214 protein-coding genes, 1 pseudogene and 3 riboswitches (2 of these 218 only partly in view) are annotated in these 226,440 nt (G+C 68.8%); of the genes and pseudogenes, 122 read left to right on the forward strand and 93 right to left on the reverse strand.

Features of this window, described 5'->3' with window-relative positions; genetic code table 11:
* The 5 genes from AC5Y7V_RS11905 to AC5Y7V_RS11925 form a co-directional block, all read right to left on the reverse strand.
* Positions 1-1,224: the 5' portion of an FAD-dependent oxidoreductase gene (locus AC5Y7V_RS11905; protein ID WP_499880248.1), read on the reverse strand. Its footprint begins 243 nt before the window's first position; 1,224 of the gene's 1,467 nt are visible here — the first part of the coding sequence; the start codon lies at positions 1,222-1,224; the stop codon falls past the left edge of the window.
* On the reverse strand, positions 1,221-2,129 hold the full coding sequence (gene bphC / locus AC5Y7V_RS11910) for a biphenyl-2,3-diol 1,2-dioxygenase (RefSeq protein WP_499880249.1): 909 nt from the start codon (positions 2,127-2,129) through the stop codon (positions 1,221-1,223). The genes AC5Y7V_RS11905 and bphC overlap by 4 nt, the downstream gene beginning before the upstream one ends.
* Positions 2,130-2,138: 9 nt before the next feature.
* On the reverse strand, positions 2,139-3,323 hold the full coding sequence (locus AC5Y7V_RS11915; RefSeq protein ID WP_499880250.1) for an acyl-CoA dehydrogenase family protein: 1,185 nt from the start codon (positions 3,321-3,323) through the stop codon (positions 2,139-2,141).
* 162 nt (positions 3,324-3,485) lie between these two features.
* Positions 3,486-4,286 (reverse strand): mycofactocin-coupled SDR family oxidoreductase, encoded by an 801-nt coding sequence (locus tag AC5Y7V_RS11920; protein ID WP_499880251.1) that lies wholly within the window; start codon positions 4,284-4,286, stop codon positions 3,486-3,488.
* Positions 4,286-5,911, reverse strand: coding sequence for a flavin-containing monooxygenase (locus AC5Y7V_RS11925; protein WP_499880252.1), 1,626 nt, complete (start codon positions 5,909-5,911; stop codon positions 4,286-4,288). The genes AC5Y7V_RS11920 and AC5Y7V_RS11925 overlap by 1 nt, the downstream gene beginning before the upstream one ends.
* Before the next feature lie 130 nt (positions 5,912-6,041).
* Here AC5Y7V_RS11925 and AC5Y7V_RS11930 point away from each other — a divergent pair, with 130 nt between their 5' ends.
* The 5 genes from AC5Y7V_RS11930 (at position 6,042) to AC5Y7V_RS11950 (ending at position 9,769) form a co-directional block, all read left to right on the forward strand.
* Positions 6,042-6,359, forward strand: a complete 318-nt coding sequence (locus tag AC5Y7V_RS11930; RefSeq protein WP_499880253.1) for a 2Fe-2S iron-sulfur cluster-binding protein — start codon at positions 6,042-6,044, stop codon at positions 6,357-6,359.
* A 6-nt stretch (positions 6,360-6,365) separates the two neighbouring features.
* Positions 6,366-7,199 carry a mycofactocin-coupled SDR family oxidoreductase gene (locus AC5Y7V_RS11935; RefSeq protein ID WP_499880254.1) on the forward strand — a complete coding sequence of 278 codons (834 nt, stop codon included), beginning with the start codon at positions 6,366-6,368 and terminating at the stop codon, positions 7,197-7,199.
* A 9-nt stretch (positions 7,200-7,208) separates the two neighbouring features.
* Positions 7,209-7,712, forward strand: coding sequence for a nuclear transport factor 2 family protein (locus AC5Y7V_RS11940; RefSeq protein ID WP_499880255.1), 504 nt, complete (start codon positions 7,209-7,211; stop codon positions 7,710-7,712).
* Positions 7,713-7,805: 93 nt separating this feature from the next.
* Positions 7,806-8,396, forward strand: a complete 591-nt coding sequence (locus AC5Y7V_RS11945; RefSeq protein ID WP_499880256.1) for a PaaI family thioesterase — start codon at positions 7,806-7,808, stop codon at positions 8,394-8,396.
* 101 nt (positions 8,397-8,497) lie between these two features.
* On the forward strand, positions 8,498-9,769 hold the full coding sequence (locus tag AC5Y7V_RS11950; protein WP_499880257.1) for an amidohydrolase family protein: 1,272 nt from the start codon (positions 8,498-8,500) through the stop codon (positions 9,767-9,769).
* Positions 9,770-9,775: 6 nt separating this feature from the next.
* Here AC5Y7V_RS11950 and AC5Y7V_RS11955 read toward each other — a convergent pair whose 3' ends face one another.
* Positions 9,776-10,651, reverse strand: a complete 876-nt coding sequence (locus AC5Y7V_RS11955; protein ID WP_499880258.1) for an alpha/beta fold hydrolase — start codon at positions 10,649-10,651, stop codon at positions 9,776-9,778.
* A 65-nt stretch (positions 10,652-10,716) separates the two neighbouring features.
* On the opposite strand from AC5Y7V_RS11955, the gene AC5Y7V_RS11960 reads away from it, so the two are divergent.
* Positions 10,717-11,154, forward strand: coding sequence for a cupin domain-containing protein (locus tag AC5Y7V_RS11960; RefSeq protein WP_499880259.1), 438 nt, complete (start codon positions 10,717-10,719; stop codon positions 11,152-11,154).
* 19 nt (positions 11,155-11,173) lie between these two features.
* Here the strand turns inward: AC5Y7V_RS11960 and AC5Y7V_RS11965 are convergent, their stop codons facing one another.
* The 3 genes from AC5Y7V_RS11965 to AC5Y7V_RS11975 form a co-directional block, all read right to left on the reverse strand.
* Positions 11,174-12,562, reverse strand: coding sequence for a WS/DGAT/MGAT family O-acyltransferase (locus AC5Y7V_RS11965; RefSeq protein ID WP_499880260.1), 1,389 nt, complete (start codon positions 12,560-12,562; stop codon positions 11,174-11,176).
* A gap of 201 nt (positions 12,563-12,763) precedes the next feature.
* Positions 12,764-13,198 carry a nuclear transport factor 2 family protein gene (locus AC5Y7V_RS11970; RefSeq protein ID WP_499880261.1) on the reverse strand — a complete coding sequence of 145 codons (435 nt, stop codon included), beginning with the start codon at positions 13,196-13,198 and terminating at the stop codon, positions 12,764-12,766.
* A gap of 43 nt (positions 13,199-13,241) precedes the next feature.
* Positions 13,242-13,424 (reverse strand): hypothetical protein, encoded by a 183-nt coding sequence (locus tag AC5Y7V_RS11975; protein WP_499880262.1) that lies wholly within the window; start codon positions 13,422-13,424, stop codon positions 13,242-13,244.
* Positions 13,425-13,544: 120 nt separating this feature from the next.
* Between AC5Y7V_RS11975 and AC5Y7V_RS11980 the strand changes: the two genes are divergently transcribed.
* A complete protein-coding gene (locus AC5Y7V_RS11980; RefSeq protein ID WP_499880263.1) occupies positions 13,545-13,970 on the forward strand; it encodes a PPOX class F420-dependent oxidoreductase in 426 nt (141 codons plus the stop codon).
* A gap of 16 nt (positions 13,971-13,986) precedes the next feature.
* Here AC5Y7V_RS11980 and AC5Y7V_RS11985 read toward each other — a convergent pair whose 3' ends face one another.
* The gene (locus AC5Y7V_RS11985) at positions 13,987-14,919 is read right to left on the reverse strand and encodes a TIGR03564 family F420-dependent LLM class oxidoreductase (protein ID WP_499880623.1); all 933 of its coding nucleotides are present in this window, start codon (positions 14,917-14,919) and stop codon (positions 13,987-13,989) included.
* A gap of 65 nt (positions 14,920-14,984) precedes the next feature.
* Here AC5Y7V_RS11985 and AC5Y7V_RS11990 point away from each other — a divergent pair, with 65 nt between their 5' ends.
* Positions 14,985-17,219: a molybdopterin-dependent oxidoreductase gene (locus tag AC5Y7V_RS11990; protein WP_499880264.1), complete on the forward strand. Its 2,235-nt coding sequence runs from the start codon at positions 14,985-14,987 to the stop codon at positions 17,217-17,219.
* A 74-nt stretch (positions 17,220-17,293) separates the two neighbouring features.
* Positions 17,294-17,620 (forward strand): hypothetical protein, encoded by a 327-nt coding sequence (locus AC5Y7V_RS11995; protein WP_499880265.1) that lies wholly within the window; start codon positions 17,294-17,296, stop codon positions 17,618-17,620.
* Between the two features lie 18 nt (positions 17,621-17,638).
* On the opposite strand, the gene AC5Y7V_RS12000 is transcribed toward AC5Y7V_RS11995, so the two are convergent.
* Entirely contained in the window at positions 17,639-18,484 is an 846-nt protein-coding gene (locus tag AC5Y7V_RS12000) for an SDR family NAD(P)-dependent oxidoreductase (protein ID WP_499880266.1), read from the reverse strand.
* A 156-nt stretch (positions 18,485-18,640) separates the two neighbouring features.
* Here AC5Y7V_RS12000 and AC5Y7V_RS12005 point away from each other — a divergent pair, with 156 nt between their 5' ends.
* Together AC5Y7V_RS12005 and AC5Y7V_RS12010 are read left to right on the forward strand one after the other, a co-directional pair.
* Positions 18,641-19,675 (forward strand): alpha/beta hydrolase, encoded by a 1,035-nt coding sequence (locus AC5Y7V_RS12005; protein ID WP_499880267.1) that lies wholly within the window; start codon positions 18,641-18,643, stop codon positions 19,673-19,675.
* Between the two features lie 207 nt (positions 19,676-19,882).
* Positions 19,883-22,576 carry an FHA domain-containing protein gene (locus AC5Y7V_RS12010; RefSeq protein ID WP_499880268.1) on the forward strand — a complete coding sequence of 898 codons (2,694 nt, stop codon included), beginning with the start codon at positions 19,883-19,885 and terminating at the stop codon, positions 22,574-22,576.
* Positions 22,577-22,689: 113 nt separating this feature from the next.
* Here the strand turns inward: AC5Y7V_RS12010 and AC5Y7V_RS12015 are convergent, their stop codons facing one another.
* The 5 genes from AC5Y7V_RS12015 to AC5Y7V_RS12035 all read right to left on the reverse strand — a co-directional run bounded on the left by AC5Y7V_RS12015 (position 22,690) and on the right by AC5Y7V_RS12035 (position 26,012).
* Positions 22,690-22,854: a hypothetical protein gene (locus AC5Y7V_RS12015; RefSeq protein WP_197508680.1), complete on the reverse strand. Its 165-nt coding sequence runs from the start codon at positions 22,852-22,854 to the stop codon at positions 22,690-22,692.
* A 101-nt stretch (positions 22,855-22,955) separates the two neighbouring features.
* Positions 22,956-23,942 (reverse strand): hypothetical protein, encoded by a 987-nt coding sequence (locus tag AC5Y7V_RS12020; RefSeq protein ID WP_499880269.1) that lies wholly within the window; start codon positions 23,940-23,942, stop codon positions 22,956-22,958.
* A gap of 2 nt (positions 23,943-23,944) precedes the next feature.
* Positions 23,945-24,514 carry a carboxymuconolactone decarboxylase family protein gene (locus tag AC5Y7V_RS12025; RefSeq protein WP_499880270.1) on the reverse strand — a complete coding sequence of 190 codons (570 nt, stop codon included), beginning with the start codon at positions 24,512-24,514 and terminating at the stop codon, positions 23,945-23,947.
* Positions 24,515-24,579: 65 nt separating this feature from the next.
* Positions 24,580-25,407 carry a hypothetical protein gene (locus AC5Y7V_RS12030; RefSeq protein ID WP_499880271.1) on the reverse strand — a complete coding sequence of 276 codons (828 nt, stop codon included), beginning with the start codon at positions 25,405-25,407 and terminating at the stop codon, positions 24,580-24,582.
* Positions 25,404-26,012, reverse strand: a complete 609-nt coding sequence (locus AC5Y7V_RS12035; protein WP_499880272.1) for a TetR/AcrR family transcriptional regulator — start codon at positions 26,010-26,012, stop codon at positions 25,404-25,406. The genes AC5Y7V_RS12030 and AC5Y7V_RS12035 overlap by 4 nt, the downstream gene beginning before the upstream one ends.
* Before the next feature lie 159 nt (positions 26,013-26,171).
* On the opposite strand from AC5Y7V_RS12035, the gene AC5Y7V_RS12040 reads away from it, so the two are divergent.
* From AC5Y7V_RS12040 to fadD1, 7 genes are read left to right on the forward strand one after another with little or no spacing between them, the layout of a single operon-like run.
* Complete coding sequence (locus AC5Y7V_RS12040) at positions 26,172-27,350, forward strand: acyl-CoA dehydrogenase family protein (RefSeq protein WP_499880273.1); 1,179 nt, start codon at positions 26,172-26,174, stop codon at positions 27,348-27,350.
* Entirely contained in the window at positions 27,340-28,461 is a 1,122-nt protein-coding gene (locus AC5Y7V_RS12045) for an acyl-CoA dehydrogenase family protein (protein WP_499880274.1), read from the forward strand. Before AC5Y7V_RS12040 ends, AC5Y7V_RS12045 begins: the two co-directional genes overlap by 11 nt.
* Complete coding sequence (locus AC5Y7V_RS12050) at positions 28,454-28,954, forward strand: MaoC family dehydratase (RefSeq protein WP_499880275.1); 501 nt, start codon at positions 28,454-28,456, stop codon at positions 28,952-28,954. The genes AC5Y7V_RS12045 and AC5Y7V_RS12050 overlap by 8 nt, the downstream gene beginning before the upstream one ends.
* A 7-nt stretch (positions 28,955-28,961) precedes the next feature.
* Positions 28,962-29,408 carry a MaoC family dehydratase gene (locus AC5Y7V_RS12055; protein ID WP_499880276.1) on the forward strand — a complete coding sequence of 149 codons (447 nt, stop codon included), beginning with the start codon at positions 28,962-28,964 and terminating at the stop codon, positions 29,406-29,408.
* The gene (locus AC5Y7V_RS12060) at positions 29,405-30,607 is read left to right on the forward strand and encodes a thiolase family protein (protein ID WP_499880277.1); all 1,203 of its coding nucleotides are present in this window, start codon (positions 29,405-29,407) and stop codon (positions 30,605-30,607) included. The genes AC5Y7V_RS12055 and AC5Y7V_RS12060 overlap by 4 nt, the downstream gene beginning before the upstream one ends.
* 1 nt (position 30,608) lies before the next feature.
* Positions 30,609-31,013 (forward strand): Zn-ribbon domain-containing OB-fold protein, encoded by a 405-nt coding sequence (locus AC5Y7V_RS12065; RefSeq protein WP_499880278.1) that lies wholly within the window; start codon positions 30,609-30,611, stop codon positions 31,011-31,013.
* Positions 31,014-31,042: 29 nt separating this feature from the next.
* On the forward strand, positions 31,043-32,620 hold the full coding sequence (gene fadD1 / locus AC5Y7V_RS12070; protein WP_499880624.1) for a fatty-acid--CoA ligase FadD1: 1,578 nt from the start codon (positions 31,043-31,045) through the stop codon (positions 32,618-32,620).
* A gap of 1 nt (position 32,621) precedes the next feature.
* Here the strand turns inward: fadD1 and AC5Y7V_RS12075 are convergent, their stop codons facing one another.
* From AC5Y7V_RS12075 to AC5Y7V_RS12085, 3 genes are read right to left on the reverse strand one after another with little or no spacing between them, the layout of a single operon-like run.
* A complete protein-coding gene (locus AC5Y7V_RS12075; RefSeq protein WP_499880279.1) occupies positions 32,622-33,827 on the reverse strand; it encodes a DUF6545 domain-containing protein in 1,206 nt (401 codons plus the stop codon).
* On the reverse strand, positions 33,824-34,327 hold the full coding sequence (locus AC5Y7V_RS12080; RefSeq protein WP_499880280.1) for a hypothetical protein: 504 nt from the start codon (positions 34,325-34,327) through the stop codon (positions 33,824-33,826). Before AC5Y7V_RS12080 ends, AC5Y7V_RS12075 begins: the two co-directional genes overlap by 4 nt.
* Positions 34,328-34,783 carry an XRE family transcriptional regulator gene (locus AC5Y7V_RS12085; RefSeq protein WP_499880281.1) on the reverse strand — a complete coding sequence of 152 codons (456 nt, stop codon included), beginning with the start codon at positions 34,781-34,783 and terminating at the stop codon, positions 34,328-34,330.
* A 104-nt stretch (positions 34,784-34,887) separates the two neighbouring features.
* Here AC5Y7V_RS12085 and AC5Y7V_RS12090 point away from each other — a divergent pair, with 104 nt between their 5' ends.
* Positions 34,888-37,152, forward strand: a complete 2,265-nt coding sequence (locus AC5Y7V_RS12090) for an MMPL family transporter (RefSeq protein ID WP_499880282.1) — start codon at positions 34,888-34,890, stop codon at positions 37,150-37,152.
* 48 nt (positions 37,153-37,200) lie between these two features.
* On the opposite strand, the gene AC5Y7V_RS12095 is transcribed toward AC5Y7V_RS12090, so the two are convergent.
* From AC5Y7V_RS12095 to AC5Y7V_RS12105, 3 genes are all read right to left on the reverse strand, one after another.
* On the reverse strand, positions 37,201-38,052 hold the full coding sequence (locus AC5Y7V_RS12095) for a DMT family transporter (protein ID WP_499880283.1): 852 nt from the start codon (positions 38,050-38,052) through the stop codon (positions 37,201-37,203).
* Between the two features lie 94 nt (positions 38,053-38,146).
* Positions 38,147-38,494, reverse strand: coding sequence for a hypothetical protein (locus AC5Y7V_RS12100; protein ID WP_499880284.1), 348 nt, complete (start codon positions 38,492-38,494; stop codon positions 38,147-38,149).
* A gap of 26 nt (positions 38,495-38,520) precedes the next feature.
* Entirely contained in the window at positions 38,521-39,018 is a 498-nt protein-coding gene (locus tag AC5Y7V_RS12105; protein WP_499880285.1) for a hypothetical protein, read from the reverse strand.
* A gap of 63 nt (positions 39,019-39,081) precedes the next feature.
* Between AC5Y7V_RS12105 and AC5Y7V_RS12110 the strand changes: the two genes are divergently transcribed.
* From AC5Y7V_RS12110 to AC5Y7V_RS12125, 4 genes are read left to right on the forward strand one after another with little or no spacing between them, the layout of a single operon-like run.
* Positions 39,082-39,387 carry a hypothetical protein gene (locus AC5Y7V_RS12110; RefSeq protein ID WP_499880286.1) on the forward strand — a complete coding sequence of 102 codons (306 nt, stop codon included), beginning with the start codon at positions 39,082-39,084 and terminating at the stop codon, positions 39,385-39,387.
* A gap of 49 nt (positions 39,388-39,436) precedes the next feature.
* Complete coding sequence (locus tag AC5Y7V_RS12115; protein WP_499880287.1) at positions 39,437-41,059, forward strand: class I adenylate-forming enzyme family protein; 1,623 nt, start codon at positions 39,437-39,439, stop codon at positions 41,057-41,059.
* A complete protein-coding gene (locus tag AC5Y7V_RS12120) occupies positions 41,046-41,819 on the forward strand; it encodes a class II aldolase/adducin family protein (RefSeq protein WP_499880288.1) in 774 nt (257 codons plus the stop codon). The genes AC5Y7V_RS12115 and AC5Y7V_RS12120 overlap by 14 nt, the downstream gene beginning before the upstream one ends.
* A 24-nt stretch (positions 41,820-41,843) precedes the next feature.
* Positions 41,844-43,112 (forward strand): amidohydrolase family protein, encoded by a 1,269-nt coding sequence (locus AC5Y7V_RS12125; RefSeq protein ID WP_499880289.1) that lies wholly within the window; start codon positions 41,844-41,846, stop codon positions 43,110-43,112.
* Here the strand turns inward: AC5Y7V_RS12125 and AC5Y7V_RS12130 are convergent.
* On the reverse strand, positions 43,109-43,444 hold the full coding sequence (locus AC5Y7V_RS12130; protein ID WP_499880290.1) for a hypothetical protein: 336 nt from the start codon (positions 43,442-43,444) through the stop codon (positions 43,109-43,111). The genes AC5Y7V_RS12125 and AC5Y7V_RS12130 overlap by 4 nt on opposite strands.
* A 204-nt stretch (positions 43,445-43,648) precedes the next feature.
* Here AC5Y7V_RS12130 and AC5Y7V_RS12135 point away from each other — a divergent pair, with 204 nt between their 5' ends.
* From AC5Y7V_RS12135 to AC5Y7V_RS12145, 3 genes are all read left to right on the forward strand, one after another.
* Positions 43,649-44,803 carry a serine/threonine-protein kinase gene (locus tag AC5Y7V_RS12135; RefSeq protein WP_499880291.1) on the forward strand — a complete coding sequence of 385 codons (1,155 nt, stop codon included), beginning with the start codon at positions 43,649-43,651 and terminating at the stop codon, positions 44,801-44,803.
* Between the two features lie 196 nt (positions 44,804-44,999).
* Positions 45,000-45,977 carry an alpha/beta fold hydrolase gene (locus AC5Y7V_RS12140; RefSeq protein ID WP_499880292.1) on the forward strand — a complete coding sequence of 326 codons (978 nt, stop codon included), beginning with the start codon at positions 45,000-45,002 and terminating at the stop codon, positions 45,975-45,977.
* Positions 45,978-46,121: 144 nt separating this feature from the next.
* Complete coding sequence (locus AC5Y7V_RS12145; RefSeq protein WP_499880293.1) at positions 46,122-46,346, forward strand: hypothetical protein; 225 nt, start codon at positions 46,122-46,124, stop codon at positions 46,344-46,346.
* Positions 46,347-46,369: 23 nt separating this feature from the next.
* On the opposite strand, the gene AC5Y7V_RS12150 is transcribed toward AC5Y7V_RS12145, so the two are convergent.
* The gene (locus AC5Y7V_RS12150; RefSeq protein WP_499880294.1) at positions 46,370-47,389 is read right to left on the reverse strand and encodes an NAD(P)H-dependent flavin oxidoreductase; all 1,020 of its coding nucleotides are present in this window, start codon (positions 47,387-47,389) and stop codon (positions 46,370-46,372) included.
* Between the two features lie 66 nt (positions 47,390-47,455).
* Here AC5Y7V_RS12150 and AC5Y7V_RS12155 point away from each other — a divergent pair, with 66 nt between their 5' ends.
* From AC5Y7V_RS12155 to AC5Y7V_RS12170, 4 genes are all read left to right on the forward strand, one after another.
* On the forward strand, positions 47,456-49,066 hold the full coding sequence (locus tag AC5Y7V_RS12155; RefSeq protein WP_499880295.1) for an arylsulfatase: 1,611 nt from the start codon (positions 47,456-47,458) through the stop codon (positions 49,064-49,066).
* A 65-nt stretch (positions 49,067-49,131) separates the two neighbouring features.
* Positions 49,132-50,130, forward strand: coding sequence for a Gfo/Idh/MocA family protein (locus tag AC5Y7V_RS12160; protein WP_499880296.1), 999 nt, complete (start codon positions 49,132-49,134; stop codon positions 50,128-50,130).
* A 7-nt stretch (positions 50,131-50,137) separates the two neighbouring features.
* Positions 50,138-51,199, forward strand: a complete 1,062-nt coding sequence (locus AC5Y7V_RS12165) for a zinc-binding metallopeptidase family protein (protein ID WP_499880297.1) — start codon at positions 50,138-50,140, stop codon at positions 51,197-51,199.
* A 39-nt stretch (positions 51,200-51,238) separates the two neighbouring features.
* Positions 51,239-52,078, forward strand: a complete 840-nt coding sequence (locus AC5Y7V_RS12170; RefSeq protein WP_499880298.1) for a class II glutamine amidotransferase — start codon at positions 51,239-51,241, stop codon at positions 52,076-52,078.
* Positions 52,079-52,082: 4 nt separating this feature from the next.
* Here the strand turns inward: AC5Y7V_RS12170 and AC5Y7V_RS12175 are convergent, their stop codons facing one another.
* On the reverse strand, positions 52,083-52,895 hold the full coding sequence (locus AC5Y7V_RS12175) for a sugar phosphate isomerase/epimerase family protein (RefSeq protein ID WP_499880299.1): 813 nt from the start codon (positions 52,893-52,895) through the stop codon (positions 52,083-52,085).
* 1 nt (position 52,896) lies between these two features.
* The gene (locus AC5Y7V_RS12180) at positions 52,897-53,469 is read right to left on the reverse strand and encodes a SecDF P1 head subdomain-containing protein (protein ID WP_499880300.1); all 573 of its coding nucleotides are present in this window, start codon (positions 53,467-53,469) and stop codon (positions 52,897-52,899) included.
* A 94-nt stretch (positions 53,470-53,563) separates the two neighbouring features.
* Here AC5Y7V_RS12180 and AC5Y7V_RS12185 point away from each other — a divergent pair, with 94 nt between their 5' ends.
* The 8 genes from AC5Y7V_RS12185 (at position 53,564) to AC5Y7V_RS12220 (ending at position 63,167) form a co-directional block, all read left to right on the forward strand.
* On the forward strand, positions 53,564-54,226 hold the full coding sequence (locus tag AC5Y7V_RS12185; protein WP_499880301.1) for a TetR/AcrR family transcriptional regulator: 663 nt from the start codon (positions 53,564-53,566) through the stop codon (positions 54,224-54,226).
* A gap of 148 nt (positions 54,227-54,374) precedes the next feature.
* A complete protein-coding gene (locus AC5Y7V_RS12190) occupies positions 54,375-55,577 on the forward strand; it encodes a cytochrome P450 (RefSeq protein ID WP_499880302.1) in 1,203 nt (400 codons plus the stop codon).
* On the forward strand, positions 55,577-56,413 hold the full coding sequence (locus tag AC5Y7V_RS12195; RefSeq protein ID WP_499880303.1) for a mycofactocin-coupled SDR family oxidoreductase: 837 nt from the start codon (positions 55,577-55,579) through the stop codon (positions 56,411-56,413). Before AC5Y7V_RS12190 ends, AC5Y7V_RS12195 begins: the two co-directional genes overlap by 1 nt.
* Before the next feature lie 18 nt (positions 56,414-56,431).
* Entirely contained in the window at positions 56,432-57,400 is a 969-nt protein-coding gene (locus AC5Y7V_RS12200; RefSeq protein WP_067161552.1) for an enoyl-CoA hydratase/isomerase family protein, read from the forward strand.
* Positions 57,397-59,736, forward strand: a complete 2,340-nt coding sequence (locus AC5Y7V_RS12205) for a CaiB/BaiF CoA transferase family protein (RefSeq protein ID WP_499880625.1) — start codon at positions 57,397-57,399, stop codon at positions 59,734-59,736. The genes AC5Y7V_RS12200 and AC5Y7V_RS12205 overlap by 4 nt, the downstream gene beginning before the upstream one ends.
* Positions 59,733-60,497: an SDR family NAD(P)-dependent oxidoreductase gene (locus AC5Y7V_RS12210; RefSeq protein ID WP_499880304.1), complete on the forward strand. Its 765-nt coding sequence runs from the start codon at positions 59,733-59,735 to the stop codon at positions 60,495-60,497. The genes AC5Y7V_RS12205 and AC5Y7V_RS12210 overlap by 4 nt, the downstream gene beginning before the upstream one ends.
* Complete coding sequence (locus tag AC5Y7V_RS12215) at positions 60,494-61,747, forward strand: hypothetical protein (RefSeq protein ID WP_499880305.1); 1,254 nt, start codon at positions 60,494-60,496, stop codon at positions 61,745-61,747. The genes AC5Y7V_RS12210 and AC5Y7V_RS12215 overlap by 4 nt, the downstream gene beginning before the upstream one ends.
* Positions 61,748-61,802: 55 nt before the next feature.
* Positions 61,803-63,167: an HNH endonuclease signature motif containing protein gene (locus AC5Y7V_RS12220; protein WP_499880306.1), complete on the forward strand. Its 1,365-nt coding sequence runs from the start codon at positions 61,803-61,805 to the stop codon at positions 63,165-63,167.
* A 790-nt stretch (positions 63,168-63,957) separates the two neighbouring features.
* On the opposite strand, the gene AC5Y7V_RS12225 is transcribed toward AC5Y7V_RS12220, so the two are convergent.
* The 5 genes from AC5Y7V_RS12225 to AC5Y7V_RS12245 are packed head-to-tail and all read right to left on the reverse strand — an operon-like array spanning position 63,958 to position 69,197.
* A complete protein-coding gene (locus AC5Y7V_RS12225; protein ID WP_499880307.1) occupies positions 63,958-65,079 on the reverse strand; it encodes a M24 family metallopeptidase in 1,122 nt (373 codons plus the stop codon).
* Positions 65,069-66,325 carry a M24 family metallopeptidase gene (locus AC5Y7V_RS12230; protein ID WP_499880308.1) on the reverse strand — a complete coding sequence of 419 codons (1,257 nt, stop codon included), beginning with the start codon at positions 66,323-66,325 and terminating at the stop codon, positions 65,069-65,071. The genes AC5Y7V_RS12225 and AC5Y7V_RS12230 overlap by 11 nt, the downstream gene beginning before the upstream one ends.
* A gap of 18 nt (positions 66,326-66,343) precedes the next feature.
* Positions 66,344-67,291: an SDR family oxidoreductase gene (locus tag AC5Y7V_RS12235; RefSeq protein WP_499880309.1), complete on the reverse strand. Its 948-nt coding sequence runs from the start codon at positions 67,289-67,291 to the stop codon at positions 66,344-66,346.
* Positions 67,285-68,508: a cytochrome P450 gene (locus AC5Y7V_RS12240; protein WP_499880310.1), complete on the reverse strand. Its 1,224-nt coding sequence runs from the start codon at positions 68,506-68,508 to the stop codon at positions 67,285-67,287. Before AC5Y7V_RS12240 ends, AC5Y7V_RS12235 begins: the two co-directional genes overlap by 7 nt.
* Complete coding sequence (locus AC5Y7V_RS12245; protein WP_499880311.1) at positions 68,505-69,197, reverse strand: TetR/AcrR family transcriptional regulator; 693 nt, start codon at positions 69,195-69,197, stop codon at positions 68,505-68,507. The genes AC5Y7V_RS12240 and AC5Y7V_RS12245 overlap by 4 nt, the downstream gene beginning before the upstream one ends.
* 158 nt (positions 69,198-69,355) lie before the next feature.
* Between AC5Y7V_RS12245 and AC5Y7V_RS12250 the strand changes: the two genes are divergently transcribed.
* Positions 69,356-69,832: a nitroreductase family deazaflavin-dependent oxidoreductase gene (locus tag AC5Y7V_RS12250; protein WP_499880312.1), complete on the forward strand. Its 477-nt coding sequence runs from the start codon at positions 69,356-69,358 to the stop codon at positions 69,830-69,832.
* Between the two features lie 7 nt (positions 69,833-69,839).
* Here AC5Y7V_RS12250 and AC5Y7V_RS12255 read toward each other — a convergent pair whose 3' ends face one another.
* Genes AC5Y7V_RS12255 through AC5Y7V_RS12265 form a run of 3 tightly spaced genes read right to left on the reverse strand, consistent with a single transcriptional unit; the run spans position 69,840 to position 72,518 of the window.
* Positions 69,840-70,385, reverse strand: coding sequence for a hypothetical protein (locus tag AC5Y7V_RS12255; RefSeq protein ID WP_499880313.1), 546 nt, complete (start codon positions 70,383-70,385; stop codon positions 69,840-69,842).
* On the reverse strand, positions 70,385-71,533 hold the full coding sequence (locus tag AC5Y7V_RS12260; protein WP_499880626.1) for a serine hydrolase domain-containing protein: 1,149 nt from the start codon (positions 71,531-71,533) through the stop codon (positions 70,385-70,387). The genes AC5Y7V_RS12255 and AC5Y7V_RS12260 overlap by 1 nt, the downstream gene beginning before the upstream one ends.
* Before the next feature lie 43 nt (positions 71,534-71,576).
* On the reverse strand, positions 71,577-72,518 hold the full coding sequence (locus AC5Y7V_RS12265; protein ID WP_499880314.1) for a LysR family transcriptional regulator: 942 nt from the start codon (positions 72,516-72,518) through the stop codon (positions 71,577-71,579).
* Positions 72,519-72,640: 122 nt separating this feature from the next.
* On the opposite strand from AC5Y7V_RS12265, the gene AC5Y7V_RS12270 reads away from it, so the two are divergent.
* Positions 72,641-73,759, forward strand: coding sequence for a sulfite oxidase (locus AC5Y7V_RS12270; protein ID WP_499880315.1), 1,119 nt, complete (start codon positions 72,641-72,643; stop codon positions 73,757-73,759).
* A 59-nt stretch (positions 73,760-73,818) separates the two neighbouring features.
* Here AC5Y7V_RS12270 and AC5Y7V_RS12275 read toward each other — a convergent pair whose 3' ends face one another.
* The 3 genes from AC5Y7V_RS12275 to AC5Y7V_RS12285 all read right to left on the reverse strand — a co-directional run bounded on the left by AC5Y7V_RS12275 (position 73,819) and on the right by AC5Y7V_RS12285 (position 75,867).
* Entirely contained in the window at positions 73,819-74,310 is a 492-nt protein-coding gene (locus AC5Y7V_RS12275) for a DUF2231 domain-containing protein (RefSeq protein WP_499880316.1), read from the reverse strand.
* Positions 74,311-74,313: 3 nt separating this feature from the next.
* Positions 74,314-74,925, reverse strand: a complete 612-nt coding sequence (locus tag AC5Y7V_RS12280; protein WP_499880627.1) for a hypothetical protein — start codon at positions 74,923-74,925, stop codon at positions 74,314-74,316.
* Between the two features lie 132 nt (positions 74,926-75,057).
* Positions 75,058-75,867 (reverse strand): SigB/SigF/SigG family RNA polymerase sigma factor, encoded by an 810-nt coding sequence (locus AC5Y7V_RS12285; protein ID WP_499880317.1) that lies wholly within the window; start codon positions 75,865-75,867, stop codon positions 75,058-75,060.
* Between the two features lie 562 nt (positions 75,868-76,429).
* Here AC5Y7V_RS12285 and AC5Y7V_RS12290 point away from each other — a divergent pair.
* The 5 genes and pseudogenes from AC5Y7V_RS12290 to AC5Y7V_RS12310 all read left to right on the forward strand — a co-directional run.
* On the forward strand, positions 76,430-77,314 hold the full coding sequence (locus tag AC5Y7V_RS12290) for an SDR family NAD(P)-dependent oxidoreductase (RefSeq protein WP_499880318.1): 885 nt from the start codon (positions 76,430-76,432) through the stop codon (positions 77,312-77,314).
* Between the two features lie 32 nt (positions 77,315-77,346).
* The gene (locus AC5Y7V_RS12295; RefSeq protein WP_499880319.1) at positions 77,347-78,567 is read left to right on the forward strand and encodes an FAD-dependent oxidoreductase; all 1,221 of its coding nucleotides are present in this window, start codon (positions 77,347-77,349) and stop codon (positions 78,565-78,567) included.
* A gap of 26 nt (positions 78,568-78,593) precedes the next feature.
* A complete protein-coding gene (locus tag AC5Y7V_RS12300; protein ID WP_499880628.1) occupies positions 78,594-79,163 on the forward strand; it encodes a DUF4389 domain-containing protein in 570 nt (189 codons plus the stop codon).
* Positions 79,164-79,210: 47 nt separating this feature from the next.
* Complete coding sequence (locus AC5Y7V_RS12305) at positions 79,211-79,789, forward strand: class I SAM-dependent methyltransferase (protein ID WP_499880320.1); 579 nt, start codon at positions 79,211-79,213, stop codon at positions 79,787-79,789.
* Between the two features lie 125 nt (positions 79,790-79,914).
* Positions 79,915-80,410: pseudogene (locus AC5Y7V_RS12310) on the forward strand (PPE family protein); the annotation flags it as partial.
* A 401-nt stretch (positions 80,411-80,811) separates the two neighbouring features.
* Here AC5Y7V_RS12310 and AC5Y7V_RS12315 read toward each other — a convergent pair.
* On the reverse strand, positions 80,812-83,316 hold the full coding sequence (locus AC5Y7V_RS12315) for an FtsX-like permease family protein (RefSeq protein WP_499880321.1): 2,505 nt from the start codon (positions 83,314-83,316) through the stop codon (positions 80,812-80,814).
* Positions 83,313-84,011: an ABC transporter ATP-binding protein gene (locus AC5Y7V_RS12320; protein ID WP_499880629.1), complete on the reverse strand. Its 699-nt coding sequence runs from the start codon at positions 84,009-84,011 to the stop codon at positions 83,313-83,315. Before AC5Y7V_RS12320 ends, AC5Y7V_RS12315 begins: the two co-directional genes overlap by 4 nt.
* A gap of 221 nt (positions 84,012-84,232) precedes the next feature.
* Here AC5Y7V_RS12320 and AC5Y7V_RS12325 point away from each other — a divergent pair, with 221 nt between their 5' ends.
* The 3 genes from AC5Y7V_RS12325 to AC5Y7V_RS12335 all read left to right on the forward strand — a co-directional run bounded on the left by AC5Y7V_RS12325 (position 84,233) and on the right by AC5Y7V_RS12335 (position 86,126).
* Positions 84,233-85,018: a heavy metal-binding domain-containing protein gene (locus tag AC5Y7V_RS12325; protein ID WP_499880322.1), complete on the forward strand. Its 786-nt coding sequence runs from the start codon at positions 84,233-84,235 to the stop codon at positions 85,016-85,018.
* The gene (locus AC5Y7V_RS12330; RefSeq protein WP_499880323.1) at positions 85,018-85,401 is read left to right on the forward strand and encodes a DUF5073 family protein; all 384 of its coding nucleotides are present in this window, start codon (positions 85,018-85,020) and stop codon (positions 85,399-85,401) included. Before AC5Y7V_RS12325 ends, AC5Y7V_RS12330 begins: the two co-directional genes overlap by 1 nt.
* A 77-nt stretch (positions 85,402-85,478) precedes the next feature.
* Positions 85,479-86,126, forward strand: coding sequence for a maleylpyruvate isomerase family mycothiol-dependent enzyme (locus tag AC5Y7V_RS12335; protein ID WP_499880324.1), 648 nt, complete (start codon positions 85,479-85,481; stop codon positions 86,124-86,126).
* A 2-nt stretch (positions 86,127-86,128) separates the two neighbouring features.
* Here the strand turns inward: AC5Y7V_RS12335 and AC5Y7V_RS12340 are convergent, their stop codons facing one another.
* Positions 86,129-86,587, reverse strand: a complete 459-nt coding sequence (locus AC5Y7V_RS12340; protein ID WP_499880325.1) for a nuclear transport factor 2 family protein — start codon at positions 86,585-86,587, stop codon at positions 86,129-86,131.
* Positions 86,588-86,693: 106 nt separating this feature from the next.
* Here AC5Y7V_RS12340 and AC5Y7V_RS12345 point away from each other — a divergent pair, with 106 nt between their 5' ends.
* Positions 86,694-88,436, forward strand: coding sequence for an N-acyl-D-amino-acid deacylase family protein (locus tag AC5Y7V_RS12345; RefSeq protein WP_499880326.1), 1,743 nt, complete (start codon positions 86,694-86,696; stop codon positions 88,434-88,436).
* On the opposite strand, the gene AC5Y7V_RS12350 is transcribed toward AC5Y7V_RS12345, so the two are convergent.
* From AC5Y7V_RS12350 to AC5Y7V_RS12365, 4 genes are all read right to left on the reverse strand, one after another.
* The gene (locus AC5Y7V_RS12350; protein ID WP_499880327.1) at positions 88,433-89,101 is read right to left on the reverse strand and encodes a cutinase family protein; all 669 of its coding nucleotides are present in this window, start codon (positions 89,099-89,101) and stop codon (positions 88,433-88,435) included. The two genes, AC5Y7V_RS12345 and AC5Y7V_RS12350, sit on opposite strands and share 4 nt — an antisense overlap.
* A gap of 209 nt (positions 89,102-89,310) precedes the next feature.
* The gene (locus AC5Y7V_RS12355; protein WP_499880328.1) at positions 89,311-89,799 is read right to left on the reverse strand and encodes a hypothetical protein; all 489 of its coding nucleotides are present in this window, start codon (positions 89,797-89,799) and stop codon (positions 89,311-89,313) included.
* Between the two features lie 94 nt (positions 89,800-89,893).
* Positions 89,894-90,559 (reverse strand): TetR/AcrR family transcriptional regulator, encoded by a 666-nt coding sequence (locus tag AC5Y7V_RS12360; RefSeq protein WP_499880329.1) that lies wholly within the window; start codon positions 90,557-90,559, stop codon positions 89,894-89,896.
* A gap of 53 nt (positions 90,560-90,612) precedes the next feature.
* A complete protein-coding gene (locus tag AC5Y7V_RS12365) occupies positions 90,613-91,200 on the reverse strand; it encodes a TetR/AcrR family transcriptional regulator (protein WP_499880330.1) in 588 nt (195 codons plus the stop codon).
* Between the two features lie 43 nt (positions 91,201-91,243).
* On the opposite strand from AC5Y7V_RS12365, the gene AC5Y7V_RS12370 reads away from it, so the two are divergent.
* Together AC5Y7V_RS12370 and AC5Y7V_RS12375 are read left to right on the forward strand one after the other, a co-directional pair.
* Positions 91,244-91,789 carry a class I SAM-dependent methyltransferase gene (locus AC5Y7V_RS12370; RefSeq protein ID WP_499880331.1) on the forward strand — a complete coding sequence of 182 codons (546 nt, stop codon included), beginning with the start codon at positions 91,244-91,246 and terminating at the stop codon, positions 91,787-91,789.
* 45 nt (positions 91,790-91,834) lie between these two features.
* Positions 91,835-92,665, forward strand: a complete 831-nt coding sequence (locus AC5Y7V_RS12375; protein ID WP_499880332.1) for an enoyl-CoA hydratase-related protein — start codon at positions 91,835-91,837, stop codon at positions 92,663-92,665.
* A 72-nt stretch (positions 92,666-92,737) separates the two neighbouring features.
* Here the strand turns inward: AC5Y7V_RS12375 and AC5Y7V_RS12380 are convergent, their stop codons facing one another.
* The 8 genes from AC5Y7V_RS12380 to AC5Y7V_RS12415 all read right to left on the reverse strand — a co-directional run bounded on the left by AC5Y7V_RS12380 (position 92,738) and on the right by AC5Y7V_RS12415 (position 101,392).
* Positions 92,738-94,441: an FAD-binding protein gene (locus AC5Y7V_RS12380; protein ID WP_499880333.1), complete on the reverse strand. Its 1,704-nt coding sequence runs from the start codon at positions 94,439-94,441 to the stop codon at positions 92,738-92,740.
* A complete protein-coding gene (locus AC5Y7V_RS12385; RefSeq protein WP_499880334.1) occupies positions 94,438-95,811 on the reverse strand; it encodes an aromatic ring-hydroxylating oxygenase subunit alpha in 1,374 nt (457 codons plus the stop codon). The genes AC5Y7V_RS12380 and AC5Y7V_RS12385 overlap by 4 nt, the downstream gene beginning before the upstream one ends.
* 14 nt (positions 95,812-95,825) lie before the next feature.
* On the reverse strand, positions 95,826-97,361 hold the full coding sequence (locus AC5Y7V_RS12390; RefSeq protein WP_499880335.1) for an acyl-CoA synthetase: 1,536 nt from the start codon (positions 97,359-97,361) through the stop codon (positions 95,826-95,828).
* A 19-nt stretch (positions 97,362-97,380) separates the two neighbouring features.
* A complete protein-coding gene (locus AC5Y7V_RS12395) occupies positions 97,381-98,256 on the reverse strand; it encodes an enoyl-CoA hydratase-related protein (protein ID WP_499880336.1) in 876 nt (291 codons plus the stop codon).
* 18 nt (positions 98,257-98,274) lie between these two features.
* Complete coding sequence (locus AC5Y7V_RS12400) at positions 98,275-98,511, reverse strand: lipoyl domain-containing protein (protein WP_499880337.1); 237 nt, start codon at positions 98,509-98,511, stop codon at positions 98,275-98,277.
* Positions 98,504-99,505 (reverse strand): alpha-ketoacid dehydrogenase subunit beta, encoded by a 1,002-nt coding sequence (locus tag AC5Y7V_RS12405; protein WP_499880338.1) that lies wholly within the window; start codon positions 99,503-99,505, stop codon positions 98,504-98,506. The genes AC5Y7V_RS12400 and AC5Y7V_RS12405 overlap by 8 nt, the downstream gene beginning before the upstream one ends.
* Complete coding sequence (locus AC5Y7V_RS12410) at positions 99,502-100,440, reverse strand: thiamine pyrophosphate-dependent dehydrogenase E1 component subunit alpha (protein ID WP_499880630.1); 939 nt, start codon at positions 100,438-100,440, stop codon at positions 99,502-99,504. Before AC5Y7V_RS12410 ends, AC5Y7V_RS12405 begins: the two co-directional genes overlap by 4 nt.
* Positions 100,441-100,525: 85 nt before the next feature.
* Positions 100,526-101,392 (reverse strand): mycofactocin-coupled SDR family oxidoreductase, encoded by an 867-nt coding sequence (locus tag AC5Y7V_RS12415; RefSeq protein WP_499880339.1) that lies wholly within the window; start codon positions 101,390-101,392, stop codon positions 100,526-100,528.
* 216 nt (positions 101,393-101,608) lie between these two features.
* Here AC5Y7V_RS12415 and AC5Y7V_RS12420 point away from each other — a divergent pair, with 216 nt between their 5' ends.
* A complete protein-coding gene (locus tag AC5Y7V_RS12420) occupies positions 101,609-102,838 on the forward strand; it encodes a CaiB/BaiF CoA transferase family protein (protein ID WP_499880340.1) in 1,230 nt (409 codons plus the stop codon).
* An 11-nt stretch (positions 102,839-102,849) separates the two neighbouring features.
* Here the strand turns inward: AC5Y7V_RS12420 and AC5Y7V_RS12425 are convergent, their stop codons facing one another.
* Positions 102,850-103,224, reverse strand: coding sequence for a thioredoxin family protein (locus AC5Y7V_RS12425; RefSeq protein WP_499880341.1), 375 nt, complete (start codon positions 103,222-103,224; stop codon positions 102,850-102,852).
* Between the two features lie 147 nt (positions 103,225-103,371).
* On the opposite strand from AC5Y7V_RS12425, the gene AC5Y7V_RS12430 reads away from it, so the two are divergent.
* From AC5Y7V_RS12430 to AC5Y7V_RS12450, 5 genes are all read left to right on the forward strand, one after another.
* Entirely contained in the window at positions 103,372-103,641 is a 270-nt protein-coding gene (locus tag AC5Y7V_RS12430) for a metal-sensitive transcriptional regulator (RefSeq protein WP_499880342.1), read from the forward strand.
* 31 nt (positions 103,642-103,672) lie between these two features.
* Entirely contained in the window at positions 103,673-104,092 is a 420-nt protein-coding gene (locus AC5Y7V_RS12435) for a DUF302 domain-containing protein (protein ID WP_499880343.1), read from the forward strand.
* Positions 104,093-104,098: 6 nt separating this feature from the next.
* Positions 104,099-104,461 (forward strand): carboxymuconolactone decarboxylase family protein, encoded by a 363-nt coding sequence (locus AC5Y7V_RS12440; RefSeq protein WP_499880344.1) that lies wholly within the window; start codon positions 104,099-104,101, stop codon positions 104,459-104,461.
* A 108-nt stretch (positions 104,462-104,569) separates the two neighbouring features.
* Positions 104,570-105,934, forward strand: a complete 1,365-nt coding sequence (locus AC5Y7V_RS12445; RefSeq protein WP_499880345.1) for a wax ester/triacylglycerol synthase domain-containing protein — start codon at positions 104,570-104,572, stop codon at positions 105,932-105,934.
* Positions 105,935-106,125: 191 nt separating this feature from the next.
* Positions 106,126-106,392 (forward strand): ANTAR domain-containing protein, encoded by a 267-nt coding sequence (locus tag AC5Y7V_RS12450; protein WP_499880346.1) that lies wholly within the window; start codon positions 106,126-106,128, stop codon positions 106,390-106,392.
* A gap of 78 nt (positions 106,393-106,470) precedes the next feature.
* Here AC5Y7V_RS12450 and AC5Y7V_RS12455 read toward each other — a convergent pair whose 3' ends face one another.
* Positions 106,471-107,199, reverse strand: a complete 729-nt coding sequence (locus AC5Y7V_RS12455; RefSeq protein WP_499880631.1) for an IclR family transcriptional regulator — start codon at positions 107,197-107,199, stop codon at positions 106,471-106,473.
* Positions 107,200-107,294: 95 nt separating this feature from the next.
* Here AC5Y7V_RS12455 and AC5Y7V_RS12460 point away from each other — a divergent pair, with 95 nt between their 5' ends.
* Together AC5Y7V_RS12460 and AC5Y7V_RS12465 are read left to right on the forward strand one after the other, a co-directional pair.
* Positions 107,295-108,635 carry an FAD-binding oxidoreductase gene (locus tag AC5Y7V_RS12460; protein ID WP_499880347.1) on the forward strand — a complete coding sequence of 447 codons (1,341 nt, stop codon included), beginning with the start codon at positions 107,295-107,297 and terminating at the stop codon, positions 108,633-108,635.
* Complete coding sequence (locus tag AC5Y7V_RS12465; RefSeq protein ID WP_499880348.1) at positions 108,635-109,429, forward strand: DAPG hydrolase family protein; 795 nt, start codon at positions 108,635-108,637, stop codon at positions 109,427-109,429. Before AC5Y7V_RS12460 ends, AC5Y7V_RS12465 begins: the two co-directional genes overlap by 1 nt.
* 39 nt (positions 109,430-109,468) lie before the next feature.
* Here AC5Y7V_RS12465 and AC5Y7V_RS12470 read toward each other — a convergent pair whose 3' ends face one another.
* The 3 genes from AC5Y7V_RS12470 to AC5Y7V_RS12480 form a co-directional block, all read right to left on the reverse strand.
* Positions 109,469-109,921, reverse strand: a complete 453-nt coding sequence (locus tag AC5Y7V_RS12470) for a DUF6941 family protein (protein ID WP_499880349.1) — start codon at positions 109,919-109,921, stop codon at positions 109,469-109,471.
* 196 nt (positions 109,922-110,117) lie between these two features.
* Positions 110,118-110,462, reverse strand: coding sequence for a DUF732 domain-containing protein (locus AC5Y7V_RS12475; RefSeq protein WP_499880350.1), 345 nt, complete (start codon positions 110,460-110,462; stop codon positions 110,118-110,120).
* A gap of 101 nt (positions 110,463-110,563) precedes the next feature.
* A complete protein-coding gene (locus AC5Y7V_RS12480) occupies positions 110,564-112,348 on the reverse strand; it encodes a DUF4407 domain-containing protein (RefSeq protein WP_499880351.1) in 1,785 nt (594 codons plus the stop codon).
* Positions 112,349-112,583: 235 nt separating this feature from the next.
* Between AC5Y7V_RS12480 and AC5Y7V_RS12485 the strand changes: the two genes are divergently transcribed.
* Both AC5Y7V_RS12485 and AC5Y7V_RS12490 read left to right on the forward strand, forming a co-directional pair.
* Positions 112,584-113,141 (forward strand): hypothetical protein, encoded by a 558-nt coding sequence (locus AC5Y7V_RS12485; protein WP_499880352.1) that lies wholly within the window; start codon positions 112,584-112,586, stop codon positions 113,139-113,141.
* Positions 113,142-113,224: 83 nt separating this feature from the next.
* On the forward strand, positions 113,225-113,653 hold the full coding sequence (locus AC5Y7V_RS12490; protein WP_499880353.1) for a type II toxin-antitoxin system Rv0910 family toxin: 429 nt from the start codon (positions 113,225-113,227) through the stop codon (positions 113,651-113,653).
* On the opposite strand, the gene AC5Y7V_RS12495 is transcribed toward AC5Y7V_RS12490, so the two are convergent.
* Positions 113,654-113,884, reverse strand: coding sequence for a LapA family protein (locus AC5Y7V_RS12495; RefSeq protein ID WP_499880354.1), 231 nt, complete (start codon positions 113,882-113,884; stop codon positions 113,654-113,656). It lies immediately after the preceding gene.
* A 90-nt stretch (positions 113,885-113,974) separates the two neighbouring features.
* The gene (locus tag AC5Y7V_RS12500) at positions 113,975-115,708 is read right to left on the reverse strand and encodes a molybdopterin-dependent oxidoreductase (protein WP_499880632.1); all 1,734 of its coding nucleotides are present in this window, start codon (positions 115,706-115,708) and stop codon (positions 113,975-113,977) included.
* Positions 115,709-116,228: 520 nt separating this feature from the next.
* Here AC5Y7V_RS12500 and AC5Y7V_RS12505 point away from each other — a divergent pair.
* On the forward strand, positions 116,229-116,633 hold the full coding sequence (locus AC5Y7V_RS12505) for a hypothetical protein (protein ID WP_499880355.1): 405 nt from the start codon (positions 116,229-116,231) through the stop codon (positions 116,631-116,633).
* A gap of 24 nt (positions 116,634-116,657) precedes the next feature.
* Here the strand turns inward: AC5Y7V_RS12505 and AC5Y7V_RS12510 are convergent, their stop codons facing one another.
* From AC5Y7V_RS12510 to malQ, 3 genes are read right to left on the reverse strand one after another with little or no spacing between them, the layout of a single operon-like run.
* Complete coding sequence (locus AC5Y7V_RS12510) at positions 116,658-117,128, reverse strand: nuclear transport factor 2 family protein (protein ID WP_499880356.1); 471 nt, start codon at positions 117,126-117,128, stop codon at positions 116,658-116,660.
* Positions 117,125-118,006, reverse strand: coding sequence for an LLM class F420-dependent oxidoreductase (locus AC5Y7V_RS12515; RefSeq protein ID WP_499880633.1), 882 nt, complete (start codon positions 118,004-118,006; stop codon positions 117,125-117,127). Before AC5Y7V_RS12515 ends, AC5Y7V_RS12510 begins: the two co-directional genes overlap by 4 nt.
* Before the next feature lie 36 nt (positions 118,007-118,042).
* Positions 118,043-120,190, reverse strand: a complete 2,148-nt coding sequence (gene malQ / locus AC5Y7V_RS12520; protein WP_499880357.1) for a 4-alpha-glucanotransferase — start codon at positions 120,188-120,190, stop codon at positions 118,043-118,045.
* Between the two features lie 365 nt (positions 120,191-120,555).
* Here malQ and eccB point away from each other — a divergent pair, with 365 nt between their 5' ends.
* On the forward strand, positions 120,556-122,076 hold the full coding sequence (gene eccB / locus AC5Y7V_RS12525) for a type VII secretion protein EccB (RefSeq protein ID WP_499880358.1): 1,521 nt from the start codon (positions 120,556-120,558) through the stop codon (positions 122,074-122,076).
* Entirely contained in the window at positions 122,073-126,248 is a 4,176-nt protein-coding gene (gene eccCa, locus AC5Y7V_RS12530; protein ID WP_499880359.1) for a type VII secretion protein EccCa, read from the forward strand. The genes eccB and eccCa overlap by 4 nt, the downstream gene beginning before the upstream one ends.
* Before the next feature lie 38 nt (positions 126,249-126,286).
* Here eccCa and AC5Y7V_RS12535 read toward each other — a convergent pair whose 3' ends face one another.
* Positions 126,287-127,462 (reverse strand): cytochrome P450, encoded by a 1,176-nt coding sequence (locus AC5Y7V_RS12535; RefSeq protein WP_499880360.1) that lies wholly within the window; start codon positions 127,460-127,462, stop codon positions 126,287-126,289.
* A gap of 223 nt (positions 127,463-127,685) precedes the next feature.
* On the opposite strand from AC5Y7V_RS12535, the gene fdxE reads away from it, so the two are divergent.
* The 20 genes from fdxE (at position 127,686) to AC5Y7V_RS12635 (ending at position 152,035) form a co-directional block, all read left to right on the forward strand.
* The gene (fdxE, locus tag AC5Y7V_RS12540) at positions 127,686-127,880 is read left to right on the forward strand and encodes a ferredoxin FdxE (RefSeq protein ID WP_499880361.1); all 195 of its coding nucleotides are present in this window, start codon (positions 127,686-127,688) and stop codon (positions 127,878-127,880) included.
* 420 nt (positions 127,881-128,300) lie between these two features.
* On the forward strand, positions 128,301-129,569 hold the full coding sequence (locus AC5Y7V_RS12545; protein WP_499880362.1) for a PPE family protein: 1,269 nt from the start codon (positions 128,301-128,303) through the stop codon (positions 129,567-129,569).
* 173 nt (positions 129,570-129,742) lie between these two features.
* Positions 129,743-130,042, forward strand: coding sequence for a PE family protein (locus tag AC5Y7V_RS12550; RefSeq protein ID WP_066912455.1), 300 nt, complete (start codon positions 129,743-129,745; stop codon positions 130,040-130,042).
* A 12-nt stretch (positions 130,043-130,054) separates the two neighbouring features.
* On the forward strand, positions 130,055-131,263 hold the full coding sequence (locus tag AC5Y7V_RS12555) for a PPE family protein (protein ID WP_499880363.1): 1,209 nt from the start codon (positions 130,055-130,057) through the stop codon (positions 131,261-131,263).
* Between the two features lie 498 nt (positions 131,264-131,761).
* The gene (locus AC5Y7V_RS12560) at positions 131,762-133,000 is read left to right on the forward strand and encodes a PPE family protein (RefSeq protein ID WP_499880364.1); all 1,239 of its coding nucleotides are present in this window, start codon (positions 131,762-131,764) and stop codon (positions 132,998-133,000) included.
* 57 nt (positions 133,001-133,057) lie between these two features.
* Entirely contained in the window at positions 133,058-134,281 is a 1,224-nt protein-coding gene (locus AC5Y7V_RS12565) for a PPE family protein (protein ID WP_499880634.1), read from the forward strand.
* Between the two features lie 356 nt (positions 134,282-134,637).
* On the forward strand, positions 134,638-134,937 hold the full coding sequence (locus tag AC5Y7V_RS12570; RefSeq protein ID WP_066912455.1) for a PE family protein: 300 nt from the start codon (positions 134,638-134,640) through the stop codon (positions 134,935-134,937).
* 233 nt (positions 134,938-135,170) lie between these two features.
* A complete protein-coding gene (locus AC5Y7V_RS12575) occupies positions 135,171-135,467 on the forward strand; it encodes a WXG100 family type VII secretion target (RefSeq protein WP_066914021.1) in 297 nt (98 codons plus the stop codon).
* Between the two features lie 50 nt (positions 135,468-135,517).
* A complete protein-coding gene (locus AC5Y7V_RS12580; RefSeq protein WP_499880365.1) occupies positions 135,518-135,802 on the forward strand; it encodes a WXG100 family type VII secretion target in 285 nt (94 codons plus the stop codon).
* 91 nt (positions 135,803-135,893) lie between these two features.
* Entirely contained in the window at positions 135,894-136,796 is a 903-nt protein-coding gene (locus AC5Y7V_RS12585; protein WP_067012971.1) for an ESX secretion-associated protein EspG, read from the forward strand.
* Between the two features lie 233 nt (positions 136,797-137,029).
* Positions 137,030-138,547, forward strand: coding sequence for a type VII secretion integral membrane protein EccD (gene eccD, locus AC5Y7V_RS12590; protein ID WP_499880366.1), 1,518 nt, complete (start codon positions 137,030-137,032; stop codon positions 138,545-138,547).
* Positions 138,525-140,381 carry a type VII secretion-associated serine protease mycosin gene (locus AC5Y7V_RS12595; RefSeq protein WP_499880367.1) on the forward strand — a complete coding sequence of 619 codons (1,857 nt, stop codon included), beginning with the start codon at positions 138,525-138,527 and terminating at the stop codon, positions 140,379-140,381. The genes eccD and AC5Y7V_RS12595 overlap by 23 nt, the downstream gene beginning before the upstream one ends.
* Before the next feature lie 19 nt (positions 140,382-140,400).
* Positions 140,401-141,603 (forward strand): type VII secretion protein EccE, encoded by a 1,203-nt coding sequence (gene eccE / locus AC5Y7V_RS12600; protein ID WP_499880368.1) that lies wholly within the window; start codon positions 140,401-140,403, stop codon positions 141,601-141,603.
* On the forward strand, positions 141,600-143,429 hold the full coding sequence (gene eccA, locus AC5Y7V_RS12605; protein WP_499880369.1) for a type VII secretion AAA-ATPase EccA: 1,830 nt from the start codon (positions 141,600-141,602) through the stop codon (positions 143,427-143,429). Before eccE ends, eccA begins: the two co-directional genes overlap by 4 nt.
* A gap of 619 nt (positions 143,430-144,048) precedes the next feature.
* Positions 144,049-145,317: a PPE family protein, SVP subgroup gene (locus AC5Y7V_RS12610; protein ID WP_499880370.1), complete on the forward strand. Its 1,269-nt coding sequence runs from the start codon at positions 144,049-144,051 to the stop codon at positions 145,315-145,317.
* Between the two features lie 71 nt (positions 145,318-145,388).
* Positions 145,389-145,560: riboswitch (M-box (ykoK) riboswitch) on the forward strand.
* A 414-nt stretch (positions 145,561-145,974) separates the two neighbouring features.
* Positions 145,975-147,168, forward strand: coding sequence for a PPE family protein (locus AC5Y7V_RS12615; RefSeq protein ID WP_499880371.1), 1,194 nt, complete (start codon positions 145,975-145,977; stop codon positions 147,166-147,168).
* A gap of 947 nt (positions 147,169-148,115) precedes the next feature.
* Entirely contained in the window at positions 148,116-149,432 is a 1,317-nt protein-coding gene (locus AC5Y7V_RS12620) for a PPE family protein (RefSeq protein ID WP_499880372.1), read from the forward strand.
* A gap of 2 nt (positions 149,433-149,434) precedes the next feature.
* Positions 149,435-150,850 carry a PPE family protein gene (locus AC5Y7V_RS12625; protein ID WP_499880373.1) on the forward strand — a complete coding sequence of 472 codons (1,416 nt, stop codon included), beginning with the start codon at positions 149,435-149,437 and terminating at the stop codon, positions 150,848-150,850.
* 26 nt (positions 150,851-150,876) lie between these two features.
* A complete protein-coding gene (locus AC5Y7V_RS12630) occupies positions 150,877-151,203 on the forward strand; it encodes a DUF732 domain-containing protein (RefSeq protein ID WP_499880374.1) in 327 nt (108 codons plus the stop codon).
* Positions 151,204-151,327: 124 nt separating this feature from the next.
* Positions 151,328-152,035 (forward strand): MgtC/SapB family protein, encoded by a 708-nt coding sequence (locus AC5Y7V_RS12635; RefSeq protein ID WP_499880375.1) that lies wholly within the window; start codon positions 151,328-151,330, stop codon positions 152,033-152,035.
* Positions 152,036-152,049: 14 nt separating this feature from the next.
* Here the strand turns inward: AC5Y7V_RS12635 and AC5Y7V_RS12640 are convergent, their stop codons facing one another.
* Complete coding sequence (locus AC5Y7V_RS12640; protein WP_499880376.1) at positions 152,050-153,249, reverse strand: NAD(P)/FAD-dependent oxidoreductase; 1,200 nt, start codon at positions 153,247-153,249, stop codon at positions 152,050-152,052.
* A gap of 63 nt (positions 153,250-153,312) precedes the next feature.
* Between AC5Y7V_RS12640 and AC5Y7V_RS12645 the strand changes: the two genes are divergently transcribed.
* Positions 153,313-154,254 (forward strand): sterol desaturase family protein, encoded by a 942-nt coding sequence (locus AC5Y7V_RS12645; RefSeq protein WP_499880377.1) that lies wholly within the window; start codon positions 153,313-153,315, stop codon positions 154,252-154,254.
* A gap of 98 nt (positions 154,255-154,352) precedes the next feature.
* Complete coding sequence (locus tag AC5Y7V_RS12650; protein ID WP_499880378.1) at positions 154,353-155,027, forward strand: Rv1815 family serine proteinase; 675 nt, start codon at positions 154,353-154,355, stop codon at positions 155,025-155,027.
* Between the two features lie 6 nt (positions 155,028-155,033).
* Here the strand turns inward: AC5Y7V_RS12650 and AC5Y7V_RS12655 are convergent, their stop codons facing one another.
* A complete protein-coding gene (locus AC5Y7V_RS12655; protein WP_499880379.1) occupies positions 155,034-155,480 on the reverse strand; it encodes a nitroreductase/quinone reductase family protein in 447 nt (148 codons plus the stop codon).
* A gap of 111 nt (positions 155,481-155,591) precedes the next feature.
* Here AC5Y7V_RS12655 and AC5Y7V_RS12660 point away from each other — a divergent pair, with 111 nt between their 5' ends.
* The 3 genes from AC5Y7V_RS12660 to AC5Y7V_RS12670 all read left to right on the forward strand — a co-directional run bounded on the left by AC5Y7V_RS12660 (position 155,592) and on the right by AC5Y7V_RS12670 (position 158,412).
* Positions 155,592-156,275 carry a TetR/AcrR family transcriptional regulator gene (locus AC5Y7V_RS12660; protein ID WP_499880380.1) on the forward strand — a complete coding sequence of 228 codons (684 nt, stop codon included), beginning with the start codon at positions 155,592-155,594 and terminating at the stop codon, positions 156,273-156,275.
* Between the two features lie 126 nt (positions 156,276-156,401).
* Positions 156,402-156,905 (forward strand): VOC family protein, encoded by a 504-nt coding sequence (locus tag AC5Y7V_RS12665; protein ID WP_499880381.1) that lies wholly within the window; start codon positions 156,402-156,404, stop codon positions 156,903-156,905.
* A gap of 49 nt (positions 156,906-156,954) precedes the next feature.
* Entirely contained in the window at positions 156,955-158,412 is a 1,458-nt protein-coding gene (locus AC5Y7V_RS12670) for an FAD-binding protein (protein ID WP_499880382.1), read from the forward strand.
* A gap of 72 nt (positions 158,413-158,484) precedes the next feature.
* On the opposite strand, the gene bacA is transcribed toward AC5Y7V_RS12670, so the two are convergent.
* Positions 158,485-160,404 (reverse strand): vitamin B12 ABC transporter pemease/ATP-binding protein BacA, encoded by a 1,920-nt coding sequence (gene bacA, locus AC5Y7V_RS12675; protein ID WP_499880383.1) that lies wholly within the window; start codon positions 160,402-160,404, stop codon positions 158,485-158,487.
* An 81-nt stretch (positions 160,405-160,485) separates the two neighbouring features.
* Between bacA and AC5Y7V_RS12680 the strand changes: the two genes are divergently transcribed.
* The 12 genes from AC5Y7V_RS12680 (at position 160,486) to gcvP (ending at position 174,052) form a co-directional block, all read left to right on the forward strand.
* Positions 160,486-162,129 carry an acetolactate synthase gene (locus AC5Y7V_RS12680; RefSeq protein WP_499880384.1) on the forward strand — a complete coding sequence of 548 codons (1,644 nt, stop codon included), beginning with the start codon at positions 160,486-160,488 and terminating at the stop codon, positions 162,127-162,129.
* 101 nt (positions 162,130-162,230) lie between these two features.
* On the forward strand, positions 162,231-164,567 hold the full coding sequence (gene secA2, locus AC5Y7V_RS12685; RefSeq protein WP_499880385.1) for an accessory Sec system translocase SecA2: 2,337 nt from the start codon (positions 162,231-162,233) through the stop codon (positions 164,565-164,567).
* Positions 164,568-164,661: 94 nt separating this feature from the next.
* Positions 164,662-165,267, forward strand: a complete 606-nt coding sequence (locus AC5Y7V_RS12690) for a CDP-alcohol phosphatidyltransferase family protein (RefSeq protein ID WP_499880386.1) — start codon at positions 164,662-164,664, stop codon at positions 165,265-165,267.
* On the forward strand, positions 165,260-166,177 hold the full coding sequence (locus AC5Y7V_RS12695) for a DUF881 domain-containing protein (RefSeq protein WP_499880387.1): 918 nt from the start codon (positions 165,260-165,262) through the stop codon (positions 166,175-166,177). The genes AC5Y7V_RS12690 and AC5Y7V_RS12695 overlap by 8 nt, the downstream gene beginning before the upstream one ends.
* Before the next feature lie 37 nt (positions 166,178-166,214).
* The gene (locus AC5Y7V_RS12700; RefSeq protein WP_066933079.1) at positions 166,215-166,547 is read left to right on the forward strand and encodes a small basic family protein; all 333 of its coding nucleotides are present in this window, start codon (positions 166,215-166,217) and stop codon (positions 166,545-166,547) included.
* A gap of 15 nt (positions 166,548-166,562) precedes the next feature.
* The gene (locus tag AC5Y7V_RS12705) at positions 166,563-167,402 is read left to right on the forward strand and encodes a DUF881 domain-containing protein (RefSeq protein WP_499880388.1); all 840 of its coding nucleotides are present in this window, start codon (positions 166,563-166,565) and stop codon (positions 167,400-167,402) included.
* 37 nt (positions 167,403-167,439) lie between these two features.
* Positions 167,440-167,838, forward strand: coding sequence for a glycine cleavage system protein GcvH (gcvH, locus tag AC5Y7V_RS12710; protein WP_499880389.1), 399 nt, complete (start codon positions 167,440-167,442; stop codon positions 167,836-167,838).
* A 266-nt stretch (positions 167,839-168,104) separates the two neighbouring features.
* Positions 168,105-168,587, forward strand: a complete 483-nt coding sequence (gene garA / locus AC5Y7V_RS12715) for a glycogen accumulation regulator GarA (RefSeq protein ID WP_499880390.1) — start codon at positions 168,105-168,107, stop codon at positions 168,585-168,587.
* Positions 168,588-168,599: 12 nt separating this feature from the next.
* On the forward strand, positions 168,600-169,355 hold the full coding sequence (gene ftsR / locus AC5Y7V_RS12720) for a transcriptional regulator FtsR (RefSeq protein WP_499880391.1): 756 nt from the start codon (positions 168,600-168,602) through the stop codon (positions 169,353-169,355).
* 64 nt (positions 169,356-169,419) lie between these two features.
* A complete protein-coding gene (locus AC5Y7V_RS12725; RefSeq protein WP_066933175.1) occupies positions 169,420-169,914 on the forward strand; it encodes a bifunctional nuclease family protein in 495 nt (164 codons plus the stop codon).
* Between the two features lie 296 nt (positions 169,915-170,210).
* Positions 170,211-170,840, forward strand: a complete 630-nt coding sequence (locus AC5Y7V_RS12730) for a MerR family transcriptional regulator (protein ID WP_067013021.1) — start codon at positions 170,211-170,213, stop codon at positions 170,838-170,840.
* A gap of 128 nt (positions 170,841-170,968) precedes the next feature.
* Positions 170,969-171,066, forward strand: a riboswitch (glycine riboswitch).
* Positions 171,067-171,068: 2 nt separating this feature from the next.
* Positions 171,069-171,194, forward strand: a riboswitch (glycine riboswitch).
* Between the two features lie 32 nt (positions 171,195-171,226).
* Positions 171,227-174,052 (forward strand): aminomethyl-transferring glycine dehydrogenase, encoded by a 2,826-nt coding sequence (gene gcvP, locus AC5Y7V_RS12735; RefSeq protein WP_499880392.1) that lies wholly within the window; start codon positions 171,227-171,229, stop codon positions 174,050-174,052.
* A 4-nt stretch (positions 174,053-174,056) separates the two neighbouring features.
* Here the strand turns inward: gcvP and AC5Y7V_RS12740 are convergent, their stop codons facing one another.
* From AC5Y7V_RS12740 to AC5Y7V_RS12780, 9 genes are all read right to left on the reverse strand, one after another.
* Positions 174,057-174,917, reverse strand: a complete 861-nt coding sequence (locus tag AC5Y7V_RS12740) for a haloalkane dehalogenase (RefSeq protein ID WP_499880393.1) — start codon at positions 174,915-174,917, stop codon at positions 174,057-174,059.
* Between the two features lie 133 nt (positions 174,918-175,050).
* Entirely contained in the window at positions 175,051-177,126 is a 2,076-nt protein-coding gene (locus tag AC5Y7V_RS12745) for a substrate-binding domain-containing protein (RefSeq protein ID WP_499880394.1), read from the reverse strand.
* 102 nt (positions 177,127-177,228) lie between these two features.
* A complete protein-coding gene (locus tag AC5Y7V_RS12750) occupies positions 177,229-179,436 on the reverse strand; it encodes a malate synthase G (protein WP_499880395.1) in 2,208 nt (735 codons plus the stop codon).
* Between the two features lie 228 nt (positions 179,437-179,664).
* Positions 179,665-180,714 (reverse strand): hemolysin family protein, encoded by a 1,050-nt coding sequence (locus AC5Y7V_RS12755; protein ID WP_499880396.1) that lies wholly within the window; start codon positions 180,712-180,714, stop codon positions 179,665-179,667.
* Complete coding sequence (locus tag AC5Y7V_RS12760) at positions 180,711-182,072, reverse strand: hemolysin family protein (RefSeq protein WP_499880397.1); 1,362 nt, start codon at positions 182,070-182,072, stop codon at positions 180,711-180,713. The genes AC5Y7V_RS12755 and AC5Y7V_RS12760 overlap by 4 nt, the downstream gene beginning before the upstream one ends.
* A 171-nt stretch (positions 182,073-182,243) precedes the next feature.
* Positions 182,244-183,680, reverse strand: coding sequence for a GuaB1 family IMP dehydrogenase-related protein (locus tag AC5Y7V_RS12765; protein ID WP_499880398.1), 1,437 nt, complete (start codon positions 183,678-183,680; stop codon positions 182,244-182,246).
* Positions 183,681-183,724: 44 nt separating this feature from the next.
* Positions 183,725-185,191: an NADP-dependent phosphogluconate dehydrogenase gene (gene gnd / locus AC5Y7V_RS12770; protein ID WP_499880399.1), complete on the reverse strand. Its 1,467-nt coding sequence runs from the start codon at positions 185,189-185,191 to the stop codon at positions 183,725-183,727.
* A 103-nt stretch (positions 185,192-185,294) separates the two neighbouring features.
* Complete coding sequence (locus AC5Y7V_RS12775; protein ID WP_499880400.1) at positions 185,295-186,245, reverse strand: M56 family metallopeptidase; 951 nt, start codon at positions 186,243-186,245, stop codon at positions 185,295-185,297.
* 14 nt (positions 186,246-186,259) lie between these two features.
* Positions 186,260-186,679, reverse strand: a complete 420-nt coding sequence (locus AC5Y7V_RS12780) for a BlaI/MecI/CopY family transcriptional regulator (protein WP_499880401.1) — start codon at positions 186,677-186,679, stop codon at positions 186,260-186,262.
* 292 nt (positions 186,680-186,971) lie between these two features.
* On the opposite strand from AC5Y7V_RS12780, the gene AC5Y7V_RS12785 reads away from it, so the two are divergent.
* Positions 186,972-187,388: a PaaI family thioesterase gene (locus AC5Y7V_RS12785; protein WP_499880635.1), complete on the forward strand. Its 417-nt coding sequence runs from the start codon at positions 186,972-186,974 to the stop codon at positions 187,386-187,388.
* Positions 187,389-187,444: 56 nt separating this feature from the next.
* Here the strand turns inward: AC5Y7V_RS12785 and AC5Y7V_RS12790 are convergent, their stop codons facing one another.
* The 3 genes from AC5Y7V_RS12790 to AC5Y7V_RS12800 all read right to left on the reverse strand — a co-directional run bounded on the left by AC5Y7V_RS12790 (position 187,445) and on the right by AC5Y7V_RS12800 (position 190,665).
* Positions 187,445-188,830, reverse strand: coding sequence for an NAD(P)/FAD-dependent oxidoreductase (locus tag AC5Y7V_RS12790; protein ID WP_499880402.1), 1,386 nt, complete (start codon positions 188,828-188,830; stop codon positions 187,445-187,447).
* A 176-nt stretch (positions 188,831-189,006) separates the two neighbouring features.
* Positions 189,007-189,924, reverse strand: coding sequence for an LLM class F420-dependent oxidoreductase (locus tag AC5Y7V_RS12795; RefSeq protein WP_499880403.1), 918 nt, complete (start codon positions 189,922-189,924; stop codon positions 189,007-189,009).
* 63 nt (positions 189,925-189,987) lie between these two features.
* Positions 189,988-190,665: an SDR family oxidoreductase gene (locus tag AC5Y7V_RS12800; protein ID WP_499880404.1), complete on the reverse strand. Its 678-nt coding sequence runs from the start codon at positions 190,663-190,665 to the stop codon at positions 189,988-189,990.
* 211 nt (positions 190,666-190,876) lie between these two features.
* On the opposite strand from AC5Y7V_RS12800, the gene modA reads away from it, so the two are divergent.
* The 6 genes from modA (at position 190,877) to AC5Y7V_RS12830 (ending at position 196,267) form a co-directional block, all read left to right on the forward strand.
* Entirely contained in the window at positions 190,877-191,674 is a 798-nt protein-coding gene (gene modA / locus AC5Y7V_RS12805; RefSeq protein WP_499880405.1) for a molybdate ABC transporter substrate-binding protein, read from the forward strand.
* A 98-nt stretch (positions 191,675-191,772) separates the two neighbouring features.
* On the forward strand, positions 191,773-192,567 hold the full coding sequence (locus AC5Y7V_RS12810; RefSeq protein ID WP_499880636.1) for an ABC transporter permease: 795 nt from the start codon (positions 191,773-191,775) through the stop codon (positions 192,565-192,567).
* Positions 192,564-193,661, forward strand: a complete 1,098-nt coding sequence (locus AC5Y7V_RS12815) for a sulfate/molybdate ABC transporter ATP-binding protein (RefSeq protein WP_499880406.1) — start codon at positions 192,564-192,566, stop codon at positions 193,659-193,661. The genes AC5Y7V_RS12810 and AC5Y7V_RS12815 overlap by 4 nt, the downstream gene beginning before the upstream one ends.
* A gap of 95 nt (positions 193,662-193,756) precedes the next feature.
* Entirely contained in the window at positions 193,757-194,755 is a 999-nt protein-coding gene (locus tag AC5Y7V_RS12820) for an alanine and proline-rich secreted protein Apa (RefSeq protein WP_499880407.1), read from the forward strand.
* A 132-nt stretch (positions 194,756-194,887) separates the two neighbouring features.
* On the forward strand, positions 194,888-195,190 hold the full coding sequence (locus tag AC5Y7V_RS12825) for a GlsB/YeaQ/YmgE family stress response membrane protein (protein ID WP_499880408.1): 303 nt from the start codon (positions 194,888-194,890) through the stop codon (positions 195,188-195,190).
* Between the two features lie 48 nt (positions 195,191-195,238).
* Complete coding sequence (locus AC5Y7V_RS12830) at positions 195,239-196,267, forward strand: zinc-binding alcohol dehydrogenase family protein (RefSeq protein ID WP_499880409.1); 1,029 nt, start codon at positions 195,239-195,241, stop codon at positions 196,265-196,267.
* A gap of 7 nt (positions 196,268-196,274) precedes the next feature.
* On the opposite strand, the gene AC5Y7V_RS12835 is transcribed toward AC5Y7V_RS12830, so the two are convergent.
* From AC5Y7V_RS12835 to AC5Y7V_RS12845, 3 genes are all read right to left on the reverse strand, one after another.
* The gene (locus AC5Y7V_RS12835) at positions 196,275-197,015 is read right to left on the reverse strand and encodes a CPBP family intramembrane glutamic endopeptidase (protein ID WP_499880410.1); all 741 of its coding nucleotides are present in this window, start codon (positions 197,013-197,015) and stop codon (positions 196,275-196,277) included.
* A 105-nt stretch (positions 197,016-197,120) separates the two neighbouring features.
* Positions 197,121-199,499, reverse strand: a complete 2,379-nt coding sequence (locus AC5Y7V_RS12840) for a phosphoketolase family protein (RefSeq protein WP_499880411.1) — start codon at positions 199,497-199,499, stop codon at positions 197,121-197,123.
* Between the two features lie 38 nt (positions 199,500-199,537).
* Entirely contained in the window at positions 199,538-200,386 is an 849-nt protein-coding gene (locus AC5Y7V_RS12845; protein WP_499880412.1) for an SDR family oxidoreductase, read from the reverse strand.
* A gap of 108 nt (positions 200,387-200,494) precedes the next feature.
* Between AC5Y7V_RS12845 and AC5Y7V_RS12850 the strand changes: the two genes are divergently transcribed.
* A complete protein-coding gene (locus tag AC5Y7V_RS12850) occupies positions 200,495-201,004 on the forward strand; it encodes a GNAT family N-acetyltransferase (protein WP_499880413.1) in 510 nt (169 codons plus the stop codon).
* On the opposite strand, the gene AC5Y7V_RS12855 is transcribed toward AC5Y7V_RS12850, so the two are convergent.
* Together AC5Y7V_RS12855 and AC5Y7V_RS12860 are read right to left on the reverse strand one after the other, a co-directional pair.
* Entirely contained in the window at positions 201,001-201,822 is an 822-nt protein-coding gene (locus AC5Y7V_RS12855) for an acyl-CoA thioesterase domain-containing protein (RefSeq protein WP_499880414.1), read from the reverse strand. The two genes, AC5Y7V_RS12850 and AC5Y7V_RS12855, sit on opposite strands and share 4 nt — an antisense overlap.
* 2 nt (positions 201,823-201,824) lie before the next feature.
* Positions 201,825-202,727 carry an undecaprenyl-diphosphate phosphatase gene (locus AC5Y7V_RS12860; RefSeq protein ID WP_499880415.1) on the reverse strand — a complete coding sequence of 301 codons (903 nt, stop codon included), beginning with the start codon at positions 202,725-202,727 and terminating at the stop codon, positions 201,825-201,827.
* Positions 202,728-202,877: 150 nt separating this feature from the next.
* Here AC5Y7V_RS12860 and AC5Y7V_RS12865 point away from each other — a divergent pair, with 150 nt between their 5' ends.
* The 3 genes from AC5Y7V_RS12865 (at position 202,878) to AC5Y7V_RS12875 (ending at position 209,067) form a co-directional block, all read left to right on the forward strand.
* Complete coding sequence (locus AC5Y7V_RS12865; protein WP_499880416.1) at positions 202,878-205,280, forward strand: CoA transferase; 2,403 nt, start codon at positions 202,878-202,880, stop codon at positions 205,278-205,280.
* Between the two features lie 71 nt (positions 205,281-205,351).
* The gene (locus AC5Y7V_RS12870) at positions 205,352-206,833 is read left to right on the forward strand and encodes an acetyl-CoA acetyltransferase (protein ID WP_499880417.1); all 1,482 of its coding nucleotides are present in this window, start codon (positions 205,352-205,354) and stop codon (positions 206,831-206,833) included.
* A gap of 110 nt (positions 206,834-206,943) precedes the next feature.
* Entirely contained in the window at positions 206,944-209,067 is a 2,124-nt protein-coding gene (locus AC5Y7V_RS12875; protein ID WP_499880418.1) for a Rossmann-fold NAD(P)-binding domain-containing protein, read from the forward strand.
* A gap of 6 nt (positions 209,068-209,073) precedes the next feature.
* On the opposite strand, the gene AC5Y7V_RS12880 is transcribed toward AC5Y7V_RS12875, so the two are convergent.
* The 6 genes from AC5Y7V_RS12880 to AC5Y7V_RS12905 form a co-directional block, all read right to left on the reverse strand.
* Positions 209,074-209,799 carry a DUF72 domain-containing protein gene (locus AC5Y7V_RS12880; protein ID WP_499880419.1) on the reverse strand — a complete coding sequence of 242 codons (726 nt, stop codon included), beginning with the start codon at positions 209,797-209,799 and terminating at the stop codon, positions 209,074-209,076.
* 69 nt (positions 209,800-209,868) lie between these two features.
* Complete coding sequence (locus tag AC5Y7V_RS12885; protein ID WP_499880420.1) at positions 209,869-210,201, reverse strand: TfoX/Sxy family protein; 333 nt, start codon at positions 210,199-210,201, stop codon at positions 209,869-209,871.
* 101 nt (positions 210,202-210,302) lie between these two features.
* Entirely contained in the window at positions 210,303-210,692 is a 390-nt protein-coding gene (locus AC5Y7V_RS12890; protein ID WP_499880421.1) for a nitroreductase family deazaflavin-dependent oxidoreductase, read from the reverse strand.
* A gap of 81 nt (positions 210,693-210,773) precedes the next feature.
* Positions 210,774-211,277 carry a hypothetical protein gene (locus tag AC5Y7V_RS12895; RefSeq protein WP_499880422.1) on the reverse strand — a complete coding sequence of 168 codons (504 nt, stop codon included), beginning with the start codon at positions 211,275-211,277 and terminating at the stop codon, positions 210,774-210,776.
* Positions 211,278-211,494: 217 nt separating this feature from the next.
* The gene (gene lon, locus AC5Y7V_RS12900) at positions 211,495-213,807 is read right to left on the reverse strand and encodes an endopeptidase La (protein WP_499880423.1); all 2,313 of its coding nucleotides are present in this window, start codon (positions 213,805-213,807) and stop codon (positions 211,495-211,497) included.
* A 152-nt stretch (positions 213,808-213,959) separates the two neighbouring features.
* Positions 213,960-215,204 carry an alpha-hydroxy acid oxidase gene (locus AC5Y7V_RS12905; RefSeq protein ID WP_499880424.1) on the reverse strand — a complete coding sequence of 415 codons (1,245 nt, stop codon included), beginning with the start codon at positions 215,202-215,204 and terminating at the stop codon, positions 213,960-213,962.
* 18 nt (positions 215,205-215,222) lie between these two features.
* On the opposite strand from AC5Y7V_RS12905, the gene AC5Y7V_RS12910 reads away from it, so the two are divergent.
* Positions 215,223-215,660 (forward strand): DUF1810 domain-containing protein, encoded by a 438-nt coding sequence (locus tag AC5Y7V_RS12910; protein WP_499880425.1) that lies wholly within the window; start codon positions 215,223-215,225, stop codon positions 215,658-215,660.
* On the opposite strand, the gene AC5Y7V_RS12915 is transcribed toward AC5Y7V_RS12910, so the two are convergent.
* From AC5Y7V_RS12915 to AC5Y7V_RS12925, 3 genes are read right to left on the reverse strand one after another with little or no spacing between them, the layout of a single operon-like run.
* Positions 215,657-216,937 carry an alpha-amylase family protein gene (locus tag AC5Y7V_RS12915; protein WP_499880426.1) on the reverse strand — a complete coding sequence of 427 codons (1,281 nt, stop codon included), beginning with the start codon at positions 216,935-216,937 and terminating at the stop codon, positions 215,657-215,659. The two genes, AC5Y7V_RS12910 and AC5Y7V_RS12915, sit on opposite strands and share 4 nt — an antisense overlap.
* Before the next feature lie 3 nt (positions 216,938-216,940).
* Complete coding sequence (locus AC5Y7V_RS12920) at positions 216,941-217,477, reverse strand: alkyl hydroperoxide reductase (RefSeq protein WP_499880427.1); 537 nt, start codon at positions 217,475-217,477, stop codon at positions 216,941-216,943.
* 10 nt (positions 217,478-217,487) lie between these two features.
* Positions 217,488-218,075, reverse strand: a complete 588-nt coding sequence (locus AC5Y7V_RS12925; protein WP_499880428.1) for a peroxiredoxin — start codon at positions 218,073-218,075, stop codon at positions 217,488-217,490.
* A 101-nt stretch (positions 218,076-218,176) separates the two neighbouring features.
* On the opposite strand from AC5Y7V_RS12925, the gene AC5Y7V_RS12930 reads away from it, so the two are divergent.
* The 4 genes from AC5Y7V_RS12930 to AC5Y7V_RS12945 are packed head-to-tail and all read left to right on the forward strand — an operon-like array spanning position 218,177 to position 221,068.
* A complete protein-coding gene (locus tag AC5Y7V_RS12930) occupies positions 218,177-219,121 on the forward strand; it encodes a hydrogen peroxide-inducible genes activator (protein ID WP_499880429.1) in 945 nt (314 codons plus the stop codon).
* Positions 219,122-219,147: 26 nt separating this feature from the next.
* Positions 219,148-219,849 (forward strand): EthD domain-containing protein, encoded by a 702-nt coding sequence (locus AC5Y7V_RS12935; RefSeq protein WP_499880430.1) that lies wholly within the window; start codon positions 219,148-219,150, stop codon positions 219,847-219,849.
* A gap of 9 nt (positions 219,850-219,858) precedes the next feature.
* Positions 219,859-220,302 (forward strand): PPOX class F420-dependent oxidoreductase, encoded by a 444-nt coding sequence (locus AC5Y7V_RS12940; RefSeq protein ID WP_499880431.1) that lies wholly within the window; start codon positions 219,859-219,861, stop codon positions 220,300-220,302.
* A gap of 16 nt (positions 220,303-220,318) precedes the next feature.
* Positions 220,319-221,068, forward strand: coding sequence for an enoyl-CoA hydratase/isomerase family protein (locus AC5Y7V_RS12945; RefSeq protein WP_499880432.1), 750 nt, complete (start codon positions 220,319-220,321; stop codon positions 221,066-221,068).
* Here the strand turns inward: AC5Y7V_RS12945 and AC5Y7V_RS12950 are convergent, their stop codons facing one another.
* Positions 221,069-221,248 carry a (2Fe-2S)-binding protein gene (locus AC5Y7V_RS12950; RefSeq protein ID WP_066932927.1) on the reverse strand — a complete coding sequence of 60 codons (180 nt, stop codon included), beginning with the start codon at positions 221,246-221,248 and terminating at the stop codon, positions 221,069-221,071.
* Between the two features lie 240 nt (positions 221,249-221,488).
* Here AC5Y7V_RS12950 and bfr point away from each other — a divergent pair, with 240 nt between their 5' ends.
* The 5 genes from bfr to AC5Y7V_RS12975 form a co-directional block, all read left to right on the forward strand.
* Positions 221,489-221,968: a bacterioferritin gene (bfr, locus tag AC5Y7V_RS12955; protein ID WP_499880433.1), complete on the forward strand. Its 480-nt coding sequence runs from the start codon at positions 221,489-221,491 to the stop codon at positions 221,966-221,968.
* A gap of 65 nt (positions 221,969-222,033) precedes the next feature.
* Positions 222,034-224,130, forward strand: a complete 2,097-nt coding sequence (locus AC5Y7V_RS12960) for an MDR family MFS transporter (RefSeq protein WP_499880434.1) — start codon at positions 222,034-222,036, stop codon at positions 224,128-224,130.
* Positions 224,127-224,621: a carboxymuconolactone decarboxylase family protein gene (locus AC5Y7V_RS12965; RefSeq protein ID WP_499880435.1), complete on the forward strand. Its 495-nt coding sequence runs from the start codon at positions 224,127-224,129 to the stop codon at positions 224,619-224,621. The genes AC5Y7V_RS12960 and AC5Y7V_RS12965 overlap by 4 nt, the downstream gene beginning before the upstream one ends.
* A gap of 100 nt (positions 224,622-224,721) precedes the next feature.
* Positions 224,722-225,612 (forward strand): TIGR03854 family LLM class F420-dependent oxidoreductase, encoded by an 891-nt coding sequence (locus AC5Y7V_RS12970; RefSeq protein ID WP_499880436.1) that lies wholly within the window; start codon positions 224,722-224,724, stop codon positions 225,610-225,612.
* Between the two features lie 22 nt (positions 225,613-225,634).
* A protein-coding gene (locus AC5Y7V_RS12975; protein WP_499880437.1) for a type I glutamate--ammonia ligase crosses the window boundary here: on the forward strand, positions 225,635-226,440 show its 5' portion. It continues 547 nt past the right edge of the window; only the first 806 of its 1,353 coding nucleotides appear in the window; its start codon is at positions 225,635-225,637; its stop codon lies off the right edge, out of view.

Raw genomic sequence — 226,440 nt, forward strand, 5'->3', positions numbered from 1 at the left:
CCGCAGCCACTCGGGCTTCTTGTGCAGCAGCGGATCCTCGCCGCGCGCGGCGCCCTCGTTATAGGCGGCCACGGTCGCCTGCAGCGAACCGGGGGCCAGGCCCATGTCGCGTTCCAGGTCGGCCACGGTGTCGGCCACCCAGGTCGCCTCGCGCAGCATGAACTTGGGCGACCACGAGGCCATCGCTTCCTGCTGCGCGTCGTCGTCGATGATCAGAAAAGCGGTGTTGTCCTGGTGATACAGCGTGAGCTGCCCAACCCGACCCGGGTAGGTGTCCTCGGCGACGTAGCGCTGGCCGCGGCCGTTGACCAGGATGCCGCGCACCAGTTGCTGGGGATCGATGAAGATCGCGACCTCGGTGGCGTCCATGTGGGCCAGATCGGCGCCCAGCGCCTGCGCCATCCGGATCGCCTGCCCGTCGTGCTGCTCGATCGAGGCGGCCGGGCGCCCGGCGATCCGCGGGGCGTACCGCGCCACCATCGCGTCGTTGTAGGCGAAGCTGCCCGTCGCGAGCACGACCCCGCGGCGGGCCCGAACCGTCATCTCCGTGCCGTATTGGCGCGCGCGGATACCCACGACCCGGCCGTCGGACCCGACGATGAGGCTTTGCACGCGGACGTCGTACAGCGCCCGCGCACCGGCGGCCGTGGCCGTCTCGACCAGGGGCTTCATCAGCATGTAGCCGGCGCTCGCCTCGCCCTGCTTCTTGTTCTGCATCTGCGGGACGTGCCCGCGCGGGGCGGGGGAGGCAATGGTGTTGAACGGATATGCGTTTTCGCCGCCGCTGTACATCAGCCCCTGGTCGCCCATCGGCTCCCAGCCGGGCTCGGAGAAGAACTCCGCCTTGAACGGCACGCCGCAGCCGACGAGCCAGTCGAAGTGCGCAACGCTGCCCGCGCAGTAATCGGCGATCCGGTTCTCGTCGGCGCCGGGGCCCATCGCCACGTTGAGGAAGGCCGCCATGTTGTCGACGGAATCGCTGAAGCCACAGGCGGTTTGCAGCGCGGTGCCGCCGCCGAGGTAGATGAACCCGCCGGCCATCGCCGCCGCGCCGCCCCACGACCCGGTGCGCTCCAGCACCAGCACGTCGGCGCCGGAGCGGGCCGCTTCGACCGCCGCGGCGGCCCCGGCCACCCCGTAGCCCGCGATGACGACGTCGGCCTCCTGGTCCCACGACGTGATCGACGACGCCGGGATGGGGGTGACGTCCGTGTCGGGCGTCATAGCCGCATCGCCGCGGGCATCTCGCCGGTCCACTGGTGACCCCAGTAGCTGTCCGCGGTGATTTCCTCTGCGGTGTAATAGGTTTCGTCGACGCGCATGCCGTCGGTGCCGAACTCGATGTCCCAATCACCGGGCGCCCGGACGTAGAAGGAGATCATCTTGTCGTTGGTGTGACGGCCGAGCGTGGAGGACAACTGGAAACCCTCTGCGTGGACCCGGTCCAGCGCCTGGCCCACCGCGTCGAGGGTGTCGACCTCCACCATGATGTGAACGACGCGCGGGTCGCGCAGATGCGCGGCCGGCACGATCGCCAGGCTGTGGTGGCGTTCGTTGATGCCGAGGAAGCGAACCCGCACCGGGCCGAACTCTTTCGGCAACGGCACCCGGAACGCGCCGCGGGAACGGAAACCCAAGACGTCGGTGTAGAAGTCGAACAGCCCGTTGGGGTCCATCGCGGGCAACACGACATGACCGAGCCCCTGATCGCCGGTGACGAACTTGGCGCCGAACGGCGTGATCACCGGGCTATGGTCAAGCACCGGGCCGTGAAACACCTCGAGCGTGTGGCCCGCGGGATCCTCGAACGCGATCGCCTCTTCGACGCGGCGCTCCTCGGCTTCGTCGAGCGACAGCTGCTTGAACGCGACGCCGGCGCCGTCCAGGGCGGCCTTGACCCGTTGCAGCGCCGCGCGATCGCGCACCTCCCAGCCGATGGTGAGCACCCGCTCCGTCTCGCCGGGAACGACGACGATCCGGGCGGCGCGTTCGTCCATGCGCAGGTACAGCGCCGACGGGTCGGATCCCTTTCCCTCCGCGAACCCCAGGACGGCGAACGCGAAATGCCGCCACCGGTCGACGTCGTTGGTCGAAATGGTGATGTAGCCAAGGCTTTTCAGGTCGGTCATCGCGTGCTCCTAAATCAACGCCCGCAGCGGGCCTTCCGGCGGGTCGATGCCCAGCGAACTCAGCGCCGACGCGTGATAAGTGGTGCCGGGCACATGGATGGCATGCAGCTGGCCCACGTGCACATCACGCCAATACCGCTGCAGGGGCTTGTCCATCCGGGCCGCGTTTCCGCCGGAGCGGGCGAAGATTTCGTCGACCGCCGCGACGGCGCGCCACACCGCGCGCACCTGGGTCCGGCGGCCGGCCGCGCGGTCCGCGAACGACACCTCCTTGCCGGCCGCGACCATGTCGTAGATGCGTTCGGCGTTGGTCAGCAGCTCCTGGCGGGCGGCGTTGATGTCGGCCGCGGCCTCGCCGATGGCGTGCATGACGTACGGGTCATCTTTGATCGCGGTTCCGGTGGCGCCCACGCGCTCCCGCTGATAATCCAGGTGCGCGGCCAGGGCGCCCTCGGCGATCCCGATGGTGGCCGCGGAAATGCCCAACGGGAACATCGTCGACCACGGCATCAGGTACAGCGGCTCGGTCATGCCGGCCTCACGCTGGGCGGTGCCGTCCATCACCTTGGCCGCGTCCATGGTCCGGTAGGTCGGGACGAACGCGTCCTTGACGATGACGTCCTTGGAGCCGGTTCCGCGCAGCCCCACCACATTCCACGAGTCCTCGACGATCTCGTAGTCTTTGCGGGGCAGGATCATGTGCAGCATCTGCGGCGGCATCAGCGGTATGCCCTGCTCGTTGCCGAGCATCGCGCCCAGGATGATCCAGTCGCAGTGGTCGGTGCCCGAACTGAACTGCCACCGGCCGTTGAAGATGTAGCCGCCGTCGACGGGCTTCGCGACGCCCTGCGGCGCGTAGGGGGAGGCCATCCAGGTGTCGACGTCGTCGGCCCACACCTCGGCAGCCACCTTCGGATCGGCGTAGGCGAGCTGGTAGGGATGCACGCCCACCACGCCCACGATCCAGCCGGCGGCCGGATCGAGTGCCGCGGTGGCCATGGTCGTTTCGGCGAACTCGCGGGGATGGACCTCGAACCCTTGGTAGCTCTTGGGTTGCAGCAGCCGGATCAGTCCGGCCCCCTTCATGAGCTTGACGGTGTCGTCGGTGAGCCGGCCGATCCGCTCGGCTTCGGCGGCCTGGTCGCGCAACTGGTCGGCCATGGCCACAACCTGATCAAGTACCCGCTCGCTCATTTCTTCGTCCTTACTTGTGGGGGCATATTGAATGGTTTACCGCAGTCCAGGCGCCGACTCGCCGCTGATCCCGATCAGCGGACGAAATTGGGTCATAACTCGGCATAGGGGGTGTTGTCAACGAAACGGCTACATACGCCCTTCGAGCCCCGACCGGCCGTCCTACACTTTCGCGAGCAGTCCGGCGTCGACCACGATCTGGGTCCCGGTGATGTAGCGCGCTTCGTCGGAGGCCAAGAACACGACGGCATTGCTGACATCGACGGGCTCGATCCACGGCACCGGTAGCAGGTGGCGAGCTTTCAGCACCTCGGCGGCGTCCTCGGCCGACGGGTCGTCCAAGTCGGGCCGAAGCCGTCGAAACGTCGCTTCGTTGAGCACCATCGCGGTCGCGACCGCACCGGGGTGAACGGTGTTGACGCGAATACCCCGGGGTCCCAGCTCGTTGGCGAGCGTGCGTGCCAGTCCTACCACGGCATGCTTGCTGGCCGTGTAGGCGGCGGTGTTCGCGGTGCCCCGAATACCGTTGGTGGAACTGACGATTACGACGGATCCGCCTTGGTCGCCGATATGGGGTACACCGGCCTTGACGGTGTGCCAGACACCGGTGAGGTTGACATCCAGCACCTGCTGCCAGCTTTCGGGGCTGATCTCCCAGGCCGGGGCGCCCGCCGGATGAATCCCCGCATTGGCGACGACGGCGTCGATGCGACCGAGTTCGGCGACGCCGGCATCCACCGCGGCCGCCACCGCGCCGAAGTCGCCGACGTCAGTCAGACCGGTCACGGCGCGCACCCCACGCGCGGTGACGGCGGCCGCGGTCCGTTCGAGGTCGCCGGCCGCCTCGGGCGCGTCCAGCGCGATGACGTCGACGCCTTCGTCGGCAAAGCGCTCACAGTGGCAACGTCCGCTGCCTCGGGCGGCCCCGGTCACCAAGGCCACGCGACCGCGCAGGCCTGACATCAAGATTCCTTGACCAGCGAGAACCCTTTGTAGCCCGCCTCGGCGACTTCGGCGCAGATGTCGAGATAGACCCCGAACCCGCCGATGAAGAGCATGAACACGCGCGGCTTCCCGGGCACGTTCGCACCGAGATACCAGGAGTTGGCCTTGGTAAACAAGCTGGCGTCGGCCCGGCGCGCCAACTCGGCGACCCAGTCATCGACCGCGTCCGGGGTCGCCTCGATCGCGGCGTAGCCGTGGGCGTCGAGGTAGGCGATGCAGTCGGCGATCCAGTTCACGTGCGCCTCGGCGTGCAGCACCATGTTGGCCAACACCGCGGGAGCGCCCGGGCCGCACACCACGAACAGGTTCGGGAACCCGTCGACGCCCAAGCCGAGGTAGGTGCGAGGTCCGTCGCGCCAGTGGTCTCGGAGCCGCCGGCCGCCCCGGCCGACGACGTCGATCTTGGCCAGCGCACCAGTCATCGCGTCGAAGCCGGTCGCGAACACGATGATGTCGACGTCGTAGTGGGCGTCGGTGGTGTCGATCCCGGTCGGGGTGATCGACTCGATCGGTGTGTTGCGCACGCTGACGAGCTTCACGTTGGGCCGGTTGAACGTTTGAAAGTAGTTGGTGTCGGTGCAGATCCGCTTGGTGCCGATCGGGTGGTCGTTGGGGATGAGCAATTCGGCCACGGACGGGTCGTCGATGACGGCGCGGACCTTCTCTTCGTAGAACTTGCGGGCCTCGTCGTTGGCGGCCTGGTCGATCATCTGGTCCGCGAAGGTCTTTGAGAAAAGGACCCCGCCAAGATCCCAGCGCTTCTCGAATGCCGCGCGGCGTTCCTCCGCAGTGGCCTCCATCGTCAGCTTGGGATGCGCCACGTGGGGCGAGCCGCCGGAACTGCGCCATGAGGCCCGCCGCCGTTGCGCGTAGTTGGCCTTCACCTCGGCGCGGTCAGCATCGGTGAGAGGCCGGTTGCCGGCCGGCACACTGTAATTCGGCGTGCGCTGGAAGACATAGAGCTGGGACGCGGACTCGGCGATGATCGGAATCGACTGGATACCAGACGATCCGGTGCCGATGACCGCCACCCGCTTGCCGGTGAAGTCCACCGGTTCGTGCGGCCACGACGCGGTGTGGTAGACCTCTCCGGCGAAGCCTTCCAATCCGGGGAACGGGGGAGTCATCGCCGCCGAGAGGGGACCGGTCGCCATTATGCAGAACCGCGTATCGACCCGTTCGCCACTGTCGGTGGTCACCGTCCAGCGCATGCTCCGCTCGTCGAACACCGCCGACGTCACACGCGCGTTCAAGGTCACGTGGCGGCGCAGGTCCAGGCGGTCGGCGACCCAGTTGATGTAAGCCAGGATTTCGGCCTGGGTTGCGTACTTCTCCGACCAGTCCCATTGCTGCTGCAGTTCGTCGGAAAACGAATAGCAATAGTCCACGCTCTCAACGTCGCACCGGGCACCGGGGTATCGGTTGAAATACCAGGTACCGCCGACGTCGGGCCCGCTCTCGAACACCCGGACGCTCAGCCCGTCCGACCGTAGCTTGTGCGCCGCGTAGAGACCCGCGAAGCCCGCACCGACGACAACGGCATCTACTTCCGGGGCTGCCCGCCGATCACTGCCAACGCTCACAAGTGCCTACGGTAGGCCGTGGCGCGCGCAGGCAGGGGCGGCGTCCCGGTGACCGGACGCCGGGACAGCGGCCTCCCGCCCATCGGAATCAAGCCGTCGTCGCGGCCAGACGCCTCATAAGAATGGCGATATGTCGGAAGTCGCAAGACGTGACATCGCAGTGCACACCGAGCCTCAGGCCGCCACCGTCGTGGTCGACTTGGACGGCGAGGTCCATCGGCTGCGGTGGCCGCGTGACAAATCCCTCGTGGACACGATGCTCGACGCGCGGATCGACGTGCCGCATTCGTGCCGTGAGGGCCACTGCGGCTCCTGCGTGGCCACCCTGGTGTCGGGGGAGGTGGACATGGTCGGTGGCGACGTTCTCGGACCCGGGGACCGTGCCGAAGGCCTGATCCTTTGCTGCCAGGCGCGCCCGCTCACTGATCACGTCCATGTCGAGTTTTAGCACCGCATGAACAAGCGTCTGGCGGGCAAGGTCGCGCTGATCACCGGGGCGGCGCGGGGGATCGGGCGCGCCCAGGCGGTGCGGTTCGCGCAGGAGGGCGCCGACATCGTGGCGATCGATGTGTGCGGGCCGATCGAGACCGTGGTGGTCCCGCACAGCACGGTCGCCGACCTCGACGAGACGGCCGCGATGGTCGCGGAGGCGGGTGGTCGGGTGCACACCGAGACGGTCGACGTGCGGGACCTCGCGGGTGTCCAGGCCGCCACCGACCGCGGTGCGCGGCGGTTGGGCGGATTTGACGTGGTGTGCGCGACCGCCGGAATCACCTCGCGTGGCATGGCGCTCGAGCTGGACGAAAAGGCCTGGCGCACCATGCTGGACGTCAACCTCACCGGGGTTTGGCACACGTGCCGGGCCGGTGCGCCGCACCTGATTGCGCGCGGCGCCGGCGCGATGATCCTCACCAATTCCATTGCCGGGTTGCGCGGTCTCGTCGGGGTAGCGCACTACACGGCGGCCAAGCACGGCGTGGTCGGCCTGATGCAAAGCATGGCTAAAGAGCTTGCGCCGCATAATATTCGGGTGAACTGCGTGCACCCCACCAACGTCGACACCCCGCTGATCCAGAACGACGCGGTGCGCGGCGCCTTTCGCCCCGACTTGGACCGGCCACCGACGCGTGCCGAGTTCGCCGAGGCGGCACGGAACATGAACATGCTTCCCGTTCCGTGGATCGACCCGATCGACGTGGCGAACGCCGCGTTGTTCTTGGCATCCGACGAGGCGCGCTACATCACCTCGGTGACCTTGCCGGTAGACGCCGGCGCCACTCAACGATAGGGCTGCGTGATGACCGATATCGACGATCTTGCGGCACGGCTTCGCCAGCTCGAGGACGAACGCGAAATCGCCCGGCTGATCGCGTCGTACGGCCCGGCCGTAGATGCCGGGGACGCCGACGCGGCCGCGCGACTCTGGGCGACCGACGGCGCCTACGACGTCGAGGGCTGGCACATGAACAGCCAGGACGACGTTCATGCGATGGTGAGTTCTGCGTCCCATCAGAATCTGGTGGCCAATGGTTGCTGTCACTTCATCGGGCCGAGCGTCGTGACGGTGACGGAAGATTCGGCCGTGGCGGTCGCCGAATCGCTGGTACTGGTCCGAGATGGTGAGAGCTACCGTGTATGGCGCTCGACGGCAAACCATTTCGAGCTGCAGCGCATCGATGGGCGCTGGCGGATCACCAAACGCACCAGTCGCGTCCTCAATGGCGATCCGGGAGCGCGGGCCTTGCTGACGGCTGGGCTGCAGGGCGCGCCGGCACCGGCGCTGGGCGCGGGGCCGAAGTGAGGGGTTGTCCGGATCCGCCAGTCTCGAGCGGTCGCGTGAAACCGGCACGTGACGCGCGTTCGCGTCAGACCGGGCTGATTCAAGGGGTGGCTAGTGGTGGCTCATGACAAGGGCGACGGCACGCCGGTGGGGTACGAGGCGCTCACCGGATCCGTACGCCGGCTCATCGATGCGACCATCCGTACCGAAGTGGACGCCGCAGCCGTGGCGGCGGCCAAAGCCCACATCGACTGCGCGGTAGGAGAGTTGAGCGCGGCGCTGATGCCCGGCCCGTTCGGGCTGCGCGAAGCCGCCGACGGACAATCCATGGCGTCAGGCAACGTCGCGATCGGGGTACGCAATCCCGTCGCGCCGCCCCTGGTGATACACCACGACGATGAAGGCGAAGTGTGGACTGAGATCACCCTCGGTGCCGCTTACGAGGGCCCGCCCGGTCACGTTCACGGCGGCGTGTGCGCGCTAATTCTTGACCACGTCCTCGGCGCAACCGCGCACCGGCCGGGACGTCCGGCGTACACCGGCACGCTCACCCTGCGTTATGTGCGGGGAACGCCCTTGGGTCTGCTACGTGCGCGAGCGCGCGTTGATCGCATCGAGGGCGCAAAGACGTTCGCGGTGGGCCACATCGCCGACGGCGAGGGAACGACCGTCACCGCCGAGGGCGTGTTCATCACCCCACGATGACAACGCGGCCGACTCCCGCTGAACGAGACGTCTAGCGTTCGATAGCTATCGGCTGGGGGGACTATTACGATCAGTCACATTCCCGTCGAGGAGATGAATTCATGGCTGCGCCTGAGACTCTTTCCCGCTACACCGTCATTTCCGCGGATACCCACGCCGGGGCCGACCTCTACGATTACAAGCCTTATCTACCTCAGGCGTTCCATGACGACTTCGATGCCTGGGCCAAGACCTACGCGAGCCCATTCGACGATCTGATCATCGCCACCGCGAAGCGCAATTGGGACGACGAGTTGCGAATTTCCGAGATGAATGACGACGGAGTGGCGGCGGAGCTGCTGCTTCCGAACACCGTTCCGCCGTTCTTCCCGACCTCTCCCAACATCACCATTTCGGTGCCACAGACTCGAGAAGACTTCGAACGTCGATGGGCGGGTGTGCAGGCGCACAACCGCTGGCAAGTTGACTTCTGTTCTCTCGCGCCGGCGCGGCGGCGCGGGCTGATTCAGATCTTCCCCAACGACGTGGAAGCCGCGTTGGACGAAATACGGTGGGGGCAGGAGAAAGATTGCTTTGGTGGAGTGCTGTTGCCGGCGGTATCGCCCGGCGACCCCAACGTCGCTCCGCTGTTCCACACCCGCTACGAGCCCATCTGGGAATTGTGCAGCCAACTCGACCTGACGATCGTGCAGCACGGGGGACCGGGAAGTCCCGCGATGCCGATGGATCAGCCGGCATCGAATGCGGTGCTCATCACGGAGATGGCGCTGTGGGCCCAGCGCACCCTCGGGCACCTGATATTGGCCGGAGTATTCGAACGCCATCCCGAGCTGCGCTTCGTGCCTACGGAGCAGGGGACCCTTTGGGTGCAACAGCAGCTGATGACCCTGGATGCGATGGTGCCGACGCTGAAAACGGAAGCCGGTAACCGCACCTACGGCATGTTCGGCGGGTCCTCGGTCGATGGGCTAACCCTGACACCAACGCAGTACGTTCAGCGGAATTGCTACCTCGCCAGCGAATTGACGCCCTTCGAGTCGGGCATGATCGACTTCATGGGCGCTGACCACATACTTTGGGGTAGCGACTACCCCCACGAGGAGGGCTTCGCTCCGCATTCGAAGCTGGCCATCCGGTGGGCCCTGCACGACCGATCCGAAGACGAATGCCGGAAAATTCTCTCCGAGAATGCCGGTCGGCTGTACGGATTCGACCTCGACGCGCTGGCGCCGATCGCAGCCGAAATCGGCCCGACGGTGGCCGAAGTGCACACGCCCCTGGAGAAGACCGGCTATCACGCCCCGGCCGCCTTCGGCTACCGGCCCTTTGAAGGCGGGCTCGCATTGAAACGGCTCGCGCCGCAACGCCAGTAGACGCATCTAGCGAGCCAGAAAAGCCAGCACCGTACTTTCGAACGCCTGCTTGGCCTCGATCATGGCCCAGTGCCCCGAGTTCGGGAAGATGTGCAGCTCGGCGTTCGGGATGGTGCGCATCGGGAGGAGCGCCATGTCGGGCGGGCTCACCCGGTCGTCGCGGCCCCACGTCAGCAGCGTAGGCGCCGTCAGCTTGTGCATGACCGCCCACGGCATCGGCCGGTCCGACGCGGCCATCCCGGCGTTCATGGCGGCGAACGCGGCCTTGCCGTACATCCGGCGGGCGGCGTCCAGGGCGACGGGATCGGTCGCGAGCGCCCAGCGCTCCTCGATCAGCCCGTCGGTCACCAGGGACTGGTCGTACACCATCGACTTCAGCCAGTCGACGAGTCGCTGGCGCGTCGGGTCCTCGACGAATTCCTGCAACAGCCGGATGCCCTCGCTGGGGCTGGGGCTGAAGATGTTGGTGCCGATGCCGCCGATGGTCACCAGCCGGGTGACGCGGTCGGGATTCTGGATCGCGAAGTTGATGCCGACGCCGCCACCCATTGAGTTGCCGACGATGTGCGTCTTCTCCACACCGAGCGCGTCGAGGAACGGGCCGACGGTGCCGAACGCCATGACCATGGGGTGGCCGCCGAAGTCGTCGCTGACGCCGAAACCGGGAAACTCGAGGACCAGGCAGCGGTAGTGCTCGGCGAAGGTCGGCAATATCCCGCGAAAGTTGCGCCAGCCGGTGACCCCGGGACCCGAGCCGTGCAGGAACAGCAGCGTCGGCGCGGATTCGGGACCGCGGTCGTAGTAGCGCAATGCGCCCTTCGGCGTTCCGATTTCGCGCAGGTCGTGTTCGACGAGTTCAGAAGTGTTGGCCACGGGTGTCACCCTGCCATGCCGCCGCGGCGAGCGGGAGCGATGTCCCGCCGATCGGTCATCTAGAGTCGGTGGCCATGTCAGGCCGCTTGCTGATCACCGGCGTCGACGCGTCGGGGCGGTCGTGCGCGACGCGGGACGAAGCCGTCACGCTGCAGGGGGACGCCGGTCGCGGCGGCCTGCTCTTTTCGGTGCTGTACGCGGCGCCGTCCCTGCCGTCGATCGCGGCGGGCGGGCGGGTCGCCGACCTGCTCGATCTGGTGGTCCCGCCCGGCGCGGTGCGCTGGACGATGATCGAGTACGCCTCGGGCGCCGAGTTCGCCATGCATCACACGGACACCGTCGATTTCGACGTCGTCCTCGCGGGATCGGTCGACCTGATCCTCGACGACGGCGCTCACCCGCTGGCCGTCGGCGACAGCGCGGTGGTCACCGGCGTCGACCATGCCTGGCGCGCGGGACCGGACGGGTGCCGGCTCGCCGTGTTGACGATCGGCGCGGAGCCGCCGGGCTGACACACGACCGCGCCGAACGCTAGCCCGCACCGGGCGGGACGCAATCCAGCAATTCCTTGAGCGCCGCGGGAAACGCGTCGGCGAGCTCCCACAGGTCCGGCACGAGGTCGGGGCAGGAAATGATGCCGACACCGAGGCGGCCGTTGAGCGACATGACGGTCACGTTGAGCCCGCCGCCCGCAATGATCGGGCCGAGCGGATACATGGCGTCGACCCGGCAACCCAGGAAGTACAGCTGCTCCTGCGGGCCGGCCACGTTGGACATCACCAGGTTGTGGGGTGGCTTGTCGGGCAACGGGATTCGCGGCAGCAGCTTCATCGCGGCGCCGAACATGGTCTGCCCGGCCACCTGCGTCCAGTCCTGCAGCAGGGTCGGGCCCATCGCGGCGGCGTGGTCCTTGGCGCAGGCGTTGCCTTCGGCGATGCTGACCAGTCGCTGCGCCGGGTCGTCGATGTGGGTTTCGAGCCGACAGAGCATCCACGTGGTCTGGTTACGGCCCGGCCGGTCGGACCTGCCCCGCACCGACACCGGCACGCTGGCCACCATCGGGCTGTCCGGCAGCTCGCCCCGGTCCGACAAGAACTGCCGCAGCGCCCCCGCGCACAGGGCCGTCACCACGTCGTTGATCGTCACGCCGAACCGGTTCTTGACGGTCTTGACGTCGTCGAGGTCCACGGTGGTCAGCGCGACGTTGCGGCGCCGGGTGAACGAGCCGTTGAACGGCGTCGGCGGCGCGGCGAACGGCGCGGCCATGGTGGGCCCACCGCCGCGGGCACGCAGGATGGTTTGCCCGAGCGTCAGCGCCGTCGCGGGCACCACCTTGGCCAGCCGCCACGGCCGCAATGCGGCCCCTATCAGCCCCGACGCGGCGATCTGCAGGGGGCTCGCCACGCCGGCGCGCTCCGCCGGTTTGGGCGGGGGCGCGTCGGCCACGGTGCTGCACAGCTGGGCGAGCAGGTTCGCGCCGCCGACACCGTCGACGACCGCGTGGTGGGCCTTGAGGACGACCGAGAGCGCATCGTTGCCGTGCAGGCCCTCGATCACCCACATTTCCCACAGCGGTCGGTCGCGATCCAGCGCCAGGCCCGCGACGTGCCCGCAGATCTCCGCTAACTCCTTGGGCCCGCCGGGCGAGGGGAGCGCCACGTGGTGCAGGTGACGAGAGAGGTCGAAGCGATCGTCGTCGACCCAGACCGGATGGTCGAGGTTCAGTTGGCTGTCGGCCAGTTTGAGGCGGAATTCGGGCACGGCGTCCACCCGCGCCGACAGCGCCTTCCGGAACCCCTCGAACGTGTAGCCGCCCGGTTTCGTTTCCGGGTTCAACTCCAAGACGCAGCAAACATTCAATGGCTGCGTCGGTGACTCCAGGTACAAAAAGAACGCGTCCAGCCCGCTGAGTCGCTGCATTCCCCGCCCATCCCATTCGCGCGGTCGTGACCCCTGGTCACATGACCGGCGGTCAACCCCGGGCCCCGATGATTTACAGCATCAGAGCAGACCGCAATCTGTTGGTGTGACCCCTAATCTGTAGCCGTTGGGCGGCATTTGGCAAACATCTGGGCGATACATTTAACGAAATCGCCATCAAGATTCATCTGACCGGCCGGCTCAGCGGGCCATGGCCGAATCCGGGGCCGCCCAGTCGGTCGACACCTTGCGGTGCTTGATCAGCCACGTGCCGCCGTTCGGCACCAGGACGTCGCGATAGCGGCCGAAATGGTCGAGCCCGATGTGGGTGACCACGGTGAAGTAGGACGAGACCCGCGCCTCGTCGGCTGTGAGCCCGGTGAAGAGCACGTTGGCGAGGTTGTGCCGGACGACGGGCTTGACGTCGACGTCGTGGGCGACGTTGCGCGTGACACCGCCGAGGAACGACAGGATCGCGGCTCGCCCGCGCAGCGGCTCCAGTCCGCGTATCTCGAGGACGCCGTCGACGCAGAACGTCTCCGCGAGACCGTCGAGGCGCCCGGCGTCGCCCGACCAGTTGTAGCGCGCGAGCGTGTCCCGAATCTGCTCACGGGCGACCAATTCCCACATCTCCACCGCCGTGAGCCTAATCCGCGAAAGTGCAACCGCGGACGGGCCTTTACCTGACGAGATGAGGCCGGAAGCCACGATGGGCCGCCGGTGTGACCCCGTTCAGGTCGAAGACGGCGATGAGGGCGCGTAAGAGCGCGGGGGACCAGTCGTCGAAATGCTGCGCATCCATGCGATCGAGTAATTCGCCGCGGAGGTGCTCGATGCCGGTGGGCTCCTGATGATCGGTCATGTCGTGAACGACGCTAGGAGCGGCGTCCGGCGCTTGTACAGCCAACTGGTCAGATTCAAATGTCATTCTTGCCCGATATGTAATGGGAATGAATCGCCCCGCGCGACGGTATAAGCACGCATGAAACTCAACGACGCCGCGCGCGATCTCATCGGCAAGGGTGCCGACGCCACCCTGGTCACCATCAATCCCGACGGCAGCCCCCAGGTGAGCGTGGTCTGGGTCGCGCTGCAGTCGACGCCCGACGGGGACGAACTGGTCACCGCGCACCTCGCCGAGCACAAGAAGGTGCGCAACGTCCGCAACGATCCCCGCGTGGCCGTGACGATCCTGGCGCTGGACAAGGCCGGCCAGGGCATGCGGCCCTACCTGTCCGTCAACGGGACCGCCCGAATCGTCGAGGGCGGGGCGCCCGAGCTCCTGACGGAGCTCAACCCGGTCCTGGGCGATCCGAACATGAATTTCCCGCCGGAGGGCGCGCCGCCGGGATTCCTCACCCGCATCCGCATCGACAAGGTCGGCGGCATCGGCCCCTGGGCGTCCTGACAACCCGGTCGAAGACCTAGCTGGCGTACCCCCGCAGCAGGCTGCGGGTCCGGGCCCGGCCCTCTTCCGATGTGTCGAATGCGTAGGCGACGAACTCGTCGACGCCGGCCGCGCGCAGCTGGTCGAGGCGTTCGGTGACCACCGTCTCGTCGCCGATGATGGCCGCGTCCTGCGGGTCGCGGTAACCCTCGCGATCGAGCATCGCCCGGTACGACGGCAGTTGCCCATAGAGCGCGAACTCCTCGGCGGCCTGTGCGCGCAGCCTCTCGACGTCGTCGGTGACCGCGATCGGAAGCGAGGCCGCCACCCGCACCGCGCCCTCCGGACGACCGGCCTCGGCGGCCGCGCCGCGAAGCGTGGGCCCGACGTGTTCGGCGAGGGTCTTGGGTCCGGTCATCCACGTCTCCGTCCCGGCGCAGCGTCGCCCAGTCAGACGCAGCAGTTGCGGGCCCAGGGCCGCGATGTACACCGGCGGTGTTGGGGCGCCGGGAACCCGCACCGCTCCGCGGGTGGTCACCGTCTCGCCCGTGGCGTTGGCGTCCTTCCCGTCCAGCAAGGGCAGCAGGCCGTCGAGGTATTCGCCGAGCCTGCGCACCGGCTTGTCCCACGGGATCCCCCACATTCCCTCGGTGACCATGCGATGGGTCATGCCCAGCCCGAGGATGAAGCGGCCACCGGAGATCAGGCTGAGGGTGAGGGCGCGTTGGGCCATCAGCATGGGGTGCTGATTCTGAATGGGCAGCACGCCGGTCGCCACCTCGATCGTGTCGACCTCGCGGAACGCGATCGCGAGCACCGCCAAAACGTCGGCCTGCCAGGGCATTTGAGCCACCCAGGCGCGGCGGAATCCCTCATCGCGCAGCTGCGCGAGTTCCGATACGTAGTCGTCGACCAGCGACCCTTCCGGGTCGTCGCCGAGGAAGCAATTCACGCTGATTTGCACCTGTATTCCTCTCGTTCGCCTTCTGCAAGATGGTACTTCCGCTACCGGCGGTAGCGGAATACAGTGGGTGGGTGACGACCGGCGATGACGGCAGGCATCTGCGCACCTGCCCACTGTGTGAAGCCATGTGCGGCTTGGAAATTCAGGTGGAGGGCGGCAAGGTCGCCAGCATCCGTGGCAATCGCGACGACGTGTGGAGCCGAGGGCACCTGTGCCCGAAGGGGGTGTCGCTGGCCGCGGTGCACGACGACCCCGACCGCATCCGCCGCCCGATGGTCAAAGTCGACGGGCAGTGGCACGAGGTCAGCTGGGACGCGGCGTTTCGGCGGTGCACCGAGTTGCTGACGCCGGTGATCGAGAAGTACGGGATCGGCGCCGTCACCGCCTACACCGGTAACCCACTGGCGCACTCGTTTTCGCTGGCCCGGTACGCGGGAGTGCTGATGGGGATGTCCGGGATGCCGGTCACCTATTCGCCGGGCACCGTCGACCAATGGCCCAAGAACCTGTCGTCGCATCTGATGTACGGCCTGTGGTGGAACTTCCCCGTGCCAGACATCGAGCGCACCGACCTGATGGTGATCATGGGCGCCAACCCCGCCGCGTCGCAGGGTTCGCTGCTGGCCGCGCCCGACGTGATGGGCCTGATCAACGGGATTCGCAAGCGCGGCAAGGTGATCGTGATCGACCCGGTGCGCACCCAGACCGCGGCCCAGGCCGACGAGTGGCTCCCGATCGTCCCGGGCACCGACGCGGCGCTGTTGCTGGCCGTGGCGCACACCCTGTTCGATGAGGACCTGGTCGACGCGGGACCGCACGTCGACGGCCTCGACACGATGCGCCGGGTCGCCGCGGAGTGGCCGCCGCAGCGGGTGAGCGCGGTCACCGGGATCGACGAAGACCGGATTCGGCGGCTGGCCCGCGAACTCGCCGGCACCGAGAGATCGGTCGTGTACGGGCGAATCGGGTTGTGCAATCAGGAGTTTGGCAGCCTGGCGAGCTGGCTGGTCGACGTGGTCAACATTCTGACCGGCCATTTCGACACCCCGGGCGGCGCGATGTTCCCCAAGCCGGCGGCCTGGTCGATCACCACGCAGCCGCTGCCCGGCCTGGAGGGCGGCCTCCCGGAGTTCGGCCGTTGGCGCACGCGGGTGCGTGGCGCGAAGGAGGTTCTCGGCCAGGCGCCGGTGTCGTGCATGGCCGAAGAGATCGCCACACCCGGCGAGGGTCAGCTCAAGGCGCTGATCACGGTGGCGGGCAACCCGGTGTTGTCGACGCCCGGCGGCGACAAGCTCGACGAGGTGCTGCCGATGCTGGAAGCGATGATCTCCGTTGACCTTTGGCTCAACGAGACGACGCGGCACGCAGATGTGATCCTGCCCGGACTGTCCCCGCTCGAGCAGCCGCACCATGACGACCTGATCCTGCTTTTCGCGATCCACAGCATCGCCAACTACTCGGCCCCGGTGTTCGATCCGGGCGATCGCCCGCACGAATGGGAGATCCTGATCCGGCTGACCGGCCTGTGCACCGGGACGCCGGCCGAGGATGTCGACGTCGCCGCGATCGACGACGGGTTCTTCGACTACCTGGCCTTCACGCACGGGGTCGACGGCGCGGAGGTCCGCAAGCTCTACGATCACGGCGGCCCGGAGCGGATGCTCGACCTCACGTTGCGAACCGGGCCGTTCGGGGACCAGTACGGCAAGAACCCCGGCGGGCTCACCCTGGACATGCTCAAGGCGAATCCGAACGGAATCGACTTCGGGCCCATGGTGCCGCAGCTGCCCGACATCCTGGGCACCCTCGACAAGAAAATCCACCTCGCCCCGCAATACCTGCTCGATGACCTGCCGCGGCTCGCCGCGCGCATGGAGCGCCCGGCCGAGCCGCTGGTCCTGGTCAGCCGCCGGCACCTGCGATCGAACAACACCTGGATGCACAACGTGCCCGCGCTGATGAAGGGCAGGGACCGATGCACCCTGCTGATCCACCCCGACGACGCGGCCCGCTGCGGCATCGCCGACGGCGACGTCGTCACGGTGAAGTCTTCGGCCGGCGAGATCAAGGTGCCCGTCGAGGTCACCGACGCGATCAAGCCCGGGGTGGTGTCGATGCCGCACGGCTGGGGGCATGGCAAGCCGGGCACCCGCATGTCGGTGGCCAACGGTTCGCCGGGGGCCAACACCAACGTGCTGTCCCCGCCGACGTTCCTCGACGAGCCGTCCGGCAACGGCGCCCTCAACGGCATCCCGGTGACGATCATCGACGATCAGGCCCGGTTTCGGCCCGCGCAAACCGTTTGAGGTCGGTGCGATTTCACAGCTGATCGCTAACCACGATCCAGCGTGCAGCTAACGCGATCCCGCAGCATTGCGGGATGGCGGCAAACAGGCAGATAGTGTTCGTTCAAACGTTTTTCGCCGGTGTCGCGACGGTCGCGACGCTGGCGTTGTTCCACTCGGCGCAACCCGATGGCGCGAAAACCGTTGGCGCATCAGTGAACCTGGCGGACCGCAGCTTCGCCGCCGATGGCGATGACGACGAGGCCCAGCTGCAGCAACAGCTGCAAATCCAGCAGGAGATTCAGCAGTCGGAGCAACAGGCCGAACAGCAAGAGCAACTCGACCTCCAGGAAGCCCAGCAGGCCGAGCAGCAGGGACAGCAGGTTGAGCAGCAGGCCACTCTGTCGGTCCCCGGAAGCTGAGTCGGTTACGCCGGGAAATCACGGCGCGACGGGACGGTTCGTCCACTCCCGGTCGGCCCGGCGCGACGAGCGGAACCAGCCGCCCGCCGCGCCGGTGCCGCCGTCGGTCGGGATGGTGTGTCCGGTGACGAACGCCGACAGCTCCGAGGCGAGGAAAAGGATCACGCGGGCCTGGTCCTCCGGCAGCCCCATCCGGCCGACCGGCACCCACTGCGGCCACTGTGTCTGCTCGTCCGCGGAGAGCCACTGGGAGTAGGGCACCTGCAGCGATTCGGTGACGTCGGGGCCGATCGCGTTGACCCGCACCCCGTCGCGGCCCACCTGCACCGCCAGGCTGCGGGTGAAGTGGATGACGGCGGCCTTGAAGGCCGCATAGACCGGATCCTCCGGGTAGCCGCGCAACCCCTCGACCGACGAGACGTTGACGATGGCACCGCCCCGCTGCTTGATCATCGCGGGCAGGAACGCGTGCGTGACCAGGAAAACGTGGTGCAGGTTGACTCGGTACAGCTCGTCCCACATTTGTGGGTCGGTGTCGACGAAGTGGCCCGGGTGGCGCAACCAGTGGCCCACGTTGTTCACCAGCACGTCCACCCGGCCGTAGCGATCCAGCACCGTCCGCGCCAGCGCGCTGACCTGCAGGCCGTCGCAAACGTCGGTCACGGCGGCGAGACCCGAGCCGCCCGCCGCGGCGATCTCGTCGACCACGCGCTCGGCGAGTCCGGCGTCGATGTCGGCGATGACCACCCGGGCGCCGTGCTGGGCGAACAGGCGCGCGGTTGCCGCGCCGATGCCGCCGCCGCCACCGGTCACGACCGCGACCTTGCCGGCCAGCAGCGCGGCGGGCTGAACTGCCTCTTCCATGGCTCATATCTTGGGCCACCCGGGCGGAGCTGGCGCCGTTACCCACCTTCCCGGCGCACCAAACGGTGAGGAAGCCAACATTTGCCGGGGATTCAGCGGGCGTTTTTCCCGAATTGGGCCGGGTACCCGGTTTACCTCTACGGAGGTTGAATACAAATGCTGACGAAGCCAGATCGACGCCGCATATTGCCAAGCCAGGCAATCAACCGGCGGGTGCATCATCGGCACAGTCCGCAATCATTTGCGGTGTCGGTGGCCAGTCGACTTATCGTCAAGAACATCGTTCGCGCGTGGGCCATTCAGCCTAATTTGCACTGGCCCCTGGGTTACGTCGACGAGTTGGCGGGTTTGCTGACGCATTTCCCATCCGGGGCGAGCATCGAGCCGGTGCGCCTTGACGGCTGCGCCGCCGAATGGGTTCGCGCGCCCGGCGTCTCGTCGCAGCGGGCGATTCTTTACCTGCACGGCGGCGCGTTCCTCACCTGCGGCCTCAACACGCACCGATCCCTGGTGACCCACCTGTCGAAGGCGGCGGACGCCGCGGTGCTGACCGTCGGATACCGGAAGCTGCCGTCGCACCAGATCGCCGACGCGATCGAAGACGGACTGTGCGGGCTGCGCTGGCTGCGGGACCGTGGCTACGACGGGGACCGCGTGGTGGTGGCCGGCGACTCGGCCGGGGGATACCTCGCGTTCATGACCACCCTCGCCGCCATCCGGACCGGCATGCTCAAGCCGGCCGGCATCGCGGCGATCTCGCCGTTCACCGACGCGGACCCGACCCGAAAGCTGCGGCACCGCAACGCCCGGCGGTGCTCGATGTTCACCCGCGGCGCGCTCTCGATGTTCGCCCGGTACCTCGGCGAGGTGCGCGTTCCGCAGGGCAACGGGACGTCCGCGCGTCGCGTCGAGTCCCCGGTTGACGCGGACCTTTCCGCATTGCCACCGGTCACCATCCACGCCAGCTCCGACGAATTGCTGCTTCCCGACGCCGAGCTCATGGCGGAACGGTTGCAATTCAGCGGAGTTCGCTGCGACCTTCACCTGTGGGACGGCCAAATCCACGACTTCCCGCTGGCGGCCGACGTATTGCCGGAAGGAAGGCGGGCCATTCGATATGTCGGGGACTTCATCAAAGAAGTCACCGGCGGAGCGAACCGTGTGCCTTACGTCGCGGCGGCGGCGGGATAGCCGATAATTCCGAATCGAAGTCAATCGGGCGGCCCATATCGGGCCGTTTTTCGCGTCGCCCGAGTTGCTCAGTGCGGGAGTCTTCCAGCGGAACCGGCCGTCGCTGTCGCGCCGCGCCGCACGCCCTGGGGGCGTACCCGGGCCGCGAGGCGGGGTCGTGAAAGGCCTTGAGCACTTGGCCTGCAATCGGGCCCGCTGCCGATACAGTTGGTCATCGTGAGCCCACCAGCCCCGCCAGTGCTGACCGTGCGGTACGAGGGATCGGAGCGCACCTTTGCAGCAGGCACCGACGTCGTAATCGGGCGTGATCTTCGCGCGGACGTCCGCGTCGCACACCCGCTGATCTCCCGGACGCACCTCATCGTGCGTTTCGACCAGGGACGATGGGTCGCCATCGACAACGGCAGCCTCAACGGGCTCTACGTGCACAACCGACGCGTGCCGGTCGTCGACATCCAGGACGGCCTGCGGGTCAACATTGGCAACCCGGACGGTCCCGCGCTGACCTTCGAGGTCGGCCGCCACCAGGGTTCGGCCGGGCGGCCGCCCCTGACGACGTCGATACCGATTTACACCGCGAGCACGCCGAGCGCCCCGGTGTCCCAGAGCCAGCCGCAGCAGCACTGGCCGGGCCAGCCGCCGCAGTCGCCCTCGGCCCCGGTCCGCCAGCAGACGCATCCGCCCAGCGCGCCCCGGCCGGTCCACCCGCCCAGCGGCCCGCAGCCGATCCATCCGCCCACCGGGCCGCAGCCGTGGCAGCCTACCGGCGGCGGACATCCGACGGGAGCGCCCAGCGAACCGCTGCAGGCGCCGAAGATCTACCGGGCACAACCCATGCAGGTGCCGCCGGCGGAGTCCGAGACGGGCCGCGTTGCGGAGCCCGCGGGCCTGGAGACCGGCCGCGTGCCCGACGCCGCGAACATCGCGACGTCGATGATGAAGATCCTGCGGCCCGGCCGAACCGGGTTGGTGTCGCTGCCCGGCGCGGTCAAGATCGGCCGGGCCAACGACAACGACATCGTCATTCCCGAGGTGCTGGCGTCGCGCCACCACGCGACCCTGATTCCGACGCCGCAGGGGACCGAGATCCACGACAACCGCAGCATCAACGGAACTTTCGTCAACGGCGCCCGGGTGGAAACGGCCGTGCTGCACGAGGGCGACGTCGTCACGATCGGCAACATCGACCTCGTTTTCGCCGGCGGAACGCTGGCCCGGCGCGATGAGACCGCGACCGCGACGCGCACCGGCGGCCTCGACGTGCGCGGGGTGACGTGGACGATCGAGAACAACAAGGTCCTGCTCGACGACATCTCGCTGGGCGCCCAGCCCGGAACGCTGACCGCCGTCATCGGCCCGTCGGGGGCGGGAAAGTCGACGTTCGCGCGGTTGGTCGCCGGCTACACGCACCCGACCAAGGGCACCGTGGCCTTCGAGGGACACAACGTTCACGCGGAGTACGCCTCGCTGCGCAGCAGGATCGGGATGGTGCCGCAGGACGACGTCGTGCATGGGCAGCTGACGGTGCAGCAGGCATTGATGTACGCGGCCGAGCTGCGGCTGCCACCGGACACCACCAAGGACGACCGCGCGCAGGTGGTCGCGCGGGTGCTCGAGGAACTCGAGATGACCCAGCACCTGCACACCCGGGTCGACAAGCTGTCGGGCGGCCAGCGCAAGCGCGCGTCGGTGGCGCTGGAGCTGCTGACCGGGCCGTCGCTGCTGATCCTGGACGAGCCCACCTCCGGCCTGGACCCGGCCCTGGACCGCCAGGTGATGACCATGCTGCGGCAGCTGGCCGACGCCGGACGCGTGGTGCTCGTGGTCACCCACTCGCTGACCTACCTCGACGTCTGCGATCAGGTCCTGCTGCTGGCGCCCGGTGGCAAGACCGCGTTCTGCGGGCCGCCGAGCCAAATCGGTCCCGCGATGGGCACCACGAACTGGGCCGACATCTTCAGCACGGTCGCGGGCGACCCCGACGGCGCCAAGGCGCGCTACCTGGCGCGGACGGGCCCGCCCCCACCGCCACCGCCGGCGGAACAGCCCGCCGAAATCGGCGATCCCTCGCACACCAGCCTGTTCCGGCAGTTCTCCACGATCGCGCGGCGGCAGGTGCGGTTGATCGTCTCCGACCGCGGCTATTTCGTCTTCCTGGCGCTGCTGCCGTTCATCATGGGCTCGCTGTCGATGTCGGTGCCCGGTGATGTGGGCTTCGGCAGACCGGACCCGATGGGCGCCGCGCCCACCGAGCCCGGGCAGATTCTGGTGCTGCTCAACGTCGGCGCGGTGTTCATGGGCACGGCGCTGACGATCCGCGATCTGATCGGCGAGCGCGCGATTTTCCTGCGCGAGCAGGCGGTCGGCCTATCGACGTCGGCGTACCTGTTGGCGAAGGTGTTCGTCTACACGGTGTTCGCGGTGATCCAGTCCGCGATCGTCACCGTCATCGCGATCGTCGGGAAGGGAGGCCCGACGCAGGGTGCGGTGGCGTTGGGCATTCCCAACCTGGAGCTGTTCGTCGACGTCGCCATGACAACGGTCGCCTCGGCGATGCTCGGGCTGGTGCTGTCATCCATCGCCAAGTCGAACGAACAGATCATGCCGCTGCTCGTCGTAGCGGTCATGTCGCAGCTGGTGTTCTCGGGCGGCATGATTCCCGTGACCGATCGGGTCGGTCTGGACCAAATGTCTTGGGCCACACCGGCGAGATGGGGCTTCGCCACGTCGGCGTCCACCGTTGACCTGCTCAGCCTGCAGGACAAGGTCCCGTCAGTGCCACACGACTCGCACTGGCGTCACACGGCCGGCGCGTGGTGGTTCGACATGGGCATGTTGGTATTGCTCAGCGCCGTATACCTGGGCTTCGTGCGCTGGAAGATCCGCCTCAGGGGCGGCTGATCGGGATCCCACGCGCCTTCGGTGTGTATCCAGGGCGACGATTCGCGGCGTGTCGTGACCCTAGGGTCACACTGAAAGCCCCGGGCTCACACTGAAAGCCCTGGGGTAACAACCTAGGCGCCCTTGCGGACCACCTGTTCGGCGGCGGCGCGCATGCGGTCCGACAGCTGAAGCAGGGCATGCTCGCCGACCCCGTGCGGCACCGTGTAGGCGAGTTGCCGTAACTCGAGGGCGCAATCGCGCAACTCCTGGCGGAGGCGTGTCTCAAGGGTGGGCATGGCTTCATTCCTCTACGCGTGGGGGCTGAGAAAAATCTTCGCAGCCCTGCCATGTATCCGCGATGTGGGCGAAGCGTTTTTACGGGAGATTGACAGCGTTTTTACATCCGGTGAACGTAATCCAACTCAACGCGCAGCAGCGCGGCCCGGCGCGTGATGCCTTGCGGGGGAGCGGTGGTGCCGCCGTCGGTCGTGACGTAGGCGACCCGGCCGTGGTCCCTAGCCCCGCGCCCCCACGCGGCACTGGACGGCCCGACGAGCGTCTCGTCGAACGGGTCGCCGGCGATGTGGCGGACCTCGCTGCCGTGCCGTGGCGCGAGCGGTACCCGATCGATCGTATTGGCGCGATGCCTTGTGACGTAAGCGAATCCGGCATCCTCGTCGAGGCAGAAGTCGTCGGCATTGTCGATGGCGGCAACGAACTGCGGCGCCCCGGCCGCATCGAGGGTCGACGAATCCACGGGGACGCGCATGAACACCTGCTGCGCGGTTGAGGTGTAGTACAGGTAGCCGGTCCGTTCGCCGTAACGCACCCCATTGATCCCCGGCTGCGGCGGTGGGGGCACGCCGCTGTCGGGATCATCGCCCATCGTGTCGTCGGCGAGCCATACCCGGGCCGTCGCGCTGCGGGCGTCATCGGCGAGGTCCACGCGCCAGATCAGTCCGGCAAAGCAGTCCGCGATCGCCAGGACGTTCGGCCCGAGCACGCAATTGCCGTTGAGGGCCCGGACCCGTTCGTCGAACGTGAAGATGAGCTCCGGCGATACCGGCGCTCCAGGGGTCCACCCGTTGCAATCGATTCGGGCCAAATGCGATTCATGAGTGGTGTAACCCTCGGTGAGACAGACGACGAAGACGTCGGGCGCCACCTCCGCGATGCCGGTGACCGGGTGATCGAACGTGTGCACCAGAACGGGTTCGGCGACGGCTCCTGCCTCAGCGGGTACAACCCACCAGAGTTCTTTATGCACGACATCGGTGACGAGAATCGACCCGTCAGCGCGCACGGCGAGGTTTTCCGGGAAGTACCACTGCGGGAAGAAGGCGGCCGGCGTGATCGTGACGGCGGGCAGCGGGCGCATGGACATGCTTATTGCGCCAATCCCTGGGCGTTGGCAGGAACGTCGAAGGCGTCCAGCGTCATACACACCATGGTGAACCAACCGAGCAGCACCGCCACGTCGACGATGCCCGCATCACCAAGCAGCTCCCGGGCGCGCCGGTACAGGCCGAGGGGCACGACGCGCGCCGCGACCAGCGCCGACGCCAGCTCGTAGATCACCTGCTGGCGCGGATCATCGAAAGATGCGGGCAGCCCGGCAATCATCGCCTGGACATCCCGTGGGTCAAGGCCGCCGCCGCGCTCGGCGATGATCTCGTGTTCGTAATTGGCGTATGCGCTGCGCCATCGCGCGTTGACGATGGTGGTCGCAATCTCGATCTCGGCCTTCGTCAACGTCGAATCGTGTTGGAAGTAGGCGCCGGTCGGCGCGATCGTTTTCGACAGCGTGGGGTTGGCGAGCCAGATCTTGTGCGGACCGGGGACCAGCCCCCGCAGTTCGCGGGTGAAGTCGTAGGCGTCTTTCATCTGTGGCGGCATCTCGTCGACCGGCGTCTCGACGAACCGGCCGAACGTGCCGAAGTCTGATCTGTCACTCATCCGACCAGGATTACCGCGGCGCCGGGTACTCGAAACAGGTTGGGCAGCGACGCGCCTCGGTCCGATCAGGGGCGCACGGCGACGAACGTCTCGTTGGGCACGCCGGCGGCCAGCCCGTCGACGTCGAAGGGTTCGCGCAGCCGCGCGTGCAGCTTCCCCGGGTCGAGGAGCAGGCTGATCTCCGCGGTCTGTCGGGCGAACAGGCGACCGAAAATTGGGTAGAGCCAACGCATTAGCGCCCGCTCGGAGCGGGTGCAGCGCGCCGCGCAGTAGCCGACGTGGCCGAGCTCGTCGGTGAGGATCTCGGTGTACAGCCGGTCGATCCGCGCGGCCACGTCCGGCTCGTCGGCGAACAACTCGACACCAACCCGGCGCAACTCGTCGAACATGATGCAGCCCGCCATCTCTCCGGCGCCGACGAACGGGAATCCGATGCGCTCGGGCAGGAAAACTTCCATCTTGACGAATTGCCGCATTACGAACGGCGGCACCACGACCTGGAACGGCAGACCGAACATGTCCAGCACGTAGCTCAGCAGCCGTGTGTGGTAGTGCTCCTCGAGCGCCAGGTACACCCGCTCGGGCGGCTGGTCCGCGCCGCCGATCCGTCCGTACGTATCGCCCAGGTCCACGCCGAATCGCTCCGCCTGGTTGAGTTTCGCGGTGGCCAACAGGAAGAGCATCTCGCGGGGCAGCCCCGCCTCGGGTCGGCGGCGGCGCAGGTTTCGCAGGAACACGCGCTGATCGATGTGCCGGCGGGAGCGAATCGGGTTGGCCGCCAGCGACCCGAAGAATTCCTCCCGGCTGGACAGTCGGCGATGCAGCAGATCCGCGTCGCCGTCCCGACGTACCAGAAAGTCCCGGTATTCCTCGATGGCCGAACTGGTCGTCATGATGCCTCGATTCCGTTGGCGATGGTCTTGACGTATCGATCCAGGAGCGCCGCACGTGACCGCGGTGCCGTTGCTGCGGTGACCAGCAATGCGAACAGCCCGGTCAGGAAGATGACGCCGAGTTCACCGGCGTCCGCATCCGGCGACACCCGTTGCGCGGCCTGCGCTTCGGCGATCGCGGCGATGACGAACTCGGCCAGCGGGTGCTCAGTAAGTTCGTCCTCGATCGGGCGCGTCGGTGAGAAGTGCAGCCCGAGCATGTCCCTGAAGACGACGGGCCCGAGCCGCTTTTCGGCCGCAAGCACCTGGCGCACCAGCGACGTCAGCATCGCCTTCAGGTCGCCGGGGGCACTGGGCTCGGCGGCCAGCATCGCCACGATCTTGGACTCCTCGTCGCGTTCCAGCTCGGCCAGCACGTGTTCCTTGGTGGGGAAATGGAAGTAGAACGTGCCGCGCGCTACCCCGACCGCCGAGGCGATCGCGGCGACGTCGGTGCCCGCCAATCCCGACCGCGCGATCTCGGCGACGGCGGCGTCGAACAGGCGGGCCCGCGTCTGCAGCCGCTGCGCCTCCCGTGCGCTCATGACCGACGTCGTCGCAGGCATGCGAGCGAATCTACCGCTCTCGCTGACGGGCGTCAATGACGGTCGTCAGCGAGCGTGCCGTGATCGGCAGCCCGGTCAATGGAACCGATGTCTGGCGGCGACGCAGGTGGCTGAGCACACTGAGAGGGCACATGACCTCATCTGGGCGAAGGGGCCGGGATGGATTTCGAGCTCGACGCCGCGCAACGCGCGTGGCTGACCGAGGTTCGCGAATTCCTCCAGGAGAACGTCACCGCGGAGCTGCGGGCCGAACTCGCCCAGCACGACCTGGAATATCCCGACGGCGAGGTGGCCCGGTTCCGGCGCAAGATCGGCGAGAGGGGCTGGTTCGGCCTCAACTGGCCGCGCGAGTACGGCGGGCTCGGCCTCGGCGCCCTGCATCAGCACCTGCTGATGAGCGAGTTCGAATATTGGGGCGTACCCGGACCCGACTTGACGGTCACCTCGGTGGCTCCGATGATCATGCGCCACGGCACCGAGCAGAACAAGACCGAGTGGCTACCACCGATCGCCAGGGGCGAAATGGTCTGCGCCGTAGGCTATTCCGAGCCCGACGCGGGAACCGACCTGGCCAGCCTTCGCACGCGCGCCACCCTCGACGGACAGCACTGGGTGATCAACGGCATCAAGATCTGGAACAGCGGCGCCCAGCGCGCCACCCACGAATGGCTGTGCGTGCGCACCGATCCGGATGCCGCGCGCCACCGCGGGATTTCGGTCGTCATCGTGCCGATCGAAAGCCCGGGCGTCGAGATCCGCCCGCTCTACGCGTGGTCCGGCTATCGCACCAACGAGGTGCGCTTCGACGACGTGCGCGTCCCCGTCACCAACCTGATCGGCGAAGTCAACCGCGGCTGGACCTACATCACCGGCGCCCTCGACCTGGAACGCGGCGCGCTGACCAACGCCGGCGACCTGCGCCGCGCCATCGACGACCTGCACGAGCTGGCGCGCAGCCCGCGCCGGGAGGGGACGGTGCCCGCGCACGAACCGGCGCTGCGCCGTCGCCTGGCGCGGGCTGAGGCCGACGTGGAAGCCGCCACGCTGATGGGCTACGAGGCCGCGTCCATCCTGGATGGAGGGGTCATCCCGACCCTGGAGGTCAGCGTCGAGAAGGTCTTCACCAGCGAATTGCGTCAGCGCATCGCCGAATTGGCGCTCGATGTGCTGGGGCCGGACGGCCTGCTGGCGCATCGCAGCGAAACCGCCCCGCTGGGCGGCAAGTTCGAGCGGCTCTATCGGGCCGCGCCGTTGATGCGCTTTGGCGGAGGCACCAACGAAGTCCTGCGCGACATCATCGCCCAGCGCGGCCACGGGATGCCGTCGTATGGACGTTAGGCCGACCGCCGAGCGGCGCGAGTTCGCCGCGTCCTTGCGGGCGCTGCTGTCGGCCGAGAGCCCGATCGGCCTGGTGCGCGGCCTGAGCGAACCCGGGGCCGACCGAAGCACCCCCGCCTTGTGGAAGGCGTTGGCCGACGCCGGTGTCTTCGGGCTGGCCGTCGCCCAGCAGCACGGCGGTTCCGGGGGCTCCCTGGAAGATCTCGCCGTCTTCCACGCGGAGGCGGGGCGCGCGCTGTGCCCGACGACGGCGCACAGCACGATCGGGGCCGTGTTGGCGGTCGATCGGCTTGGGTCCCAACGCGCCAAGGCCGAATGGCTGCCGCGGCTGACGAGCGGCGGCCTTCGCGGTACCACCGCGTTGTGGAACGCCCGCGACGCCGCCGTCGTCGCGCCGGTGCTCGGCGCCGAACCGGACTCGACCGGCGGCTGGCGGCTCACCGGCACCGTCGACTACGTTCCCGACGCCGACCTGGCCGACGTCGTCGTGGTGTCGGCCGCGGCCGGGGAACGCACGCTGGCCTTCGTCGCGGACGCGCGCGCGGGGGGCCTGACGATCGAGCCGCTCGCGATGGCCGGCGGGCACCGGGCATGCACGCTGCGCTTCGACGGCGTGATCGTCGACGCCGGCGCGCTGCTCGGCGATGCCGACCGGCGGGATCTGCGCCGCGTCGCCAACGCCGCGGTGGCGCTGGGATCCCTCGACCTGGTCGGGGTCGGGCAGGCCGTGCTGGACCTCACCGTCGAATACACCAAGCTGCGCCACCAGTTCGGCCGCCCGATCGCGTCGTTCCAGGCGGCCCAGCACCTGGTCGCCAACATGCACATCGCGTTGGCCGCGGCCCGATTGGCCGCGCACTCGGCGGTGTTCTGGCTGGCGCGCGGTCACGTCGCCACCCGGCAAACGGCGATCGCGCGCATGCACGCGGCCACCGCGGCCAGGCTGATCACCCTCGACGCCCACCAATTGCACGGCGGGATGGGCTATGTCACCGAAACCGACCTGCACCTGTGGAGCGAACGGGCGCGGCTGGGCTCGACGCTCGGCGGCGGGGCCGACACCGCCGCGGGGTGGCTGGAAGCGATCGTTGAGGAGGGCGCCGATGAGTGAGGAAATCTTGATCGACGCCGAGTCGGCGTCTCGAGTGGGCGCGGTCGCCGCGTCCGCGACCGGCGAGGTGAACCGGCGCGACTGGCAGCGCTGGGCCGCGGCGGTCGGTGACCACAACCCGTTGTGGTTCGACCCGGAATACGCCCGGGCCAACGGCTTTCGCGACGTCGTCTGCCCGCCGCTGTTCCTGCAATACGCGGTCCTCGGTGTCTCGCGCCTGGACGGGTTGCGCCCCGACGGATCCTCCGGCGCGGCGTCGGGCAGCCTCGCGTTTCCGCGCGCCCCCAAGCGGATGGCCGGCGGCGAGAGCTTCACGTTCCACCTGCCGGCCTACCACCGCGACGAGATCGAGATGGTGCGAACCATCGAATCCATCGTCGAAAAGCAGGGCCGCTCGGGGAGATTCGTGCTCGTCACCTGGCACACCGTGTACCGCAACCAGCACGGCGATCTCGTCGCCGAAGCCTCGACGTCGATGATCGCGCGGCCCTAGGAGCGCAATGCAACCCAACCAGGTGTTCTACGAGGACGTCGCCGTGGGCGACCGGATGCCCACGCTCACGGTCACCGTCGACGAAACGCAACTGTTCTTCTTCAGCGCCGCCACCTACAACGGACACCGCATCCACTACGACAAACAGTGGGCCCGCACCGTCGAGGGCTACGACGACGTGCTCGTCCACGGCCCCCTGCAGGCGGCGCTGCTGGCCCGCGCGATCGGCGACTGGATCGGCGGACGCGGCCGTCTGGTGTCCTTCTCGGTGCAGAACCGGGCCGTCGCATACCCCGGCCAGCCGCTCAGCTTCGGCGGTGAGGTCACGGGCAAGCGCCTGGCCGAAAACGGCGCGGGACTCCTGGATCTCGAGATCGCCGGCCACCGAGACGACACCGTGCTGATGCCCGGAACGGCGACCGTCGAGTTGCCCCGGCGCGGAACGCCGTCGTGACTGGGCTGCGCGGGGAAGCGGCGATCATCGGGATCGCCGAGCTGCCCGCCGAAAAACGCCCAAGCGGGCCGCCGCGGTTCACCCTCGACCAGTACGCGTTGTTGGCGAAGCTGGTCATCGAGGACGCCGGCGTCGACCCGGCCCGCGTCAACGGCCTGCTCACCCACGGCGTGGCCGAATCCGCGATGTTCGCGCCGGCGACGCTGTGCGAATACCTCGGCATGGCATTGGATTTCGGTGAACGAGTGGATCTTGGGGGAGCCACCTCGGCGGGCATGGTGTGGCGGGCGGCGGCGGCCGTGGAGCTCGGCATCTGCGACGCGGCGCTGGCCGTCGTCCCGGGATCTTCGTCGCTGCCGCAATCCCAACGCCGCCCGCCTCCGGCGCCGAATTGGTATGGGGCGTCGTCGAACAGCTACGGCTCGCCGCAGGCCGAGTTCGAAATTCCGTACGGCAACGTCGGCCAGAACGCCCCGTACGCGCAGATCGCCAAGCGCTACGCGGCCGAGTTCGGCTACGACGCCGCCGCCGTCGCCAAGATCGCGGTCGACCAGCGCGCCAACGCGTGCGCGCATCCGGGCGCGGTGTTCCACGGAACGCCGATCACGGTGGACGACGTTCTGTCCAGCCCGATGATCGCCGATCCCATCCACATGCTCGAAACCGTGATGCGGGTGCACGGAGGCGCCGGGGTCCTCGTCGCCAACGCCGACATCGCGCGCCGCGGCAGGCACCGCCCCGTGTGGATCAAGGGCTTTGGTGAACACATCGCGTTCAAGACGCCGACCTACGCCGAGGACCTGATGCGTACGCCCATCGCGCGCGCCGCCGACAGGGCGTTCGCGATGGCGGGGCTGAGCCGCTCCGATGTCGACGTCGCCTCGATCTACGACTGCTACACCATCACAGTGCTGATGAGCCTCGAGGACGCCGGCTTCTGCGCCAAAGGCCAAGGCATGTCCTGGATTACCGACCGAGATCTGACCTACCGCGGCGACTTTCCGCTCAACACCGCGGGCGGTCAGCTGTCCTTCGGTCAGGCCGGGATGGCCGGCGGCATGCACCACGTCGTCGACGGCGCGCGCCAGATCATGGGCCGGGCCGGTGCCGCGCAGGTGCCCGACTGCGACGTCGGGTTCGTCACCGGCAACGGCGGAATCATGAGCGAGCAGGTCGCACTGCTGATCCGGGGGGACTAGCGTGACCGCCGAATATCCCCTGCCCGAACCCACGCCCGTCTCCCGGCCCTTCTGGGACGCCCTGGCCCAGCACCGGATCCTGGTGCAGTACTCGCCGTCGCTGCAGCGCCACGTCTTCTATCCGCGCACGCTGGCACCCGGCACCCTCGCCGACGACCTGGAGTGGCGCGAAATCGACGGCGCGGGAACGCTGTACACGTTCACCGTCGCGCGCCGGCCCACCGGTCCACCCTGGGCGGACGCGGTGCCCCAGCTGCCCGCGGTGGTCCAGTGGGACGCCGGGCCGAGGATCAGCACCGAATTGGTGGACGTCGACCCGACCGACATTCGGATCGGAATGCGGGTCACGCCCGTGTTCTACGACCTTGACGGCGGAATCACCTTGCTGAAATACCGGCCGGCATGACCGGACCAGCGGCGGAGGCTGACCACCCGATGATCGAGACAGTGCAGCAGCTGCTGCGCAGGCGCCGGGACGACGAGACTCCCGCGGTCGTCCACGGCGCGGAGACGTGGACCTGGCGCCAACACCTGGCCGAGGCCGAGGCCGAGGCGGCCGCGCTCATCGGCCTCGCCGACCCGGCGCGTCCGCTGCATGTCGGCGCGCTGCTCACCAACTCTCCGGCAATGCTGCGCGCGATGGCGGCCGCCGCACTGGGTGGCTACGTGTTGTGCGGGATCAACACCACCCGGCGCGGGGCCGGCCTGCTGGCCGACATCCGCCGCTCCGATTGCCAGATCCTCCTCGTCGACCGCGAGCACCTGAATCTGCTGGAAGGCCTGGCGCTCAACGGCATTCAGGTCATCGACGTGGGCTCGACGCGCTACGCCGACGCCGTGGCCGCGGCCCCGGCCCTCGTTCCGCATCGCGAGGTCACCGCCGCGGACACCCTGATGATGATTTTCACCTCCGGCACCAGCGGCGCCCCCAAGGCCGTGCGATTCGCGCACGGCATGGCGATCATGTGCGGGACCAGCCTGATCTGGCAGTACGACGTCACCGCCCAGGACGTCTGCTACCTGGCCATGCCGCTGTTCCACTCCAACGGCATCGCCGCCGGATGGGCCGTCGCCATCGGAAGCGGCGCCACGATGGTGCCGGCCAAGTTCTCGCCGTCGCGCTTCATCGACGACGTGCGCCGCTACCGGGTGACCTACCTGAACTACGTCGGCAAGCCGCTGGCGCTCATCCTTGCCACGCCCGAGCGTCCCGACGACGCCGACACCTCGCTGCGGATCGCGTTCGGCAACGAGGCGACGGATCGCGACATCGACGAATTCGCAAGGCGTTTCGGATGCCGAGTCATCGACAGCTTCGGCTCCAGCGAGTTCGCGGTGATCGTCGTGCGCGAGGACGGCGCCCCGCGCGGCTCGATCGGCAAACCCTACCCAGGCGTCAGCATCCACAACCCGAACACGTTGCAAGAGTGCGCCGTCGCGCAGTTCGACGAGCACGGCGCGCTGACCAACTTCGACGACGCCGTCGGCGAGCTCGTCAACACCCAGGGCGCCGGGCCGTTCGCGGGCTACTACAACGATCCCGCCGCGACGGCCGAGCGGCTGCGGCACGGCATGTACTGGTCCGGCGACCTGGCCTACCGCGACGCCGACGGCTGGATCTATCTGGCCGGGCGCACCGCGGACTGGATGCGCGTCGACGGCGAAAACCTGGCGGCGGCGCCGATCGAGCGGATCCTGGAAAGGCTGCCGCAGGTCGGCCAGGTCGCCGTTTATGCCGTGCGCGACGAGCGGGTCGGCGACCAGGTGATGGCGGCCCTCGTCCTCCGTGACGAAACCCCCTTAGAGCCCACCGATTTCGAGAAGTTCCTCGCCGCGCAGCCCGACCTGTCGCCCAAGGCGTGGCCGCGCTACGTCCGCATCAACGACGACCTGCCCGCGACGGCCACCAACAAGATCCTCAAGCGGGAGTTGATCGCCGCCGGCATCACCGCGCAGGGCGGGGTGCTGTGGGCACGTGAACCGCGCGGCACTAGCTATAGCGTGACGATCTGACTTAACGGGACTCGGCGGGCGTGGGCGCAATCTCGCTGAACTGTTCGGTGGCCGCCAAGGCGGGCTTCCACCATTTCGCCAGGGTCAACAATTCGGTGACCTCCTCGTCGAGGGTTGTCGCTCGGGAGCGCAGGATCGCTGCCACGTCGGGGGAACCGGGCGTGGCGCCCGCGGTTTTGGCTCTGGCGGCGTGAGCCAGTTGTAAGGTTTGCGCCGCCGCGTCGTGTTCGGCGGTTGGCACGGAGTTCGTCCGGTGGAACCGGGCCAGCTCGTGCGGTGCTATGTCGCGGAAATACGGACGCAGGTGCAGGATCGCGTCTCGGATTTCGATAATGGTTTGGTGTAGCTGCAGGGTGGTTTTTTGAAACCGATAATTGCCGTGGTCGAGGTTGAAACTGCTTTCCGGGACCACCGTTGTCATGCTTGCCCTTAAGGCGGCCAATTTTTTCCAGGAGCGGCTGGTGGGATCCAGTCCTAGGTAACGCAGCACTCGCGCTACGAGCGGAAGAGCGCCGAAGCCATACACGATGAGTGCTATGCAGAAGGCCTCAAAGCCGTGCGACCGCAGCCGGAACCCCAGCGTGTCGGTCCAGCCGAGCTGATCGGTCGCGGCGGAGACAGGCACTTCTAGGCAGGCTGCTGCGGTCAGCACACCGGCCAGTAGCCCGCCGACGGCGAGGCTGAGGTCACGTTTCTGGGTGCTCTTTCGCAGCTCAGCTGCGAACATCCAAATGGCCCGAGCCGCCAGAAGGAGAATCATGGCCGTATAGAAGCTGCAGGCCAAGACTCCGTCCCAGCCGCCTGCGACTTCAAGGGTTTGACCGGCGACGCGGGCACGGGTGGCCGCGACCAGGTATGCCACGGACAAGATGACCGCGGCCAGGCGGTAATAGCGGTGACCCCGGCGCGTTTCGGCCGGTGAGGGCCGAGCCGACAACATCGTGAAGCCAATGAATTCGGTGGCGGCGAAAATCATTGCCACGGAAGACAATTGCTGGGCGGTGGTGACAGTCAACAGGGCGCTTTTGGACAGCATGACTTCTACGTCGCGCTCGCGCAGGAGCTGGACCAGCATGACCCAAGCCATCAGATTGGTGTAGTACCTCTCATAGAGGTTCGTCCTGCACCAGCGGAAGCGCGCGGCGAGAAGCACCGCCATGGCGATGATCACGGGCCAGGCGATGAAGCCTGGGACGGTGGAGGTCATCGCCGATGGAAGAAGGCGCTACGCATCATCATCGACGAGCGTTCGTTGGCTTCGGCGGCGGCGATCATCAGCAGGGAAGCGAACATTTCGGCATCGCGCTCTTGCTCGCTGCCGCAATTGCTGCGTCCGAGCACCGCGTGCACGGTTTGAGGATCGATGTCGGGAAGGATCTGGCGGCACAGGTCGTGTTCGCGCGCCTTGTCTGCGCCGAAAGCAGGACTTCGCTGGTGACCTAGGAGCATGTGCCCGATCTCGTGGCCCACGATCTGGTCGATGTGATAGTCGGTGGTCCCGATCTCATGCAGGATCAGGTCGTCGTTGTCGCGAGCCAGCCACAAGCCGCATGGACTGTCGGCCAGAGCGGCGGTGTCGGTCGCGATTAATCTGATTGGGCGGCCGCGCAATTCAGCCAGATCGCGGATGAAGACATCCCTGTCCCAGGGGACCGGGATCGGCTGGCGGCGTGCCAGCGCCAAGATGTCACCATTCGAAAGTGTCATTTACGCCTCCGCCTCACCGCCGCCTGGGTGCGCGATCGGCGGAAGCCGCTCGAGCTCGCGAACGCGGTCAAGGATCAGGGCCACACTGTTGAGCGCCTGCGGAGTGAGGCCGCTCGCACGCATCGCCAAGTCGCGTACGCCGTTGTCACGCAACGCCTGCAGGAGATTGAGTTGGGCGTCGATCTGTGCGTTCGGATCACGATCAACGAGATAACTGGCCGGTACCCCGAAAAACTCGGCGATGGCGCGCAAATGCTGGACCGTTGGGTTGTCCTTCAGTCCACTCCTGAGTTGCCAGAGGTAAGCCGCGCTGATCGAGACACCGGTTTGGCTGGTGATCGCGGCCGCGGCGGCGGCATTCGACAGTGGCGGCGTGTCCGGCCGACGCATCACCTCGAAAAGCTTGTCGAGACGGGCAGCCAGGTTTCCCTTCTCCGCACCTTCGGCTGCGTCCATGTGTACTCCCGTTTAATATGAGCGCCATCGGCGTGTACTCATGTTACTCGCGTAAGGATGGTACGTCGGGCGAAGTCCGGGCGACAACCTCGGAAGGACACTACATGCTGCACCGGATCACGCTGTTGGCGATCGCCGCGCCGCGGCGGGTCATCGCCGTTGCCGTGCTGATCTTTATCGGTGCGGCGGCCTTTGGCATCCCGGTCGTCCAAAGCCTTTCGGTAGGCGGCTTGCGGGATCCGGGATCGGAGTCGGCGCAGGCGAGCGGGCTGTTGGCCGACAAGTTCGGTCAAACCGACCAGCAGCTGTTGTTTGTGGTGACCGCGCCCGGAGGCGCCCGCAGCGATCAAGCGCGTCGGGTCGGCACCGATATCGTCGACGACCTGCTGCGATCCCCTTACGTCTTCAACGTGTCCTCCCCGTGGACCGCGGCCCCACAGACCGCCGCCGGGCTGGTCAGCAAGGACGACAAGTCCGGCCTGATCGTGGCCAACCTCAGGGGCGGGGAAAACAACGCGCCGAAATACGCCAAGGCGCTGTCCGATCAAATCGGGGGCGACCGCGACGGGGTCGCCGTGCGTGCTGGGGGCATGGCGATGGTCTACGCGCAGGTTAACGATCAAACCCAACGCGACCTGGCGTTGATGGAGTCCATCGCAATCCCGTTGAGCTTCCTCGCACTGGTGTGGGTGTTCGGTGGACTGCTCGCGGCAGGGCTGCCGGTCGCCGTGGGGCTGATCGCCATCGTCGGTTCCATGTCGATACTGCGGTTGCTGACTTTCACCACGGACGTTTCGATTTTGGCGCTCAACCTGAGCACCGCGCTGGGCCTGGCGCTGGCCATCGACTACACGCTGTTGATCATCAGCCGCTACCGCGACGAGCTGGCCGAAGGAGCCACTCCCAACGACGCACTGATCCGGACGATGGCCACGGCCGGGCGAACCGTGCTCTTCTCCGCGACTACGGTCGCGTTATCGATGGCCGTGATGCTGTTGTTCCCCATGTACTTCTTGAGATCGTTCGCCTACGCCGGAGTTGCAACCGTCGCATTCGCGGGTCTCGCGGCGATCATGGTGACCCCGGCGGCGATTGCCGCACTGGGGCCTCGGCTGGACTCCCTGGATGTTCGCCGGCTGGCACGGCGGGTGCTGCATCGACCCGACCCGCCGCCGAGACGACCCGAACAGCTGTTCTGGTACCGGTCAACCAAGCTGGTGATGCGCCGAGCGATGCCCATCGGTCTGGCCGCGCTCGCCGTGCTGCTGCTGCTGGGATTCCCATTCCTGCACGTGAAGTGGGGCTATTCCGACGACCGCCTGTTGCCGCAATCTGCGTCCGCCCGTCAGGTGGGCGACCAGCTGCGCAACGGTTTCGCCAACGATTCGGCGACGGCGATACAGGTCGTCATCCCCAACGCGCGCGACCTGGATCCGGCCGACCTTGACCGCTACGCCGCCGACCTGTCTCGGGTGCCCGACGTGTCTGCGGTGGCCGATCCGGTCGGCATGTTCGTCGGTGGGCACGAAGTCGGGCCACCGGAGGCCGCGACTGGGATCACCGGCGGCAGTGCATTTTTGACCGTCGTCAGTTCCGCGCAGTTGAATTCGTCGGCCTCCGACACCCAACTCGACCGGCTACACGAGATGCCGCCCCCCGGTGGCCGCTCAGTCCAGCTCGCCGGCCTCGCGCAAGCCGACCGCGACAGCGTCGAAGCCATCACCTCGCGCCTGCCCCTGGCGGTCGGATCTATCGCTGTCGTCACCTTCGTGCTGTTGTTTTTGGTTACCGGTAGCGTGGTGCTGCCGCTCAAGGCGTTGATCCTCAACGTGTTATCGCTGACGGCGACGTTCGGTGCCCTGGTGTGGATATTCCAGGAGGGCCACCTTGACGCCCTGGGGACCACGTCTACCGGAACGTTGATCGCCAACACGGCGGTACTGATGTTCTGCATCGCGTTCGGCCTATCCATGGACTATGAGGTGTTCCTGGTGTCACGGATTCGCGAGTACTGGCTGGCATCGGCCCGTAGCAGCGACGCCAACGACGTGAGCGTGGCGTTGGGCGTGTCCCGTACCGGGCGCGTGATCACCGCCGCCGCGCTGGTCATGTCGATCTCGTTTGGCGCGCTGGCCGCCTCGCAGGTGGCGTTCATGAGGATGTTTGGGCTCGGACTGACCCTGGCCGTACTCATGGACGCCACCGTGATACGCACGGTACTGCTGCCCGTCTTCATGCACTTACTGGGCAGGGCCAACTGGTGGATCCCCAAACCGCTGGCCTGGCTGCACAACCGGATCGGCATCAGCGAATCCGCCAGGCACGTGGCGCCTGGCTATGCGCCTGGTTACTTGGCCGAGGATGAATGACGCTATATCGGCTGTAGCAGAACAGGTTCCGCGCTAGAGCGAAATGTCTCAACCGGACTCGGCGGGCGTGGGCGCCTCGCCGAACCGGGCCAATACCAGTGTTCCGGAGACGGCCACAACGAATCCCGCGATCACCAGCCAGCCGAGGCCGTCACGGGCGGAGTCACCCAGCCAGACGACGCCCACGATCGCGGGGGCGATCGTTTCACCGACGACCATGGCGGCCACCGTGGTGGTCACGGATCCGCGGTGCAAGGCCGATGTGAGCAAGAGGAATCCGGCGGCGCCGCCGCCGGCCGCGGCGTACACGGCGGGCTGGGTGTAGAAGGCGGCCTTGGTCGGGTCGATCACGTCGATCAGCCGCACGCCGATCTCCACGACCCCGAATCCGCTTCCGGCGCAAAGCCCAAGCGCAAGCGCGCGCTCGCGATCGTGCAACCGGCCCGCGGCGGCACCGACGACGAACAAAGCGGCGACCACACCGATCAGCGCCCAGCCGAGTCCCTCGGGGGCGTGCCGAAAATGCCCCGGCCCGGCCGCAGAGGCCAGCACCGCGAGGCTCACGCAGACCACGCCGACGGCCGTCCACTCGGCCCGAGAAAGGCGAGCCGACAGCACCCACGCGGAGACGAGACCGGTGACCGCGATGGACGCGGCCAGCGCCGCGGCGACAACGTAGATCGGCACCAACCGCAGCGCGATCACCTGAAGCACAAACCCGAGGACGTCAAGGCCGATGCCGGCGATGTAGCGCCACTGCCGGACGGCCCGGATCAGCAGGACCGCGTCGACACCCGACTTGCTGGCGGGTTCCACCGACCGCGTCGCCACCGCCTGCAATACCGTGGCGGTGCCGTAGCACACCGAGCAACCCAGCGCGAGCAGGAACCCGATGAGCACGGACTAGACAATACGGGGTCGCCGAACGTGGGCCCCAGGTACGGAAAACGTCGCGAATTCGTCCGTAGGCCCCACGTTCGAGGCCCCGGCAACCTCACATCTCCGAGATGATGTGGGCGCGCTTCGCGCTGTACTCCGAATCGGAGATCGCACCGGCGGCACGCAGCGCCTCGAGTTCCCTGAAGCGCTCGGAAACCGGCACTGGCGGTTCCGGATACGAAAGCGCTATCGGATGCGCGGGCTGGCTGGTGTCCCGGGCGCCCCATCCGGCTCCGAGGTTGACGAGCCGCAGCGCGAAGAGCACGCCGCCCGCGGTGATCGGCAGTCCGAGGTAGAGCATCCACCCCAGCGGCAGCCCCGCCCGGCTCAACGCGAAGTAGCGCGCGAGCAACAGCAGGGCGATGAGCGCGCCGGACAACAGGACCGTGACCTTGATTTTCATGCGGCCAGTGGAAACCGGGTGGGCGGCTACCGATCCCAACTGCGGCAGAGGTACTGCAGCACCAGGGCGGTGACCACCCCGTAGCCGAAGTGCGGAATCAAATCGCTGATCCACCCGACGACGCCCCAGGTTCGCGGGTCGGTCACGCCGAGCACGGTCATCGGTCCGTTGGTGCCGATGAGGGCGATCGCGGTCGCGACCAGGGTGGAGACCAGGAGGCTCGGGCGCCAGCCCAGCGCGTAGGCCAGCCCGAGGATCAGGCCCATCCCGATCCCCGCGGCATACCCGGTCAGCGCCCCGAGGCCGAGCAGCCGGTTGGCAAGCACGTCACCGGATCCCGGCACCGTCAGGCCGAACAGTTTCGCCATCGCTTCGACGGTCCGTTCGGGCGTCGAGCTCGTCGGCCGGCCGCGCACCGCGATGTCCAGATAGGTGATCACGTTGAGCGCGGTGGTACCGGCGGCCCCGGCGGCGGCGCCGCTCAGCAGCCCCGGCCATAAGCGGGAAGCCCGTAAGTATTTCATCGTGCCGTTGCCCTCCGCTTGTCGCGATGCGCATCCTCCAAAAAGAAACTACAGTTGAGGGCCATGAAGAACCGCGTGGGCAGGACGGCGGCCGCGATCTGCGGTGGCGCCGCCCTCGTGCTCGCGGTCGGGTTGGGTGTCGCCGGCGCCGATGAGTCGCCGAGCGGCGCGACGGCCCCGTCGTCGAGCGTCGCGCCAACCGACGGCGGCGGTGGCGGCGCGATAACGGTGCGGCCCGTCGGCGGCGGCGCCTGCATCATCGGCCTCAACTGCGGCTGCATTCCGCACCGCACCTGTCCCACGCCGCACCCGCGACCGGGCACCGCCGGCGGCGACCAACACAACGCTCCGGCCCCGCAGAATCCATAGCGGCCGGGCTTCCTGACGAAACGGCGAACCGCTTTCCTATCATTTGCGGATGAGCGCCGGCCGGCTGGAAACCCTGGGCTCGCCGGCATTCGCCGACGAGGACGCGGACCTGTTTCGCGCCGCCGGTTGGTGGTCCGATGCGACGCTGTCGGACGCGGTACGCCACAACGCCCAATCGTCACCGCAGCGCCCCGCCTATGTGGACCATCCCGGGACGTCGTTGGGCTGGCGCGAATTCGACGGTGCGGCAACCAAATTGGCCGAGCTATTCGCCGGTCTGGGCGTGGTCCGCGGTGACCGGGTCGCGGTGTGGCACGGCGATTCCGCCGCCATCCACGTGCTGTTCGTCGCGATCGAGCGGTGCGGTGCCGTCGTGGTAGGCATCGGGGCACGGGCCGGGACCCGCGAGGTCGCCGCGATACTGCGCAATTCGCGGCCAAAGATCCTGGTCAGCGATCCGCAGCGGAGCGCCGCCGCGGCGGGTTTGGCCGGCCAATCCCCGGTGCCCGCGCTGGTGCTGGACGGTGATCCGGGTGCGCTGCGGCTGAACGTCGACGCGCGGCCCCGGGCGCTGGGAACGGAATCGCGGCTGGGTCCCGACGACGTCTTCCTGATCAACTCCACCTCCGGGACCACCGGCCTGCCCAAGTGCGTGGTGCACACGCAGAACCGCTGGCACTACTTTCACCAGAAGGCCGTCGCCAACGGGTCGCTGACGTCCGAAGACGTCTTCTTGCCGGTCATCCCGACGCCCTTCGGGTTTGGACTCTGGACCAGCCACACCACGCCGATCTATCTCGGCGCCACCGCGGTGATCCTGCCGCGGTTCACCGCGTCGGCGGCGTGTGAGGCGATCGCCCGCCACCGGGTGACCGTGCTGTGTTGCGTCAGCACGCAGCTGACGATGCTGATGGCGGACCCGGCCTCCCGCGATCACGACCTGAGCTCGCTGCGTGTCGTGTTCGCGGGCGGCGAGGCGCTACCGTACCGGCCCGCCGCGGAGTTCGAGGACCTGACCGGCGCGAAGATCCTGCAGTTTTACGGCTCGAACGAAACCGGGTTGCTCAGCGCGACCACGCTCGACGACCCGCGTGAACGCCGGCTCCGCACGGGCGGGCGGATCGTCCCGGAGATGGCGGTGCGACTGTTCGACGGCGATCGGGACGTCACCGCGACGGGGCGCGGGCAGCCCGCCTGCCGGGGCCCGGCCACCAGCCTCGGGTACCTGGGCGGGACCGACCACGACAAGCTGTTCACCGCCGACGGGTGGATGCGCATGGGCGACATCTGCGAGATCGACGCGGAAGGCTATCTGAGCGTCACCGGCCGAACCTCGGATTTCATCGTGCGCGGCGGCAAGAACATCAGCGCCAGCCAGGTCGAGGACGCCGCCACCACCCATCCCGCAATCGCGGTGGCGGCGGCCGTCGCGATGCCCGATCCGGTGTTCGGCGAAAAGGTTTGCCTCTACGCCGAACTCGTCGACTCCCGGGCCATCGACCTGCCGGAGCTCGTCGAGCACCTGCTGGCGTTGGGCGTCTCCAAGGAACTGCTGCCCGAACGGCTCATCGTGGTCGGGGAGCTTCCCCGATCGTCCGGCGGCAAGATTGCCAAGGGCCGGCTCCGCGAGGATATTCGAACCAGGACGGAGGCCGAACATGAACGCTCCTAACGCACGTCGAGGCGGCATCGAGGTCTGGGCGCCGTCGGTGGTGCCCCCGATCGGCGTCGACCTGTCGAACGAGCAGGCCCTCGCGGTCGCCTTCCGGCACCTCGCCGGCATCGGGTTCGCGGAAAACATGGCCGGACACATCACCTGGCAGCTCGACGGCCAAACGGACATGTTCGTCAACCCATGGGGGCTGTGGTGGCAGGAGCTCACCGCCTCGGACATCTGCGTGGTGGACAGCGACGCCCGGGTGGTCCGCGGTCGATGGGACGTCACCCCGGCCATCCACATCCACACCGAACTGCACCGTGTGCGCGACGACGCCCGCGTCGTCATCCACAACCACCCCTACTACGTGTGCGTGCTCGCCGCGCTGGGCCGGCTCCCCGAACTGGTCCACCAAACGGGTTCGCTCTACCTCGACGACCTGTGCCTGGTCGAGTCCTACGACGGGGAAATCGACAGCCCGGCCCGGGCCGCGGATCTCGCCGCGCGCATCGGGGCTGCCAACCTGACGATCCTGGCCAACCACGGCGTCATCGCGACGGGTCGCAACCTGCCCGAAGCCGTCTACCGGGCGGCATCGATCGAACGGGTCTGCAAGCTGGCCTACGACGTCCTGCTCACCGGCCGGGAACCCGTGCAGATGAACTGGTCGGACATGGCCGGCATGCAGCGGTCGCTGATAGAACGCGCCGCCGACGTGTACTGGGCGGGGGCGGCCCGGATGACCATCAAGGCCGATCCGGATGTCCTCAATTGAGCTGCCCCGCAAGGAGACTGACGAGTGAAATCGATCGATGAGCTGGCCGGCGACCTGAAATTCACGACGGCGAAGACCGGCGACGAACGCTCGGTGACTTTTCTGCCCGACCCGCCCCGCGCCCCACGCCGCTACACGGTGATCTCGGTGGACGACCACATCGTCGAGCCGCCCGACACCTTCACCGGACGCCTGCCCCGGAAGTTCGCCGACCGCGCCCCAAAGGTCGTGGAGACCGGGACCGGGGGACAGACCTGGGTCTACGACGGCCGGGAGCTGCCCAACGTCGGGTTCAACGCCGTGGTGGGCCGGCCGGTGGCCGAATACGGCTTCGAGCCGGTCCGGTTCGACGAGATGCGCAGGGGCGCATGGGATATCCACGAGCGGGTCAAGGACATGGACCTGAACGGCATCTACGCATCGCTCAACTTTCCCTCGTTCCTGCCGGGGTTCGCCGGCCAGCGGCTGCAACAGGTCACCACGGATCGCGACCTGGCGCTGGCCTCGGTGCGGGCCTGGAACGACTGGCACCTCGAGGTCTGGGCGGGTTCGTATCCCGAACGCATCATTGCTTGCCAGCTGCCGTGGCTGCTGGACCCCGAGCTCGGCGCGAAGATGATCTATGAGAACGCCGAACGCGGCTTTCGCGCCGTCACTTTCAGCGAGAACCCCGCGATGCTCGGATTGCCGAGCATCCACTCCGGCCACTGGGACCCGATCATGGCGGCCTGCGCCGAGACGGAAACCGTCGTGAACCTGCACATCGGCTCCTCCGGATCCTCTCCGTCCACCACCGACGACGCGCCGCCGGACGTCCAAGGCGTACTGTTCTTCGCCTACGCCATTTCCGCTGCGGTCGACTGGCTGTACTCCGGCCTGCCCAGCAGATTCCCCGACCTGAAGATCTGCCTGTCGGAGGGCGGGATCGGCTGGGTCGCCGGGCTGCTGGACCGCCTCGACCACATGCTCAGCTACCACGCGATGTACGGCACCTGGCAGGCGCTTGGCGAGAGCTTTACTCCCGCAGAGGTTTTCACCCGAAACTTCTGGTTCTGCGCGGTGGAGGACAAATCGTCGTTCGTGCAGCGCGATCGGATCGGCGTGGACAACATCATGCTGGAAGCCGATTACCCGCACTGCGATTCCACCTGGCCGCACACCCAGGAGACGATCCACGAACAAATCGGCGATCTGCCCGCCGACGTGATCCGGAAGTTCACCTGGGAGAACGCATCTCGGTTGTACCGCCACCCGGTGCCGGCCGAGGTACAGCGCAATCCCGACGCGTTCTAGGCGTTCCGGCGCTGCCGCTCGTGCGGACAGGGGCAGTCGGTATCGTCTTGGGCCGCATTACGCTGCGACGCGGCCACCGACGAGGACACCGACGACGACACCGACGCCAGGGCGGGTTTCGCGCACGGCGGCGCCGCGACCCAGTCCATGAACGTCCATATCGCGGCCACCAAAGCGATCAGCAGCAGGGCCGTCGCGATCGCGTGCACCAGCAGGTAGAGGGCGTATCCGGATGGGGATTGCGGTGAACCATCGCCAGCGGCAACCGTTTTGAACGTCGCTATTCCCATCAAGACAGGCCCCCTTTTTGAACCGTCGGCGTCGATCGCCACAAAATCTGCTCGATAGTGTTTCGGAGCGACGCCCGTCGCGGACGGAACGTCTCGCTCCGAATCGACGCGATGCCCAAAAAGCCCTGGCCGCCTGGATCTCGGACGCGCGTTTTGAACCGCAGGCCTTTGGGTAGCCGACGTGGGACGTCGGTCGTCGCGTTTCGCGCCCGGTCGTCGACAAAAGCAGTGGGGATTGGCAGGCGAATGAACACCCTAGCGTTGCTGGCCGGCCGCTACGAGGTGCGCGGCAGGCTTGGCTTGGGCGGCATGGCCGAAGTTCGCGACGGCTGGGACACCCGACTGAACCGGCCCATCGCCATCAAGCTCCTGCACCCGATTTTTAACGCGCAGCCGGACATTCGGCACCGATTCGACGCGGAAGCGCGCGCGGCCGCCGCGCTGAACCATCCGAACATCGTGGCGGTCCACGACAGCGGTGAGCACGACGGCATACCTTTCATCGTGATGGAGCGGTTGCCAGGCAGTTCGCTGGCCGATCAGATAGCCCGCGGTCCCCTCCCGCACCCGTACGTCCGCGCCACGCTCGACAACGTTCTTGCCGCCCTGACGGCCGCGCACCGCGCGGCGATCCTGCACCGGGACATCAAGCCCGGAAACATCCTGGTCGGCGCCGACGGCGCGGCCATGAAGGTCGCGGACTTCGGCATCGCCAAGACCCAGGAGGCCGCCTACACGCGAACGGGCCAGGTCTTCGGCACCATTGCCTACCTGAGCCCACAGCGGCTCGCCGGAGAGCCCGCCAGCGTGGCCGACGACCTTTATGCCGCCGGGGTGGTCGGCTACGAGGCACTCGCGGGGCATCGGCCTTTCCCGCAGGAGAACATGGGCGCGCTGGCCCGCGCCATCCTGCATGACCGGCCGCCGCCACTCGCCCAGCTGCGGCCCGACGTGGATCCCGCCCTGATCACCGCGATCGAACGCGCGATGGCGCCGGATCCCCGGCAGCGCTTCGGCAGCGCCGAGGAAATGCGGGGAGTCCTGCACGGCCGTGGGGCGCCGATGGCCGGGGTGCCGGTCGCCGCCCCGCGGCGCCCGGCGACCAAGGTGCTCGAGATGCCCGTGCCGGCGCGCGGTCCGCGGCTGGCGGGCCGCACCAGGAAGGCGCTCGCCGCCCTGGCCGTCCTGGCGGCGATGATCGTCGTCCCGTTTGCGATCGCGTCGGATCCGGCGCCCTCGAACGCGCCCGCCAAGCCCGTCACGACCAGCACACCGTCGCCGGCGCCGGTGCCGGTCAGCAACCCGGTGCCCCCACCGCCGCCCACGGAACAGCCGCCGGGTCCGCCACGGCACGGCCCCGGCAAAGGCCACGGCAAGGGACACGGCGGCGGGGGAGACTAGGCCGTTCGGGCGGCGACTCCGGCCGGCGATCGCCCCGTGAACAGAATGCGCAAAAGCTCAAAATCGTTTGTTCCGTGGCTATCGCGCACAAGCGCGTCAGCGCCGTCATCGCTCCGTAGCGTCGAGTGCAACGAGGTGTCGAGACCCCCTCGACATCGACACCGACCAGGAGCCCACCGTGTTCACTCAGCCGGAAATGACGACGGGATCAAACGCGTACCGCGCGACGACCACTGCGCTTCCGCAGCGACTGCCCACGCCGCGCGACGGGTATGTCGAGCGCACGGTCATCACCGATGACGGCGTCCGGCTCGCGGTCCGTGACTACAGCGCGGCCGGCGCCCGCGACCACACCGTCGTCCTGCTGCACGGTCTGTGCCTGACGCAGTCGAGCTGGGCCCTGCAGGTCCACCACCTGGTGCGCCGGTGGGGCGACCGGGTGCGAATCATCAGCTACGACCACCGCGGCCACGGGCGTTCCACCGGCGCCGACATGCACACCTACCGGATCGACCGGCTCGCCGCCGACCTCGCCGCCGTCCTGACCGTCTTGGGGGTGAGCGGGCCGCTGACGCTGGCGGGGCACTCGATGGGCGGGATGACGGCGCTGGCCTACCTGGGCGGTCCCGCGGCCGGTCGCCCGGTGGAACCGCAGGGCCTCGTCCTGGTGGCTACGGCGGCGGGCCGGCTCGCCGAGCGGGGGCTGGGCCGCTTGCTGGCCAGCAGGGCCACCGGAGCGCTGTTCGATCTGGTGCACCATCTGCCCCGACGGGCGACGGACCAGGCGATCAACGGGCTGGTGCGGCCCGTCTGCGAGGGCCTCATCAGATATTCCGGCGTCGAGCGCAACGGTGCCGCGTCGGTCACGCAATCCGCCATCCGCACGATTTCGTTGACGACCGCGGCCGGTTTCCTGCCCAGCCTGAAGCAATACGACCAATACGACGCGCTGACCGCGATCGCCGCCAACACGGTCGTCATCAGCGGCGGAGCGGACCGAACCACGCCGGCCGAGCACGCGCGCGAACTGGCCGCGGCCATCCCGGGTGCCACCCACGTGCACCGGCCCACCGCCGGGCACATGCTCCTCGAGGAGGACGCGGACTGCGTCAGCGACGCTATCGACCGCGTGGTGTCCATGGGGCACCGGCCCGCCCGCGACGCGGCCAGTTGAGTGCCACGCAGGGGACGCGAATGTTATGTCCGTGCAAATTCTTTTCCTTTGCTGAGCGGAAAAGCGGCACGGCTGGCTAACGTCGGGCCATCAGCGAACCGCTGAATCTCCGCCGCAGCGGCGGGAGTGAATGGGAGGTGCCCGATGAGGAAGACCGTTGCCGCCGGTGTTCTGGCGTTCTGTGGCCTGATGACCATCGGCGTAGGTGTCAGCAACGCCGAGGAAATCCAGGTCGAAGGAAACTATGCGACGCAGGCCGCGTGCGAGGTGGACGGCCCCCACGTCGAGGTCAACCACCCCGGCACCTTCACCCATTTCTCCTGCCAGCAGCATGCTGACGGCCTCTGGTACTTGTACCTGAGCAACTAAATTCTGCGACCGGCCCGTACCGGTTACAGGTCGGAGGCCAACCGCCGCAGGATGTCGGCCGCGGGCTCCGCGGTGGCGTGCCGATACCCGGTGCCCGCCCACAGGTGGACGTAGTCCGGCTTGCCCGCCGCGGCGGCGGCTTTGCGCATCGGGCTGGTGAGGTAGTGAATCGCCGGATAGCCGAGCGGCGCCTGCGCCTCGTGAGCGTCGATGAACGCGTTGCGCAGGCCGCGGGCCGGGCGCCCGGTAAAGGCCCGGGTGATCACGGTTTCCGTGTAGGCGGGATCGGTGAGCGCCGCCTGATGGGTGGCCGAGGCGCCGCTTTCGGTGGCGCGTAGCAGAACCGTCCCGACCGCGGCCGCCGCGGCGCCGGCGCGGATCACGTCGGCCACCGCCTCTGGGGTGGCGAGCCCGCCGGCGGCCATCACCGGCAGCGGCACCGTCGCGACGATTTGCGCGACGAGGTCGACGATCGGGACGGGTGTCAGCGGCTTAGGCGGCGAGAGCGTGCCCGAATGCCCGCCCGCCGTCGCCGCCTGCACGGCGAGCATGTCCACCCCGGCGTCGCGCGCCTGCGCCGCCTCGTCGGGCGTCGTCACCGTCTGCACCACAACGGTATTGGCCTTCCGCAGGGCGGCGATCACGTCGCCCGGCGGTATCCCGAAGGTGAACGACACCATCGGCACCGGGTCGTCGAGCAACAGCGCGATCTTCTCGTCGAACCGGTCGGTGTCGTCGATCGGCTCGGCGGGAAGCGTCAGACCGAACTGGTCGGCCTCCTGCTGGACGATCGCGGCGTAGGCGCGGTAGCTGTCGGGGTCGACGGGCAGGGGATTGGGCGCAAAGACATTGATCCCGAACGGAATTCCCTCGGCGCGGACCTTCTTGATCTCGGCTTCGACGGCATCCACGGGTTTGTACCCGGCCGCCAGCATGCCCAGGGCGCCGGCCTGGGTCGCGGCCGACACCATCGCCGGCGTGGTCGGTCCGCCCGCCATCGGGGCGGCGACCAGGGGAATGGACATTCCGAACTGTTCCAGCATCCCTTGAGAATATCGGCGAGGCATTGCCATTCCATCCCGGCGCCGGACCTGACAGGATGCTTCACCGTGAAGCGGCCCAACTTTCTGGTAATCGTGGCGGACGACCTCGGATATTCCGACATCGGCGCGTTCGGCGGCGAGATCAAGACGCCGAACCTGGACCGGCTGGCCTACGCCGGCGTCCGGTTCACCGATTTCCACTCCGCCCCGGCCTGCTCGCCCACCCGAGCGATGCTCCTGACCGGGACCGATCACCACCTCGCCGGCATCGGCACGATGCTCGAGGTGGCGATGCCCGAGTTCCGCGGCGCCCCCGGCTACGAGGGCTACCTGAACGACCGCGTCGTGGCCCTGCCCGAGCTGTTGCGCGACGCCGGATACCTGACGCTGATGTCGGGCAAGTGGCACCTGGGCGACACGATCGAAAGGTCGCCGTGGGCGCGCGGATTCGAGCGCTCGTTCGCCTTGCTGCCGGCGGGCGCCAGCCACTACGGGCCCGCCACCGGAGGCGGGTTCTCGCCCGTGGCAACGCTTTACACCGAGGACGACCAATTCGTCACCGTCGACTCCTTTTCTCCTGACTTCTACTCGTCCGACTCCTATGTCGACACGCTGTTGGGCTACTTCCGCGAGCGCTCCGAGGATGACGACCGCCCGTTCTTCGCCTACCTGCCTTTTCAGGCCCCGCACTGGCCGTTGCAGGCGCCGGCGGAGTGCATCGCGACCTACCGCGGCCGCTACGACGCCGGGCCCGACGAATTGCGGGAGGCCCGCCTGGCGGCGCTGAAGAAGCTCGGCCTGTGCCCGCCCGACGTCGAGGCGCACCCCGTCGTGGCCGACGGCGCCCCCGAATGGGCCGACATGACGGACGACGAGCGCGCCCGCTCGGCCCGCAGCATGGAGGTCTACGCCGCGATGGTGGACCGGATGGACCACAACATCGGCCGGGTCATCGACTACCTTGCCGACACCGGCGAACTGGACAACACCGTCGTGATCTTCCTGTCCGACAACGGCGCGGAGGGCGCGATGGTCGAGGCGATGCCGCTGCGCGGCGCCCAAATCGTCGCGCAGATCGAAAAGTACTGCGACAACAGCCTCGACAACCTGGGCGGCCCCACCTCGTTCATCTGGTACGGCCCGCGGTGGGCGCAAGCGGCCACCGCGCCGTCGCGCCTGCACAAGGCGTTCACCACCGAAGGCGGGATCCGGGTGGTCGGGTTCGTCACCTGGCCCGGCTTTGCGCGCCAGGCCGAAATCGGCACGGCCTTCACGACGGTCATGGACATCGCCCCGACGGTGCTCGAGCTCGCCGGCGTCGCGCACCCGGGGACCAGCTACCGGGGCCGCGATGTCGAACCCATGCGGGGCCGTTCGCTGGTGTCGTACCTGTCGGGCGACGCCGAGGCGGTGCACGGCGCGGACACCGGCACCGGTTGGGAGTTGTTCGGGCGCAGGGCGATTCGGCAGGGTGACTGGAAGGCCGTCTATCTGCCGGCACCGTACGGTCCCGGCGCCTGGCAGCTCTACGACCTGTCCGGCGACCCGGGCGAGATCGAGGACCTGGCCGCCGCGCAGCCCGACAAGCTGGCCGAGCTACTGTCGCTCTGGGATCGCTACGTCGAGGAGACCGGCGTCGTCCTCGACCCCATCTCGGTGTTCGACGCCGACCTGTAGAGGCGGGGACCGGCCTCGATTTCGGCGATAGCCGTGGCGGACGGCCGAGTGCTAGCGTCGGCTCCGTGTCAGCAGACGGCAACCCCATCCGAATCGGCATCTTGGGTGCGGCCCGCATCGCGCCTTTGGCCGTCGTCAATCCGGCCAAGCAGCACAGCCAGGTCGAGGTGGCCGCCGTCGCGGCCCGCGACCCGGAGCGTGGGCGGGCCTTTGCCGCCAAACACGGCATCCCGCGGGTGCACGAAAGCTACGACGCGCTGATCGCCGACCCCGCCGTCGACGCGGTCTACAACCCGCTCCCGAACGGCCTGCACGGGAAGTGGACGCGGGCCGCGCTGGCGGCCGGCAAGCACGTCCTGTGCGAAAAACCGTTCACGGCCAACGCCGCCGAGGCGCGCGAGATCGCTGAGATCGCCGCCAATTCGGACCGGGTGGTGATGGAGGCCTTCCACTATCGCTACCACCCGCTGACCCGGCGCGTCGAGGAGATCATCGCCTCCGGCGAGCTCGGCAAGCTCACCCGGGTTGAGGCCGCTATGTGCTTCCCCCTGCCGAGGTTCTCCGACATCCGCTACAACTATTCGCTTGCCGGCGGGGCGCTGATGGACGCCGGGTGCTACTCGGTGCACATGGTCCGCACCTTCGGCGGTTCGACGCCGGAGGTCGTTTCCGCGCGGGCCAAATTGCGGGACCCGCAGGTGGACCGTGCGATGACGGCTGAGGTGAAGTTCGCCGGCGGGCACACCGGCCGGGTCCGCTGTTCGATGTGGTCGACGCAGCTGCTGCAGATCAGCGCGCACGTGGTCGGCGAACACGGTGAGCTTCGCGTCCTGAACCCGGTGTTGCCCAGCCTTTTCCACCGGCTCACGATCCGATCCCACGACGGGCGACGCGTCGAACGCTTTTCGCGCCGGCCCTCCTACGCCTACCAGCTTGACGCCTTCGCGGCGTCGGTGCTGCGCGGCGAACCGGTCAAGACAACGCCGGAAGACGCGATCGAGAACATGACCGTGATCGACGCGATCTACCGCGCCGCGGGCCTTCCTCTCCGCGAGCCGAGTTGAGCCTTCGGTGCACGCGTTCGCCTGCCCGGTGTGTCGCAGCTTCGCCCCGTTCGAGTCGAGCCGGTGCTCGAATTGCTCGGCAGAGCTTGGATTACACGTGCCAAGCCGCGCGATGGTTGCGACCGCGTCCGGAATGGCGGTCGTCGACGGCGAGGTCTGGATTCGGTGCACGAGGTCGGCGACCCTCGGCTGCAACTGGCTAGTCCCGGAGCACCAGGAGATCGGCGGCGAGCAGGGGCGATGCCTAGCCGATTCGCTGATCCGCCGAGAGCCCGACGCGGACGACACCATCGCGGTGGAGAAACTGGCGTCGACGGCGGTCGCGTTGCGCCGCTTGGTTTATCAGCTCATCGACATCGGCTTGCCGGTCGACCCCTACTGGCGCCGGGACGGCGGCCTGGCCTTCGATCTGCTGTCCAGTTACAGCGGCGGCGAGCGGGTGGTGATCGGACACGCCGACGGGGTGATCACGATCGACTTGGTGGAGTCACTCGACGCCTACCGGGAGGCGCTGCGGGTCCATCTCGGCGAGCCCTACCGCACCATGCTGGGTCACTTCCGCCACGAGGTCGGCCACTACTACCAGAACTTGCTCGTCGAACAGGATCCCGGCGCCGCCCGCTTTCTCGACGAGTGCCGCGAGATCTTCGGGGACGAGCGCGTGGATTACCAACACGAGATGGCACGACACTACAAATTCGGCGCCCCGCCGGACTGGGGCGACTCCTACATTTCCGAATACGCCACGATGCACCCGTGGGAGGACTTCGCCGAATGCTTCGCGCACTACCTGCACATCGCCGACACCATGGCCACCACCCGCGAGGCCGGGATGGTCTTGCACGCCGACAGGGTCCGCTTCTCGGTGCCGCGTGACATCGTTCCGCTCGCGTCGTACGACGTGGCGCCGATCGACCATCTGCTCGAAGACTGGAAGTGGTTGGCGCTGTTCTTCAATCAGGTGAACACCGCCATGGGCAAGAACCCGCTCTACCCCTTCCAAATCCCACCGCCGGTGGTCCGCAAGCTGGCGTTCGTGCACAAAGTGATTCGAGAGACAGCGCCGTGATTCGAGGGTCCGCGCCGCAGGGGTAGCAAGGAGAACCGGATGTGTCGCTGGGTTGGATATCTGGGCAGCGCAATCGCACCCCGAGAGCTGCTGCACGATCCGCCGCGCTCACTGATCGAGCAGAGCCGCAGGCACGCACCGAACATGGAGATCCCCAACGGCGACGGAACGGGGCTGGGCTGGTACGAGCACCGCGCGGAACCGGCGCTGTTTCGCAGCATCACGCCGGCGTGGGGCGACGAAAACCTCTTGGAACTGGCCACGGAGATCCGCACCCGACTGTTCCTCGCCCACGTGCGGGCCGGGACCGGGACGCCGGTGCAGCAGACCAACTGCCACCCGTTCCGCTACGGAAATTGGCTCTTCGTGCACAACGGACATGTGGCCGGGTATCAACGGTTGCGCCGGGACCTGCTGCTCGCCGTGCACCCCGACTTGTTCGGCAACATCACGGGATCGACCGATTCGGAGGTGATGTTTCACCTCGCGCTGACCTTCAGCCTCGCCGACGACCCGATCGCCGGGATCGCCCGGATGGCAGGTTTCGTCGAAGCGACCGCCGCCGAAGCCGGCGTGGACGAGCCCGCCCTGCAGATGACGCTGGGGGTCAGCGACGGCGCGCGACTCTACGCGGTCCGGTACGCCAGCGGACCCGAGGCGAACACGCTGTTCGTCAGCCAAGATCCGGCGTCGGTGCGCATGCTCTACCCCGACGACGAGGGAGGAGAGCACTTCGCCGACGATTCCCGTGTGGTGGTTTCCGAACCGTTGACCCGGCTGCCGGGGATGTGGCGGGAAGTGGCGCCCGGGACGGCGCTGATCATCGGGCGTGACGTCGAAGAACGATCCTTCCGGCCCATCAGCCCGGCCGCCGCCTGACGGCTCAGGCCATCTCGGACAACAAGCGGCGCGCCGCCTCGACGCAGGGGCGGAGGCGATCGATGGGGCTGACGCCGGCCAGCGCCAACGACCTTCTCGGGACTTCGATTTCGATCACGACGTCGGCGGGAAGCGCGGAAAGTATTTCGGGTAGCGGCAATTCGCCCTCACCGGGAACCATGCGCTCGAACATGGCCTCCTCCATGTAGTTGTCGCCACGCGGCTGCAGGGTCGTGTCGTTGACTTGGGCATATCCGATGTGATCGGGATCGATGGCCGCGACGTCGGCGGCGGTCGAACCGGATCGAACCAGGTGCATCGTGTCGATCAACAGCCGAAAGTCGGGCCGCGCGACGTGTTCCCGGGCGGCCATCGCGGTGGGCAGGTCGCCCACTGTCAGGCCCGGCACCGGTTCGACGACCGTCTCGATTTCGCGTTGGGCGGCGAGCTCCGTCAGGGCCGCGAACTGGTCGAACGTGCGGCCGAGGTCGGGGTCGAGGCTCACGACGTTGATCCGCGGAACCGCGAGCTCGGCCAGCGCGTCGAGATCGCCTGTGAATTCGCTCATCTCGGCGCCGGGCAGTACCAAGAACCCGTCGCCCAGCGAGATCGTGACGCCGCGGTGATCCATCGCGGCCAGCACGTCTCGCCGCAGTGCCGCGTCCTTCAGGGAGAAGGGCGGGTAACCCAGCGCTACCAGCGGAAGCCCCCGCACCACGGCCGACATGTGCCTGCAACCGAGGTCGGCGGTGAGGTCGACGAATTCCACTGGCGGAAGGCCGAATCCGCCGAGGAAGCCGATGCTGAGGCGGTCCATGCTACGCGGGGCGTCCGGCCAATTGCGCCAACTGGTCGGCGGCCTGGGCTGTTTGGGTGGTCAACGCGATCTTCCCGGAGGTCACCGGCTCGACGATGATCGGCGCCTCGAGCACCATCTCGTCGCGGATGAAGGCGACGTGGTCCTGCAGGTGGGTGGCGGTGAAGGTCGCCCAGGCCCCCGCGGACACCGGGTCCATGGTCAGGCTCACCTCGTAGAAACCGGACGTCAGCGACGCCGGCGGGTCCACGTGGATCAGGGCCAGTTGCATCGTCTCGGGGCCCAACGTATACAGCGTCGTCCGGGCGAGGTCGCAGGTAACCAGGACGTTGGCCGGTGCCACCGGGGCGTTCGGATTCGTGGCGGGGCACTTGTTGGGCGTCGTCGGCTGCGACTTCTGCACCGGCCGAACCGGCAAGGGCTGGATGCTCACCGTGGGCGCCGACTGGGTGGTCGTCGGCACCGCGGCGGTGGTCGGCGTGGTGGCGGAGTTGTGGTGTGGCGCCGAGTGGCAGCCGCACAGCACCGCACCGAGCAACAGGGCGCTCGTGAGGCCGACGGCGCGGTGAATCATTGCTCCAGACTTTCACCCGGCAACCCGTTGTGTCGGCGCGACACGCTCTTTACGGACACTACGAATATAGAGTAATCTCCCCAGGATACCTGCGATGGACAAACGACGAAAGCCCAACCCCACCGAACGCCGCCGCGACCTTTGCGACGCGGCGATCCACCTCTTGTCTCACGACGGGGCCAAGGGGCTGAGCCATCTCAAGGTGGATCGCCAGGCCGGGGTCCCGGACGGCACCACCTCGTTCTATTTCCGGACCCGCTCGGCGCTGCTGCGCGCCGTGGCCGAGCGGCTGGCGGAGCTGGACCTGGCGAGCCTGCAATCCGTGGCGGACGGGGCCGACGGCGCAGACGGTCGGCCGACCAACACGTCGCCGTCGCGGTTGTCGCAGGTGGTGATTCAGGCCGGCAACGAACCGCAGCTGTCGCGAACCCGGGCCCGCTACGAGCTGACCATGCAGGCCACCCGCGATCCGGCAGTGGCGGCGATCCTGCAGCAGGCAACCGACGCATTCACGAAACTGCACCGCGAAATCCTGGTGCAGCTGATGCCGCGCGGCGCCGAGCTGGAGTCGGCCGTGGTCGAGGATCTGAGCAACATCACACTCACCTTCATCAATGGCCTGATGCTGCGCTTCGCCCATGGCGACCGAATCGTCGACACTCCCGAACAGCTCGACGGGATCCTGACGGCGATGGCCACCGGCATCCTGAAGAACCCGAACAAGGGCCGGCTGACCGGAACCGGTGGGGCCGGATGAGTTCCGTGTCGGGGTCTTGCCAGGGCACCCGCCGTATGGTTCTCTACGAGAATAGAGTGAACCCGCCATATTTAAGCGAAGCGTATAAATTGCGCCGCGGCGGATAACTCGATGCGTATACGAAAATGTCGGCGGTAGGAGGGATTTCGTGACGGTGAGCACGGACAGCGATGTCCATTTCGACCCATACGACGTCGAGCTGATCGCCGACCCGTATCCGATGTTCGCGCGCCTGCGCGACGAGGCGCCGCTGTACTACAACGCCGAATACGACTTCTTCGCGTTGAGCCGGTACGCCGATGTCAACAAGGCCCTCGTCGACCACGGCACCTACAGCTCCGCCCGGGGCGTGATCCTCGAGCTGATCAAGGCCAACCTTGAAATCCCCTCGGGCATGCTGATCTTCGAGGACCCGCCGATCCACGACGTCCACCGCAAACTGCTGTCGCGAATGTTCACCCCGCGCAAGATCAACGCGCTGGAGCCGATGATCCGGGACTTCTGCGCTCAGCTCCTGGATCCACTGGTGGGTTCGGGACGATTCGACTTCGTCACCGATCTCGGCGCGATCATGCCGATGAAGGTCATCAGCACGCTGCTCGGCATCCCCGAGGACGACCAGGAGTACATCCGCGACCGCGGCAATGCGCAGCTGCGCACCGAGGCCGGGAAGCCGATGAAGGCCGCGGAGCACGGCCTGTCCGTCGGCGAGCAGTTCGAGGCCTACATCGACTGGCGGGCCGACAATCCATCCGACGACATCATGACCGATCTGCTCAATGTCGAGTTCGTCGACGAGACCGGCACCACGCGGCGGCTGACCCGTAGCGAGATCCTGGTGTACCTCAACGTCGTTGCCGGAGCGGGCAACGAAACCACGACCCGGCTGATCGGTTGGGCGGGCAAGGTGCTCGCCGAGCATCCCGATCAGCGCCGCGAGCTCGTGCGAAACCCCGGGCTCATCCCGCAGGCGATCGAGGAGTTGCTGCGCTACGAGCCGCCTGCCCCGCACATGGCCCGGTACGTGACCCGCGACGTCACTTGGTACGACCAGACGGTGCCCGAGGGCAGCGTGATGATGACGCTCCTCGGGTCCGCCTGCCGCGACGAGCGCCAGTTCGGGCCCGACGCCGGCCTGTTCGATATCCATCGCGAACCCCGGCCCCATCTCACCTTCAGCGTGGGCACGCACTTCTGCCTTGGCTCGGCGCTGGCCCGCTTGGAAGGCCGGGTCGCGCTGGAGGAAGTCCTCAAACGCTTTCCGGAGTGGGACGTCGACCTGGCCAACGCCAGGCTGAGCCCGACGTCGTCGGTGCGGGGCTGGGAAACCTTGCCGACCGTGGTGCCCTGATGACGGGCCGGGTAGCAGGGAAGGTCGCCTTCATCACCGGGGCGGCCCGGGGGCAGGGCCGCAGTCACGCGGTGCGCCTGGCGCAGGAGGGCGCCGACATCATCGCGATCGACGTGTGCGGACCGATCGAAAACCTGGCCTACCCGCACTCCACCCCCGAGGACCTCGCCGAAACCGCCGACCTGGTGAAGGGTCACAACCGTCGCATCGTGACCGCACAGGTCGACGTGCGCGACTACGAGTCGCTCAAGGCCGCGGTGGACGGCGGCGTCGAGCAACTCGGGCGTCTCGACATCATCGTCGCGAACGCGGGCATCGGCACGTTCGGCAACAAGCTGCACAAGATTCGCGAGAACGTCTGGCAGGACATGATCGACGTGAACCTGTCCGGCGTCTGGCACGCCGTGAAAGCCGGTGTGCCGCATATCATCGCCGGCGAGCGTGGCGGCTCGATCGTGCTCACCGGCTCGGTCGGATCGCACAAGGCCATGGCCTACACCGGCCATTACATCGCCGCGAAGCACGGCGTGATCGGCCTGATGCGCGCATTCGCGGTCGAGCTAGGCCAGCACATGATCCGGGTGAATTCGGTGCACCCCAGCCAGGTCAACACGCCGATGACGATGAACGAGGTGACGTTTCGCCTGTTTCGGCCGGACCTGGAGAATCCCGGGCCCGACGATTTCGCGCCGTTCTCGCAGATGACCCACACGCTGCCGGTGCCCTGGGTCAAGGCCGCCGACATCAGCAATGCCGTCCTGTTCCTCGCCTCTGACGAATCCCGTTATGTCACCGGCGTTTCGCTGCCCGTCGACGCGGGTGCCTTGCTCAAGTAGAGAAGTGGAGAAGAACCGATGCCCGAGTACGACTACGAGAAGCTGAAGAAGGAAGCCGAGCAGTACATCAAGTTCGAGAAGGACAAGAAGAACCGGATCGCCTACATCACCTTCGACCGTCCCGACGCCCAGAACGCCACCACGCTGGGCATGCGGCAGAACTACGCCGACCTGATCCACAAGTGCAACGTCGACGACGACGTCAAGGTCGTCGTGATCCGTGGCGAGGGCGAGGATTTCGGCAGCGGCGGGGACCTGCCCGAGCAACGCCCGATGCTGGAGAACCCCGGCCTGCCGCTGTTGCACGAGCTCGCGATCAACGACGACGACGTCAAGTACCCGCCGGGCGGGTCGTACCGCTACCTGTCCACCGTCACGGACTTCTACGCCAAGGCCCGCGCGGGAAACCGCCCGCTGCAAGAACTTCGGAAGATCAGCATCATCGAGGCCAAGGGCTACTGCTACGGGTGGCACTTCTATCAGGCCGGCGACGCCGATCTGGTGGTGTCCTCCGATGACGCCCTGTTCGGGCACCCCGCGTTCCGCTACGTGGGCTGGGGCCCGCGCCTGTGGTGGTGGGCGGAGACCATGGGGCTGCGGAAGTTCTCCGAAATGCTGTTCACCGGGCGGCCGTTCAGCGCGAAAGAGATGTACGAGTGCGGTTTCGTCAACAGCGTGGTGCCCCGCGAGAAGCTGGAAGAAGAGACGCTGAAGTACGCGATGGCGTGTTCGCGCTCCCGGCCCACGGACACCGTCGCGGTGCAGAAGACCTTTTTGGAGCTGTACAAGCAGCACAAGGGCGAGTATTTCGGCAGCCTGCTCACCGGCATGGTCGAGGGCATGTTGCCGCTGATCCAAAACGACGCGCAAGAGGTCGACTTGACCGAGGGCACCTTCGAGAAGGGCCTCAACAACGTGGTGAAGGACAACGACCTGAACTTCCCGCCGGAATGGCGCTTGAGCCGCTCGGGACGGAAGAAGCCCTGACCGCACTGACGGGCTTCCGCATCGTTGAGTTGGCCGACACGGTCGCGGGGGAGTACTGCGGAAAACTACTGGCCGATTTCGGCGCCGAGGTCATCAAGGTCGAGGCGCCGGAATGCGGCAGCCGCACCCGCGCGATGGCCCCCCTCCTCGCCGACGGGCCCGAAGGCAGCGCTCTGTTCGCCTACCTCAACACCAACAAGCGCTCCGTCGTCCTTTCCGACGAGCGCTTGCAAGTGCTGATCGATTCGGCCGACGCGGTCATCGAAGACCGCGAATCGGGCCGCTCCGAACGGCATCCGTCGGTGGTGTTCTGCTCGATCACCCCGTTCGGCGCCGGCGCGCCCGCCGAGTTCCGAAACGCCAAGAGCCTGACCGTTTTCCACGCCAGCGGTTGGGGCTATCACACCCCGAGTCACGCCGATCCGGGCAAGCCGCCGTTGCAGGGACCGGGTCGCTTCCTGGCGGACTACGAGGCGGGTTTGGATGCGGCGCTGTGTGTCGCGTCGGCGCTGTTCGGGCGGCTGCACACTGGTCGGGGCGAGGCCATCGACGTCTCGGGGCACGCGGTGCTGGTCTCCCGCGCCGATTGCATCCTGGGCCGATTCATCACGGGGGAGGTTCCGGCAGCAGGCCGCCGTGACGATTACGACCAGGCGGGCCCGGCGTCGTTCTTCGCCTGCGCCGACGGATTCGTCTACCTGTACATGACCAGCCGGGCCCATTGGAGCGGCCTGAAGGAGCTGCTGGGCCATGCCGACTGGCTGGACGCGTTCGAGGACGACTGGCTGGAGTTCTCCGTCACGGCCGAAAAGGTCGACGCGTTCCGGCGGGGTTTCGCCGCATGGGTCAGAGGCATGCCCAAGGAGTCCGCCGCCGAGCGGGCCCAGCGCCTGGGGGTGCCGTTGGTTCCGGTCAACGAGGCCGGGGATCTGCACCAGTCGCCGCAATACCGCCACCGTGGGTTCTTCCAGAAGGTGAGTCACCCCGCGTTGGGCGAGGCGGCGTATCCCACCGTTCCGTACATGCTCGGCGCGTCGCCGGCCCGAATCACTGCCGCCGCACCCACTCTCGGCGAACACACCGACGCGGTCCTCGACGGGCTCGGCGCGCCGCGCACACCGCCGTCGGCCAGGGCGCCGCAACTCAAGGCGCCCAAGCGGCCGCGCGGCGGACCGCTGCAGGGAGTCCGCGTGGTCGAGCTCACCAAGGTGTGGGCCGGTCCGTACGCCGGCAAGCTCCTGGCGCAGCTGGGCGCCGAAGTGATCAAGGTCGAAACCGCCGGCGCCCCCGAGGAGATGCGGGCCTACGGCGGCACCGACATCAACCACGCCCCATACTTTCTCAGCATCAACCACGAGATCCTCAGCATGGAACTCGACATCAAGGCGCACGAGGGCATGGCGCGGCTGCGCGAGCTGATCGCGCGCAGCGACATCATCGTCAACAACCTGCGGCCGGGCGCGATGGAGCGCCAGGGCTTGGGCTACGAGCAGCTCGCGGCGATCAAGGCAGACATCATCTCGGTGTCGATCAAGATGTGGGGCAACGACGGGCCGCTGGGTCATCAAACCGGTTATGCCCCATGCTTCGCCGCGCTGGCCAGCCTGGCATCGCTGGTCGGCTACCCGGGCGGGCCGCCGCTCGGGACGAGCATGCGCTACGGGGATTCCACCGTCGGAGCCGCCGCCGCCTACGCCGCCGTGGTGGCGTTGCTGCATCGGGAGCTCACCGGCGAGGGCCAGTTCGTCGACCTGTCGGCGGTGGAGACGCTGTCCTCGATGGTGGGGGACTGCCTGCTCGAACAAAGCCTCACCGGAAACCGCCTGGGCTCCAACGGCAACCGGCATCCCGACATGTGCCCCCACGGCTGCTACCCGTGCAAGGGCGGCTCGTGGATCGCCGTGGCCGTGGCCGACGACGCCGAATGGCGCCGGCTGTGCCAGGTATTGGGCGGCGCTGAGCTGGTTGGCGATGCGCGCTACGCCACGATCGACGCCCGGCACCACCACGCCGGCGCGCTGGACGACGACCTGGCGCGGCTCACCCGCGGACACGATGCCGAGGATCTGGCGCAGCGCCTGCGGTCGGCGGGCGTGCCGGCATGCAAGAGCGCCACGGTGATCGACACGATCGGCGATCAGCGTTTGTGGGACCGCGAGCTGTTCCGCTTCGTCACGGATCACCGCGAAGGCCAGCGCCCGATTGTCGGCCCGTCGTGGCGGCTGGCGCGGTCCCCAGCGTGCATCGAACGCGGCGCACCGGACTTGGGCGAAGACACCGACTACGTCCTGCGTGAGATCCTTGGCGCGGGATCAACGACGGGAGGCACGAGGTGACGGCCACCCTGGCGGACACCGCGGCCCTGGTGACGGGCGCCAGCAGCGGTATCGGAGCCGCAACCGCGAAAGCGCTGGCGGCAGAAGGCGCCGCGGTGGCGCTCCTCGCGCGTCGGGCCGACCGGCTCGCCGACGTCAAGGCGGAGATCGAATCCGCCGGCGGCACCGCGCTGGTCGTCACCGCCGACGTGACCGACGCCGACGAGGTATCGGCGGCGGTGCAACGCACACTCGCCGAGTTGGGCCGGCTAGACACCGTGGTGAACAACGCCGGGCTGATGCGGTCCGACCCCGCCGCCGAGGCCCGTCTGCAGGATTGGGACGACATGGTCGCGGTCAACGTGCGCGGCGTCCTTTACGTCACCCGCGCCGCGCTCCCGCACCTGCTCGAGGCGGCGGGCAGCTCGCCGCGCGGTGTCGCCGATCTGGTCACCATCAGTTCCACCGGCGGCTGGGTGGCCCGGCCCAACACAGCGGTGTACTCGCTGACCAAATTCGGGGTGAACGCGTTCAGCGAGGGGATCCGCCAGGAGGTGCTCGGGAGCCGGGTGCGCGTCGGGGTGGTGGCTCCCGGAACCGTCGACACCGAGATCTTCGGCCACCTTTCCGGCCCGTCGCGCGAGGCCGTCGCGCGCCAGACCGCCGGCATGGTCAAGTTGCGGCCCGAAGACATCGCCGACGCGGTGCTCTACATGGTGACTCGCGATCGCCGGGTCGCCGTCAACCACATGCTGGTGCGCGCGGCGGAACAGACTTGGTGAGTTACGGCGAGCGGTTCGGCCTCGCGATCCCGGCCGACCCCAACGCTTTACGCGGCGGCGGCGCGCGGTTTCTGACCGAGGCGTTTCGGGCGTCGGGTGTGCTCGCCGACGGCAACGCCGTCACCGCCGTAACCGAGTTCCGGGAAGTGGCGGGGGGCAGCACCGGGCGCAAGGTCGTGCTGTCGGTCGAATACGCCAGGCCGCAACCCGATCTGCATACCGACCTCTTCGTCAAGTTCTCCCGCGATCTGGACAACCCGGTGCGCGACCGGGGAAGGACGCAGATGGAGCCGGAGGTCCGGTTCGCCGCGCTGTCCCGAACACCCGGATTTCCCATCGCCGTCCCCGCGGTGCAGTTCGGCGACTACGACCGCGAGACCGGCACGGGAATCCTGATCACCGAACGAATTCCGTTTGGCCGCGGGGGAATCGAGCGCCAGTACCACAAGTGTCTGGACTATGACATGCCCGACCCGATCGGCCACTACCGCGCGCTCCTGACCGCTTTGGGGCGCCTCGCCGGCACCTACGGGTCCGGACGCCTGCCGGCGCGGCTCGCCGCGCACTTCCCGCTCGATGTGCGGGCCGCGACCGTGGGGAACCGCGCACCGGTGGGCGCCGACAAGCTGGACCGGCGCGTGGCCCAGCTGGCTGAATTTGTGGAAGCCAACCCCGGGTTGGTGCCCGCCAGCGTTGGCTCGCCGGAGTTCCTGGCGCGCCTGCGCGAAGAGGTGCCGCGGGTCGCGCGTCACGAGCACACGATCATGAGCCAGCTGGCCGACGACTCCGACTACATCGCGCTGTGCCACTGGAATGCCAACATCGACAACGCCTGGTTTTGGCGCGACGGCGTACTGTGCTGCGGCTTGCTGGACTGGGGATGCGTCGGCCAGCTGAACATGGGCATGGCGATCTGGGGTGCCATGTCCGGCGCCGAAACCGATTTGTGGAATGAGCATTTCGACGAGCTGCTGGAATTGTTCGTATCGGAGGTTGAGCGCGTTGGTGGCCCGCACCTCGATCCGGACCGGCTGCGCCGGCACACGCTGATGTACGCCGCGGCGATGGGGGTCGCGTGGTTGTTGGATGTGCCGGCGTTGATGCGTGCGCGATTTGGCGACACCGCACCGGCGAGCCGCACGGATCCGCGGATCAGGGACGACGAGAGCGTGCGTGCGCCGTTGCAGATGCTCGCGAACTTGCTGAATCTTTGGGACCGGAATGGCATGGAATCCCTTGTGTCACATTAGTTTCAGTGGTCACAAATCTGGGATTCTTGTCGGTGGGTGTTCGTACGATTCGGGTATGGGTTCGGGCAGTCGTGAGGAGATCGTCGAGGTGTTCGGCGATCTCAAGGGGGTGCTGAAACGGCTGCGGGATTTGTCCTTTGACGTGTTGACCACCCCGGAACGACTGCGGGCCCTCGCATGCCTGGAATCCGCGGCGCGCGGGCTACGCGCCCCGCAGCACACGGTGATCAATCAGGTCGGCGCCCAAGCCAGCGCCGAAGAACTCGGCGGCACGCTGCGTGGTGCGCTGGCCGACCGGCTGCGGATCACCAAGGCCGAGGCGGCCCGGCGCATCGACGACGCCGAGGATTTAGGTGAACGCCGCGCGCTCACGGGTGAGTCATTGCCACCGCTTATCCCCGCGACCGCGGCCGCCCAACGTGACGGGTTGATCGGCGACGGGCACGTGCGGGTGATCCGCAGCTTTTTCGCCCACCTGCCCGCTGAGGTGGACCTATCCACCCGCGAGGCCGCCGAGGCCGACCTGGCCGGCAAGGCCCGCCACTACCGCCCCGACGAGCTCGCCAAATACGCCCAGCGGATCATGGACTGGCTGCACCCCGACGGGGAATTCAGCGACCAAGAGCGGGCCCGCAAGCGCGGGATCGTTCTAGGTAACCAGGAATTCGACGGCATGTCACGCATCAGCGGGCTGGTCACTCCCGAGCTGCGGGCCGCGATCGAGGCCATGTTGGCCAAGCTGGCCGCTCCAGGGGCGTGCAATCCCGAAGATGAGATCCCGGTCGTCGATGAGACACCCGACGAGCAGGCGGTGCGTCGCGACACCCGCACCAGCGCCCAACGCAACCACGACGCGTTCCTGGCCGCACTGCGCGCCCTGTTCGCCTCGGGAAAGCTGGGCAACCACAACGGGTTACCGGTGTCGATCGTGGTCACCACCACCCTGCCGGAGCTGGAGGCGGCCACCGGCAAAGCCCTGACCGCCGGCGGCACCCTGGTGCCCATGTCCGATGTGATCCGCTGGGCCGGCCACGCCCACCATTACTTAGCGATTTTCGATAAGGCCAAGCCGCTGGCGCTGTATCACACCAAACGCCTGGCCTCACCGGCCCAGCGGATCATGCTCTACGCCCGCGATCGCGGCTGCACCAAACCCGGCTGCGACGCCCCGGCCTATCACAGCCAGGTCCACCACGTCACCGGCTGGAACACCACCCGCCGCACCGACATCGACGACCTCACCCTGGCCTGCGGACCCGACAACCGCCTCGCCGAACACGGCTGGACCACCCGCACCAACGCCCGAGGCGAAACCGAATGGATCCCGCCCCCACACCTGGACCGGGGCCAGCCCCGCACCAACAACTTCCACCACCCCGAACGATTCCTGCGCGACACCGACGACGACAAACCCGTCTGACAGACTGACTGGTAGTCCGCGGCGGACCCACGGTGCCTCGTTAATCGGTGCGCCGCGCCACAACTCGCGCCTCGATGCACACGACGGCGCCAGTGGATTGGCGAGTCTTTCGAGAGCATCCGGATCGGCCTACAGTTAAAGGTTGCCTTGCGGCAATGGCAGGCGTTGCCAATCCAAATCGGGGAAGGAGTTTGGCCAACAAAATGCCCGATCTCACATCAGGGTTCCACATGATCACTTAGCGGCGAAGGTGGTGGGTAGTCAATGAACAAAATATGGCTCGTCCCGATAGTGGCATTCTGTTCGATTTTCTTCATGCCGGCCCCGCAGGCCAATGCCGGCTTGTGTGATTATCCCGCCGTCCTCACCGGCGCCACGGTCTTCTTTTCCCAAGGGGCGTACTGCGATTGGCCGACCGAAATCAATGGATCACATCTGCACTGCGAGGCCGGGGGCATCGGTGTTGACGCCGGTGCGGCCATTGGCGGCGGCGCTACTCTCGGCCTTGGTGGCGCGGGCGTCGGCGGTGTCAGTTGCACATGGAGGTGCCCCGACAACACCATGGCACCGGCACCAAATCCCCCGGGCGCGTGGAAGTGGTATATGGTTCCTGTTCCGACTGCGTGCAAAGATCACATGGAGCCGGCCGGATTTGCGAGCGCACCCGTCCTGCCCGTTGAAGGCATGCCAGTTCCGGCACCACCTCCCGCATCGGTAGGTGGACCGGTACTACCGCCGTTAATGCCGGAAACGGAACTTCCGCACTGACAGGCGGCAGTAAGGTTTTCGATCAGGCGTCGCCCCAGGATGGGCTGGCGGTCAGCACCTCTGGGCCACCGTCGGTGATGTGGACGGTGTCGCGGCGGAGCACCGCGCCGACGCCTTCTTGCCACACGTAGCCGGTGATCGCCAGCACCATCCCGGCGTCGAGGCGGTCGTCTTCGCCTGCGGCCGAAAGCGTTTCGGAGACGACGGGCGGATCGAAACCCAATCCCAAACCGTGCGCGACGGGCGTGGGCGGTACCGGCTCACCGGCGGCATGGTAGGCGGCGAGCAGACCGGCCGCGGGCGCGCCGGGGCGACACGCCGCGATCATCTTGTCGAACAACGCATCCGACCGTCCGAACAGCTTCCGTGTCGAGCCGTTGGCCTCCTTACCCGCCGGCCAGGTTCGGCCGACTTCACCGACGTACCCGTCCGCCAGCGCACCCGCGGCGAAGGCGACAAGGTCGCCGGGCCGTACCTCGCTGTGGCCGCGTCGCCACGGCTGTTCGCGCGAAGTCACCCACGCGACGTCCTGGGTCGCAGGCGTACTGACGCCGCCGGCGGCCATGGCCTCCAGCGCGGCCGCGGCGAGCGCCCGCTCCGACACCCCGGGCCGCAATTCCCCGATGGCGGCGGCGAGTCCGTGTTCCGCCACGCGCAGGGCCGGACCCATCGCCGCGATCTCATCGGGCGTCTTGATGCGGCGCGCCGTCCGCATGGCGGGCTCGGCGTCGACGAGCTCGGCGTTGGGAAACGCTTCCGGTAGCAACGCGGCGAAAGTCGGTGTGATGGCGTCGGTTCCGACCCGGCGCGCCGCCTCGGCCCCGTCGATCTTCTTCAAGACGTCGATCAGTGTCATTGGGTTCCAGGCCAACCCGTAGAGGTGATCGTGGCCGATCTCGTCGGGGACGCCCTCGTCGTCGGTGCTGTTGAGGTAGATGTCACCGGTGGCGCGCACCACGACGCACATCGGACCGAACGGACGCGTCCCGGCGATCCACAGCTGGGGGGCGCCGGTCACGTAACGAATGTTGGATTGTCGCCCCAGCACCAGCATGTCGAGATCGTGTGCGGCCATCTGGGCCAGCGCGCGTTCCCGACGCCCCGTTCGCAACTCGACGGGGTCGGGCGAAATTTCAGTCGCCATAGGGGGAGCCATAGGGGGAGTAGGGGTAGTCGGTGATCGGCGTGTAGCCGTCTTCGGTGATCACCACGATCTCCTCACTGCGATAGCCGCCTGTGCCGTCCTCCCACACCACCGGTTCGAGCACCAGCACCATGCCGGGCGCAAAGACGAAGTTGTCGTCGAACTCCTCGCCGAGATCGGTTCCGATCATGGGTGCCTCGGCCGGATAGGTGCCGATGCCGTGGCCAAGGTAGAAGTGCGGCAGCCACGGCTTGCGACCCCCGTTGGCGGCAATAGCAGCGCGCGCCAGATCGCCCGATGTGACGCCCGCCTTCGTCACCTGGAGCACGGCATCGAGGATGGCTTTCCACTGTCGAAACTGGTCCTGCTGCCGTGGCGAGGGCGGGTCGCCGACCACCCAGGTCCGGCCGAAGTCCGAGCAGTACCCGGCGTAGCTGATGCTGATGTCGGTCCACAGCACGTCACCGGCGGCCAGCTCGCGAGCCGAGGGCAACAGGGGCAGCGCGAGGTCGCCGTGCGTCGTCCAGACACCGGCCTCCCGCGAGCTGGGCATCACCTGCCAGATGGCCTCGAGCATGTTGGTGGTGGCGCCCAGCTCGAACGCACGCCGAACCAGCTTGGCCGACAGATCAATCTGGCGCACGCCCGGCGCCAGGGCCGCTTGCACGTCGACCACGGCCTGTTCGGTGATCCGACAGGCCCGGCGAAGGCAGGACAGCTCGTCGCGCGTCTTGACCAGTTGCGCGGCGCCGAGCACGATCGCGGCATCCGATGGCGGCCCGGCGGGAAAGAGCGTGTCCGCCGATCGCCGCATCGCGCCGGTGAGCTCGTCGACGGCGACGGTCGCGCCCCGCGGGATCAGGCCCGCCAGCGTCCGCGCGAAATCCCGTACACCGCTGTCGAATTCCAGATAGACGGGACCGTGCAGGTGGTCGTCGGGCACCGGCGGATCCCGCGGTTCCAGCGACGCCCCGGCGCGAAGCGGCATGAACAGATGCGGGTGTTCGTCGTCGGCCAGCACGACGGCCACCGGACGCTCCACGTGCGAGAGGCCAGCGTCGATCAAGGCCCAGCTGGCGCCCGTCGCGTACCCGACATAGCCGTTCATCAGGAGGATGAGCGCGTCGACGCCGTGGTCGGCCATCGCGGCGCGAATTCGCGCGCCGGTCTCGGCGCGCATCCGTACGAAGTCCGGCTCGTCGGGAATGTCGATCACCGAGCCGCGGGCGGTGAGCGAGTTCGTCATCGCATCATCCTCCCTTTGTCATCCGGGGTACGTCACGCCGGTGAGCCGTTCGGACATCTGCCACAGCCGGCCCATGTCCGCCTCGCCGCACGCCGAACGGGGGACTGCGGCCATGGTGACTCCGCCCCCGGCGGTTTCGTAGAGGCCGCGCGGCCCGTAATAGGTGCCGCCGCGGGCGTCCGGCGACACCGCCGCGTACAGGGTGGGCTTGATGCCCTCGTCGACGTCGAGCCACATGAACGGCAGCAGCCGCCACGTCAGGCGGGTCAGGCGGGCCTGCAGGGTCGGCCTGTTGCGGCCGTAGGACGCCCCGCTGAGCAGGTTGGTCTTGCTCAGCCCGGGGTGGGCCGCATTGGCCATCAAGCGCCAGCCGCCGAGGCGGCTGCGCCGATCCAGTTCCATCGCGAACATCAATTGCGCCAGCTTGGCCATCCCGTAGGAGCGCATGGGTCGGTAACCATGTTGGGCGTTGGGATCGCCGAAGTCGAGGTTTCGCTGGGTTGCGGCGATGCTGCTGACGGTAACCACCCGCGCGGACTTCGCCGCGCGCAGCAACGGCAGCAGGTGTCCGGTCAGCGCGAAGTGGCCCAGATGGTTTGTGCCGAACTGCAATTCGAATCCGTCGCGCGTCTCCTGGCGCTGCGGCGGCGTCATGACGCCCGCGTTGTTGATCAGGATGTCGATCGGCCGGCCCTCCGCGACCAGCTCCTCGCCCAGCGCCGCCGCGCTGCGCAGCGATGACAGGTCCAGATGCCGGATGGTCAGCTTGGCCCGTGGCGCCTCCCGGCGGATCTCGGCGATCGCGGCTTCGCCCCTGGTTCGGCAGCGAACCGCCAGGACCACGTCGGCGCCCGCCGCCGCCAGGCTCGTCGCCAGGCCGAGGCCGAGCCCGCTGTTGGCGCCGGTGACGACGGCGCATTTGCCGGACAGATCGGGCACGTCGAGGGACAGGTCGGGCTTCACCATGTAACGGGGAGCTCGTACACGCCGTAGGCCAGCGTGTCGTGTTTGAAGGGAAGCTCCTCAAGGGGCCCGGCCAACCGCAGCGTCGGGACCCGGCGCAGCAGGGTGGGCAAGACGATCTGCAATTCCATCCGGGCCAGTTGCTGGCCCACGCATTGGTGGCGGCCGTAGCCGAAGCCGACGTGCGCGCCGTCCTCGCGCAGCAGGTCCAGCCGGTCCGGGTTGGGGAATTGGCGGGCATCCCAGTTGGCCGGCGCGACATCGAGGATGATGCCCTCGCCGGCCCGGATGGTCTCGCCGCCGACCTCGATGTCCTCGACGGCGATGCGACGCTGACCCGTCTGGATGATGCTCAGGTACCGCATCAATTCCTCCACCGCGGTGGCGATCACCTTCGGGTCGTCGGCGTCGCGCAGCAGCGCCCTCTGGTCGGGATGCTCCAGCAGCGCCGCGACGCTGAGGCTGATCATGTTCGCGGTGGTCTCGTGGCCGGCGATCAGCACGCCGAGCGCGAGTTGCGTCGCCTCGCGCACGCTGAGCTCGTCGCCGTTGACGCGTTCGGCGAGGTCGGACACCAAATCCTCTGAGGGGCTTTGCATCTTGGCGCGGATCAGGTTGGCCAGGTATTTCGCCAACGAGGCGGCCCCTTTGGCCGTGTCCTCTTCGGTCGCGTAGCGGCCCGTGCCCCGCTGGGCTTGCTCCTGGAAGAAGTCCGCGTCCTCGTAGGGCACGCCGAGCATCTCGCTGATGACGAGCGACGGCACGGGTAGCGCCAGCGTGCTGACGATGTCACCGGGATTGGGACCGGCCAGCAGCGCGTCGATGCGCTCGTCGGCGATCTTCTGCACCGCGGGGCGCAGCGCTTCGACCCGCTTGAAGGTGAAGGGTTTTGACAACATCCGGCGAAACCGGGTGTGCTCCTCGGCGTCGGAGGTGAAGACGGAACGCGGCCGGGTGTGGACCGTCGCCAGCATGCCCTCGTTCCAGTGCGGGTAGCCCGGCAGCCGGTCGTCGACGCTGGTGCGGGAGTCCGTGAACAACGCGCGGATCGCGTCGTAGCCGTGAATCAGCCAGGGGGTGCTGCCGTCCCAGATCCGCACCCGGCTCAGTTGCCTGGTGTCGTTGAGCGCCAAGGCTTCCGGCGGCGGCGCGAACGGGCAGCCCGGTGCCCGCGTCATCGGAAACTCCGGGACGTGGGTCGCGGTGGTGGTGTCGGTCATTCTGCTCCTCGGTCGTCATCCGCCGCGTTCACGTGCACCGGCGCGCGCCACAGGCCGACGATCGCGTCGATCAGGCCCTCGCCGGCGACCGGCCAGCTCGAACGCGACCGCGGACCGTGTTCGGCGAGCGCGGCCTCATGCTCGGCGCAGGTGTGCATCAGCAGGTTGCGGACCATCGAGATCCGTTCGTTGCGCACCCGCTTGGGCAGGTCGGGGAGGCAGCGGGTGATGCCGTCGATCGTCCGGACCAGCAGCGGCGACGTCAGCGCATCCTTGGTGACGACGTGGCGATAGGTGGGGTCCGCCATCGCCTGCGCGGCGAACCGGGCATACCAGCTGGGCGTCCCCAGCGCGGCCAGATGATCGGTAAGGGGGCGCACCAGCGTGCCCACCCAATCGCGGAGCTCGGTCGAATCGCCGATGTCGGCCAGCATTTGCGCGCGCAGCTCCTCGATCGGCTCGCGGTGTTTGCTCTCGATGGCCCGGAGCAGGTCGGTCCTGGTCCCGAAGTGGTAGCAGGCCGCGGCGTTGTTGCCCTGCCCGGCGACCTCACTGATCTGGCGGTTGGACACGGCATACATGCCACGCTCGGCGAACAGCACCTCCGCGGCCGACAAGATCGCCTCGCGGGTGCCGGTCGACCTCCCGGAGCGGGCCATCCTCTGAGCGGTCATCGACCCAGTGAACACGGCCCGCGATATTAAATCAAGCAATTTATTTCGATCCGACAAGTTCGCCGAGCCCGTAATTTTGCAGGCCTCCACTCGTACTTCTCCTGCGGATTTACCGGCTCGGCGATTGTCGGTCCGAACGAATTGACCCGACCGCGCCGGACTAGAGTACGCGTGTGAATCCGCTGCAGCGGGTGGCGCGAAACCCGACCGCATACACGTGGCTGATCCTGCGGGGGCGAGCGGTCGCCGAAGGAATCGAAGCCCTGCTCCGGTTCGCAACCAACGGACGCCTCGGGGTCCTGGACGTGACCGGTGTACCCAACATCCAGGTGACCACCTCGGGGCGCAAGACGGGCCTCGCCCGCACAGCCACCGTGCAGTGCGTCCCCGACGGGGATTCGCTACTCGTGGTCGGGTCCAATTGGGGCCTCGCCCGGCATCCGTCGTGGTCGGCGAATCTCAAAGCGACGCAACGGGTCACCGTTCGCAGGCGCGGGCACCGCTTCGTCGCGAAGGTGCGGTTGCTCACCGGCGAGGAGCGCGACGAAGCGTGGGCGCGGGTGGTCGCGAACTGGCCGAATTATCAGATCGCCCAAGACCGCGCCGGCGGACGCCAGTTCCGCCTCTTTCGTCTGACGCCGGCCGACTGACCGGCGCTCAGCCGGCCAGCCCGCTTTTGATCGCCGCGTCTTGTTTCTGGCCGACGTCGGTGACGAGGTCCGGGGGCACGAGCGCGTCGGGCGGCCCGTCGAATTCAAGCTCCGCGAATGCCTTTCCCTCGCTGAACATCAGCACGGTGACGCTCTTGGAGCCGTCGGGCGAGGGTCCCGAGATCGTCGTCCCGCCGGTGCCGATCGAGATCGGGTCGGGCACGCCGTGGACATAACCGTCCGTCGACGCCTTCGCCGATTCCAGGGCGCGGAGCGCGGCCGGGGGATCCGGCAGGATCTCAATGCTGTCGTAGATGACATACGAATCCAGGGGTGTGCGGCCCCGGTCGCGAAAGGTGGTCGTGGCGCCCGGCCGACCGTTCGGGTTGTTGACCGGCGTTGAGGCCCTGAAACTTCCGGGCGCGTTGATGTCGCCGGCCCGGATCAACAGCCCGGTGTAGTCGGGCGGATCGGCGAGCGCGCGCGCCGGCGTCCCGATCAGCGTCGTAGCGGCTATCAGCGCCGGGGCGCCCCAGCGGGCGCCGCGCGCCATCACGCCGGCCCGAGCGCGTCGAAGATCAACTTCCCGTACATCGCCATGCGATCCGAGCCGAGGATGCCCGGCCCCATCTTGTTCATCACGTAGGAGACGGTGGCCTTCCGGTCGGGCCACATCAACACCATCGAGCCGCCCCACCCGCCCCAGAAGCAGATCTTCTCGTCGGGAACGTAGGGGAGCGAGTCCTTTTGGGGAAGCCCGTATCCGAGGCCCCAGCGCAGCGGCGCGGGCAGCACGAGGTCGACGCCGCTGGCCTGTTCTTCGAAGATCTTCTCGACGGTCTCGGGCTTTAGCAGCCGAACCCCACGAGCCTTGCCGCCCAACGAAATCACCGACAGGATCGTGGCCAGCGACCGCGCGTTCCCGTGCCCGTTGAGGGCGCCCATGTCGGCGTCGCGCCACGCCGGCGTGTTGGCGGCATCGGCATTGGGCGGCGGACCGATGAAGGTTTTGCGCATCGGGCTGTCCTCGGGGAGCGACTCGAGGGGCAGCTCCAAAGGAGGCGGCGGCACGATCTCGGCGATGCGGTCGTAATCGGCACGCACCGCGCCGATTTGGAAGTCGGCGCCCAGCGGGCCGGCGATTTCGTCACGGACGAACTCTTTCAGCGTTTGGCCCGTGACGCGGCGAATCAGCTCACCGATGAGATGGCCCTGGTTGTGGGCGTGGTAGCCCGACGCGGTCCCGGGCTCCCACCACGGCGCCTGCGCCGCCAGGGCCGTCGTGGCCCTATCCCAGTCGTACATGTCCTCGGTGGCGAACGGCAGGTCCCAGCCGGACACACCGGATGTGTGCGACAGGATGTGGCGAATCTCGATGTCCTGCTTGCCGTTTGCGGCGAATTCCGGCCAGTAGGCGGCCAGCGGTGCGGTCGGCTCGATCAGGCCGCGGTCGATGAGCATCAGTGCGGCCAGGCTGGTGACCGTCTTCGTGGAGCTCCACACGTTGACGATGGTGTCCTCGGCCCAGGGGGTCGTGCGTGCCGCGTCGCTGTAGCCGCCCCAGATGTCGACGACGGTTTGGCCGCCGATGTCGATGGCGATGCAGGCGCCGACCTCTTCGCCGGAGGAGATGTTGTCGGCCAGCGCGGTCCGGACCTCGTCGAATCTGTCGTCGCAGTGCCCGTGCACCACGCTTGTCACCACGAACGGAACATATGCGACGGTGCAGCCGGGAGCAAGGGTGCTAACCCGCGACCTGGCTGGTGATGTGCGAGAGCAGGTCCCGCGCGACCCCTGCGGGCGGTGTGCGGCCGCCCACCCAGATGGCGCGCAGTTGGCGCCTGAGGTTCAACTCCGGGACGTCCACCGTGCGGAGCCGCCCGATCGCCAGATCGTCGGCGACGGCCAGCCGGCTCATCACGGCGGGCCCGGCGCCGGCCGCAACGGCGGCGCGCACGGCGGCGGCGGAGGACAGCTCGAGGACCGGTTCCGCCTGTCGGGTCGAATCGCCCAGCGCGTGGCGCAGCGCGGTGGTCAGCGAGTCGCGCGTCCCCGACCCGGGTTCGCGGGTCACCAGCGGTGTCCGGCTCAGTTCCGCAGCGGTGATCGGTCGCTGGCGCTGCGCCCACTTGTGATTCGGGGGAACGATCAGCACGAGGTCGTCGTGCCCGACCACCCGGGTGCGCAATCCCCTTGGCGCGTGCGGGGTCTCGATGAACCCCAGATCGGCTTTTCCGTCGCTGACGGCGGTGATCGCCTGGTCGCTGTTGGTGGCGGTCATGATGACTTCGGGCGTCGCGGCGCCCAGCCGGCTCGCCGCCACCTGGAGCGACACCAGCCAGCGCGGCATGAGCTGTTCGGCGATCGTCAGGCTGGCCGCCACTTTGACGCGCTTGCGACGTTCGGATCGCAGTGATGCCAAGCCCGCGTCGACGTATTGGGCGACGTCGAGCAGTCGATCCGCCCACTCGGCGACTACGACTCCGGCCGGCGTCAGTCGCGAACCCCGCGGGGTGCGCACGACGAGCGCGATGCCGGTCTGCGCCTCGATCGATGCCAGCCGCGCCGAAATGGCCTGCTGTGTCAGGCCGAATTCCCGGCCCGCGGCGGCCAGGCTGCCGGTCCGGGCGATCGCCGTAAAGATCTCGAATGCCGACAGGTCGGGCATGTGGGTGCTGAGCGGCATGGCGATCCTCCGATGGGCACAAGGCGGCTTTGTGGCATTCGGGCCTGACACAAGTAAAGCTTGTGACCCCACAAGATTCATCCCCCTGGCCGCGACCGGTCGGCTGGGGAACCATTGCTTACATGACAACGAGCGCCATGGCCCCCGCAACAGCATCGTGGGGCAAGCGCGACGACATGATCGTGCGGGGGCGCCTGCCGTACAACGCCGAACCACCGCCGGCGGTGCTGGCCGACAGCGACATCACCCCGATCGACGCGTTCTACGCCCGCAACCACGGCCGGTTTCCGGATATCACGCCGCAGCACTGGCAGCTGGCGGTCGCCGGGCTGGTGGACAGGCCGCTCGCGTTGACATATGAGCAGCTCACCACCGAATTCGACCAACACGACGTGGTGGCCACCCTGGCCTGCGCCGGCAATCGGCGCGCCGAGATGCTGCGGGTGCGGCCCATACCGGGAAAGGATCCCTGGGCGCACGGGGCGATCTCGACGGCCGAATGGCGCGGCGTGCGGCTGGCCGACGTCCTCGCGGCCGCCGGCTCGCGCACGGACGAGGGGCTGCATGTCGCCCTCCAGGCCCCCGACGTCGCAGCGGAGGCCCGGCCTGTCCAGGCCTACGGCGGCTCGATCCCTCTGGGTAAGGCGATGTCGCCGGAAGTCCTGCTGGCGTGGCAGATGAATGGCGAACCCCTGCCCCGCGCCCATGGCGGGCCGGTTCGGCTGGTGGTGCCCGGGTACATCGGGGCGCGCAGCGTCAAATGGATCACGGCCGTCACCGTGCAAGGCCGCCCGTCGGACAACTACTTCCAGGCGCACGACTACCGCATCCTGCCCGCGGACGCCGACCCCGACACCGCGGCCGGCGGCGAGGGCATCGCGCTGTCGTCGTTGGCGCTGAACTGCGACATCCTCGATCCCACCGACGGCGACCGGGTGTCCCGCGGCCCGCTGACCATCCGCGGCTATGGAATCGCGGGCGACGGCCGCAGCGTCGAACGCGTCGACGTATCGCTCGACGACGGCCTCACCTGGCGCCGGGCCGACCTGCACCGCGCGCCCAGCAAGTGGTCGTGGCGGCCGTGGTCGCTGGTCGTCGACGCCGAGCCCGGGCCCATGCGCATCACGGCCCGCGCCTGGGACGACACCGGTACCGCCCAGCCGGAGTCGGCGGCGTCGCTGTGGAACCCGCGCGGATACGCCAACAACGCGTGGGCGCGGGTGGCCCTGACCGTGGTGTGAGCCGGCTAGCGGCGATCGCGAGGGCGGCGGAGCCGGGCGAAGCGGGTCGCCGCCATGGGCTACGTCCCGTTGGACTTCTGCAGCCGCGCGATCTCGCCGCCCCACACCGACTGGGCGCCCGCGTCGCCCGTGCGATAGACCTGGATCGTCGACGAGATACCCACGGCGAGCGCGATTATCGCGGCGACGAGGTGGGCGAGGAGCCGGCGCTTGTCGGATCGGCGTTCGACCACGCGCAGCACGACGAGGCCGATCGCGACTACCAGCATCGCGGCGGCGAAATAGACCATGGTGCCGCCCCGTTCGGCGTGTTCCTGCAGGATGGGGCTGGGCTTTTTCCGCAGGTCATACAGCCATTCCCCGGCGTTGACGGTGATCGGCGTGATCACCATCGTCGCGACGGCCAGCGCCAGCGTGAGCCACATCAGCTGTCCCCGCCGGGCCGGCCGCCACAGGCCGCACACGATTTCGAGCAGCGCGGTCAGCGGCACGAGCACCACCACCAGATGCAGCCACAGGGCATGCGCCGGCAGGCCGTTGACGACGTTCATACGTCAGCCGCCAAGCCCCTTCTTCACCGCGTCGTCTTGCTTCTGGGCGACGTCGGTGACGAAGTCCTGCGGCGGGAGCGAGTCGACCGGCCCGTCGAATTCGAGCGTGACGAACGCCTTGCCCTCGGTGAACAACAGCACCAAGATCCCCTTGGAGTTGTCCGGCGCGTTCCCGGACACCGTCGTTCCGCCGGTTCCGACGTTGAACGGTTGCGTCGTCGGATTCTTGATGTTGCCGCCCTGCGCGCCCTTGGCCGCGTTCAGCGCGTTGGTGGCGGCGCCGGGGTCGGCGAGCACCTGGATGGTGTCCTTGATGACGTGGCTGTTGTCGTCGGTGCTGAAGGTGATGGCGGCGCCCGGCTGCCCGTTCGGGTTGCTCGTCGGAGGGGCGGGGTTGAACTGTATCGGCGCGTTGATATCGGTCGCCTTGATCAACCAGCCGGTGTAGTCGATTGCCGGTGCCGCGGACGCGGAAGTGGGAGCCGCGCTGCCGGTACCCGACGCCGGGCTGGATGAGCCCGACTTCGGCGTCGATGACGTCGAGGGCGCCGGCTTACTGCCGCAGCCGGCCACCGACGCCGTCAGCGCCGTGGCGACCGCAACGCCGGCGACCATCGTCCGAGACGTCCGAGAAACCCTCATCGCATCGCGCCCCTTCCAGGCTGATTCTGGCGGCACAGTCGACCGGTGCCCGAATCGCACAGTACATCGCCAGGGGCCAGCGGGGGCCGCGCCGTTGGGAACGACCTAATCCAGTTGGTCGCGCAGGCAGCGCAGGGTGTGGGCCAGGATGCGAGACACTTGCATCTGCGACACGCCGATGCGCTCGGCGATCTGGCTTTGCGTCATCGACTCGAAGAACCGCATGTGCAGCACCTGCCGTTCCCGCTCGGGCAGTGCGCCCACGATGGCACGCACGGCTTCGCGGTTGGTGATGTGCTCGATTTGCGGATCGACGTCGCCGACCGCGTCGGCCACCAGGCGGGGCTTGCCCGACCCGTCGGCCCCAAGGGGCGCGTCCAGGGAGTCGAGCCGATAGGCATCGCCCGCGACAAGGCATTCGATGATTTCCTCGCGCGGGACCTCCAGCACCCGAGACAGCTCACCCGCGGTGGGGGCGCGCCCCAGCTTTTGGGCCAAATCGCTGGTGGTGCGACTGATTTGGACATGCAGTTCACGCAAGCGTCGCGGCACCCGCATGCCCCAGCTGTAGTCGCGGAAATACCGCCGGACCTCGCCCATCATGGTGGGAACCGCGAACCCGATGAAGCTTGGGCCCTTGTCGGGATCGAAGCGGTTCACGGCGTTCATCAGCCCGAGGCGGGCGACCTGAATTAGATCGTCGAGGCCTTCGCCACGCCGAGCGAAGTGGCTGGCCACGTGGTCCGCCAGTGGTAGGCAACGAGCGACGATGCGTTCGCGCTGACGGGCGTACTCGTGGGATTCCGCGGGCATCTGGCGCAGCGCGACGAACATCTCGACAACGTCGTCGTAGGAATCGTCCGTTTTTCTGCTGGCTTGTCGGGTGGGTCGCGATGGGGTCGCTACGCCGGTCATCGGCTAGAACGCATCGCCAAAAGATTTGTGCAGGAAGGGATTTGCATTGTTGGCCCACTTTCGGGGTCGTGTGCGGCGGGGCATCGCAGAAATGCGCACAATCGCCTCCGCCACACCTGTATCCGCCGGACAAGTCGGTGATCAGCAGCAACAACGAGGGGTGACCGGAGTGTTTTCGCCGGAGCCACGCCATACTCAGCAGCAGTGCGGCTGACTTACCGCTTTTAGCTAAACGGCGACCTGTCCAGAAACGGACTTCACTGACGACTATACGCTCCATCGGGCACACCCCGCGATTGCTCAGCTCAGCGGGATCGGGAGCGAAGCATTGTTCAGCTTTTCAAGTTCGCTGGCCGACGCCAGGGCGAAGCCTTGTCGCTGGGTGCCCCGCCGGCAGCAACGCCGTGAGGGTAGCCGGGACGCGCCTCAGTTACGGGCTTCTCATTCTCGGACCGCCTGGGTACTGTTCGGCACATGTTTGTCACCGCCACGCGCGAACTGCTGCTCGGCGCCGAGAATGCCGCGCGCACAGGGCATTCGGAGGATTCCGAGGCGCACACCGATGTCTGATCCGCGGCTCGACGGGCGCGGCGTGGTGGTATCGGGCGGCAGCCGCGGCGTGGGGCGCGCGGTCGCCGAACTGCTGTGCGACCTCGGCGCCGGCGTGGTGGTCAACGGGCGCGACGCGGACGCCGTGGCCGAGACCGTGGCGGCCATATCCCACGCCGGCGGGCGAGCCACCCCGGTGGCCGGGGCCGCGGACAACGAGCGCACCGCGAACGCGCTCGTCGACGCGTGCGTGAGCACCTACGGGCGGTTGGACGCCCTGATCAACTGCGCCGGGATCGCCGAGCCCGCCGGTTCGTCGATCCTGAACATCTCGCCGGAGGAATTCGACCGCCTGATCGGCGGGCACCTGGGTACGGCGTTTCACACCTGCCGGGTCGCCGCCCGCGTCATGGCGGCGCAGGGCCACGGATCGATCGTCAACACCAGCTCGGTGGCGTTCCTCGGCGACTACGGCGGCACGGGTTACCCGGCCGGCAAGGGCGCCGTCAACGGGCTGACGATGGCCATCGCGGCGGAACTGAAGCCCTACGGGGTGCGGGCGAACGTGGTGTGCCCCGGCGCCCGGACGCGGCTGTCGACGGGGCCGGAGTACGAGGAGCACATCGCGGACCTGCACCGCCGAGGATTGCTCGACGAGATGACGATGCGGGCCTCGCTCGATAGCGCCCCGGCGGCCTTCGTGGCCCCGCTCTATGCCTACCTGGCCGGCGACTTGTCCCGCGGCGTGACGGGCCGGATCTTGGTGGCCGCGGGCGGATTCGTCGGCAGCTTTGACCGGCCCACGCCGCGGGTGCTCGGATACCGCGATCACCACAACGCCGAACCGTGGTCGGTCGAGGAGCTGCACAAGATGGTCGGCAGTGACCGGGTTCGGTGAACCGATGAGCGCGCGGGCACGTATCCAATGAAGTGACGGGCCCGCTTCGGATACTTGTCATCGGCGCCGGCGTGAGCGGGATTTCCGCCGCGCGCGGACTGCTGCGAGACGGCCACGACGTCACGGTCTTCGATCAGCGCCAGGACACGCGGGCCGGCGGCGGTGCGGTGACGATCTGGTCCAACGGCGAGACGGTGCTGCGGCAACTGGGCGTCAACATGGCCGGGGCCGGCCAGCTGCTTTCCCGGGTGCGGGTGCTGACCTCCCGGGGACACCAGCTGGCGAGCCTGGACGTGGACGCGATGGTCGACCGGCTGGGCGCACCCGTTCGGATGGTGCCGCGCCGCGTCCTGCTCGAACGGCTTCTGGACGGCTTCCCCGCCGATCGCATCCGCTGCAACGCCCGCGCGGCGCGGGTCGTGACGCACGCCGATGGGGTCCAGGTCGAATTCGACGACGGCAGCGTGGCCCGGGGCGACGTGGTGATCGGCGCCGACGGCCTGCACTCCGTCGTACGCGATGTCGTCGGCGCCCCCGCCGCGGAACCGACGGGCTGGTGCAGCTGGCAGGGGCTCGTCACCCTTCCCGGGCTCGTCGACAAGCGGATGGCGATGATCGTCATCGGCGAGCGCGGCAACACCGGCGTGTGGCCGGCCGGAGGTTGCGACGTCCAGTGGTGGTTCGACCTGCCCTGGTCCCGCGACTTCGTCAGGCCGCCGCGCCCGATCGACGTGATCCGGTCGACTTTCTCCGGGTGGTCCGACACCGTCGACCTCGTCCTGCGCAGGCTGACCGACGAGGACCTGGCCGGTTCGCCCTACCCGCACTTTCGGCACCCGCGGCTTCCCCCGTTGGTCCCGGGTCCGGTGACGTTGCTGGGCGACGCCGCGCACACCATGCCGCCAACGCTCGCGCAGGGAACCAATCAGGCGCTGCTCGACACCATGGTGCTCTGCAAGGAGCTCTCGCATGTCCGCGAATCGGTACCCGCCGGCGCCCTTTCCACGGAGATCTGCGCGGCCCTGCGCCGCTACGAGGGGGCCCGGCGGCGCCGGGTCGGCGCCGTGTCGCGGGTCGCATCGCTGCAGGTGGCCCACGGGGAAGCCGTGTTGTGGCCGGCCGCGATGATCCCCGACCGGCTACACACCTGGATGCTGACCACGTTTCTGCGGTGCACGAGCCATCGCCGGCTGTCGGCGGCGATCGATCGGGGCCTCGGGGCGGCAATGCCGATCGCGACGGGCGGCGGGTGACCGTGTCGACCGACGGTCCCGTGCGGGTGCGCGGCGAACTCGAGGCGCCGTCACGCTGGCTCTGGCTCGTCAAGTGGTGCGTGCTGGCCGTCCCGCACTACCCCATCTTGATCCTTCTCTATCTGGTGTATCCGCCGCTGACGATCGTCGCCGGCGTGGCGATCCTCTGCACGGGGCGCTACCCGCGCCCGATATTCGACTTCAACGTCGGGGTGCTGCGCTGGTCGTGGCGGGTGATGAATTACCGCTTCCCGATGAACACCACCGACAGGTACCCGCCCTTCGCGCTGGCCTCGAGGCCCGACTATCCCGGCGACCTGGTGGTCGACTACCCGGAGCGCCTGAGCCGCTGGGCCGTGCTGGTGAAGTGGTGGCTGCTCGGGCTCCCGCAGATACTGCTGTGCTGGGCGATGGAGCCGCTGCTGCAGGTACTTTGCGTCATCAACGCGGCGTGGTTGCTGTGCAAGGGCTCGATTCATCCCGGCATGTTCGACCTGCTCATGGGCATCGTTCGGTGGCGCTACCGGGTGGCGGTGTATGTATCGTTGATGAGTGACGGGTATCCGCCGTTCCGACTGGATCTAGGTAGCAGATAACGCGCGAAAATCCTTTATTCCCATACATATATCGGTTCGGTCAGCCGATGTTCGACCGGCTCTTCTACAACCGGTATCGCCGGGCGGCGATCGCACACGCGACCGGCCGGCTGCTGATGGTCGGCCTGGGGCCGGGAACCGATCTGAAGTTCGTGCCACCCGCGGTGACGTCGGTCGCCGCCGTGGAGCCGGTGGCCGCGTTCCGGCGAATGGCGTCGCGCGTCGCGGATACACACGGCATCGCCGTCGACATCGTGGATGGCACAGGAGAGTCGATTCCGTTCCCGGACAACAGCTTTGATTCGGTTCACATCGGGCTGGTGCTGTGCTCGGTCGACGACGTGGCGGCGACGCTGGGGGAGATCCGCCGCGTGCTGGTCCCGGAGGGCCGGTTGGTGGTGCTCGAGCACGTCCGCGGGGACGGGGCGACGGGCCGGTTCCAGGACCTGGTCGCGCGGCCCTGGTCGTGGTTTGCCGCGGGCTGCCATCCGAACCGCCGAACCGTCGATGCCATCGCCGCCGCCGGCTTCGACACCTCGGGGCTGCGCAGGATCCGAACCCCGGTGCCCTTCCCGTGCAAACCGCACCTGGAGGGCTTCGCCACCGTGATCGGCGATGTCGGCTAGGCCGACATTGAACTATTCCGGCCCACATTTCGTGTAGTCGTAGACGCTGCTTGTTGTCGTGCTGGCGTTGCCGTGCTGACTGCGCCGGCACGATCGTCGCGGCCCTCACGGAAGGGACTGGGGTCATGAATTTCTCGGTATTGCCACCGGAGATCAACTCGGCGCGAATCTTCTCGGGTGCCGGCTCCGGTCCGATGTTGGAGGCGGCCGCGGCATGGGACGCGTTGGCCAACGAGTTGGGGTCGGCGGCGTCGTCGTTTTCGTCGGTCACCTCGGGCCTCACCCAGCAGGCGTGGCGGGGGCCGGCAGCGGCGGCGATGACGGCCGCGGCGGCGCCGTATGCGGGGTGGCTCAGTGCGGCGGCGAGCCAGGCGACGGGCGCGGCCGGGCAGGCCCGGACGGTGGCCAGCGCGTTCGAGGCGGCGTTGGCGTCAACCGTGCACCCGTTGCAGGTGACCGCCAACCGAAATGGATTCGTGCAGTTGGTGATGTCGAATCTGTTCGGGCAGAACGCGCCGGCGATCGCGGCCGCCGAGGCCGAGTACGAGCAGATGTGGGCCCAGGATGTCGCCGCGATGGTCGGCTATCACGCCGGCGCCTCGGCCGCCGGCGGGGCGCTGGGGCCGTTGCACAACCTGGCCACCCAGCTCGCGTCGGCGCTGGGACTGAGCCCGGTCACCAACCCCGTCGCCGGCGACCCGGATTTCATGAGTCAAACCACCAACTTCGGCGGCCTGTTCTCATCGACGTCTATCGCCGATCCGGACGACGGTCATTTCGTCGGGACCAATCTCGTGAGCCCGCTCTTCACAGCCTCGTTGACCTCCGGGCGAGAAACGACCCTGGGCCTGGGCGCGCCCGGGCAGACGATCCTCACGTTCCAGAGCCCGGTCGCACCCTTCTTGAACAATTCGATCGCGCTTCCGGTCACGGACCCGCTGGCGCCGCTGTTCACCGCGCTTCTTCCGCTCGGCTTCTGATCGTTCGCGGGCACCGGAGGGGAGTGCCCGCGCTCGCGACGACTACTCGACGCTGACGGCTTCGATGATGTTGAGCCGGGCCGCGCGTCGTGCGGGCGGCACCGAGCCCAGCAGGCTGATCGCCAGCGCGCCGAGCGTGAAGGCACCCGCCATCCAGCTGGGCCGGAAGGTGACCTGGAAGTTCATCATGTCGCCGCTGACCAGGCTGAACAGCCATTGGTCCGTCATGCCGAACGCCAGCCCCAGCGCGCCGCCGACGACGCCGATTCCGGTCGCCTCGGCGAGGACCATCCGCAGGATCGACCGTCGGCTGGATCCCATCGCCCGCAGCACGCCGATCTCGCGACGCCGTTCCAGCACCGAGAGCGTCAGCGTATTGAGCAGGGCGACCGCGGCCACCAACACGACGATGATCCATACGGCGTTCGCGATGAACATGCTCTGATGCATCGGCGCCTCCAGCCCCGCCAGCTTGGCGCGCCCGTCGTACACGTAGTTCGGCGCGGGCACCGCGCGGCGCACGTCGGCGACGAGGCGACCGGCGTCCGCGCCCGGAGCCGCGGCGATCTCCAGCGTTGTCGTCACCGGGCGGTCGAACCAGGCGCGCAGTTGATCGAGTCCCATCCCGACCGTGCCGATCACCGTGGAGAAGTACGGCACCAGGGCCAGCACGGTCGTCTGCTGCGCGCCGTGTGGCGTTTGCATCCGCAGTTGCCCGCCGACCCGAACGTGCAGCGTCCTGCCCAGGTTCTGCGTAAGCACCACGCCCCGCCCGTTGAGCACTTGGTCGCGGATCCGCGGGTCGAGGGCGCGGTAGAGCGGATCGCCCGTGCCGGCGGAAAAGCCGTCGAGCATCACGCGGGTTCCGCCCACTTCGGCGAACCCGAGCGCGCCCTCGGTGACGCGCCGCACGCCCGGCAACGCGGCCACCTTCTCCGAAAGGCCTTGCGGCAGAGCGTCCGTGGGATAGCTGTCGGGGGAGTTCGCGCTCACCCAGACCGGGACGCCGGCGACCGAGGCGAAGATGGTCCGCGCCGAGCGGATCATGTCGGCGTTGGTTCCGGTGATGGTGACGGTGGTGACCACCGCGATGAGCACCGTCATCACGGTCGCCCACACCCGGCGCGGCGCCCGCTGGACGGTCGCCGCCGCAAGCGCCCCGACGGAGCCGAACACCCGCGCCGCCGCGGCGGTGGCGTCGACGATGGGCGCGGTCAGCGCGAATCCCAGCGCTACCTCGGCGGAGAACACCGCCGCCATCGCGACGAACGCGAGAACGCCTCGCTGGTTGACGACGACCGCGATCGATGCGGCGAAGACCGCGATCGCGCCGATCCCGCTCGCGACGCGCAGCCACCGCGGCACGCGGTCCGCGACCGAAACCCCGACGGGGGCCAGCGCCTCGATGGGCGCGACCTTGTACACCTGCCGCGCGGCCATCGCCGATGCCACGACGCTGGTGAGCGCCGTGGCCGCGACCGCGGCCGGTATCGCATAGCCCGGCAGCCAGTACTCGATGCGGGCCTCCAGCCCCTGGGTCATGGCCGGCGGCAATCGGCCGATCGCGATGCGGCCCATCACAATCCCGAGGGCCGAGCCCAACGCGCCGCCGATGAGGCCGAGGATCGCCGCCTCCGCCAGCATGTCGCGGACGATGGTGGCGCGTCGGCCGCCGATCGCACGCAGCATCGAAATGACCGGTCGCCGTTGGGTTATCGCCATGGTCATCGTGGTGTAGATCAGGAACGCGCCGACCATCAGGGCGACCATCGCCCCCATCAGGGCCATGTAGTTCATCAGCTTGACGCCGTCGCCGGCCCGGGTGGCCCGCATGCTGGGCTCCGCGACGATCGCCCGGCCGTTGACCGCGGCGGTGATCGCGGCGCGAACCCGGGCGAGGTCGGCGCCGGGTTTGGTGGTGACCAGGATGGAGTCGAGCTGGCCCGTGCGTCCGGTGATGTTCTGCGCCAGGGCGAGTGGGGCGAGGACGTAGTGCCCGCCGTTGAGCGCGGCTACCTGCTTGCCCGCGAGGACCTCGCCGACGGTCACCGGCCTCGACCCCAGTTGGAACGTCTCACCCTTGGCGTGGCCGACGCCCGGTCCGACACGCACGGCGTCGGCCGGTCCCGTCGGGCCGGGCGATTCGCGTTTCAACGCGTCCTTGAGGGCGCCGCCCAGTGCGGCCAGGCGCTCGTCGGCACCGAACAGCAGGACCGGGCCCGACGACGTGGGCGCCGACGTCCGGATCAGCGGCGCCGCCGTCGCGACCCCGGGGACCGCGGCGACGTCGGCGGTGATCGTGTCGGGAAAGCCCGCGTCGGTGATGCCCGACACCTCCAGCGAGGCGATGCCCGCGACGCCGTCGGCGAGCCGGTTGACCGATCCGCTGATCGAGCCGAAGATGCCGAACACCGCGACCAAATACATTGCCGACACCGCCATTACGGCGACGGACGCGCTGGTGCGGCGGCGATGCACCGCGAGCTCGCGCAGGCTGAACAGGCGCAGCCGGCTCGCGGCGGCGGCAATCGCCGAGCCCGGTGTCACACCATGACCTCCGACCGCCGGTCGGCGCCGACCCGCCCGTCCTGCAGCACGATCACCCGGTCGGTCGCGGCCGCGGCTTCCGAATTGTGGGTGACCATCACCACCAGCCGGCCTCGGCCGGGCTCGTGGGCCACCTCGCCGAGCAGCGCCAGGATCGACGCGCCCGTCGCGGAGTCGAGGTTCCCGGTCGGTTCGTCGGCGAGGATCAGCGGGGGATCCATCATCAGTGCGCGCGCGACCGCGACCCGCTGCATCTGGCCGCCGGACAACTCGGCGGGCCGGTGCTCGGTCCGGTTGCCGAGCCCGACGCGGTCCAACAGCCGAATCGCGTCCGGCTTGGCCCGGCCCAGCCGGACGCCGTCGAGCAGCCGCGGCACCGCGACGTTCTCCCACGCCGACAGCGTCGGCAACAGGTTGAAGAACTGAAATACGAAGCCGACGCGATGGTGGCGAAATTGCGACTGCTGCTCATCGCTGAGCCGGCCGATCTCGTCGCTGTCGAATTCGATCGACCCCGAATCGGGGGAGTCCAGGGCACCCAACAGGTGCAGCAGGGTGCTTTTGCCCGCGCCCGACGGCCCGACCACCGAGATGAAGTGACCGCCCTCGAGGCGCAGGCTGATCTCGTCGAGGGCCCGCACGGATTGACCGCCGACCCGGTATTCGCGCACCACGTCGCGCAGTTCGATGGTCAGCGGCCGTTGCGTACCGCCGGTGTCGATCCGTCCGAACATGGCCCTCCCCGCGCGCACCCCGTACCGCAAAAAGCGCTGGTACTTCAGATCACGAGGCCGCGCCGCGATCGGTTCATCGCGGCGCTCGACAGCGGACCCGGCGAGTTTGGGATGTGAAACGCGAACCCGCGTCCTACGCTGTCCTCCGGACCGCAGGAAGGTGCCCCAGAAAGGTGTTGCCAATGCAACCGAACCCGCTTGACCCAGTCGCCAGCGAGAGGCTGTCGCACGCAGGCAAGGTGTTCACGACCGATCTGTCGATCAACGAGTTCGCCCTGCTGCACGGGGCGGGGTTCGAACCGATCGAGCTCGTGATGGGCGTTTCGGTCTATCACGTGGGCTACCAGTTCACCGGCATCAGGCAGCAGTCCGAGCTGCCGGTGCTCACCGAGGCGACGTACCGGGCCCGCTGGAACGCGATGTCGCGGATGCAGGCCGAGGCCGATTCGTTGGGGGCCGACGGCGTGGTCGGCGTGCGCCTGGAATGGCGTCATCAGGGGGAGGGCGAGCATCTCGAGTTCATCGCGGTCGGCACCGCCGTGCGATACACCGCCAAGCCGGGGGCGTTTCGGCGCCCCAACGGGCAGGCGTTCACCAGCCACCTTTCCGGTCAGGACCTGACGACGCTGCTGCGATCGGGCTTCGCCCCCGTGGCGTTCGTGATGGGCAACTGCGTGTTTCACGTTGCCGTGCAAGGGTTTATGCAAATGCTGAAGCAGGCGGGACGCAATGCCGAGATGCCGCAGTGGACGCAGGGCAGCTACCAGTCCCGGGAGCTGGCCATGTCGCGGATGCAGAGCGAGGCCGAGCGGGACGGCGCGAACGGCGTTGTCGGTGTGCACTTCGCCATTTCGAATTACGCGTGGGGACATCACACGGTGGAGTTCTACGTGGCGGGAACGGCGGTGCGTCGCAGCGGCGAGCCGCAGACCCTGACGCCGTCGTTCGTCCTGCCGATGAGTGACTGATGACCGTGTTCGATCACGAGCGGGTCAGTCACGCCGTCGGGTCGGCCCTATCCGGTCCCGGCGGCGTCGCGCTGGTGGTCAAGGTGTTTGGGGGCGTTCCCGGGGTGATTGTCACGCCGGCGCGGCGGAGCCTGTTCCGTTCACAGCCCGAGCGGGTTCAGATCGGCGACTGGCGCTACGAAGTGAGCGCTGACGGCCGGCTCCTCGCCGCGCACGTGGTCAACGGCGTGGCTATCGCCGAGGAGGTCCTCGCCGCCGGCGCCGTCGGTCCGCACATCGCCCGGGCGCTCGGCCAACTGGTGAGCGGTTACGGCCCGACGATCGTCCCCAACATCGACGCAGCGCTCGAAGCGCTCGACACGGGCGCCGGTCCCCGCTTCTGACTTCCTCGCGCGCGACGACTTTCGGGCGCGGCGGGGGTCTATACCGGCGTCATCCCTGCCGGGTATTGGAGGCTCACATGTTCGAAGGCGCCACCCGCGACACCCTCTGGTCCGCGGTTCACGCGGAGCGCGCCGCGCTCGCAGACGATCTCGCCGGCCTGAACGACGCGCAATGGGCGCAGCCGTCACTGTGCGGAGAGTGGGTCATCGAGGAGGTGGTCGCGCACCTCACGGCCGCGGCGAGCATCGGTCGGCTGCGCTGGTTGGCCAGCGCCCTGGGCGCTCGATTCGACTTCGACCTGCACAACGCGCGGCGCCTGGCCGAGCACCGCGGCGCAACGCCCGCCGAGACGCTCGACCGGTTCCGGCGGGTCATCACCAGCACCACCGCGCCACTGGGACCGACGGCCGCGTGGCTGGGCGAGGTCGTCGTGCACGCTCAGGACATCCGGCGGCCTCTCGGACTCCTCCGCACACCGCCCGTGGACACCGTTGCCGCGGTCGCGGGCTTTTACGCCCAGCGGGACTTCGCGGTGCGCAGCCGGAGCGCGATCGATGGTCTGCGGTTGGAGGCGACCGACGGTTCCTTCGCCACCGGCGCCGGGCCTCTCGTGAGCGGCACAACCCTGTCCCTGACGATGGCGATGGCGGGGCGCCAGGCCTACTGCGACGAGCTCACCGGCCCGGGCGTCCCCGAGTTGCGCGCCCGTTGCGCCGCCGGCTGACTTCACTCGCCGGCGACGGGTTGGCTCTGGTCGATCGCAACCACCCACCGGCTGAACCGCCAGACGCCATCCTGCTTAACGGCGGTGAACTCGTACCGGCCGGTTAGGTCGGGGGTGGGCGCGCCGCCGTCCTTGACGGCGAAAACCTGGACGTAGCAGTGGCCGGTGGCTTCGGTATCGCTTTGGCCGGAGAACCAGAACGAATTCAGAGCGTGGCGACGTTGGTTGTTCTCCGCCTTGAAACCCTGTTTCCTGACCGCGAGCAGGCTCATCACGGTGTCGATGTCCGCCGACAGCGGCCGGCCCTCGTGCAGCAGGACGAGCTGCGGTGACTCGGTGAACAGGGCGCGAAAGTCGTCGAGCAGGTTTTCGTCATAGGTGTAGGCGTAGGCCCCGAACAGGTTGATGATCGCCAGCCGATCGGTGACGTCGAAGTCCACCCGGCCGACGTCCCCGATCATCACCACTCCCCGATGCTCCCATGCGCGACCGCGCCGCCTATCGAGAAAGGCCATCGCACTGTTGAATGCTTGGTGGGCGCGAAGCCCGGCCCGCGAGGAGGCTGCCATGACCTACGACCTGATCATCCGGGGCGGAACCGTGGTGGACGGCACCGGCGCGCCGGCGCGGACCGCCGACGTAGCAGTCGCCGACGGGATCGTCGCGGAGGTCGGCCGCGTCGCCGGCACCGCCAGGCGCACCGTCGAGGCCGACGGGCTAACCGTCACGCCGGGATTCGTCGACGTGCACACCCATTACGACGGGCAGGCCACCTGGGACCCGCACCTCACCCCTTCGTGCTGGCACGGCGTCACGACCGCGATCATGGGCAATTGCGGCATCGGTTTCGCGCCCGTGCGGCCCGATCGGCACGGCTGGCTCGTCGACCTGATGGAAGGCGTCGAGGACATCCCGGGCTCCGCGCTGTCCGAGGGCATCACGTGGGAGTGGGAGTCGTTCGGCGAGTATCTGGACGCACTCGAACGGATGCCGCGCGCGGTGGACGTCGCGGCGCAGATCCCGCACGCGGCCGTCCGCGGCTTCGTCATGGGTGACCGCGCGCACGACACCGCGACGGCGGTGGACCTCGACGCGATGAGCCGGATCGTCGCCGACGGCCTGCGAGCCGGGGCGGTGGGCATGTCGTTCGGACGCACGGCGGGGCATCGCAGCGCGTCGGGCGAACCCGTGCCGGGAACCTACTCCGAAGAAGAGGAACTCGCCGCGCTGATGGCCGTGATGGCCGAGGTGGGTTCCGGTGTGCTGCAAGTGGTTCCGGCCGGCGTGGGCGGCGCGATGGGCGGCGACGAGCGGCACTCGATCGACGCCGAGATCGAATGGATCACCAGGCTCGGGCGCGAGTACCGGATACCGCTCACCTTCCTGGCGATGGTCAACGAGCAGGATCCGCACGACTGGCGGCGCTGGTTCGCGGCGGTGCACGACGCCAACGCGGCCGGTGCGGCGATCCGCCCCCAGGTCGCCAGCCGGGCCTTCGGGATGCTGATGGGCCACCAGTCGCGGATGAATCCCTTCCGGCACCGCGCGACGTACCGGCCGCTGATGGAACTGCCGCTGGCGCAGCGCGTTCTACGCCTCCGCGATCCGGAGGTGCGGGCGCGGATCCTGGCCGACGCGCCCGATCCGACGCCCGAACCCTCGGCGGACCAACTCAACAGCCACATCTTCAAGCGCCTGTATCCGCTCGGCGAAGCGCTCGACTACGAACCCGCGCCCGAGGCCAGCATCGCCGCGATCGCCGAACGGGAGCGCCGTGACCCCTGGGAGGTCACCTACGACGTGCTGCTCGGCGCGCAGGGACGCGAATTTCTGCTGCTGCCCCTGCTGAACTACGCCGGCAACAACTACGACCACCTCTACAACATGATGGCGGACCCGGTGAGCCTGCAGGGGCTGGGCGACGGCGGGGCGCACTGCGGGATCATCTGCGACGCCAGCATGACCACGTACCTGCTGTCGCACTGGGTGGGCAAGCGGACGCGCGGGCCGGGCCTGTCGCTGGAGGCCGCGGTCCACCGCCTCACCGGCGACCCTGCGGGTTTCTACGGGCTGGGCGATCGCGGCGTCCTCGCTCCCGGGCGGCGTGCCGATATCAACCTGATCGACCTGGACCGGCTGGGGCTGCACTACCCGGAGCGGGTGGAGGACCTGCCCGGTGGCGCGGGCCGGTTGATCCAGCGCTCGGAGGGCTACGTCGAGACGATGGTGCGGGGCCAGACCGTCGTCGCCGAAGGCGAACTGACCGACGCGAGGCCCGGCGGGCTGGTCCGGGGGCGCAGGCCGTCCTAAATGCGTCCCGCCGCGAAGTCGGCCGCCTGGTCGACCATCCCGGCCTCGACGTATTGCCGGTGCGCGGCGGGGAATCCCGAGCCCGAGCAGACCGGATCGTTGGGAACGCACAGCTCGATCGTCTTCGGTGCGTACAGCGGACCGACCGTGACCGGGGGCTCGTTGATGATGCTCATGAACTGGGTCGACGGCTTGCCGAACAGCGCGACGGCGGCGACGTGGTTGGCGACGTCGGGCGGCATCGGCTGGGGCGGCTGCGCGAGATTCGCCCCGTCCGGGACCCGGTTCGCGGTGACGAAGCCCATGACGGCCGCGCCCTGGGAATATCCGCCCAGCACCATCTTGGTTCTGGGGCAGTTCGCGGCCATCGACTCGACGTGGTGGCCGGCGTCGGTGATGCCGTCGATCGCGGTGGGGAAGTCCGTGGTGGCCGGGTAGTTGACCGGGTACACGCCGAGCGATCGCGTGCCGACGCGCGAGCGCAGGGTGTCCACGAAGTCCTGCCCGACGCGGCCGACGCCGGGGGGCTCGGTGGTACCTCGGGCGAAGACCACCTCGACGTCGGGGCACGGCTCGGCGGTGGCGAACGGAACGGGCGCGGCCAGCAGCGCCCAAATCGGCGCCGCCGCAGCACAAATGAGACGGAGGAGGGGAGGAAACTTCACGCCCGAAATTTTGTCACAGCCCGGTAACGGATGCTCGTCGAGCGCGGGCCGCTCCCGACGGACTCGACGGCCTGCGTAGGGGACGACCCGAACCCCCGGGCCCCGGAAACGCCGCAGCTCAGGGCGTAAGAAGGGGATGCCGGACCGGTCGCAAGCCGGGCGAGCCGAAATGCGCGATAACTCCCAATGATGTGACCAAGTCGGCCGGATTACGTCTGGGTGTCCGGCGCGGCGGTGGCGCGTTTCCCGGCGCCCCGCCGGCGCAGCACCGAACGGGCCGAGCGCAGCACGCCGCGAAACGCGTACGCGGCGGCAAGCACACACAGCAGAATCAGCAGGATGAACATGGGCAGCCAGTTGCTTCGCTCGTGGCTGACGTCCCACCAGACGATGGTGAACAGCAGCGCGCAGAGCAAGAGCACCATGTCCCGCCAATTGCCCCGGTAGGACAGGGCGGCCCGGCGCATCGCACGGTTCCTGTCGGCGACACCGATCAGGTCATCGATGCGCTCGTCGATGATGCGTTGCATTTCGGCGCGTCGGGTGATCGCGTCGGTAGGGAGCCGGTCGAGCAGGTCCATGTCCTCTTTGATCAGCTCTCGGTAGTTCGGGCCCCGGAATTGCCCGGCCACGATGGCCAGCATCGCGCCGCCGAAAATGGGGGCGCTGTTCAGCGCTATCGCTCCCAGACCTGCCATGTCCCCTCCTTCGTCGGTCGTCGTCCGGTCGTCGTCAAAGTCGGTTCGTTGAGGATGGCCGAACTCGGGGGAGGGATCAACCACTCCCGCGGTATCAGGACGCTCGTGACGGGCGCCCGCGCGCCTGCGCCGGCTCGGCTGCCCGCAGCGCGTCCATGGTGCGCATCAACTGCGGGTAGGCGATCGCGGGTCCTATCCACCGGGTGAGGTAGCGGCGCAAGTCGGCGCCGGTGCGTGGGGGCCGGCCGGGGTCGGTGAGGAAGGATTGCAGCACCCGCAGGCCGAATTCGTTCAGCTCGTCCAGCCCGGTCTCATCGAAACCGTAATGCTCCCAATCGATGTCGAAGCGATGCAGCATCGACAGTCCGAAGGCCAACGCGGTATCGGAGATGATGGAGACGCTCTGACCGCTGCGGTGGCGCAACACGAAACCGACCTGGTCGTCCGACGCCAGCTGCTCGATGGCGAACGCCATGCCTTCCGTCATCGCCACGACCGGGTCGGTCACGCCTTCGAGCTGGGTCGCCAGGCGGTCGAGGAACCCGTCGGCCGACCGCATCGCGGCCGCCACCAGCAACGCCTGGGTGCCGGGGAAGTATCGGTAGACGGTCTGCCGCGTGACGCCCAGGGCGCGCGCCACGTCGGCGATCCCCATCGCCGGGCCCCGCTCGTCGATGATCCGGTCCGCGGCGTCCAGGATGCGCTCGATCGCCTCCTCGTCGGAGGCGGGCGCGTTCCCTGCCCAGCCGTGACTGCGCATGCTCAGCCGATCCTCACAGCTGGATAATAGCGATTCGGTTGGGCCACTGGCCTTTAGGCGGCGCAGGCTTTCAGAATCAGACCGACGGCCTCGTCGAGCTGCCCGGCGATCTCCTCATAGCTGACGAAGCGGGCCGTCAGGAGGGCCCCGGAGAACGTCATCTGAAGCGCGGACTTCACGGCTCGCGGCCACCCGGGACCCAGCGCCGCCGCGATGCGCCTGGACACCTCTTCGCCGATCTGCTCCCGCAGCGGCTTGACGGCGGGGTCGTCGGCCATCAGCGCCGCGCCGCAGGCCGTCGCCAACTCGGGTTCGTCGGCGACCATCAGCGCCATGTCGCGCAGCGTCGCGCTGACCCGCGCCTGGGTGGTGTCGTTGACGTCGGTGTGCAGCGGCAGGTCCCGCAGGAAGCGCAGGTACACCGCCGCCACCAGCGCGCTCTTCGACGGAAAGTACGTGTACGCGCTGGCCGGGGACACGCCGGCGCGGGTGGCGACCGCGCGCATCGTCAGGGTCGCGTAGGAGGACGCCCGCAGTTCCTCCAGCCCGGCGTCGAGGACCTTGCGGATCGTCTGCGCCGGCCGGCGGTCGGAGCGGCGGGCCGTCCCCGCGTCCGTCGGAGTGGCCGCCTCTCTAGACACCGGTCCAGTGTAGAAACGCGGCGGCCGATTTAGGGTGGCGCCTATGGCCGAGGACGACCGGCGTCGCTGGGACGAGCGGTACGCCGCCGCCGGGCCGCCGCCGGCGGGCGAGGTCGGGCCGCCGGGCTTCGTGGCGCGCCACGCCGAGCTGTTTCCGACCGCGGGACGCGCCCTCGACCTCGCCTGCGGACAGGGAAGCGGCGCGGTGTGGCTGGCCCGCCGCGGCCTGGACGTCTGGGGGTGCGACGTCTCCGCGGTCGCCATCGACCAGGCGCGCGAGTTGGCGCGGCTCGCCGGCGTCGGGGACCGCTGCCGCTTCGAGGTCGTCGACCTCGACGACGGGCTGCCCGCCGGTCCGCCCGCCGACGTGATCCTGTGCCATAACTTCCGGGACCGCCGCCTCGACGGGGCGATCATCGAGCGCCTGGCGCCGGGCGGGCTGTTGGCCGTCGCCGCGCTCAGCGAGGTCGGGGCCGCGCCGGGGCCGTTTCGCGCCGCGCCGGGCGAGCTGCCCGCCGCGTTCGCCGCGCTCGAACTCGTCGACGCGGGTGAGGGCGACGGTCGCGCGTGGCTGCTGGCACGCGGCTGATGCGCCGCACTCGGATGCGGGCCCGTAACCGGTAATGTCACGACGATGGAGCGGCGCGTGCTCGAAGCGATCATCTATGAACGCGAACCGCCGATTGCGCGGATCATCCTGAATCGGGTCGACAAGGCCAATACCAAGGACGCGGTGTTGGTCACCGAGGTCGACGACTGCCTGCACGAGGCCGACCGTGACAAAGAGATCAAGGTCGTCATCATCAAGGCCAACGGGAAGGGCTTCTGCGGCGGACACGTGGCCCGCTGGGGCCCGGACGAGAACCCCTACCCGGACTTCGGCAACACCTTCGAGGAGCTCTACAAGGGCACGGCCGACCTGTTTCTGTGGCCCACCCTGTATCTCTGGGAGTTTCCCAAGCCGACGATCTCGGCGATTCACGGCTATTGCATGGGCGGCGGAATCTATCTCGGCCTGCTGACCGATTTCTGTGTGGCCTCCGAGGACGCGTATTTCCAGATGCCGCTTGCCCAGAGCCTCGGGGAACCCGGCGGGCACACCATGATCGAGCCATGGTTGCTGATGAACTGGCACCGCACCATGGACTGGCTGCTGCTGGCGCCCACCCTGTCCGCGCGCGAAGCCCTCGACTGGGGCCTGCTGAATAAGGTTGTGCCGCGCGAAGACCTGGAAGACACCGTCGAGGAGATGGCGCGCAGGATCTCCCAAATCCCGTTGACCACGCTGATGGCCGTCAAGAACAACGTGAAGCGGGCCTGGGAGTTGATGGGCATGCGGGTGCACCTGCAGGTCAGCCACATCTTGACGAACATGGTGGGCGCCGCCTCGGATGTGCAGGCGCGCCGTGCCGAACTCATGCAATCCGGCATGAAGCCACGCGATTTCGTCGGCCGCGACGAATAGGTTTTAGCGCGAGCAGACACAGAATCGCACTGTGAAGGCTCAGCGCGTGCGATTCTGCGTCTGCTCGCGCGTTTAGCGGGCCCTCTCGCCCGCGATCCGGCGACCGGCGGCGTGCCGCGCGGCGACGTAGCCGAACACCATCGAGCTGGCGATGCTCGCGCCCGCGCCCGGATACGTGCGGCCCATCACCGTCGCGGTGGTGTTGCCCGTGGCGTAGAGGCCCTCGATCACCAGGTCCTGTTCGTCGAGGACCTGCGCGTGCTCGTTGGTGACCACGCCACCGCACGTTCCGACATCCGCCGGGAAGACCCGGGTGGCGTAGTAGGGCGCGCGGTCGAGCGGGCCGACGGCGGCGTTGGGCCGGTAGCCGGGATCGCCGAGGCAGTCGTTGTAGGCCGACTGCCCGCGCCCGAAGTCGGGGTCCAGGCCCTTGGCGGCGAACCGGTTGAACCGCTGGATCGTTTGGGCCAATTCGTCGGCGGGAAGGCCGATCTCACGGGCGAGGTCGGCGATTGTGTCGCCGCGTTTCACCGCGCCCTTTTCGATGAGTTCCGGCGGCAGGCCCTGGTTTCGCTTGAGCGGGTTCGTGCTGGTGACGTACCTGTGCACGTAGCCGTCGTCGAAGATCATCCAGCAGGGCACCGCCTTGTTGGCGTACATCGCCTTGCCGACCTCGACGTAGGAGTTCGACTCGTTGCAGAATCGCCGGCCGGTCGCGTCGACGTAGATGGCGCCGGGACGCTGCCGGCCCGAGCCGAGGGAGGCGGCCGCGGCGCCGCCGTTCGCGATGAAAACCGAAGGCAGCCACCAGGCTTCGTCGAGCAGGTCGGTCTTGGCGCCCAGCCGCATCGCGGCCTGCAGGACCTCGCCGGTGTCCCCGGCGTTGGCGATCGACCACTGCGCCTCGTTGGGCTGATCGCCGCTGTACTGGCGGCGCATCTCCTTGTTGTGGCCGAATCCGCCCGCGGCCAGCAGCACGCCCTTGCGCGCCTCCACGTTCAGTGGCGCGCCGCCATCGCGGGACACGCGCGCGCCGACGACGCGGCCGTCTTCGACGATGAGGTCTTCCATGGCCGCGTTGGTCCACAGCGGGGGCTGCCCGTCGCCGAATTCGATGAGCGCCTTGAGCATCTGGGCGATCAGCGAGGCGCCGTTGGTGAGGATTTGCCGGCGACGGGCCCGCGCGGCCGCGGTGCGCAGGAACACCCGGGTGGCGACCGCGAACGCGTGCGGCGACCGGTTGTAGTACTGCACCGAGCGCAGTTCGTTGGTCAGGACGACGAACCCGTAGTTCTTGGCCAGCGGCGGCTGCACCTTGTCGCTCCAGGTGCCGAGTTCCGCGGCATCGAAGGGGATGCCCTCGATGGCGCGGCCGGACTCGTTGCCGCCCTTGTGGTTCGGGTAGTAGTCGCTCCATCCGGCGCACCGGATCAGCCGAACGCCTTTGCGGATAAGGAAATTGATCATTTCGTAGCCCGCGGTGAGGAACATCTCGCGGCGCGCGGGCGAGGACGGCGCGCCGATGTCGCCTACCACGTCGGCCAGGTAGGCCAGGCCGTCCTCGTGCGAATCCGCGATTCCCTCGGCCCGCATCAACGGGTTGTTGGGCAGCCAGACGATGCCACCGGAGAGCCCGGTCGAACCCCCGACCAGGGCCTGCTTCTCGATGATCAACGGCTCGAGCCCGCAGTCGATCGCGGCCAGCCCGGCCACCATGCCGCCGCCGCCGCTGCCCGCGATGAGCAGGTCGACGGAGCGGTCCCAGCGGGTGCTCATCGCTTCTCCGAGCCGAAGCCCAGGTCGGCGAGCGGCACGTCGATGGTGGTGTTGGTCTTCTGGATCGCGGGCACCAGCGCGTCGTATGGCAGGCCGGCCAGGAAGCCGTCGATGACGCGTTCGAAGTTCGAGATCAGCCCCTCGATCCGGTCCGACAGTCGCATGTAGTCAAACCCCTTGGAGTGCAGGCCTTTCTGTTGTCGCGGCAGGTTCGAGAAGTCCTGCGCGGGGATGGGCGGCCAGCGCGGGTCGTCGGGCGCCATCGGCTCCGGCGGGGTGGGTTTCTCGGTGGTCTGGTCCGGCGGGATGCGGGTCAGCGACCAGATCTCGAACAGCGTCTCCTCCGGGCCGAGCGGGCGGATCCGGTAGGACGAGGCGCTGCTGTACTGAGGCAGCAGAAAGTAGTGCGGGAAGGCGAAATTGATCGCTTCAGTGATGCCGCGCCGCTCCAGCTCGTTGAGGTCGGGCATGTCGCAGCCCCGGGCGCGGTGCCAGTTGACGATGGCGTCGTTGAGCGCGGACCGCCAGGCGGCCATCGCCGCGGCGGGATCGGCCGGCAATTCCATGTTCTGCAGGCCCTCGGCGATGCGCACGTCGTTCTCGTGGGTCATTCCGGCCATGCCCTCGCCGAGGGTGCGCATGAAGTACAGGTTCGTCTGGGCCAGCCCCGGCGGTTTCGAGGTGCTGGGCATGGATGACGGCAGCAGCTGCGGGTGGGTCTGCGGGACGTGGTAGCCCTCCATGAAGGCGGCCGTCGCGAGCTTCCAGTTCACCGGAAGCCGGCACGACTGCCACCACTCGACGCGCAGCGACTCGACCTTCCAGGCGTCGTAGATCGAGGCGAACGGCTCGAAGCAGTCGCGCATGGGCGGCGCGTCGTCGTCGAGGTTGATCCACGCGCAGCCGCCCCAGAGTTCGCACCGGACTCCGACGAGTTGCAGGTCGTCCGCGCCGAGGTTGTCCTCGGCGAACTCGTCGGGCCGCAGGACGAAGGTGTTGCGTCCGTCGATGGCCCAGCACCAGCCGTGGAATGGGCAGACGAAGGTGCGGCGGTTTCCGTTGCCCTCCACCAGCTTTACCCCGCGATGGCGGCACGCGTTGTGGTAGGCCCGCACGTTTTCGGCGTCCATCCGGACGACGATGACGGACTCGTCGAGGATCTCGTACTCGACGTAGTCGCCGGGCTTCGGGATCTCCTCGAGCCGGCAGGCCATCTGCCACACGCGGGGCCAGAGCAACTCCGCCTCGAGGGCGTAGAACTCCGGGTCGTAGTACCGCTGCTTGGGGATCCGGTCGGGCCGCCGCACCGCCCACGGCACCGGCAGCGGCGCCCAGTTCACGTCGGGGTGGGTGCTTTCGGTAGTCACCATGTCCGTTCCCTCGTTTATACGATCCGTGACGCCCGGCCTTGCCAGTAACGTTCGCGAATGCGCCTCTTGTACAGCTTTCCGTTGGGGTCGCGCGGCAACTCCGCTTCGAATTCGACTGTGCGCGGGCACTTGTAGCCGGCCAGGTGTGCCCGGCAGTACGCGATGAGCTCCGCCTCGAGGTCGGGCCCGGGCGCGACGCCGTCGGCCGGCTGCACGACGGCCTTGACCTCCTCGCCGAACTCGTCGTTCGGGACGCCGAACACCGCGGCGTCGACGAGTTTGGGATGCATGACCAGCAGGTTCTCCGCCTCCTGTGGGTAGATGTTCACCCCGCCCGAGACAATCATGAACGTTGACCGGTCGGTGAGGTAGAGGTATCCGTCCTCGTCGACATAGCCCATGTCGCCGAGCGACCGCCAGCCCCGATCGTTGGAGACCGACGCGGTCTTGGCGGGGTCCTTGAAGTATTCGAAATCCGGCCCGCCCTCGAAGAACAACTCGCCGGACTGGCCGACCGGAAGTTCGACCCCGTCATCGCCGACCACGTGGACGGGGCTGAACGGCTTGCCGACCGAGCCGGGGTGGGCCAGCCACTCTTCGGGCCCGATCGTGGTGCCCGCGAATCCCTCGGTGCCCCCGTAATATTCGTGGATGATGGGACCGAACCACTCCATCATCCGGTGCTTGACGTCCACCGGGCACGGGGCCGCCGCGTGGATCACGCATTCCAGGCTCGAGACGTCATACTTGCGCCGCACCACCTCGGGCAGCTTGAGCATGCGCACGAACATCGTCGGCACGAACTGGGCGTGCGTGACGCGGTGCGTCTCAATCAACCGCAGCACGGCCTCGGCGTCGAACTTGCGCATCAGGATCGAGGCGGCGCCGACGCGGTGCACCGCCATCGTGTAGTTCACCCCCGCCGCGTGATACAGCGGTGCGGGGGAGAGGTAGACGCTGGAGGAGTCCATTCCGTACTTGTGGATCAGCGCCAGCTCCAGGACCGATTGGGCCCACGACCCGTTCCCGTCGGCCGGCAGCGACCGCCGCACCGCCTTGGGCCGTCCCGTGGTGCCCGACGAATACAGCATCTCCGACCCGTCCGAGGGCGGCGGGGCGTCGCCCGCCGCCGCCAGGGCGTCGTCGTACGAGCACCAGCCCGGCAGCGCGCCCCCGACGGCCACGTGGATCCCGACGCGCGGGTTGGCGGCGCGGAGGTGCGCGGCGAGGTCGGCGTCCGACGCGTCGACGAACACCGCCTTCGCGTCGGAGTCCTCAATGACGTAGGCGACCTCGTCGGGCGTGAAGTGGGTGTTGACGGCGGTGTAGTAGAGCCCGGAAAGCTGGCAGCCCCAGGTGATCTCGAAGAACTCGGGCCGGTTCGGCAGGACCAGCGCGACGCCGTCGCCGCGCCGTAGCCCGGCCCCATGGAGTGCGGCCGCGACCCGTTGGCTCCTTTCGTACAGGTCGCCGTACGGGATCGTGCCGCCGTCCGCGAGGATGAGGGCCTGCGACTGCGCGGCGGTGCTCGCGTGATCGGCGATGTTCACCAGCGGACCTCGCGACGGCTCAAGTGGTCGCCGCGCCGTCGGTGGCCGAGGCCGCCGCCGCGGCCTGGCGCCGGGCCTGCTCGGACGGCAGCACCTTGTCCTTGAACACCGTCTGGATCAGTTGCTGCACGTCCTTGCTGAGCGCCGCCAGCGCGACGAGGTCGTTGGAGCTCTGCCAGTGCACCCGCATGCCCATCAGCTCCCAGGCCCGCTTCAGGTTGGCCTTGGTCGCCAGCAGCGTCGTCATCGGCGCCTGGGCGATGTGGCGGGCGATGGCGTCGGCCCGCGCTTCGAGTTGGTCGCGCGGCACGACCTCGTTGACCAGGCCGACCTCCAGCGCCTTCTTCGCGTCGATGACCTCGGCGAGATACAGGTAGTACGCCGCGCGCCGCCAGTTCATGAAAACCCATGGCTCGATGGAGCATTCGCCCGACGGCATGCCGAAGCCCTGCAGCGGCGGATAGGAGAAGTACGCGTCCTCGGCAGCGATGACGATGTCGGTGGTCAGCCCGTAATGGGTGCCGCCCCCGACGCAGTAGCCGTGCACCGCGGCGATGGTCGGCTTGGAGAACTCCCACAGGTTCAGGATCGGCTTGACGAACAGGTCGGTCTGCGGCTTCCACGGGGTGCCCATCACCTGGGCGGCCTCGACCATCGCCGGGTAGTCGACGGAGTTGTTTCCGATCGCGTGTCCGGAGCAGAAGCCCTTGCCGTTGGCCTTGAGGATCAGCACCTTGATGTCGTAGTCGCGGTCGGCGTCCAGCAGCGCGGCGTCGACCTCCTCGGACAGCTTCTGGTCCTGGGCGTTGGCCTTCTCCGGCCAGTTCAGCGTGACGCGTGCGATCGGGCCTTCCTTTTCGTAGATGATTCTCTCGCGGGTCTCGTTGAGATCCATTGGCGGCCTTACCTTTCGTTAGGAACTGATGACGCCGATTTCGGCGCCGATGTCGTAGGTGGCCCCGACCTGGCCGGTCCACTGCACGATGCCCGAGGCGCCCGCCTCGATCTCCTGCTCCACCTTCTCGGTGGCGATGACGTAGATCGGGGTGCCCTCCTCCACGCGCTCGCCGGCGTCGACGAGAAGGCCCGTGAGCTCGGCCTCCGAGACGGCCACCGAAACGCGCGGAATCCGGATGACGAAGTCAGCCATGCACTTTGGCTCTCTCGAGCGTGCGCAGGGCGGCCGCTACGATGCGCGCCGGCGACGGGTACACTTGCGCCTCCAGCGCCGCCGCGGCGGGGTTGGGGACGAACCGGGCGGCGACGCGCTCGATGGGCGCGGCCAGCTCCCCGAACAACTCCGATTGCAGGGTGGCGGCGATCTCGGCGCCCGGGCCGGCGAATTGGACCGCGTCGTGCACCACGACGACTCGCCCTGTGCGGCGCGCGGATTCGACGATCGTCTCCACGTCGAGCGGCACCAGTGTGCGCAGGTCGACGACCTCGGCGCTGACGCCCTGCTCCGCCAGCGTGGCCGCCGCCGCGAGCGCGTCGTGCACGGGGCGCCCGTAGGCGATCAGCGTCACGTCGGTGCCGGGCCGTTTGACATCGGCCTGGCCGAGGGGGATCGAGAATCCGGGTTTGACGGGGACGGGCCCCTTCTTGCCCTGCAGCCGGATCGTCTCGACGAACAGGCAGGGGTCCGGATCGAAGATCGCCGACGTGAGAAGGCCTTTCCCGTCGCGCGGGGTGGACGGCACGATCACCTTCATGCCGGGGATGTGCATGAACCAGGCCTCCAGGCTCTGGGAGTGCGTGGCGCCGGTGGCCAGCCCGGCGTAGACCTGGGTGCGGATGGTGATCGGCGCCGTCGTCCGCCCGGCCGTCATGAACCGCAGTTTCGCGGCGTTGTTGATCAGCTGGTCGGCCGCGATGCCGATGAAGTCCATGATCATGATCTCGGCCACCGGCAGCATGCCGTCGATCGCCGCGCCGATCGCGGCACCGACGATGGCGGCCTCGGAAATGGGCGTGTCGAGGACCCGTTCGTGGCCGTACTTCGTCGACAGCCCCGCCGTCGGTCCCGAGGCGCCGGGGTCGGCGATGTCCTCGCCGAGCAGGAACACCCGGTCGTCGGCCGCGAGCGCCTCGTCTAGCGCGAGGTTCAGCGCCTCGCGCATGGTCATCTCTTGTTCCTGCGTCATAGCGGGTACCCGATCGGGGTCGCGTACACGTCGCGGTCGAGTTCGTCGACCGAGGGGGGCTCCGCGCCCATCACCGTCGCCAGGGCGGCCTCCACGCTGGCCAGCGCGTCCTGGTCGATGCGGTCGAGCTCGTCGGCGCCGCAGATGCCGGCGTCCGCCAGGTGGTCGCGGAACCGGGGCACCGGGTCGGCGGCGATGGCCGCGGCCAGTTGCTCCTTGGGGATGTAGGGCATCCGGTCACCGAAGTAGTGACCGCGGAAGCGGAACGTCACGCACTCGATGAACGTGGGGCCCGCGCCGGCGCGCGCCCGCCGCAGCGCCTCGTCGAGCGCCGACTTCACCGCCAGCGGATCGTTGCCGTCGACGCGGACCCCCGGCATGCCGTAACCGTCCGCCCGCTGCGCGACGTGCTCGAGCTTCATGGTGTCCGACGTCGGCGTCATCTCGGCGAACAGATTGTTCTGGCACACGAACACCAGCGGCAGGTCCCACAGCGCGGCCATGTTGGCGGCCTCGTGGAACGAGCCGGTGTTCGTGGCGCCGTCGCCGAAGCTCACCACCGTCACGCGGTCGAGGCCTTTGCGCTTGCCGGCCATTGCGAGCCCCACCGCCACCGGAGGCCCGGCGCCGACGATCCCGGTCGAGAGCATGACGCCCCTGGCGGGGTTGGCGATGTGCATGGTGCCGCCCTTGCCGCGGCTCGCGCCGACGGTGCGCCCCATCATCTCGCCGTAGATCTCCTCGAGCGGGACGCCCTTGCCGATCAGGTCGTGCAGCCCGCGGTAGGTCGTCACCAACTGGTCGTCGGGCCGCAGCGACACGCCCATCGCGGCGGCGATGGCCTCCTGGCCGCGCGACGGCCAGTACACGCACATGAACTCGCCGGTGCCGATGCCCTTGGAGAGGCGGTCGTCGGCCGCCTTCATCAGGACCATGAGTTCGTAGAGGCGACGCGCGATGTCCGCTGCGGATCGACCGTCGCTCACCAAGCCCCTCCAGTTCGGTTGTGCGACATCTGTTTTACGTCCCCGACCACGGCTTGACCTTGAGAAAGCCGCCGCCGTCGACGCGGAGCTGCTGGCCGGTGACGTAGCGCGCGGCGTCCGAGGCGAGGAACAGCACGGCCTCGCTGATGTCCTCGGGTTCGACGTAGGGGATGGGCATCGCCTGGACCACCGGGAAGACGGGTTCGGCGTCCTCGCGCTTGGGCTCGGACAGGTCCGGCCGGAACGCCCGGTACATCGGCGCGCTGTGCAGCATGTCGGTGTTGACATTCGTCGGGTGCACCGCGTTCATCCGGATGCTGAACGGTGCGAGAGCCAACGCAAAGTCGTGGACGTAATGCGCGGCAGCCAGTTTCGCGAAGGCGTACCCGGCCCCTCCGGGTCCACCGGACACGCCGCCGCCGGTGTTCAACGACGACATGAACGCCGCGTTGGACCCGATCACGATGATCGACGCCCCGGTCTGCAGGTGTTTGAGGCTCGAGTGCACCAGGTTGAGCACCCCGAGCAGGTCGACGTCGACGGCGTCGGCGAACGCCTGGGGCGGCAGGCCCGCGGTGAGCGGGCAGATGCCGGCGTTGGCCACCACGATGTCGAGATGGCCGAACTCGGCCACGCCCTGGTCGATCGCGGTGGCAAGCGCCACCCGGTCGCGCACGTCCGCGATCGCCGTGAACGCGCGCTGCCCCTCCTTCTCGACCAGCCGGGCCGTCTCGTCGAGATCCTCCGGCCGGGCCAGCGGGTACTCGTTGGTCTCGATGTCCGCGCAGATGTCCACCGCGATGATGTCGGCGCCCTCGGCGGCCAATAGCCGCGCGTGCGAACGTCCCTGCCCCCGCGCGGCCCCGCTGATCAAGGCCACCTTGCCCGTCACCCTGCCCATATCCCGTCCCTTTGCCCTAAATCAGCGACCCACGTTGGGGGCCAAAGCTATTCGCTGTCAAAGAATTGGGAAGGCGCGCACTCACCGCAGCGCGGAGCGGGGTCGGCCCAATGGTCGGCCCCCTCGCATCTCTTCCACGAAAACCGCGCGTGGCCGCAGCCGGGCTGTCGATATCCCTTAGAGTAGCTAGAATACTTAAAATAGCAAGAAAGGCGGATGGTGCCCTTGTCCGGCGTGCTGAGCGGTGTCCGAGTGGTCGAGTTGGCGTCGTGGACATACGTGCCGTCGGCGGGGGCGGCCCTGTCGGACTGGGGCGCCGACGTGATCAAGGTGGAGGGCGTCGCCACGGGGGACCCCGGACGCGCGCTCGTGGTCGGTGGCTTCACCCGCGAAGCGGCCCGCCCGGACGCGGACTTCATCCTGGAGTTGGGCAATCGCGGCAAGCGGAGCATCGCCATCGACATCAAGTCCGAGGTGGGCCGCGACCTGTTCGGCCGTCTGCTGGCCAGCGCGGATGTCTTCCTGACGAACTGGCTGCCCGGCGCGCTCGAGCGGGCCCGGCTCACCGTCGAGGACATCCGCGGGTTCAACCCGAAGATCATCATCGCGCGGGGTACCGGGCTGGGGGTCCGCGGTCCGGACCGGGATCGCGGGGGCTTCGACGCGGCCACCTACTTGGCGCGCGGCGGGGTGGCGTACACGCTCACGCCGTTCGGCACCGACACGCCGGCGGTCCAGGGCCCGGGGTTCGGCGACCTGCAGGGGGGCGCGACCCTGGCCGGCGGGGTGTGCGCCGCGTTGTTTCACCGGGAGCGGACCGGCGAGCCGACGATCGTGGATTCCTCACTGTTGGCGCAGGCGATGTGGGCGATCGCGCCGTCGATCTCGGCGGCCGACTTCTTCGGCATCGACGGCATCCCGGGCGCCCCGCCCGGGCTGGCCATCAACCCGCTGGTGAACCGCTACAAGACCAGGGACGGCAGGTGGATTCAGTTGGTCTTCCTGCAGCCCGACAAGTTCTGGGCCGGCTTCTGCGAACGCATGGGCCTCGGCGAGCTGGCCACCGACGAGCGGTTTGTGCCGTCGAGCAACCTGATAGCCAACGCGGCCGCGGCGACGGAGATCTTCGCGAACACGTTCGCTCGCAACGACCTTGCGCACTGGCAAAAGGTGCTCGCGGACGAACCCGGGGTGTGGGGCGCGCTCGCGACGCCGCGCGAGACCCTCAACGACCCGCAGGTAGAACCCAACGGGTACGTCGTGACCAACGTCGACGACCACGGGGAGAAATACCGAATCGTCGCGGCGCCCGTTCAATTCGACGAGACCCCGCCATCGCCCGCCCGCGCCCCGGAACACGGCCAGCACACCGAAGAGATCCTGCTCGAACTCGACGTCGACTGGGACGACATCGCCAGGGCGAAGGACCTCGGGGCCATCCTCTAAAGGCCCGCCTGTCACCCGGCCGCGGCGGCCTTGCGGACTGCGATTTTGGCGCGCACCGCGGCCATGTCCAGCGATTTCACCTGGGCGATGAGGTCCTCGAGCGCGGCCGGCGGCATGGCGCCGGGCTGGCTATAGACCAGAACGCCGTCGCGAAACGCCATGATGGTCGGCACGGAACGAATCCCCAGCGCGGCCGCCAGGTCGAGTTCCGCCTGGGTGTCGACCTTCGCGTGCACGACGTCGGGGTGCGATTGCGCCGATCGATCGTAAACGGGCGCGAAGGCCCGGCAGGGCCCGCAGTAGCCGGCCCAAAAATCAACCAGCACAAGCGGGTTGTCGAGAATCGTCGACTCGAAAGTCTCGTAGGAGAGGTCGGTCGTCGCCATCGTGAATTCCTTCCGGTTCGGTGTCCATGAGTTGTCTAGGGGTGACAACTGATACCCTATGGGGTATATTCCTCGTTAGGCCGATTGATACCCCCATGGGTACCCTGTGGGTAGCGTTCGGGAGTACGGGGAGACGGAGGATTCAAAATGATTGGTGATCAGGACAGCATCGCCGCGGTGCTCAACCGGCTGCGCCGCGCGCAGGGGCAACTCGCCGGGGTGATCTCGATGATCGAGCAGGGCCGCGACTGCAAGGACGTCGTCACCCAGCTCGCGGCGGTCTCGCGCGCGCTCGATCGCGCCGGGTTCAAGATCGTCGCGACCGGGTTGCGGGAATGCGTCACCGGGAGCGCCGCCGACGGTGGGGCGCCGCTCAGCGAGGCGGAGCTGGAGAAGTTGTTCCTGGCGCTCGCCTGAGCGCCCCGGGGCACGACTGAAAGGAGTCATGATGGACATCGCGCTTGCGACGCCGCTGCACACCTCGTTCGAGGACGCGGTCGCCCGTACCCGCGCGGCGCTCGCCGAACAGGGCTTCGGCGTGCTGACCGAGATCGACGTGAAGGCCACGATGAAGGCCAAACTGGGCCACGACATGGAGGACTACCTGATCCTCGGCGCCTGCAACCCGCCGCTGGCGCATCGCGCCGTGCAGGCCAATCGCCAGATCGGCCTGCTGCTGCCGTGCAACGTCGTCGTGCGCGCCGACCCGGAGGATGCCGGCACGGTGCTCGTCGAGGCGATGAATCCGGGGCTACTGGTGGAGGTCACCGGTGAGCCGGAGCTGCGTCCGGTCGCCGAAGAGGTTGGGGACCGGCTGCGCGCGGCGATCGAGTCACTCAAGAGTGGTTCGCCGGTGAGCGCCGAGTAGGCCGACATGTCAGACCATCAGCATCACCACGAGGTCCTGCAGGAGCTGTTGCCTCAGCACCGCGAGCTGCGCAAGCAAATCCCGGAGGTGTACAAGGGGTTCGCTGCCCTGAGCGGGGCCGCCCTGGCCGACGGGGCGCTGAGCCGCAAGGTCAAGGAGCTCATGGCGTTGGCGATCGGGATCGTCCAGGGCTGCGACGGGTGTATCGCCTCGCACGCCCAGGCCGCCGCCCGTGCGGGTGCCACCCGTGAGGAGGCCGCGGAGGCCATCGGCGTGACCATCCTGATGCACGGCGGCCCGGCCACGATTTACGGCGCGCGCGCTTACACGGCGTTCTGCGAATTCGCCGACGCGGAGGCGGGGGAATAGCGGGAGCCCCTGACGAATGTCCCGATGTTGAGGGACCAAAGTCATTGTCTGCCAATGATGTGCTGACCTTTGCCGCCCCGAGTCGTAGGTTTAGGCGCGGAGCACACCATGACTGCATTCTTACGCAACAGCGACGCGTTCACGTGGGCGATGGAAACCGACCCGCGGCTGCGATCGACCGTGGTCAGCGTCGTACTGCTGGACCGGTCGCCGGACTGGGACGAGGTGCGCGACCGCTTCGACCTCATCAGCCGCAAACTCCCGATGTTTCGGCAACGGGTGGTGCCCTCTCCGCCGCCGGCCCCGCCCCGCTGGGAGTACGCCCCCGACTTCGACCTCGACTACCACGTCCGGCGCGGTGTGGCGCCAGGGGCCGGCACGCTCGACGACGTGCTCGAGATGGCCCGGTTGGCCGAGATGCAGGACTTCGACAGGGCCCGCGCGCTGTGGGAGACGACGCTGATCGACGGCCTGGAAAACGGTGGCGCGGCGATGATTTGCAAGTTCCACCATGCCCTCACCGACGGGATCGGCGGCGTGCAGATCGCGATGAACCTGTTCAACCTTTCCGAAGACCTGTATGAGCGTGAGCCGCTGCCGCCCGAGCCGGCGGCGCCCACACCGTCGTGGGTCAGCGGCTACCGCGACACCTGGCGCTACGACGCCGGCCTGGTGGCGAATGCCGTTGCCGGCGCGGCCAAAGCGGCGCCACGGCTCGTCTACGACGGTGTGCGCCGGCCCGTCGCGACGGTCCGATCGGCCGCGGCCATGGCGGGCTCGGTCTATCGGATGATGCGGCCGATCAGCCGCCCCGGCTCCCCACTGGTGACCGACCGCGGCCTGATCCGCCATCTCATGGTGCACGAGGTGCCCATGCCCCAACTGCGCGAGGCGGCGCACCGTTGCGGTGGTGCGCTCAACGACGCGTTCGTCTCGGGCGTGGCCGGTGGGCTACGCCGGTATCACGAGAAGCACGGCGTCGCGATCGGCGACCTGCACCTGTCGATGCCGATCAGCCTGCGAACCAAGGCCGACGACATGGGCGGGAACCGGATCACCTTGATGCGCTTCGACGTTCCCGCGGGTGAGGCCGACCCGGCCGCGCGCATCCAGGAGATTCACCAGCGCGCCGGTGCGGTGCGCGACGAGAAGTCCGTCCCCTACACGCAGCGGATCGCCGGCGTCCTCAACCTGATGCCCCGCTGGTACATCGGCTCGGTGCTGCGCCACGTCGATTTCGTCGCCAGCGACGTGCCCGGGGTGCCCGTGCCGGTGTTCCTGGGCGGCGCACCCGTGCGCGCGCAGTACGCCTTCGGACCCACCATCGGCTCGGCGGTCAACGTCACACTGCTCACCTACGTCGACAAGTGCGCCTTGGGCATCGACGTCGACACCACCGCCATACCGGATTACGACGTCTTCTACGATGCCCTGGTGGCCGGTTTCGACGAAGTGCTGGCTCTCGCAGGCTGATTCGCGCGATCCCGGATCGGTCACAAGCGCGTATCGATTCCAGCGGTGCTCTGGCACAACGGCCTTCGCTCAACAAATCATGGCATAGGGCGCCTTTTAGGGGACAAGGCGCGACGACGCGTACCGCACGGGTTCTTTGCCGCCATGCGCGTGGCGGATTCCGTTCGGGCGCAACAGGAGGTATCGACAGCATGACGGCGTACGGCCCGAACTCCGGCGGCATTCTCGACACCGCGCGGGGCATCTTGATCGGACTTCGCCGATGCCCTTCGCAAGTGGCTTTGGACGAATTGCACGGTGCCGCATTGCGTCACAAGGTTCCGGTATTCGCCATGGCGTGGGCGCTGGTCCACCTGGCGGGTGACGGCGAGAAGACGCCGAGCTTCACCGACGCGCAGTCCGCGGCCCGTCGCGAATGGGGCGCCCTGTTCACCGCGCCGGCGGCGGTGCGCTGCTGAGCGGGGGGTAGGGACTTGGCGCCGGCCGGGGTCCTGGGGGGTACCACGGCCGTCGCCAACCAGCCGTTCCCGTAATCCTCAGCGCGTCCAGGCCGACGAGTCGGCCGCCGCGCGCAACGCCGCCAGGATGTGCTGCTCCTTTTCGCGAAAGCGTTCGGTGGGAGCCGGCACCGAGATCGCGACCACGTTGTCGCCGGCGGTGCGCCGTGCGATGGCGGCCGCCGAGATACCCGGGGTGTGCTCGTCGCGGTCGAAAGCGATTCCGGTGCGCCTGATCTCGGCGATCTCGTCGCGCAGCACCTGGGCCGCCGCGGGGCGTAGGCGAGCGATGACGGCCTCGGCCCCGGCCTCGTCCAGCGCCGCCAGCGCCGCCTTTCCGTTGGCGGTCGATTCCAGCGGGAACCGGACGCCGACGGCCGAGACCGCGCGCAGCCGGTGCGGCGATTCGATCTGGTCGACGAACCACATCCGCTGGCCCCGCAGTATCGACAGGTCGACGGTTTCGCCGTCGGTTGCCCGCGCCACCCGTTCGATCGTCGGGCGGAAGATCGTCGCGATCTGTTCCCCGTCGGCGCCGCCGAAACCCAGCAGGCGCTCGCCGAGCGAAAAGCGCCCCTGGGCGTCGACGTTGGCCAGCCCCACCTCGACCAGGCCGACGAGCAGCCGGCGAGCCGTCGATTTGGCCAGCCCAAGCCGCTCGCCGAGGTCGACCAGGCGCAGCCGTCCGGGCTCCGCGGCGATCTCGTCCAGCGCGGCGGCGGCCCGGCGCAGGACCTGGATGCCCTCGTCGCGACCGGTCGGCAAAATTTTCCCCTTAGACGCCCGTTATCGACATTCGTCCACTATAGTGTTCCGCATCGCGGATCACAATGACCCACAATGCGGATCAAAGGAGTTCCCAGATGGGCGGGCTACCAGCCGGGCGGCACTTTTTCCGGGGCGACGACGGGTATGAGGCCGCCCGGCGCGGCACGGTGTGGCACCAACGGGTGCCCGAGCGCTACCCCGAGGTGATCGTGCAGGCGGTCGACGCCGGGGACATCACCGCCGGCCTCCGCTACGCCAAGGCCAACGGGCACCAGGTCAGCATCATCTCGGGCGGGCACAGCTTCGCCGCCAGCCACCTGCGCGACGGCGCCGTGCTGCTCGACGTGAGCCGCCTCGATCACGTCACGGTCGACGCCGAAAAGGGCCTTGCCGTCGTCGGTCCGGGCAAGGGCGGCAGCCTGCTCATGGCCGAACTGGAGGAGCAGGGACTGTTCTTTCCCGGCGGCCATTGCAAGGGCGTCTGCCTCGGGGGTTACCTGCTGCAGGGCGGATACGGCTGGAACAGCCGCATCTACGGCCCGGCGTGCGAGAGCGTCGTCGGCCTGGACGTCATCACCGCCGATGGCGAACAGATCCATTGCGACGCAGACAATCACGTCGATCTTTACTGGGCCGCCCGCGGGGCGGGCCCCGGCTTTTTCGGCGTCGTCACGTCGTTCTACCTCAAGCTGTATCCGCGCCCGGCCGTCTGCGGCACCAGCGTCTACGTCTATCCGTGGGACGTCGCCGACGAGGTCTACAGCTGGGCCCGCAGCATCAGCGCCGAGGTGGACCGCCGGGTGGAGATGCAGGCCATCGCCACGCGCAGCCTCCCGGAGATGGGCATCGACAGCCCCGCGATCGCGTTCGCGTCCCCCGCGTTCGCCGACTCGGAGGAGGAAGCGCAACGGGCGCTCGCCATCTTCGGCAGCTGCCCCGTGGTGGACAAGGCGCTGGTGGCGGTGCCGTACATGCCAAGCGACCTGCCCACCTGGTACACCGCCGTGATGACCCACTACCTGAACGACCACCGGTACACGGCCGACAACATGTGGACCTCGGCGTCCGCCGACGAGCTGCTGCCGGGCATCCGGACGATCCTGCAAACCATGCCGCCGGCCCCGTCGCACTTCCTGTGGCTGAACTGGGGACCGTCCCCGCCGCGCCAGGACATGGCCTACAGCGTGGAGGACGAGATCTACCTGGCGCTCTACGGCTCGTGGAAGGACGCCGCCGACGACGAGAAGTACGGCGACTGGGCCGGATCCAACATGGCCGCGATGTCGCACCTGGCCACGGGAATCCAGCTCGCCGACGAGAATCTCGGCAACCGGCCGGCGAAGTTCGCCACCGACGAGGCCATGGCGCGCCTCGACAAGGCGCGCGCCACCTATGACCCCGACGGCCTGTTCAACAGCTGGATGGGACGGCTCTGATGGCCGGCGAGAAGTATCTGGGTTACCGCGACGACGACGCGAACACCCCGTTCGGCAAGTTCTTCAAGCCCGAAATGGCCTCGTTGCCAACGCATGTGGTGGAGGCGCTACAGCACGGTCCGCAAGGCGGGATGGCGTTGCTGGCGTTCGACGACGCCGCCACCGTCGCCGAGGACGGGTACCAGCGGACCGAGAACGGCTACGGACTCCTCGAGGACGGCAGCCTGCAGGTGTCGGTGCGCACCGACATGCCCGGGGTCACCCCCGCGATGTGGGCCTGGTGGTTCTCCTGGCACGGTTGCGACACCCGCCGCTACAAGCTGTGGCACCCGCGCGCGCACCTGTCCGCCGCCTGGAAGGACGGCCAGGACGACCGGCGATACATCGGCCGCTGGTCGATGATCAGCGAGTACATCGGCTCGACGTTGCTCAACGGCGCAATTCAATTCGTCGAGCCGGAGGCCCTGGGCTGTCCGCCCGACAGCGCGGACGCGGTGTCGATCTGCGCTCGGCTGGGGTCGGGCGACGCGCCGGTCGATGCGGGTTGGTTCATCCATCACATCCGCTCGACGCCAACCGGCGCCGAGATGCGGTCGCGGTTCTGGATGGGCGGACCGCACATCGCCGTGCGCAACGCGCCCGGCGTCGCGTCGCGGGCGGTCCGCCCGATCGCGTCGCGGGTGCTGGGCACGTCGGAGGCGACCGCCCGCAACCTGCTGGTGCACTGCGCGCAGGAGATGAACCACCTGGCGGGCTTTCTGCCCGAGCTGCACGGCGCCTTCGGCGACGACTAGGGCGCGGCGTCGCCAGTTGCGCTCTCGCGACGAGAGATATCAGGCTTGCGGCGAGGCCTGCGGGTGCGGCGCGCCGACCACGACGAACGCCTCGACGGTGGTGGCCTGCTCGAAGCCCTCCACCTCCACCCGCCACTCGTAAAGCCCGGGCTCCAGGGGAATTCCCGCCGGGATGTTGAGCGTGAGCGGCATGCGAACCGAGGTGCCGTGGATCGCCCCGGGGGGACGACCGGCCTCCGCCGACGCCTCGAAAGAGATCCGTTGTGGCCCTTGGGTGCCCATCACCACCACCGGCTCGCCGTCGGTGGTCAGCAATTGACACGTCAGCTTGTGCGGTTTGTTGGTCTCGTCCCAGTCGATGTCCAGGAAAAGCACCAAAGCGAAAGGGGGAGTGGGTGTTTGGCACTGCCGCCAGCCGAGGCCGAGGGCATGGACCTTTCCGGATGCGACGTCGGCCTGCGCCGCGTCCGCGAGGAACAGGCTGATCTTCACGCCCGGGCCGCGATCGCCGTGGCGGTTGTCACCGCGAGACCCTGCCCTGCCATCTCCGCCGCCTCGAGATCCACGAGATCCTTCCCCCCGCCGCTATCGGGAGGATCATACCTTCGCGCGGATCAGGCACGGCGGCCGCGCACCCGCGCCGCCGCCATCCGCCCCCGTGGGCGGAAACCGCGCAAACCGCGGAAACCTAAGCGCCGGCGGGCTTCGGCGATGGGCCTTCCTCGGTCTGGGTCAGCTTCTCGGGGCAGTACGCCGAGGCCGCGATCGCCGCGAACTTGGCGGCGCCGGGGCCCTGGAACCCGGGGTTTTTCTCCTGCAGGTTCTTGACGATCTCCTCGCCCGTCATGCCGTCGTCGGCCGACTTGCACACCTGCTTGCCGGCGGTGATCGCGCGATCGGCGTTCAGGTACGTCAGCCCCGCTTGGGTAAGCGCGTTGAGGAAGGTTTGATCCTTGGCGTCCGGGTCGGCGTAGGCCGGGGCGGCGGTACCGATCACCAGGGCGGCACTGGCCAGCAGCAGTACAGGTTTCATAGTTCCGAGATTCTGGCAAAGCCGGGAAAACCGTGCATCCGTTGCGGCCAACGGGACTTTAACGGCGGCTGGCCACCGGATGAAATCCGATGGCGCCGCGATCACTTGCCGGGTGGTAGCTGCCGCGGGCCTTCCGGTGCACGCAGCTCGCTCGGTCCGTCCCGCCGCGTCAGCTCGGACTCGCGGTCGCGGCCCGCCAGCGCCAGGCCGTCGTCGTCGTTGGCGTCGATCCCGCGCAGCGAGCGCCGCTCGTGGCCGCCCACCCGCATCCGGCCGGCGGCGGACGGTGCTTCGTCGGACGCGGGCCGCGGCGGCGCCTGCCCGCCGGTGTCGGTGCTTTCCGAGTCGAGTGTCACCTTCCGGGTCCGCTTGAGCGCGAACGTGATCTCCTCGACTTCCTCGAAGACGTGACGCGCGGTGCGCAGCGGCTGGGTCGTGTTGTCGATGACCCGGGCGACGAACGGCGGGACCAGCGGGCGAATCCAGCGGGCCGCGGCCCTGGTGGCGTCGGGGAGCGACGGGATCAGCGGCGCCGCCCGCTCATCGTGCGGTTCGACCTCGCCGCCCGGCTCGATCGGTGCGGGCAGGTTCGCGGGGCTTGCGGGCGTCACCCGGACCTCGACGTCCTGTGGGTCGGCGGGCAGCGGGGCGATCGCCCGACTGGCCGCCTCGGCCTCCGCCGCGATCGGCAGGTACATGTCGTCGGCCACCGGCTCGAACGTGCGTTCCGACGACGCGCGCACCGGCGCATCGAGGGCGTCCAGCACCCGCCGGCGCTGCTGTTCGCGGTCGATCTCGGTCTGGGCATCGATGGCGAGCCGGGCCTGCGTGAGTTGGTGTTCGGCCCACATGATTTCGGCCTCGCGGCGGACCTGCGCCCGCTTGATCGCGATGGCGGTTTCGGCCTCGAGTTCGGCGCGCTCGCGGTCGGCTCGCGCGGTCGTGTGGCGGTCGTGCGTCGTCTCGCCCCGCCAGAGCCGCAGGATCAGCGGAAGCACGCACAACAGCGCGAAAAACGCGATCGCCGCCAGCCGCAGCGCTAATGCCCCCGCGCCGGCGAGCGTGAGGTCGTTCATGGCGACCCAGCGCGCGCCCAGCCCCCGGCCGGCGTCGGCGGCCACCTCTTGGCGCGCCCGGGCCACGGCCTGCTCCTCGCGGGAGATGCGGGCGTCCAGTTCGGGGGCCTGGCGGTCACGGGCCGCCAACGCGCCGTCCAGTTGGCGCTGCGCGTCGGCGAGAAGCTCGTTTGCGGTTCGGGTTTCGGGCCCGGCCCCGGGAACGCCGGTGATCCGGGTCTGCGGGCAGGGCGGCGACGGGTTGTACTCGCAGCGCGCCACCACCAGCGCCTGGTCCTGACGCTCGCGGGCCTGCGCGACGGCGACATCGAGCGCGCCCCGCGCGTCCTTGGCCTGTTGCAGCGATGCCGACGCCTGCGCGACGGCGGGCGTCGAGTCGGCGTCGCGCAGGGCGCGTTCGTCGAGACGGTGGTCGATCGAACTCGCGAAGATGACGAGCGAGGCCAGCTCGCCGACGACTGCCCCGACGGCGACCGCTACGGCCGCGCGAGCGGCGACGCCGGGCCAGCGGCGGCCGGCCCCGGCGGCGGTGCCGCGGGTCACCGCGCCCACCAGCAGGCCGAACAGGAGCGTCAGCGCCACCACGGCGGGCGTTGGCCAGCGGGTGGACTCGCGCACCGCCAGGCCCGCGACCAGCCAGGCCAGCGCGGCCCCGAGCAACACGACCGCGCCGGCGAGCGCTTCGTCGGCCTGCGTCACCCGCTCGTGCCGCTCACCGGGCTCACGCCGGTGCCCGCCGCCGAGCCAGGTCAGCGGACCCTGGATCCGCGACGTGAACGAGCGCGACTCAGTGGCTTGCTGGGCGCACATCGGTTCCAAACACCTCCAAGTTCGTCAAGCCTCCCAGGCCGGCGGCCGACGCACCGAATCGAGCCGCCACGCGTGTGGTGATGTTCACAGCGCAACGGGGGTGGGTGCGGGTCACATCCTCGTGATACCCATCGGGTCCGCCCAGCCTGATCCGGGGCCGCCTCTGGTGCGAAATTGCTGCGACGCGAGCCGATCAGCGACCGTTCCGGCAGGGGACGTGAGACGGTATAAGCCTATGCCAAATCACGATTATGTCACCTACGAAGAGTTCGGCCGCAGGTTCTTCGAGGTCGCAGTCACCCCCGAGCGTGTCGCCGCCGCGTTCGCGGACATCGCGGGCAACGAGTTCGCCATGGAGCCCATCGCCCAGGGCCCCGGCGGGATCGCCAAGGTCAGCGCCAACGTCAAGATCCACGATCCCAAGGTGACCCGCCGCCTGGGCGACGACATCACGTTCGTCATCCACATCCCGTTGTCGATCGATCTGCTGCTGGACCTGCGCCTGGACAAGCAGCGCTTCGTGGTCTCCGGAGACATCGCGCTGCGCGCCACAGCGCGGGCCGCCGAGCCCCTGCTGCTGATCGTCGACGTCGCAAAGCCTCGCCCGTCCGACATCACCGTCAACGTGTCGTCGAAGTCCTTCCGCGGCGAGGTGCTGCGCATCCTGGCGGGCGTCGACGGCGAGATCCGCCGTTTCGTCGCGGCGTACGTCGCCGAGGAGATCGACACGCCGCAGTCGCAGGCCGCGCAAGTCATCGATGTGGCCCATCAGCTGGCGGAGGCCTGGCCCTAGCCCGCGCGTCGGGTTTATCCCTTCGGGACCGACGGGTATGCGGAGGCAACGCCCGTTACCGTCTTTTTCAGGAGTGAGAACCCTTGGCGCGAGTAGATGTTTCGATGGCGTCGGAGGTGCCGGCGGAAACCGCCTGGAAGCTGGCGTCCGACCTGCGCCGCTTCGACGAGTGGCTGACGATTTTCGGTGGCTGGCGCGGGCCGGTCCCGGACACGATCGAGAAGGGCACCTGCGTCTCGTCGTGCATCAAGGTCAAGGGCTTCCGCAACATCATCCACTGGCAAGTCACCTGCTACGACGCGCCGAAAGCCATTGAGCTGCAAGGCCGGGGCCGTGGGGGCATCCGGATCGGGGTCGGGGTGACCATTTCCGACGACGATCCCGGATCGAAGTTTCACCTCACGGCGGACCTGAAGGGTGGCGTGCTCAGCGGCCCGGTCGGCGGGCTGGTCGCCAGGGTGCTGCGCTCCGACATCCGGAATTCGGTCAACAACCTGGCGTCCCTGCAGTAGTCACCGCGGCGGCTTATCGGTGTGCCATCCGCGTTCGGCGTCGCGGATTCGCCTGCGGTCCATGGCAAGCCACGCCAGGCCGGCGCCGAAGGCCAGTAGGCCGACGATCGCGGCGGCGACGCCCGCGCGGGCCTGCCCGAGCGCGAAATTGATTACGCACACCGGAAACGACACGGCGGCCGCCGCGACGACGGCGAGGCCGGCCCAGCGCTCCCGGGGGCGTCGTACCATGGTGCCTCCTCGGATGCCGCGTTGGTTACACCGCTTGTCAGCGGCTACCCGAAACGGCCTCCGAGGAAACGACTTTGGCCGGCGACGCCGCTACAGCGTCTGGTGCCGCCCGAAGTACTTGTGGTCCTCGCTGTAGCCGCCGTACCCGCTGCCGATGTCGCGGTAGTCGGCGACGAACTCGATCCCTTTGATCCACTTCACCAGCTTGAAGCCGTGCTGCAGCTCGTTGCGCAGCCGCAGCGGCTTGCCGTGCAGGTAGGGGAGTGGCTGGTCGTTCATGTTGTAGGCCAGCATCGTCATGTGGTGGTCCATCTGGCCGATGTGGTGGGCGTTGTAGTAAATGCCGCCGGTGGCGCCCAGGCCCATCGAATAGAACACCGCCCATTTGGCCTCGGGCAGCGGCTTGACGATGTCCATGATCGCCTTCATCTGCACGCCACCCCATTTGGCCACGCCGGACCACGCCTGGATGCAGAAGTGCTGGCTGATCTGCTCGTGGTAGGGCAGCGCCTTGAGGTCGTCGAGCGAGAATTCCATCGGGTGCTCGACCAGGCCGTAGACCTTCAGCCGCCAATCGCGAAAGTCGTTGGTCTCCAACTCTTTGTACTCGACCGTCTCGGGTAGGCGGCCGTTGCGCCAGTGATGCGGTGAGATGTCCTTCTCGGTGAACGCACCGGGCTTGGGGTCGAGCTGTTCGAGCGCGCGCTGGAAGGGCCCGACGAGCGCATAGCCGACCCGCTGGATCACCCGGGGATGGCGAATCGTGAAGGGGGTGGCCCACACCCACGCGACGGCCGTTACGACCATTGCCGCGGCGAAGATCCAGAAACCCACCCAGCTGTCGTCGTCGCGCGAGGCGAACATGTGGTTGAGGTTCCGCAGCGCGCCGGTGGTCAGGACCATGGTCACGTGCACCAGGATGAAGAACAAGAAGTACACCAGCACCACGAAATGCAGCGACCGCGCGTGCTGGATGCTCAGCCGCTTGCTGAGCCAGTGCACGCGCTGCGACAGCGCGGGTGACATGCCCAGGCCGGTGATCAGCGCCGCCGGCGCGGCGATGAAGACCGTGGTGAAGTACGCCAGCAGCTGCAGGCCGTTGTAGGCGACCCAGCCGTTGTCCTTGGGCCAGTCCAGCGAGAGGTACTGCACCGCAACGGACGCGGCGTTTCCGAACACGTCCCAGCTGGTGGGCACGATGTGGCGCCACTGGCCGGTGGCGAACAACAGCACGTAGAAGACCAACCCGTTGACGAGCCACAGCACGTCGATGCCGAGGTGCCACCACCGGGCCAGCCCGATCGAGTGCCGAAAACCGGGCAACCCGAGTTGCGGTGGCAGCGCGACGGTATCGGCGTTGGCGGTCCACAGCTCGTCGTCGGGCACCGGCGGCCCCACCCGCAGCCACTCGTCCTTGCCCGGTGTCGCGTTGCGGCTGAAGTAGAGCCGGGGGTGGTCACACAGGATCTGGATGCCCGTCCGGATGATGAACATCATCATGAACAAGTTGAAAAAGTGCGTCCACCCGATCCAGGCGGGCAGGCCGGGGCTGACACCGGTGTGAGCGTCGGTTCCCGGGTAACGCTGGATGAACGACTGCACCGCCGGCATGTTGTGCAGGCCCTTGCCGATCGCCACGCCCACGACCAGCAGGGCGAAGCCGATCGGGATCAGCCAGAGCAGGTTGAACCACTTGTCGCGCCCGACGCGCAGCTTCGGGGCCGTCGCCCGACGGGTGAGGTCGAAGCCGCCGCCATACGCCTCGACGTCGATGGTGTCCTCGGCGGTGTGTATTTCGTTGCGGTAGTCGGGGATTGACGTCAGCGGCGTGCCCGCCGCGAGTGTCGATACTGGGCCGTCGTGCGCTGCCCGCCCCCGATGTTCGGTGTTCGTCACGGGGCCGAATTTACCCGAATGCACTTGGATTAATTGGACTCGTTCAGGCGGCTGGGCTCCGCCACGGGTTCTGCGGTAGTCGGCAATAGTTGCCTGGGGCCAAAATCCACCTTGTCATGAATGCAGGTAGCCGCAACTGCTGAACAAATCGCTCAATTTGTACCGCAGACTCGGATCCTTGGCGGTCGCTGTGAGTTTGGGCATAACCTTCTGGACGGCCGCGACCGCGCGGCTCGCGCGGCAGCCCGGTCCGGCTGGGCGTTCGGCGGTTGAATTCGCCGGTTCGGCGCAGGTCAGCAAAATGAATGAAAGCGCGAATTGCGAACAGCCTCGCCATTGGCGGGTTATCGTACGGCGTCCTGTCGCACGCGGGCGAAGGTGGAATCTCGCGTGCGGATAGAAAATACAAATCCAGTTGGAGGTTTACATGACCCGACGGTGGTTGTTTATGGCCCTCGTTGTCGCCGCGGCATTAATGACGGGCTGCTCGAGCAGCAAAACGACAACTTCGGGGCCCAGCCCGTCCGCGAGCGCGTCCACGACGTCGGCAGCTACCACGTCGACGCCCGCTGCTTCGAGCGATACCACCTCCGCAACCGCACCCGTCAGCGCGACCCTGGATTCGAGCCAATGCGTCGACGTCACCGGGGCGAACGTCGATCTGCTCGCCGCGTCGGACAAAGATGCCGCGCGAAAGGCCGCCGACACCTTGGAGCGATACAACCCGCCGGCTTCCGTCAAGGACGCGATCGAACACTTCGTCACGACGGGCGGCGCACACTTCGACGACCCGGACTACACGAAGAACAACAAAGCCCTCGACGGCTGGGTCAAGCAGGTCTGCCCCAGCTAACGGCCACAGGGCAATAGGCGCGCGCTAGGCGGGGTCGCGCGGCCGCAATCGGCGGGCCGGCCGGGTCTCGATCGCGTTGACGGTCAGGGCCCGGCGGCTGATCCTCCAGCCCGCGTCGGTCAGCCAGTACTCGTCGTCGTAGCGCAGGTGCCAGACCACGTCGACGACCTCGTCCCCGCGTGGGCTCCAATGGTGCGCGACGCACGCGACGCGCCCGGCGGCGGTGCCGCTCCTGGAGCCCTCGTCATAGACCTCGCCGACGATGGCGTGTTCGGTGCGGGTGACGGCGGCGACGGCGGCCACGGCGGCGGCGATGGCCTGATGGCCCCGGTGGGCGTGGACGGGCTCCAGCGCGTCCGGCGGCTCGGGCACCCGCAACTCGGCCGTCTCGGTGAAAAGCGTTGTGGTGGAGTCGAATTGACGGTCATCGACGTAGGCCGCGTACCGGTGCACCAAGTCGCTGAGGGCCGCGCGGTCGCTCGCGGAGAGGGTCACGAGCTCAACGACAGCCGCTGGGCGCACGCCGACAGGGCGTCCTTGGCCTCCTCGATGTCGGCGGTCGGCGGCATCGAGAGCACGATCCGGTCGGCCCCCTGCTCGACGAGCCCGCCCGCGCGCTCGGCGTCGATCTTGGTGACCGCATGGCCCAGCGATACTTCCAGCGCCGCCGGGTCGCGGCCCGCCGCCGACGCCTCGTCGCGCATCAGCGCGATCAGCGACGCGAGTTCCGGGCCGGCCACCCCGAGCGGCTGCAGTCCGTCGCCCAACCGCCCGGCCCGGCGGGCCGCCGCTTTGCTGTGCCCGCCGATGTAGATCGGAAGCCGTTCGCCGGCAACGGGTTTGGGATAGCACGTGACGTCGTCGAACTCGAAGAACTCGCCGTGGTGCGACACCCCCTGCGGCGTGTCGGCCCACAGCGCCCGCAACACGGCCAGCTGCTCGTCGGCCCGCCGGCCCCGGCTGTCGAATTCCGCGCCGCACGCCTCGACCTCTTCCCGGAGCCAGCCCACCCCCACGCACAGCCGCAGCCGTCCGCCCGAGAGCGCGTCGACCGTCGCCGCCCGTTTGGCCAGCATCACCGGATGGTGGTTGGGCAGCACCAGCACCCCGGTGGCCAGCCGCAGCCGACTGGTGTGCCCGGCCAGGAACGCCAGCAGGTCGAGCGGGTCGGGAATGGGGCAGTCGGCGGTCAGCCCGACCCGCCCCGAGCTGTCGTACGGGTAGACGCTTTCGTAGCGGGTGGCCAGCACGGTGTGCTCGACGACCACGATCGATTCGAACCCGCACCGCTCCAGGTGCGTCGCGAAGCTCGCCATCCACTCCGGGTTCGCGGTGACACCCTCGGCGACCGGCGCCAGAACCCCGAATTTCAGCGAAGCCGTCATGGCACCAGAAGTTAACAGGTGGTGCTATTCCGGCGGCGCGATCGCCGTGCGGACGGCCTCGGCCAGCGCGGCCGCCCGGCGATCGGTGAATACGTCCTCGAGCAGCACGCCTCGGCCGTCGGGGCCGGTCAGCGGGACCCGCCAGTTGGGGTATTCGTCGGTGGTGCCCGGCTGGTTCTGGGTCCGCCGGTCGCCGACCGCGTCGGTCAGCGCCACCCCCAACAGCCGCGACGGTGTCCGGCCCAGGTACCGGTACAGGGCGAGAACCACCTGCTCCGGGTCGTTTGGAACGTCTGGGCCGCCGTCCAGCAGGCCGACCCGGCGCAGCTCGGCCAGCCAGGCCGCCAGCTCGGCCCGGTCGGATTCGAGCTCGATCTCCGCCGGGCGGGTCAGCAACCCCAGCGACTCCCGCAGCCGGACGTGGTCGCCGGCCAGGTAACCGGCCGTCGGCGGCAGATCGTGGGTGGTGACCGACGACAGGCAGTACTCGCGCCAGCGCTCGGCCGGCAGCGGGCCGCCGGTTCCATCGCGATCCAACTCGAACCACAGGATCGAGGTGCCCAGCACGCCGCGTAATAAGAGGTAGTCGCGCACCCACGGTTCGACGGTGCCGAGGTCTTCGCCGACGACGAGCGCCCCGGCCCGGTGGGCTTCCAGGGCGACGATGCCGATCATCGCTTCGTGGTCGTAGCGCACGTAGGTGCCCTCGGTCGGCGGTGCGCCCCGCGGGATCCACCACAGCCGGAACAACCCGATGATGTGGTCGATGCGGACGCCGCCGGCGTGCCGCAGCACCGCCCGGATCAGCGCCCGAAAGGGGTGGTATTCCTGCTCGTCCAGCCGGTCCGGACGCCAGGGCGGCTGCGACCAGTCCTGGCCGAGCTGGTTGAACTCGTCGGGCGGCGCGCCGGCCGTCACGCCCAGCGCCATCACGTCCTGCAGGGCCCAGGTGTCGGCGCCGTTGGGGTGCACCCCGACGGCCAGGTCGTGCATGACGCCCAACGCCATCCCGGCCCGGACTGCCTGGGACTGCGCCGAGGCGAGTTGTTCGTCGAGTTGCCACTGCAGCCAGCGGTGGAAATCGACGGCGTCCGAATTCCGTTCGGCGAACCCCGCGACGCCGGCGGCGCCCGGGTGCTGCAGCGACTCGGGCCACCGATGCCAGTCGTCGCCGTATTCCTCGGCCAGCGCGCAATAGACGGCGAAGTCGTCGAGCGGGGCTCCCTCCCGGTCGCGGAACGCGGCGTAGGCCAGCTCACGGCCCGCCGAACGCGGCTCCCGGTGCAGCAGCCGCAGCGCGGCCCGCTTGGCCGCCCAGGCGCCATCGCGGTCGATGGCGTCGAGTTGGCCCGCCCGCTGTTGCACGTCCGACCGCAGCCGGCGCAGCCGGCCCCGCTTGGTCAGGTCGGCGTATTCGGGGATCGCCTCGACGCGCAGGTAGAGCGGGCTGAAGAAGCGGCGCGACGTGGGCAGGTACGGCGACGGCTCCATCGGGCTGGACGGCGCCGCGGCGTGCAGGGGATTGACCAGGACGTAGTCGGCGCCGTGGCGCGACGCCGACCACACCGCGAGGTCGCTGAGGTCGGTGAGGTCGCCGACGCCCCACGAATGCCGCGACCGCACGCTGTAGAGCTGCGCGGCCAGACCCCAGGCGCGGCGGGCGCCCAGCCGCTCCGGCAGGCCGAGCCAGTCCGGCGTGACGATCAGCGCGGTGCTCGTCTCGGAGTCCCCGGAGCGCAGGTGGACGCGGTGGTAGCCCAGCGGCAGGTGAGCCGGCAGGACGAAGCTGGCCTCACCGATCCAGCGCCCGTCCAGCTCGAACGGCTGGGTGAAGTTGTCGACCTGCGCCACCCCGCCGCGCACCGTGCCGTCCTCGAGCTGCAGCCACACCTCGGCGGGATCGCCGTGCGTCACGTGCACCCAGAACCGGATCTGCTCACCCGTGCGCCCGACGATGGTCGCGGGCATCCGGCGCTCCCAATGCGACCGCCGCTGCGCGGTCAGGGCGGCGTTGCGGTCCTGTTCGGTGCCGGCGGCGACGCCGAGCGCGGCGAGCACCGCCACCAGCGTGTGCTCTCCGACGAGCACGCGCCGGCCGGTCCAGTCGTCGTACTCGGTGGCGATGCCGAAGCGGCGGGCGAGTTCGACCAGCGAGGGCGCGAGCTCCGTCATGTCGCCCATCTTGCTTGAGAAGCGGTTTGGTCGCCTCATCGCCGAGCCCGACGGGCGAAGCTGGCCGTTCGACAGGACTAAGCGGGCGTCCCCGGTTAACATGCCCAGTGAAGACGTGAGGAATCCGGCCGGGGGATGAGTGGGGAACTGCACAAGTGTCAGCGGCGCTGCTGGCACCGTTAGCGACACTCACGACCCGAAAGCGGCCGGATTCGTCTACGCGGCCAGATTGAATCCAAGTGAACGCGCACGGCAACGCGTGGCGAGGTCCGTGCGGGTCCCTTACGGTTGTCGAAGTAATTCGCGCCCGGATATTTTTCAAGGACAATATCCAGGCGTTCTAGCAGACCGGATGGTGAATTAACGTGGCGGAAGAGAGTCGCGGGCAGCGGGGGTCGGGGTACGGCCTCGGGTTGTCGACCCGCACCCAGGTAACCGGCTACCAGTTCCTGGCTCGCCGAACCGCGATGGCGCTGACCCGCTGGCGGGTCCGCATGGAGATCGAGCCGGGGCGGCGCCAGACGCTGGCCCTGGTCGCCTCGGTCTCCGCCGGGCTGGTGATCTGCCTGGGCGCCTTGCTGTGGTCGTTCATCAGCCCGTCCGGCCAGATCAACGAGTCGCCGATCATCGCCGACCGCGACTCCGGCGCCCTCTACGTCCGCGTCGGTGACAAGTTGTACCCGGCGCTGAACCTGGCGTCGGCGCGGCTGATCACCGGGCGGCCGGACAACCCGCACCTGGTTCGGGGAAGCCAGATCGCGAACCTGCCGCGCGGGCCCCTGGTCGGCATCCCGGGTGCGCCGTCGAATTTCGCCCCCAAGACGCCGACGGCGTCGTCGTGGCTGGTGTGCGACACGGTGGCCGGCTCGACCGGGGTCGGGGCGCCGTCCGGCGTGACCGTGACGGTCATCGACGGGACCCCTGACCTCAGCGGCCACCGGCAGGTCCTGAACGGCTCGGACGCCGTGGTGCTCCGCTACGGCGACGACGCGTGGGTGGTCCGGCAGGGCCGCCGGTCGAAGATCGACGCGATGAACCGCTCGGTGTTGCTGCCGCTGGGCCTGACGCCCGAGCAGGTCAGCATGGCCAAGCCGATGAGCCGCGCCCTGTATGACGCGCTGCCGGTGGGGCCCGAGCTGACGGTGCCCGAGATTCCCAACGCGGGCACCCCGGCGACGTTCGCGGGGGCGCCCGGCCCGGTGGGCACGGTGATCGTCACCCCGCAAATCAGTGGGCCGCAACAGTATTCGTTGGTGTTGGCCGATGGTGTGCAGACGCTGCCGCCGTTGGTGGCGCAGATCCTGCAGAACGCCGGCGGCCCCGGCAACAACAAGCCGGTGACGGTGGAACCGTCGGCGCTGGCGAAGATGCCGGTGGTCAACAAGCTGGACCTGTCGTCGTACCCCGACAACCCGCTGAACGTGATGGACATCCGGGAGAACCCGGCGACCTGCTGGTGGTGGCAGAAGACGTCCGGTGAGAACCGGGCCCGCATCCAGGTCATCTCCGGGTCGACCATTCCCGTCGCGTCCAAGGAGATGAGCAAGGTCGTGTCGTTGGTCAAGGCCGACACCACCGGCCGGGAGGCCGACCAGGTGTACTTCGGGCCCGACCACGCCAACTTCGTGGCCGTCACCGGCAACGACCCCGGCGCTAAGACCACCGAATCGCTGTGGTGGCTGACCGACGCCGGCGCGCGGTTCGGGGTGGACGACACCCGCGAAGCCCGCGAGGCGCTCGGCCTCAAGACCGCGCCGAGCCTGGCGCCGTGGGTGGCGCTGCGGCTGCTGCCCCAGGGCCCGACCCTCTCCCGGGCCGACGCCTTGGTGGAGCACGACACCTTGCCCATGGACATGTCCCCTGCAGAGTTGGTGGTACCCCGATGAAACGTGGATTCGCGCGCCCGACACCGGAGAAGCCCCCGGTCATCAAGCCGGAGAACATCGTCCTTCCGACCCCGCTGAGCATTCCGCCGCCAGAGGGCAAGCCATGGTGGATCGTGGTGGTCGGCGTCGTGGTGATCGGCCTGCTGGGCGGCATGGTCGCCATGACCTTCGCGAGCGGCTCGCACGTGTTCGGCGGCGTCGGCGCGATCTTCCCGATCTTCATGATCGGCGGCATGGCGATGATGATGTTCGGCGGCCGGTTCGGCGGCCAGCAGCAGATGAGCCGGCCCAAGCTGGACGCGATGCGCGCCCAGTTCATGCTGATGCTCGACATGCTGCGCGAGACCGCCCACGAGTCGGCCGACAGCATGGACGCCAACTACCGCTGGTTCCACCCGGCGCCCGACACGCTGCCCGCCGCGGTGGGCTCGTCGCGGATGTGGGAGCGCAAGCCGGACGGCAAGGACCTCAACTTCGGTGTCGTCCGGGTCGGCGTGGGCATGACGCGTCCCGAGGTGACCTGGGGTGAGCCCCAGAACATGCCGACCGACATCGAGCTGGAGCCGGTGACCGGTAAGGCGCTGCAGGAATTCGGCCGCTACCAGAGCGTCGTCTACAACCTGCCGAAGATGATCTCCCTGCTGGTCGAACCCTGGTACTCGCTGATCGGGGAACGCGAGCAGGTGCTGGGCCTGATGCGGGCGATCGTGTGCCAGCTGGCGTTCTCGCACGGCCCCGACCACGTCCAGATGGTCGTGGTGAGTTCCGACCTGGAGCAATGGGATTGGGTGAAGTGGCTGCCGCACTTCGGTGACTCGCGGCGCCATGACGCGGCGGGCAACGCGCGGATGGTCTACAGCTCGGTGCGGGAGTTCGCCGCGGAGCAGGCCGAATTGTTCGCCGGCCGTGGCTCTTTCACGCCCCGGCACGCCAGCTCGTCGGCGCAGACCCCGACGCCGCACACGGTGATCATCGCCGACGTCACGGACCCGCAGTGGGAGTTCGTGATCAGCGCCGAGGGCATCGACGGCGTGACGTTCTTCGACCTGACCGGCTCGTCGATGTGGGCCTCCGTCCCGGAGCGCACGTTGGCGTTCGACGAACGCGGCGTGATCGAGGCGCTGCCGCGCGACCGCGACACCTGGATGGTCATCGACGAGAAGCCGTGGTTCTTCGCCCTCACCGATCACCTCAGCATCGAGGAGTCGGAGGAGTTCGCCCAGAAGCTGGCGCGCTGGCGGCTGGCCGAGGCGTACGAGGAGATCGGCCAGCGGGTGGCCCACATCGGCGCCCGGGACGTCCTGGCGTACTACGGCATTGACGATCCGTCCGACATCGACTTCGACGCGCTGTGGGGCAGCCGCACCGACGCGATGGGCCGGTCGCGCCTGCGCGCGCCCTTCGGCAATCGTTCCGACAACGGCGAATTGCTGTTCCTGGACATGAAGTCGCTGGACGAAGGCGGCGACGGCCCGCACGGGGTCATGTCCGGCACGACCGGTTCGGGTAAGTCGACGCTGGTGCGGACCGTGATCGAGTCGCTGATGCTCGGGCACCCGCCGGAGGAGCTGCAGTTCGTGCTGGCCGACCTCAAGGGTGGGTCGGCCGTAAAGCCGTTCTCCGGGGTGCCGCACGTGTCGCGCATCATCACCGACCTGGAAGAGGACCAGGCCCTGATGGAGCGCTTCCTGGATGCGCTGTGGGGCGAGATCGCGCGCCGCAAGACGATCTGCGACAGCGCCGGGGTCGACGACGCCAAGGAATACAACAGCGTGCGCTCCCGGATGCGGGCCCGCGGCCAGGACATGCCGCCGCTGCCGATGCTGGTGGTTGTCATCGACGAGTTCTACGAGTGGTTCCGCATCATGCCGACGGCGGTCGACGTTCTGGACTCGATCGGACGGCAGGGCCGCGCCTACTGGATCCACCTGATGATGGCCTCGCAGACGATCGAGAGCCGCGCGGAAAAGCTCATGGAGAACATGGGTTACCGGTTGGTGCTGAAGGCGCGTACCGCCGGCGCGGCGCAGGCGGCCGGCGTACCCAATGCGGTGAACCTGCCGGCCCAGGCCGGTCTGGGTTATTTCCGCCGGAGCCTGGAGGACATCGTCCGGTTCCAGGCCGAGTTCCTCTGGCGGGACTACATCGCCCCGGGACTCACCATCGACGGCGAGGTGGCCCCGGCGTTGGTGCACAGCATCGATTACGTCCGCCCGCAACTGTTCACCAACTCGTTCACCCCGCTCGAGGTGAGCGTCGGGGGACCGACCATCGAGTCGGTCCACGCGAACGGCGCGAACGGTGAGCTGCCGGCCGAGGTGGCCGAAGCCGAGGGCGAGGACGACGACGGGGGCGTCAGGACGCCCAAGGTCGGCACGGTGATCATCGATCAGCTGCGCAGGATCGACTTCGAGCCCTACCGGTTGTGGCAGCCGCCGCTCAACTCACCCGTCGCCATCGACGACCTCGTCAACCGGTTCATCGGCCGCCAGTGGCAGCAGGATTACGGCACGGAGCAGAACCTGGTGTTCCCGATCGGGATCATCGACCGGCCGTTCAAGCACGACCAGCCGCCGTGGACGGTCGACACCTCCGGGCCCGGCGCCAACGTGCTGATCCTGGGGGCCGGCGGTTCGGGTAAGACGACGGCGCTGCAGACGCTGATCTGCTCGGCGGCGCTGACCCACACGCCCGAGCAGGTCCAGTTCTACTGCCTGGCCTACAGCGGCACCGCGCTGACCACGGTGGCCCGCCTGCCCCACGTGGGTGAGGTGGCCGGCCCGACCGACCCGTACGGCGTGCGCCGCACGGTGGCCGAGCTGCTGGCGCTGGTTCGCGAGCGCAAGCGCAGCTTCCTCGAATACGGGATCGCCTCGATGGAGGTGTTCCGGCGCCGCAAGTTCGGCGGCGAGGCCGGGCCGGTGCCCAACGACGGGTTCGGCGACGTCTACCTGGTGATCGACAACTACCGGGCGCTGGCCGAGGAAAACGAGGTGCTGATCGAGCAGGTGAACCTGATCATCAACCAGGGACCCTCGTTCGGTGTGCACGTGGTCGTCACCGCGGACCGCGAATCGGAGCTGCGGCCGCCGGTGCGTAGCGGTTTCGGTTCCCGCGTCGAGTTGCGCCTGGCCGCGGTCGAGGACGCGAAGCTGGTGCGTTCCCGGTTCGCCAAGGAAGTTCCGGTCAAGCCGGGACGCGGCATGGTCGCCGTCAACTACGTCCGACTCGACGCCGACCCGCAGGCCGGTCTGCACACGCTGGTGGCGCGGCCCGCGCTGGCCACCACGCCGGACAACGTGTTCGCATCCGACAGCATCGTCGAGGCGGTCGGCCGCCTCGCGAGCGGACAGGCCCCACCGATCCGCCGCCTGCCCGCGCGCTTCGGCGTCGAGCAGGTCCGCGAGCTGGCCGCCCGCGACACCCGCCAGGGTGTCGGGGCCGGCGGAATCGTCTGGGCGATATCGGAATTGGACCTGGCGCCGGTCTATCTGAACTTCGCCGAGAACGCGCACCTGATGGTGACGGGCAGACGCGAATGTGGCCGCACCACGACGCTGGCGACGATCATGTCGGAGATCGGGCGGCTCTACGCGCCCGGCGCCAGCGCCGCGCCGCCGCCACCGCCCGGGCGGCCCTCCGCCCAGGTGTGGCTGGTCGACCCGCGCCGCCAGCTGCTGACGGTGCTGGGCTCGGAGTACGTGGAGAAGTTCGCGTACAACCTGGACGGCGTGCAGGCGATGATGAACGACATGTCCGCCCTGCTGGCCAGCCGCGAACCACCACCGGGCCTGTCGGCGGAAGAGCTGTTGTCGCACTCCTGGTGGAGCGGCCCGGAGATCTTCCTCATCGTCGACGACATCCAGCAGATGCCGGCCGGCTTCGACTCGCCGCTGCACAAGGCCGCCGCCTGGGTGACCCGGGCCGCCGATGTGGGCCTGCACGTGATCGTCACCCGCACGTTCGGCGGCTGGTCGTCGGCCGGCAGCGACCCGATGCTGCGGGCCTTGCACCAGGCGAACGCGCCGCTGCTGGTGATGGACGCCGACCCCGACGAGGGCTTCATCCGCGGCAAGATGAAGGGCGGCCCGCTGCCCCGCGGCCGAGGCCTGCTGATGGCCGAGGACACCGGTGTGTTCGTCCAGGTGGCCGCCACCGAGTTCCGCAAGTAGACCGCTACTAGGACTGGCTGCTGAGCTGGGGCTGCGATTCAGCCCCAGCTCAGCGGTAATGTCTTGAGCGCGAAGGTCTTTGACGGGAACTTGATCTCCGGTTGGTAATCCTCGGGCAGTTCGAAGTCGGGGATCTGTTTGAGCCATTCCGCGACGATGATGGTCAGCTCGATGCGCGCCAGGTGCGAGCCCAGGCAGCGGTGCGGTCCACCGCCGAATCCCCAGTGCCGGTGCACCTTGCCGTCCAGGAACAACTCGTCGGTGGACATCGCGTCGCTGCCATCACGGTTCACCGCGGCCATGCACAGCCGGACCGGCGTGCCCGCGGGCAGCATCATGCCCCCCACGTTCACGATCTCCGTCGTGACCCGGGGCGCCACCGGCGCCGACGGCTCCAGCCGCACGATCTCCTCGATGAAAACCCTGATCTGGCGGGGATTGTCGCGCAGCGCGGCGCGCAGCTCCGGCCTGCGCGCCAGTTGGTACAGCGAGAACCCGATGGACGCGGTCACCGTGTCCAGGCCGGCGAGGATCAGCAGGTGGCTCATGCCCAGCAGCTCGAGGTCGCTGAAGTTGCCGTCGCCGGTCATTATCCGGGACAACATGTCCGAACCCGGGTTCTCCCTGCGCTTTTGGATGGCGTCGGTGAGATAGGCCAGCAGCAGGCGCGCCTTTTCGTGGTCCTCCTGCGTCATGTAGGGCCGTTCGCCGATGACGGAGTCCTTCCAGTCGATGATGCGGTCCCGATCCTCGACCGGCAGGCCGTAGAGATCGAGGAAGACCTGATAGGGATACAGCCGCGCGAAATCCGCCATCGCGTCGCACTTTCCCTGTTCGGCCAGCGCGGCGATCATCTCGGCAGCGTGACGCTGCAGCACCGGCCGCGATGCGGCCAGCCCCTGCGGGCTGAAGTACGGCTGCAGGATCTTGCGGTAGCGGGTGTGCTCAGGCGGGTCGAACGCCAGGGGCACCACCGGCAGCGGGCTGCCCGGCGGCTGCAGCGCCAGCCGCGACGAGAAGACCTTGGGATTGCGCAGCGCGGCGAGCACGTCTTCGCGCCGCGTCAGGTAGTAGTGGCCGTTCATGAACACCACCGGCCCGGCGTCGCGCAGGGTCTTCCATCCGACCCCGCGGTCGGCGGACATCGGTAGCTTGGTGTATTCCAGCCGCGGCAGGTGGAAGGTGCCCGGCTGGCCGTCGCCGAGAGTGCTCATGGATCTCCGCTTGTCCGTTGGATTTTGGTGGTGTGCCGCCTCGGGCCCCGCCGCGTGTCGATGGCACCCCAATATCGCACGTGGGGTAGGGGCGCACCAATCGTGTCGGCCCCGATCGGCGACCGTCTCCTAGACTTTATCGACCGGCTAATCTACGTATCGATCGTCAGGTCGGATCCGGGTTTTCGCGAAGACCGCCGAAGGAAACGAAGAAGGAAACCTTGTGAAGGTTCGTCTCGAAACGTCCAAATGCGTGGGCCATGCCCAGTGCTACGCCGTCGACCCAAACCTGTTTCCCATCGACGAATCGGGTTATTCGGTCCTCGAGGAGCACGAGGTGAGGCCCGAGGACGAAGAGGTGACCCGCGACGGCGTGGCCTCGTGCCCCGAGATGGCGCTGATCCTCGAAGAGGACTAGCGGCACAGCAATCCCCACCGCTAGACAAACGAAACATGAACATTCGGTTGTCTCTGGTGAACCGCGGCTGGCCGGGAGTGAACATTGGTTGGCAGGGAATGAACAATTGGCATCGTCGGTCGGCGCGCCTGGTGCGACCAGCTAATGTCGTTCGCGAGCGGCAGTTCAGGCACCAAAGAGCTGTCGCTCGGTTGCTGACAGCGGGTTAGTCGAGGCGGATTGTGCATGTCGTTCCTGACCGGAAATCCAGGCAATCCTGGTGGCGGAGCACCTATCCGGGCAGAGGGAACGCGCGTCGCAGTGCGCGGACTATCCCGTCGAACGGGTTTGCTGGTCGACAGAGTCGTGACCGCGCCCACCATGGGTTGTACCTGACCGCGATGATCGCCGCCGCGATCATGGCCAACTGAGGAGGACACGGTGTTCGACTTCGGAGCGTTACCGCCCGAAATCAATTCCGGTCGGATGTATGCGGGCCCGGGGGCCGAGTCGATAATGGTCGCCGCGACGGCGTGGGACGAGCTGGCGGCGGAGCTGAGCACGGCTGCTTCTGGTTACGACTCGGTGATCAACGATTTGATCAGCGCGCCCTGGGTCGGGCCGTCGTCGACGGCGATGGTCAGCGCGGTGGTGCCCTACGTGAGCTGGCTCAGCTCGGCCGCCGGACTGGCCGAGGACAGCGCCAGCCAGGCCCGCGCCGCGGCGGGTGCCTTCGAGGCGGCGTTCGCGATGACGGTGCCGCCGCCGGTGATCGTGGCCAACCGGGTGCTGCTGGCGACGCTGGTCGCGACCAACTTCTTCGGGCAGAACACGCCGGCGATCATGGCCACCGAGGCCCAGTACATGGAGATGTGGGCCCAGGACGCGGCCGCCATGTACGGCTACGCCGCGTCGTCGGCGGCCGCCACCGTGCTGACCCCCTACCAGGACCCGCCGAACACCAGCACCCCCAGCGCGGCGGCCAACCAGGGCGCCGCCGTCGCCCAGGCCACCGCCCAGCCGGCGGCGCAGACCGTGCTGGATCAGATCGCGGCGATCCCTCAGGTGTTGCAGGGGCTCGCGCTGCAACAGCTGTCGGGTTACACCTTCACGAACTGGCCGTTCTCGATGTTGCAGCAGCAACTGCAGTCCTTCCTCAAATATGGGCTCCCCACCGCGACCAACGACTGGTTCGGGATCCGGGCGAACGGTCTGGCGTTCCCCGCTTCCGGGATCAGCCCGCTGGGCAACGAGATCCGGCAGTTCGCGCAGGCGTACTTCGGGGTGGGCCTCGCAAACTTCGGTTGGTCGATCGGCCAGCAGCTCACCTTCGGCCCCGGTGGTGCGACGGCCGGCGCGGGCGGTGCCTGGTTCCCGACGCCCCAGTTCGCCGGCCTGCACCTGGGCGGGATCGGCGGCCTGGGTGGCGTCCACCCCGCCGGCGCCGTCTCGGCGAGCGCCGGCGAGGCCGGCAGGATCGGGGCGCTGTCGGTCCCGGCGAACTGGACCAACCCGGCGGCGCAAGCAACCCTGGTCAGCGCCGTGTCCGAAGAGACGCCCGTCAACGCAGGGGGCAGCGCGGTGCCGGGCAACGCCCTGCTGCGCGGCATCCCGACCGGCGCCGTCGGACGGCGCAGCGCCGGCTACGGCTACACCACCAAATACGGCTTCCGCTACAGCGTGCTGACCCGCCCGCCGTCGGCCGGATGATCGAGAGACGGCGAATGAACAACAGTTGTCCACCAATGAACAGTTGGCGCTAAGGAGGCGCGACCCGACGGGATCCAAATTAGTCTCACTAGCAAGCCCTGTCTGAAGTGAACTTCAGCAGCGAAGAGCATTCCTTGAAGGTCATCGAGCCTGAAAATTGAGGAGGAAAACAGATGTCGTTTGTGACTACGCAGCCCGAGGCGTTGGCGGCGGCGGCAGGCAGTTTGCAGGGTATCGGCTCGGCGTTGAGCGCTCAGAACGCTGCGGCGGCGGCCCCGACGACCGGAGTGGTGCCCGCCGCGGCCGATGAGGTGTCGGCGCTGACCGCGGCCCAGTTCGCCGCGCACGCCCAGATGTACCAGGCCGTCAGCGCTCAGGCCGCGGCCATCCACGAGCAGTTCGTCAGCACCCTGGGCATCAGCTCCGGGTCGTACGCGGCGACCGAGGCGGCCAACGCGGCCGCGGCCGGCTAGGGGGTTCAGGACATGACAATGGATCTTGGCGCACTTCCTCCGGAGGTCAGTTCCGCGATGATCTACGCGGGACCGGGCTCGTCGTCGCTGATGGCGGCCGCCTCCGCGTGGAACGGCATCGCCGCCGAGCTGACCTCGGCCGCCATGGGCTACGACCAGATCGTCACCCAGCTGGCCGGCGAGGAATGGCTTGGGCCCGCCTCGGGCTCGATGGCCGCGGCGGCGCAGCCCTACGTGCAGTGGATGACCACGACCGCCGGCCAGGCCGAGGAAGCGGCCGCCCAGGCCCAGTCGGCCGCGGCGGCCTACGAGACGGTGCTGGGCTCGGTGGTGCCCCCGCCGGCGATCGCCATCAACCGCACCACGCTGACCCAGGCCCAGGCGACCAACATCCTGGGTCAGAACAACGGGATCATCGCGCAGCTGGAGGCGCAGTACGCCGAGTTCTGGGCGCAGAACGCCTCGGCGTTGTACAGCTACGCCAACCAGTCCGCGGCCGCGACCAAGGTGACGCCGTTCCAAAGCGCGCCCACCGTCGCCAACCCGGCCGCCGCGGCCGTCACGCAATCCGCGGCACCGGCGGCCTCGATCCAGCAGACCCTGCAGAGTTACCTCACCCAGATTCAGCAGGCGCTGGGCGCGCTCGGCTCACCGGCCACGACGAACTCGTTTGTTTCGCAGTTCTCCAACTCCAACCCGTTGATCAGCGAAGTCTGGTTCCTCTTGACCGGCCAGACGATCCTGCCGTCGAACATCGGGACCGCGTTGGGTGGCTACTCGAACTACGCGAGCTTCTTCTACAACACCGAGGGTCTGCCGTACTTCAGCGTTGGTATGGGCAACTTCGGTGTTCAGATGGCCAAGACCCTGGGAGCCATCACCGGGCCGGCGGCGGCGGCCGCCGCCGTGCCCAAGGGCCTGCCCGGGCTGGGCGGCCTGCTCGGCGGCGGCGCCGGTGCGGCGGCGCACTTGGGGAGCGCGACGTCGATCGGCAAGCTGTCGGTGCCGGTCTCGTGGACGGGTGCCACCAGCCCGGCGGCGGCCGTGGCCCACGCCGTTCCGGTCAGCAGCATCAGCGCTGCGCCGGAGGCGGCCGGGGGACCCGGAAACCTGCTCGGTGGCATGCCGCTGGCGGGCGTGGGCTCCGGTGCGGCCAACGGCGCCGGTCCGCGGTACGGGTTCCGTCCCACCGTCATGGCCCGGCCACCCCTGGGCGGGTAGCCGGCTTTCCAGCACAACTGGCGTCGTGGGCGCAGGCACAAGTTGCCTGCGCCCACGACGGCGTTTGGGGTAAAACCCGACCGGTCGACCCGCGAGCGCGCCTAGATCGCGGCTGGCCGGTGGCCCCCTTGGCGCCCATTTCGGCGGCTTTATCTGCGGCCGGATTTTTACCCGGCCAGGCCGCTTTCGTCCCCCCAATCTCCCCGCAACGGGGCCGGCTTGGCGTGCCCGCCGCAGGCGTGTTCGGCGGAATCTTGACACGTTTTCGCAGCTAGCGGGTGGTGATCTCGTGAGCCGGCCGGTCGCCGGCCGGGGCCCGGGTGGCTCCCGTGCCATCGGGCGGGCCGGCGTCGGTCCGGGGCGCCGCCAACTTCGCTCGGAACCGGTCGGGGATTGCGGGCCTTAGCCTCCTCTCAAGCGAACAGCCTCGTAAAACATTCCCGTCGTCTTGCCCGAACTCGCGGAGAAAACATGTCGTTTCGGCCCGGTGGTTCATAGGTGTTGGACTTCGGCGCGCTACCGCCAGAGATCAACTCGGCCCGGATGTATGCCGGCCCGGGTTCCGGCTCGATGATGGCCGCGGCTTCGGCCTGGGACGGCCTGGCCGCCGAGTTGAGTCTGGCCGCCACCGGCTACTCGTCGACCGTCACCGAGTTGACCGGCTCGCCGTGGCTGGGCCCGGCGTCGCGGGCCATGGTGGCCGCCGCGGCGCCCTACATCTCGTGGCTCGGCTCCGCGGCGACGCTCGCCGAGGAGGCCGCGAACCAGGCCAGGGCCGCCGCCGCCGCCTTCGAAACCGCGTTTACGTTGACGGTGCCGCCACCGGTGATAGTGGCGAACCGGGTGTTGTTGGCGACGCTGGTCGCGACCAATTTCTTCGGACAGAACTTTCCGGCCATCGCGGCCACCGAGGCGCAGTACGCCGAGATGTGGGCCCAGGACGCCACGGCGATGTACGGCTACGCGGCCGCCTCGGCGATCGCGACGCAGTTGACCCCGTTCGGCGAGCCGGCACAGGCCACCGACCAAGGCGGGTTGGCCGCCCAGGCGGCCGCGGTCAGCCAGGCCATCGCCACGCCGGCGGGCACCGGCGCCCCGGCCTCGGCCACGGCGACCCCGGCGCTCGCGCTGACCCCCGACGCGGTTTCCATCACGTCCGTATTCACCTCGATCAACCAAGCGCTGCAACAGCTTTCGGCCGGGGCGCTGGCCTCGCAGCTGAACCCGTACAACTGGTGGATCGTGCAGCAGTTCGTCGCACTCAACGTGTCCAACCGAACCGCGTTGTCGCGCACCACCGTGGGACTCGCGTACTTCTCCACCGGGCTGATGAGCTTCTTCGGCTCGATCGCGCAGCAGGTGACGTTCGGTCCCGGTGGGACGACGGCCGGGGCGCAGGGCGCCTGGTACGCGACGCCGCAGTTCGCCGGCCTGCACCTGGGCGCCGTCGGCAGCGGTGCCGTCGGCCACGGCGGGATCGCGGCGAACCTGTCGTCGGCCACCAAGATCGGCGGCTTGTCGGTGCCGCAGGGCTGGGCCGGCTCTCCCGGTGCGATCGAGGAATCGGCCGCCCAGGCGGTCGCCGTCGACTACGCCGCCGACCCGCAGGGTGCGGGCAACGGGCTGCTGCGCGGCATGCCGATGGGCACCGGCAGCCGGCGCTCGGGCTCCGCCTTTCCGCCCCGCGAATACGGATTCAGGCGCAGCGTGCTCGCACGCCCGCCATCCGCCGGATAACCAGCTGTATAGAGCGGCCACCGTGGCCGCGACTGATGAAGGAGTCAGGACATGGCAATCGATTTCGGTGCGTTACCGCCGGAGATCAACTCGGCGCGCCTGTACACCGGTGTGGGCTCGACACCGCTGGTGACCGCGGCCTCGGCCTGGAACTCCCTGGCCGCCGAGCTGAACGCGGCCGCCCTGGGCTATGAGAACGTGGTGACGCAGCTGGCCGGCGAGGAGTGGCTGGGGCCGGCCTCGGCGTCCATGGCCGCGGCGGTGCAGCCGTATGTGGACTGGATGAGCACCACCGCCGCGCAGGCGGAGCAGGCCGCCACGAAGGCGAGCGCCGCCGCGGCCGCCTACGAGGCCGCGTTCGCCGCGATCGTGCCGCCCCCGTTGATCGCGGCCAACCGTGCCGAGTGGGCGCAGGCGGTCTCGACCAACGTGCTGGGGCAGAACACCGGGATCATCGCGCAGCTGGAGGCCCAGTACGCCGAGTTCTGGGCCCAGGACGCCGCGACGATGTACGGCTACGCCGGCAACTCGGCCACGGCGTCGAACGTCACGCCGTTCACCTCGGCACCCGCGATCGCCAATCCCGCCGCTTCGACCATCCAGTCGGCAGCGACCACGTCCGCCGCGACGACGTCGGTCGGCTCGATACAGAACCAGATCAACGCCGCGATAAGCCAGATCTCCGCGCAACTGGCGAGCCTGGCGTCGCCGTTCTACACGCCACTCCAACAGGAATGGTGGTACCTGGCGTCCGCCAGCGGCCCGTTGTCCTCGGTGTGGCAGGTCCTGTTCGGGACACCGTCGTTCCCGGGGGCCAGCCTTTCGGCATTCATGTCGGCGTGGTCGCCGTATGCCGGCGTCCTGTACAACACCGAGGGTTTGCCGTACTTCAGCATCGGTATGGCCAACTCGATGACGCAGACCGCCAAGACGGTCGGGGCGATCGGCGGCGCGGCGCCGGCGGCCGCGGCGGCCGTCCCCAAGGGCCTGCCCGGGCTCGGCGGGCTGCTCGGCGGCGGCGCCCCGCCGGTGGCGGCGCATCTGGGCAGCGCCACCTCGATCGGCAAGCTGTCCGTGCCGGCCGCGTGGTCCGGTCCGGTCACGACGCCCAGCCACGCGACGGCCATCCCGGTGAGCAACGTCCGGGAGGCACCCGATGCGGCACCCGGAAACCTCCTCGGCGGCATGCCGCTGGCCGGGGCGGGCACGGGCGGCAGCGGGGCCGGGCCCCGGTACGGATTCCGGCCGACGGTGATGGCCCGCCCGCCCGCGGCGGGCTAGCTTGTGGATCGGCTAACGGGGGCGACGCGGGCCGGCGGCGGGCCCTCCTCGTCGGCCCGTGAGCGGCATTTGCTCCGGCGCGATTTCGCCGCATCGGTGCTAAGCTCCATACGTGCTGGCCAACGGGCCTTCAACGGCGACCCCGAGGGGTTCACCTTCACGGTTTGCTGTGACGGTCCTGTGAACGCCAGCGGTAGGGGCCAGGCGCTGTTACTGTGTCGTTACTAAAAGTGAATTCGCCGTGCCATCCAGTGAACAATTGCGAACAGGTGGTCGCGGAGTCGGCTTGAAACGGAAGTTGTCATCTACTCTCTTGCACAGAGCAGTGCGGGGGACAATCTTTAGGAGGGAAAAGCATGTCGTTCGTGACCACACAGCCGGAGGCTCTGGCTGCTGCGGCCGGGAGCCTGCAGGGGATCGGCTCGGCGCTGAGCGCCCAGAACGCGGCCGCGGCCGCGCCCACGACCGGGGTAGTACCGGCGGCTGCCGACGAGGTGTCGGCGCTGACCGCGGCGCAGTTCGCCGCCCACGCGCAGATGTACCAGGCCGTCAGCGCCCAGGCCGCCGCGATTCACGAGCAGTTCGTCAGCACGCTGGGGATCAGCTCTGGCTCGTACGCCGCGACCGAAGCCGCCAACGCAGCGGCCGCCGGCTGATCAGGTTCAGCGGTTCGTCGATGTCGGGTCTGACTGCTGGGTCGAGGCCCGGGGATCCGAGCATTCAATCGCCGTGGTTGGGGTTGCACGTCCGCACGCCGGACGTGCCCCGGCCGACGGTATGGGGGGAAAGTCTTTCTGCATGTGGCTCCGCGGTGCGCTGACGCGTAACCGTTGAGCCAGCGTCACTCACAACTGAAAACAAGTCACTCAGAATTAAGGAGAAAGCCAACATGGCAACACGTTTTATGACTGACCCGCATGAGATGCGGGCGATGGCGGGCCGGTTTGAGGTCCACGCGCAGACCGTTGAGGATGAGGCCCGCAAGATGTGGGCGTCGTCGATGAACATCGCCGGTGCCGGCTGGAGTGGCCAGGCGCAGGCGACGTCCTACGACACCATGGGTCAGATGAATCAGGCGTTCCGCAACATCGTGAACATGCTGCACGGTGTGCGTGACGGGTTGATCCGCGACGCGAACAACTACGAGCAGCAAGAGCAGGCCTCGCAGCAAATCCTCGGCAGCTAGCGCGAAAAGCGCAGGTTGCGTACCCTTTGAGACGTTAGGAGAACACCGATATGACAATCAATTACCAGTTTGGCGATGTGGATGCCCATGGTGCGACGATTCGCGCCCAGGCCGCGTCGTTGGAAGCCGAGCACCAGGCCATCGTTCGCGATGTGCTGGCCGCTGGTGACTTCTGGGGTGGCGCCGGTTCGGTGGCCTGCCAGGAGTTCATCACCCAGTTGGGTCGCAACTTCCAGGTGATCTACGAGCAGGCCAACTCGCATGGCCAGAAGGTGCAGACGGCCGGCAGCAACATGTCCAGCACGGACAGCGCCGTCGGCTCCAGCTGGGCCTAGCTCGCAACTTCAGGCGCGGCAGCACACCACATAATAGGTGTGCTGCCGCGTCCTGCGGTTTCCGTAACTTCGACCACTTCTGAGGCTATCGATGGACCAACAGAGCACCCGTACCGACATCACCGTCAACGTCGACGGCTTCTGGATGCTTCAGGCGCTGCTCGACATTCGCCACGTCGCGCCTGAATTGCGATGCCGCCCGTTCGTCTCGACCGACTCGAGCGACTGGCTCAACGAACACCCCGGCATGGCGGTGATGCGTGAGCAGGGCATCGTGGTCGGCGACGAGGTGCACGAACAGGTCGCGGCTCGAATGCGGGTCCTCGCCGCGCCTGATCTCGAGGTGGTGGCCCTGCTGTCGCGGGGCAAGCTGCTCTACGGAGTCGTCGACGACGAGAACCAGCCCCCCGGCTCGCGCGACATCCCCGACAACGAGTTCCGGGTGGTGCTCGCCCGCCGCGGCCAGCACTGGGTCTCGGCGGTCCGGGTGGGCAGCGACATCACGGTCGACGACGTCGCCGTCGCGGACAGCGCCTCGATCGCGTCATTGGTGATCGACGGTCTGGAGTCGATTCACCACGCGGAGCCCGCGGCGATCAACGCGGTCAACGTGCCGCTGGAGGAAATGCTGGAGGCGACCAAGTCCTGGCAGGAATCCGGCTTCAACGTCTTCTCCGGCGGGGATCTGCGGCGGATGGGCATCAGCGCCGCGACGGTTGCCGCCCTGGGTCAGGCGCTGTCGGACCCCGCGGCCGAGGTTGCGGTGTACGCGCGCCAGTACCGGGATGACGCCAAGGGCCCGAGCGCCTCGGTCCTGTCGCTGAAGGACGGCTCGGGCGGCCGCATCGCGCTGTACCAGCAAGCGCGCACCGCGGGTTCGGGGGAGGCGTGGCTGGCGATCTGCCCCGCGACGCCCCAACTGGTGCAGGTGGGCATCAAGACCGTGCTGGACACGCTGCCCTACGGCGAGTGGAAAACACACAGCAGGGTCTGACATACGTGTGAAACATAAACTTCACCAACGCTTTTGCAGACAACATGCGGTCAGGATGCGAAGACGGCATACTTCTCTAGAATCATCAGCAAATCTTCAAAGCAGTGTCACCACAACCCTTAACGCAAGGCGAGGCAGATGAAATCCGAATTGGTTGAGCTGTACCTCTCCGGGGGCCGCGGCGCCTCGGCGACACGGGGTTACACATTCACAATGACAGGGGGTGCTGGGCGATGACATCGGCCGGAGTAGCTGACGCCTTACAGGCAGAAATCGAGGGCATCGCCCAGCCTCGGGCGGTCGTCGTCGGTGTCATGGCCGGCGAGGGTGTCCAGATCGGCGTCCTGCTGGACGCCAACGCCCCGGTCTCGGTGATGACCGACCCGCTGTTGAAGGTCGTCAACAGCCGGCTGCGCGAGCTCGGCGAGACCCCGCTGGAGGCCACCGGCCGCGGCAGGTGGGCGCTGTGCCTCGTCGACGGCACGCCGCTGCGCGCCACGCAGTCGCTGACCGAGCAGGACATCTACGACGGCGACCGGCTGTGGATCCGGTTCCTGCCGGACACCGAGCACCGCTCGCAAGTCATCGAGCACATCTCCACCGCGGTCTCGGCAAACCTGAGCAAGCGGTTCGCCGCGATCGACCCGGTCGTCGCGGTGCAGGTCGGCGCCTCGATGGTCGCGATCGGCGTGACCGCGGCGTCGGGTCTGCTCGGCTGGTGGCGTTGGCACCACAACTCGTGGCTGCCCACGGTCTACTCCTCGATCATCGCCGCGATCGCGTTGTCGGTGGCGATCATGCTGGCGATGCGTGCGAAGACCGACTCGGACCGGCTGGTCGCGGACATCATGCTGCTGAGCGGCCTCGCGCCGCTCACGGTGGCCGCGGCGTCGTCCCCGCCGGGCGGCGTCGGCTCACCGCAGGCGGTGCTGGGCTTCGGCGTGCTCGCGATCGGGGCGTCGCTCATCCTGCGCTTCACCGGTCGGCGGCTGGCCATCTACACGGCGATCGTGACCGTCAGCGCCGTGGCGGCGATCGCCAGCCTGGCGCGGATGGTGGCGAACACCAGCGCGGTGACCAACTTCGCCTGCGTCGTGCTGGTCTGCGTGCTGGGCTACCAGGCCGCGCCGGCGCTGTCCCGCCGCCTGGCCGGCATCCGGCTGCCCGTCTTCCCGTCGGCCACCAGCCGCTGGGTGTTCGAGGCGCGACCGGACCTGCCCACCACCGTGGTGCGTGCCGACGGCGGCGCTCCGGTCCTGGAGGGCCCCGCGTCGGTTCGCGACGTGGTGCTGCAGGCCGAGCGTGCCCGCTCGTTCCTGTCCGGCCTGCTGCTGGGGCTCGGGGTGCTGATGGTGGTGTCGCTGACCGCGCTGGCGGACCCGCACACCTTCCAGCGGTGGCTGCCGCTCATCCTGGCCGGCTTCGCCGCCGGCTTCCTGATGCTGCGCGGCCGCTCGTACGTGGACCGGTGGCAGGCGATCAGCCTGGCGGGGACGTCGGTGCTCATCGTCGCGGCGATCGTGATTCGCTACGCGCTGGGGTTGCAGTCCCCGCTGGCGGTGTCGATCAGCGTGGCGATCCTGGTCCTGCTGCCGGCGGCGGGCATGACGGCCGCGGCGGTGGTGCCCAACACGATCTACAGCCCACTGTTCCGCAAGTTCGTGGAATACATCGAGTACCTGTGCCTGATGCCGATCTTCCCGTTGGCATTGTGGCTGATGAATGTCTATGCGGCGATCCGTTATCGCTAGCAGCAAGGTGTGGCGCGGTCGCGCATCCCGCGCGACCGTCGCCGCACTTATGCTCACCTCAGGTGCATTAGCCGGTCTGCCTCCCGCGTACGCGGTGTCGCCGCCGACGGTTGATCCGGCGGCGGTGCCGCCCGACGGCCCGCCCGGGCCGCCGGCGCCGATGAAGCAGAACTCCTACTGCACCGAGGTCGGCGTGCTGCCGGGAAGCGACTTCCGGTTGCAGCCCAAGTACATGGACATGCTGAACCTGCAGGAGGCCTGGCAGTTCGGCCGCGGCGCGGGCCAGAAGGTCGCGGTCATCGACACCGGTGTGACGCCGCACCCCCGGTTTCCGCATCTCATCCCGGGCGGCGACTACATCATGTCGGGCGACGGGCTGTCGGACTGCGACGCGCACGGCACCATCGTCGCGTCGATGATCGGCGCGGCCCCGGCCAACGGCGCGGCGACGCCGCCGGCGGCGCCCCGCAAGCCGGTCACCATTCCGACCACGGAGCCGCCCCCGAAAGCTCCGCCGCCGCAGACGGTGACGCTGTCGCCGCTGCCCCAGACCGTGACGATGGTGCCCGCGCCGCCGTCGGAGTCACCTCCGCCGGGGCCGTTCGGAGCGCCCCCGCCGGCCGCACCGGCGGGTCCGCCTGCACCGGCGGGTCCGGGCGTGCCTCCCGGGGGACCCCAAGCCGGACCGGGTCAGGCACCCGCGGCAAACCACGGCGGCGGGACGGTGACCATACCCGGACATTCCAGCGGTGGGCACGTGATCGCGGTCGACAACCCCGTCAACCCGCGGCCGCTCGACCCGCCCAAGCCGCCGCCCCCGCCCCCGGCGCCCCCGGCACCGTCTTCGGCGCCCGACGCGTACAGCGGAATCGCCCCCGACGTCGACATCATCGCCATCCGGCAGTCCAGCAACGCGTTCGGCCTCAAGGACGCTTACACCGGCGACGAGGACCCGCAGACCCGGGCGAAGATCGACGATGTCGAGACCATGGCGCGGGCGATCGTGCACGCCGCCAACCTGGGCGCGACGGTGATCAACATCTCCGACGTGACCTGCATGAGCTCGCGCAACATCATCGATCAGCGCTCGCTGGGCGCCGCCGTGCGCTACGCGGCGGTCGACAAGAACGTCGTCATCGTGGCGGCGGCCGGCGACACCAGCAAGAAGGACTGCAAGCAGAACCCGGCCTTCGATCCCATGCAGCCCAAGGATCCCCGCGACTGGAGCGGCGTGGGCACCGTGGTGACGCCGTCCTGGTTCAGCGACTACGTCCTGACGGTGGGCGCGGTCGACAACGATGGCCGGCCGCTCACCCAGGGCGGTCAGGGCCAGGGTTCGACCAGCGTCGCCGGACCCTGGGTGGGCATCGCCGCGCCGGGCACCGACGTCATCGGGCTCTCGCCCCGCGACGACGGTTTGATCAACGCCATCGATGGCCCGGACAACTCGCTGCTGGTGCCGGCCGGCACCAGCTTCTCGACCGCGATCGTGTCCGGGGTGGCCGCCCTGGTCCGCGCCAAGTACCCGCAGCTATCGGCGTATCAGGTCATCAACCGGTTGGAGCGCACCGCCCGCGCGCCGGCACGCGGGGTGGACAACCAGGTCGGCTACGGTGTCATCGACCCGGTGGCGGCCCTGACCTGGGACGTACCGGAAGGCCCGGCAAAGCCGCCGCAGCAACTGTCAGCACCGCTGAACATTCCTAAAGCGGCGCCGCACCGGGATATGGTGCCAGTATGGGTGGCAGCCGGAGGGTTGACCGCAGCATTACTTATCGGCGGCGCCGTGTTCGGCATAGCAGTGTTCATGAAGCGGACACGGAAGCAGCAATGAGGTCGGAGCAGCAATAGCAATGAAGGCGCAGCGAAGTTTCGGATTGTCTTTGTCGTGGCCGCGGGTCACCGCGGTGTTTGTCGTCGACATCCTGATCCTGTTGGTGGCCAGCCACTGCCCGGCCTCCTGGCAGGGGGAGCACCACATCGCGTTCTGGGTCGGCGTCGGCCTCGCGGCGGTGGTCACGCTGCTGTCCCTGGTCACCCACCACGGCCTCACCGTGACCTCCGGCCTGGCCACCTGGCTGTGGGACTGGTCGGCCGATCCGGGCACCGCGCTGACTGCCGGCTGCACGCCGGCGATCGATCACCAGCGCCGGTTCGGGCGCGACCGGGTCGGCGTGCGTCAGTACGACGGCCACCTGGTGAGCGTGATCGCGGTGGACGGCGGCGACGACGACTCCGGGCGCCACCGGCACCGGAACACGGCGGCCATCCTGCCGGTCCACGCCGTCGCCGAGGGCCTGCGCCAGTTCGACATCCACCTCGACGGCATCGACATCGTCACGATGAAGGTGCGCCGCGGCGGCCCCGAGTCCAGGGCGGCCGAGAAGTCCAAGCTGGACGACTGGGGACCAGAGGAGTGGGGCGTCGTGAGCGACCAGCCCACCTCCTACGTGCGCCGCACCTGGCTGGTGCTGCGGATGAACCCGCAGCGCAACGTCGCCGCCGTGGCGGCGCGCGACTCGCTCGCGTCGACCCTGGTGGCGGCCACCGAGCGGCTCGCCCAGGATCTCGATGGGCAAAATTGCGTGGCCCGCCCGCTGACCGCCGACGAGCTCGCCGAGGTCGACAGCGCGGTGCTGGCCGACCTCGAACCGACCTGGAGTCGTCCCGGATGGCGGCACCTCAAGCACTTCAACGGTTTCGCCGCCAGCTTCTGGTTGACCCCGTCGGACATCACCACCGAGACGTTGGAAGACCTGTTGTCGCCCGACGTCGGTGCGGCCGTCGTCACGATCCGGCTCATCACCAGCGGCGGCCGGCCGCAGCTGTCCGCCTGGGTGCGCTACCACAGCGAGCGCCGCCTCCCCAGGAGCGTGTGGTCGGGACTCAACCGGCTCACCGGCCGCCAATTGGCGGCGGTCCGCGCCAGCCTGCCGGCGCCGGCGGCCCGCCCGCTGTTAATCGTCCCCAGCCGTCCGTTGCTCGACGACGATGATCTGGTGCTGTCGGTCGGTCAGGAGCGGGAGAGCGCAGCGAGCGTGCCCGTCGCGCAATGACGCGCTCGCAGTCCACCGCCGAAGACGCCCGTAATGCAATGGTCGCCGGGCTCTTGGCGTCCGGAATTTCGGTCAACGGGCTACAGCCCAGCCACAACCCGCAGGTGGCTGCGCAGATGTTCAACACGGCCACCACGCTCGACCCGGGGATGTGCGACGCCTGGCTGGCGCGGATGCTCGCCGGGGAGCAGAGCATCGAGGTGCTCGCCGGCGCGTGGGCCGCGGTCCGGACGTTCGGTTGGGAGACCCGCCGCCTCGGGGTCACGGACCTGCAGTTTCGGCCGGAGGTCTCGGACGGGTTGTTCCTCCGGCTGGCCGTCACCAGCGTGGAGTCGCTGGCCTGCGCGTACGCGGCCGTGCTCGCCGAGGCGAAACGCTACGGGGAAGCCGCGAAGCTGCTCGAAGGCGTCGAGCCCCGGCATCCGTTCGACGAGGAGGTCGTCGAGTACGTGCGGGGCGTGCTGTACTTCCGGACCGGGCGCTGGCCGGACGTGCTCGTCCAATTTCCCGAGGGCAAGACCTGGCGGCACCCGGAGCTGAAGGCCGCGGGCGCCGCGATGGCGACCACCGCGCTGGCCTCGCTGGGCGTGTTCGAGGAAGCCTTCCGGCGCGGCCAGGACGCCGTCGAGGGCGACCGGGTGCCCGGGGCGGCCAACATCGCGCTGTACACCCAGGGCATGTGCCTGCGGCATGTCGGCCGCGAGGAGGAGGCCGTCGAGCTGTTGCGCCGGGTGTACTCGCGCGACCCGAAGTTCGCCCCGGCCCGGGAAGCCTTGGACAACCCCAACTATCGGCTGGTGCTGACCGATCCCGAGACGATCGAGGCACGCACCGACCCGTGGGACCCGGACAGCGCGCCGACGCGCGCGCAGACGGAGGCCCTCCGCCACGCCCAGGAGGCCGCCAAATACCTGGCCGAAGGGGACGCCGAGCTCAACGCGATGCTGGGCATGGAACGGGCCAAGCGCGAAATCAAGCTCATCAAGTCGACCACCAAGGTCAACCTGGCGCGGGAGAAGATGGGGCTCCCGGTGCCGGTGACCTCGCGCCACACCCTGCTGCTGGGGCCGCCCGGGACCGGCAAGACGTCGGTCGCGCGGGCCTTCACCAAGCAGCTGTGCGGGCTCACCGTGTTGCGCAAGCCGCTGGTGGTGGAGACCAGCCGCACCAAGCTGTTGGGGCGGTACATGGCCGACGCCGAGAAGAACACCGAGGAGATGCTCGAGGGGGCGCTGGGCGGGGCCGTCTTCTTCGACGAGATGCACACGCTGCACGAGAGCGGCTATCACCAGGGCGACCCCTACGGCAACGCGATCATCAACACGCTGCTGCTGTACATGGAAAACCATCGCGACGAGCTGGTGGTGTTCGGCGCGGGTTACGCCAAGGCGATGGACAAGATGCTCGAGGTGAACCAGGGTCTGCGGCGGCGTTTTTCGACCGTGATCGAGTTCTTCAGCTACACCCCGGATGAGCTTGTCGCGCTGACAAAGCTGATGGGGCGGGAGAACGAGGACGTCATCACCGACCAGGCCGCCGAGGCGTTGCTGCCGTCGTACACCAAGTTCTACCTCGACGAGAGCTACTCCGAAGACGGGGATCTGATCCGCGGTATCGACACGCTCGGTAATGCCGGCTTCGTCCGCAACGTCGTGGAAAAGGCGCGTGACCACCGCAGTTTCCGGCTCGACGACGAGGACCTCGACTTGGTGCTGACCAGCGGCGAGTTCAGCGATGCCCAGCTGCTCCGGTTCAAGGAGTTGACGGCCGAAGACCTCGCCGAGGGGATCCGGACGGCCGTGGCCGAGAAGAAGCCGTCGTCATAGGAACGCTGGCGCGGTTCTGACGAGCCAACGGCCGCAATCGATTTCGGCGACCCCGGGCGGGTGGTGATTCTCGCGGCGATCGGGGGCCGGGCGCCGATTTCTATGAGCTTTCTATTAATTTCCAATGGGTGAGCGGTTCGCATTGCCGGGCGTTCGCACCGGTGCCACCATGATCCTCAACGCTCATCGCCGAGCGCAGTTTCCCCGCGGAAATGGGTCTTGAGAAGGGGATTTAGGTCTATCGTCGCAAGACGCCTAGAAATCAGGCGGCTTTGCCCTACGCATGGTTTTCGCCGGGTCTCGTCCCGATTCGGGCAACCATGGCGCCCGTCCGTGAGCGCCTCGGGCGATGACGGGAGGTGGGCGCACTGGCCGAATTGACTGTTAACGCATGAGAACAACGACCGTTTCTTTCCGATCCGGTCGCGGCGCGCCGCCGCCGTTTGATTCGGCAACACCCGACATCGCTCGGCGGTTACCTGCCCGTAGCCGGGTCGGACTATCCGCTTTTTCGAAGGAGTAGTCCGATGTATTTCTTTGTAACACAACGGAAATCACCGCGCAACGCAGCCATGCTTGCCGCCGACACCGTGACGGCCGGTTAAGGGAGGTGTTGGCAATGGATTTCGGAGCACTACCACCGGAAGTCAACTCCGCCCGCATGTACGCCGGGCCGGGCTCGGCGCCGATGATGGCCGCCGCGACGGCCTGGGCCGCGCTCGGTGCGGAGCTCGGTTCGACGGCGGCGTCATACGACTCGGTCATCACGGGGCTGACGAGCGAGGAGTGGATGGGGCCGGCCTCCGCGTCGATGGGCGCCGCCGCGGCGCCCTATGTGCAGTGGATGACCAGCACCGGGGCGCTCGCCCAGCAGGCGTCCGCCCAGGCGGCGGCCGCTGCGGCGGCCTACGAGGCGGCGTTCGCCATGACGGTGCCCCCGGCGGAGGTGGCGGCCAACCGTGCCCTGCTCGCGGCGCTGGTTGCGACCAATTTCCTGGGTCAGAACACGCCGGCGATCGCCGCCACCGAGGCGCTGTACGGCGAAATGTGGGCCCAGGACGCGGCGGCGATGTACGGCTATGCCGGGAGTTCGGCGGCGGCCTCGACGCTGACGCCGTTCGATCAACCGGCGGAGACTACCAATCCGGCCGGGCCGGCCGCGCAGGCCTCGGCGGTCACGCAGGCCACGGGCACGGCGGCGGGCACCGGCAGCCAGACGATGGACCAGCTGTTGTCCGCGATCCCGACTGCGCTGCAAGGGTTCTCGTCACCGCTGTCGACTGTCGCGAACCCCGCGGCGGCCATCCCGGGGCAGGGGCTGCTCGACGCGATCCTGAATTTCCTGGACGGCGCGGACGGCAACGCGATCGGCACGTTCTTGAACTCGTCGTTCGTCAACGGATTCGTCTCCGCAGGCTACGTCAGTCCCGCCATCATCGAACCGGCTGTCACGGCCGGGATGTCGGATATCAATGCGGTGGCGGTCTCCTCGACGCCCGGGGCCACCGCGCTGCCACCGATGGGCGCCGGCGCCGGGAACCCGGGGTGGTTGCCGCTGTTGACGCCCGGGGCCGCCCCGGGAGGCATAGCGGGCGACCTGAGCGCAGCGATTTCGGGCGGCACCAACCAGGCGGCGTTGGTCGGGCGATTGTCCGTGCCGCAGGCCTGGACGGCCGCCGCGCAGGTGGAGAACCACGCGGGGGCGACCTTCGCCGGCGGTGGCTGGACCAACGCGGTCGGTCCGGGCGCCGGTGCCGTGGGAGCGGGGCCGGGACCGATACCGGGTATGCCGGGCATGCCCGCCGCGACGGCCGCGGGAGGGTACGGCCACGGCCCGCGTTACGGCTTCCGCGTGACCGTGATGCCGCGCCCCCCGGCCGCGGGATGACGGCCGAATCGTTGCGAACGTGTGGCAGCTGGTTTGACTGATCCGCTGCCCGGGTGCCACCATGGCCTCTGCAAGCACCTCGCTAGGTGAGGCGTCTGCACGGATACAGGCCACTGACCTCGAACGTCGAAAGACGCCCAGGGTCAGGACAGCTCCTCCCGGCTTAAGGGTTGAGCCCAAGTGGCTTCCGGCTCAGATCGGATACGCCGTGTGGTGCCAAAGCTCTGACGAGAGGGGTGCGGCCTCCGGGAGTTTCAGCCCGGGACCTTCACCCCGTGTGCGAGTCGAAGGAATCCCCGTGTGCCCAGGCCGTGAGGAGGTGAGAGCGAAATGAGTCTCGGCGATAGTCCATATTCCAGATCGACCATTTCGATTCGATCCGGCCCCGGCCCCTTTCTGACCGTCTGAACGGCTCACCCCGCCAGACCTCGTACCGACGCGTCCGCCTAGCGGATCGCGCCCGTGGATTGCGCTGAAAACCAGTCATCATTGCCGGCCGGCCCGGGTCACCCTCTATCCGTGAGGAGTAGTCCCATGTCGCTTGTCTTCGCACGCCCGGCCGCGCTCGCTGATGCGGCCCACGAATTCGTCACAGCCACAACATATTTCAGCAGGCACGCCACTCCAGTCGCGGCGCGCTAGGGGAGGGGGCCGACGATGACCGCTGCACTCGACTTCGCAATCCTCCCACCGGAGGTGAACTCCGGCCGGATGTACTCCGGGCCGGGCTCGGGCCCGATGCTGGCCGCCGCCTCGGCCTGGCATGGGCTCGCCGCCGAATTGCATTCCACCGCAATGTCTTACGGCGCGGTACTGACGGCTCTGACCGGTGAGGAATGGCACGGCCCGGCCTCGCTGGCGATGGCGGCCGCCGCCGCGCCATACGCGGCCTGGTTGGGCACGACGGCCGAGCAGGCCGAGCAGACCGCGGTACAGGCCGAGGGCGCCGCGGCGGCGTACGAGGCCGCGTTCGCCGAGACGGTGCCCCCGGCCGTGATCGCGGCCAACCGTGCCCAGCTGATGGCGCTGATCGCCACCAACATCCTGGGTCAGAACACGCCGGCGATCGCGGCCACCGAGGCCCAGTACGCCGAAATGTGGGCCCAGGACGCCGCCGCGATGTACGGCTACGCCGCCTCGTCCGCCGTCGCGACCCAGTTGAGCCAGTTCAGCGAGCCGCAGCGGACCACCAGCCCCAGTGGGCCGAGCGCCCAGTCGGCGGCGGTGGCCCAGGCCGTCGCCACCCCGGCCGGCGCTCAGCAGGGCACCATGTCGCAGCTGATGGCCGCGCTGCCCTCCGCGCTGCAGGGGCTGGCGTCGCCCGCGTCGTCGCAGACTCCTGCGTCGGAGGTCATGGGGCTCCTGACCGGGTCGGGGTCGGGATCCGCCACGCTGGACAACCTTTGGGCCCAGTGGGGACCCAACGCCAACATCTGGAACACCGCCTTCTCATCCGGGTTCTACATGCCCAGCAACACGCTGGCCCCGTTCCTGAGCCTGCTGGGCCAGGGGGCCGCCGGCGACGCGGCCGACGCGGCCGGCCAGGCGATCGACGGCGCGATCGGTGAGGCGGTCGCGGGCCCCGCCGTCGGGGGCGCCGTCTCGACCGGGCTCGGGCACGCGCCGACGATCGGCGCGCTGTCGGTGCCGCCGAGTTGGACCGCGCCCGCGCCGTTGGCCGGGCCGCTCGCGTCGTCGCTCGGTGGAACGCCGATGGTTGCGCCCCCGGCGATGGCGGCCGGCATGCCCGGGGTGCCGATCGGAGCCACGGGCGCACAACCCTACGGGCGCGCAGTGCCGCAGTATGGCTTCCGTCCCACCTTCGTCGCTCGCCCCCCGGCGGCCGGCTAGGACCGGTCGCAGGGCGCCGCCTCACAGGTCGCGCCCGCGCGGATTGAGCTTTCCGCAACCTCGCGATCACACCGCCGGGCAGCGCTGCGGCGCGGTGGCCACGGCGAATCGACCCCCGCCGCTCACAGCAAACTTCCAGCAGCAAATCAGCGTTCGGCCAGCAACGAATGCGTACGCTAGGTGAAATTTAGGGGAGCACCAGATGACGACAAACCATCGATTCGGCGACGTTGACCTGCCGTGACCGGGCGAAAGCGAGGGCAAACGGGCCCGGAGAGGTCGGCACAACACTTGCCGGCGGCGACGGTGCCGTCGGCTCGAGCCGGTTTAGATGCGTCGCATAAGAATTGCGGTCGACGTGCGGGCCCGTGGGCAAAATGCGCGCCACGCATGCGCCGACATTTCACACTCTGACATGACAAATATGTTAATTGCTTAACGTTGTTCAATAGCGACGACGCGTTTCATTAATTGCAGAGGTTGACTATCGCCGAGTCGCCGGAACGCCGCGGCCCGGCGATAAGGTCTGTTTACGCATGGACAAATTAGGCGGCATTTCTGGATGGTTGCTGAAAATTGCCTACTAGTAGACTGGACAATGGTTTCCGCACAGACATGTGGTAGCTGATGAGCAGCATCCTCACAGGCGCAAGCCCGCTGTGACACCTGTCGTTTACCTTACTATTACACGCCAGGAACGCACGATGAATACGTTGCAATCACGATGATCGCTACATAAGGCAGCGGCGCCTGATCGATCGGGCGGGCCGCCGCCTCTGACCCTTTTTCACTAGGAGCGTGGAACCCTGTTGCCGTCATACACGTCAAATCAACGCGTGAATTCAACAGCGGATTCCATGGATTCCATTAGAGCTGCCGCACGGTTGCGGACGCGGCCGAAAGCCGCGCCTACCATGGCGGCCACTTAGGGGAGCGGGAGGAAATAGATGTTGGATTTCGGGGCGCTACCACCGGAGATCAACTCCGGGCGGATGTATGTCGGCGCGGGGTCGGGGCCGATGCTGGCAGCCGCGGCAGCCTGGGACGAGTTGGCGATGGAGCTGCAGTCGACGGCCGCCTCGTACGGTGCCACGATCGAGAGCCTCGCGACCGGGCCGTGGACCGGGCCCTCCTCGATCGCGATGGCAGCGGCGGCGGCGCCGTATGTGGCCTGGATGAGCGCCACCGGCGCGCAGGCCGAGGAGGCGGCCAGCCAGGCAAAAATCGCCGCGGGCGCCTACGAAACGGCCTTTGCGGCCACGGTGCCGCCGCCGGTGATCGCCACCAACCGGGCCCTGCTGATGACGCTGATCGCCACCAATTTCCTGGGCCAGAACACCCCGGCCATCGCGGCCACCGAAGCCCAATACGCCGAGATGTGGGCCCAGGACGCCGCCGCCATGTACGCCTACGCCGCCTCGTCGGCGACCGCGTCGCAGCTCACCGCGTTCACTGAGCCGCCGCAGACTACGAACGCCGCGGCCGCGCCGGCGCAGGCGGCAGCGGTCTCCCAGGCCGGAGGGGCGAGCGGCCTGAATATCGGCACGCAGCTGTCCCAGCTGATCAACTCCCTCCCGACCGCGCTGCAAAGCCTCGGTAGCGGCCTGCTGAATTCGCCGACGACGGGGTCGACCAACCTGTTGTCCGGGCTCGCCCTGCCGCAGTTGGTCAACCTGCCGCCGACGTCGTCCTGGCCGGCGGGTCTGGGAACCGACCTGGCGAACTGGAACACCATCATGTCGACCCTCACCGGGCCCTACTCCCTGCAGGGATGGACGGCGATACCCGGCGGCCCGTTCCTGTCGTTCGGGCAGGCCTACGCCTGGGGCCAGAACGGGCAGGGGGCCGCCGCCTATCTGGCCGGTCCGAAGGCCATCTCCGGGGCGTTGGCGCCGCTGACGCAGGGTGCCAGCGCCGTCAAGCCGATGTTGAGTTCGGCCGTCGGCGCGCAGGGCGCCATGGGCAAGGCGGCCCTGGTCAGCGGCCTGTCGGTGCCGCAGGGCTGGACCGAGGCCGCCCCCGCGATCAAAACGCTCGCCCAGGTGCTGCCGGCCAACGCGGCGGCCGCGCCGATCGCCTCGCTCGCCGGCGAGGAAGGCGTCTTCAGCCAGATGGCCCTGTCCAGCCTGGCCGGACGCGCGGTCGGGGCCGCGGCCTTCCAGTCCGCCGGCGCCGGCGGCGCGACCGCGGCCTCGCTCGGTGGCGTCGTCGCTGCCGATCCCGCGGCGGCCACCATCATCGTCATCCCGGCCATCGAGGAGTGACCATGTTTTACGCAGCATTTCCGCCCGAGTTCAACTCGGGAAGGATCTACGCGGGCCCCGGATCGGGCTCGCTGCGCCAGGCCGCCGCCGCCTGGGAGGGGCTGGCCAGCGAACTGCAGTCCACCGTTTCCTCCTATACGTCGGTGATCGACAGCCTGACCAGCGGCGCGTGGGTGGGCCCGTCCTCGGTGAGCATGGCCGCCGCGGTGACTCCTTATCTGGCCTGGATGCAGGGCACCGCCGCGCAGGCCGCCGAGGCCGCCACCCAGGCCACCGCGGCGGCAACGGCCTATGAGACGGCGTTTTCCGCGCACGTGCCGCCGGCGGAGATCGCGGCCAACCGCAGCCAACTGGCGCAGCTCGTGGCGACCAACGTCTTCGGGCAGAACACCCCGGCGATCGCGGCGACCGAGATCCAGTACGCCGAAATGTGGGCCCAGGACGCGCTGGCCATGGACACCTACGCCGGCTCGTCGGCGGCCGCGGCCGACGTCACCCCGTTCACCGAGGCGCCGCAGATCACCAACGCGGGCGGGTTGGCCGGCCAGGCGGCGGCGCTGACCCAGGCCGCCGGCACCTCAGCCGGCAGCGCGCAGTCGATCGTCTCGTCCCTGTCGTCGTCGCTGACGACGGCGGGCGGGCCGTTGTCGGCACTGCTGCAAACCGGCGCCAACCTGAGCACCTCCTACACGACCACCGTCAACGGCCTGCTGAACGGCCTGTTCGGGCCCAGCGGGGCCAGCACCTTTATGGCCCTGTACAACGCGGTGAAGGTCCCACTGGGCTTCACCACCCAGTTCAACGACATCGGGCTGCTGACGAACTTTCCCGTGTCGCAGTTCCTCAAGTTCGCGCCGCCACCGGCCTACGCGGCGCTCCCGAAAGACGCCCTGGGCGCCGGGCTCGGCGCGCCGAATTGGGGGCGCGGCTGGCTGACGAGTTCGGTCTCGGCGGGCATGGGCAACGCCGGCACTCTCGTCGGCCACCTGTCCGTCCCGCCGAGCTGGGCCACCTCCACCCCGGCCATCCGCACGGTGGCCGCCGCGCTGTCGGCCGCCGGGCCGGACGCGGTCCCGGCCGCCGCGCTCGGGGAGGGTGGGTTGCTCAGCGCCATGTCGGTGGCCGGGATGCTGGGCAGCGCCTTCGGCGCCGGGGCCCCCAGCGCGCTCAGCGGCGCCGGCGTGCGCGGCCGCATCAAACCCATCAAGGACCTCAAGGACGCCCACTCGCCGGAAAACCTCAAGCGGCTGGTGGCCCAAATATCCGAACAGCCCGAAAGCGTGCAGCACCACAACGTCGACCAGGAAGGCCTCGACGCCCTGCTCGAGCAGCTGGCGAAGAAGCCCGGCATCCACGCGGTGCACCTCAGGAAGGGCGACAGGCCACAGGTCGTCCCGTCCGACGCGCAATCGGGTTAGGGCGCAACAGAATTGGAAGGAGACGAATGAAGAGACTACTAACGCTCGCGGGCGCCGTGACCATGACGGTCGGCCTGGCCGTGCCCGCGCACGCCGATCCGCCCCCGCCCCCGCAGGGTGACGATGCCGGCTTCCTGGCCGCGCTGCACCAGGTCGGCATCAGCTACTCGAGCCCGGACGCCGCCGTCGCGTCGGCCAAAGCCGTGTGCACGTGCCTCAACAACGGCGAGTCGGGCCTCGAGCTGGTGCACGACGTGAAGACCCACAACCCCGGCATGGACATGGAGAACGCATCCAACTTCGCCATGATCTCCGCGAAATTCTATTGCCCGCACCAACTTTCCAAGGCCTAGCACCGGATGACCCGCCGGTTGCGGCACAGTGACGACCAGGCGACCCGATCCGGTGCGGTCCACCTGCCGTTTACCTGAGCGTGCTTAGCTGCCGCCGTCCGACGGGGGAGGGAGGTGCGCTGTCATGACGACGTTGAGCGTCGCCGAATTCGCCCTCCGGCTCGGCGTCGGGGTGGGCTGTGGCGCCCTGATCGGGATGGAGCGGCAGTGGCGGGCCCGCATGGCCGGGTTGCGCACCAACGCGCTGGTGGCCGGCGGCGCGACGCTGTTCGTGCTCTACTCCGTCGTCACCGAGGACAGCAGCCCCACCCGGGCCGCGTCCTACGTGGTGTCCGGGATCGGATTCCTCGGCGGGGGCGTGATCCTGCGCGACGGCTTCAATGTGCGCGGCCTCAACACCGCCGCGACCCTGTGGTGCTCGGCCGCGGTGGGCGTGCTGGCCGCCTCGGGCCACCTGGTCTTCACCGCGATCGCGACCGGCGCCGTGGTCGCCATCCACCTATTCGGGCGCCCGCTCGGGCGGCTGATCGACCGCGAAGACGCCGCCGAGGAAGACGAAGGCCTGCAGCCCTACCTGGTGCAGGTGGTCTGTCGCCCGAAGTCCGAAAAGTACGCCCGCGCCCACATCGTCCAGCACGCCGGCGGCAACGACATCACGCTGCGCGGCATCCACACCGGGCACGCCGCCGACGACGAACTCACCCTGACCGCGCACCTGCTGATGGACGGCCCCACACCGGCCAAGCTCGAGCGGTTGGTGGCGGAGCTCTCGCTGCAGCCGGGGGTTCGCGCGGTGCAGTGGTACGCGGGGGAAAAGGCACAGGCGGACTGACCGACTCGGTGCGCTCAGGGGCGCGCCTGCAGCTCCGGCGCGGCTGCGGCCAGCAGCTCGGCGCGGCTGCCGCTCAGCGGGGGGTAGATCCGCCTCGCATTGATGGTCTGCTTGGTGGCCTTGGCCTCGGGCCCGGTCGAAACCACCCTCCGATCCCACCCCTCGGTGTAGACGGCTCCCGCCGGGCCAAGATCGAGAACCGTGACGTACCAAGGGATTCGAAGTGCCAGCATCGGCTCGTCGAACAGGTCGCTGATGACGTTGTAGCCGGCGTGGCGGCCCATCGGACGCCCATGTTGACACGACATCACCGACAGGTGGTCGTCGTCCATGCGCGCTGCCGCCACGTCGCCGGCGGCGAAAACACCGGGCACACCGACCACCCGCAGGTAGTCGTCGACCTGCACCCGGCCCAGTCGGTCGAGCGGCACGGCGAGTTGCTCGGTCAGCGAGCTCGCCCGCATGCCGGCGCACCACACCACGGTGGCCGCCTCGAGCTGTTCCCCCGAGGACAGCGTCACGCCCCGCTCGGTCACCTCGGCGACGCCGGTGCCCGTTCTGATCTCGACCCCATTGTCGGACAGGGCCCGTTCGATCACCGGACGCGCCGAGGACCCCATGTCGGAGCCCACCAGAGGGTTGCGGTCGACCAGGACCACCCGAGGAGGGATTCCTCGCCGAGAAAACAAGGCGCGCAGCCGAATTGGCAGCTCGCTGGCCGCCTCGATGCCGGTCAGTCCGGCACCGACCACGACGACGGTGGCCGCCGCGGGCGTCGGCGAGTCGCCGGCGAGTTCGCGCAGGTGGCGCTGCAGCGAGACGGCGCCGTCGTAGGTGTCGACGTCGAACCCGAACTCCCGCAGCCCCGGGATGGCGGGCTTGACCACGTGGCTGCCCGACGCCAGCACCAGCCGGTCGTACCCGTACGTGGCGCCGCTCGACGTGGTGATCGTGCGGGCGCCCGTGTCGATGCCGGTCACCTCGGCGGCGACGTGGGCGACGCCGACGGGGTCGAGCAGGTCGGCGAGCGGGATTCGGCAGGGCGTCAGGTCGGCTTCGTAGTTGCGCACCCGGATGTCGTGGAAGGGTTTGCCGCTCACCACGGTGATGTCGACGCCGCCCGGGGGGATGGCGAGCTCGTCGCACCGCCGGGCCGCGCCGAGTGCCGCCCATAACCCGGCGAACCCCGAGCCGATTACCACCACTTCGGTCAAGTGCTCAACACCTCTTTGGTACGTGCCGTTACCAGAGTCGGCCGATGGTCGTAATCTATCGGTGTGAATGCTGTCACCGGGTTCTGGTTCGCGCTGCCCCCGCAGGTACGCGACCCGGTGCTGTTCGCCATCCCGTTCTTCCTGTTGCTGTTGACCATCGAATGGACCGCGGCCCGCAAGCTGCAGCGCAGCGAGGCCGAGTCAGGCACCGCGCGGCCGCCGTCCGGCGCGTACCTGACCCGCGACTCCTGGACGAGCATCTCGATGGGCCTGGTCTCGATCGCCACCAGCGCCGGCTGGAAGGCGCTCGCGCTGCTGGGTTACACCGCGATCTATGCCTACCTGGCGCCCTGGCACCTCTCGCCGGCCAAGTGGTCCACCTGGGTCGTCGCGCTCGTCGGCGTCGACCTGCTGTATTACGGCTACCACCGGATCGCGCACCGGGTCCGGCTCATCTGGGCGACGCACCAGGCCCACCACTCCAGCCAGTACTACAACCTCGCCACGGCGGTGCGCCAGAAGTGGAACAACAGCGGCGAGGTCTTGATGTGGGCACCGTTGCCGCTGTTGGGGCTTCCCCCCTGGATGGTGTACTTCAGCTGGTCGCTGAACCTGATTTACCAGTTCTGGATCCACACCGAGCGCATCGACAAGCTGCCGCGGCCATTCGAATTCGTCTTCAACACCCCGTCGCACCACCGGGTGCACCACGGGATGGACCAGCTTTATCTGGACAAGAACTACGGCGGCATCCTCATAATTTGGGACCGGATGCTCGGCACCTTCCAGCCCGAACTGTTCCGGCCCCATTACGGCCTGACCAAGCAGGTCGACACGTTCAACATCTGGAAGCTGCAGACCCGCGAATACGTCGCCATCGCCCGCGACTGGCGATCGGCAAAGCGCCTGCGCGACCGGCTGGGGTACGTATTCGGGCCGCCGGGCTGGCAACCGCGGGGGGCGGACCGGACCGAGGGCGCCGTCCCGCTGGTCACGCCGGGGTAACGCCGGCGCCCTCAAGTGCGAAAAGATCAACGAGGGGTGAGATCAAGCCGTAACGTCACCCTTCGGGTCGGCATTTCACGGAGGGATCGGAGCTCATCATGCGCCGCCTGGCACTGCACGCATTCGCCGTCTCGGCTTCCGTCGTGGCACTCGCATCCTGGCTCCCGCCCCTGCCGGCCAAAGCGGACCCCCCGGTGGTGTTTCCGGGCATGGAGATCCACCAGGACAATCGCGTCTGCACGCTGGGCTACGTCGACCCGGGCCTGAAGATCGCGTTCACGGCGGGCCACTGCCGGGGCAGCGGCGTCGTCTATGACCGCGAACACAACGTCATCGGCCGTCAGGCCACGTTCCGCGACAACACGCCCAGCGGCACCACGGTGGCCACCGACCAGGTGATCAACGACTACGAGGCGATCGTGCTGGACAGCGGCGTCGCCGCCAACAACGTCCTCCCGGGCGGGCGCGCCTTGGAATCCGACCCGGCCCTGGCGCTGCAGCCGGGCCAAGCGGTCTGCCATTTCGGCGTCGTCACCGGTGAGACCTGCGGGACGGTGGAAAGCGTCAACAACGGCTGGTTCACCATGTCGCACGGTGTCCAGAGCCAGCGGGGCGATTCCGGGGGACCGGTGTACCTGGCGCCCAACGGCGGCCCGGGGGAGATCGTCGGAATCTTCAACAGCGTCTGGGGCGATCTGCCCGCGGCGGTGTCGTGGCGGGCCACCTCGGACCAGGTCCGCCAGGACCTCGGGGCGACGCCCAACCCCCGCTGACGCCGCCTACCCGGCCGGCTGCAGCACGAACACCGGAATCGAGGGCGCCCCGGCGAGCAGCTGCTCATCGGTGGAATCCGGCGTCAACCCGCCCACGTAGTCCTTGACCTGCCAGTACCAGCGGGCCAAGTAGCGCCTCAGCAGCTCGGGCTTGGCCGCGTCGCCCACCTCGGTGACGTGAGCGCGTCGCCGCCGCCAGCGCGGGCCCACCTCGACGACGCCCGCCGCCCTCACGTTGCGGGCCCACTGCGTGTTGCCGCGCGGGGAGACCAGGTAGTCCACGCCGTCGACCGTGAGCAGGTTGATCACCACCGCACGCGCTTTTCCGCTCTTGCGGCCGCGGACGCGCAGCGCCCGGGTGCCGGCGATGCTGATGCCCAGCTCGGCGAGCCAGCGGATCACCGCGTTGGCGGCGCGGGCGACGCGCCCCGGTTCTTCGTAGCGCGTGGCCATGATGGGTCCTCTCCGACGTGGTTCGAGAGCAGTGCTCTCTGTGCCGGACACGCTGCCACAGCCGCCGCCAAAAAGCAAGAGCGGTGTTCTCGGTTGTGTCAAACTGGCCGCGTGGGCAAACGCCAGGAATCGCGGGAGCAGATCGAGGCGCGAATCGTCGAACTCGGCCGGCGCCAGCTGGCGGAAGGCGGCGCCGCCGGGCTGTCGGTGCGCGCGATAGCCCGCGACCTGGGCATGGTGTCCTCGGCCGTGTACCGGTATGTGTCCAGCCGCGACGAGCTGCTGACGCTGCTGCTGGTCGACGCCTATTCCGACCTGGCCGACACCGTGGACCGGGCCCGCGAGACCGCGGGTGAGGCGTGGAGCGACGACGTCATCGCCATCGCGCGGGCGGCGCGGGCGTGGGCGGTGGCCGACCCCGCCCGCTGGGCCCTGCTGTACGGGAGCCCGGTCCCCGGCTATCACGCGCCCGCCGACCGGACGGTTCCGGCCGGCACCCGCGTGGTGGGCGCGTTCTTCGACGCCGTGGCCGCCGGCATTGCGACCGGCGATATCCGTTTGACGAATGATCTTGCGCCGCAACCGATGTCGTCCGACTTCGAGCGCGTTCGCCACGAGTTCGGGTTTCCGGGCGACGACCTGGTGACCGCCAAGTGCTTCCTGTTGTGGGCGGGCGTGCTGGGCGCCATCAGCCTCGAGGTGTTCGGGCAGTACGGCGCCGACACGCTGACCGACCCGGCGGCCGTGTTCGACACCCAGCTGCGGCTGCTGGTGGACGTGCTGACCCAGCACTGACCCGGCACTGACCGGTGCGAATTAGAACGTGTTCATCGCGCTTTTGCATGGCCGACGCGGCGGCTCGCGGCAAAGCCTTCCCTGCCCCTTATGGGCGCCTGGCCGGCTGGGCTATCCTGCGAGACGATGACCCTTCCCACTCAATCGCCGACGCAGATCGCCTGGGTCACCCCGGACCTGGATGCCACCGAAACCGCCCTCACCGGCCTGTTAGGCGTTCGCAAGTGGGTGCGGATACCCGAGGTGCACTTTGCCCCGGACACGTGCAGCTACCTGGGCCGGCCCGCCGATTTCGTCGCCAGCATCTCGCTGAGCTACCTCGGAGACATGCAGTTGGAGCTGATCTCACCGGTCCGCGGGGAGAACATCTATAGTGACTTTCTGCGCGACTCGGGGCCCGGTCTGCACCACATCTGTATCGAGGCGCCGAGCCCCGAGGGATTCGACGCGGCGCTTGCGGAGGCCGCCGCCCAGGGGGCGCCGGTGGTGCAGCAGGGCGTGATGCCCGGCGGCATCCAGTTCGCCTACGTGTCGGCGCGCCAAGCCGGGGTGCCATATCTGGAGATCGCCTACATCGCACCGGAGATGAGGGCGTTCTACGACTACATCAAGCAGGAGCAGCAGCGATGAGCCGCGCCGGCGACGACGCAATGCGAAGCGGTGAAGAGGAGTGGCGCCAATGAGCAAGGAGATCCCGGCCACGGTCAACGCGGACACCGTGTCCTCCTGGTCGGACGAGGTCGACGTGGTGGTGATCGGCTTCGGCATCGGCGGCGGGTGCGCGGCGGTCAGCGCGGCGGCCGCGGGCGCGCGGGTGCTGGTGCTCGAGCGCGCGGCCGCGGCGGGCGGCACCACTTCCCTTGCGGGAGGCCACTTTTACCTCGGCGGCGGCACCGCCGTGCAGGAGGCGACCGGCCACCCCGACTCACCCGAGGAGATGTACAAGTACCTCGTCGCGGTGTCACGGCAGCCGGACCACGCCAAGATTCGTGCCTACTGCGAGGGCAGCGTCGAACACTTCAACTGGTTGGAGGACTTGGGTTTTCAGTTCGAACGCAGCTACTTCCCCGGCAAGGCCGTGATCCAGCCCAACACCGAGGGGTTGATGTTCACCGGCAACGAGAAGGTGTGGCCCTTCCTGGAGCAGGCGGTGCCGGCGCCGCGCGGTCACAAGGTGCCCGTGCCCGGCGACACCGGCGGCGCCAGCATGGTGATCGACCTGCTCCTCAAGCGGGCCGCGAGCCTCGGCGTGCAGGTGCGGTACGAGACCGGCGCCAGTCAGCTGATCGTGGACGACGCCGGCGCGGTGACCGGCGTGCTGTGGAAGCAATTCACCGAAACCGGTGCGATCAAGGCAAAGTCGGTGATCATTGCTGCCGGCGGTTTCGTGATGAACCCGGAGATGGTGGCCGAGTACACACCGAAGCTGGGCGAGAAGCCGTTCGTGCTCGGCAACACCTACGACGACGGCCTGGGCGTCCGGATGGGCGTGTCCGCGGGGGGCGCCACCCAGCACATGGATCAGATCTTCATCACGGCGCCGCCCTACCCGCCGTCGATCCTGCTCACCGGGATCATCGTGAACAAGCTCGGGCAGCGGTTCGTCGCCGAGGACTCGTATCACTCCCGCACCGCCGGGTTCATCATGGATCAGCCGGACAGCGCGGCGTTCCTGATCGTCGACGAGGTGCACCTGGAGCACCCCAAGATGCCGCTGGTGCCGCTGATCGACGGCTGGGAGACCGTGCCCGAGATGGAAGCCGCGCTGGGCATTCCGCAGGGCAACCTGGTCGCCACGCTGGATCGTTACAACACCCACGCCGCCCGTGGCGAGGATCCCGATTTCCACAAGCAGCCGGAATTCCTTGCGGCGCAAGACAAAGGGCCGTGGGGCGCGTTCGACATGTCGCTGGGCAAGGCGATGTACGCCGGGTTCACCGTCGGCGGGCTGGCCGTGTCCGTGGACGGGCAGGTGCTACGCGACGACGACAGCGTGGTGCCCGGCCTCTACGCGGTGGGGGCGTGCGCGTCCAACATCGCCCAGGACGGCAAGGGATATGCCAGCGGGACGCAGTTGGGGGAGGGCTCGTTCTTCGGGCGCCGCGCCGGAGCGCACGCGGCGGCGTCGAGCCGGTAATTTCGCAGGGAAGGTGCGAGTAAACCCCTGCCGATTTACAGCCTCGCCGCGTCTCGGCCGAAACTCGCCGGCCTAAACCCCGGCCGGTTCCTTCTCCACCGGGCCCAGTCGCCATTCGCCGCCGCCCAACAGGTGCAGCTGCTGGGCGTGGTGCTGCTCGACGGTGGGCCGGTGGCTGACGCTGACCAGGACGGTGTCCGGCAGTTCGGTGCGCACCAGCTGGTACAGCGCGAACTCCAGCCCCTCGTCGAGCGCCGAGGTGGCCTCGTCGAGGAACACGGCCTTCGGCTTGGTCAGCAGGATGCGGGCGAAGGCCACGCGCTGCTGCTCGCCGGGGGACAGCACCTTGGCCCAGTCCTGCTCCTCGTCGAGCCGGTTCGCCAGCGGCGCCAACGCCACCTTCGTCAGCACGTCGTGCAGCTCGCCGTCGGAGACGTCGCCCGGCTCGTTCGGGTAGCACACGACCGTGCGCAGGCTGCCCAGCGGCACATACGGCAACTGCGAGAGGAACATCGTCGCGTTGTCGCCCTCGGGACGGCACAGGGTCCCCGATGCGTACGGCCACAGCTCGGCCAGGCTGCGCAGCAGGGTGGTCTTGCCGGCGCCCGAGCGCCCGGTGATCACCAGCGAGTCGCCGTCGTCGAGCGCCACATCGAGCGGGTCGATCAGCTGGTCACCGGCCGGCGTGCGCACCTCGACACCGCGCAACTCGACCGTCGCCTCGTCGCTCGGCTTGACCAGGATCGTCGGCAGCGCGCGGCCCCGGCTGTTGGCGTCGACGAGCCCGTGCAACCGGATGATCGCCGCGCGAAAGGCGGCGAACGCGTCGTAGTTGTTGCGGAAGAACGACAACGAATCCTGAATGTTGCCGAATGCCGTCGCGCTCTGGCCGACGTCGCCGAAGTCGATCCGGCCGGCGAACAGCCGCGGCGCCTGGATCACCCACGGCAGCGGGACGATGATCTGCGACATCGACCAGTTCCACCCGTTGAAGATGATGGTCCGGCGCACGAACTTGCGGTAGTTGGCGATGATCGGGGTGAAGCGCCGCCACAGCTGCGCGCGCTCGACCCGTTCACCGCGATAGAAGCCCACCGCCTCGGCCGCGTCGCGCAACCGCACCAGCGCGTAACGGAATGCGGCGTTGAGTTTCTCGTTGTTGAAGCTCAGCCAGATCAGGGGATGCCCCAGCCAGACCGCGACCACGGTCGCGACCAGCACGTAGACCAGAACCGTGACGAACATCGCGCGCGGCAACTCGAAGCCGAAAAGCTCCAGGTTGCCGGAGAGCTGCCACAGGATCGCGGCAAAGGAGATCACCGACGCCACCGCGTTGACGGCCCCGAACAGCAGGGTGCTGCCCGTGCCGTTGGACGGGATGTTCGGGGTGCCGCCGGCGTTGGCGGTGAAGATGTCGATGTCCTGCTGGATGCGCTGGTCCGGGTTGTCGATGGTGTTGTCGATGAACAGATCCCGGTAGTAGGCCTTGCCCTCCAGCCAGTCGTCGGTGAGGTGGGCGGTCAGCCAGACGCGCCAGGCGATGATGAATCGCTGGGTCAGATAGATGTCGATCATGAACCGGATGACATACAGCGTCGCCAGCACGGAAAAGATCCCGATCGACATCCAAAAGCCATGGATCCCAGACTCTTTGACGTTGGCGTCGTCCGCCGCGATGCCCTGCACGGCCTTCTGCACCGCCGTGTACAGGTCGTTGCCCTGGTAGCTCAGCAACACGGTGAGCCGCACCGCGAGCAGCACCGACAGCAACAGCACGCCGAGCATCGCCCACACCTTGACGCTGGCCCGGCCGACGAAGTATCCGCGGGTGATCCGCCAGAACTGCCGGCCCCACGGCGTCAGATACCGGAACGCCACGAGCACGGCGAGCAGACAGACCGCGCCGATCACCCAGGCTATGGCGACCCACCGCAGGGAATCGATCGGTGCCGCCGACCAGTTGATCGACGGCGTGAACGGCTTCGGGCCCATGGTCGATGTCTCCTTAAGGTCGAGGCCTGACACGAAATCCTTCGGCGAAGGTACCCGAGGGTTTGTCGATAGGCTGCCTGGATGAGCATCGACGCTCCGTCCAGCCAGACCGTCCATGCCGGCCGACACGTCGCACGCCGGCTCAAAGCCAGCGGCATCGACACCGTGTTCACCCTATCGGGCGGCCACCTGTTCTCCATCTACGACGGGTGCCGTGACGAGGGAATCCGGCTGATCGACACCCGCCACGAACAAACCGCGACGTTCGCCGCCGAGGGCTGGTCGAAGGTGACGAGGCTGCCCGGGGTGGCCGCGTTGACCGCCGGGCCCGGCGTCACCAACGGGATGAGCGCGATGGCGGCGGCGCAGCAGAACCAGTCACCCCTCGTGGTGCTCGGCGGGCGGGCGCCCGCGGGACGCTGGGGCATGGGCTCGCTGCAGGAGATCGACCATGTGCCATTCGTGGCGCCACTGGCCCGATTCGCCGCCACCGCGCAGTCGGCCGACGACGCCGGCCGGTTGGTCGACGAGGCGTTGCGGGCGGCGGTCGGCGCCCCGTCCGGTGTCGGGTTCGTCGATTTCCCGATGGATCACGTCTTTTCGATGTCGGAGGACGACGGCCGGCCCGGCGCCCTGGGGACGGTGCCGCCCGGCCCGGCGCCGGACGCCCAGGCCCTCGACCGTGCCGTCGGACTGCTGGCGGCGGCGCGCCGGCCGGTGATCATGGCGGGCACCAACGTCTGGTGGGGACACGGCGAGGCCGCGCTGCTGCGCCTCGCGGAGGAACGTCAGATTCCGGTGCTGATGAACGGGATGGCCCGCGGCGTGGTGCCCGCCGACCACCCGATGGCCTTCTCGCGGGTGCGCGGCAAGGCCCTGGGCGAGGCCGACGTGGCGCTGATCGTCGGCGTGCCAATGGATTTCCGGTTGGGCTTCGGCAAGGTGTTCGGGCCGGACACCCAGCTGATCGTGGCCGACCGCGGCCAACCCGTCCGCGAACATCCCCGTCCCATCGCCGCCGGCCTGTACGGCGATCTCACCTCGATCCTCTCGGCCCTCGCCGCGACACCTGGCACCGCACACCAGGATTGGGTCGCCGACCTGCGCACGGCCGAGACCGCGGCCCGCGCCCAGGAGAAGGCCGAGCTGGCCGATGACCGGACCCCGCTGCATCCGATGCGGGTCTACGCGGAGCTGGCGCCGCTGCTGGACCGCGACGCCATCGTCGTCATCGACGCCGGCGACTTCGGGTCCTATGCCGGCCGGGTGATCGACAGCTACCTGCCGGGCTGCTGGCTGGACAGCGGGCCGTTCGGCTGCCTCGGGTCGGGCCCCGGCTACGCGTTGGCCGCCAAGCTGGCCCGACCGGACCGCCAGGTGGTGCTGCTGCAGGGCGACGGCGCCTTCGGCTTCAGCGGGATGGAGTGGGACACCCTGGTGCGGCACGGCGTGCCGGTCGTGTCGGTGATCGGCAACAACGGGATCTGGGGGCTGGAGAAGCACCCGATGGAGGCGCTGTACGGCTACTCGGTGGTGGCCGAGTTGCGTCCGGGCACCCGCTACGACGAGGTCGCGCGCGCCCTCGGCGCCCACGGCGAGCTGGTGGCCGCGCCCACCGAATTGCGGCCCGCGCTGGAGCGCGCCTTCGCCAGCGGCCTGCCCGCCGTCGTCAACGTGCTGACCGACCCGGCCGTCGCCTACCCGCGGCGGTCGAACCTCGCCTGATTCCTTCGGGGCGCGAGCGTGCGCAGTTGCACGCGTACGCCCGGCGTGTTCCGGTCAAACACGCACGCTCGCGAGGATTGGGGCTCGCGTACCGTTGACCTGTGCCAAAGACCACCCGGACCCAACCCGGCCGCCTGAGTAGCCGCTTCTGGCGGCTGCTCGGCGCCAGCACCGAGAAGAACCGCAGCCGCTCCCTCGCGGACGTCGACGCCTCGTCGGAATTCGACAAGGAGGCCGCCGATCTCAGCGACGAGAAGCTGCGCAAGGCGACCGGGCTGCTCAAGCTCGAGGACCTCGCCGAGTCCGCCGACATCCCGCAGTTCCTCGCGATCGCCCGGGAGGCCGCGGAACGGACGACCGGGCTGCGGCCCTTCGATGTCCAGCTGCTGGGTGCGTTGCGCATGCTCGCCGGCGACGTGATCGAGATGGCCACGGGCGAGGGCAAAACCCTGTCTGGCGCGATCGCGGCGGCCGGGTACGCGCTGGCCGGGCGGCACGTGCACGTGGTGACCATCAACGATTACCTGGCGCGCCGCGACGCCGAGTGGATGGGCCCGCTGCTGGAGGCTTTGGGGCTGACGGTCGGCTGGATCACCGCGGAGTCGTCGAGCGAGGAGCGCCGCGCCGCCTACGGCTGCGACGTTACCTATGCCTCGGTCAACGAGATCGGCTTCGACGTGCTGCGCGACCAGCTGGCGACCGACGTCGACGACCTGGTGTCGCCCAACCCCGACGTGGCCCTGATCGACGAGGCCGACTCGGTGCTGGTCGACGAGGCGCTGGTGCCGCTGGTGCTGGCCGGCACCACCCACCGCGAGACGCCGCGCGTGGAGATCATCAAGCTGGTCGGCAAGCTCGACGCCGCGACCGATTACGAGACCGACGCCGACAGCCGCAACGTCCACCTGACCGACGCCGGCGCCCGCAAGGTCGAAAAGGCGCTCGGCGGCATCGACCTGTACTCCGAGGAACACGTCGGCACCACGCTCACCGAGGTCAACGTGGCGCTGCACGCGCACGTGCTGCTGCAGCGCGACGTGCACTACATCGTGCGCGACGACGCGGTGCACCTGATCAACTCCGCCCGCGGCCGCATCGCGCAACTGCAGCGCTGGCCCGACGGCCTGCAGGCCGCCGTCGAGGCGAAGGAGGGCATCGAGACCACCGAGACGGGCGAGGTGCTCGACACGATCACGGTGCAGGCGCTCATCAACCGCTACGCCACGGTCTGCGGCATGACCGGCACCGCGCTGGCCGCCGGTGAGCAGCTGCGCCAGTTCTACAAGCTCGGTGTGTCGCCAATCCCGCCGAACGAGCCCAACATTCGCGAGGACGAGTCCGACCGGGTCTACATCACCGCGGCCGCGAAGAACGACGCGATCGTCGCGCACATCGCCGAGGTGCACGAGACCGGGCAGCCGGTGCTGGTCGGCACCCGCGACGTGGCCGAGTCCGAGGAACTGCACGAGCGGCTGCTGCGCCGCGGCGTACCCGCGGTGGTGCTCAACGCGAAGAACGACGCCGAGGAGGCGAAGGTGATCGCCGAGGCCGGCGAGTACGGCACGGTCACCGTGTCGACCCAGATGGCCGGGCGCGGCACCGACATCCGCCTCGGCGGCTCCGACGAGGCGGACCATGACCGCGTCGCCGAACTGGGCGGGCTGCACGTGGTCGGCACGGGCCGCCACCACACGGAGCGGCTGGACAACCAGCTGCGCGGCCGCGCCGGACGGCAGGGCGACCCCGGGTCGTCGGTGTTCTTCTCCAGCTGGGAGGACGACGTCGTCGCGGCCAACCTCGACCACAACAAGCTCCCGATGCAGACCGACGAGGACGGCCGGATCGTCAGCCCCAAGGCGGCCGGGATGCTCGACCACGCGCAGCGGGTCGCCGAGGGCCGGATGCTCGACGTGCACGCCAACACCTGGCGCTACAACCAGCTGATCGCCCAGCAGCGCGCCATAATCGTCGATCGGCGAAACACGTTGCTGCGCACCGCAACCGCGCGCGAGGAACTCGCCGAGCTGGCGCCGGACCGCTACGAGGAACTGGCTCAGGCAATGTCCAAGGACGATCCCGAGTCACGCCTGGAGAAGATCTGCCGGCTCATCATGCTGTATCACCTCGACCGGGGCTGGGCCGACCATCTGGCTTACCTCGCCGACATCCGCGAAAGCATTCACCTGCGCGCGCTGGGCCGGCAGAATCCGCTGGACGAGTTCCACCGGATGGCGGTCGACGCGTTCGCGTCCCTGGCCGCCGACGCCATCGAGGCGGCGCAGCAGACGTTCGAAACCGCGAACGTGCTCGAGGAGGAGCCGGGGCTGGACCTGTCCAAGCTGGCGCGGCCGACGTCGACGTGGACCTACATGGTCAACGACAACCCGCTGTCGGACGACACGCTGTCGACCCTGAGCCTGCCCGGGGTGTTCCGCTAGTCTTCGCCGGCCCGCCGAGCATGCGGCCAGCCGCACACTGGTGCTCGAGCGTGCGGCCAGCCGCACGTTCGGCGGTCGACTAATGTCACGGCTCATGGAGCCCGTGCTTCCGCCCGATCGGGTGTTGACGGTGCCCAACGCGCTGAGCGCCGTCCGACTGTTGCTCATCCCGGTGTTCATCTACGTGCTGCTGTACGCCCACGCCAACGGCTGGGCTGTCGCGATCCTGATGTTCAGCGGGGCCTCCGACTGGGCCGACGGGAAGATCGCCCGCACGCTCAACCAGTCCTCGCGACTCGGCGTCCTGCTGGACCCGGCGGTGGACCGGCTCTACATGGTGACCGTCCCGATCGTGCTGGCGATCGACGGGATCGTGCCGTGGTGGTTCGTCATCACGCTGCTGGTGCGCGACGGGCTGCTGGCTTCGACGCTGCCGGTGCTTCGCAGCCGGGGGCTCTCGGCGCTGCCGGTGACCTATGTCGGCAAGGGCGCCACCTTCGCTTTGATGGCGGGGTTCCCGTTGGTCCTGCTGGGCACCGGCGGGGCGGAGTGGAGCCGCGTGGTGAGGGCCGTCGGCTGGGGCTTTTTGGGCTGGGGCCTGTACACCTACCTGTGGGCGTTCGTGCTGTACGCGGTGCAGATGACGTTGGTGGTGCGCCGGATGCCCAAGCTGAAACAGCCTGTGGGTGGTCATGACTGACGCGGACCGCCTGCTCGGCGGCTACGACCCGAACGCGGGCCGCAGCGCCCACGCCGCCGCGCGGCCGCAGCTGATCCCGGTGCCCTCGCTGCTGCGCGCCCTGCTCTCGGAGCACCTGGATCCCGGCTACGCCGCCGCCGCGGCCAAGCGTGACGGCTCGGAACCCAGCCGGCGCGGACGCGCTTTCGGCTGGCTCTGGCAGGCCCTGGCCGCGCTGCTGATCGCCACGGTGTTCGCCGCCGCCGTCGCGCAGGCGCGCTCGGTGGCGCCCGGCGTACGCACCGCGCAGCAGCTGCTGCTGGAAAGCGTGCGTTCGTCGGAAGCCGCCGCGGCCAAGCTGGGCCAGGAGCGCAGCGCGCTGTCGACCCGGGTCGACGACGTGCAGCGCCACGCGCTCGCCGAAAACGCCCAGGGGCAGCGGCTGCTGGCCAGCCTCGACGCCCTCGGGCTCGCCGCGGCCAGCAAGGCCGTCATCGGTCCCGGCCTGGCGGTGACCGTGACCGATCCCGGTGCCGGCCCGAACCTTTCGGACGTGTCCAAGCAGCGCATCAACGGCAGCAGACAGATCATCCTGGACCGCGACCTGCAGCTGGTCGTCAACTCGTTGTGGGCCAGCGGCGCGGAAGCCATCTCCGTCGGCGGGGTCCGGATCGGACCGAACGTCACCATCCGGCAGGCCGGCGGGGCGATCCTCGTCGACAACAACCCCACCAGCAGCCCTTACAAGATCCTGGCGGTCGGGCCACCGCATTCGATGCGGGACGTCTTCGACGGCAGCCCCGGTCTGCAGCGGCTTAGGCTGCTGGAGGCCTCCTACGGCGTCGTCGTCACCGTGGACCTCGCCGACGGCCTGTCGCTGCCCGCCGGACCGCTCCGGGATGTCAAGTTCGCCAAACAGATTGGGCCCTAGTGAGAGAGCTCTTCGGAAGACAGAGGGGACGCCGCGCATGATCGGCATCGCGGCGCTCGCGGTCGGCATCGTGCTGGGGCTGGTCTTCCACCCCGCCGTCCCGGAGGTCGTACAGCCCTATTTGCCGATCGCGGTGGTGGCCGCGCTGGACGCGGTGTTCGGCGGGCTGCGCGCCTACCTCGAACGCATCTTTGACCCCAAGGTCTTCGTGATTTCGTTCGTGTTCAACGTCTTTGTGGCCGCGCTCATCGTCTACGTCGGCGACCAACTGGGCGTCGGCACCCAGCTGTCGACGGCGATCATCGTCGTGCTCGGCATCCGCATCTTCGGCAACGCGGCCGCGCTGCGCCGCCGGCTGTTCGGGGCGTGACGGGATGAGGTCGTCGTGAGCCAAGAGCCGCCCGATCGCGAGCCGGCCGAGCCCGCCGCGAGCGAGGCCGCGCACCGCGGCCGCCACGAGCTGCCGGCGCACCGCCCCCGTCCCGAGATCGGGCCGGTGCACCGCACCGGGTTGTCCGCGCTGCTGCGGGCCGGCCGGTCGCGGCTGGCCTTCGGCGCGCTGGCGGTCGTGCTGTGCCTCGTCCTGGGGATCGCCATCGTCACCCAGGTCCGCCAGACCAAGTCGGGCGACTCGCTGGACACCGCCCGCCCCGCTGACCTCCTGGTGCTGCTGGACTCGCTGCGGCAGCGCGAGGCCACGCTGAATACCGAAGTCGGCGAACTGCAGAACACGCTGAACGCGTTGCAGGCCTCCGGCAACAGCGATCAGGCCGCCATCCAGAGCGCCCAGGCCCGGCTCGCCGCGCTGTCCATCCTGGTCGGCGCCGTCGGCGCCACCGGCCCCGGCGTCACCATCACCATCGACGACCCGGGGCCCGGGGTCTCACCCGACGCGATGCTCGACGTGATCAACGAGTTGCGCGCCGCCGGCGCGGAAGCGATCGAGATCAACGACGCGCATCAGTCCGTCCGGGTGGGCGTCGACACCTGGATAGTGGGTACGCCTGGCTCGTTGACCGTCGACAGCAAGAACCTGTCGTCCCCGTATTCGATTCTGGCGATTGGCGATCCGCCCACGCTGGCCGCGGCGATGAACATCCCCGGCGGTGCCGAGGACAGCATCAAGCGCGTCGGCGCGCGGATGTCGGTGCAGCAGGCCGACCGCGTCGACGTGACCACCTTGCGACAACCAAAACCGCACCAATACGCTCAGCCCGTCAAGTGAACGTGCCTCGTTGGCAGCGACCAGAACAGGATCACCCGTGAGCGATATCCCGTCCGATCTGCACTACACCGCCGAACATGAGTGGGTTCGACGCAGCGGCGAGGACACCGTGCGGGTCGGTATCACCGACTTCGCGCAGTCGGCGCTCGGCGATGTCGTGTTCGTCCAGCTGCCGGACGTGGGCAGCCAGGTGACCGCGGGCGAGTCCTTCGGCGAGGTCGAGTCGACGAAGTCGGTGTCGGACCTGTTCGCGCCGGTTTCGGGCACGGTCTTGGCGGTCAACGGCGATCTGGACGGCAGCCCGCAGCTGGTCAACTCCGACCCGTACGGGTCGGGCTGGCTGGTGGATGTCCAGGTCTCGGACGCCGCCGATCTCGAGTCCGCGATCTCGGCGCTGCTCGACCCCGAGGCGTACCGCGGGACGCTGACCGAATGACGGTTGCTAATGTGCCTGCCAGCCCCGCTCGGTGATGCGGGCGGCGCATCCGGTTCACGTCGGTCGGGTTTCCGATCGTCCGGTGGGGGGCACATTGCGGACCGGTGCGCGGTACGGTCAACAGATCGACACTTGATAGACACGAGACGGTCAAGTAATCAGCAGTGCGGGGCTAGAAAAACTCAGCAAGCCTCGAGAAACCTAGAGGGGAGCCGGGCGAGCGGCCCGGTTCGGACAACGCCACAGCGGCCAGTGAGGAGCAGCGCGTGACGGACATGGACTCGGACATGGGGAAAGACCAGACCTCTGAGGAAGTCACGGTGGAGACGACTTCGGTCTTTCGCGCCGACTTCCTCAACGAACTCGACGCACCCGCCCAGGCGGGGACCGAGAGCGCGGTATCGGGGGTCGAGGGACTCCCGGCCGGCTCGGCGTTGCTGGTCGTCAAACGCGGACCGAACGCCGGGTCGCGGTTCCTGCTGGATCAGGCCATCACGTCGGCCGGTCGGCATCCCGACAGCGACATCTTCCTCGACGACGTCACCGTCAGCCGTCGCCACGCCGAATTCAGGTTGGAAAACAACGAATTTCACGTCGTCGATGTCGGTAGCCTGAATGGCACGTACGTCAACCGCGAGCCCGTCGATTCGGCGGTGCTGGCCAACGGCGACGAAGTGCAGATCGGCAAATTCCGGTTGGTGTTCCTGACCGGACCCAAGCAGGGCGACGACGGTGATTCCGGAGGGTAGTAAAGGAGGGTAGTGAGCGCACCCGATAGCCCGGCACTGGCCGGGATGTCGATCGGGGCGGTCCTCGACCTGTTGAGGCCGGATTTCCCCGATGTCACGATCTCCAAGATTCGATTCTTGGAAGCTGAGGGACTGGTGACGCCGCAGCGCGCCGCGTCGGGATATCGCAGGTTCACCGCGTACGACTGCGCGCGGTTGCGGTTCATCCTCACCGCGCAGCGCGACCACTACCTACCGCTGAAGGTGATCCGGGCGCAGCTGGACGCCCTGCCCGACGGCGAGCTGCCGCCGATCGGATCGCCTTACGGGGTACCGCGATTGGTGTCGGTTCCCAACGGCGGGGAATCCGACGCCGTGGCCGAGGCCGCCCCGGACGCGGCGGCGGTCGCCCCGCCGCGGGTCCGGCTGAGCCGGGAGGATCTCCTGGAACGCTCCGGGGTGGACGACGAACTGCTGACGGCGTTGCTGCGGGCGGGCGTGATCACCACCGGCCCGGGCCGGTTCTTCGACGAGCACGCGGTGGTCATCCTCCAATGCGCGCGGGCGCTGGCCGAATACGGCGTGGAGCCCAGGCATCTGCGCGCCTTCCGGTCCGCGGCCGACCGGCAGTCCGATCTGATCGCCCAGATCGCGGGGCCTCTAGTCAAGGCCGGCAAGGCCGGCGCCCGGGATCGCGCCGACGACCTGGCGCGTGAGGTGGCCGCGCTCGCGATCACGTTGCACACCTCGCTGATCAAGTCTGCCGTTCGCGACGTTCTGCATCGCTGAGGATTAGACTTCGTTGGACAGCTTGGTGTTCGGCGGGCTGACGAGTTGCGGAGGGCAGACACAGATGGGCGAAGTTCGTGTTGTCGGCATTCGCGTCGAGCAGCCGCAGAACCAGCCGGTACTGTTGCTGCGCGAGGCCAACGGTGACCGATACCTGCCGATCTGGATCGGTCAGTCCGAAGCCGCCGCCATCGCGCTGGAGCAGCAGGGGGTCGAACCGCCTCGGCCGCTGACGCACGACCTGATCAGGGATCTCATTGCGGCGCTTGGGCATTCGCTGAAAGAGGTGCGAATCGTCGATCTGCAGGAGGGCACGTTCTACGCCGACCTGGTCTTCGACCGCAACATCACGGTCTCGGCGCGCCCGTCGGACTCGGTGGCGATAGCCCTGCGGGTCGGCGTCCCTATCTATGTCGAGGAGGCCGTGCTCGCCCAGGCCGGCCTGCTCATCCCGGACGAGAGCGACGAAGAGGCCAACACCGCCGTCCGCGAGGACGAGGTCGAGAAGTTCAAGGAGTTTCTCGACAGCGTGTCGCCCGACGATTTCAAGGCGACCTAGCCGGGGCCTGCCGCGACGCAAACTCGCACGTTTCGCGTGCGATTCTGCGTATGGTCGGCGTGCGGCTAGGCTGGGCGCCGACATCACGGATCCATCTCATCTGGCGCCGCGATCTCGACACGCTGGCCGATAGTGCTGCCAGTTGGGCCTACGGCCGCCATACTTTGATCACGACTTAAGGCGCGGCGGCTATCGAAAAGCGTAAGCTCACTAGCACTCGGGCCTGAGCACACGTGGCTGCGGTGCAGCCAGAGACGCAGCTAACGATGACAGCGCGATCGGCGAGAGGAACCACCGTGAGCGAGCAGCCACGTCAAGAGCAGCTGGACCTAGCTGACCAAGCGAACGCCGCGAGCAGCGACCAGCCCGCCTCCGCGCCGAGCGCACCCGTGCAGCCCGGGCTGTTCCCGGACGATTCCGTGCCCGACGAGCTGGTGGGCTACCGCGGGCCGAGCGCTTGTCAGATCGCCGGGATCACCTACCGGCAGCTGGACTACTGGGCCCGGACCTCGCTGGTGGTCCCCTCGATCCGCAGCGCGGCGGGCTCCGGCAGCCAGCGGCTGTACTCCTTCAAGGACATCCTCGTTCTCAAGATCGTCAAGCGCCTGCTCGACACCGGCATCTCGCTGCACAACATCCGCGTCGCCGTCGACCATCTGCGCCAGCGGGGCGTCCAGGACCTCGCCAACATCACCCTGTTCTCCGACGGCACCACCGTCTACGAATGCACGTCGGCCGAAGAGGTCGTCGACCTGCTGCAGGGCGGCCAGGGCGTGTTCGGCATCGCGGTGTCCGGGGCCATGCGCGAGCTGACCGGCGTCATCGCGGACTTCCACGGCGAGCGCGCCGACGGCGGCGAGTCGATCGCGGCGCCGGAGGACGAGCTGGCGTCCCGGCGCAAGCACCGCGACCGCAAGATCGGCTGACGGCGCCCTTCCCTCTCCGGCACGAGCGTGCACGGTTGTACACGCTTGACGGCGTGTCGTCGCGCAAACACGCACGCTCGCGATGAAGTGGAGTGGGGCTGACCGCGCGGGTAAACTGGGACCCGCATCGCACTCGAGCGGGAGAGTTTCGTGGCCTCCAGTCACGGACGCCGAAGGAGCAATACCTCTCCGTCAACCTCTCAGGCACCCGGACCGCGCAAGTTAACGATGCCTCTGGAAAGCGGTGGGGACCGGTAGCGGTCCACACCCGCCGATGGGGAAAGGCGCCCGGCCTGTGGCCCGGCGCCGAATCTCTCAGGCGCCCGGCGAACGGGTGAAGACAGAGGGAGAGGGCCGCTAGTCCCTCGACCTCAGGAGTTTCGCAGGTGCCCGACAAATCAACGTTCGCAGCGCGGCACATCGGCCCGGACGGCCAGGCCATCGCGGCCATGCTCGACGTCATCGGGGTCGACTCGTTAGACGAGCTGGCCTCGAAGGCGGTTCCCAGCGGCATCCTCGACACCCGCCCCGACGGGGGCGCCGCGCCCGGCCTGGAAAAGCTGCCGCCCCCCGCCACCGAGGCCGAGACGCTGGCCGAGCTGCGCGCGCTGGCCGACAGCAACACCGTTGCCGTGTCGATGATCGGGCAGGGCTACTACGACACGCTCACGCCGCCGGTGTTGCTGCGCAACATCATGGAAAACCCGGCCTGGTACACCGCCTACACGCCCTATCAGCCGGAGATCAGCCAGGGCCGGCTGGAGGCGCTGCTGAACTTCCAGACGATGGTCGCCGACCTCACGGGCCTCGAGGTCGCCAACGCGTCGATGCTCGACGAGGGCACCGCCGCCGCGGAGGCCATGACCCTGTTGCATCGCGCCGCCCGCGGCACGACGAACCGACTGGTCGTGGACGTCGACGTGTTCGCGCAGACCGCGGCCGTGCTGGCCACCCGGGCCCGGCCGCTGGGCATCGAGATCGTCACCGCCGACCTGCGGGACGGCCTGCCCGACGGTGACTTCTTCGGCGTCATCGCCCAGGTGCCCGGCGCCAGCGGCCGGATCACCGACTGGGCGGCCCTGATCACGCAGGCGCACGAGCGGGGCGCGCTGGTCGCCGTCGGCGCGGACCTGCTGGCCCTCACGCTGATCACCCCGCCGGGGGAGATCGGCGCCGACGTGGCGTTCGGCACCACCCAAAGATTCGGTGTCCCAATGGGATTCGGCGGGCCGCACGCCGGCTACCTGGCCGTGCATGCCAAGCACGCCCGCCAGCTGCCGGGGCGGCTGGTCGGCGTGTCCGTGGATAGTGATGGCGCGCCGGCATTTCGGTTGGCGTTGCAGACCCGCGAGCAACACATCCGCCGCGACAAGGCGACCAGCAACATCTGCACCGCGCAGGTGCTGCTGGCGGTGATGGCCGCGATGTACGCCAGCTACCACGGCGCCGACGGGCTGGTCGGGATCGCCCGCCGCGTGCACGGCCACGCCGAGGCGATCGCCGCGGCACTCGGTGGCGCGCTGGTGCACGACAAGTACTTCGACACCGTGCTGGCCCGGGTGCCGGGCCGCGCCGACGAGGTGCTGGCGGCCGCCAAGGCCAAGGGCATCAACCTGTGGCGCGTCGACGACGACCACGTCTCGGTGGCCTGCGACGAGGCCACCACCGACGCGGACGTCGCCGCGGTCATCGACGCCTTCGGGGTCGCGGCCGCCGCGCCGGCCGGCGTGGACATCGCGACCCGCACCTCGGAGTTCCTGACCCATCCCGCGTTCACGCAGTACCGCACCGAAACGGCGATGATGCGATACCTGCGCACGCTGGCGGACAAGGATATCGCGTTGGACCGCAGCATGATTCCGCTCGGCTCGTGCACGATGAAGCTCAACGCGGCGGCCGAGATGGAGCCGATCACCTGGCCGGAATTCGCGCGCCTGCACCCGTTCGCGCCGGCGTCCGACACCGAGGGCGTGCGCCGCCTCATCGCGGACCTGGAGACCTGGCTGGTGGAGATCACCGGCTACGACGCCGTCTCGCTGCAGCCCAACGCCGGCTCGCAGGGCGAGTACGCCGGCCTGCTGGCCATCCACGACTACCACGCCAGCCGCGGCGAACCGCACCGCGACATCTGCCTCATCCCGTCCAGCGCGCACGGCACCAACGCCGCGTCGGCCGCGCTGGCCGGGATGCGGGTGGCCGTCGTGGCCTGCCGGGACAACGGCGACGTCGACCTCGACGACCTGCGCGCCAAGGTGACCGAGCACGCGGACCGGCTGGCGGCGTTGATGATCACCTACCCGTCCACGCACGGCGTGTACGAGCACGACATCGCCGAAATCTGCGCGGCCGTGCACGACGCGGGCGGGCAGGTCTACATCGACGGCGCCAACCTCAACGCGCTGGTCGGGCTGGCCCGCCCGGGCAGGTTCGGCGGCGACGTCAGTCACCTGAACCTGCACAAGACGTTCTGCATCCCGCACGGCGGCGGCGGGCCCGGCGTCGGGCCGGTGGCCGTGCGCTCGCACCTGGCCCCGTTCCTGCCCGGCCACCCGTACGCCCCGGAGCTGCCCGGGGGTCATCCCGTGTCGGCGGCGCCCTACGGGTCGGCGTCGATCCTGCCGATCAGCTGGGCCTACATCCGGATGATGGGCGCCGACGGGCTGCGGGCGGCGTCGCTGACCGCGATCGCCTCGGCCAACTACATCGCCCGTCGCCTCGACGAGTACTTCCCGGTGCTGTACGCCGGCGAGAACGGCATGGTCGCCCACGAGTGCATCCTGGACCTGCGCGGCATCACCAAGGCGACCGGGGTGACCGTCGACGACGTCGCAAAGCGGTTGGCGGACTACGGCTTTCACGCGCCAACCATGAGCTTCCCGGTCGCCGGCACGCTGATGGTGGAGCCGACCGAAAGCGAGAGCCTGACCGAGGTCGACGACTTCTGCGAGGCCATGATCGCCATCCGCGGCGAGATCGACCGCGTCGGCTCGGGGGAGTGGCCCGCCGACGACAACCCGCTGCGGGGGGCCCCGCACACCGCCGAATGCCTGCTGGTCTCCGCCTGGAAGCACCCGTACACCCGGGAAGAGGCGGCCTACCCGCTGGGCAAGGGCTTTCGCCCCAAGGTGTGGCCGCCGGTGCGCCGCATCGACGGCGCCTACGGCGACCGCAACCTGGTCTGCTCGTGCCCGCCGGTGGAGGCGTTCGCCTAGCCCGTCAGCCGAAGCGCTCGACGATGGCCGCGGCGATCTCCTCGGGTGCGTCCTCCTGGATGAAGTGCTTGGCGTCGGGCAGCTCGACCACGACGTGGTCGGGGAACGCCTCGCGCATCCGCGGCAGCGTCGGGCCGGGTTTGAACGCGAAGTCCTTCATCCCCCAGACGAATAGCGCGGGTTTGGCACCGAGCTGGGCGGGCACCTCGCGCCCGAGCCGCGACAGCAAGGGTTCGGCCGCCAGGATCTGTTTGGGCATCTCGGCCACGCCCTTTCGCGCCTCGGCGCTGGGCTGCACGGCCCGGTAGTGTTCCATCACCGCCGCGCTCGGGCGGTGCTGGGTCCCCGCCGGAATCAGGCGCTCCACAAAGAAATTGTGTTGCAGGATCGCCCACTGCATCGGCGGGCTGCCCATCACGCGGCTGAAGATCTTCGTCGTCAGCTCGTCGGTCTTCCAGAACCAGGTGTTGCCCAGCACGACGCCGCGGACCCGGGCGGCGCGCTCGACGGCGACCGCCATGCTGATGGGCCCGCCCCAGTCCTGGCCCATCGTCAGGTAGCCGTCCAGCCCGAGATGATCTACGAACTCGCCGACCACCCGCGTGTGCTCGTCGATCTTGTATCCGAAGCCGGCCGGCCGCTCCGACAGCCCGAACCCGAGGTAATCGGGTGCGATGCAACGGAATCGGTCGCGCAGCGCGACGATGATGTCCCGGTACAGAAAGCTCCACGTCGGGTTGCCGTGACACAGCAGGATCGGCGGCCCGTCACCCTCGTCGACGTAGTGCATCCGCCCGCGCGAGCTGTCGAACCAGCGCGACTCGAACGGGTACAGGCCGGGATCCGGGGTGAAATCGATGTTCATGGCGCTCCCTTCGGGCAACGCCACGATCGTATGTCGCAGGGGTGACAAGCTCTTGTTCGCGAGCGTAACCGCACGGCGAATTCCGGCCCGGTTTTTCGCAGCCAGGTTACGCTCGCGGGGAGCGAGCCGGACGTCAGCCCAGGAACGTGCCGAGGGCCGTGGCGAGATCGGGGGACGCCGACGTGGCGAGGTTCTGGTAGGCGCCGCCGCTGAGCTGGGCGACGGCCTCCCAGGTGGCCCGGTCGGGGTCGGCGCCGAAGTCGATGACGTTGACCGCGATCGGCTTGGCCGGGTCGGCGCTCTTGCGGATGAAGTCCTGCAATCCGGGCCCGTCCAGGGTTAGGTCGGTGTGCGGCCCCGACGTGATCACTAGTATCGAATTCGGTTGCCCCGCAACATATCTAGCCTGAGCCTCCTGGTAGAGCAGGCGCAGCGTGGTGAAGGACACCGCGCCGCCGGCCGACGAGTACTGCTTGTCCAGCGCGGCCGCCAGCGCCGCCGAGCGCGGCGGGCCACCGGCGGGATTGACCGGATCGCCCAGCGGTCCGCTCGCCACCTCCGAGCGTCCCTCGTGGCCGTCGAACGTCCACAGCCCCACGACGGCGGTGGCCGGCAACGACTTGATCTTTTCCTGCAGCGCCCCGATCACGTTGGCCAGCCGCGACTTTCCGCCTTCCTCGGCGGGCATCGACTGGTCGAGCATGATGGTCGCGGCCAGCCCGCTGGACGGGGCGGCCATCGCCTCGGCCAGCGTGGCGCGCATCGCGTCGTCACCCACCGACAGGGTCGAGGGCAGCGCCGCAAAGCTGGTGACCGGGCTGCTCGGCGGCTTGACGCCGTTCACCCGGAAGCCCGCTTTGGCCAGCTTCGCGAGTTGCTCGGGCTTCTGCATGAAGCGCGCGAACCCGTTGGCCGCCGAGGCCTGTTCCTGGTTCACCCAGGAGCCGTTGAGCAGCACGGCGGGATAGTCGGCGACGGGCACCGCGCCTTGCGGCAGCCAGGACGCCAGCGTGCTCTTGGCGTCGGTCAGCGACTCGCCGCGCTGGTAGAGCTGCTGCTCGGTGATGACCACCGCGTGCACCGGCGCGGTCGCCGGGTCACCCGGCTTGAGCAGCGCATTCAACGCCTCGGTCAGGGAGTTGTCCGCGAGCTTGGGCTGGGCGCCCAGCAGCGTGCGCACGGCGCCGGTGCCCTGCGTCGGCGGCGCACCCGCGGGGGCCGCGCCGGCCGCCACGGCCTCGCCGGCCAGCAACGACGCGTCGGCGTTGCCGGTCATCGGCAGCGCCAGCCGCAGCGACCCCCACGCCGGCAGGTTCAGCCCCGCCAGCGAGTTCGGGTTGGTTTGCAGGCCGGGCAGCGCCGCCCAGCCCTGATTGCCCAGGGCCTGCGCAAGTTCCGGCCGCACGCCGAGCATCACCGGCGAGCTGACCAGGGAATGGCTTTCGGTGATCTTCTGGCCCGACGCGGCCAGCCGCGCGGCGGAGATCGAGCTGCCCGGGATCCACAGCGCCGGCTGGCCGCCCAGGTCGGCCGGCCACTTGCCGGCGAAGCCGTTGACGACGGCGTCGGAGCCGGCCGGTTTGACGCTCACCACCATGCAGTGATCGCCGACCGGGCCGGTCGTGGAGTTGTAGCTCTCGGCGAGCTGCTGCACTGGCTCGGCGATCGACGGGTCGGCGATGACGGCGACCGTCTCCTTGCCTCCCACGCAGCGCGCGGCGGCGGTGTGCGAGCGGTGCGACAGCGCGTCACCGAAGAAGGTCCAGAGGATCACGCCGCCCACCACGACGACGACGGCGACGAGCGCGACGATCACCCCGATGCTGACGCCGCGGCGCCCGCCGTCGCTGCGGTGGCCACCGAGCCGCTCGCCCAGCCCGCGGTGCCCGCCACCGAAACGGGACGGCGGCGCGGCGGGCGTCTCGGCGCTCGCCGCGAATTCCGGATACCCGTCGGCGGTGCCGGTCGCGAACGTGTCGTCGGCGGGGTAGGGGTCCTCGTCCGCGTAGAGGTCACCCCCGGTCGGGAAGCCCTCGTCCAGGTAGTGGCCGTAGTCGGCCCACGGTTCGGCGGCCTCCGGCTGGCCTTCGGCGCGGTGGTGTTGACCCGTGTCGGCGTCGGCGTCGGCAGCCGCGTACTCATCGGCCACGTACTCGTCGGCTGACTCGTCGACGGAATCCTCAGGGTCGGGCATGCTGTGCCTACCCATAGTGGTGCCCGCCGCCTTTCCGTCGACCCGTCGCGTGACTTGTGGACTCGGCGCAGATTCTAGTCATTCGGACCGCATTACCTACCGCATGACGGGCCGTTTTCACGCACCCGCGGCGCGGGCCTTGAACTCGCGCCGGCGCCGATGCAGGATCGGCTCCGTGTAGCCGTTGGGCTGCTGCGTCCCGGACAGAATCAGCTCCTGAGCCGCCAGGAAGGCGATGCTGTCGTCGAAGTTGGGCGCCATCGGCCGGTAAACCGGGTCGCCCTCGTTCTGCCGGTCCACCAACGGCGCCATGCGTTCCAGGCTGGCCCGGACGTCCTCGCTGGTGATCACGCCGTGGCGCAGCCAGTTGGCCAGCAGCTGGCTGGAGATCCGCAGCGTGGCGCGGTCCTCCATGAGCGCGGTGTTGTGGATGTCGGGGACCTTCGAGCAGCCGACGCCCTGCTCCACCCAGCGCACCACGTAGCCGAGGATGGACTGGCAGTTGTTGTCGAGCTCCTCGCGGATTTCCTCTGGCGCCCAGGCCAATTCCTTGGCCAGCGGAATGGTCAGCAGCTCGTCGATGGTGGTGCGCTTCTTGCCCGCGAGCTCCTCCTGCACGGCGCCCACGTCCACGTAGTGGTAGTGCATGGCGTGCAGGGTGGCCGCCGTCGGCGACGGCACCCACGCGGTGGTGGCGCCGGCCTTGGGCTGGCCGATCTTCTGCTCGACCATGTCGGCCATCAGCTCGGTCATCGCCCACATGCCCTTGCCGATCTGGGCCTTGCCCTTGAACCCGGCGGCGAGCCCGATGTCGACGTTGGCGTCCTCGTAGGCCTTGATCCAGGTGCTGTTCTTCATCGCACCCTTGCGGATCATCGGGCCGGCCTCCATGGACGTGTGGATCTCGTCGCCGGTGCGGTCGAGGAAGCCGGTGTTGATGAACACCACCCGGTCGGCGGCGGCCTTGATGCACGCCTTCAAATTGAGCGTCGTACGCCGCTCTTCGTCCATGATGCCGACCTTGAGGGTGCCCTGCGGCAGCCCCAGCACGTCTTCGACGCGGCTGAACAGCTCGCAGGTGAACGCGACCTCGGCGGGCCCGTGCATCTTGGGCTTGACGATGTAGATGGAACCGGTGCGGCTGTTCGTCAGCGGGCCGTTGGCGTCACCGGTCTTGAGCCCGTGGATCGCGGCCAGCCCGGTGAACAGGCCGTCCATGATGCCCTCGAAGATCTCTTTTTCCTCGTCGCCGTCGCCGACGGAGACGATGGCATCGTTGGTCATCAGGTGGCCGACGTTGCGGACGAACAGCAGGCTGCGGCCGGGCAGCGTGAGCTCACCGCCGTCACGCGTGGTGTAGGTGCGGTCGGCGTTGAGCGCGCGGGTGAAGGTCTTGCCGTCCTTGCTGACCTGCTCGACCAGGTCACCCTTGTTCAGCCCCAGCCAGTTGCGGTAGCCCAGCACCTTGTCGTCGGCGTCGACGGCGGTAACCGAATCCTCGAAGTCCATGATCGTGGTGACCGCCGATTCCAGGATCACGTCCTTGATGCCGGCCCGGTCGGTTTGGCCGACGGGCGACTGGGGGTCGATCAGGATTTCGATGTGCAGGCCGTGGTTGACCAGCAACACCGACCAGCTGGGGGAGCCGAGCTCGCCGCTGTACCCGGCGAACTTCTCCGGGCTCGCCAGCCCGACGGGCTCGGCCTCGGCGCCGACGCTGATCTGCAGCTGGCCGTCGGCGATGCTGATGCCGGTCGCGTCGGCCCACGCGCCCGACGCCAGGGGGACGGCCTGGTCGAGGAAGGCGCGCGCGTAGGCGATCACCTTGTCGCCGCGCACCCTGTTGTAGCTCGATCCCTTCTCGGCGCCGTCGGTTTCCGGGATGACGTCGGTGCCGTAGAGGGCGTCGTAGAGGGAGCCCCAGCGGGCGTTCGCCGCGTTCAGGGCAAACCGCGCGTTGAGCACCGGCACCACCAGCTGCGGGCCGGCCGTCGTCGTGATCTCGTCGTCGACACCCGAGGTGGTGATGGTGAAGTCCTCGGGTTCGGGCTGCAGGTAGCCGATTTCGCCGAGGAACGCGCGATAGGCCTCGGCGTCGATCGGCTCGATCACGCGGTGCCGGTGCCACTTGTCGATCTGCGCCTGCAGCTCGTCGCGACGGTTCAGCAAATCCTGGTTCTGCGGCGTCAGGTCGGCCACCACTTTGTCGACGCCGGCCCAGAAGCTGTCCGGGTCGATGTCGGTGCCGGGCAGGGCCTCGTTGTTCACGAAGTCGTAGAGCACTCGGGCGACGCGCAGGTTCCCCACCGACACGCGATCAGTCATTTTTCTCCTCCATCGTGGGCCAAGTAACACCTCACCGGCCCTCAACACGCATTGCCTTCAGCGTACCGACCGGCGGCCCGACGGACGTCATCCGCCCGACCCGCAACAGCAGGTCAGGCGCGCGCTAAGAGCTCCAACGGCGGCGCCGCGGCGAACCGCGAGGATCGCTATCCGGCCCGGCAGCCTTGGAGATCATACGGGCTGCGGCGCGGCCGGCGGGCAGCGGCACTACGCGTCGCGCATGGTGCCGACCAGGTCTTCGACCAGATCTTCCATCGCGACCATCGCAACCACCGCGCCGCCGGCCCGGTCATCGTCGGTCACCAACGCCAGGTGGCTGTTGCTGCGGCGCATCCGCGACAGGGCGTCGGCCAGCGGCAACGACGTCGGGACCTGCGGCAGCGGTCGCACCCAGGCCAGGTCGATCACCGTGTTCGGGTCGTTGTCGAGCGTCAGCACGTCCTTGATGTGCAGGTAACCGATGAACTTCCCGTCGGGGTCGGCGACGGGAAACCGCGAATAGCCGCTCTGGGCCAGCGCCTCTTCGACCGCGCCCACGGTCGGGCCCGAGCCCGCCGCGGCCACCGGCACCGCCCGGATCTCGGCGAGCGGCCGCGCCACGTCGCCGACCCGGCGGTACCGCAGCTGCAGCGCCCGGGTCAGCCGGCCGTGCTCCTCGGCGTCCAACAGCCCTTCGGACACCGATTCGGTGATCATCACCCGCAGCTCCCGGGTGGAAACCGCCACGTCGAGCTGCGACTTGGGCTCGACCCCCAGCGCGCGCAGCACCACGTTGGCGCATTTGTCGTAGAACGCGATGAACGGCCGCGCCGCACGCACGTAGGCCAGGTAGGGCGGCACCAGCAGCATCGCCGCGCGCTCGGGGCCGGCCAGCGCGATGTTCTTCGGCACCATCTCACCCAGCAGCACATGCAGGGTCACCACGATCGCCAGCGCGAGCGCCAGCGACAGCGTGTGCAACAGCGCCGGGTGCCAACCGGCGAGGCCGAACGCCGAGCGCAACAGGTTGGCGACCGCGGCCTCACCGATCCGGCCGAGCAGCAGCGAGGCGACCGTCACTCCCAGCTGCACCCCTGCCAGCATGGACGACAGTTGCTCGCCGGCGCGGATCACCACGACGGCCCGCGCCTTGCCCTGCTCCGCCAGCGCCTCGAGGCGGTCGCGGCGCGCCGAGATCAGCGAGAACTCCGCGCCGACGAAAAACGCGTTCACCCCGATCAACAGGATCGCCAGCAGCGCTCCCAGCCAGTCGTTCACTGCGGGCCCCGCCCCGCGGGCGTTTCGCCCAGCTCCTGCAGCTCGAGCACGTCGATGCGCCGGCCGTCCATCCGGACCACCGTCGCCTGCCAGCGCATCGACGCGTCCGGCAGGCCGTCGGAATCCAGCGCGGTCAGCTCCACCGTCTCCCCGGCCGCGGGGATGTGGCCGAGCTCGCGCAGCACCAGGCCGCCGATCGTCTCGTAGGGCCCTTCCGGGGCCCGAAATCCGGTGGCGGCGGCCACCTCGTCGATGCGCAGCAGCCCGTTCACCCGCCAGCCGGCGCCGGCCGCCACCACGTCCGGGGTCGCGTCGTCGTGTTCGTCGCGGACGTCGCCGACGATCTCCTCGATCAGGTCCTCGACGGTCACCATGCCGGCGGTTCCGCCGTACTCGTCGACGACCATCGCGGTCTGCAGGGGGTTGGCGCGGATCTCGGCCATCACGGCGTCGCCGTCCAGCGTCGAGGGCACCACCGGAACGTGCTGCGCGAGCGTCGTCAGCAGGGTGGTGGCGCGCTCGGCCGCGGGGATCGCGAACACCTGCTTGACGTGCACGATGCCGACCGTCTCGTCGAGGTCGCCGTCGACGATGGGGAAGCGGGAGAAGCCAGACTCGGCGGCCGCCGCGACCAGGTCGGCGACCGTCTCGTCGGTTTCCAGCGCGACGATTTTCGACCTGGGCGTCATCAGTTCCTCGGCGGTCAGCTCGCCGAACTGCAGCGATCGCCGCACCAGCGCGGCGGTGGCGGCGTCCATGGTGCCGCTGCGGGCCGAGTTGCGCACCAGCGACGCCAGCTCCTGCGGCGAGCGGGCCGAGCGCAGCTCCTCGGCCGGCTCGATGCCCAGCTCGCGCACGATCCAGTTGGCCGCGCCGTTGGTCAGCCGGATGGCCGGGGTGAACAGCGCCGAGAACAGCAACTGGAAGCCGGCGACGGCGCGGGCGGTCGACAGCGGGCGCGCGACGGCGAGGTATTTCGGGACCAGCTCGCCGAACACCATCGACACCGACGTCACGATCACCAGCGCCAGGAAAGCGAGGATGGCATCGGCCACCCGGCTCGGAATGCCGATCGCGCTCAGCCCCGGATGCGGCAGGTCGGCCACCAGCGGCTCGGTCAGGTAGCCGGTCGCCAGCGTGGCGATCGAGATGCCCAGCTGGGCGCCCGACAGCTGAAACGACAGCCGCTGTTGGGCGCGCTGGATGAAGCGGTCGCGCCGGCCCCCGTGGCGGGCGTTGGAGTCCACGACGCTGCGGTCCAGGGCGGTCAGCGAGAATTCGGCCGCGACGAAGACCCCGTTGGCGAAGATCAGCAGCGCGATGGCCACCAGGCTGATCAGCGTGATGGTGACGTTCATGGCGGAGACCCCGGGGACGCTGCCCGGATCACGGTGCGGGCCTCGACGCGTGCCAGCGGCACGTCATCCCTTTCCCTCAATGCGGCGCAGCGCTTTGCTGCCAGCCGAAACTCACTTGAATTCACATGGTAGCCAACGCGTGCGGCCGGCAGAACGACCGCGGCGGCGCGCTCACCACCCCAGCGGCAGCGGATGGCCCTCGGCGAACCCCGCGGCCGATTGCACGCCGACGACGGCCCGCTCGTGCAGCTCGGACAGCGTCGAGGCGCCGACGTAGGTGCAGGTGCTGCGCACCCCGGAGGTGATGTGGTCGATCAGGTCCTCGACGCCGCCGCGGTCGGGATCCAGCCCCATCCGGGCCGTCGAGATGCCCTCCTCGAACAACGCCTTGCGGGCGCGGTCGAACGCGGTCTCGGCGCCGCTGCGGGCGACGACGGCCCGCTTGGAGGCCATGCCGTAGCTCTCCTTGTAGGGCTGGTCGTCGCGGTCGCGCATCAGGTCGCCGGGGGACTCGTAGGTGCCGGCGAACCACGACCCGATCATCACGTTCGAAGCGCCGGCGGCCAGCGCCAGCGCCACGTCCCGCGGATGCCGGATGCCCCCGTCGGCCCACACATGCCCACCGAGTTTCCTTGCGGCGGAAGCACATTCGAGCACGGCGGAGAATTGCGGGCGCCCGACGCCGGTCATCATCCGGGTGGTGCACATGGCGCCGGGCCCGACGCCGACCTTGACGATGGTCGCCCCGGCTCCCAGCAGGTCGCGGGTGCCCTCCGCCGACACCACGTTGCCCGCGGCCAGCGGCAGGCCAAGCTCGAGCGACGCGACGACCTTGATCGCGTCCAGCGTCTTGACCTGATGCCCGTGGGCGGTGTCGATGACGAGCACGTCCACGCCGACCTCGGCCAGGGACCGGGCCCGCGCCCCCACGTCGCCGCTGATGCCGACGGCGGCGCCGACGCGCAACCGCCCGCGCGCGTCGGTGGCCGGCGTGTACAGCCCGGCGCGGACCGCCCCGGTGCGGGTGAGCACGCCCGCCAGCGTGCCGTCGGCGCCGGTCACCACGGCGACGCCGATCGGGGCGTGCTCGAGCAGGTCGAAGATCTTGCGCGGCTCGGCGCCCGCCGGGGCCGTCACGAAGTCGGTCACCGCCACGTCGCGCACCCGGGTGAAGCGGTCGACGCCCAGGCACGACGCCTCGGTGACCAAACCGATCGGGCGGCCCTCGAACACGACGACGGCGACACCGTGCGCGCGCTTGTGGATCAGCGCGACCGCGTCGGACACCGAGTCGTCGGGCTCGAGCACCACCGGGGTGTCGAGGACCATGTCACGGCTCTTGACGAAATCCACCGTCTGCTGCACCGCCGGGATGGGCAGATCCTGGGGCAGGATCACCAGCCCGCCGCGCCGCGCCACCGTCTCGGCCATGCGCCGCCCGGCCACCGCGCTCATGTTGGCGACGACGACCGGGATGGTGGTGCCGGAGCCGTCGACGGTGGACAGGTCGACGTCGAAGCGCGACGCGACGTCGGAGCGGTTCGGCACGATGAAGACGTCGTTGTACGTCAGGTCATACCCGGGTCGGTGCCCGTCGAGAAACCTCATGCGATTCGGCTTGCCCCCTTTGCGCCCTTCTACACGCAGAAAGGCTACGCGGGCACTTCGCTGCGGTCCCCGCTCCACAGGGTGTGGAAGCGCTTGTCCGGGTCGTCGTCGGTGCGGCCGTAGGTGTGCGCACCGAAGAAGTCGCGCAGCCCCTGGGTGAGCGCCGCGGGCAGCCGCTCGGTGCGCAGCGCGTCGTAGTAGGACAGCGCCGACGAGAAGCCCGGGATCGGGATGCCCAGCTCGGTGGCGGTCACCACGACGCGACGCCAGCCGTCGATCGCGGCCTCGATCGCGGCGCGGAAGTACGGCGCGACGATCAGCGTCGGCAGGTCGGCGTCCTCGTCGAACGCCTCCTTGATGCGGTTGAGGAACTTCGCCCGGATGATGCAGCCGCCGCGCCAGATGGTGGCCAGGTCGCCCGGCGTGATGGCCCAGTCGTACTCGGCGCTGCCGGCCTGAATCTGGTTGAACCCCTGGGCGTAGGCGATGATCTTCGACGCGTACAGGGCCTGCCGCACGTCCTCGACGAATTGCGTTGCGTCGGTTGGCCTTTCGCCGAGCCGCCCGGACGCCAGCCCGGTGGTGGCCTTGCGCTGGGTGACGGAGCCCGACAGCGCGCGGGCGAACACCGCCTCGGCGATGCCGGTGACGGGCACGCCGAGGTCCAGCGCCGACTTCACCGTCCAGCGCCCGGTGCCCTTCTGCTCCGCCTCGTCGAGGATGACGTCGACGAGCGGCTTGCCGGTCTTGGCGTCCGTCTGGCGCAGGACCTTTGCGGTGATCTCGACGAGGAAGCTGTCCAGGTCGCCCTTGTTCCACTCGTCGAACACGTCGGCGATCTCCTCGGCGGTCTTGCCGAGCCCGTCGCGCAGCAGCTGGTAGGCCTCGCCGATCAGCTGCATGTCGGAGTACTCGATGCCGTTGTGCACCATCTTGACGAAGTGGCCGGCGCCGTCCGGGCCGATGTGGGTGCAGCACGGGACGCCGTCGACGTGCGCGGAGATCTCCTCGAGCAGCGGGCCCAGCGACTTGTAGGACTCCGCCGGTCCGCCCGGCATGATCGACGGCCCGTTCAGCGCCCCCTCCTCACCGCCGGAGATGCCGGCGCCGACGAAGTGCAGCCCGCGCTCGCGCATCGCCTTCTCCCGGCGGATGGTGTCGGTGTAGAGCGCGTTGCCGCCGTCGATGATGATGTCGCCTTCCTCCATCGCGTCGGCGAGCTCGTTGATGACGGCGTCGGTCGGGTCGCCGGCCTTGACCATGATCAGCACCCGCCGCGGCTTCTCCAGCGTGTCGAGGAATTCCGCGATGGTTTCCGAGCGCACGAACTTGCCCTCGTCGCCGTGCTCGGACAGCAGCGCGTCGGTCTTGGCGACGGACCGGTTGTGCAGCGCCACCGTGTACCCGTGGTGGGCGAAGTTGCGGGCGATGTTGGAGCCCATGACGGCGAGGCCGGTGACGCCGATCTGCGCGGTACCGGTCTGAGAATTCTTGGAATTCGGGGCACTCATGGCTTGGCCTCTCAGGTCGCAGAACTTTTTCGACAAGCTGTCGGATCACACTGTGGCACAGCCGACTCCGGGAGGCATTCCAGGGTGATGGCCCACTCCGACGCTAGACGGTGAACAGCCGTCGCAGCTCGATGAGCCACGGCACGACCAGCGCCACGGTCGGCATCACGAACACGGCGGCCGCGGCCAGGTATGCGGTGGCCGCCAGCAGCAGGCTGTTGCCGCGGCCCGAGAGCCGGCGCACCCGCACCACCGTGCTGGTGCCGCCCATTGCCAGCGCACCCGACGGCGCCCGCCCGGAGGCGCAGGCGACCAGCGCCCGGGCCAGGGGAGTGCGCCCGGTGGCGCGCACCGCGGCGTCGTCCGCCAGGAGCTCGACGAGCAACTGCACCGCGCGCAGCGCGTTGGCGCTGCGGACGAACCGTGGGAAGGCGGCGTGTGCCGCGGTGAACGCCTCCAGCACCAGGTCGTGGCGGGCGCGCAGGTGGGCCCGCTCGTGGGTGAGGATGGCGGAAACCTCGGCATCGCCGAGCGTCTTCAGCGTTCCCTCGCTGACCACCACCCGGCTGCGCACGCCCGGCAGGCAATAGGCGAGCGGCTGCGCGACGTCCAGGACGCGCAGGTCGCGGGTCTTGGCGCACGGCTGAGCGAGGGCCGCCCCGTGTCCGACGCCGACGAGATCGACCACCATGCGGTGATGGGCCCGCCGCCGCCGATTGGCGATGGCGACCCGCACGACCGCGACCGTCAACCGGACGCCGATCAGCACGGTCAGCGCGAAAACCGCGATGTACGCCGTCCACAGCGGCCAGCCCAGTCGGCCGGCCGCGCCCATGACGCTGGCGGTGGGCCGCCCGTCGGGGCCGGGCACCAGCACCCGGCTGGCGATCGCGATCCCGGCGCTGAACGCCGAGAGCACCGCGGCCAGGGCGACGGCCTGCCACAACACCATCGCGGCACGCGGGGCGCGCAGCGGCCACGTCGCGCGTGCTAGTAGGGCCGGCACCGGGCCGACCAACAGCACCGCGAGGATGGAGAAGGCCAGCGCGGACACGCTGCCAGTCTCCCTCAGTCCTCCGCTGGCGCGCCAGCCGACCGGGCGTTGTCGCGCGGATTGGCTTCCAATTCGGCCAGCGCGCGCCGAAGCGCCTCCGCCTCGTCGGCGCCGACGCGCTCGACGAAGTGCACCAGGGCGGCCTGCCTGCCCCCGGAGTCCTCGGCCTGGGCCAGCGCGTCCACCATCAGCCCGGCGACGAGCTCGTCGCGCCCGTGCACCGGCGCGTACCGGTGGGCGCGATCGTCGCGGATCTGGGAGACCAGATTCTTCTTGGCCAACCGTTGCAGCACGGTCATGATCGTCGTGTAGGCGAGGTCGCGTCGCGCCGACAACGCTTCGTGGACTTGGCGGACGGTCTGGGGCTCCGGCGTGGACCACAGATGATCCATCACGGCGCGTTCCAGATCCCCTAGCCGGGTCAGTTTGGCCATAGTGCGTTCATCTCCTGAGCGTCGAAACCAGCGTACTCCGCTTACTACCGGCCGTCGTATCTATCCGGGCGCAGCGGGGCTCGGTAATACCGAAACCATACCTTGCGAAATTAGGGCAGCCTTGCCTATGCTGATGGCGGTCGAGCGACATGACCGCGGCGAGTCCTGAGGGCTGCAGTGACCCCCGGTCTACTCGATCGGCGAGCCCCGCGCAGCAGCGCGGGGCTCGCCCGTTTCGGGGGATGTTTTCCTCGCCGGTGGCCCGGATCGCCGATGGTGTAGACACATGAGCGTGCCACCGCCACCCGATGCGCCATTGCCGCCGAACTTCACCGCGCCGTTCGACGGCGAATTGGGGCTGCACTACACCGAACTCAGCCCGGACCGCGTGCGCGCCCAACTCGAGGTCACCCCGAAACTGTTGCAGCCCATGGGCCTCGTGCACGGCGGCGTCTACTGCTCGGTGATCGAGAGCATGGCCAGCGTGGCCGCCTACACCTGGCTGAACACCAACGGCGACGGCGGCAACGTGGTCGGGGTCAACAACAACACGGATTTTCTGCGCTCGATCAGCTCCGGGATGGTGTACGGCACCGGCGAGCCGATTCACCGCGGCCGGCGCCAACAGCTGTGGCTGGTCACCATCACCGACGACGACGATCGGGTGGTGGCCCGCGGTCAGGTGCGGCTGCAAAACCTCGAGGCTTAGCCGGCGTCAAGCCCGGCCGAGCCGACCGGCACCCCTCGATCCGGTCGGCCGGAGGGTCAGCTGGCCCGCCTGGCCGCCGGACGTTTTGCCTCCGCCGCCGCCACCGCCAGCTGTTCGATGCGGGTGCGGGCGAACGCCTGCTGCTCGGTGATGGTCAGCTGGCCGCGGCGCGTGCTCAGGAAGGTGACCGTCCACGACAGCAGCGTGCTCACCTTCGTCTTGAAGCCGACCAGGTACACCAGGTGCAGCACCAGCCACATCAGCCAGGCGATGAAGCCGCTGAACTCCAGCGGACCGATCTTGGCCACCGCGGAGAACCGCGACACCGTGGCCATCGAGCCCTTGTCGAAGTACTGGAACGGCTCGCGCTCGGCCGGATCGGCCCCGTTCAGTTCCGCCTTGAGCGTGCTCGCGACGTACTTGGCGCCCTGGATGGCTCCCTGCGCCACGCCCGGCACGCCCTCGACGGCGGCCATGTCGCCGATCACGAACACGTTCGGGTGTCCGGGGATGGACAGGTCGGGCAGCACCTTGACGCGTCCGGCGCGGTCGACCTCGACCGAGGACTGCTCGGCCAGGTCCATGCCCAGCCCGCTGGCCTGGACCCCGGCCGACCACACCTTGCACGCGGATTCGATGCGCCTGGTGGTGCCGTCGGAGTCCTTCACCGTGATGCCGTTGCGGTCGACGTCGGTGACCATCGCCCCCAGCTGGATTTCCACGCCCATCTTCTCCAGCCGCGCGGCCGCCCGCTCGCCGAGCTTTTCGCCGAACGGCGGCAGCACCGCGGGGGCGGCGTCGAGCAGGATCACCCGCGCGCGGGTGGAGTCGATGTGCCGGAAGGACCCCTTCAGGGTGTGGTTGGCGAGTTCGGCTATCTGCCCGGCCATTTCGACGCCGGTGGGGCCGGCGCCGATGACGGTGAACGTCAACAGCTTTGCGCGTCGCTCCGGGTCGCGGGACCGTTCGGCCTGCTCGAAGGCGCTCAGGATTCGGCCCCGCACCTCCAGCGCGTCGTCGATCGATTTCATGCCGGGCGCGAACTCGGCGAACTGGTCGTTGCCGAAGTAGGACTGGCCGGCCCCGGCCGCGACAATCAATGTGTCGTAAGGGGTTTCGTAGGTGTGGCCGAGCAGGTCCGACACGACGAACCGGCCCTCGAGATCGATGTGCGTGACGTCGCCGAGCAGCACTTGGACGTTGCGCTGCCTGCGCAGGACGACCCGGGTGGGCGGGGCGATGTCGCCTTCGGACACGATGCCGGTGGCCACCTGGTACAGCAGCGGCTGGAACAGGTGGTGGGTGGTGCGCGCGATCAGCTTGATGTCAACGTTGGCGTGCTTGAGCTTCTTTGCCGCATTGAGCCCGCCGAATCCCGACCCGATGATGACGACTTGGTGACGACGGTCGGGTGCAGCAGTGGCTTCTGCTTGCGTGCTCATGTGGGGGCAGGCTCCTGATCGGGGTCGCTGGACGCGCGATTCCAGTTAGCTACCACGCTAATAAAGGCGATACCCCGAAACCCAGATCGTAAGCATGTGTAATGAACCACATCACGCATCGGGCCTGGTCGAGTGAACGTGATACTCGTCATGCCCGGTGCGCGATGCGGTTTGCGTTACAACCCCGCGATCGGACGCAGGGCTTCGCCGGCCGCGGTGATGACGCCCGGCGTGTAGAACGGCATGTTGATGATCACCCCGGAGATGCCGGCGTCGAACACCTTGGTCTTGAGTTGCTCGGCGACCGACTCCGCGCTGCCGACCACCATGCGCTGGCCCATCTCGGCGGGAATCTGGTCGGCCTTGAAGTTCTCGTCGACGACCACCGTGGTCAGCGTGCTGGTCTCCAAAGTGGCCGGGTCGCGGCCGATCTCCTCGCATCGCTCCCGCACCACCTTCAGCTTGGCGGGCAGCTCGTCGAACCCGGCGATGACGTTGAGGTGGTCGAAGTGGCGCGCCGCGAGCGGGATCGTCTTCTTCTCGCCGCTGCCGCCGATCATCAACGGAATGTGGTCGCGGAAGCGGGGATTGGCCATCGCCTCCTTGGCCTGATACCACTTGCCGGAGAAGCTCGGCCGTTCGCCCTTGAGCATCGGCAGGATGATCTGCAGCGCCTCCTCGAGCCGGTTGAACCTGTCGGTGAAGGTGCCGAATTCGAAGCCCAGCTGATCGTGTTCGAGTTCGAACCAGCCGGTGCCGATGCCCAGGATCGCCCGGCCCTGGCTCACCACGTCCAGCGTCGTGATGATCTTGGCGAGCAGCGTCGGGTTGCGGTAGGTGTTGCCGGTCACCAGGGTGCCCAGCTGCACCCGTTCGGTTGCGGTGGCCAGGGCGCCCAGCGCGGTGTAGGCCTCCAGCATGGGCTGATCGGGATCGCCCAGCATGGGCAGTTGGTAGAAGTGGTCCATGACGAAGACCGAGTCGAATCCGGCCGCCTCGGCCTCCTGAGCCTGGGCGATAACGGTGGGGAAGAGCTTGTCCACCCCGGTGCCGTAGGAAAAGTTGGGAATCTGCAAACCAAGTCGGATAGCCACGTTGTTCACCGTAGCCACCGGCCCGGTATCAGAACCAGGGTGTGAAACCGATCTGATTCAGCCTCAGGCGAAATGAGCCAGCGCGCCGTGGCTGACGTGCAGCGTCTGGCCGGTGATGTGGCGCGCCGCCGGGGTGGTGAGGAACAGCGCCAGGCGGGCGACCTCGGCGGCGACCGTCGGCGGCGTGCGCGACAGCCCGTCGTAACCGGCCTGCGCGCTGCGCCCGCTGGCCACCGCGTTGACGGTGATCCCGCGGGTGCCGAAGGCTTCCGCCTGGCCCGCGGTCCAATTCGACAGCGTCGCCTTGATCGCGGCGTCGATGCTTCCGGCGGGCGGGTTCTCCGGCACCACGCTGATGATCGAGCCACCGGAGCGCAGGTGATCGCCGACGGCCTGGACGGTCAGCGCCACGGACAGCACCGTGGCATCGAGGGCGTTGCGCCAGGCTTTGGCCGTGTCGGCCATCGAGTAGGTGCGGGGGTCGCCCGCGTCCCAGGCCGGCGCCGGCACGTTGACGATGGTGTCGAGGTGGTGGGGGAACAGCCCGCGCGCCTCGGCGAGACTCGCCGGGTCGGTGGTGTCGCAGACGATGGCGTCGACGTCGAGTTCCTTCGCGGCGACCTCGAGGTCGCTGCGGCTCGCGCCCACCAGGGTCACTTTGTGACCGTCGTCGCGGAAGCCCTCGGCCACAGTGCGCCCCAGCTCCGTGTCGCCCCCGGTGACCAGAACTTCCACGGCCATGACCTCCTCGTATCGACGTTGAACCCAGAAGCTGCCTGGGACCTCAGCGCGTTTATGGCATAAATCTAAGAAGATGTTACTGGACGGTAGCTACTCCGCGAAACTCCGGGCCCCGCGACGCGCGGATTATTTGCATAACTATTCGGCAGCCACTTGTTTGCGGCGATTAGCCGCCGCACCGACCGCATCATCGGCGGACTAGGGTGCCCTCATGCGGCGAATCGGCATCGTGAGCGGTTTGGTTTCGACGGTGCTGGTGTCCGCGCTGGCGTCGGGCCTGCTCGGCTGCAGCTCGAAAACGCCGTCGTCCCCACCCACTCAGCCCGCCCCGACCGCCGGGAAGGTTGTCGTGTTCGCCGCGGCCTCGCTGAAGCCGGCGTTCGGCCAGATCGCCGAGCAGTTCAAGATCCAAAACCCCGGCAGCACCGTCGATTTCGAGTTCGCGGGCTCGTCCGAGCTCGCCACGCAGTTGACCCAGGGCGCCACCGCCGACGTCTTCGCGTCGGCGGACACCGCCCAGATGGACACGGTCGCCAAGGCGGGGCTGCTGGCCGGCCCGTCTGCGAACTTCGCCTCGAACACGCTGGTCATCGTCACGGCGCCGGGCAACCCGAAGAAGATCGGGTCCTTCGCGGACCTCGGCAAGTCGGGGCTGAGCGTCGTGATCTGCCAGAAGCCGGTCCCGTGCGGGTCCGCGACCCAGCGCGTCGAGGACGGCACCGGGGTGCGCCTCAACCCGGTCAGTGAGGAACTCAACGTGACCGACGTCCTCAACAAGATCACCACCGGACAGGCGGACGCCGGGCTGGTGTACGTCACCGACGCCCACAGCGCCGGGAACAAGGTGGCGACCGTGAACTTTCCGGAGGGCGCCGGCGCCGTGAACGTCTATCCGATCGCGGTGTTGAAGAGCGCCGCGCAGGCGACGTTGGCGCAAAAATTCGTGGCGATGGTCACCGGCGACACCGGCCAGAACATCCTGGCCCGGTTGGGCTTCGCCAAACCCTGACGCAGCCGCGTGGACAGACGCGCTACAAACCTCCACATCGACAGCGACTACTAGGTTGAGGCGGTGTAGATCGCCCGATCACGGTTAGGGGTGTACGGATTAGCGAGCGCCGCACGGATCTGCCGCGATGGGTGTACATCCCCGCCGCCGCGGGGACCGCGTTCGTGGTCGTGCCGCTGCTGGCGATCGCGATCAAGGTCGACTGGCCGAACTTCTGGTCGCTGGTCGCCAGCCCCTCGTCGCGGACGGCGCTGCTGCTGAGCCTGAAGACCGCCGCCGCCAGCACCGCCCTGTGCGTGCTGCTGGGCGTCCCGATGGCGCTCGTGCTGGCCCGCAGCACCGCGCGCCTGGTCCGGCTGCTGCGGCCGCTGATCCTGCTGCCGCTCGTGCTGCCTCCCGTGGTGGGCGGCATCGCGTTGCTCTATGCGTTCGGCCGGCTGGGATTGATCGGGCGATACCTCGAGGCCGCCGGCGTCAGCATCGCCTTCAGCACCACCGCGGTGGTGCTGGCGCAGACGTTCGTGTCGCTGCCGTTTCTGGTCATCGCCCTCGAGGGCGCGGCGCGCACCGCGGGAGCCGACTATGAGATGGTGGCGGCGACGCTGGGGGCCCGACCGACCACGATCTGGTGGCGGGTGACATTGCCGCTGCTGCTGCCCGGGATGACGTCCGGGGCGGTGCTGGCGTTCGCCCGCTCGCTGGGCGAGTTCGGCGCGACGCTGACGTTCGCCGGCTCCCGCCAGGGGGTGACCCGAACGCTGCCGCTGGAGATCTACCTGCAGCGGGTGAGCGACGCGGACGCGGCGGTGGCCTTGTCGATCCTGCTGGTGGCGGTGGCGGCGTTGGTGGTGCTAGGCCTGGGCGCGCGGCGACTCACCGGGGTGTCGGCGTGAGTGAATTGCAGGTCCGCGGCGTCGTCGCCGACCGCGGTGTGGATGTGGACTTCTCGGTGGCGGCTGGCGAGGTGCTCGCCGTCCTCGGACCCAACGGCGCCGGCAAGTCGACCGCGCTGCACGTCATTGCCGGGCTGCTTCGGCCCGACGAGGGCGTGGTGCGACTGGGCGACCGGGTGCTGACCGACACCGCGACCGGCGTGCACGTACCAACCCACGAGCGCCGGGTGGGGTTGCTGCTGCAGGACCCGTTGCTGTTCCCGCACCTGAGCGTCGCCGCGAACGTGGCGTTCGGACCGCACAGTCGCCGGCGCGTGTTCCGTTTCGGTCGCGCCGACAAAAAGGCGACGGCGCTGCGCTGGCTGCGCGAGGTGGACGCCGAGGGCTTCGCCGACCGGAAACCGCGCGAGCTCTCCGGGGGACAGGCGCAGCGGGTCGCGATCGCCCGCGCCCTGGCGGCCGAACCCGACGTACTGCTGCTCGACGAGCCGTTGGCCGGGCTCGACGTCGCCGCGGCCGCGGGCGTCCGTGGGGCGCTGCGCGACGTCGTCACCCGAACCGGCTGCGCGGTCATTCTGATCACTCACGACCTGCTCGACGTGTTCACCTTGGCCGATCGGGTGCTGGTGCTCGAGTCGGGACGGATCGCCGAGATCGGGCCGGTCGCACGCGTTCTCACCGCGCCGCGCAGTCACTTCGGCGCCCGTATCGCGGGCATCAACCTGGTCAACGGCACCGTCGGGCCCGACGGCTCGCTGCACGATCGCACCGGCGCCCACTGGCATGCCACCCCGGCCCACGAGCTGGACGCCCGGGTGATCAAGGCGGTCGCGGTGTTCCCGCCCACGGCGGTGGCCGTGTACCGGGACCGGCCGCGGGGCAGCCCCCGCAACACGGTCGAGGTGACGGTGGCGGAGCTGGATGCCCACGGGTCCGCCGTGCTGGTGCGGGGCCGGGAGCAGCCCGACGGTGCCCCGGGGCTGGCCGCGGAAATCACCGCGGACGCCGCGACGGAGCTGCGGCTGACGCCGGGGGAGCGCGTTTGGTTCTCGGTCAAGGCCCACGAGGTCATGCTGTACCCGGCGCCGCACTGACCTGCGCCGACGCGCAAGGTTGCACATCGGCAACATCGCACGAACCGCCGCACGGCACCCTTGCGTCACAGCGGTAACGCGGTAGGTTCGCAGCCATGGATCAGGTGGACCCGAACTCGACACGTCGGAAAGGGCTGTGGGCGACGCTGGCGATCGCCACGGTGACCAGTGCCAGTGCCGTCGCCATCGCGTTACCGGCGACGTCCAACGCGGACCCCGAGGTTCCGACGCCGGTCCCGCCGACCACGACGACCGCGGCACCGGCACCGGCGCCCGCGTCGCCGACGACCACGACCCCGCCGCCGCCCGGCGCGCCGGCGTCGCCGCAGCCCCCGCCCGGCGACCCCAACGCGACGCCCCCGCCGCCGGTCGATCCGAACGCGCCGCCACCGCCGCCCGTCGACCCCAACGCGGGCCGGATCGGCAACGCCGTCGGCGGGTTCAGCTTCGTCCTGCCCGCCGGCTGGGTGGAGTCCGACGCGACCCATCTCGATTACGGTTCGGAATTGCTCAGCAAGACGACCGGCCAACCGCCGGCGCCGGGGCAGGCGCCGCCGGTCGCCAACGACACCCGCATCGTGATGGGCCGGCTGGACCAGAAGCTTTACGCCAGCGCCGAAGCCAGCGACGCCAAGGCCGCCGTACGGCTGGGCTCGGACATGGGTGAGTTCTTCATGCCCTATCCCGGCACCCGGATCAACCAGGGCGCCACCCCACTGACGGGCGCGAACGGGATCACCGGAAGCGCGTCGTACTACGAGGTGAAGTTCAGCGATCCGTCCAAGCCGAACGGCCAGATCTGGACCGGGGTGGTCAGTGGGCCGTCGGCCGGCAACGGGCCGCCCCAGCGCTGGTTCGTGGTGTGGCTCGGAACCTCCAACGACCAGGTGGACCAGGGCGCCGCGAAGGCGCTGGCCGAGTCGATCCAGCCCTGGACGGCGCCGGCGGCCCCCGCACCGGCGCCCGGTGCCCCCGGAGCCGCTCCTGGCGCTCCGGCGCCCGCGCCCGGCGTCCCGGCACCCGCCCCGGCGCCGGGCCAGGCGCCAGCGAGCGAAGTCACCCCCACCGCCGCGCCGACGCCGCAGCGGGCTTGATCCGTCGGGCGCCATCTCTGGGCGCACACGCGCGATCAATTGGACATATGTTTCATAGGCGGAAATCGGGTACTCCCTGAGCACGGCCCAGCGGACCCGCTGGGCTTTGCCAGCGATTGCAAGGAGACCCGTATGGACGTCATCGCAGCAACCGAAGTTCTCGCCCGGTCATCCACGCTGACCAGCGTCGGCTGGATCGGCTACATCATCATCGGCGGCCTGGCCGGCGCGCTCGCCAGCAGGATCATCAGGGGCAGCGGAGCCGGCATCCTGATGGACATCGTGATCGGCATCATCGGCGCGCTGATCGGCGGCTTCATCCTGAGCTTCTTCGTCAACACCGCCGGCGGCGGAATCATCTTCACCTTCTTCACCGCGCTGCTCGGCGCGCTCATCCTGCTGTGGGTCGTCGGCATGGTGCGGCACCGGACCTGATCGCGGCTATCCCGTTGCGGCCGTGACGAATAGCGGCATGATGTAGTGATGGCCTCGGCGGTGACGACCACGACCATGCGCGCGTGGCGAGTGCGCCGCCCCGGCCCCATGGCCACCGGCCCGCTCGAGCAGGTCACCGCCGACGTGCCTCGGCCGCAACCGTCGGAGCTGCTGGTCGCGGTCCGCGCGTGCGGCGTGTGCCGCACCGACCTGCACGTCACCGAGGGCGACCTGCCCGTGCACCGCGATCGGGTGACGCCCGGGCACGAGGTGGTCGGGGAGGTCGTCGAAGTCGGCGCCGAGGTGGGCGACGGGTTCAAACCGGGGGACCGGGTCGGCATCGCCTGGCTGCGCCACACCTGCGGCGTGTGCAAATACTGCCGTCGGGGCGACGAGAACCTGTGCCCGGAATCCCGCTACACCGGCTGGGACGCCGACGGCGGATACGCCGAATTCGCCACCGTCCCAGCCGCTTTCGCGCACCACCTACCCAGCGGTTACAGCGACAGCGAGCTGGCGCCGTTGTTGTGCGCCGGCATCATCGGATACCGGTCGCTGCTGCGCGCCCAGCTGCCGGTCGGCGGGCGGCTGGGCCTCTACGGTTTCGGCGGCAGCGCCCACATCACCGCGCAGGTCGCGCTGGCGCAGGGCGCCGAGGTGCATGTGATGACCCGCGGCGCCGAGGCGCGCGAGCTGGCGCTGGAACTCGGCGCCGCGTCGGCCCAGGGCGCGGCCGATCCGCCGCCGGTGCCGCTGGACGCCGCGATCCTGTTCGCGCCCGTCGGCGAGCTGGTGCTGCCCGCGCTGGCGGCGCTGGACCGCGGCGGCACCCTCGCGATCGCGGGGATTCACCTGTCCGATATCCCGCCCCTGAACTACCAGCGCCACCTGTTCCAGGAGCGCCAGGTCCGATCGGTCACGTCGAACACGCGGGCCGACGCGCGCGCTTTCCTCGACTTCGCCGGTCAACACCACATCGAGGTGACCACGCCCGAATACCCGCTCGCACGGGCCGACGCGGCCCTGACGGATCTGAGCGCCGGCCGCATCGCCGGAGCCGCGGTCCTGCTCGTCTGAGCGGACCTCAGCTCGACAGGTGCCAGACCAGCGCCGCGGCCAGGGCGCCAAGCCCGTTCAGCGACCAGTGCAGCGCGATCGGCGCGATCAGGCTCCCGCTTCGCCGGCGCAGCCAGCTGAAGACGAAGCCTGCCGCCCCGGTGGCCAGCACCGCCAACGTCACCCCGGCCAGCATCCCAGCGAACCCGCCGCCGAACATGCGGGTGAAGCCGACGTTGTTGCTGGTGAGCCCCAACGACGTGGCGACGTGCCAAAGCCCGAACAGCAGCGACCCGCCCAGCGCCACCCCGCGAAAGCCCCAGGCGCGGTTCAGCGCGCCATGCAGCACGCCCCGAAACGCCAGCTCCTCGGGAATCACGGTCTGCAGCGGGATGATCACCATCGACGCGATCAGCGCGCCGGAGATCGTCGCGTAGTGGTTGTTCAGGAACATCGGCCGGGTCGCCGGCAACAGGATCCCGATCGCGATCACGGACGCCACGACGGCCACCGCTCCCAGCGCATACGCCAGCCCGGGCCTCCAGTGTTCGCGGCCGAGACCGAGGTCCGTCCAGCCCAGCCCGCGGTAGCGTATCAACGCGACCAGCCCGACGGCGGCGGCCGGGACGGTAGCGATGCTCGCCCACGGCGTGGTGAAGTGCGCGACGAGGTTGGAGACCACCAGCACGACGACCACCACGGCGATGTCCAGATGGATGCGGAACCGGTGTGGCGCCGACGGCTGTGCGGCAGCGATGGCGTCGGGCATCCGGCAAGTTTACCTGCGCGCCACGCACGGGCAGTTCAGCGAGATTGCCGCCACGGTTGTGCGTGATGCCCCAAGCACAGCCACTACGGCAATCTCGGCGTCAGTTCAGTCGATCTCCCAGGTCCACCCCGAGATCGCCGGGTCGTCCTCGCCGTGCTCGCGGGTGTAGGCGCGGGCGGCGAGGCGGGCGTCGACCATCCGTTGACGCAACACGGCGGCCTGGCTGGCCAGCCCGTCCACCCGGTCGATGACGTCGATGACCAGGTGGAACCGATCGAGGTCGTTGAGCATCACCATGTCGAACGGCGTCGTCGTGGTGCCGCGCTCCTTGAAGCCGCGCACGTGGATGTGCGGGTGGTTGGTGCGCCGGTAGGTGAGCCGGTGGATCAGCCACGGGTAGCCGTGGTAGGCGAAGATGACCGGCTTGTCGCGGGTGAACAGCGCGTCGAACTCCTTGTCCGGCAAGCCATGTGGGTGCTCGGATTCCGGCTGCAGCCGCATCAGGTCGACGACATTGACCACCCGGACCGCCAGGCCGGGCAGCTCGCGCCGCAGGATGTCGGCGGCGGCGAGGACCTCCAGCGTCGGGATGTCCCCGGCGCAGGCCAGCACCAAATCGGGCTCGGCGGTGGCGGTGCTCGCCCACTGCCAGATGCCCAGGCCGCGCGCGCAGTGGGCGATCGCCTCGTCCATGTCCAGGTAGGCCAGCGCGGGCTGCTTGCCCGCCACGATCACGTTGATGTAGTTGCGGCTGCGCAGGCAATGATCCGCCACCGACAGCAGCGTGTTGCCGTCCGGCGGCAGGTACACCCGCGTCAGCTCGGCCCGCTTGTTCGCGACCAGGTCGATGAAGCCGGGGTCCTGATGCGACGCGCCGTTGTGGTCCTGGCGCCAGACGTGGGAGGTCAGCAGGTAGTTCAGCGAGGCGATCGGCCGCCGCCAGGCCAGCTCCCTGCTGGTGGCCAGCCACTTCGCGTGCTGGTTGAGCATCGAGTCGACGATGTGCACGAACGCCTCGTAGCAGTTGAACAGCCCGTGCCGGCCGGTCAGCAGGTAGCCCTCCAGCCAGCCCTGGCACAGGTGCTCGGAGAGCACCTCCATCACCCGGCCGTCGGGCGCGAGGTGCTCGTCGTCGGGCCCGATCTCGGAGAGCCACACCTTGTCGGTCGCGCCGTAGACGGCGTCGAGCCGGTTGGACGCGGTCTCGTCGGGGCCCATGAGCCGGAACCGGTCGGAGTTTCGGGCGACCACGTCGCGCAGGAACGTGCCGAGTATCCGGGTGGCCTCGTGTGTCTCGGCGGCCGGCTGCGGCACCGCCACCGCGTAGTCGCGGAAGTCCGGCAGATCGAGGTCGTGCAGCAGCAGCCCGCCGTTGGCGTGCGGGTTGGCGCTCATCCGGCGATCGCCGCGGGGCGCCAGCGCGCGCAGCTCGGGGCGCAGCGCGCCGTCGCCGTCGAACAACTCCTCGGGCCGGTAGCTGCGCAGCCATTCCTCCAGCTGGGCGCGGTGCTCGGGATTGTCGTGGGTTTCGGCCAGCGGGACCTGGTGCGCGCGCCAGGTGCCCTCGACCTTCTTGCCGTCCACCACCTTGGGGCCGGTCCAGCCCTTGGGGGTGCGCAGCACGATCATCGGCCACACGGGTCGCTCCGAGCGCCCGCCGCCGCGGGCGGCGCGCTGGATTGCCGCGATGTCGTCGAAGGCGTCGTCGAGCGCGGCGGCCAGCTGCTGGTGCACGTCGGCCGGGTCGTCCCCGGCGACCGTGATGGGGCGGTAGCCGTAGCCGCGCAGCAGGGATTCGAGTTCGGCGTGGGGGATGCGGGCCAGCACGGTCGGGTTGGCGATCTTGTAGCCGTTCAGCTGCAGGATGGGTAACACGGCGCCGTCGGTGGCCGGGTTGAGAAACTTGTTGGAGTGCCAGCCGGCGGCCAGGGGGCCGGTCTCGGCCTCGCCGTCGCCCACCACGCACGCCACCACCAGGTCCGGGTTGTCGAACGCCGCCCCGTAGGCGTGCACCAGCGCGTAGCCCAGCTCGCCGCCCTCGTGGATCGAACCGGGCGTCTGGGCCGCGACGTGACTGGGGATGCCGCCGGGAAACGAGAACTGCCGGAACAACTTCCGCAGCCCCTCGGCGTCCTCCTCGATGCCGGTGTACACCTCGGTGTAGGTGCCCTCCAGGTACGCGTTGGCGACCAGGCCGGGTCCGCCGTGGCCCGGCCCGGTGACGTAGATGACGCTGGCGTCGCGGTTGCGGATGACCCGGTTCAGGTGCGCATAGATCAGGTTGAGCCCGGGTGTGGTGCCCCAGTGGCCGAGCAGCCGGGGTTTGACGTGCTCGGACGACAGCGGCTCGGTCAGCAGCGGGTTGTCCAGCAGGTAGATCTGTCCGACCGAGAGGTAATTGGCTGCGCGCCAATACTTGTCGATGAGGGCGAGTTCGTCGTCGGAGAGGGCTGCGACACTGGGAGTCGAGGTTTCTACAGTCACCCCGCCGATTGTCCGCGCCTCAGGTGAACGGCGCCCGTCTACTCTTCACCCCGGGCCCTCGCCTCGTAGGCTCGGCGCTTCTCGACGTCGACGTCGTCGGTGAAGACGTGGTCGCCGCCGAGCAGGCGGTTGAGCCCCTCGGCGATCCGGCGCGGCCAGAACTTCTGGGACACCACCATCGCGCCGGCGGCCTTCGTGACCCGAACCCGCGGCTTCGGGTGGGCCACCAGCCCCACGATCGCGTCGGCGATCTCGGCCGGCTCGGCGTTGCGGAACCCCTTCATGCCGGGCGTCCCGGCGACCAGCTCGGTGTTGACGAACGTCGGCAACACCGTGGAGAACTTCACACCGGCCGAGCGGTACTCCAGCCGGGCCGAGTCGGTGAACGCGATCACCGCGTGCTTGCTGGCGCAGTAGCTGGCCAGGCCGACGATGTAGAGCTCACCGGCCAGGGAGGCGACGTTGATGACGTGCCCGGACCCGCGCGGCACCATGCGCTGCACGGCCAGCTTGCTGCCCAGCATGACGCCGTAGACGTTGATGTCGAGGATGCGGCGCGTGACCGCGTCCGGCTCGTCGATGACCCGACCGACGGGCATGATGCCGGCGTTGTTGATCAGCACGTCGATCGGGCCGAGTTGGCGCTCAACCTCGTCGAGGAAGTCGGCGAACGAATGCGCGTCGGTGACGTCGAGTTTCCCGTAGACGTCGAGGCCCAGCGCGGCGCCCGACTCCTTCACCCGCACCTCGTCGATGTCTCCGATCGCGACCTTGGCGCCCAGGTTGTGCAGCGCGGTCGCGGTCGCCAGCCCTATCCCACGGGCGCCGCCGGTGATGACGACGACCTTGTCGCGGACCTTCAGGCCGATCGATGCCGCATCTGCCATGGCGGGTCCTCCCAGAAAAGTTGACGGGTGTCAGGTTGGCGCTGGGGTAAGCACAGCACTCGACGCCGCGCCGCGCAAATAGCGCCGCGGAAGCCGATACTCACAACCGTGACCGAGGTGCGCGCGGCCGTCCCGGAGGACGCCGACGAGGTGGCCCGGGTGCAGCTGCGCTCGTGGCGGTCGGCCTATCGGGGCCTGATCGCCCAAGACTTTCTCGACGACCTCACGCCCGCCTTCTTTGCCGACCGATACACGTTCGGTCGCGTCGGGCTGCGGAAGCCGTCCACGCTGGTGGCCGTCGACGGCTCCGATATCCGCGGCCTGGCGACCACGGGCCTGTGCCGCGAGGTGGAATTCCCGAATTTCGGCGAGCTGATGGCGATTTACGTCGATCCCGCGCACGCGCGGACGGGGGTGGGCCGGCTCCTGATGGCGGCCGCGCGGGAGCGGCTCCGCATCGTGGGTGTCGCGGGCGCGTTGCTGTGGGTGCTGGAGGGCAACCTCGACGCCCGCCGGTTCTACGAGCGCGACGGGTGGCGTTTCGACGGAACCAGCCGCACAACGACTTTCGGAGGCGCGCCGGTGCAACAGGTCCGTTACCGCTGTGCGCCGGTCTAAGCCGTTGGATTCGTTTGCGGAAAGCCGGAATTGGCGATACCGGTGGCCAGGCAGTTACCGATCGGGCCGCGTTGGTCGAACATCGTCGCGACTCCGTTGGCCACTCCGGCGTGGCCGCACTGGGTCATGGCGGCCAGCCCGACGAACGGCCCGTCGGGCGGGCGGACCAGCGCCAGCGTGTAGTCGGCATTGATGAAGTGCAGGCCGCTCGTGCCGTACTGGCAAATCGCGCTGGTGGCGTCGGCGGCCATGGCCGCGCGCGTCGTCGGGGTGGCGTCCTCGCCGAGTATCAGCGGCACGACGAAACGCACCCACATGAACTTCTGGGACGCCCGCTGCAGGGCCGAGAAATCGCACTCGGTTCGGTCGGGCTCGTCGCTGTTGAAGGCCCAGACGTGCAGCGGGTAGTCGTCGGGCACCGGGCTCGGGGTGTGCGGGATCGCGGGCATCGACACCGGTGACGACCAAATCGTGTTGCCGGGCTGCTCGCCGAGGCGCAGGAAAACCGCCCGGGCCGTCGCAACCGCGGTGCCCGCCTGCGTCAACGCGGCGTCCACGAGCCGGACGCGTCCGCCGTCCCGGTGCACCTCGGTGGTGACCGCGCATGGCTGCAGCGCGGCGCGCCGCGGCAAATCGACTGTCAGGCGGGCTAATTGGAAGTCCGGGTCACCGAAATCGCGTTCGATCGTCCGGCACAGCAGTCCGCCGACGTTTTGGCCCGCGACGTAGGGGCCCCACGGTCCCGCGGCCAGCGGCGTGGGCACGTAGAACTCCCCGTCGGGAACGAAGATCGCCCGCGCCATCTCATCGCCACCCATGCTTAGTGCAGGCTCAGCCACACCAGGCTGGCGCCGCCCACCAGGGCGCAATAGACGGCGAACGGTGTCAGGGTGCGGGTCTGAAAGTACCGGGTCAGAAAACGCACGGCCAGGTAGGCGCAGACGAAGGAGGCGACGCTGCCGGCCAGCACCTGGCCGCCGATCCCGGCGCCCAGCGGCCCGAACAGGTCGGGAATCTTGTAGACGCCGGCCGCCAGGATGATCGGCGTGGCGAGCAGGAACGAGAAGCGGGCGGCGTCCTCGTGTGAGAGCCCGCGCCACAGGCCGGCCACCATTGCGATGCCCGAGCGGCTGATGCCGGGGAGCAGGGCCAGGATCTGGGCCGAGCCGATCACCAGACCGCGGCCCATCGGCAGTTGGGCCAGCCGGTCGTCGATGGCCTCGCCGCGGTGGTCCTCGTGCTCTTCGTCGCCGGTCGGTGAAACGCGGCGGCGCAGCACCTCGCCGGCGTACAACGCGATGCCGTTGAGCAACAGGAATGCCGCCGCCGGAATGGGTTTGCCCAGCGTGGTCCGGAACAGGTGCTCGAGGGCCACCCCGGCCAGGCCCACCGGGATGGTGGCGACCACGATCAGCCAGGCCAGCCGCTCGTCGGGCGTCTGGATCCGGCGATGCCGCAGCGAGGAGAAGAAGCCGGCGACGATACGCAACCAATCCCGCCAGAAGAACACCAGCAGCGCGGCGGCGGTGGCGACGTGCAGGCCGACGATGAACGCCAGATACGGCGACTCGGGGGTGGAGACGTTGAGGTCCCGGGCCCAGCGCCCACCGACCAGCGCCGGCACCAACACCGAGTGCCCGAGGCTGGAGACCGGGAACAGCTCGGTGACGCCCTGGAACGCGCCGACCACCACCGCCTCGACGTAGCTCAACTGCGCGGTCATTGGGCGGGGCGCCTCCATCCGGGATCGTGAACAAGAACTACCGAGCGTAGCCGGTCGAAATTCGCGCGCGAACCGGCTTGGGCGGCTGCACATTTGGCCCCCAAATAAGTGCTCGCGGCCGCCCCCTGACCTGGCGGGTACGGTGGGCGGATGGCGGAGGGGCTGCTCGAAACCGTGCGCGTGCTGGACCTGTCCGGTGGCAGCGCCGACGCGGTCACACGCCTGTTCGCCGATCTCGGCGCCGACGTCCTCAAGATCGAATTCCCCGGCGGCAGCCTGGGGCGCGACGACCTGCCGGCGCTAAACGGCGCCAGCATCCCGTTCGCGCTGCACAACGCCAACAAGCGGGCCGCCGTGCTGGACCCGCTCGAGGACGGCGACTGCGGCCGGTTCCTCGACCTGGCCGCGGAGGCCGACATCGTCGTGGACAGCGGCCTGGCCGGGCACGTCGGCGCCTTCGGGATTTCCGGCGCGGAGTTGGCGGCCCGCTATCCGCACCTGGTGGTGCTGTCGGTCACCGACTTCGGCGAGACGGGTCCGCGCTCCGCCTGGCGTGCCACCGATCCGGTGTTGTTCGCGATGTGCGGCTCGTTGGCGCGTTCCGGTCCCACCACCGGCACCCCGGTGTTGCCGCCGGACGGCATCGCCTCCGCCACCGCCGCGGTGCAGGCGGCGTGGGCGGCGCTAGTCGCGTACTACAACCGGTTGCGTTGCGGCACAGGCGATTACATCGACTTTTCGCGGTTCGACGCCGTCGTGATGGCGTTAGACCCGGCGTTCGGCGCGCACGGGCAGGTCGCCGCCGGCACCCGCCACAGCGGGCAGTGGCGCGGGCGCCCGAAGAACCAGGACGCCTACCCGATCTGCCCGTGCAAGGACGGGTACGTCCGGTTGTGCGTAATGGCGCCGCGGCAGTGGCGGGGGTTTCGCCGCTGGCTGGGGGAGCCCGAGGAGTTCCAGGACCCCGAATACGACGCGATCGGCGCCCGGATGGCGGCCTGGCCCGAGATCAGCGCGTTGGCCCAGGCCCTATTCGCCGATCAGACGATGAAGGATCTCGTCGCCGCGGGGCAGGCGCACGGGGTGCCGATCGCCGCGGTGCTGCCACCGTCCTGGGTCCTGGGCTCCGAACACTTCCAAGAGGTGGGCGCCATCACCGAGGCCGAGCTGCTGCCGCGGGTGCGGACCAGCGTGCCGACCGGGTATTTCGTCGTCGACGGGCAGCGCGCGGGGTTCCGCACGCCGGCCCCGGCCACGGGCCAGGACGAACCGTATTGGCGCGGGAACCCGGTGCTGGTGCGCGCGCCGTCGGGCCGGGTCGGCGACCACCCGCTCACCGGGCTGCGGATTCTCGACCTGGGCATCATCGTCGCGGGCGGCGAGCTGAGCCGGCTGTTCGGCGACCTGGGCGCCGAGGTCATCAAGGTGGAAAGCGCCGACTATCCCGACGGCCTGCGGCAGGCCCGCGCCGGCCACGCCATGAGCGAGTCGTTCGCCTGGACCCATCGCAATCAGCTCGGCCTGGGCCTGGACCTGCGCAGCGCCGAGGGCAAGGGGATCTTCGGCCGGCTGGTCGCCGAGGCTGACGCGGTGTTCGCCAACTTCAAGCCGGGAACCCTTGCCGCCCTTGGGTTTGACTACGACGCGCTGCGCGCCATCAACCCGCGGATCGTGCTCGCGGGCAGCAGCGCCTACGGCGACAGCGGCCCCTGGCGCACCCGGCTGGGCTACGGTCCCTTGGTCCGCGCCGCCACCGGGGTCACCCGGCTGTGGACGTCGGAGGACGCGGGCGACCAGTCCGACACGGGACGGCACGCCTTTTACGACGCGACGACGATCTTCCCCGATCACGTCGTGGGGCGGGTCAGCGCGATCGCGGCGCTGGCCGCGCTGATCCGTCGCGATCGCACCGGCGATGGCGCCGACGTCCACGTCTCGCAGGCCGAGGTCGTGATCAATCAGCTCGACACCCTGTACGTCACCGAGGCCGCGCAGGCCGCCGGCATCGGCCCGATCCGCGACGACACCAGCCTGCACGCGGTCTACCCGTGCGCGGGCGACGACGAGTGGTGCGTCATCTCCATCGGCTCGGACGACGAATGGCGCTGCCTGGCAGGCCTTCTCGACCATCCGCAATGGGCCGACGACCCGCGCTTCGCGACCGGCGAGTCGCGGCTGGCCAACCGCCGCGAGTTGGTCGAACTGGTGTCGGCCTGGACCCGCACCCGCACCCCGCTGCGCAACGCCGAACTGCTGCAGGCGGCCGGGGTCCCGGCCGGTCCGATGAACCGCCCGCCGGACCTCCTCGAGGACCCCCAGCTGATCGGACGAAAGCTGTTCAGCGACATGACTCATCCGCTGATCGAGCGCCCTATGCCCGCCGAGACGGGTCCGGCACCTTTTCAGCACATACCGCCGGCCCCACAACGCCCGGCGCCCCTGCCCGGCCAGGACACCCGCGAGATCTGCCGGGACCTGCTCGGGATGAGCGCGGACGAGACCGAGCGGCTCATCCGCGACGGCGTGCTGTTCGCGACCGCCGGACCGGATTAGGCCGGCCCGGCATTGCCGGCACGTTCGATGCCCGTCGCCGGCCGGATTCATAGTCACGCTAAATTCGTCGCATGAGCGTCGACCCCAGGACCCCGGTGTTGATCGGCTACGGCCAGGTCAACCACCGCGACGAAATCGACCCGGCGGCGCGCTCGGTCGAACCGGTGGACCTGATGGCCGCCGCGGCCCGGGAGGCCGCCGATGCCCGGGTGATCGGGGCCGTCGACTCAATCCGCGTGGTGAACGTGCTGTCGGCGCACTACCGCGACCCCGCGCTGCTGCTGGGCGAGCGGCTCGGCGCCACCGGATTCACCACCCGGTACAGCCCCGTCGGGGGCAACGTCCCGCAGTCGCTGGTCAACCACGCCTGCCTGGACATCCAGCAGGGCCGGGCCGGTGTCGTGCTGCTCGCGGGCGCCGAAACCTGGCGCACCCGCCGGGGCCTGAAGGCCAAGGGCGGCAGGCTCGAGTGGACGGTGCAGGACGAGTCGGTGCCGATCGCCGAGATGATCGGCGAGGACGTCCCGATGTTCGGCGACGCGGAGCTCAAGAGCGGGCTGAATCTGCCTTCCTTCGTCTACCCGCTGTTCGAGCAGGCGCTTCGCGTTGCCAACGGCGAATCCGTCGACAGCCACCTCACGCGCATCAGCGAACTGTGGGCGAGATTCAACGCCGTCGCGGTGGACAACCCGCACGCGTGGATCCGCAAACCGGTGACCGCCGAGGAGATCCGGCGGGCCGGGCCGCAGAACCGGATGATCAGCTGGCCCTACACCAAGCTGATGAACTCCAACAACATGGTCGACCAGGGCGCCGCGCTGGTCCTGACGTCGGTCGAGCAGGCGCAGCGCCTGCAAGTCCCCGCCGACCGGTGGGTGTTCCCGCACGCCGGCACCGACGCGCACGACACCCCGTCCATCGCCGAGCGCGACGAGTTGCACCGCTCGGCGGCCATCCGGATCGCGGGCACGCGAGCCCTGCAGCTGGCGGGCCTGGGCATCGACGACGTCGACTACGTCGACCTGTACTCGTGCTTCCCCTCCGCCGTCCAGGTCGCCGCAGCCGAGCTCGGGCTGCGCGTCGACGACCCGGCCCGCCCGCTCACCGTCACCGGCGGGCTGACCTTCGCGGGCGGCCCGTGGAGCAACTACGTGATGCATTCCATCGCCACCATGGCCGAACTGCTGGTGGCCAACCCCGGGCGCCGCGGCCTCATCACGGGCAACGGCGGCTACCTGACCAAACACAGCTTCGGCGTGTACGGCACCGAGCCGCCGGCCGAATTCCGCTGGGAGGATACGCAGCAGGCGGTGGACCGCGAACCCACCCGGGAGGGCCTGGTCGAGTGGGACGGCGTCGGGACCGTCGAAGCGTGGACCACCCCGTTCGACCGCGAGGGGCGACCCGAGAAGGCGTTCGTGGCGGTGCGCACGCCCGACGGGGCCCGCACCCTGGCCGTCATCGCCGATCCCGCCGCCGAGGCGACGGTGCGTGAAGACATCGGTGGCGCCAAGGTTGCCGTCACCCCGGACGGCACCGCGGCGCTGCGGTAACCGGCAGGCTACATCGCCATAGCCAAAGGTCCTCAATCCGGGGGTAACGGTCGCGTAAGTGACACCAACTTGCCTATTGTCGGGTTGGACGTTGGGGGAGGTGAGCCCAGGTGCACGTCCTGGTTACCGACGCCACCGGCGCAATAGCGCGGCTGGCCGCACGGCAGCTGATCGCTGCCGGGCACACGGTCAGCGGGATTGCTGAGCACCCCCATCCCTGCCTGGATCCGGGCGTCGAGTTTGTTTGCGCGCCGCTGAGCGACCCCGTCCTGCAAGACCTGGCCGATGAGGCCGACGCGGTGATCCACCTGGCCCCGGTCGACACCGGCGCACCCGGCGGCGCGGACATCGACGGCGTCGCCCATGTGACCGACGCGGCCGCCCGCGCCGGCGCGCGGCTGCTGTTCGTGTCCCAGGCCGCCGGCCGGCCGGAGCTGTATCGACCCGCCGAGGAGCTGGTGTCCACGGGTTGGGCGCCCAGCCTGGTCGTCCGGATCGCGCCGCCCGTCGGCCGCCAGCTGGACTGGATGGTGTGCCGCACCGTGGCGACGTTGCTGCGCACGAAGATTTCGGCGGCCTCGACGCGGCCGATGCGTGTCCTGCACGTCGACGACCTGGTCCGGTTCCTGATCTTTTCGCTGGACATCGACCGCACCGGCGCGGTTGACCTCGCCACCCCCGACACCACCAACGTGGTCACCGCCTGGCGGCTGCTGCGATCCGTCGGCCCGCGTACGCGACTGAACGGGGTCCGCAGCTGGTCGAAGTTGATCCCGAAGATGGATATCACTGCGGTGCAAGAGGATTGGGGTTTCGAATTCGGCTGGCAAGCGCTCGAGGCGGTCACCGACACCGCACGCGGCCTCGCCGGGCGGCGGCTCCTTCCGGAGGGTGCGCTCAGCCACGGTGGCCAGGTGGCCCTCCCGGTCGAGGTCCTTCCGCGACCCCGGCCGTCCGACGAGCTGCGCAGCGCGGCCCCCGACGGGTTGGAGGGTGAGTTCGACGACCGGATCGACCCCCGGTTCCCGGTCTTCAGCGCGGCGGGGCTGGGCGAGGCGCTGCCCGGCCCGCTGACCCCGATAACGCTCGACGTCCAGCTCAGCGGGCTGCGCACGGCCAGCCGGGTGATGGGCCAGGTGCTCGCGCTGGGCGGCGTGGTCGACGACGAGTGGAGCAGCCGCGCGATCGCGATCTTCGGACACCGCGCCTACGTCGGGGTGTCGGCCAACGTCGTCGCCGCCACCCAGCTGCCCGGCTGGGACCAGCACGCCGTCGCCCGGAACGCCCTCGCCGACCAACCGCAGGTCGGTGACGTCCTGCCGTTCGGCGAGCCGAAGCTGGCCGAGGGGGCGCTCGGGTCGCTCGCCAAAGCGGTCGTGACCGCGCGCTCGCTGGCGGTGATGCGCCACCTCAAACGCGACACGCTGGCCTACGCCGCCGCCGCGAAGGCCGAACACGCCGATGCCGCGCAGCTGGCCCCGCTGCCGGACGCCGCGCTCGAGGTCCGGGTGCCGCTGCTGCGCGATCGCATCCACCAGGGCTGGATCCTCACGGCGCTGTGGCTGGTCGATTCCGGCATCACCGCCGCGGCGCTGGAACCTACGCGCGCCGCCTCCCGGGTGTCGGGGCTGGGCATGATCGTGGAAAGCACCCGCATCGCGGCCGAGGCCGCCGAGCTGGCGGCGGCGTTGCGAAGTGATCCGCCGTTGTGTGCGCTGGCGGCCGAGGGCAACATCGGCAGCATCCGTGCGTTGTCCCCCGACACGGCCGGCGCGCTCGACGCCGCCGTCGCCAGGATCGGGCACCGCGGGCCGGGGGAGGCCGAGCTCGCCAGCCCGGTGATCAGCGATGATCCGGCGATGTTGTTGACGGCGGCCGCCGAGCTTGCCGACCCCGCCGTGGTCACCGAGCCGGCGCCGCCGCCGACGCGCGTACGGCGACTGGCCGCCAACGCCCGCGGGTCGCGCGAGCTGGCCCACGACACCACCCTGCGGTTCACGCATGAGCTGCGGATGACGTTGCGCGAGTTGGGATCCCGGCGAGTTGCGGCTGACCTGATCGATGTCGCCGACGACGTCCACTACCTCACCTGCGACGAGCTGATCACCATGCCGGCCGACGCGCGGCTGCGGATCAAGCGCCGCCGGGCCGAACGGGAGCGGCTGCAAGCGCAGCGTCCGCCCGACGTCATCGACGGGAGCTGGGCGCCCGCCGACCGGCGCGACGACGCCTGAGCGCCATCACCCCAACAGCCCGCGCAGGAACAGCGCGTTGCGCACGGCGTGGCCGCCCAGATCGTTGTTGAAATACATCCACACGTCCCTGCCGTCGCGGTCCCACTCGGCGATCTGGTCGGCCCAGCGCCGCAGCTGGTCGTGCGAGTAGCTGCCGGCGTAGATCGTGTCCTGATCCGGGCCGTGCATCCGGACGTACACCAGATCGGTGGTGGCGCGTGGCACGCACGCCAGCCCGGCGCCGCTCATCACCACGTAGGCGGCGTTGCGGCGTTCCAGCAATTCGTATACGGCCGGGTCGTTCCAGGAGGGGTGCCGCAGCTCGACGGCCACCCGGATGGATTCGGGCACACTGGCCAGGAAGGCGTCCAGGCGCGCGTCGTCGCGCTGTTGCTCGGGGTGCAGTTGAACGAGCAGCACCCCGCGGCGGTCGCCCAACAGCTGCCAGCAGCGCTCGAACCGCTCGATCCACGGTTCGGGCGAGGACAGCCGCCGGTAGTGGGTCAGCCCACGATGCGCCTTGACCGACATCCGGAACCCGTCGGGCAGCTGATCGCGCCAACCGGCGAACGTCGAATCCTTCGGCCACCGATAGAAACTCGCGTTCAGCTCGACGGTGTCGAAGACCTCGACGTAGCGGGCCAACCGTCGCGCCGACGGCAACCCGGTCGGGTAGAGCACATCCGCCCAGTGGTTGTAGGACCATCCGGAGGTGCCGATCCGGACGGTCAATGCCGGCGCACCTCGTCGTTGTCCACACCGCACCGCTTACCCGCGCCGTCTTCGAGCAAACGGCTGCGCTCACTTCGGGGGCAGGCCGCGGGCGTAGCCGGTGCCCTTGGTGACCCAATCCTGCAGCTGCCGTTTGGTTCGCACGCCGTCGCCTTCGACGCGCAGCCAGCCGCGGGCCTCCCGGCCCGCCATCACCATGGGGCCGACGTGGGCGCGCTTGAGCAGTTTGTCGGTGTCTTCCGGGGGCACCCGGACCAGCAGTCCGCCCTGCCCGCTGGCGGCGACCGACATGTTGCCGTTGATCAGGAATGCCAGACCACCGAACATTCGCTTTTCCTCGACGCCGCGCTCGGAGCCGAGCAGCTCGCGGATCCGGTTGGCCAGGTCTTCGTCGTAGGCCATGGGCCGACCTTAGCCCCGAGGTCCGACAGGCGCCGAGCCTGTAATTTTGCAGGCCTTTACTCGTAGTTCTCCTGAGGATTAACAGGCTCGGCGATTCGCTGTCAGTCCAGGTCGATCCGGATGGTCAGCAGGTCGCTGCCCATCAGTCGCACCACCGCGCTGTTGAGCCTGGGCAAGTCGCCCAGCCGCCGCAGCGGGTCGTCGTCGGGCAGCAAGTGGGCAGTTCCGTTGCGCCATCGGCCGCCGATGCGCACCCGTACTGCGGGAGTGGCCTTAATGTTGCGGACATAGTCCGAATGCTCGCCGTGCTCCGAGACCAACCAGAATTGGTTGTCGACCACCCGGCCGCCGACGGCCGTCCGGCGAGGCTGACCGCTCTTGCGGCCGGTGGTTTCGAGGATGACCCCCGGCATCTGCCGGCCGACCGGATTCACCAGCAGTCTTTGGATGCGATGGACCACTTGCCGTTTCAGGTTCCGAACGTCGGTCATAGGCTGCGATTCTGCCGCATTTGCGATGGGCGAATGTGAGGACAGCCGCCCCCTTGCGGGGGCGGCTGCCACATTCCGGTTTTAGGTACCGGGCGTTCCGACGGTGCCGCCGCCGTTCACCTGGCCTCCGGCGTTGCCGGCGGGCGTGTACGCCTGGAAACCGGCGGACGTGTTGACGCCCCACTGGCCCAGGTCCGGGTTGAAGACGACCGGAAGCTGGGTGCCGTCGGGGTCACCAACGGGCGGAGCCCAGGTGGCCGGGATCCCGTAGCGGTCCGGGTCGTTGTAGTGCCCCGGCGGCGGGAAGCCGTTCTGGCCCGGGGGAAGGGGGCTGCCCGGAGCGTTGCAGTTCACGCCCGGCGCGCCGGGGTTACAAATCGGCTGCCCCGGAATGAAGGGACCCTGGCCCGGACCCTGCAGGTCACGGTCCCCGCCCGGCACGTTCGGCCCGGGCACGTTCGGGCCAGGGCCGGGGACGCCCGGGATGCCCGGATCGGCCAGCGCGAAACCGGCGCCGATCCCGAAGGCCGCGGATCCGAGGCCACCGGCCATCGCGGCGGCTGCGGTGATCTTCTTGAGGTTCATGTGAACTCCTTGTCCAGCTTGGCTGCGACGCACGCAGCGCAACAGCATTGACGGTGTTGTTCAGTTGTCTCCCCAAGCTCCTGGGTTGGGCCTAGGGACAGGGGATGACCCCCTGGTCCCTCGGCTACCCGAGTCGGCCGAGCCGAAAACACGCTCGAGCCGATTATTGGCAGCAGACTCCCAGGTTTTTGACAAGCGACCGGCAGCCGGCGCCCTCCTAGGCGGCGACGGTCGCGGCCTGCGGCACCGGTTCGAGCGCCTGCGCGACGATCTCGGCGACATCCGTCATCGGCTTCACCTCCAGCGCGCCGAGCACCTCGGCCGGGACGTCATCCAGGTCCGGCTCGTTGCGCGCCGGAATGAAAACCGTTGACAGACCGGCCCGCTGGGCGGCCAGCAGCTTCTGCTTCACGCCGCCGATCGGCAGCACCCGGCCGTTCAGCGTGACCTCGCCGGTCATGCCGACGTCGGAGCGCACCTGGCGCCCAGTGGCCATCGACACCAGCGCGGTCACCATCGTGACGCCGGCCGACGGCCCGTCCTTGGGCACCGCGCCCGCGGGCACGTGCACGTGGATGCGCCGGTCCAGCGCCTTGGGGTCGACCCCCAGCTCCGCGGCGTGCGAGCGGACGTAGGACAGCGCGATCTGCGCCGACTCCTTCATCACGTCGCCCAACTGACCGGTCAACTGCAAACCCGGCTCGCCGTCGGTGGCGCCCGCTTCGATGTAGAGCACGTCGCCGCCCAGGCCGGTCACGGCCAGGCCGGTGGCCACACCGGGCACGGCCGTGCGTTCGGCGGACTCGGGGGTGAACCGCGGACGGCCCAGGTAACCGACCAGGTCGGGCTCGTCGATGGTCACCGGTTCGTCGGCGATCTTGGTCGTCACCTTGCGCAGCGCCTTGGCCAGCAGCCGCTCGAACTGACGAACACCGGGCTCGCGGGTGTAGTCCGCGGCGATCTTGCGCAGCGCGGCGTCGGTCACGGTGACCTCGTCGTCGTTCAGCGCCGCCCGCTCCCGCTGCCGGGGCAGCAGGTAGTCGCGGGCGATGGCGACCTTGTCGTCCTCGGTGTAGCCGTCGATCTGAACCAGCTCCATGCGGTCCAGCAGGGCCGACGGGATGTTCTCGATTACGTTGGCGGTGGCCAGGAACACCACATCGGACAGGTCCAGATCCAGATCCAGGTAGTGGTCGCGGAACGTGTGGTTCTGCGCCGGGTCGAGCACCTCGAGCAGCGCCGCGCTCGGGTCGCCGCGGTAGTCGGAACCGACCTTGTCGATCTCGTCCAGCAGCACGACGGGATTCATCGATCCCGCCTCGCCGATGGCACGCACGATCCGGCCCGGCAGCGCGCCGACGTAGGTGCGCCGGTGCCCGCGGATCTCGGCCTCGTCGCGCACGCCGCCCAGGGCGACGCGCACGAACTTGCGGCCCAGCGCCCGGGCCACGCTCTCACCCAGCGACGTCTTGCCGACGCCAGGGGGCCCGGCCAGCACCATCACGGCCCCGGAGCCACGCCCGCCCACGACCTGCAGTCCGCGCTGCGCGCGTCGGGTTCGCACGGCCAGGTATTCGACGATGCGGTCCTTCACGTCGTCCAGCCCGTGGTGGTCGGCGTCCAACACCGCCCGGGCCGCGCCCAGGTCCGTCGAGTCCTCGGTCCGCACGTTCCAGGGCAGGTCGAGCACGGTGTCCAGCCAGGTGCGGATCCAGCCGCTCTCCGGGCTCTGGTCGCTGGAGCGTTCCAGCTTGCCGACCTCGCGCAGCGCGGCCTCGCGCACCTTCTCGGGGAGCTCGGCCGCCTCCACGCGCGCACGGTAGTCATCCGAACCGTCGGGCTCGCCCTCACCGAGCTCCTTGCGGATGGCCGCGAGCTGCTGGCGCAGCAGGAATTCCTTCTGCGTCTTCTCCATGCCGTCGCGGACGTCCTCGGCGATCTTCTCGTTGACCTCGACCTCGGCCAGATGCGAGCTGGTCCAGTCGATCAGGACGCGCAGCCGCTCGGCGACGTCCACGGTCTCCAGCAGCTGGCGCTTCTGCACGTCGGTGAGGTACGACGCGTATCCCGACGTGTCCGCCAGCGCCGACGGGTCGGTCAGGCTGTTGACGTAGTCGACGATCTGCCACGCCTCGCGGCGCTGCAGCATGGCCAGCAGCAGCTTCTTGTATTCCGCGGCCAGGGCCTTGATCTCGTCGGTCGGCTCCGGCTCGGGCGCCTCGGTCACCTCGACCCACAGCGCGGCGCCGGGCCCGGACGCGCCCGCCCCGATGTGGGCGCGGCGCTCACCACGCACGACGGCGGCGGTGCCACCGCCCGCGATCCGGCCGACCTGCAGAATCTTGGCGATCACGCCGTGGGTCGGGTACCGGTCGTCCAGCCGGGGCGCGATCAGCAGCTGTCCCGACTCGCTGGCCTGCGCGGCATCGATCGCCGCCCGCGCGGCGTCGTCCAGCGCAATCGGCACCACCATTCCGGGCAACACGATCGTCCCGGTGAACAACACCGGCACGGACTTGGCTTCAGCCATTCGATCCTCCAAAAGTTGAGTCTGCTGCGCTTAACCCAGCCGGGCGGAGGTTTGTTCCCGACGTGATTTCGCCACGAGTGTGAAGCTGGCCGCACGTTGGACGGCGGGCGTGCGGGCAGCCGCACGCTCGGCTTACACGCTGGCTAAGGGCGTTACGCTGGCGGCGAAATCGGGCCCAGTCGACGCAACTGCGTCACGTGCTTGGGCGACAGCTCCTCGAGGCAGGTGGCGCCAAGTAGTCCCATCGTCCGGATGATCCCGCTCTGCAGGATCTCGATGGCGCGGGCCACGCCCGCCTCGCCGCCGGCCATCAGCCCGTACAGGTAGGCCCGCCCGACCAGCGTGCACCGGGCCCCGAGTGCGATCGCCGCGACGATGTCGGCCCCGGACATGATGCCGGTGTCCACCAGGATCTCGGTGTCCTTGCCCAGCTCACGCGCGACCGTCGGCAACAGGTGGAAGGGCACCGGCGCCCGATCCAGCTGGCGCCCACCGTGATTGGACAACACGATGCCGTCGACGCCGCGGTCCACGACGGCGCGGGCGTCCTCGAGCGTCTGGATCCCCTTGACCACCAGCTTGCCGGGCCATTGGGCCTTGATCCACTCCAGGTCATCGAAGGTCAGGCTGGGGTCGAACATCGTGCTGAGGTACTCGCCGACCGTGCCCGACCAGCGATCCAGCGAAGCGAAGGCCAGCGGCTCGGTGGTCAGCAGGTCGAACCACCACTTCGGGTGCGGCACCGCGTCCAGGACAGTGCGCAGCGTCAGCGTCGGCGGAATCGTCATGCCGTTGCGGTTGTCCCGCAGCCGCACGCCCGGGACCGGGACGTCGACCGTGGCCAGCAGGGTGTCGAATCCCGCGTCGGCCGCGCGCTTCACCAGCGCCATCGAGCGGTCGCGGTCGCGCCACATGTAGAGCTGGAACCACTTGCGGCCCTGGGGAACCGCGGTCACCAGGTCTTCGATCGCCGTGGTGCCCAGGGTGGACAGCGAGAACGGGATCCCCGCCCGCGCGGCCGCCCGCGCGCCGGCGATCTCGCCCTCGGTGTGCATCAGCCGGGTGAACCCGGTGGGCGCGATCCCGAACGGCAGCACGACCGGCTGGCCCAGGACGTTCCATCCGGCGGTCACGTTGGAGACGTCGCGAAGGATGGTGGGGTGAAACTCGATGTCGCGGAACGCCTGTCGGGCCCGCGCGATGGACAGCTCGTCCTCGGCCGCGCCGTCGGTGTAGTCGAACGCCGCCCTGGGGGTGCGGCGTTTGGCGATGCGGCGCAGGTCCTCGATGGTGTACGCGGCGGCCAGGCGGCGCTTGGTCGCGTCGAGCTGCGGTCGTTTGAACTGCATCAGCGGCGCCAGATCGCGCACCTTGGGCATTCGTCGCTTGACGGCCATGTATGCAACCGTAGTCATATGGCATCGGCAAGCGACCCGTTCGATCTGAGACGTTTTGTGTCGGCGCAGTCCGGGATCTACCACTCCGCCGTCGCGGAGCTGCGCGAGGGACGAAAACGCGGTCACTGGATGTGGTTCATCTTCCCGCAACTCCGCGGGTTGGGCACCAGCCCGATGGCGGCCCGCTATGGCATCACCTCGCTCGAGGAAGCCAGCAGTTATCTGCAGCATGAGCTCCTCGGTTCGCGACTACGCGAGTGCACTCGGTTGGTCAACGAGGTGCGGGACCGCTCGATCATCGACATCTTCGGTTCGCCCGACGACCTCAAGCTGCGCTCGTCGATGACGCTGTTCGCCCACGCCACCGACGACAACCACGAGTTCGTCACCGTGCTCGACAACTACTTCTACGGCCAGGAGGACCCTCTGACGCTGGCGCGGCTGACAGGCACCTAGGCCGGGCTTAGGATCCGCCAGCCGTGCGGCTCGACAACGAGCGTCTCGACGACCTCTTGCGGCGGCGCCGAGGATCCGGCGACCACCTCTGCGCGGTCGGCCCCGAGCTCCGGCAGCGCCAGGCGTAGCGGCTTGTCGTCGATGTTGAGCGCGACCAGCAGCGCGTCCTCACCGCTGCGCGTCTCGTAGACGTAGTGCCGGTTTTGCAGCCGCAACGCGGTCGTCGAGGCCGCGTGCAGCCACGGGTGACGGCGGCGCAACCCGACGAGGTACTGGTGCAGTCTACACATCTCGGCGCCGAACGCGTCCAATTCCACAGGGGGAGTGCCGAACTCGGGGCGTACCGCGTCGTCGCCGCCGTACCGCTCCTCCTTGACGCCGCGGAACCCGAGCTCGTCGCCCGCGTACACGCTGGGCACCCCACCGACGGTCAGCAGGATCGCCAGCGCGTGGGCCACGTGCCCGGGTCGGTCGAGGCGGCTGGCGATGCGGGTCACGTCGTGATTGCCGATGAACGTCAGCGGGGCGAAACTGGCGAGAAACTCGTTGTGCCGCTGCAGCGCCCAGTCCAGCTCGAAGAAGTTGCCGTCGTTGAGGGCGCTCCAGATCGCCTTCCACAGCTCGTACTGGGTGGCCGAGTCGAACTTCGCCGCCTCGACCACCGCGGCGTAGTCGCCGTGGATGAGCTCGCCGACGAACCAGGCGTCCGGATGCTGCTCGCGCACCCGCGGCAGCGTCGATGCCCAGAATTGTTGCGGCACAATGTAGGCCGCGTCGAGGCGCCACCCGTCCGCGCCGCGGCGCAGCCAGTGCGCCATCACGTCGGCGACGTAGTCGATGACCTCGGGGTTGTCATGGTTGAGCGTGATGAGTTCCGAGTGGCCCTCGAAAGTATCGCCGCTGAACCAACCCGTCGCCCGGTCGCGATAGCGCGGAAAGTCCACGCCGACGTGATTGAACACGCCGTCGAGCAGGACGCGCAGGCCGCGGCGGTGGGCCTCCGCGACGAAATAGTCGAAGTCGGCGTCTTCCCCGAGCCGGGGATCGATCCGGTAGTGATCGGTGGTGTCGTAACCGTGTGTGCGTGAGGCGAATATCGGGCCCAGCGCAACACCCGAGGCACCCAGCGCGATGGCGTGGTCGAACCAGTCGACGAGCCGCCGCAGCCGATGTTGACTCGGCTGCGACGGCTCGGACGACTCCGGAAATGCGCCGACGAATCCCAGCGGATAGACCTGCCACCAGATGGCGTGCTCTACCCAGGCTGGTGTCGTCACTGGTCAGCCGACGGCGGCCAGTGTCTGGGCGGTGACGATCGCTTGCGCCACACCCGCGACGATCGCCGCGGCCTTCAGCGCCTCGAGGATGGCCTCGCGGTCCACGCCCGCCTCGCGCAGCGTGTGCTCGTGGGCGACGACGCAGTGCGAACACCCGTTGATCGACGACACCGCGAAGGACCAGAGCTCGAAATTCGCCTTGTCCACACCCGGATTGGCGATGATGTTCATCCGCAACCCGGCCCGCAGATCGTCATACTGGCCGTCCAGGAAGCCGCGGCCCCGGTAGAACACGTTGTTCATGCCCATGATGGACGCGGCTCCCAACGCCGCCTGGTACGCCTCGGCCGACAGGTAATCGCCCGCCTCGGCGCCAATCTCGGCCAGCACCTGGGTGTTTCGCGTGGCCGCGGCGCTGGCCAGCAGGGTGCCCCAGAGCTGCTCCTCGCTCAGCACGGTGCTGCGCGTGATCGAGCCCAGGTTGAGCTTGAGGTCCTTGGCGTACTCGGGCAGCGCGGCCTTGAGGTTCTCGACGCTCATCTCGCCCCCCTTACGCCGATGCCTTGAGCAGCTCGCCGGCGTCGATGGTCGGGTCGCCCTTGCGCCAGTTGCAGGCGCACAGCTCGTCGGACTGCAACGCGTCCAGGACTCGCAGCACCTCGTCGACATTACGCCCCACGGATCCGGCGGTCGCCGAGACGAATTGGATTTCGTTATTCGGATCGACGATGAAGGTGACCCGGTCGGCGACGCCGTCGGCGTTGAGCACGCCGGTGGCCAGCGCAAGCTCCCGCTTGATGTCCGACAGCATCGGGAAGGGCAGCTTCTTGAGGTCTTCGTGCTGCGCGCGCCACTGGAAGTGCACGAACTCGCTGTCGATCGAGACGCCGAGCACCTGGGCGTCGCGGTCGGAGAACTCGTCGTTGAGCTTGCCGAACGCCGCGATCTCCGTCGGGCACACGAAGGTGAAGTCCTTGGGCCAGAAGAAGATAATGCGCCACTTGCCGTCGTGGTCCTCGTTGGTGATGGTGGTGAAGTAGTCGCCGGGTTGCTTGGCGTCCACCTTCGACAGGTCACCGCCGATGAGCGCGGTGAGCTGGTAGGCGGGGAATTGGTCGCCGATTGTCAGCAGGGACATATCGCTCCTTAACTGGAATTATTCAAGATTAGTCGTCTGCCACCATCTTGCCGCTCCGCCGATTTGAAGTAAAGGTGATATATCACACTATACTTATAGGTATGCCAGATAAGATCTATCAGCCGACCGTCGCCGGCCTTCGCGCGTTCGTCGCGGTCGCCGAAAAGCAGCATTTCAGCAGCGCCGCAACGAGTCTCGGCGTCAGCCAGTCCACGCTGTCGCAGGCGCTGGCGGCGCTGGAGGCGGGGCTGGGGACCCAGCTGATCGAAAGGTCCACCCGACGTGTCTTCTTGACGACGGAGGGAACACAGCTCCTGCCCCGGGCCCAGGCCGTGGTCGAGGCCGTCGACGCGTTCAGTGCCGCCGCCGCGGGCGCCTCCGATCCGCTGCAGGCCGGCGTGCGACTGGGCCTGATTCCCACCGTGGCGCCCTATGTGCTGCCGACGGTGCTGGCCGGGCTGGCCGACCAACTGCCGTCGCTGACGTTGCGGGTGATCGAGGACCAAACCGAGCGGCTGCTGCGGCTGCTGCGCGAGGGGGCCCTCGACGCGGCGCTGATCGCGTTGCCCGCCTCTGACGTGCCGGGCGCGGGCATGACGGCGATCCCCATTTACGACGAGGACTTCGTGCTCGCGTTGCCGCCCGGGCATCGGCTGTCGGGCAAGCGCCGCGTGCCCGCGACCGCGCTGGCCGAGCTGCCGCTGCTGCTGCTGGACGAGGGGCACTGCCTACGCGACCAGGCGCTCGACGTCTGCCAGAAGGCGGGCGTGCGCGCGGAGCTGGCCAATACCCGCGCCGCGTCGCTGGCCACCGCGGTGCAGTGCGTGACCGGCGGCCTGGGGGTGACGCTCATTCCGCAGAGCGCGGTGCCGGTCGAGGCCGCCCGAAGCCGGCTTGGGCTCGCGGAGTTCGCCGCGCCGCGCCCGGGGCGCCGGATCGGCCTGGTGTTTCGCTCCTCGAGCGGCCGCGACGAGTCCTACCGGCGACTGGCGGCGACGATCGGCAAATTGATCGGGAAGGAACACCAGGTACGCCCGGTCAAATAACCGCTCGCCGGCGGTAAGTTCGGCGCATGGAAAAGGTGATCGCGGTACTGATGCGCCCGGAGCCGGACGACGACTGGTGTGCCCGCCAACGGGGTCACGTCGCCGACGCGCTGTTAGAACTGGGCCTGTTCGGGCTGCAGGTGAACGTCCGGGACAGCGCGGTGCGTCACTCGCTGATGACGCTGACGACGATGGACCCGCCGGCGGCCGCGGTGGTGAGCATGTGGACCCAGCAGTGCTATGGCGACCAGATACAGGCGGCGCTCAAGTTCCTCGGCCAGGAATGCGAGCAGCTCGCCGCCTACCTGGTGACGGAGTCGGTACCGCTTTCCGCGCCACCTACCGAACCCGGTTGTCGGACAACGGGTCTGGCCAACATCGCGTTGCTGCGCCGCCCCGCACATCTGGACCAGGCGACCTGGCTGGCCCGGTGGCAGGGCGACCACACCTCGGTGGCCATCGAGACGCAGTCGACGTTCGGCTACACCCAGAACTGGGTGGTGCGAGCCCTCACCCCGGACGCGCCGGGAATCGCGGGCATCGTCGAGGAGTTGTTCCCCGAGGAAGCGATCACCGATCTGAAGGCATTCTTCGGTGCCGCCGACGACGACGACCTGCAATACCGGCTCGGCCGGATGGTCGCCAGCACAACTGCATTCGGCGCCAACGAGAACATCGACACCGTGCCGACCAGCCGCTACGTGTTCAGGACACCATTCCGGGATTGAGGACCGCTCATGACAACGCTCGACGAGGCAGTGGCGCTGGCCAAGGGGGAAAGCGGTCTTGCCGTGGTCTCGACGATTCGCGCCGACGGAACCGTGCAGGCTTCGCTGGTCAACGTCGGGCAGTTGCCGAGCCCGGCCACCGGGGAGCCCTGCCTGGCCTTCACCACCTACGGCAAGGTCAAGCTCGCCAACCTGCGGGCCCGCCCGCAACTGGCCGTCACGTTCAAGAACGGCTGGCAGTGGGCGACGGTCGAGGGCCGTGCGGAGTTGGCCGGCCCGGATGACGCGCCGGGATGGCTGAAAGACGCCGACCAGTTGCGGCTGCTGCTCCGGGAGGTGTTCACGTCGGCCGGGGGCACGCACGACGACTGGGACGAGTACGACCGAGTCATGGCCAAGGAGCGTCGCGCCGTGGTGCTGATCGAGCCGACCCGCGTCTACAGCAACGGCTGACCGTTAGGCTGCAGCCGTGACGCTGCAGATCGACGACAAGAACCGGGTGCGCACCCTCACGCTGAACCGGCCCGAGGCGCTCAACGCGTTCAACGAAGCGCTGTACGACGCGACGGCGGACGCGCTGCTCGCGGCCGCCGACGATCCCGAGGTCGCCGTCGTGCTGCTCACCGGCGCGGGCCGCGGGTTCAGCGCGGGCACCGACCTCGGCGAGATGCAGGCGCGGATCACCGACCCGGACTTCACGCCCGGAAAGCACGGCTTCCCCGGCCTGATCGACGCGCTCGCCGCTTTCCCGAAGCCCCTGATTTGCGCCGTCAACGGCGTCGGCGTGGGCATCGGCGCCACCATCCTCGGCTACGCCGACCTGGCCTTCATGTCGTCGACGGCGCGGCTCAAGTGCCCCTTCACCAGCCTGGGCGTGGCCCCCGAGGCGGCCTCGTCGTACCTGCTGCCGCAGCTGGTGGGCCGGCAGAACGCCGCCTGGCTGTTGATGTCCTCGGAATGGGTCGACGCCGACGAGGCGCTGCGGATGGGTCTGGTCTGGCGGGTCTGCGATCCGGAGGACCTGCTGCCCGAAGCCCGTCGGCACGCGGAAGTCCTTGCGGCCCGGCCGATTTCGAGCCTGATGGCCGTCAAGCACACGATGATGGAACCGGTCCGTCCGGAGATCGCCGCGGCGAGCGCGCGGGAAAGCGCTCACTTCGCCGAATTGATGGGCACCCAGGCCAACGCCGCGGCCCTGGCCGACTTCAACAAGCGCTAGCTACTGGGCGGGCTCGAATTGTCGCGACGCCGCGATGATCGCGCGCAGCGTGCGCCTGCAGCGCCCGCAGTCGCCTCCGGCCCCGCACGCCTCGGCGACTTCTTTGGACGTCGACGCGCCCCGCGCGACCGCGTCGGACACGGTCTGGTTGGTCGCCCCAACGCACAGGCACACGTACATCAGCGCACCCCTCGGGCGGATGTGTAAGCCGAGCGAAGAAGCCGCATGTTAGCGAAGTCTACCCTAAGTAGGTAAGCGATGCCTAACCCCAGGTCCGAGACCCACGCGACACACTGAGCACAGCCATACCTTCCTGGAAGATTCCAATTCGGCATGGCAAAGTGCTGCTAGCGCCCGGTGTTTCAGCCCAGCCCGCCGCCGCGGCCAGACGTGACAGCCCTCAGACGCTAGGAGTTGACCATGCAAGGTGATCCGGACGTTCTGCGTCTGCTCAACGAGCAACTGACCAGCGAGCTCACCGCGATCAACCAGTACTTCCTGCATTCCAAGATGCAGGACAACTGGGGCTTCACCGAGCTGGCCGAAAAGACCCGCGAAGAGTCGTTCGACGAGATGCGGCACGCGGAGGAGATCACCGACCGCATCCTGCTGCTCGACGGGCTGCCGAACTACCAGCGCCTCTTCTCGCTGCGCGTCGGGCAGACCCTGCGCGAGCAGTTCGAGGCCGACCTGGCCATCGAATACGAGGTGCTGGAGCGGCTAAAGCCGGGGATCATCATGTGCCGCGAGAAGCAGGACAGCACCAGCGCCAACATCCTGGAAAAGATCGTGGCCGACGAGGAAAAGCACGTCGACTACCTCGAGACGCAGCTGGAGTTGATGGAAAAGCTCGGGGAGGAGCTGTACTCCGCGCAGTGCGTCTCGCGTCCCCCCAGCTGACGAGTTGATTGCCGCCGCCTGACGCTGGGCACCCGTATGCATCGGGCGCCGACGGAAGGGCAGGCATGACGAGCACGACACCGGCTGCGGTTCCGACCCGCCAGGCCCACGAGTCGACGCCCGGCGACGCCGCGGTCAACCCGCAGCGACGGAATTTCATCTTCGTGGCGGTCCTGCTCGGCATGCTCATGGCGGCACTGGACCAGACGATCGTTGCGACCGCGCTGCCGACCATCGTCGCCAACCTCGGCGGGGCGGGCCATCAATCGTGGGTGGTGACCAGCTACCTGCTGGCGTCGACCATCATGACCGCCCTCGTCGGCAAGTTCGGTGACCTGTTCGGCCGCAAGCGGGTGTTCCAGGCGGCCGTGGTGTTTTTCGTCGGCGGGTCGGTGCTGTGTGGGCTCTCGACGTCGATGGGCATGCTGGTGGCGGCGCGCGCGCTGCAGGGCATCGGGGGCGGCGGGTTGATGGTGACCGCCATGGCGCTGATCGGCGAGGTGATTCCGCTGCGGGATCGCGGCCGCTACCAGGGCGCCATGGGAGCGGTGTTCGGCGTCACCACGGTGATCGGACCGTTGCTCGGCGGGTACTTCACCGACCACTTCACGTGGCGCTGGGCGTTCTGGATCAACGTGCCGATTTCGATCGTGGTCTTCTTCGTGGCCGCCGCGGCCATCCCGGCGCTGGCCGACCGCAGCAAACCGGTCATCGACTACGTCGGGATCCTGTTCGTCGGGCTGGGCGCCTCGGGGCTGACGCTGGCCACCAGCTGGGGCGGCACCACCTATCCGTGGGGCTCGGCGACCATCGTCGGGCTGTTCGCCGGCTCCGCGGTGGCCCTCGGGATCTTCGTATGGGTCGAAAGCCGCACGGCCGCACCGATTCTGCCGACCCGGTTGTTCGGCAGCCCGGTATTCACGGTGTGCTGCGTGCTGTCCTTCGTGGTGGGGTTCGCGATGCTGGGCGCGCTGACGTTCCTGCCCACGTACATGCAGTTCGTCGACGGCGTCTCGGCCACCACGTCGGGCCTGCGCACGCTGCCGATGGTGGTGGGAATGCTGACCACGTCGATGGGCAGCGGCGTGCTCGTAAGCCGCACGGGCAAATACAAGATCTTTCCCGTCGCCGGCACCGCGGTGATGGCGGTGGCGTTCTTCCTGATGTCGCGCATGGACCCGTCGACGTCGACCCTGGTGCAGTCGCTGTTCCTGATCATCCTCGGCGCGGGGATCGGGATGTGCATGCAGACGCTGATCCTCATCGTGCAGAACACCTCGAGCTTCGACGATCTCGGCGTCGCCACCTCGGGCGTGACGTTCTTCCGCACCATCGGAAGTTCTTTCGGCGCAGCGATATTCGGTTCGCTGTTCACCAACTTCCTGCACGGCCGGATCGGTCCGGCCCTGACCGCCGGCCGCGCGCCGGCCGCCGCGGCCGCTTCACCGGAGGCCCTGCACCGGCTGCCCCGCGATATGGCCGCGCCGATCGTGAGTGCCTACGCCGACTCGCTTACCCAGGTGTTCCTGTGGGCGGTTCCGGTCGCGCTGGTCGGCTTCGTCTTGGCGCTGTTCCTGCGTGAGGTGCCGCTGCGGGGCATCGGCAACAAGCGGAGCGACATCGGCGAGGCGTTCGCCATGCCCACCAACCAGACTCCCGACGAGATGCTGGAGGCCGCGGTCGGCCGCCTGCTGCGGGGCGTTCCCGGCATGCGACTGCGCAGCATCGCGATGCGACCCGACTGCCGGCTCGACGTCGCCGGGTTGTGGGGCGTCCTGCGCATCAACCGCTACGGGCAGATGTACGGGGTAGCGCGGCTCACCGACATAGCGGACTATCTACGCATCCCGTTCGAGGTGCTGGAGCCCACCTTCTCCCGCCTGGTCGCGACCGGTTACGCGCGGGGCGAGGGCGACGAATTGTGGCTGACCCCGGCCGGGGCGCACCAGGTCGAATACGTGCATTCGCTGCTGCTGGCCTGGCTGGTCGACAAGCTGGAGCGCTCGCCGGGCTTCGAGGGCCGGCCCGACCGGCGACAGGTGCAGGCCGCGCTCGAGCGCGTCGCGCATCGAGTTCTGGCCCAACGCGATTGGGACAGCGAGACGCCGACGGTGGCCATAAACGCGCTAGGCCAGGGGCCCGGGCGTACTATCTCGCCATGAGCCGAATCGGAACGTTCGCTGACGACGACATCTATGGCTGGGCCGCGAAGTCTCCGGACCTCGGCGGCGCGATCGCCAACTTCAGTCATGCGGTCTACACCAAGAACCGGCTGCCCATGCGCACCCGAGAACTGGCGCGCACGGTCATCGCCCACGACAACGAATGCACGGTGTGCATGAACACCCGCGACGCCGACGGGCCCGCGGCGGGCGTGGACGAGGAGCTCTACGAGCACGCGCTCGAGTGGCGCACTTGGCCGGGGTACAGCGAACAGGAGCGCCTCGCGGCCGAGTTCGCGCACCGGTTCGGCACCGAGCACACGAAGCTGCGCGATGACGAGGACTTCTGGGCCCGCGCCAACGAGCACTTCTCCGAGGAGCTGCTGGCCGACCTCGCCATGTCCTGCGCCCTGTGGGTCGGGATGGGCCGGATGCTGCGGACCCTCGACATCGGTCAGGCCTGCATGCTCACGTTGCCCAGCCGCGCCTAGCCGTCGCGACACTGCAACCGCTGCGACGACGCGCCGAGAACCGCCGCGGCCAGTTAAGTTTCGCGGGCACAAACACCGCCATCGCCGTGTTGCGATACCTGTGAAGATTCGCTTCGGTGTCGGGCTGGGCGCGGACACCGCTCCGGACCGGCTCGCCGGCATCGTCGATCACCTGGAGAGCAGCGGGGTGGACTCGCTGTGGTTCTCCGAGCTGGTCTACTCCCCGGCGGTCGATCCGGTAGTCGGCATGGCCTACGCACTCGCCCGCTCCACCCGGTTGAAGGTCGGCACGTCGGTGGCCGTGCTGCCGGGCCGGCATCCGGTGCTGGTGGCCAAGCAGCTCGCGTCGTTGGCGGCCGTCGCGCCCAAGCGGGTCCTGCCCGTCTTCGGTTTGCGTTCGGCGATCCCGGCCGAGCGCGAGGTGTTCGTGGTCCCAGACGGGGAGCGCGCCACCGTGTTCGACGAGGCGCTGCGGGTGCTGCGCGCGGCGCTGGTCGACGATTCGGCCAGCTTCAAGCCATTTAAAGGCCGGTACTTCACCGTGAGCCGGGCCGCGGTCGCCCCGCGGCCGTCGCCGCCGCTGGACATCTGGCTGGGCGGCTCGGCACCGGCGGCGTTTCGGCGCATCGGCGCGCTGGCCGACGGCTGGCTGGGCAGCTTCCTCACCCCGGCCGAGGCGCGCGCGGGGCGCGAGGCGATCGAACGGGCCGCGGAGCGGGCGGGAAGGCGAATCGAGCCCGACCACTACGGCATCTCGCTCGCCGTCGCGGACGGCGAGCTGTCCCCGGAGCTGGTGGCCGCGGCGCGGCGGCGTCGCCCCGAACTCGATCCCGGCGAGCTGATCGCCGCCGATTGGGATCGGTTGCACCGCCAACTCGACGGATACATCGACGCGGGGCTGACGAAATTCGTCATCCGGCCGGCGGGCAAAGCGCCGCTGGACGCTTTCCTCGATCGGTTCGCCGCCGAGTTGATCCCGCGCCAGAACTGATCGAGTTGCCACAATGGCTGCCATGACAGCCACGCCCCTCGCCGCCGCCGCGATCGCCCAGCTGGAGGGGGAGGGCGTCGACACGGTCATCGGCTCCGTGGTGAACCCCGCCGGTCTCACGCACGCCAAGACCGTGCCCATCCGGCGCACCAACACCTTCGCCGATCCCGGCCTGGGCGCCAGCCCGTCGTGGCACGGGTTCGCCATCGACCAGAGCGGCATCGCGTTCACCGACGAGGTCGGGGTGGTCGGCGATCAGCGCCTGCGCATCGATCTGTCCGCGATGCGGATCGTCGGCGACGGGCTGGCCTGGGCGCCCGCCTCATTTTTCGAGCAGGACGGCACGCCCGTTGCCGCGTGCGCCCGGGGCACGCTGGGCCGGATCGAGGCCGCGCTCGACGAAGCCGGACTCCAGGCGGTCGTCGGGCACGAGATCGAGTTCCTCCTGGTCGCCCCCGACGGTGGCCGGCTGCCCGCGGCGCTGTGGGCGCAGTACGGCCTCGCCGGCGTACTCGAACACGAGGCCTTCATCCGCGACGTCAACGCCGCGGCCACGACGGCCGGGGTGGCGATCGAGCAGTTCCACCCCGAGTACGGGGCCAACCAGTTCGAGATCTCGCTGGCGCCGCTGGCTCCGGTCGCCGCCGCCGACCAGCTGGCGGTGACCCGGCTCATCATCGGCCGAGCGGCCCGCCGCCAGGGGCTGCGCGTCAGCATGTCACCGGCGCCGTTCGCCGCCAGCGTCGGATCCGGAGCGCACCAACACTTTTCGCTGACGAACGGCGAGGGTCCGCTGTTCTCCGACGGCTCCGGGCGCGCGGGCATGAC

This window comes from Mycobacterium sp. NGS34, from assembly GCF_059812845.1.

Coding starts and splice junctions, on each gene's coding strand:
- bphC (WP_499880249.1), bottom strand. CDS start 2,129: ATGACCGACCTGAAAAGCCTTGGCTACATCACCATTTCGACCAACGAC.
- AC5Y7V_RS11915 (WP_499880250.1), bottom strand. CDS start 3,323: ATGAGCGAGCGGGTACTTGATCAGGTTGTGGCCATGGCCGACCAGTTG.
- AC5Y7V_RS11920 (WP_499880251.1), bottom strand. CDS start 4,286: ATGTCAGGCCTGCGCGGTCGCGTGGCCTTGGTGACCGGGGCCGCCCGA.
- AC5Y7V_RS11930 (WP_499880253.1), top strand. CDS start 6,042: ATGTCGGAAGTCGCAAGACGTGACATCGCAGTGCACACCGAGCCTCAG.
- AC5Y7V_RS11935 (WP_499880254.1), top strand. CDS start 6,366: ATGAACAAGCGTCTGGCGGGCAAGGTCGCGCTGATCACCGGGGCGGCG.
- AC5Y7V_RS11940 (WP_499880255.1), top strand. CDS start 7,209: ATGACCGATATCGACGATCTTGCGGCACGGCTTCGCCAGCTCGAGGAC.
- AC5Y7V_RS11950 (WP_499880257.1), top strand. CDS start 8,498: ATGGCTGCGCCTGAGACTCTTTCCCGCTACACCGTCATTTCCGCGGAT.
- AC5Y7V_RS11960 (WP_499880259.1), top strand. CDS start 10,717: ATGTCAGGCCGCTTGCTGATCACCGGCGTCGACGCGTCGGGGCGGTCG.
- AC5Y7V_RS11965 (WP_499880260.1), bottom strand. CDS start 12,562: ATGCAGCGACTCAGCGGGCTGGACGCGTTCTTTTTGTACCTGGAGTCA.
- AC5Y7V_RS11975 (WP_499880262.1), bottom strand. CDS start 13,424: ATGACCGATCATCAGGAGCCCACCGGCATCGAGCACCTCCGCGGCGAA.
- AC5Y7V_RS11980 (WP_499880263.1), top strand. CDS start 13,545: ATGAAACTCAACGACGCCGCGCGCGATCTCATCGGCAAGGGTGCCGAC.
- AC5Y7V_RS11995 (WP_499880265.1), top strand. CDS start 17,294: ATGGCGGCAAACAGGCAGATAGTGTTCGTTCAAACGTTTTTCGCCGGT.
- AC5Y7V_RS12000 (WP_499880266.1), bottom strand. CDS start 18,484: ATGGAAGAGGCAGTTCAGCCCGCCGCGCTGCTGGCCGGCAAGGTCGCG.
- AC5Y7V_RS12005 (WP_499880267.1), top strand. CDS start 18,641: ATGCTGACGAAGCCAGATCGACGCCGCATATTGCCAAGCCAGGCAATC.
- AC5Y7V_RS12015 (WP_197508680.1), bottom strand. CDS start 22,854: ATGCCCACCCTTGAGACACGCCTCCGCCAGGAGTTGCGCGATTGCGCC.
- AC5Y7V_RS12020 (WP_499880269.1), bottom strand. CDS start 23,942: ATGTCCATGCGCCCGCTGCCCGCCGTCACGATCACGCCGGCCGCCTTC.
- AC5Y7V_RS12025 (WP_499880270.1), bottom strand. CDS start 24,514: ATGAGTGACAGATCAGACTTCGGCACGTTCGGCCGGTTCGTCGAGACG.
- AC5Y7V_RS12030 (WP_499880271.1), bottom strand. CDS start 25,407: ATGACGACCAGTTCGGCCATCGAGGAATACCGGGACTTTCTGGTACGT.
- AC5Y7V_RS12035 (WP_499880272.1), bottom strand. CDS start 26,012: ATGCCTGCGACGACGTCGGTCATGAGCGCACGGGAGGCGCAGCGGCTG.
- AC5Y7V_RS12040 (WP_499880273.1), top strand. CDS start 26,172: ATGGATTTCGAGCTCGACGCCGCGCAACGCGCGTGGCTGACCGAGGTT.
- AC5Y7V_RS12045 (WP_499880274.1), top strand. CDS start 27,340: ATGGACGTTAGGCCGACCGCCGAGCGGCGCGAGTTCGCCGCGTCCTTG.
- AC5Y7V_RS12050 (WP_499880275.1), top strand. CDS start 28,454: ATGAGTGAGGAAATCTTGATCGACGCCGAGTCGGCGTCTCGAGTGGGC.
- AC5Y7V_RS12055 (WP_499880276.1), top strand. CDS start 28,962: ATGCAACCCAACCAGGTGTTCTACGAGGACGTCGCCGTGGGCGACCGG.
- fadD1 (WP_499880624.1), top strand. CDS start 31,043: ATGATCGAGACAGTGCAGCAGCTGCTGCGCAGGCGCCGGGACGACGAG.
- AC5Y7V_RS12075 (WP_499880279.1), bottom strand. CDS start 33,827: ATGACCTCCACCGTCCCAGGCTTCATCGCCTGGCCCGTGATCATCGCC.
- AC5Y7V_RS12080 (WP_499880280.1), bottom strand. CDS start 34,327: ATGACACTTTCGAATGGTGACATCTTGGCGCTGGCACGCCGCCAGCCG.
- AC5Y7V_RS12085 (WP_499880281.1), bottom strand. CDS start 34,783: ATGGACGCAGCCGAAGGTGCGGAGAAGGGAAACCTGGCTGCCCGTCTC.
- AC5Y7V_RS12090 (WP_499880282.1), top strand. CDS start 34,888: ATGCTGCACCGGATCACGCTGTTGGCGATCGCCGCGCCGCGGCGGGTC.
- AC5Y7V_RS12100 (WP_499880284.1), bottom strand. CDS start 38,494: ATGAAAATCAAGGTCACGGTCCTGTTGTCCGGCGCGCTCATCGCCCTG.
- AC5Y7V_RS12105 (WP_499880285.1), bottom strand. CDS start 39,018: ATGAAATACTTACGGGCTTCCCGCTTATGGCCGGGGCTGCTGAGCGGC.
- AC5Y7V_RS12110 (WP_499880286.1), top strand. CDS start 39,082: ATGAAGAACCGCGTGGGCAGGACGGCGGCCGCGATCTGCGGTGGCGCC.
- AC5Y7V_RS12115 (WP_499880287.1), top strand. CDS start 39,437: ATGAGCGCCGGCCGGCTGGAAACCCTGGGCTCGCCGGCATTCGCCGAC.
- AC5Y7V_RS12120 (WP_499880288.1), top strand. CDS start 41,046: ATGAACGCTCCTAACGCACGTCGAGGCGGCATCGAGGTCTGGGCGCCG.
- AC5Y7V_RS12135 (WP_499880291.1), top strand. CDS start 43,649: ATGAACACCCTAGCGTTGCTGGCCGGCCGCTACGAGGTGCGCGGCAGG.
- AC5Y7V_RS12140 (WP_499880292.1), top strand. CDS start 45,000: ATGACGACGGGATCAAACGCGTACCGCGCGACGACCACTGCGCTTCCG.
- AC5Y7V_RS12145 (WP_499880293.1), top strand. CDS start 46,122: ATGAGGAAGACCGTTGCCGCCGGTGTTCTGGCGTTCTGTGGCCTGATG.
- AC5Y7V_RS12150 (WP_499880294.1), bottom strand. CDS start 47,389: ATGCTGGAACAGTTCGGAATGTCCATTCCCCTGGTCGCCGCCCCGATG.
- AC5Y7V_RS12170 (WP_499880298.1), top strand. CDS start 51,239: ATGTGTCGCTGGGTTGGATATCTGGGCAGCGCAATCGCACCCCGAGAG.
- AC5Y7V_RS12175 (WP_499880299.1), bottom strand. CDS start 52,895: ATGGACCGCCTCAGCATCGGCTTCCTCGGCGGATTCGGCCTTCCGCCA.
- AC5Y7V_RS12180 (WP_499880300.1), bottom strand. CDS start 53,469: ATGATTCACCGCGCCGTCGGCCTCACGAGCGCCCTGTTGCTCGGTGCG.
- AC5Y7V_RS12185 (WP_499880301.1), top strand. CDS start 53,564: ATGGACAAACGACGAAAGCCCAACCCCACCGAACGCCGCCGCGACCTT.
- AC5Y7V_RS12195 (WP_499880303.1), top strand. CDS start 55,577: ATGACGGGCCGGGTAGCAGGGAAGGTCGCCTTCATCACCGGGGCGGCC.
- AC5Y7V_RS12200 (WP_067161552.1), top strand. CDS start 56,432: ATGCCCGAGTACGACTACGAGAAGCTGAAGAAGGAAGCCGAGCAGTAC.
- AC5Y7V_RS12220 (WP_499880306.1), top strand. CDS start 61,803: ATGGGTTCGGGCAGTCGTGAGGAGATCGTCGAGGTGTTCGGCGATCTC.
- AC5Y7V_RS12225 (WP_499880307.1), bottom strand. CDS start 65,079: ATGGCGACTGAAATTTCGCCCGACCCCGTCGAGTTGCGAACGGGGCGT.
- AC5Y7V_RS12230 (WP_499880308.1), bottom strand. CDS start 66,325: ATGACGAACTCGCTCACCGCCCGCGGCTCGGTGATCGACATTCCCGAC.
- AC5Y7V_RS12235 (WP_499880309.1), bottom strand. CDS start 67,291: ATGGTGAAGCCCGACCTGTCCCTCGACGTGCCCGATCTGTCCGGCAAA.
- AC5Y7V_RS12240 (WP_499880310.1), bottom strand. CDS start 68,508: ATGACCGACACCACCACCGCGACCCACGTCCCGGAGTTTCCGATGACG.
- AC5Y7V_RS12255 (WP_499880313.1), bottom strand. CDS start 70,385: ATGGCGCGCGGCGCCCGCTGGGGCGCCCCGGCGCTGATAGCCGCTACG.
- AC5Y7V_RS12265 (WP_499880314.1), bottom strand. CDS start 72,518: ATGCCGCTCAGCACCCACATGCCCGACCTGTCGGCATTCGAGATCTTT.
- AC5Y7V_RS12270 (WP_499880315.1), top strand. CDS start 72,641: ATGACAACGAGCGCCATGGCCCCCGCAACAGCATCGTGGGGCAAGCGC.
- AC5Y7V_RS12275 (WP_499880316.1), bottom strand. CDS start 74,310: ATGAACGTCGTCAACGGCCTGCCGGCGCATGCCCTGTGGCTGCATCTG.
- AC5Y7V_RS12280 (WP_499880627.1), bottom strand. CDS start 74,925: ATGGTCGCCGGCGTTGCGGTCGCCACGGCGCTGACGGCGTCGGTGGCC.
- AC5Y7V_RS12285 (WP_499880317.1), bottom strand. CDS start 75,867: ATGACCGGCGTAGCGACCCCATCGCGACCCACCCGACAAGCCAGCAGA.
- AC5Y7V_RS12290 (WP_499880318.1), top strand. CDS start 76,430: ATGTCTGATCCGCGGCTCGACGGGCGCGGCGTGGTGGTATCGGGCGGC.
- AC5Y7V_RS12305 (WP_499880320.1), top strand. CDS start 79,211: ATGTTCGACCGGCTCTTCTACAACCGGTATCGCCGGGCGGCGATCGCA.
- AC5Y7V_RS12325 (WP_499880322.1), top strand. CDS start 84,233: ATGCAACCGAACCCGCTTGACCCAGTCGCCAGCGAGAGGCTGTCGCAC.
- AC5Y7V_RS12330 (WP_499880323.1), top strand. CDS start 85,018: ATGACCGTGTTCGATCACGAGCGGGTCAGTCACGCCGTCGGGTCGGCC.
- AC5Y7V_RS12335 (WP_499880324.1), top strand. CDS start 85,479: ATGTTCGAAGGCGCCACCCGCGACACCCTCTGGTCCGCGGTTCACGCG.
- AC5Y7V_RS12340 (WP_499880325.1), bottom strand. CDS start 86,587: ATGATCGGGGACGTCGGCCGGGTGGACTTCGACGTCACCGATCGGCTG.
- AC5Y7V_RS12345 (WP_499880326.1), top strand. CDS start 86,694: ATGACCTACGACCTGATCATCCGGGGCGGAACCGTGGTGGACGGCACC.
- AC5Y7V_RS12355 (WP_499880328.1), bottom strand. CDS start 89,799: ATGGCAGGTCTGGGAGCGATAGCGCTGAACAGCGCCCCCATTTTCGGC.
- AC5Y7V_RS12360 (WP_499880329.1), bottom strand. CDS start 90,559: ATGCGCAGTCACGGCTGGGCAGGGAACGCGCCCGCCTCCGACGAGGAG.
- AC5Y7V_RS12370 (WP_499880331.1), top strand. CDS start 91,244: ATGGCCGAGGACGACCGGCGTCGCTGGGACGAGCGGTACGCCGCCGCC.
- AC5Y7V_RS12375 (WP_499880332.1), top strand. CDS start 91,835: ATGGAGCGGCGCGTGCTCGAAGCGATCATCTATGAACGCGAACCGCCG.
- AC5Y7V_RS12380 (WP_499880333.1), bottom strand. CDS start 94,441: ATGAGCACCCGCTGGGACCGCTCCGTCGACCTGCTCATCGCGGGCAGC.
- AC5Y7V_RS12385 (WP_499880334.1), bottom strand. CDS start 95,811: ATGGTGACTACCGAAAGCACCCACCCCGACGTGAACTGGGCGCCGCTG.
- AC5Y7V_RS12395 (WP_499880336.1), bottom strand. CDS start 98,256: ATGGATCTCAACGAGACCCGCGAGAGAATCATCTACGAAAAGGAAGGC.
- AC5Y7V_RS12400 (WP_499880337.1), bottom strand. CDS start 98,511: ATGGCTGACTTCGTCATCCGGATTCCGCGCGTTTCGGTGGCCGTCTCG.
- AC5Y7V_RS12405 (WP_499880338.1), bottom strand. CDS start 99,505: ATGACGCAGGAACAAGAGATGACCATGCGCGAGGCGCTGAACCTCGCG.
- AC5Y7V_RS12410 (WP_499880630.1), bottom strand. CDS start 100,440: ATGGTCCTGATGAAGGCGGCCGACGACCGCCTCTCCAAGGGCATCGGC.
- AC5Y7V_RS12415 (WP_499880339.1), bottom strand. CDS start 101,392: ATGGGCAGGGTGACGGGCAAGGTGGCCTTGATCAGCGGGGCCGCGCGG.
- AC5Y7V_RS12420 (WP_499880340.1), top strand. CDS start 101,609: ATGGTGCCCTTGTCCGGCGTGCTGAGCGGTGTCCGAGTGGTCGAGTTG.
- AC5Y7V_RS12425 (WP_499880341.1), bottom strand. CDS start 103,224: ATGGCGACGACCGACCTCTCCTACGAGACTTTCGAGTCGACGATTCTC.
- AC5Y7V_RS12430 (WP_499880342.1), top strand. CDS start 103,372: ATGATTGGTGATCAGGACAGCATCGCCGCGGTGCTCAACCGGCTGCGC.
- AC5Y7V_RS12435 (WP_499880343.1), top strand. CDS start 103,673: ATGGACATCGCGCTTGCGACGCCGCTGCACACCTCGTTCGAGGACGCG.
- AC5Y7V_RS12440 (WP_499880344.1), top strand. CDS start 104,099: ATGTCAGACCATCAGCATCACCACGAGGTCCTGCAGGAGCTGTTGCCT.
- AC5Y7V_RS12445 (WP_499880345.1), top strand. CDS start 104,570: ATGACTGCATTCTTACGCAACAGCGACGCGTTCACGTGGGCGATGGAA.
- AC5Y7V_RS12450 (WP_499880346.1), top strand. CDS start 106,126: ATGACGGCGTACGGCCCGAACTCCGGCGGCATTCTCGACACCGCGCGG.
- AC5Y7V_RS12460 (WP_499880347.1), top strand. CDS start 107,295: ATGGGCGGGCTACCAGCCGGGCGGCACTTTTTCCGGGGCGACGACGGG.
- AC5Y7V_RS12465 (WP_499880348.1), top strand. CDS start 108,635: ATGGCCGGCGAGAAGTATCTGGGTTACCGCGACGACGACGCGAACACC.
- AC5Y7V_RS12475 (WP_499880350.1), bottom strand. CDS start 110,462: ATGAAACCTGTACTGCTGCTGGCCAGTGCCGCCCTGGTGATCGGTACC.
- AC5Y7V_RS12480 (WP_499880351.1), bottom strand. CDS start 112,348: ATGTGCGCCCAGCAAGCCACTGAGTCGCGCTCGTTCACGTCGCGGATC.
- AC5Y7V_RS12485 (WP_499880352.1), top strand. CDS start 112,584: ATGCCAAATCACGATTATGTCACCTACGAAGAGTTCGGCCGCAGGTTC.
- AC5Y7V_RS12495 (WP_499880354.1), bottom strand. CDS start 113,884: ATGGTACGACGCCCCCGGGAGCGCTGGGCCGGCCTCGCCGTCGTCGCG.
- AC5Y7V_RS12505 (WP_499880355.1), top strand. CDS start 116,229: ATGGCCCTCGTTGTCGCCGCGGCATTAATGACGGGCTGCTCGAGCAGC.
- malQ (WP_499880357.1), bottom strand. CDS start 120,190: ATGACGGAGCTCGCGCCCTCGCTGGTCGAACTCGCCCGCCGCTTCGGC.
- eccCa (WP_499880359.1), top strand. CDS start 122,073: ATGAAACGTGGATTCGCGCGCCCGACACCGGAGAAGCCCCCGGTCATC.
- AC5Y7V_RS12535 (WP_499880360.1), bottom strand. CDS start 127,462: ATGAGCACTCTCGGCGACGGCCAGCCGGGCACCTTCCACCTGCCGCGG.
- AC5Y7V_RS12550 (WP_066912455.1), top strand. CDS start 129,743: ATGTCGTTTGTGACTACGCAGCCCGAGGCGTTGGCGGCGGCGGCAGGC.
- AC5Y7V_RS12555 (WP_499880363.1), top strand. CDS start 130,055: ATGACAATGGATCTTGGCGCACTTCCTCCGGAGGTCAGTTCCGCGATG.
- AC5Y7V_RS12570 (WP_066912455.1), top strand. CDS start 134,638: ATGTCGTTCGTGACCACACAGCCGGAGGCTCTGGCTGCTGCGGCCGGG.
- AC5Y7V_RS12575 (WP_066914021.1), top strand. CDS start 135,171: ATGGCAACACGTTTTATGACTGACCCGCATGAGATGCGGGCGATGGCG.
- AC5Y7V_RS12580 (WP_499880365.1), top strand. CDS start 135,518: ATGACAATCAATTACCAGTTTGGCGATGTGGATGCCCATGGTGCGACG.
- AC5Y7V_RS12585 (WP_067012971.1), top strand. CDS start 135,894: ATGGACCAACAGAGCACCCGTACCGACATCACCGTCAACGTCGACGGC.
- eccD (WP_499880366.1), top strand. CDS start 137,030: ATGACATCGGCCGGAGTAGCTGACGCCTTACAGGCAGAAATCGAGGGC.
- AC5Y7V_RS12595 (WP_499880367.1), top strand. CDS start 138,525: ATGCGGCGATCCGTTATCGCTAGCAGCAAGGTGTGGCGCGGTCGCGCA.
- eccE (WP_499880368.1), top strand. CDS start 140,401: ATGAAGGCGCAGCGAAGTTTCGGATTGTCTTTGTCGTGGCCGCGGGTC.
- eccA (WP_499880369.1), top strand. CDS start 141,600: ATGACGCGCTCGCAGTCCACCGCCGAAGACGCCCGTAATGCAATGGTC.
- AC5Y7V_RS12610 (WP_499880370.1), top strand. CDS start 144,049: ATGGATTTCGGAGCACTACCACCGGAAGTCAACTCCGCCCGCATGTAC.
- AC5Y7V_RS12615 (WP_499880371.1), top strand. CDS start 145,975: ATGACCGCTGCACTCGACTTCGCAATCCTCCCACCGGAGGTGAACTCC.
- AC5Y7V_RS12620 (WP_499880372.1), top strand. CDS start 148,116: ATGTTGGATTTCGGGGCGCTACCACCGGAGATCAACTCCGGGCGGATG.
- AC5Y7V_RS12625 (WP_499880373.1), top strand. CDS start 149,435: ATGTTTTACGCAGCATTTCCGCCCGAGTTCAACTCGGGAAGGATCTAC.
- AC5Y7V_RS12630 (WP_499880374.1), top strand. CDS start 150,877: ATGAAGAGACTACTAACGCTCGCGGGCGCCGTGACCATGACGGTCGGC.
- AC5Y7V_RS12635 (WP_499880375.1), top strand. CDS start 151,328: ATGACGACGTTGAGCGTCGCCGAATTCGCCCTCCGGCTCGGCGTCGGG.
- AC5Y7V_RS12650 (WP_499880378.1), top strand. CDS start 154,353: ATGCGCCGCCTGGCACTGCACGCATTCGCCGTCTCGGCTTCCGTCGTG.
- AC5Y7V_RS12655 (WP_499880379.1), bottom strand. CDS start 155,480: ATGGCCACGCGCTACGAAGAACCGGGGCGCGTCGCCCGCGCCGCCAAC.
- AC5Y7V_RS12665 (WP_499880381.1), top strand. CDS start 156,402: ATGACCCTTCCCACTCAATCGCCGACGCAGATCGCCTGGGTCACCCCG.
- AC5Y7V_RS12670 (WP_499880382.1), top strand. CDS start 156,955: ATGAGCAAGGAGATCCCGGCCACGGTCAACGCGGACACCGTGTCCTCC.
- bacA (WP_499880383.1), bottom strand. CDS start 160,404: ATGGGCCCGAAGCCGTTCACGCCGTCGATCAACTGGTCGGCGGCACCG.
- AC5Y7V_RS12680 (WP_499880384.1), top strand. CDS start 160,486: ATGAGCATCGACGCTCCGTCCAGCCAGACCGTCCATGCCGGCCGACAC.
- AC5Y7V_RS12690 (WP_499880386.1), top strand. CDS start 164,662: ATGGAGCCCGTGCTTCCGCCCGATCGGGTGTTGACGGTGCCCAACGCG.
- AC5Y7V_RS12695 (WP_499880387.1), top strand. CDS start 165,260: ATGACTGACGCGGACCGCCTGCTCGGCGGCTACGACCCGAACGCGGGC.
- AC5Y7V_RS12700 (WP_066933079.1), top strand. CDS start 166,215: ATGATCGGCATCGCGGCGCTCGCGGTCGGCATCGTGCTGGGGCTGGTC.
- AC5Y7V_RS12725 (WP_066933175.1), top strand. CDS start 169,420: ATGGGCGAAGTTCGTGTTGTCGGCATTCGCGTCGAGCAGCCGCAGAAC.
- AC5Y7V_RS12740 (WP_499880393.1), bottom strand. CDS start 174,917: ATGAACATCGATTTCACCCCGGATCCCGGCCTGTACCCGTTCGAGTCG.
- AC5Y7V_RS12745 (WP_499880394.1), bottom strand. CDS start 177,126: ATGGGTAGGCACAGCATGCCCGACCCTGAGGATTCCGTCGACGAGTCA.
- AC5Y7V_RS12750 (WP_499880395.1), bottom strand. CDS start 179,436: ATGACTGATCGCGTGTCGGTGGGGAACCTGCGCGTCGCCCGAGTGCTC.
- AC5Y7V_RS12760 (WP_499880397.1), bottom strand. CDS start 182,072: ATGAACGTCACCATCACGCTGATCAGCCTGGTGGCCATCGCGCTGCTG.
- AC5Y7V_RS12765 (WP_499880398.1), bottom strand. CDS start 183,680: ATGAGGTTTCTCGACGGGCACCGACCCGGGTATGACCTGACGTACAAC.
- gnd (WP_499880399.1), bottom strand. CDS start 185,191: ATGAGTGCCCCGAATTCCAAGAATTCTCAGACCGGTACCGCGCAGATC.
- AC5Y7V_RS12780 (WP_499880401.1), bottom strand. CDS start 186,679: ATGGCCAAACTGACCCGGCTAGGGGATCTGGAACGCGCCGTGATGGAT.
- AC5Y7V_RS12790 (WP_499880402.1), bottom strand. CDS start 188,830: ATGAGCACGCAAGCAGAAGCCACTGCTGCACCCGACCGTCGTCACCAA.
- AC5Y7V_RS12800 (WP_499880404.1), bottom strand. CDS start 190,665: ATGGCCGTGGAAGTTCTGGTCACCGGGGGCGACACGGAGCTGGGGCGC.
- modA (WP_499880405.1), top strand. CDS start 190,877: ATGCGGCGAATCGGCATCGTGAGCGGTTTGGTTTCGACGGTGCTGGTG.
- AC5Y7V_RS12820 (WP_499880407.1), top strand. CDS start 193,757: ATGGATCAGGTGGACCCGAACTCGACACGTCGGAAAGGGCTGTGGGCG.
- AC5Y7V_RS12825 (WP_499880408.1), top strand. CDS start 194,888: ATGGACGTCATCGCAGCAACCGAAGTTCTCGCCCGGTCATCCACGCTG.
- AC5Y7V_RS12830 (WP_499880409.1), top strand. CDS start 195,239: ATGGCCTCGGCGGTGACGACCACGACCATGCGCGCGTGGCGAGTGCGC.
- AC5Y7V_RS12835 (WP_499880410.1), bottom strand. CDS start 197,015: ATGCCCGACGCCATCGCTGCCGCACAGCCGTCGGCGCCACACCGGTTC.
- AC5Y7V_RS12845 (WP_499880412.1), bottom strand. CDS start 200,386: ATGGCAGATGCGGCATCGATCGGCCTGAAGGTCCGCGACAAGGTCGTC.
- AC5Y7V_RS12855 (WP_499880414.1), bottom strand. CDS start 201,822: ATGGGTGGCGATGAGATGGCGCGGGCGATCTTCGTTCCCGACGGGGAG.
- AC5Y7V_RS12860 (WP_499880415.1), bottom strand. CDS start 202,727: ATGACCGCGCAGTTGAGCTACGTCGAGGCGGTGGTGGTCGGCGCGTTC.
- AC5Y7V_RS12865 (WP_499880416.1), top strand. CDS start 202,878: ATGGCGGAGGGGCTGCTCGAAACCGTGCGCGTGCTGGACCTGTCCGGT.
- AC5Y7V_RS12870 (WP_499880417.1), top strand. CDS start 205,352: ATGAGCGTCGACCCCAGGACCCCGGTGTTGATCGGCTACGGCCAGGTC.
- AC5Y7V_RS12885 (WP_499880420.1), bottom strand. CDS start 210,201: ATGGCCTACGACGAAGACCTGGCCAACCGGATCCGCGAGCTGCTCGGC.
- AC5Y7V_RS12890 (WP_499880421.1), bottom strand. CDS start 210,692: ATGACCGACGTTCGGAACCTGAAACGGCAAGTGGTCCATCGCATCCAA.
- AC5Y7V_RS12895 (WP_499880422.1), bottom strand. CDS start 211,277: ATGAACCTCAAGAAGATCACCGCAGCCGCCGCGATGGCCGGTGGCCTC.
- lon (WP_499880423.1), bottom strand. CDS start 213,807: ATGGCTGAAGCCAAGTCCGTGCCGGTGTTGTTCACCGGGACGATCGTG.
- AC5Y7V_RS12905 (WP_499880424.1), bottom strand. CDS start 215,204: ATGGCCGTCAAGCGACGAATGCCCAAGGTGCGCGATCTGGCGCCGCTG.
- AC5Y7V_RS12910 (WP_499880425.1), top strand. CDS start 215,223: ATGGCATCGGCAAGCGACCCGTTCGATCTGAGACGTTTTGTGTCGGCG.
- AC5Y7V_RS12920 (WP_499880427.1), bottom strand. CDS start 217,477: ATGAGCGTCGAGAACCTCAAGGCCGCGCTGCCCGAGTACGCCAAGGAC.
- AC5Y7V_RS12925 (WP_499880428.1), bottom strand. CDS start 218,075: ATGTCCCTGCTGACAATCGGCGACCAATTCCCCGCCTACCAGCTCACC.
- AC5Y7V_RS12930 (WP_499880429.1), top strand. CDS start 218,177: ATGCCAGATAAGATCTATCAGCCGACCGTCGCCGGCCTTCGCGCGTTC.
- AC5Y7V_RS12935 (WP_499880430.1), top strand. CDS start 219,148: ATGGAAAAGGTGATCGCGGTACTGATGCGCCCGGAGCCGGACGACGAC.
- AC5Y7V_RS12940 (WP_499880431.1), top strand. CDS start 219,859: ATGACAACGCTCGACGAGGCAGTGGCGCTGGCCAAGGGGGAAAGCGGT.
- AC5Y7V_RS12950 (WP_066932927.1), bottom strand. CDS start 221,248: ATGTACGTGTGCCTGTGCGTTGGGGCGACCAACCAGACCGTGTCCGAC.
- bfr (WP_499880433.1), top strand. CDS start 221,489: ATGCAAGGTGATCCGGACGTTCTGCGTCTGCTCAACGAGCAACTGACC.
- AC5Y7V_RS12960 (WP_499880434.1), top strand. CDS start 222,034: ATGACGAGCACGACACCGGCTGCGGTTCCGACCCGCCAGGCCCACGAG.
- AC5Y7V_RS12965 (WP_499880435.1), top strand. CDS start 224,127: ATGAGCCGAATCGGAACGTTCGCTGACGACGACATCTATGGCTGGGCC.